Below are 207,253 nucleotides of genomic sequence, written 5' to 3'. Positions count from 1 at the left end.
CCACCGCCCCGCCTCGGAGAACGGGACCGACCGCAGGAAGACGTGCGGTCCCGGAGAGCGGTCGGCACCGGAGGCGCCTGCGGGCTCAGAGAGAGGACAGGCCCTCCGGGGCGACCGGCCTGCCGAGGAAAGCCGCGAGGCGATCCAGCGCCGGGGCGTCGTCGGCGACCGGCTCCGGGGACGCGAACGGCATCGACTCGCGCGCCGCGCCCGCCATCGCCTCGCTGCTGAACAGCAGCTCCGCCTCGGCCAGTTGCTCCGGCACGTCCAGCCGCCGACCGATCGCACGCGCCACGTCCCAGCCGTGCACCAACGCCTCCACGGTCCGCACATGGACGATCACGAAGCCCGGTACGGTGCCGATCGGCAGCTCGAAGCTCTGCTCCAGCACACCCGGCTGCCGCAGCGCGGCGAGCAGCTTCACACCGGCGCTGCGGAACGAGGCCACCTCCTCGTCGCCGAGGGCGTCCTCCATCGTCGGATCGAAGGCGCCGAAGGCGAGTCCCGGACCGCCGCAGAGCACCTCTGCGGTGCGCAGATCGCCCAGCACCATGTGGTTGACGACTTCGCGAACGTCCCACTCCCCGCTGGGAGTGGGCGCGTGCCACTGGTCCTCCCGCACCTGCGTGAGCACATCGCCGACAGCCCCCAGGACCGTCGCGAGATCGTCGACTGGTGTTGCGTTCATGGCGCTCCCTCCGGGTCCGGCCGAATACGACCGTCGTAGGGACCGCACCGTACCGGCGCACCGGGTGGCTGCGCCCGGCACCCCGCCGGGTCACCCGCGTTCCGGACCGCGTGGGTCCGGGCCACGCGGGCCGCACACGTTCAGGGCCGCCTACTGCGGGCGGGAGTCGGCGCGACGCTGGTTGCTGGTACCGCACTCCAGGCAGACCTCCCAGGAGAGCCAGCCCGGCCGGCCGGCCATCACCCCTGTGTTCGCCGACCACCAGGGCTCGCTGACCACACAGCACTGGTCCCAGCCGCAGAACGGGCAGTCGCCCTCGACGCCTTCCAGACGTCGCATCACGTTCAACGACTCACCCCGGTTGCGCTGGTAGCCCACCCATCCGCACCGCGCACACTGCCACCACAGCTCGGGCCGCGGCCGAGGCTCGCCGCCGCCCCAGCGCTGACGAGTGCGGACCACCGACAGCGCCGTCAACGACCGTGCGCACGCCGGGCATTCGGGCGTTCCCGTCACCGACTCCCCCTCCTCGACACGCCGTTGACCGCCGCTTCGCTCGGCAAGAACGCCGTGCCCGAACACCACCGGGCACAGCCTCCCCTCAGCACACAACACCGGCGCCCTTGCTTGCCCGGAAGCAAGCGCCGGTGTCAGACCTCACCCGTCGAAGTCGCCGACCTTTACCCCGTTGACGAAGGCAGCCCACGGCAGGGCACGAAAGACCAAGATCGGCCCCTGCGAACACTTCGAGTCGCGAACAGGAACAGAAGAGCCGTCGCCATCAGCCACCTCTACGCACTGAGCGTTGTCCGATCCGCTGTAGGAGGATTTGCGCCACTTGACTTCAGGTATCGCATCGGGGTTCGTCTTCATCTTCGTACCCTTTCAAGTAGTGCTCGATGAGTGCCAACGATTCCGCGGAAGGCAACGACTGGGAGCGCGCCAGATCGAAGCCCTGACTGAGCTCCAGGATCCGCGTGGGCGAGCGCACCGGTTCTCCGTTGGCGAAGCTCTCGACCAGGCCGATCGTCTCGCCCCCTTCAAGTGTCAACAACGTCAAGCCCCCGCCCAGCATGGTGTGAGCACCCTGGCCGAACGGTAAGATCTGCACGGTGACGCACGGCTTCTCAGCCACCTCCAAAACATGGCGCAACTGCCGCGCCATACCGGCCCGTCCACCAATGGGACGGCACAGGGCGGCCTCGTCCATCATTGCCCAGTAGTAGGGCGGGGCACTCCGGTCCAGAACGCGGCGACGCGCCATCCTGGCCTCGACGTGGTGCTCCAACTGCTCCGCAGTGGCGCTGGGCAGACCCATCCTGAACAGGCTCCGCGCGTACTCCTCCACCTGCAACAGTCCCGGCACCAGGCTGCTGGTGAATACCTGGATGCGGCAGGCGTCCGCCTCCCTCTCCACCACGGCGCGGCTGTAGTCGGCGATGAGGTGGGTGCGGCTCATCGCGAGGAGTTCGCCGAACAGCCCGTCCGTACCGAAGCGTTTGTCCAGCGCCTCCGCGAGTGCGTCGGAGGGCAACTGCCTGCCGTTCTCGACCCGGGAGAGATAGCCGTACGGATAGTCGATTTCCTCGGCGAGCGCCCTCACGGTCAGGTCCGCGCGCGTGCGAGCCGTCCGAAGTCGGCGCGCCAGTATGGCCCTTGGCGTGGTTCCGTCATTCTCGTCGATCGGGTTCACTTCCATTTTCTGCGCACCACTCCCCCTGTGCCCGGAACGAGCCGGGCACAGCTCTGACCTTCCCCGGCGACCCCCGCAACGCAATGCTGTAACCGATTCACTACGCAATGCAATAGGTCATCAACTGCGGGAAGGTAAAGAATGATTGCCGCCGGAACAGCCCCCGATGCGACAGAAGCCGCCCACCTTCTGGCGAGCGCACTTGCCGAGGCGCGAATCCACCTGCCCGGACTTCGGCTGGATCCACACGTCTGGGACACACCCGACCGAGGGCCCTGCCGACTTGTCGCCCTCGGCGCGGTGCATCCCTGCGTGGCGGTGGAGTTGGCCACCGTGATCCGCCGGGGCGCCGCTTCGTGAGCGATCCGCCGACCGTCGACGACTGCGGGGAATGCAGGCGGCGCGCACTGGCGGCCCATCGCGCCCGCGCAGTCGGCGACCGTTCGCCGGAGACGGACTGCGACGTCCTGCTCGGGCGCCACACTGCCCGCGTCCACTTGGGAGAAGTCGACTCGTGAACACGCCGGACCCACCCCCCCGCACCGCACGGCGGTGAAGTTTCCTCCGACCCGTCCCGGGCCGCGCAGGCGGAGGCGGAGGCGGAGGCGGACACCGGGTGCGCGGCGCCCGACTCCAGTGATGCCGAGACCGGAGAGCCCGAGCACGGGGAGGACGAACTCGACGTCCGGGTGCGGACGTTGTGCGCGCGTATTCGGGCCCACCTGGCCTCGCTCGGGCCGCCCTGAACCCGCGGTTTCCACCCGGGACGCACCTCTGCCCGGGGCGGCGAGGTTCTCCTTCGCCGTCCCGGGCAGAGAGTTCAACGACTGCGGCGCGCGTTCGACATCAGAACGCGGCGAAATCAGATCGCCCAGTAGTAGCCGCTCGAACCGTAGGAGTACTCGGCGCGGTTGTCCACGTGGGTGAAGGTGCTGTAGCGAATGATTCCGGAGAATCCGGAGGTCTGCGCGTAGGAGATCGTCTGGCTCACCGTACGGCCGCTGACGACGATGTCCGCCGCGATTCCGTACATGTGCTGGCTGTTGGAGGCGCCGCCCACGTTGGAGTTGTGATTGATGCTGCGGAATCCGCTGTTGACGGTGATGGCGCGGTCGCCAGCCTTCTTGCGGATGGCCTCCAGCTTGTACATCATCCGGCGGACGTTCTCCTTGACCGTGGAGGCTCCGACCTTTCCTCCGTTGAACTGCGATCCGTCCTTGGAGTGGAACTCCGAGAAGTTGAAGTTCTTGGTCGAACCGTCGGAAGCCTCAAGGGCGTTGAGAGCGTTGTGCGTGTTCGGTCCGGCGACGCCGTCGGCGGAGAGGCCGTAGGCGCGCTGGAAGCGGGTCACCGCGGCCTTGGTGCCGGGCCCGAACTGGCCGTCGACGGCGACGTGGGTGCGCGAGGCGCTGTCCGCGGCCCATCCGGCGACCCGGATCTGGAGTTCGCGGACGTCCGCACCGCTCGTCCCTTCCTTCAGCGTGCGCGACCAGCTGTACGCCTGCGCCTCGGAGGGGGCGACGATCTGCGGCACGCCGAAGCTCAGCATGGCCGCGAGAAGGATGATGAACGATCTGACGGCCCAGCGGTTCCTGGTTCCGGCAAGCATGGAGAGGTCCCTTCGACGGTGCGTTCTGTGGACGCGCCGACCCGGCCGTGCGGGCGGTACGGATGCGGACGGGCGGCGGTGGCTCTGTCGATACGGATCACCGCGGATGCGTTCCCGCCCCGGCACACCGAGCGTGCGCAGGGGCGATCCGGATGGTCCGGTGGCCACGCCCGAGGGGTTGGCGGACGCGGCCGGTTCTCGGCGCACGCCGGGGCCGACCCGCCGGAACACCTCCCGGTCAGGCCCGCCCCGCCATGAGCACGCCACAAGTGAGCCATGCGCCCGACGCCGTGTAAAGAACCGTTAAAACGGCGCCGCTGGTCTATGCCGCTCACAGCAGGTCTGAGCTGTGACTTTCACCGGCATGGCCGAAAATGTTTCCGCCACCCGTCAACTTTCGTATATGCCACCGCAACACGGACACCTCGGTTTCCACCGGGCTCGAACAGGGCACTCCCGCCTGCCGGTTGGGTACTCGGACCCGCCGGTTCGGCTCGCACACCCGCCGGTTCGGTCGGTCCGCGTGGTCAGACCTGGCCGTAGGTGAGGTGGAGCACGCCGTTGTCGAACCGCTCCTGGTCGAGGAGGGTCAGCGGGACGCGGGGCGCGCCCTCGGGGAAGAGCCTGGCGCCGGTGCCGAGGACGACGGGGTAGACCAGCAGATGCAGCTCGTCCACGAGCCCGTCGGCGAGCAGCGCGCGGACCAGGGTGCCGCTGCCGCTGATGTAGACGCCCGCGCTCCGCGCCTTGAGCGCACGGACGGCCTCGGCGTCGTAGGGGCCGAGCACCGAGGAGTTCTGCCACTCGTCGGCGGCGGTGCGCGTGGAGGAGACGACGTGCTTCGGGGTGTCGTTGAAGAACGGCGCCCCCGGGTCGTCCTCCTCGGTGCGCGTCGACCAGGCAGGGGCGAACATTTCGTACGTGCGCCGGCCCAGCAGGATGGCGTCACTGCCGCCGGTCAGCGCGCCGAGGGCCTGCGCCATGCCGTCGGTGAACCCGTACGCCGCCGTGAAACTCGGGTCCTCGTAGCTGCCGTCGAGGCTGACGAACTCGTGCACCGCGATCCTGCCCATGAGCTGCTCTCCCTGCTGTTGGCGGAGCCCGGCCTCGGCGGCCCCCTCCGGAAGTGACGTCCCGGTGCTTCAGACCTGCCAAGGGAGGAAAACTCATCGCTGCAGAAACGTTGGACCTCGGCGGATCACGTCTGCCGGCCGCGGCCCGCGGACGCGGCCGGTTCTCGGCGCACGCCGGGGCCGACCCGCCGGAACACCTCCCGGTCAGGCCCGCAGGAGAGCCAGGGCGTGGTGGGTCGCGGTGACGAGGTGGGCGAGGGCGTGCGGGGCGAAGAGGACCGTGTAGTGGTTGGTGTCGTCGATGCGGCGCTGCGGCAGCCGGGCGCCGTCGAGGCCGGCCCCGGCGAGGCGGTCGGCGTCGTAGAGCGCCCGGTCGTCGTCGAGCAGCCCGCGTTCGGCCCACAACAGCACGCCGTTCAGCTGCGGTTGGCGGGCGGCGGCGAGGGTTTCGTCGTGGGAGAGGACATCGGCTCCGTCGGCGCGCACCGCGTCGGGGACGCAGCTGCTGCGGAAGGCCCCGTCGTCGGCCACCAGATCGTGGTCGACGTAGGCGGCGATGTCCGGGCTCCAGTGCTCCGCGAGGGCGGGATGGGCGCGGAAGAAGTCCCGGTAGCTGCCGGGATCGGGGAAGGTCATGGAGAGACGGCGGACCGCGGGGCCGAGCACCGCGTCGAGCTGGGCGTCGATGTCCGCGCCGGGCGGCGGCGGGAAGCCCACACCGCCGTCCACGAGTACGACGCGGGGGAAGCGGTCGGGGTGGCGGGCGGCGGCGAGCGCGGCGACGAAGGCGCCCATGGAGTGGCCGACGAGCACGGCCTGCGGCCGGTCGAGATGGTCGAGCAGCGCCAACACGTCGTCCACATGGGCGAAGAGCCCGTACGGTCCCGGCAGCTGCGCGCTGTCGGCGCGTCCGCGCAGATCGGGCGCGAAGAGGTCGCCGACGGGGCCTGCGGTCGGCAGGCCCGCCTCGGGGCCTGCCGACCCGGCACCCGCGAGCGCGTGGGCGAAGGCGTCCCAGGCGCGGCCGTTGGCGGTGATGCCGTGCAGGGCGAGGACCGGAACCTCGCCGCTTTCGGGCAACTGCCAGCGATGACAGGCGAGTTCACCGCCGGCGACCGGGACGTGGATCTCCGTGGGCGTCTGCGTCATCGGTGCTCCTGCTTCCGGCTGTCGGCCCGTGCGGCGGACCGTCGGGCGCGGTGGAGGCGGATCGAGGTGAGTCCGCCGGGTGCCACGTATACCGCGAGGACGAAGAGCGTGCCCAGGATCAGCATGGGCTCGCTGCCGATGCCCCAGCTCGCCAACCGCTGGTCGAGGTAGGTGAAGAGCACCCCGCCGACGACCGGTCCCCAGCGGGTGCCGGCTCCGCCGAGCACCACCATGACCAGCAGCGTCAGCGTGAACTCGGGCGTGCTGGAGTGCGGGGTCGCGCCCGCGGTGACCAGCAGGTGCACGATGCCGCCGAGCAGCGCGAGCGCGGAGGCGAGGACGAACGCGCCGAGCTTGTGGCGGAAGGGGTCGCGGCCCAGCACGGCGATGCGCTGCTCGTTGTCGCGCAGCGCCTGCCAGACCTTGCCGACCGGGCGCGCGGTCGCGCTCCACACGACGGCGGCGACGGCGGTGAGATAGGCCAGCGCCAACCAGTAGACGTTGACGGTGTTGGCGACACCGACGAACGCCTCCGGCACCCCGGCGGTGTGCAGCGGCAGGCCCTCTTCGCCACCGGTGAGACCGCCGGGGTTGCGCTCGATCCAGATGGCGCCCGCCTGCGCGAACGCGAGGGTGACCATGGCGAACCCGATACCGCCGAGCGCCAGCGTACGGAGGGAGATCGCGCCGAGCACCACGGCGGCGAGGGTGCCCAGCACCAGGGTGAGCAGAGCGGCGGGCAGCAGCCCGAGGCCGAGTTCGGTCATGGCGAGCTGGGTGCCGTACGCGCCGCCGGCGATGTAGAGGGAATGCCCGAAGGAAAGCAGCCCCGTACGGCCGAACATCAGGTCGTAGCCGAGTGCCAGACCGGCGAACACCAGGCAGAGTGCGATGAGTTGGAGCGAGCCGGGCGAGTTGAGCCGGCCGTCGAAGAGGACCGGGATCTCCAGGGCCGAGTACGGCAGCAGCGCCAGCACGACCAGGACCAGCACGGGTACCGCGTACGGGCGCCAACGCGGCCCGGAGCGTCCGGAGTCGGGCGGCGGGGGTGCCGCGGTGTCGTCCGGCGCGGGGAGGTGGGTGACGGTCACGGCGTGCCTCCCGTGGGCAGGACGGATTCGACAGGTGCCGCACGGGGAGATTCGAGCCGGCGGCGGATGCGGTCGACAGGGCTGGTGCCGCTGCCGGTCGGACGTGCGAGCACCACCAGCGCCAGCAGCACGACGACGGCGAGGTCCCCGTATCCGCCGAGGTAGTAGTTGGCGTACTGCTGGGTGAGCCCGACCGTGAGCGCGGAGAGCGCGACGCCGGGCATGGAGTGCAGTCCGCCGATGATGACCACGACGAAGGCGAAGATCAGCAGCGAGGTGCCCTGGTGCGGCGAGACGGAACCGAAGTAGAGCCCGCCCAGTACGCCCGCCAGCCCCGCCAGGGCCCCGCCGAGCGCGAACACCAGGGTGAAGGCGCGGGTCACGTCGACACCCAGCGCGGTGACCATGGCGCGGTCCTCCACCCCGGCCCGGACGATCAGCCCGTACCGGGTGCGGGTGAGGAAGAGCTGCACCCCGACCAGCACGAGGACGGCGCCAGCGATCAACACCAGCCGGTTGACCGGGACTTGGGCGCCCGCGAGCGTGACCGTGCCGTCGAGCGCGTCCGGCACCGGGAAACTGCGGGCGTCGGCGCTCCAGGCGCTCTGCACCAGCGCGGGAATCGCCAACGAGAGGCCGACGGTGACGAGGATCTGGTCGCGCGGCCGGCCGTACAGGCGGCGGATCAGCGCGAACTCGACAACCACCGCCAGCAGCAGGCCCGTCGAGGTGCCGACGAGCAGTGCGAGCAACAGCCCCGGCATCCCGCCGACGGAGTCCAGCACCTGCCAGGCGGCGTAGGCGGAGACGGTGAGGAAGGCGCCGTGGGCGAAGTTGAGCACGTCCATCAGCCCGAAGATCAGGGCGAGTCCGGAGGCGATGAGGAAGTAGAGCGCACCGAGTCCGAGACCGGTGAGTGTGAGGAGTACGAGCGTGTCCATCAGTGGGCCCCTCCCAGAACGTCGTCCCCGCGCGGCGCGGAGGCGCGCCCGCTCGGTGCTCTGCTGCCGACGCCGAGGAGCCCGGTGGTCAGCTCGCGGTCGGCGAGCAGCGAGGCCGCGTCGCCGCCGTGGACCACCCGGCCCGCGTCCAGCACGGCTGCGTGGGTGGCCAGGCGGCGTACGACGGCGAGGTTCTGCTCGACGAGCAGCAGCGGGACGCGCGCGGCGGCACGCTCCAGCACCTCGGCGACTTCCGTGACGACCCGCGGGGCGAGGCCCTTGGTCGGCTCGTCGGCGATCACTAGCCGGTTGTCGTTCAGCAGTGTTCGGGCGATGGCGACCATCTGCTGCTGACCGCCGGACAGCGTTCCCGCCAACTGTGCACGGCGGGCGAGGAGTTCGGGGAAGAGGTCGTGTACCAGGTCGTAGTGGTGGGCGCCGCCCGGGCGTTCGGCCAGGGCGAGGTTCTCGGCGACGGTGAGCCGGGTGAAGACTCCGCGGTCCTCGGGCGCGTAGCCGATACCGCGCCGCACGGTGCGGTGGGTGGGCTCGGCGGTGACGTCGGCGCCGTCGAGGGTCACGGCGCCGCCGGTGATCCGGCCGCCGTCGGGCAGCAGCCCGAGTACGGCGCGCACGGTCGTCGTCTTGCCGACGCCGTTGCGGCCGAGCAGCGCGGTGACGCCGCCGGGGGCGGTGTCGAAGGTGACGCCCTGGAGGATGCGGGAGCCGCCGATCTCCACGTGCAGGTCCCGGACGGAGAGCACCGTGGCGGGCGCGGAGCCCATACCCGCACCGGAGTCCGTACGGTCGCGGGGGCCCGTACGGTCGCGGGGGCCCGTGCGGTCGCGGGGGCCCGTACGGTCGCGGGGGCTCACAGCTCCTCCCCCACGTACGCCTCCTGCACGGCGCGGTCGGCCATCACCGCGGCGGGTGTGCCGACGGCGAGCAGCGTGCCGTGGTGCATGACGGCGACGCGGTCCGCGAGGCCGAGAACGATGTCCATGTGGTGCTCGACCATCAGCACGGTGCGGCCTTCCTCCCGGTGCAACGCCCTGATGACGTCGGTGAGTTCGGCGGTCTCCTCGCTGGCGACCCCGGCCATCGGCTCGTCCAGCAGCATCAGCCGCGGCCCGTCGCCGGCCACCGTGGGGGCGAGGAGCATGGCGAGTTCGAGCTTGCGCTTGTCGCCGTGCGAGAGGCCGGCCGCCTCGTCGGCGGCGCGGTGGCCCAGCCGTACGCGTTCCAGCACCCGCGCCGTGTCGGCGGCGGTGACGCGTCGTACCCCGGCGGCGCGCGCGGCGAGTTCGACGTGCTCGGCGACCGTCATCGTCGGGAAGACCGAGGAGGACTGGAAGGTGCGGCCGATGCCCCGGCGGGCGCGGCGGTGCGGCGGCAGCGTGTGCACCGCCGCGCCGTCCAGCTCGACCCGGCCGGCGGTGGGGCGGGTGACACCGGAGATGAGGTTGAACAGGGAGGTCTTCCCCGCCCCGTTCGGGCCGATGAGAGCCAGGAACTCACCCTCGCCCAGGGAGAGTTCGATCTGCTGCACGATGTGCACGGCGCCGACCGACCAGCTCAGCCGGTCGAGTCGGAGCACCGGCGGGGCTGCCGTGGTGTCCGTCATCGCCGCTCAGCCGATCTTCCCGGCGGCCGGAGCGACCCGCTTCGGCTCGAAAACGGTGAGGACGGCCGGCTTGCCGCTGCCGTCGAACTCGGCCTGGAACATGGGCTGGAGCAGCGCGTGGTCCGACGACCGCACGGTGTTCTCTCCCTTGACCCCGGCGAAGCGGAAGCCCTCCAGGGCCTCCACCATCGCGTCGGTGTCCAGGTCCTCACCGCTCTCGCGCACCGCCTGCACGACCATCTGCGCCGCGTTGAACCCGTCCGGCGAGAACAGGTCCTCCTGCCACTTCTTCTTCTCGAAGTAGGCGCGCATCGCCTCGGCCTCGTCGTTCGCGGTCGCGCCGGGGACGTAGTGGGCGAGCAGGGTCAGCTTGTCGCGGGCCTTGCCGAAGACGGGATAGCTGGCCCTGATGTCGAGCCCGGTGACGACCGTCGAGGAGTCCAACACCCCTTGCTGGTCAAGGGTGTTCCACATCGACTGCGCGGTGTCGCCCGCCCAGGCGACGAAGACCATGTCGGGCTTGGCGGACTTCACCCGGGACGCGGTCGGGGTGAGGTCGGTGGCGCTCGGCGAGGCCAGCACGGGGGTGACCCTCGCACCGCCGTCCGCGCCGAGGAGCTGCCGGACGGCGGCGACGTTCGCCTGGCCGAAGGCGTTGTCCTGCGCAAGGACGACCACCTTCTGCTTCGTCGTGCCGCCCTTGCCGCCCTTCCCGCCGGCTTCCGCGTCCAGGATGGCCCTGGCCGTCACCACGTCCTGGTGGGTCTGCCGCCCGCTGCGGAAGGTGTACTTGTTGACGCCGGTCAGCTCGTCGGTCGCGGCGGGGCCGGAGAGGAAGAGCGTCCTGTTCTGCTCGGCGACCGGCGCGATCTGCGTGCCCACACCCGAGACGACCGAGCCGGCGATGATCCGCACGTCCTGGCCGATGCGCTTCTTCGCCAGACTGACGCCCTTGGCCGGATCGCCCCCGTCGTCGTCCTTCAGCACGGTGATCCTCCGGCCGTCGACCTCGCCGGTCCCGCCGGTGGCGTGGTCGAGTCCGGCCTCGAAGCCCTGGAGGTACTGCTTGCCGTAGCTGGCGAGCGGGCCGCTGGTGGAGGTGACCAGCGCGACCTTCACCTCCTCGGAGTCCGCCGCGGCGCTGTCGCCGGGGCTCGCACAGGACACGGCCAGCGCCGACGCCAACACGGCTGCTGCGACGGTGGGTACGAGGGTTCTGCGCATGGCGGGCCGCTCCTCAGCAGGCAGACGTTGGCTGACAACTGGCAGCGTCCGCCCACCGCCGGGCGCCGACAATGTCGGTCCCGCACAGCGTGGGCACCCCGCGGATGGGCCGCCGCCACATTCGCCGCGGCCTCCGCCGGCCCTACGGTGCCACCACCCCCTTCCGCCGAGAACCGCAGAGGAGACCGGCCATGCGCACATCCCTGCGCCTGCTGACCACCCTCGGTGCCGCGCTGGCAGTCGCCGCGGCACCGACCGCCGTACTGGCCCAACCCGCCCAACCCGCTTCCGAGGAGCGGCAGTCGCAGCCGCGCACCGCGCAGCTGGAACCCGTCGCCGACTTCGGCAGCAACCCCGGCGCCCTGTCCATGTACCGCTACGCGCCCGAGGGACTGCCCGCCGGCAGCCCGGTCGTCGTCGTGCTCCACGGCTGCGCCCAGGGCGCCGCCGACTACTTCGACGGCGCGGGTTGGCAACAGGCCGCCGACACCCACGGGTTCGCCGTCGTCGCACCCCAGCAGCAGGCTGCCAACAACGCCAGCCGCTGCTTCAACTGGTTCGAACCGGGCGACACTTCGCGCGACAGCGGCGAGACGGCGTCGATCCTGCGGATGGTCGACCACACCCTGGAGGCGTACGGCGGCGACGCCTCCCGCGTCCACGTCACCGGCCTCTCCGCGGGCGGCGCCATGACCGCCTCGCTGCTCGCCGCGCACCCCGACCGCTTCGCGGGCGGCGGCATCGTCGCCGGCATCCCGTACGGCTGCGCAACCTCCATGCCGACGGCGTTCATCTGCATGAACCCCGGCGCGACCAAGACTCCCCAGCAGTGGGGCGACCTCGTGCGCGCCGCACACCCGGGCCACGACGGCCGCTACCCGACGGTCTCGATCTGGCACGGAAGCGCCGACTACACCGTCGCCGCGGCCAACGCGTCCGAGTCGGTCAAGCAGTGGACCAACGCCCACGCCACCGACCAGGAACCGGACGCCACCGCCGAACTCCCCGGCGAGACCGTTCGGAACGACTACACCGACGCCTCCGGGGCCACCGTCGTACGCGACTACCGCGTCGCCGGCATGGGCCACGGCACCCCGGTCAAGCCCGACGAGAACTGCGGCACGGCGGGCGCGTACTTCCTCGACCGGATCTGCTCCACCGGACAGCTGGTGAGCGACTGGGGCATCGGCTCCTGACCCCGCTCCCCCGGCTCTCGCCCCGTCCGGGCGGCGGGCCGGGGGCGATGCGGGACCGGGGCCGACGTCGGCCTCGGGGCTCGGGCGGCGCCACCGCCCGGACAAGGTGCTCAGCTCCGCAGCGGCCACACCTCGACCACGCCGTGAGCCACCGCGCACGGCGTACCGGAGACGAGCCGCACCGCCTCCTCGATATCGGCCGCCTCGATCAACGCGAAGCCCGCGACGGGGAGTTCGGACCGCAGGTACGGGCCGCTCACAGTGCTTGTACCGGCTCCCTCGGGGTTGCGGACCTGCACGGGCGTCTCCGCGATGCCCATCACGGCACCACCCGCCCGCAGGCTCTCGTCGTGCGCGTGCGCACGGTCCCGCACACCCTCGTCGGTGCGCTCGTACCCGACACGATCACCGTAACCGACAGTGACGAACAGGGGCATGGCCTACCTCCAGTGACGGGTTTTGCGGCTCGAAGAGGCAGACGGCCTGCGCGCCGAGAAGTCATCGCAACCCGGCGCACGTCCCGGCGCACGTCCCCGCCGAAGGCGCGTGGAGGTGTTCGACGTGATCGGTGAGCGGGTGGGTAGGGCGTCGGGGACGGTCCACGGGCGAGGAGAGTCGTATGGCGAGGTCGGAGTCGGGGTTCGTGCTGGACCTGAAGCTGGTGAACGCGCGGATTCGCACGATGGACGAACAGCGACCGCTCGCCCGCGAGTTGGGGGTGTGGCAGGGCCGGGTGGCGGGGCTCGACGAGGTGGTGGCGGGGCTTCCCGCGCGGCGGGTGGTGGATGTGGGCGGGGCGACGGTGCTGCCGGGGTTCGTCGACCCGCATGTGCATCTGGCGTGGACGGGGCTGAAGGCGCGTACGGCGAGTGTGGCTCCGTGCGAGTCGGTCGCCGGGGTGCTGGCGGGGGTGGCCCGGGCGGTGCGGGAGAGCCCGCCCGGCGGGTGGGTGGACGTGGCCGGCTACGACCAGCGACCCCTCGGACGGCATGTGACGGCCGCCGAGTTGGACACCGTGGCGCAGGGGCCGGTGATCCTCACGCACGATTCGGGGCACTCGTGCGTGGTGAGCTCGGCGGTGCTGCGAATGCTCCCGGACGGGGTGCCGCACCGGGACGGCGTGCTGGTCGAGGCGGGCGCGGCGGCGGTGCGGAAGCTCCGAATGCCTTACTCGACGGACGAGTTGGCCGGTGCGGTGCGCGGAGCGGCACTCGAATGCGCGGCTCAGGGGGTGACGACGGCAGCGGAGGCCGGTATCGGCGGCGGTCTGGTGACACACAGCCCGGTCGAGGCTGCGGCGTACCAACACCTGCTGGCGAGTGGGGAGTTGCCGCTTCGGGTGCAGCTGATGGTGGCGGCTGCCGCGTTGCACGAGGTGGGCGGGCACCGCGAGGACGGACCGGACGCGGGGATCGACCTGGGACTGGCGACGGGCTTCGGGGGCGACCGGCTGGGGCTGGGCGCGCTGAAGGTCTTCACCGACGGCGGCATGATGCCGCGTACGGCCGCGCTGACACGTCCGTACATCGGGCTGGGCCACAGCGGTGAACTCTTTGCCGAAGAGGCGCAGTTGGTGGAGACGATCGTCCGGGGCCACTGCGCGGGCTGGCAGTTGGCGATCCACGCGATCGGGGACCGTGCGATCGACGTGGCGCTGGACGGATTGGCGGCGGCGCTGCGGGAGCGGCCGACGAAGGGGGCGCGGCAGCGGCACCGGATCGAGCACGCGGGGCTCGTGCGCCCCGAACAGCTCGCCCGGTTCGCGGAGTTGGAGGTCGCCGCGGTGGTGCAACCCGGCTTCCTCTGGCACTTCGGCGACGACTACGCCGCGCTGATGGGCGCGGAACGGGCTCCGTGGCTGTACCGGGGGCAGGGGTTCCTCGACCACGGCGTGGTGGTGGCCGCGAGCTCCGACCGGCCGGTGACGGAGGGCGCGCCGCTGCGAGCGGTACAGGCAATGGCGGAACGCGCCAGTTCGAGCGGCCTGGCGATCGGCCCCGGCGAGGCGATGAGCGTGGCGGCGGCGCTTCGCGCGCACACCCTGAGCGGCGCGTACCTGTGCGGCTGGGAGGACCGCGTCGGCTCGCTGGCACCTGGGATGTGCGCGGACTGGGTGGTGCTGGAGGACGACCCGTGCGCGGTGCCGACGGCGGCGATCGGCGAAATCGGCGTACAAGCGACGTACCTGGGCGGCGAGGCCACCTTCGACGCGACGTGAGGCACCTCCACGGCGGGGCGGGGCGACCTCCACGGCGGGGCGGCGCGACCTTCGCGGCGCGGGCGAGGAGGGGCGGAGGACGAGTGAGTGCCGACGGCGGGCCCGGGCACCGTCGCGAAGGGGCGAACCTCCGGCGTACGCCCCCGGAGTGAGGCGGTACGGGCCGCGGGCTCCGCATCGGCACGCGCCCGTACGCGCGCCTCCGGCCGCACGGAGACGGGCGGGCTGTGCGCGTGGCCGCGCAGGGGCCCCGAGCCGGCAGACGGACGCCCGGACGGGCGGTACCGGCCGGTGAGCGCGGGCGCGCGGGCCGCGCCAACCCGGCTGCACGCCCGGCACGGTGTGAGTATTTGGCATGACTTGTCTCGAATACCCGATTGGTCATTTCGCCATGTCCCGCACCTCGGAGGTCTCCGCGTGAACGCCGCGCCGAATCCGTCGACCGCCGCCGCCAGCGGACAGCAGCAGACGGGGACTCCCGCCGCACCCGGTTCGGCCGCGGACCCACCGGCGGTGGACCCGCCCGCCGCGGGCCGGTCCTCCGCGGGCCGGTCCTCCGCCGGCACGTCCACCGAGGTGCCCACCGGCGGATCGGTGGACGAGTCCACCGGCGGATCGACCAACAGTCCCGCGGACAACGCCGTTCCCCCGTACGGCGATCGGTCGGCGACAGGTGCCGCCGCCGCTCTCGACAACCCGCTCCCGCTCGACGGCGCTGCCCCTGCCCACGAGGTACCGGCCCACGCCGCGCCCACCCACGCCGCGCCCCCGCACCGCGCCCCCGCGCCCGACGCACCGGACGCACCGCGCCTCGGCGCGCGCCGGTACACCGCCGCCGGTCCGCGCAGACCGCAGCCGCGCGTGCACCGTGCACTGCTGGCGGTCTCGGGCGCGGTCGCCGTGCTCGCCGCGTTCCTGGTGCCGTTGACACTGCCGCTCGGCTGGGACGAACTGGTCTACGCGAGCCGCTTCCCGCACTTCGACCCGGCGACGCCGTTCAGTTCACCGCGTACGCGCGGGGTGCCGATGCTGCTGGCGCCCGTCGCGATGTGGACGGACTCGGTGCTGCTGCTGCGGATCTGGCTGACGCTGCTGGCCTCCGCCGCGCTCTATCTCGGCTTCCGGCCCTGGTTGCGGGTGGTGCGGCGGCAGCGGGCCGTACCGCTGGCGGCTGCCGCCTACGGGACCTTGTGGATCTCGCTCTTCTACACCGGTTCCGCCATGCCCAACCACTACACGGCGATGGGTTCGCTGGCCGCCGTCGGCTACTTCCTGGGGCGCCGCCCGTCCGCGACGGGCATCGCGGTGGGACTGGCGCTCGCCACCCTGATGCGCCCCAACGACGCGGTGTGGATCGCCGGTCCGCTGCTGGTCGGCGCGCTGCTGGTGCCCGCGTGGCGGCGGCGTTCCGCGGTGCTGGGGACGGTCGCCGGCGTGGCACTCGGCGCGCTGCCCTGGGTGGTGGAGGCGTACGTGCGCTTCGGTGGCATCTTCGAACGGCTCTCGGACGCCAGCGACGTACAGGGCGGAATGCGGCCCGTGGTGTCGCTGATCGACCACGCCACCGCGCTGGACGGCCCGCTGCTGTGCCGCCCGTGCGGCAACGATTCGCTGGATGCCACCGCGCTCGAACTCTGGTTGCTCCTCCCGGTGTTCACGGTGCTGGGCATGATGGCGCTCCGGCGGGCGGGACAGGCGCGCGGCCCGTACTGGATGGCCGTCGCGGTCGCGCTGGCGTCCGCCGCGCCGTACTTCTTCCTGCTCGACTACGCCGCCCCGCGCTTCCTGCTGCCGACGTACGCGCTGTTGCTGATCCCCGCGGCAGTCGGCGTGCTCGCCGCCTGGGACGCCGCGCGCGGTGCGAAGAGCCGGCTGCCGCTGGTGGGGCTGGCGCTCGTACTGGTGGCGCACCTCGCGGTGCAACTGCCGCTGGCGCGCACCCATGCGAACGTGCAGATCGGCGCACGGGGCGACTGGGTGCGCGTCGCGGAGGTGCTCCGGGCCAACGACGTGCGCCCGCCCTGCACCCTCAAGGCGACCACCCGGGCGATCCCGCTCGCGCACACGGCCGGTTGCGAGGTGCTGGAGTCCCGCAGCCCGCGGGTGCCCGACGCGGTGGTGTACCGGGGCGACACACCGCCGCGGGTGGCACGCGGCTGGCCGAGCCGAGAGGTGCCGGACGTCTACGCGGACGGGTGGATGGTCGCGTTCCGCCCCTCCGACGCGGGCTAGCACCGCACGGTACGGGCAGGCGGGTCGGCAGTACGGGCGGGCGGCAGTACGGGCGGGCGGCACCACCACGCGCGGATTGCCGATCAGGGCGAGCGCGATCAGCAGCCGCTGCTTCTGACCACCCGAGAGCTTCTGGAACTTTCCGGTCAACTTCTCGCCCAGGCCCAGCCGTTCGGCCAACGGACGCCAGGGCGCAGGGTCGGGGTAGAAGGCAGCGTAGAGCTCCAGCACCTCCTGCACGGTGATCTTCGGCGGCAGCTCCCCCTCCTGGAGCTGTGCACCCAACACCCGTGTGAGCGCCGGCCGTTGGGTGACGGGATCGAGTCCCGCGACACGGATGTGCCCGGTGTCGGGAGTGCGCAGCCCGATGACGCACTCGACGGTGGTCGTCTTGCCCGCTCCGTTGGGACCGAGCACGCCGAAGATCTCCCCCTCGCGCACCTCGAAGGAGACGTCCTCGACGGCGCGTTTGGGTCCGTACGCCTTGCTCAGACCGCTGACTTCGATGATGGACATGACCGAAATCCTCGTTCGGCGCAGGGGTGCGTCACATCGCCCAACGCGCTCGCACGGCCATCAACCGATCGGTTGATGCGACCCTCGGACGCCCCTTACGGGTCGTCGCCCACCGCCCCCGACCCGCACCGCAGCGGGCGTACGGGCGGGCGGGACGTACGCAGGGCGGTGGGGCGTACCCGCCGGCGGAGCGCGTACGCAGGCGGCGGGGCGCGTACGGGGCGGCGGCCGTGCGCGCGGTCAGCGCTCGATCTCGACGGGCTCCTCGCCGTTGCCACGGCGGATCGTGACCAGTCCGCGGGCCGGCGTCCAGCTGTGCAGCACCAGGCGGTCGCCGTCCACCCCGGTGGTCACCACCTCGGTCGGCTCCACGCGGAACAGGTGGAAGACCTCGGGGGCCGGCTCCTGACCCCGGAGGTAGCGCCGCACGGCCGCCTCGTCGCTCGTCTCCACCGCCCGGCCGGCGATCCGTGCGTCGCCGTCGGCGAGCATCGCTTCGGTGTCCGGGCCCGGGTTGGCCATCAGGGAGCACCGGCCGTCCCGCCGCAGGTCCCGTGCCTTGCGCGAGCCCGGCATCATCCCGAGCCACAGTTCGCCGTCCCGGAAGGTCGCCTCGATGCCGGTGAGCCGGGGCGCGCCGTCGCGCCGCAGGGTGGCCAGCACATGGTGCGTGTACGCGGTGAACCGCCGTTCCACCGTGGTCGCGAAATCCCGCTCGGCAGCGACGAAGCCCGCCCAGTTCGTTCTCTCCATACGACCAGCGAAGCGCAGATACCCGACATCCGCTGTCCGGTATCGAGAGGCGGGTGGCCGGGGTCGGCGGCTGCGTACGCGTGGTCCGGGGGCTGACACATGCGCCGAACCGCACGTACGCTCCGGTAACCCGTCCGCCCGCACGTCCTCACGGGCCTCGTCGGCCTCACGGGCCTCGTCGGCCTCCGGGGCCGTGCGGCCCGCGTGCGCGGCGCTGTGCACGCGCGTCGTTGTGCGTCCGCATGTGCCGAGCGCGGCTGTGCGTGTACGAGCAAGCCGCACGCGGCCGTGTGCGAGCGGCTGTGCGCGACTGTTCCGTTCCGGCCCGAGGAGAACCCCGTGGAGTACGCCGAGTACCGCCGCCACGACGCGACCGGCCTCGCCGCGCTGGTGGCCGGCGGCGAGGTCGGGCCCGGCGAGTTGCTGGAGACCGCCATCGCCCGCACCGAGGCCGTCAACGGCCGGGTCAACGCGGTGGTTCGCCCGATGTACGAGGCCGCCCGCGCCAGGGCGGGGACGGAGCTGAGCGGCCCGTTCGCCGGGGTGCCCTTCCTCATCAAGGACCTGTTGCAGGACTACGCGGGCGAGCCGACCGGCAGCGGTTGCGCCGCTCTGCGGGACGGCCCGCCTGCCGAACGCAGCAGCGAGCCGGTGCGACGGTGGCTGTCGTCGGGCCTGGTGGTCTTCGGCAAGACCAACACCCCGGAGTTCGGCATCAAGGGCGTCACCGAGCCCCGCGCGTACGGCCCCACCCGCAACCCCTGGGACACGACGCGTACTTCGGGCGGTTCCTCGGGCGGGTCGGCGGCGGCGGTCGCCGCGGGGATCGTGCCGGTCGCCGGCGGGAACGACGGCGGCGGCTCGCTGCGGATACCCGCGGCGTGCTGCGGACTCTTCGCGCTCAAGCCGGGGCGCGGCCTGGTCCCCTGCGGACCGCTCCAGGCCGAGTACCTGCACGGCGCCGCGACCGACGGGGTGATCTCGCGGACCGTACGCGACTCCGCGCGCATGCTCGACGTACTGACCGAACTGCCCGACCCGGGCGGCCCGTTCGAAGCCGCGCGCCCCGAACTGCCCTACGTCCAGGGCGCGTTGCGTGCGCCGGGGAGGCTGCGGGTCGGCTTCAGCACCCGGTCGCCCATCGGGACCGAGGTGCACCCCGAGGCAGTCGCGGCGGTCGAGTCGGCGGCGCGGCTGCTGAGCGGGCTGGGGCACGAGGTCGAGGAGGCCGAGACCGGCGTCGACGGGCGCCAACTCGCCGAGGACTTCCTGGACATGTGGTACGGCCAGGTCGCCTTCACTCTCGACCACACCCGCCGGGAGACCGGCGCGAAGGCCAACGCCTTCGAGCTGGACACCCGGCTGCTCGCCGCTGCGGGCCGGGCAACCCGCGCGCACCACTCCTTCGGCAGCCACCAGCGCTGGAACACCCACACTCGTGCGCTCGCCGACTTCCACCGGCGCTACGACCTGCTGCTCACCCCCACGCTCGCCCGGCCGCCGGTGGGGACAGGCGAGTTGGACACTCCCTCCTGGATGCAGGCGGGCAGCAGGGCGCTGCTGGCGCTGGGGGTCGCGGGGAAGCTGGCCAGGACGAAGCTGTGGCGGGACGTGATCGTCGAGAACCTGGCCGCCACCCCGTACACGCAGCTCGCCAACATCACCGGCCGCCCCGCGATGTCCGTACCGCTGCACCGCACGGAGGACGGGCTGCCGCTGGGCGTCCAGTTCGTCGGCCCCTGGGGCAGCGAGACGACCCTGCTCGCGCTGGCCACGACCCTGGAGGCCGCGAGCCCCTGGGCGGAGCTCGAACCGCCCCTGTAGCGCGGTCGGACCGGCCGGGCCGCGGGCGCCGCGGCGCGGCAGGCGCTCGCACGGGCGGGGCAGCCCGGGAGCACGGCGGGCGGGGCAGGGCAGCCGCTCGCACGGGCGAGCAGGCAAGTAGGTAGGCAAGCAGGCAGGGGTCACGCGCAGTCCGGCCGCCGCGCTCGGTGGGCCCGGCCGGCAGGGCGGTAGCCTCGGGCGTCATGAGCTGGCTGCCCGCGGATTTCGTCCACCCCGTCCGTGTGCCCGTCCCCGCGACCGGTCTGCATCTGCGGCCGATTCGCGAGGCGGACACTGCGATCGACCACCCCGCCGTGATGAACTCCCGCGAACGGCTCTGGGAGATCTTCGGCCCCGCCTGGGGCTGGCCGGCCGAGTCGTTGAGCCACGAGGACGACCGCGCGGACCTGCTGCGCCACGAGCAGGAGATCGCCGCCCACCAGTCGTTCAACTACGCGCTGTTGGACGCGCGCGAGTCGGCGCTCTACGGCTGCGTGTACATCGACCCGCCCGAGCGCACCGGCTCCGACGCCGAGATCGCCTGGTGGGTGGTGGACGAGCTCGTCGGCAGCACGCAGGAGCGGGCGCTGGACGCCCTGGTGCCGCGGTGGATCGCCGAACAGTGGCCCTTCGCGCGGCCCCGCTTCCTCGGCCGGGAAATCTCCTGGCAGGAGTGGCTCGCGCTGCCGCGAGTGGCCTGACCGGCGACGGACCGCGAGGCGGCCGGATCGTGCGACTCCGGCACGCACCTGCGCCCGGCACGTACGCGGGGCCGGGCCGGTCGCGGGGCCGGGCCGGTCGCGGGGCCGGCACGTACGCGGGGCCGGCACGTACGCGCGTACGGCCGCGGTCAGCCGGTCGCGTCGGCGGTGCGGGATGCCAGGTGGTTCGCCAACGGCCGTACGAGGGCGCGCAGTTCGGGCGTCCAGCGCTCGTCGGCGTAGGCGGTGGAGCGGTAGAGGTCGCGTGCGTGTGCCAGCGCGGGACGCAGTTCGGCGGGCAGCCGGGGCAGCGCCCAGTCGGCAGCCGCGTCCTTGGCGAGGATGCCGCCGGTGTCGACGGTCGCCCACACCCGGGCGAGCGTGAGCAGGACGTTGCGGGTGTCGTCCTCGACCTCCGCGAGCAGTTCCGGGACGCCGGCGACGCTCGCCCGGAGCACGTCGGCGTGCGGGACCCGCGGCAGCAGTTCGGCGGGCGGCGCCCCGAGGAGCGTACGGCCGTCGGCGCGGGCCGTGGTGATCAGGAGCGCGAGGTCGGGCATCGGCTCCCGGGCCGGCACGACGCCGGACTCGTACTCGGCGCGCAACCACTCGCCGTAGAGGTAGTCGGCGGTGGGCGGGGGGCTCCAGGGGGTGAGGTCGGGGGTTGCGAGCACCAGGAGCTCGACCGGCCGCAGCAGCTCCGAGACCCCGGACAGCCGCAGCAACTCCGCGGTGAGCGTGCGCCGTTGGGCCGGCGAAAGGGAGGTGCCGACGACGGCGAGCACGTCCAGATCGCTGGCGGGTCGGAGCCCGGAGGTGGTGGCGGAGCCGTGCAGATGGACGCCGCGCAGCTCCTGCCCCAGCGTCTCGTCCAACAGGTCGGTGACACGGTCGAGTTGATCCACGGAAGTCGAGCCTAGAGGTCCGACCGGCGCTCGGGCACGCACCGGGCGTCCGAGCCGGGCAGGCGGCCCGCACGAGCCGTGCACGGGCACCGCTCGGACCCGTGACCTGCGCGGTACCGCGGCCCGATGGAGAATCGACGCAGCCGCCCACCTACAGTGGAACCAGCCCCAGAACGTCGAGGTACCGGCATTGAACAGCGAGAATCCCCACCCGGTGACAGTCGTCGGCATCGGCGCCGACGGCTGGGAAGGGCTCTCCGAAGCCTCCCGGGACGCGCTGCGCGCCGCGGACGTCATCCTCGGCGGCGCCCGCCAGCTCGCGCTGGTGCCGCCGAAGGAGTGCTCGGCCACGCTGGAGGCCTGGCCGTCGCCGCTGCGCAGGGCCGTGGTGCCGAGGATGGCGGCGCTGGCGGGGCGGCGGGTGGCGGTGCTGGCCAGCGGCGACCCGATGTTCTACGGCATCGGACGCACTCTGGGCGACGAGCTGGGCTACGAGCGGCTGCGCGTGCTGCCGCACCCGTCCTCGATGTCCTACGCCTGCGCCCGGCTGGGCTGGCCCTCGCAGGACACCGACGTGGTCTCGGTCGTCGGCCGGCCACTGGAGCGCGTCGCGGCCCGGCTCCACGACGGGCGCCGACTGCTCGTCCTCAGCTCCGACGCCCAGACCCCCGCGCGCCTGGCCCGCCTGCTGCGCGAGCGCGGGTTCGGGCCGAGCACCATGTGGGTGCTCGAACAGCTCGGCGGCGACCGCGAACGCCTGCTCCGAGGCACTGCCGACCGGTGGGACGCCGAGCCCGGCGACCGGCTCAACCTCGTCGCCGTCCACTGCGCACGGGCCGAGGGCGCGCTGCGGCTGGGCGCGGTGCCGGGGCTGCCGGACGAGGCGTACGAGAGCGACGGCCAGCTCACCAAACGCCATGTCCGCGCCGCCACACTCACCGCGCTCGCTCCCGCTCCGGGCGAGCGGCTGTGGGACGTCGGCGGCGGCTCCGGCTCGATCGCGATCGAGTGGCTGCGCACCCATCCCAGCTGCACGGCACACACGGTCGAGCGCGACGCCACCCGCTGCGAACGCATCGTGCGCAACGCGCAGCGGCTCGGCGTCCCCGAACTCCACGTCCTCACCGGCCGGGCGCCCGAGGCGCTCGACCAACTCCCCACCCCCGACGCGGTGTTCGTCGGCGGCGGGGTGACCACGCCCGGTCTGCTGGAAACCTGCTGGCGGGCTCTGCCTCCCGGCGGCCGACTGGTCGCCAACGCGGTGACCCTGGAGTCCGAGGCGGTGCTGGCCCGGTGGTACACGCGACACGGCGGCGAACTGATCCGCCTCGCGGTCGGCCACGCCCGGCCGGTCGGCGGCTTCACGGGCTGGCGGCAGGCGATGCCAGTCACTCAGTGGGCCGCGGTCAGGGGCGACGACGACCGACCCGAACGACAGCCCGCCCGCCCCGCGAGTCCGGGCACGGGGCCGGACGTGGGGCACGGGCCGGACGTGGGGCACGGGCTGGTGGGGGAGGGTGAAGTGCGGGGCAGGGCAGGCCCGTTGGCCGGGTACGGCGAGACGTACGAGCACGACGCGACGGCAGCTGAGGAAATGGAAGACAGACCATGACCGTGTACTTCATCGGCGCGGGCCCCGGCGCTGCCGACCTCATCACCGTGCGCGGCGCCCGCACGCTCGCGTCCTGCCGGGTCTGCCTGTACGCCGGCAGCCTGGTGCCGAGGGAACTCCTGGCCGAATGCCCGGAGGACGCACGGCTGGTGGACACCGCCAACCTCGATCTGGACCGCATCACACAGGAGTTGACCGCAGCCCACGCGGCCGGTCACGACGTCGCCCGACTGCACTCCGGCGACCCCTCGGTCTTCAGCGCGGTCGCCGAGCAGATGCGGCGACTGGACGAGGCCGGCGTGCCCTACGAAGTCGTCCCCGGCGTACCGGCGTTCGCCGCCGCGGCTGCGGCGCTCAAGCGGGAGCTGACCGTTCCTGAGGTCGGGCAGACCGTGGTCCTGACGCGTATCGCCCGTCGCGCCACTGCCATGCCGCCGGGCGAGGACCTCGCCACCCTGGGGCGCAGCGGCGCACTGCTCGTGCTCCATCTGGCAACCCGGCATGTGGAGACGGTCGTCGACGAGCTGCTGCCGCACTACGGCCCGCAGTGCCCCGCCGCGGTCGTCGCCATGGCGAGCCGCCCCGACGAAGTCGTACTGCGCGGAACCCTGGCCGACATCGCCGAACTCACGCGGGAGGCAGGGCTGGTGCGCACCGCGGTCATCATCGTCGGGCGGACGCTGGGCGCCGAGTCCTTCCCCGACAGCCATCTCTACTCGCCGGGCCGCGACCGCCCCGCGGAAGGCTGCGCGGCGCTGTGAAGCATGTACTGATTCTGGGCGGCACCGCCGACGCCCGTCACCTCGCCACCGAACTCCTCGCGGAACGACCGGAGTTGAAGGTCACCAGTTCGTTGGCCGGGCGGGTGTCCCGTCCCCGCCTGCCGGGCGGCGGCGTGCGTGTCGGCGGTTTCGGCGGTGCCGCCGGGCTGGCCTCCTGGCTCCGGGCGCACCGGGTGGACGCCCTCGTCGACGCCACCCACCCCTTCGCCGCAACGATGAGCCGCAACGCGGCACACGCCGCCGCCGACACCGACGTCCCGCTGCTCGCCGTCCGCCGCCCGCCCTGGCGCCCGGAGGCCGGCGACCGCTGGCACGAGGTCGAGTCGCTCGCCCAAGCCGCCTCCCTGCTACCGGAGTTGGGTCGTCGGGCCTTCCTCACCACCGGACGTGGAGAGCTGCGACCCTTCCGGGACCGCGCGCCCCTGCTCTGGTACCTCATCCGCTCGGTCGACGCCCCCGACCCGGCCGACTGCCCACCGCACCACCAACTCCTGCTGTCCCGAGGCCCGTTCACTCTGGAGCACGAACGGGCCCGGCTCGCCGACCACCACATCGACGTACTCGTCACCAAGAACAGCGGCGGCTCCGCCACCGCCCCCAAACTGCTCGCCGCACGCGAACGCGGCATTCCTGTCGTCCTGTTGCGCCGGCCTCCGGCCCCCGAAGACGTACCCACCGCGCCCGACGTCCAGGAAGCGCTGCGGCTGCTCCTCGCACGCTGACACCACAGGCGAAGCAGCTGCCGGGCCCCCCAACTCCCCGCTCCGGAAGCGGCGTCTAGCGTCAGATTCCGGGCCCGGCCCCCGCCCCCCGAAGACGCATTTCAGCGTCAGAGGGCGGGCCCCACTCACGATTCCGCGGGCGCCCTTCAGATCGACGCACACCTCCGAACCACGGCCCCAAACCCGACCTCGGCTTCGGCGCGGGCCCGCCGAACTCCGAGTTCAGCGTCAGCGCACGGCCCCGGCTCACCGCCCGAGGCACGGAGTTCAGCGTCGGTGTTCGGCCCTGGTTCACAGCCCCCGCACGCCAAACTCGGAGTTGGCGCGCGGGCCGGTTCACCGCCCCGAAGCCAGAACTCGACATCAGCGCACAGCCCGGCGTGCGGCCCCGCGCGCGACATGCGTCGTCGGCACACGGCCCCGACTCGCGGATCCGGGCACGGAGTTCGGCGTCAGCGGCCAGCGCCGACGCACGGTCCCGTACTCGGACGGCGTCGTCAAAGGCTTGCTGGCGCACGGGGAACGGTGGGATCAGTCGTTCGCGCTGTCGGCCTGGAGACCCTGAGCTCGAGTTGGCCGAAGCAGCTCGCGGGGCGCCCGGGTTCGCCGCATGACGGCGGTTCGGCCAAGGCGTTCATGACGGAGGGAACGAACGGCGCCGCGGGCGTACGAGGGGTTTCGTACGGCGGGGGCTCCGGGCCGACGGCGGACCGGTCCGGAGCCCGGAGGCCGGGCTGTCCCGACCGGCGACGGGCGCGAACAGGCCGGTCAGACCGGGTAGTTGCGCGGGGTCCAGACTGCCGGGGCATCCCGGCCGCCGCGCCGGACGGCCCGGGTGCGCGAGCTGCCGACGAGCAGGATCGTGCGCATGTCGACGTCCTGTGGGTCGAGTTCGGCCAGCGGTACGGTCCGTACCCGCTCCCCTGGCCCGCCCACGTCGCGGGCGAGCACCACCGGGGTGTCGGGGGCACGGTGCTCCAGCAGCAGTTCACGCGCCTTGGCAACCTGCCAAGTGCGGCTGCGAGAGCCGGGGTTGTACAGCGCCAGCGCCAGATCCGCGCCGGCGGCGGCACGCAGCCGCTCGGCGATGACCTCCCAGGGCTTGAGACGGTCGGAGAGCGAGATCGTCGCGTAGTCGTGGCCGAGCGGCGCGCCGACCCTGGAGGCGGCGGCGTGCGCGGCGGTGACCCCGGGCACCACGCGGACGGGTACTTCGGTGTACGGCTCCACGGAGGCGGCCTCCAGCACGGCGGTGGCCATCGCGAAGACTCCCGGATCGCCCGAGGAGACCACCGCGACGCGTCGGCCGCGACGTGCCAACTCCAGGGCGTACTCGGCGCGTTCGGCCTCCACCTTGTTGTCGGAGGCGTGCCGTCCCTGGCCGGGGCGGCGCGGTGTGCGGTCCAGATAGGTGGTGTAGCCGACCAGGTCCTGCGCCGCGGCCAGTTCGCCGCGCGCCTGCGGCGTCAGCCAGTTCGGTCCTGCCGGCCCCAGACCGACGACCACCACTTCGCCGTGCGTCGGCGCGGGCGGCGGATTGGAGACGCGGGAGGGCAGCACGGCGACGGAGAAGTACGGCACCGTCGACTCGTCCGCCTCCGCCAGCGGCCCGGTGCGTTCGCCCACCATCGTCGCGCGCTCGACGTACCGCGCCTCCGGCAGACGCCCGGCGGCGTCGACCGCCCTGCGCACGGCGGGGAAGGTGCGGCCGAGCTTCATCACCACCGCGGCGTCGGTGGCGGCCAGGCGCGCGGCCAACTCCTCCTCCGGGAGGGTTCCGGGGAGGATCGTGAGGACCTCCTCGCCCTCCGCCAGCGGTGTACCGAGCCGAGCGGCGGCGGCGCTGACGGAGGTGACACCCGGGATCACCTCGGTCGGATAGCGGTCGGCCAGGCGCTTGTGCATGTGCATGTAGGAGCCGTAGAAGAGCGGATCGCCCTCGGCCAGCACCGCCACCGTGCGACCCTCGTCCAGATGCGCCGCGAGCCGTGCGGCGGACTCCGCGTAGAACTCCTCCATCGCGCCCCGGTAGCCGCCCGGGTGGTCGGTGGTGCCGGTGGTGACCGGGTAGACCAGAGGCTCCTCGATGTGGTTCTCGGTGAGGTGCCGGGCCGCGATGGAACGCGCGATGGAACGTCCGTGCAGGGCGCTGTGGTACGCGACGACGTCCGCCGCAGCGATGACCTCGACCGCGCGCAGGGTCATCAGCGACGGGTCGCCCGGGCCGAGACCGACGCCGTACAGCCTGCCGAGGCTCGGCCCGTCCGCCACCCGGGAGTCGGGCGCGGAGCCGGGAGTTGTGGCGGGGTCGGTTGTGGCGGGGCTGGAGGTGCGGGCGGCGTTCATATCGGTCATTCCGTCTCGCTCGCGATCGCGTTCAGTGCGGCGACGGCGATGGCGCTGCCGCCGCGTCGTCCACGTACCACCAGGTGTTCCAGCGGCCCTCGGGGGCCGGAGTAGTCGGCGAGGGCGTCCTTGGACTCGGCTGCTCCGACGAAGCCGACCGGGACCCCGATCACCGCTGCCGGACGCGGCAGCCGACCTGCGTCGATCAGCTCCAGCAGGCGGAAGAGCGCGGTGGGTGCGTTGCCGACCGCGACGACCGAGCCGGCCAGGCGGTCGCCCCACAGGTCGAGCGCCGCTGCACTGCGGGTGGTCGCGTGCCGCGCGGCGAGCTCGGGCACCCGCGGATCGGCCAGTGTGCAGACCACCTCGTTGTCGGCCGGCAGCCGCTTGCGGGTAACGCCGCTGGCGATCATCGCGACATCGCAGAAGATCGGCGCACCGGCACGGAGCGCGGCACGGGCTTCGGCGACGACTCGCGGAGTGTGGACGAGGTCCCGCACCAGGTCGGTCATGCCGCAGGCGTGGATCATCCGTACCGCGACCTGCGCCACGTCGGCTGGCAGCCCGGCGAGATCCGCCTCGGCACGGATGGTGGCGAAGGACTCGCGGTAGATCGCCGCGCCGTCCTTCTCGTACTCGAACACTGTGGAGTCGCTCATTTCGTGCCTGACGTGCGTACGGACTGCTGGGCGGGGGTCGACTCGGGTGCGGCCTCCGGCGCGGCGTGGTCGTGCGGGGCCGCAGGGGCGCCGACAGCTGCTGGGGCTGGGGCTGGGGAGCGTGCTCCCGTGAGGTGGATGGCGAGTTCGTCGGCTGCGGCGGCACGTACGGCGACCGAGGGCGGATCGTCGGTGCCGCGCACCGCGATCCGGTACCCGCCCGGCTCCTCGGCGAGGACGTCGACCCAACTCCCCGCCGGGTGGCCACACCTGCGCGCGCAACCGGACCAGTGCACCGGCAGCCGCGCGGAGACGAGGGCGGAGGCGGGGACGTCCGGGTCCGGCGCGGGGACGTGCGCGGCGAGCGCGGCGGCGGCGTCCGCGCGTACGTCGGCGAGGGAGGAGGCGCAGCCGGGACGGCCGGTGCAGGCGGTCACGCCGTGCCACGGGGAGTCGGGGCCCGTGACGAGCCCCGCTTCCTTCAGCTCCTCCGCGACGCGTGGGTCCTCGACGCCCGGCAGTACGACGCCGCGCCAGGGTGTGACGCGCAACCGTCCACCTGAGGAGGCAGCCGCGGCGCTCCGGGCCAGCAGTCGCCACTGGGCCACCGAGAGCCTGCCCAGCGGGGCGAGGACGTGCAGCGAACGACCGCCGTCGGGGTGTTCGACGAAACCGGCAGGCGGCGGAACGAAGTGCGGGGCGACCGGCGCCCCGAACGGGGGGACCGGTGTGGAGGCGATGCCCAGCTGGGCGAGCGCCGCGCTCAACCCGCCGGAATTCGGCGTGAGTTGGGGAGGCAGCTCGCGCACGCGCCACGGGCGTCGAGCACCGCTCCCGCCGGCCGCGGAAGACCCCGCGTCGGCCGGTGCGGCAGGTGCGGCGGCGGATGTGGCTGTCGGTTGGGGCGCGCGGGCGGCGGCGACGAACATCTCGACTGCGCCCAGCGCCGCACGCGGACCGTCCGCCCGTCGCAGCCGCACCGTCGCCGTACCGCCGAAGCTCAGCAACGCTCCGCCCGACGCCTGCTCCGCCCCGACGCCCGGGAGGAGGCACACATCGGGGTCGAGGCCGGCCACATCGCCGCGGCCGTCGTCCAGCGCGATGAGGAACCGACCGGAAAGCGACACCGCTTCTTCGCTGTTGCACAGCAATTCATCGAACTCGACAAGGGCTTCGTCGAGCGAACCCGACCCCGCGCCGTCGAGTCCGGCGAACGGGGAGGCCACCACGTTCCGGACGCGCTCGTGGCGCCGCGAGGGCATCAGCCCGCAGGACTCCAACCAGCGCCCCAACTCCCGCCCCGCACTGAGGCCGAGACCGCGAAGCTGCACATTGCCGCGAGAGGTCAGATCGAGGCAGCCGTCACCCATCGCCTCCGCGACCATGGCCAGCACCTCCGCCTGACCGGCGTCCAGACGCCCGCCGACCACCCTGACCCTGGCCAGCTCACCGTCGGCAGCGGTGTGCAGTCGCAACACGCCGGGACATGCGTCGTCGCGCTCCCGGGCGGGCTGCTGCTGGGCGCGTGCGGAATCACGGCCGGGCTGGTCTGCTGACATGGCCGCGAGCATACGACGCGTCCGCGACGCCCCGTCCGCGAGGTGGCTGCATCCGTCCCGTACCGCCCCGCCCGCCTGAACCCGGCAGCCGCAATCGCCGCCGCGCCCGGCGCCGCCGGCGGGCGGCCGTACCGCCATCGGCAGGCGGGCGGCAGCCCCGTCGCCGGACCGCGGCGAACCACGCCGGACCGCAGGCAGGCGGGCCGACGGACCAGGGCCGGGGCCCACTCGGCCCGCTCGCGTCAGTCGAGGTTGACCATCGCCTTCTCCAGCGTGCTGTGGAACGCCTTCGACGGTGCGTCGTCGAAGGAGCCGTACTCGCCCCAGCCGACCACCGTGACCCGGTCGCCGTTCAGACCGACGCCGATGAGGTGGACGTCCTTCGCGGAGTTCGGCACGTCGGTGGTCACACCGTGCACCCAGCCGCCGCCCCGAACCGGGATCGCCCCGAAATCCTTGTAGTCGGCGGTGGCCTCCGGGTTCTCCTGCTCGAAGTCGGAGGCGCACTTGTCGATGGCCGCGTTCAGCCGGTCGGCAAGCTCCTCCGCGGCCTTCGTGTCCTCGGCGCGGAGGACCAACTGGTGGGCCGAGGTCTCCAGTTCGGTACGGAAATCGCGGTGGTGCGCGCCGTCCTGCGGCAGCTTCTCCGGCAGGCAGAAACGCGGGTCGCCGGTGCCGGCACCGACCTCGCCCGCGGTCCATCCGGTCGAGGCGGGCGGCAGGTCGTCGGCCTCCAGGAAGGTCGGGGCGACCGCTGCACCGCCGACGCCGGGCGGTTGGACGGCGTGGGCGGTGGTGCCGGCGGCGACGAGCGCGCCCGCCGCGGCGACCGCCGCCCCCGCCCGGAACAGGCTGCGGCGGGCGGACCGCTGCGGCGTGAGCGGCTGGGTGAGCGGGGTCGGCGGCTGGGAGGTCTGGTGCGGAGAGTGCGCCCTCGGTGCGGGCAAAGCGGACTCCTTGTCGTACGCGCGTGGTCCCGGCCCACCCGTGGTCGACGGGCGGGCCCGGGGCGGCCGTGGAGGCCCGGGATCGATGCGCAGACACCGGGCCGTACGGGCCGTACCGCCTGCCCGGGAGTCTCCGGCAGACGTCCCGAGCGGGACAACAACCCCCTGTGGACCGCGACCGATTCATGACACAAATGCGGCGCCGCCGGAACTCGGCAGCGGAGCCGCCCGCGTCCGGGGACGCGTTCGCCCCTGCCCACACCCTTGCGGCGGCAGGGCGACGGCCGCTTGTCCACAGGCATCGGCTCCGTCCGCCCATGGGGTTTTCCACAGGCCGGAACAAGGAATTCGATCTGGTCGTACGATGCTGTACGGCAGGCCAGGAGGCCCGCCGCCGCCAAGACGGCACCCAGGGGAGGAAGCCCGGTGAGATCCCGGCGCGGTCCCGCCACTGTGTGCCCGGCCAGGTGCGCGACCCAGGACGCTCGGCGTCCCGTCGCGTTCCGTGCCGGGTGAGTCAGGAACTCCCGCCGTCCGACCACCGCCCGGGGCGCGGACCCCGAGGAAGGCTTGACGCTGCGATGATTCTGCTGCTGTCGACGTCCGACACGGACCTGCTGTCCGCCCGAGCCGCGGCGGACGGGCCCGTCACCTACCGCCTGGCCAACCCCTCCCGTATCGAACTCGACGAGATCGACGGCCTGTTGGAGGGCACCGATCTGGTGGTCGTCCGGCTCCTGGGCGGTATCCGCGCCTGGCAGGAGGGTCTGGACATCCTGCGCGGGCAGCCGCGCCCGGTCGTCGTTCTCACCGGCGAGCAGGCCCCCGACGCCCAGCTGATGGAGGCCTCCACCGTCCCGGTCGGCATCGCGGCGGAGGCCCACGCGTACCTCGCGCACGGCGGCCCGGACAACCTGGAGCAGTTGGCCCGGTTCCTCTCCGACACCGTGCTGCTCTCCGGCCACGGCTTCGATCCGCCCCGACCCGCCCCCACCTGGGGCAGGTTGGAGCGCACGGCCGCCGCCGCGTCCCCCGCCACGGCCCCCGCCGGCTCCGCCTCCGGTCTCGAACCGCCGCAGGCGACAGCCCCGTTGATCGCGGTGCTCTACTACCGCGCCCACCACATGAGCGGCAACACCGCCTTCGTTGAGGCGCTCTGCACCGCGGTGGAGCAGTCCGGCGGCCGGGCGCTGCCGCTGTTCGTCGCCTCGCTGCGCGCGCCCGAGGCCGAGCTGATCGAGGAGCTGCGCGGGGTGGACGCGATCGTCACCACCGTGCTGGCCGCGGGCGGCGCGACCCCCGCCGGAGCCTCGGCGGGCGAGGACGACGAGTCGTGGGACGCGGGCGCGCTCGCCGGCCTGGACGTGCCGATCCTCCAGGCCCTGTGTCTGACCTCCTCCCGCTCCGCATGGGAGGAGAACGACGAGGGCGTGACGCCCCTCGACGCCGCCAGCCAGATCGCCGTGCCCGAGTTCGACGGACGGCTGATCACGGTGCCGTTCTCGTTCAAGGAGATCGACGAGGACGGTCTGCCGTCCTACGTGCCCGACGCCGAGCGCACCGCGAGGGTCGCGTCAATCGCCGTGCGCCACGCGCGACTTCGCCACGTGCCCAACGCGGAGAAGCGCCTCGCCCTCGTCCTCTCCGCCTACCCCACCAAGCACTCGCGCATCGGCAACGCCGTCGGCCTCGACACCCCCGCCTCCGCCGTGGCACTGCTGCGGCGGCTGCGCGAGGAGGGGTACGACCTCGGCCCGGAGGAGGGCCCGGACGCGGTGCCGGGCCTGGAGTCCGGCGAGGGCGACGACCTGATCCGCGCCCTGATCGAGGCCGGCGGCCACGACCAGGAGTGGCTGACCGAGGAGCAGTTGGCGCGCAATCCGGTGCGCGTTCCGGCGGCCACCTACCGCCGCTGGTTCGCCGAGTTCCCCGCCGAGCTGCGCGAGGCGGTCGAGGAGCACTGGGGGCCGCCGCCGGGAGAGATGTTCCTGGACACCAGCCGCAACCCGGAGGGCGACATCGTGCTCGCCGCGCTGCGTCGCGGCAATCTCCTCATCGTCATCCAGCCGCCCCGTGGGTTCGGCGAGAACCCCGTGGCGATCTACCACGACCCCGATCTTCCGCCCTCCCACCACTATCTGGCCGCCTACCGGTGGATCGGCAGCAGCGCCGCGGAGGGCGGTTTCGGCGCGGACGCCATGATCCACCTCGGCAAGCACGGCAATCTGGAGTGGCTGCCCGGCAAGAACGCGGGCCTCTCCGCGTCCTGCGCACCCGACGCCGCGCTCGGCGATCTCCCCCTGATCTACCCGTTCCTGGTCAACGACCCGGGCGAGGGGACCCAGGCCAAGCGCCGCGTGCACGCCACCCTGATCGACCATCTCATCCCGCCCATGGCACGCGCCGACTCCTACGGCGACATCGCCCGCCTCGAACAGCTCCTGGACGAGTACGCGGCGATCTCCACGATGGACCCGGCAAAGCTGCCCGCGATCCGCGCCCAGATCTGGACGCTCATCCAGGCCGCCAAGCTCGACCACGACCTCGGGCTGGAACAGCGCCCCGAGGACGACGGCTTCGACGACTTCCTGCTGCACGTCGACGGCTGGCTGTGCGAGGTCAAGGACGCCCAGATCCGCGACGGCCTCCATGTCCTCGGCGGAGCCCCGTCCGGCCCCGAGCGCGTCAACCTGGTGCTCGCCATCCTGCGCGCCCGCCAGATCTGGGGCGGCACCTCCGCGCTGCCCGGACTGCGCGAGGCGCTCGGCCTGGACGAGTCCGCCGCCACCCGCACCAGCGCGGACGAGGCGGAGGAGCGGGCCCGCGTGCTCGTCGAGGCGATGGAGGCGGCGGGCTGGTCGCCCGATTCGGTGCCGTCGATCGCCGCCGCGGTCCCTGCGGAGCAGCAGCAGGCGGTCGCCGACATCCTCGCCTTCGCGGCCCGCGAAGTCGTACCGCGGCTGGCCGCCACCACCGACGAAATCACCCGCTGCGTCCACGCGTTGAACGGCGGCTTCGTACCGGCGGGGCCCTCCGGCTCGCCACTGCGCGGCCTGGTCAACGTGCTGCCGACCGGGCGCAACTTCTACTCCGTGGACCCCAAGGCCGTGCCCAGCCGCCTCGCCTGGGAGACCGGGCAGGCGCTGGCCGACTCCCTGGTGGAGCGGTACCGCGCCGACCACGGCCAGTGGCCGAGCTCCGTCGGCCTGTCCCTCTGGGGCACGAGCGCCATGCGCACCTCCGGCGACGACATCGCGGAGGCACTGGCGCTGCTCGGCGTCCGTCCCGTCTGGGACGACGCCTCGCGCCGGGTCAACGGCCTGGAGCCGGTGCCCCTCGCGGAGTTGGGTCGACCGCGCATCGATGTGACGCTGCGCATCTCCGGCTTCTTCCGGGACGCCTTCCCGCATGTCATCGGGCTGCTCGACGACGCCGTGAAGCTGGCCGCAGGCCTGGACGAGCCCGCCGCCGACAACCACGTCCGTGCCCACACCCAGGCCGATTTCGCCGAGCACGGCGACGAACGCCGGGCCACCACCCGTATCTTCGGCTCCCGCCCCGGCACCTACGGCGCGGGCCTGCTCCAGCTCATCGACAGCAGGGACTGGCGCACCGATGCCGACCTCGCCGAGGTGTACACCGTCTGGGGCGGTTACGCATACGGACGCGGGTTGGAGGGCAGAGCCGCCCATGAGGAGATGAAGACCGCCTACGCCCGGATCACCGTCGCCGCGAAGAACACCGACACCCGCGAGCACGACATCGCCGACTCCGACGACTACTTCCAGTACCACGGCGGAATGGTCGCCACGGTACGAGCGTTGAGCGGCGCCGCGCCCGAGGCGTACATCGGCGACAGCACACGGCCGGAGACGGTGCGCACGCGCACGCTGTCGGAGGAGACCTCCAGGGTCTTCCGGGCCAGGGTGGTCAATCCGCGGTGGATCGAGGCGATGCGCAGGCACGGCTACAAGGGCGCCTTCGAGCTGGCCGCGACCGTGGACTACCTCTTCGGCTACGACGCCACCACGGGCGTAGTCGCCGACTGGATGTACGACAAGCTCGCCCAGACGTACGTGCTGGATCCGGAGAATCGCGCCTTCCTCCAGGAGGCCAACCCCTGGGCGCTGCACGGCATGGCGGAGCGGCTGCTCGAGGCCGAGTCCCGCGGCATGTGGGAGAAGCCGGACGCACAGACTCTGGCGGCCCTGAAGCAGACCCTCCTGGAGGCCGAAGGCGATCTGGAGGGCGAGGAGTAGCACAGTCGGCCGGGCCGGCCCGGCACCGGTCCACAAGCTCCGAAACTCAGGCGTGGGCTCCGACCCGAGGCCTCCCGGGACCTGTGCAGCACCCACCGCCTCGCGCGCAGAGGGCGGGCCGACGGATCGACTCCGTCCGGCCCGCCCTCTGCGCACCTCACTCCTCGTCGAGGAAGATCTCCTCGGCCCGGGCGACAGCGAAGGCACGGTCGAACCACAGATCCAACAACTCAGGATCCGCACACCCCGTCACCCGCAACCGCACCCCTTCGGACACCGACACACCACGCCGCTCCAACACCCGCAGCACACCCTCAGCCTTGCCCTCAGCCTTGCCCTCGGCCTTGCCCTCGGCCTTGCCCTCAGCCACACCCTCAGCTTTGCCTTCGGCCACACCCTCGGCCCTGCCCTCCAGGTAGGACTCCTCGCGAAGTGTCCGACGGCCCGGGAAGTAAATGGCCATAGTCATCAAAGTCCTCCAGGTCCGCCCGGCCCGGGTGTCCCCCAGACCGACCTCCAACAAGTCGGCGAAATACTCCAGCGTCGCCTGATCCGCCCTGCCCAACGCACGGGCCAGCACGTCCAGTATGGCCGTTGCGTCCCCGTCCCGGCCATGTGTCAGGGCGGAGAAGGCGGCCATCGTCAGATCGCGTGACGCCTCTTCCTCGTCGAGGATCACCGGCACGTTGCCGGGCCCCACGACGAGCGGGTGCAGGGACAGCGCCGCCCACTCGGGAGTGCCGAGGGGGAACGGCCCGGCGGCCCAGTTGGCGGTCGCCTTGTCCTGGCAGATCACCAGGAGCAGTACGGGGCACTGGTGCTTCGCAGCCAGATAGGCCACGTAGTACGCCCAGTTGACCGCCTTCGTGGTGTCCCTGCGTCCCTGGGCCTCGATGGCGAGGAGGAAACGTTCCCCGTCGGCGGGTTTGACCCGCAGTACGGAGTCGACTCGGCGTTCCAGCGGTCGCATCTCGGTTGTGTCGGGGGTGAGCACTTCCACCACCGCGTCTCTCGGCGGTGGTACTCCCAGGATCTCGAATATGGGCCCCAGCAGCTCCGGACGTTCCTGGAAGATCCGGTGTGCGGTTTCATGGCGCGTTGTGACCATGATCGGGAAAGTAGGTCCACATATGAAGTGACGTGCGAAAAACAAACACTCGCCACTCGAACGGGTCTGCGTCGTACGGAGGTTGACGCGAAGCAACCACCGTCGCGCCGACACGCAGCTCCACCGCCGACTACGCGTTCGTCGCCACCGGGGCCTTCGGCTCGCTGCCGCGAGTGGTGCCGACCGCCCGCGCGGTGGCGAAGGCGACGCCCATCAGCGCCAGTACGAGGATCATCGCCGGCCGCAGCCCGTAGTGGTCGCCGAGGAAGCCGAGCGCGGGCGGGCCGACCAGGAAGGCGACGTACCCGATGGTGGCGGCGAGGGATACCCGCGCGGTGGCGTCGGGTCCGGAGTCGCCGGCGGCCGAGATGGCGACGGGGAAGCCGACCGAGGCGCCGAGACCCCACAGCAGTACGGAGGCCATGACCAGCGCGGGGTGCTCGGCGAAGATCACCAGGGCGAGGCCGACCGCGCCGGACAGCGCACTGGCGCGCACCACGGTCGCGCGGGAGTGACGGGCGAGGAAGTAGCCGGCGCCGAAACGCCCCACCGCCATCGCGGCGGCGAACGCGGCATAGGCGATCGAGCCCGCGGTGGCGGAGAGCCCGTGGCCGTCCACGACGATCAGGGGGAGCCAGTCGTTGGCCGAGCCCTCCGCGAACGCCATCGCGAGGATCACCACGCCGATCAGCAGCAGCGTGCGGTCGCGCAGCAGCCCGAGCGGCCCGGAGCCCCGGGCGCCCTCGTCGGCGCGATCCACCCGGCCGACGCCCGGGGGTACGAAGCGCATCGCGTACACCAGGCAAGCGGCGGCAAGTCCGGTCATGGCGGGAAGGTGCAGCAGGACCGGTACTCCGACGGCGTTGCAGAGGATGCCGATCACCGCGCCGAGGGTCGTCGCGACACTGAACATGCCGTGCATCGCGGGCAACGCCGAGCGTCCCAGAGCCTGTTCGACCTCGGCGCCCTCGACGTTCAGGGAGACCTCGCCGCCGCCGACCCCGAGGCCGAACAGCATCATCCCGAACGAGACGGCGGCGCCCGCGCCGAGATGAGCGCCGACGCCGATCACCGGCAGGCTCAGGGCGACGAGCGTCATCCCCGTCAGGGTCACCGGACGGGTTCCCCAGCGGGAGACCAGCGCGCCCGAGGACAGGACGCCGGTCATCGAGCCGACCGACAGCCCGAGCAGGATCAGTCCCATCTGCGCGGTGCTCGCCCCGACCATGTCCCGAATGTCCGGGGTCCGGGTGACCCAGGTGGACATCGCCAGCCCCGGAATCATGAACAGCACGAACATCGCGCGCCTGCGCCTGGTCGCGGTGAACGGCATCAGCTACTCCTTCACGGCACGACCCGGGAGACTGTACAGATGTACAGCCCGTACGACTGTACAGTCCCGTCCACCGGTTCAACACGGGGAAGCGGAGGCGAAATCGGTGACTGGGAAGCCCTCAGCGGGAACGGCGGCGAGGGAGAACGATCGCGCGGCGGCGATTCTGCACGCCGCGCTGGAGGTCATCGCGACCCGCGGCGTGCACCGCACCACGCACCGCAGGATCGCCGAGACGGCCGGCGTCTCCCTGGGGTTGTCGACCTACCACTTCGCCAACCTCGACGAGATCATCGAGCGGGCCTTCGGACTGCTCGTGGAGACGATGTCCGTCCAGTACCGCGCCGAACTCCCGGCCGCGCCCGGCCGGGACGAGGCGATCGAGGCGGTGGTGCGGCTGATCTGCGGCCCGGAGTACGCCACCGACCGGGAACTGACGCTGATGTTCGAGCTGTACGCCTGCGCCCGCCACAATCCGAAGGTGGCGTCCCTGACCGTCGACTGGCTGGCGCGCAGCCACTCGGCCCTCGCCCCGCACTTCGGCGAACGCGCCTGCCTCGCGATCGACGCACTCGTCGAGGGTTGGACGATCCACCGCACTTTCCAGGGACGTGCTCCCGACCGGGAGACCGTACGAGCGGCGATCGCCTCGCTCTCGACACTCTGACCCCGGCGACCGGCGCGCCGAGGAGCCCCCGGCCCTCCACAGCACTCACGCGCAGCACCGCAGCACCGCAGCACCGCAGCCGGAACACGGCGGAAGCCTCCGGTACGCCCGGGGGCGAGGTGCGAACGGCGAGCGCGGCGAAACGCGCGTGTGGCTCGGGAAACGCACGGGAGCCGGGCGGCGCGGAGTACATCTCCGCACCACTCGGCTCCGCACGAACTCCAGCCCGGCTCCGCACGAACCCGGCCGGCTTCGCCAGGACACGTCCGGCGCCGCACGAGCACGAACCGTCCCGGCTCCCGTACACACGTCCGGGGCCCGGGCGGCTTCGCCCGCGGGCCGCGGCGGGCACCGACGCCCGCGCCGCCCGCGATGCGTGCGTCTAGTTCTCCACCCAGCCGTGCGAGCCGGCGAGCTGGACCAGCCGCTGCCGCACCCGGACGATCTGCTCGGCGGTCATGGCGGGCGCGGCACCGAGCAGGGCCTCGGTCACCTCGTCCCGGTACTCCTTGGAGGAGAGGATGTCGCAGTCGCCGTCCTCTCCGCCGCCGATCGGCGAACCGATCGGGCCGTCCGCGTAACCGCCGGACTGACGCTCGGGGGCGCCGCGCTCCAGGAGTCTGGCGTGCGAGGCCTTGGGGCCCCTGTCGCCGTCCTCGATGTCGAACTCGACGACCGCACCCGTGCTGATCAGGTGCTTGTCCACATCCAGGTCGTTGACGTGAATGAAGACGTCGTCGCCGCCGGAGTCGGGTGCCACGAAGCCGTAGCCGCGCACCGCGTCAAATCGAATGACCTTGCCCGTAACCACTGCCATACCGCCTATACCGCAAGAATCCGCTACCACCATTTTCGGACTCAGTTGAGCCCGCGACCGACCGTACAGGCCGAGGTGATGAGGCACAACGTCACGGCTCGCAGCCGCCGGACCAGCGGCTGAGCGTATGCGGACGGTCTGCGCACGCGGCATTTTCACGCCCGTCGAACCACCGTCGCGATCCGGACAACATCGGTTTCACCGACCGCACACGGACGGACGCCGATCGTCAGGGCTTGCGGGCCACGCCGCAGTAGAAGGCGACGTCCTCCGGCTCTCCCCGCCCGTCGTCCTCCGGGCGCCAGCGTGCGCACGAGACGACACCCGGTTCCAGCAGCTCCAGCCCGTCGAAGAACCCGGCGACCTCCGGGACGGTGCGCTGGGTCAGCTTCGGTGTGCCGACGGAGTTCCAGAACGTGACGGCGGCGTCGACGTCCTCCAGGCCCGGCCCGGTGATGGTGTGCGAGAGCGCGAGGTAGCTGCCGGAGGGGACGGCGTCGACGAGTTCCCTGACGACCTCGCGCGCCTCCTCGGTGTCGGCGACGAACATCGCGATGCCGAGCAGCATGATCGCGGTCGGTCTGTCGAAGTCCAGTGTCCTGGTGGCGTGTTCGAGGATGGTGCGCGGATCGTGGAGGTCGGCCTCCAGGTAGTCCGTGACGCCCTCGGGGGTGCTGGTGAGCAGCGCACGGGCGTGGGTGAGGACGAGCGGGTCGTTGTCGACGTAGACGATCCGCGAATCGGAAGCGATGCCCTGCGCCACCTCGTGGGTGTTGGCGGCCGTCGGCAGTCCCGTGCCGATGTCGAGGAACTGGCGGATGCCCGCCTCGCCGGCCAGATGACGCACCGCGCGGCCGAGGAAGGCGCGGTCGGCGCGGGCGTAGTCGAGGATGCCGGGGTGCAGTTCCCGGATCTGGTCCCCGGTGACCCGGTCGACCTCGTAGTTGTCCTTGCCGCCGAGCCAGTAGTTCCACATCCGTGCCGAGTGCGGAACGGTGCTGTCGATCCGGTCCTGTGCCACGTTCGGTCTCCTTGGCTGCGTACGGTCGACCCGTCTGCGCGCAGACTATGCGATCTTGAAGCCGTCGGCCCGGTGTTCGAACAGGGCGCTCCCGCACGGACGGAACGCGTCGGACCGAGTGCGCGCGAACCAGCCCGAACCAGACCGGAGCAGCCCGAACCAGACCGGAGCAGGCCGGCCGGTGGGCGCGGCTAGGGGCCGGAGAGCAGCTCCGGCCCGAGTTCGTCCACGTCGCGGTGGCCGCTGAGCGCGAGCGAGAGGTCCAACTCGGCGAGCAGGCAACGCAGTACGTGGCTCACGCCCGCCTGGCCGCCCGCGCCGAGACCGTAGACGTACGGTCGCCCCAGCAGTACGGCCTCGGCGCCGAGCGCCAGCGCCTTCAGCACGTCGGAGCCCGTCCGCACTCCGCTGTCGAAGAGGACCGAGGTCTCGTCCCCGACCGCCTCCACCACCGGGGCCAGCGCCTCCAACGAGCCGATAGCGCCGTCCAGTTGACGGCCGCCGTGGTTGGAGACCACGACGCCGTCCATCCCGCTGTCGCGGGCGCGACGTGCGTCGTCGGGGTGCTGGATGCCCTTGAGTACGATCGGGCCGGACCAGTGGTCGCGCAGGAAGGACAACCGCTGCCAGGTCTTCGTCGGGTCGGCGAACATCCCGGCCCAGTGCACCACCGCGTCCAGCGGCGCCTCCTCGACCGGTTTGGCGAGGCCCGCCCGGAAGGCCGGGTCGCTCAGGTAGTTGGCGATGCCGATGCGCTGGAGGAAGGGCAGGTACGCCCGGTCCAGATCGGTCGGCCGCCAGCCCAGCAGCCAGGTGTCGAGGGTGACGACGAGCGCCGTGTAGCCCGCGCGTGCCGCGCGCTCCAGGAGGGAGATGCAGACGTCGTCGTCCTTCGGCCAGTAGAGCTGGTACCAGCGCGGACCGTCGCCGGCGGCCTCCGCGACCTCCTCCATGTCGTAGGAGGAAGCGGTGCTGTGGACGACCGGGACGCCCAGTTCGGCAGCCGCCCGCGCGACTGCCAGCTCGCCCTGCGGGTGGATGATCGACTGCACCCCGATCGGCGCCAGCAGCACGGGCGCGGGCATCGGGGTGCCCAGTACGGTGCGGGCGAGGCTTCGGGTGCCGACGTCACGGAGCATCCGCGGCACGATGCGGCGGCGTTCGAGCGACTCCAGGTTGGCGGCCATGGTGCGCCCGGATCCGGCGCCGCCCGCCACGTACCCGTACGCGGCCGGGGACATCCGGGCGCGCGCGGTGTCGGCGAGCGCGTGGAGGTCGGTGGTCAGCGCCGGGGTCTGCTCGGTGAGGAGGCCGTTCAGATAGATGTCGTTGGAGAAGTTCGCGTAGTTCACGGCCGGTTCCGGTACGGCGGCGGGCTCGGGAACGGACTCGTCGGCCATCGCTTGCGGACCTCCGTGGGGCGGACGGGGCGGATGCGGTACGCGGCTCAGCCTCGCGGGCCTCCGACCGCTCCGCAAGACATCGACGCTGTCCCGCATCGCGACATACTGGCGCAATGACACCTCATACGGGCGCTCACCTGCGGAAGCTGGCCGAGGGCCTCCACGTCTGGCTGCCGAGGCGGCGGGGGTGGGGACTGGCGAACTGCGGACTGGTGGTCGGGGACGACACCGCGCTGTGGATCGACACACCGTACGACCGACGGCTTGCGGGCCGATTCCTCGCCGCCAGCAGGGAGTTGCTGCCGCCGGGCGTGGCGATCGACCGGGTGGTGGTGACGCACGGCAACGGCGATCACTTCTGGGGCGCGGGGGTGGTGCCGAACGCCGAGGTCATCGCCGCCAAGGAGTCGTTGGAGCAGGCCGAGGCGGAGCCCGACCCGAGGATGCTGCACGCCTTCGTCCGGGGCACGGTCCCCGAACAGCCGTCCCCCTCCCCGCCGTCACGACCCGTGCACTCCACGCCCCCGCGACCCACGCCCCCGCGGTCCGCCGGCGTCGAGCCGGCCCGGCCGGTCACGACGGACGCGGCCGAAGCGCCGTACGCGCCGTACGCGCCCGAAGCCGCCGCCGACCGGCGGGCGGAGGCGCTGCTGAGCAGCTATATGCGGCGGCACTTCGGCGCCTTCGACTGGGCGGACACCGAACGGGTGCGGCCGACGCTGCTCTTCCGGGGCGAGCTGGAGCTGAGCGTGGGCGGTCGGCCGGTACGGGTCGTGGGCCTGCCTCCGGCGCACACGACCGGCGACCTCTTCGTCCATCTGCCGGACCGGAGCACGGTGTTCGCGGGCGACGTGGTCTTCGGTTCCACCCCCGCCCAGCCGGGCGACCACGCGGTGCACTGGGCGGGCCCGCTCAGCGCGGTGAGCGCGGTGTGCGAACGGATTCTGGCGACCGGGGCGGAGACGATCGTGCCGGGCCACGGCCCGATCCTGGGGCGCTCCGGCGTGCGGGCACATCTGGACTATCTGCACCATCTGCGGGAGCGGGCCGAGGAGTTCCACGCACGCGGCGTACCGGCACTGGAGGCGGCGCGGCGAGTGATCGCCGAGCGCCGCCACCCCGAACTCGGCCTGCCCGAACGGCTGGTGGTGACGATGCGCACCGAGTACCGGCACCTGTCCCCGGCCCCGCGCCCCGGCGTGCTGGAGGTGATGGCGGAGGTCGCGCGGCTCGCGGCGGAGTGCGAGGGCACCGGCGACCCCGCTTCCTCCCCGGCCGGCTGACCCCCGCCGTCGGCCACATCGCCACGCGCCGCGCCGCCACGCGCCGCGCCGCGGGTCGCGCGCCGCCGCACCCGGCGCTGCCCCGGTCGTCGTCCCGGGCAGCGCCGGGTGCGGGCAGCGGCCGGAATGCGTGCTGCACGCGGTCGGTTGGCGCCCCGGCCCGACACGGTTCGAGACAGGGTGGCCGGGCACGAGACCGAGTCGGTACGAGTCGACCCCGGATCGCCCCCGGGACTTCACGGGGCGACACCGGCCGACAACGGGCAGCCCCGGGACGACAAGGGGGGCGACACGAGTGGGCGCCGGGGCGCCGGCGGGCGGTGCGCACCTCGGGGCGCGGGCAGCCTCGCCGACGGCTCGCAGCCGTCGTTCAGCCTTTAACAAAATGGGAATCGGGCGAACTCCGGAAGGCCGCCCGAAGGCGTGGCCGGAATCGACCACCGCTCGGAACGGCCGCGGTCGCCGAGCAACCGGTGGCAAACATCCGGTTCGAATCCCCTGCATGCACCCACCCCAGCAAAACAGGACAACACGCGCCTGTTCCACGATTCAGGAACTGTCCGTAATTCTCCGCAGAGTGCGGGAATCGCGCGTCCGCTATGCGGGATCCTGCTTCCGCCAAGGGGCCGGATCTGCCCTACTGACCTGGTATGGAGTCTTCATAGCGGTTGCCCGAGAAACGACCGCGGAGGGTTGCTTTGCTCGACGGTGACTTCGCTCACATTTCCGAACGTCGGTGGTCCGTTCAGATGTCGCGCCCGTGACGGAGTCATATCTTGGCCGTTGCATGCAGATGGCACGCGTGGAAAAGGACCAGCTAGGGGCGTGATCACGTCAACAGGCCCCGATCTCCTTGTGTTTACCACGCGAACGAGGCGTTAACAGAAGCGAACTACTGACAAGTTGACCGCGACGGTGTTCCGCGCATCTACTGCACAGAGTCACTGACCAGTTGCGCGCGCAGGCGGGAGAAGCTCACATGCCGATACTGGATTCCGGCGCGTCCGAGGTGCCCTCGGCACCCAGCACGGTGATCGCCGTCAATCCGGCGCACCGGCCGGCACCGCGTCTCGCGGTCGCCGCCGCACGCGCGGGCGCAACCGGCGTACTGGAGCTTCCGCACACAAGCGCACGCGACGCCCTCAACATCCTTGAACGCACGGCCCGTTGGTCCACCAGGCCGTTCGCGGTCCGCATCCGGCCGGGCTGCCCGCTCACCGGTGAGGCGCTGCCGGAGCAGGTCGACACCGTGCTGCTCGCCGACCCCGGACGCAGGCCCGCCGACTTCGCGGGCCGGACCGTGCTGGTCGAGGTCACCGGGTTGCCCGGGGCACTCGAAGCTGCTGCGAGCGGAGCGTACGGGCTGTTGGTGCGCGGCGCCGAATGCGGCGGCGCGGCAGGCGAGTTGAGCACGTTCGTACTCCTCCAGCAGGTGCTGGGGGCGCTGCGGGCGCAGGGCCGCGAGACGCCCGTCTGGGCCTGGGGCGGCATCGGCCCGCACACGGCGGCTGCCGCCCTCGCGGGTGGGGCCGCCGGTGTCGTGGTGGACACCCAGCTCGCACTCCTGGACGAGGCGGAGCTGCCGGCCGAGTTCGCCGATGTGCTGGCAGGTCTGGACGGTTCGGAGACGGTCGTCCACCACGGTCAGCGGGTACTGCTGCGCCGCGGTCCGGACGCCCCCGAACTCCCTGCCGATGAGGCCGAGTTCCTGTCGCTGATCGGCGCGGACCGGCTCTCCGAGCAGTTCCCGCCGGTGGGCGAGGACGCCTATATGGCCGCCTCCTTCGCCGAGCGCTGGGGCTCCGTGAGCGAAGTGGTGCGCGCGCTGCGCGGCGCGGTCGAGCGCTACGCCGCCACCGACGCCTCCACCGTCGCCACCGCACTCGGCGCGGACTCGCCCGGCGCCCGCGCACTGGGCACCGAACTCCCCCTGGCCCAGGGCCCGATGACACGAGTGAGCGACCAGCCCGAGTTCGCCGCGGCGGTCGCCGCCGAGGGGGCGCTGCCGTTCATCGCACTGGCGCTCTCCAACGGGGAGCAGACCCGTTCGGTGCTGGAACGCACCAAGTCCGCGCTCGCCGGGGCCCCTTGGGGCGTCGGCGTACTGGGCTTCGCGGACGAGGAGATCCGCACCGCCCAGCTCGACGTCGTGCGGGAGATGCGCCCCACGCACGCGATCATCGCCGGCGGGCGGCCCGCACAGGCCGCGGCGCTGGAGGCGGAGGGCATCGCGACCTTCCTCCATGTGCCCTCGCCCGGCCTGCTGAAGCAGTTCCTGGCGGCCGGAGCGCGCAGGTTCATCTTCGAGGGCGCCGAGTGCGGCGGACACGTGGGCCCGCGGCACAGCTTCCCGCTGTGGGAGGCGCAGGTGTCGATCCTGCGCGAGTTCGTCGCCAAGTCGCCCCGGGTGGCAGGTGAGTTGACGGTGCTGTTCGCCGGCGGAGTGCACGACGAACGCTCCGCCGCGATGGTCGCCGCCCTCGCCGGCCCGCTGACCGGGGCCGGTGCGGCCGTGGGGATGCTGATGGGCACCGGCTACCTCTTCACCGAGGAGGCGGTCGGCGCCGGCGCGATCCTGCGGCCCTTTCAGGACCAGATCCGTGCCGCCGAGCGCACCGACCTGCTGGAGACCGCGCCCGGCCATGCCACCCGCTGCGCCCACTCCGCCTTCACGGCCGACTTCGCCGCGCTGCGCGAGGAGTTGCGCGCGCAGGGCGTACCGGAGCGCGACATCTGGGAGCGGCTGGAGAAGTTCAACGTGGGCCGGCTGCGGCTGGCCAGCAAGGGCATCGAGCGCGTCGGCGCCGAGCTGCGTCCGGTGGACGAGCAGCGCCAGGTCGACGAGGGCATGTTCATGGCCGGCGAGGTGGTGGTGCTCCGCGAGAGCGTCACCACCATCGCCGCGCTGCACCGTTCGGTGGGCGCCGGCGCGGCCGAGTGGCTGCACGCCCGCGGGGCGGAGCTGCGCGCCGCGTGGGGCATCGCCCCGGAGGCCGAGGAGCCGGCTCCGAAGCCGCTGCGGGTGGCGATCGTCGGCATGGCGGGAATGTTCCCCGGCGCAGCCGATCTGGCGGAGTTCTGGGCCAACGTGCTGTCCGGCAGGGACTCGGTCACCGAGGTCCCGGCCAGCCGCTGGGACTCGGGCCTCTACTACGACCCGGACGGCGACGGCGACCGCACGCCCTCGCGCTGGGGCGGCTTCCTGCCCGAGATCCCGTTCGACCCGCTGAGCTACGGGATTCCGCCCGCCTCGCTCGGCAGCATCGAGCCGGTGCAGCTGCTCGCGCTGGAGGCGGCGCGCCGGGCGCTGGTCGACGCCGGGTACGAGGGCGCCGACACCGACCACCGCCGCACCTCCGTCGTCTTCGGGGCGGAGGCGGGCAGCGATCTGTCCAACGCCAGCGTGCTGCGCACCGTACTGCCGTCCTACATCGGCGAGTTGCCGCCCGAACTGGAGGAGCAGCTGCCGCGGCTGACCGAGGACTCCTTCCCCGGCGTCCTGGCCAACGTCATCGCCGGCCGGATCGCCAACCGGCTCAACCTCGGCGGCACCAACTACACCGTCGACGCCGCCTGCGCCTCCTCGCTGACCGCGCTGGACGTGGCCTGCAAGGAGCTGACCGGCGGCACCAGTGACCTGGTGCTCTGCGGCGGCGCCGACCTGCACAACGGCATCAACGACTTCCTCCTCTTCTCCTCCGTGCACGCGCTCTCCCCCTCGGGGCGGTCGGCCACGTTCGACGAGAGCGCCGACGGAATCGCCCTCGGCGAGGGAGTCGGCTGCGTCGCGCTGAAGCGGCTGGAGGACGCCGAGCGGGACGGCGACCGTATCTACGCGGTGGTCGACGGCGTCGGCAGCGCGAGCGACGGACGGGCGCTCGGCCTGACCGCGCCCCGGCCCGAGGGGCAGCGTTCCGCGCTGACCCGGGCGTACCGCAACGCGGGCGTATCGCCGCGCGAGGTGGGCCTGGTGGAGGCGCACGGCACCGGCACGGTCGTCGGCGACCGCACCGAGCTGGGCACCCTGACCGAGATGTTCCTCGAAGAGGGCGCGGCGCCGGGCAGTTGCTCGGTGGGCTCGGTGAAGTCCCAGATAGGCCACACCAAGTGCGCCGCGGGCCTCGCCGGGCTGATCAAGACGACCCTGGCGCTCTACCACGGCGTCAAGCCCCCGACTCTGCATCTGAGCCGCCCGAACGCGGCCTGGGACGCGCAGTCCAGCCCCTTCGTCTTCCATCGCGAGGCCACCCCGTGGGTGGCCGAGCCGGACCAACGCGTCGCGGGCGTCAGTGCGTTCGGCTTCGGCGGTACGAACTTCCATGCCGTGCTGCGCGGTTACCGGCAGGCCCCGAGCGCCCACTCCCGGGACAGCTGGCCGGTGGAGCTGCTGACCTTCCGCGGTCGGGACGCCGAGGCGGCCCGCCGGGCGGCGCGCGGGCTGCTGGACCTCGTGACCCGCAAGGGCGGCGACCGATCCGCCTTCGAGCTGCGGGACTTCGCCCGTGCGGCGAGCCGGCGCAGCGACCGTGCAGCCTCGCGCGGCGAGCCGGTGCGCATCGCGCTGCTGGCGCCCAGCCTGGCAGCCCTGCCGGAGCTGCTGCGCCGGGCGGCCGAGGGCGAGCACGCACCCAAGGAGCACCTGTACGCGGCGGACGCCGGGACCACCGGATCGGACGGCACCGCAGCCCCGGCGGACATCGAACTGAGCGCCGGAGCAGGCAAGTTGGCGTTTCTCTTCCCCGGCCAGGGCAGCCAGAAGCCCGGGATGCTCGCCGAACTTCTCGTCGCCTTCCCCGAGTTGCATCGCTATCTGCAGCTGGGCGAGCGATGGATCGACGCGCTCTACCCGCCGGCCGCCTTCGACAAGGAGGCAGGTGACGCGCAGCTCGCCCGGATCACCGACACCACGGTGGCCCAACCCGCCCTGGGAATGGTTGAGTTGGCCGCCGCGGAGCTGCTCGCCGGGGTCGGCGTCAGGCCCGCGATGACGGCCGGACACAGCTACGGCGAGCTGGTCGCGCTGGGCGTGGCCGGAGCGCTGGCACCCGAGGACGTGCTGGAGGCCAGCGCCGCCCGCGCCAACGCGATCCTGGACGAGGTGCGGGACGGCGACGCGGGCACGATGGCCGCGGTCAACGGGACCGCCGAGCAGGTCGAGGACGTGCTGCGCACCGCCGGCCTCGCGGAGCAGGTGGTGGCCGCAAACCGCAACTCGCCGCGCCAGACAGTGATTTCCGGTCCGACGGACGCGGTCGTCCAGGCGGTGGAGCGGCTGAAGGAGGCCGGCCACGCCGGGAAGCGGCTCCAGGTCGCCTGCGCCTTCCACAGCAAGCTGGTCTCCGGTGCCGGCCGGACCTTCCGGCAGCGGCTGGAGGAGTACCCGGTGCATCCGCCCGAGGTGCCGGTGTACGCGAACCGCACCGCGCGCCCGTACCAGCTGAGCGCGGAGGGCGTACGGGCGGAGCTCGGCGAGCAGATCGGTGCGCCGGTGCGGTTCACCGAGCAGATCGAGGCCATGTACGAGGCAGGCGCTCGGGTCTTCCTCGAGGTCGGGCCCGGCCGGGTGCTGACCAGGCTGGTCGGCGACGTGCTCGGTGACCGCCCGCACCGGGTGGTGTCGCTGGAGGGCCGGCGCGCGACCGGACTGACCGGCTTCCTCGCCGCGCTGGCCCAACTGGCCGTGGCGGGCGCGGAGATCCGCACCGCGCGACTCTTCCAGGGACGGGCCTCGGTCGATGCGGAGAAGGCGCCGGAGACGGTGCGTCCCGGTTGGACCGTGGACGGCCACCTCGTACGTCGCGCCGACGGCACCGTGCAGCCGGGCGCGCTGCACCCCGCCCGCCAGATCAGGGAGCTCATCGTGTCCGAGAACCAGATCCACAGTGCCGGAGTTCCGCAGCCGGCGGGCGCGGCCGATGCGCTGATCGCCGAATTCCTGCGCAGCAGCCGGGAGATGGTGGCCGCCCAGCGCGATGTGCTGCTCGGCTACCTGGGCGCGACCGAGCTGCCCGCGCGGGCAGCATCGGCGCCGTCCTACGTGCCGGCGGCCGGCGCGTACGTGCCGGCCGCGGAAGCAGCCACCGCCCCCGCGGCGCACCCCGCGCAGCCTCCGGCCCTGCCGGCAGCTCCCGCCGCCGCCGCCGCCGCTCCGGCGCTGGACGGCGCGGCCGTACTGGCCGCGGTGCTCGAAGTCGTCGCGGAACGCACCGGCTACCCCGCCGAGATGATCGAACCCGACCTCGACCTCGAAGCAGACCTCAGCGTCGACTCCATCAAACGAGCCGAAATCGCCGGCGAACTCGCCACCCGACTCGGCCTCCCCACCGACACCACCGACGCCGAACACCTCACCACCGCACGCACCGCCACCACCCTCGCCCAACTCCTCACCCAGGCACTCGGCGGCAACACCCCGGGCCAGGAAGGCGCGTTGACCGGCGGCGTCACGGAGCAGAGCGGCGAGAAGCACGTGGTGCCGCCGCAGCGGCTGGAGTTCGTGGAGGACGAACTGGGCCCGGTGACACAGCTGTTGGCCGCGGGGAGCACCGTTCAGGTGCTGGGCGGCGGGGAGTTGGCCGAGGTGCTCGCCGAGCAGCTGCGCGCCGCCGGCGCCGTACCGGAGCTGCTGCCAACCGGGCAGGCGCCCGTCCAGGTGGCAGACGCCGTCATCCACCTGGACGCGCTGGAGGAGGACGAGCCCGTCCTGCCGGGCGCGTTCCCGCTCTTCAAGGCGGTGCTGGACGGCGGTCCGAAACGGCTGCTGGCCGCCGAGCGGCGGGAGCACGGCTCGGCGAGCGGTCTGCGCGGGTTCTTCCGCAGCGTCGCCCGGGAGTACGAGGAACTGCACGCCACCGTGCTGGAGTTGGGCACCGAGGACACCCCGGCCCTGGTTGCCGAGCGTCTCGTCGCCGAGCTGGGCAGCACCGAACGCGAACCCGTCGTGCTCGTCGACGGTGGTGGCCGCCGCGCGCTGCGGCTGCGCCACACCGACCTCGGCACGCTCGGCTCGACCGGTGCGGGACCGGCCGGCGAGGGGGCCGCGGAGGCCACCGCGATCGGGCTGGACCGGGACGCCGTCGTACTGCTGGTCGGGGGTGCGCGCGGCATCACCGCCCGCTTCGCCCGTACGGTCGCCGCCGCCAGTCGCTGCCGGATCGAGTTGATCGGCCGTACGCCGGAGCCGTCCGCGCAGGAGGACCCGGCCACCGCGTCCGCCACCGACTCGGCCGCGCTGCGCAAGGCGTTCATCGCGAGCGGGATGAAGTCGCCCGCCCAGATCGAGCGCGCGGTCTCGGCCACGCTCGCCGAGCGCGAGGTGCGAGGCACTCTCGCCGCGCTGCGCGAGCTGGGCAGCGAGGTGCGCTACCACCGGGTGGACGTCACCGACACCGAGGCCGTGCAGGCGGTGGTCAAGGACGTGCACACCGAGCACGGCCGACTGGACGGGCTGGTGTACGCCGCCGGGATCATCGAGGACAAGCTGATAGCGGAGAAGTCCGCGGACTCCTTCCACCGGGTCTTCGCCACCAAGGTCTCCGGCGCCAACTCGCTGCTGGACGCGGTGGGTTCGCTGCCCAACGGCCCGCGCTTCGCCGTGCTCTTCGGCTCCATAGCCGCCGCCCTCGGCAACCGGGGGCAGAGCGACTACGCCGCCGCCAACGACGCGTTGGAGGAGCTCGGCCGCCGCTGGTCGACCGAGGAGCGGCGCGGACTGACCGTCCACTGGGGCCCGTGGGCCTCGGCAGAGACCAACGGCGGCATGGTCACCCCGGAGCTGATGCGCTCGTACACCGCTCGCGGCATCAAGCTGATCGATCCCGAGGAAGGCCCGATCTCGCTCCTCGCCGAGCTGGCGTACGGCCCGCCGCGGGTGCACTCGGTCGTCTACACCGCCTCCGGCTGGTGATCGGTCCGATGACTGCGGACACGCCGAACAGCCCCCGGTCGCGCGGGACTTCGGGCACCGCCGACGCCCCGGGCACAGGCGCCGCCGGTACGGGCGCCGCGGGTACGGGCGCCGCGGGTACGGCCGGTGCCGGTGTGCAGACGCCGGTGGCGATCGTCGGGATGGGTGCCTTCTTCCCCGGCGCCCGCGATCTGGCCGCCTACTGGCGCAACATCGTCGGGGGCGTCGACGCGATCAGCGAGGTGCCGGCCGACCGCTGGGGCGCGGAGTTCTACGAGCCCGACGGCGGCGCGGACGCGGACGCCCGACGGGCGGACCGGGTGTACTGCCGACGCGGCGGATTCTGCGACCAGGACACCGAGTTCGACCTCGCGCGCCTGGGGATCATGCCGAAGTCGATCCCCGGCACCGAGCCGGACCAGCTCATCGCGCTCCAGGTCGCCCACGACTCGCTGCTCGACGCGGGCGGCGACATCCTGCCCGAGGACCGTCAGCGGGTCGGCGTCATCCTCGGACGCGGCGGCTACCTCACGCCCGGACTGGTGCGGCTGGACCAGCGGGTGCGCACCGCGAACCAGCTGGTCAGCACATTGCGCGAGCTGCTGCCCGACGTCGACGAGGGCCGGTTGGAGACGGTGCGCACCGCCTTCCACGACCGACTCGGCCCGGAGCAGCCCGAGTCGGCGATCGGCCTGGTCCCGAACCTGGCCGCCTCCCGGCTGGCGAACCGGCTCGACCTGCGCGGGCCCGCGTACACCGTCGACGCGGCCTGCGCCTCCTCGCTGGTCGCGGTCGACCACGCGGTGCGCGAACTCTCCTCCGGCCGCTGCGACGTGATGCTCGCCGGCGGCGTCCACCACTGCCACGACATCACCCTGTGGAGCGTGTTCAGCCAGCTCGGCGCGCTCTCCCCCAGCCAGCGCATCAGTCCTCTCAGCGCGGACGCGGACGGTGTGCTGATCGGCGAGGGCACCGGCATCGTCGTGCTCAAGCGGCTGGCCGACGCCGAGCGCGACGGCGACCGGGTGTACGCGGTGATCTCCGGTACCGGCGTGGCGAGCGACGGACGTTCGGCGAGCCTGCTCAACCCGGACCCCGGTGGCCAGGTACGAGCCGTCACCCAGGCGTGGGAGGCGGCCGGCCTCGACCCGGCGGCGCCGGACTCGATCGGTCTGCTGGAGGCGCACGGTACGGCCACCCCGGCCGGCGACCGTGCCGAACTGACCACGCTGGCAACGGTGTTCGGCCCCGCCGCGCCGCAGGACGGGACCGGCGAGGAGGCGGTGCGCCCGGCGATCGGCTCGGTGAAGTCGCAGATCGGGCACGCCATGCCGGCGGCCGGTGTCGCCGGTCTGATCAAGGCGGCGCTCGCCGTCCACCACGAGACGCTGCCGCCGACCCTGCACTGCGAGCAGCCGCACGAGGCGCTGGGCTCGACCAGGTTCGCGCCGCTCGCCGAGGCACGACCGTGGACCGCACCGGCCAGTGGCGCACCGCGTCGCGCCGGGGTCAACGCGTTCGGCTTCGGCGGTATCAACGCACACGTCGTACTGGAGCAGCCGGCCCGTGCCGCCGCTGCCGCCCCGCCCGCCGCCGCGCCGTCGGCGGATCGGAGCGCGCCCGCCGTGGTCGTCAGCGAGCCTGAGCCGGTGCTGCGGCTCGCCGCGCCGACCACCGAGGCGCTGGCCGAGCTGCTCGACGCCGACGACGCCACCGTGCTGGCGCGCGGCCTGGCGACACGGCAGACCGGGGACGGGCTGCCCGTACGGCTGGGCATCGTCGCGCCGGACGCGCGGCGGCTGAAGCTGGCCCGCAGGGCTGTCGCCAAGGGCAAGCCGTGGCGCGGACGCACCGATGTGTGGTTCAGCCCGCAGCCCCTGCTCGGCAAGCTCGGCGGCGGCCGTACCGCCTTCGTCTTCCCCGGGCTGGAAGCGGAGTTCGAGCCGCAGGTCGCGGAGCTGGCCGCGCACTTCGGCCTGCCCTGGACGCTCGACGCCGACTCCTCCGTCGGCGACGTCGGCCGGCACGGAAAGGCCGTCTTCCAGCTGGGCCGGCTGCTGGACGCGGCGCTGCGCCGCATCGGTGTCGTACCGGACGCCGTGGCGGGCCACAGCGTCGGCGAGTGGACTGCGATGGCCGCCGGCGGAATCCACGCGGCGGACGAGGTCGACGCCTTCCTGGAAGCCTTCGAACCGGACGCGCTGAACGTCCCCGGTGTCGCCTTCGGTGTGCTCGGTATGCCCGCCGAGCGGGTGCTGGAGGAGCTGGCCGGACGCGAGGACGTCGTGCTCTCGCACGACAACGCGCCCAACCAGGCGATGGTCTGCGGCCCCGAGGAGGCGGTGCAGGAGCTGGTGCTCAGGATGCGCGCCCAGGGCGTCATCAGCCAGGTCCTGCCGTTCCGCTCGGGTTTCCACACCCCGATGCTGGCGCCGTACCTCGACCCGATCCGGGCCGCCGCCGACACCTACACGCTCAACCCGCAGCAGACGCCGGTCTGGTCGGCGACGCTGGCCGCGCCGTACCCGCGTGAGGCGGACGCCGTACGGGAGTTGTTCGTACGCCATCTGCTGGAGCCGGTGCGTTTCCGGCTGATGATCGAGGCGATGCACCGGGACGGGTTCCGCGCGTTCCTGACGCTCGGCGCGGGCCAGATCGGCTCGCTGATCGACGACACCCTCGCCGGCCACGACCGGCTGGTGGTACCCGCGCACGTCGGCGCCCGCGACAGCCTGGCGCAGCTGCGCCGGGTCGCCACCGCGCTGTGGGTGGACGGCGGCTCACCGGACGTGACCCCGCTGCCCGCCCTCGCCGGCGACCGCACCGCACGGGCCGGCGCCACGGTTCCGGCCGCCGCGACCACGACGACCACCGCCGGCACGCGGGCCGCGTCGACCCACGGCGTACGTCCGACGGTTCGGCTGGACCTCGGCGGTCCGCTGGTCTCGCTGCCGCCGCAGTCCAGGGGCGTGCTCGGCGAGCGCCGCAGCCGTCCGGCAGTCGGCGCGACCGGCGGTGGGAGCGGGGAGAGCGGCGCGCTGGCCGAACTCGCGGACCGGGCCGACAGGTTCCCGCTCGCGGGTGAGCTGGCGGCGCTGCTGGAGGACACCGCGTCCGTCGCGGGCGAGCTGATCGAGGCCGGCCGCGCCCGTTCGGCGGGTCAGCCCGTACGAGCCGTACCGGCCCCGGCACGACAGCCCGTACACCCCGGCGAGCCCGGCCAGCCCGTACAGCGGTCGGCCCGGCAGCCCGCGCAGCCCGCGCAGCCGCCGCGCCCCGGCGCGGCCGGCGGGTCGCCCGCCGCGACGCACCCCACCGAACTGCGGGTGGACGTCGACCGGATGCCCTATCTGCTCGACCACTGCTTCTTCCGGCAGCGCCCCGGCTGGCCCGACGAGGGCGACCGCTGGCCGATCGTGCCGGCCACCACCGTCATCACCCATCTGATGCGGTTCGCCGAGCAGGCCGCGCCCGGCACCCGGGCGGTCGCGGTGCACGACGTACGGCTGCTGCAGTGGATCGAGGCGATCCCCTCCCGCACACTGCCCGTCACCGTCGAGCGCACGGCCGCCGACCGCATGGTGGTCGGTCTGACCGGGTACAGCCAGGCGACCGTCGAACTGGCCCCAACCGCTGCCGGGTTCGAGCACTCGGATGGCGAACAGGCGCCCGCCCCCTGGCAGTTCGCGCCCGAGAGCGAGCATGTTCCGCAGTTCACGGCCGAACGCCTCTACAGCGAGCGCTGGATGTTCCACGGCCCGCTCTTCCAGGGGGTCGAGAGACTCACCGCGATCGGCGAACGCCATGTGCGCGGTGACCTCGTCTCGCTCTCCACACCCGGCGCGCTGCTGGACAACGTCGGCCAGCTGCTCGGCTTCTGGATCATGGACACGCTCACCGAGCGCACCACCGTGTTCCCCGCGGGCATGCGCCGGATCCGTTTCCACGGGCCGCAGCCGGCGCCCGGCGAACGTCTCGAATGCCTGATCCGCATCACCGATCTCACCGACAACTCCCTGACCGCGGACATGCAGCTGGTCCACCGGGGCCGGGTGTGGGCGGAGTTCGACGGCTGGACGGACCGCCGCTTCGACACCGACCCCGGTATCCGCGCGGTGGACCGCTTCCCCGGCCACCACACGCTCTCCCAGATCGAGCCGGAGGGCTGGACCGCCGTCCACGAGCGGTGGCCCGACCTGGCCACGCGCGGGCTGATCATGCGCAACGTCTGCGGCTCCGCCGAACGGGCGGCGTACGAGGAGCTCGCGCCGACCCGTCGCCGCCGCTGGCTGCTCGGCCGGATCGCCGCCAAGGACGCGGTGCGCGAACTGCTCTGGCGGGAGGCCGCCGAGGCCGGGCGCGGCAGCGGCGAGAGCGACCGCGAGGAGATCTACCCGGCCGAGGTCGCCCTCGCCAACGACGCCACCGGCCGCCCATACGCGAGCGGGGTGCACGGCCGCAAGCTGGGCGAACTGACCGTCTCGATCGCGCACTGCGGCGAGACCGGGGTCGCGATCGCCTCGCGCGGCCCGGTCGGCATCGACCTGGAGGAGGTCGTCGAACGCCCGCGCGCCACGCGGGAGTTGGCGTGCACCGAGGCCGAACTCGTACTGCTCGACGCTCTGGTGGCAGCCGGCGCGGACGGCGAGGCCCTGTGGTTCACCCGGTTCTGGGCCGCCAAGGAGGCCGTCGCGAAGGCTCGCGGCACCGGGCTCGGCGGCCGGCCCCAGGACTTCGAGGTACGCGCACACGATGCGGGCACCGGGGTGCTGACGGTCCTCGCGGGCGGTGCCTCCCACCACGTCCGCACCCGGGAGCTGCGCAACCCACCGGGCCTTCCGGACCGCGGGTACGTCGTCGCCTGGACCTCGGCCGACGGCTCCCTGGCCGCACCACCGCACGCCCCCACACCCAACCGCTCGACCACGGGAGACGCACGATGACCACGGAGAGGGCGCTGACGCCCGACGCGGACCAGATCCTGGCCGACATCACCGGCATGCTGCGGACCCTGCTGGAGGAGTACGGGTTCGACGACGCCGAGATCACCCGTGAGACCACGTTCCACCACGATCTGGAGCTGGAGAGCATCGACCTGGTCACGCTCTCCGGCCAGCTGCGCGAGCGTTTCGGCGACCGGATCAACTTCGCCGAGTTCATCGCCGACCTGGAGCTGGAGCAGATCATCGAGCTGACCATCGGCGAGCTCGTCGACTTCGTCGTCGACTCCCTCAACCGCGTCGAAGCGGAGGGCTGAGCGATGGCCAAACTCGCCACCCGCACCATCCGCACCCATGTCCAGCGGCTGGACGCGGTGCGCGATCCCGGCGCGCAGGGCGAGCCGCCCGTGGTCGTCTTCGTCCACGGGCTGCTCACCGACAGCCTGGCCAGCTACTACTTCACGCTCGGCCCCGCCTTCGCCCAGGCCGGGGTGGACGTGATCATGTACGACCTGCGCGGTCACGGCCGCAGCGACCGGCCGGCCGCCGGGTACCGGCTCGACGACTTCGTCGAGGACCTGGCCGCGCTCCTGGAGTCGCTCGGCGAGGAGCGTCCGGTGCACGTCGTCGGCAACTCCTTCGGCGGCACCGTCGCCACCGCGCTCGCCGCCTGGCACCCCGAGCGCGTCGCCACCGCCGTGATGATCGAGTCCGAGCCGCCGGTGCGGGTGTGGACCGAGCACATGGCCGAAGGGCTCGGCGACGCCAAGCGGCAGCTGTGCAAGGACGAGGTGATCGACTGGATCTCCGCCCAGCACGGCACCCACACCGCCAAGTTGTCGCGCAACGCCAGCCGGATCCTCCAGTCGACGACCCTGGCCGAGGAGGTCTCCACCGGCTCGGTCGTCGACGACGAACTGAGCGCGCTGCGCTGCCCGGTGCTGGCCATCTTCGGTTCCGAGAGCGGACTGAGCGCCCAGGTCCCGGAGCTGGAGGCCAAGCTGGACGCCTGCCGCACCGTGGTGCTGCCGGACCAGGGACACTCGGTGCTGGTCGAACGCACCGAGGAGACACGCGAGTTGATCCTCCAGTGGGTCGCCGACCACCACGCCCGGACTCCGGCCGCGAGCACGAGGGCCGGATGACCTCCCACGACGGGTTCCGGGCGCACCTCCGACAGCGGTGGCGGCGCGTCCGGACGAAGGAGGACCAGCGGTGAGCCGCCACCTGTTCGTCGTCCCTCCCCTGACCGGGCACATCAACCCGCTGCGCGGTGTCGCCGACCGGCTCGCCGCCGACGGGCACCAGGTCGCCTGGGCCGGACACGTACCGCTGCTCCGCGAACTCCTCGGTCCACAGGCGCAGTTGTACGACTGCGCGGGCCCGGGCGATCTGACGCGCCCCCCGGACCTGCTCGGCCCCGCGGCGTTCAGGTTCCTCTGGGAGGAGTTCTTCGTACCGCTCGCCGACGCCATGGCCCCGGGTGTGGCGGCGGCCGTCGAGGCGTTCGCGCCGCAGGTGGTGGTGAGCGACCAGCACGCGGTCGCCGGCGCGCTGGTCGCCGAACGCCACGGGCTGCCCCTGTTCACCTCCTCGACGACCTCCGCCGAACTGATCGATCCGCTGTCCTCCATGCCCAAGGTGGCCGCCTGGCTCGGCGACATGCTCGACGGTCTGCGCGAGCGCCACGGCGACACCCGCGCACACCACGACCCGCGCTTCTCCCCGCACGGCGTCATCGCCTTCACCACGGCCGCGTTCCTGGGCCCCGACGTGGAGATGCCCCACGAGCGGGTGCATCTGGTGGGCCCGGCCATCGCCCCGCGCGCCTCCGACGCCGACTTCCCCTGGGAGTGGCTGGAGGAGGACGGGCGACGGACCGTGCTGGTCTCCCTCGGCACCGCCAACGACGACGCCGGAAGCCGCTTCCTGCACGAGGCCGTCACCGCGCTGGAGAGCCTGGCGGCACGGGTGCGCGGCATCGTCGTCGACCCTGCCGGCGTACTCCCCTCCGAGCTGCCGGAGAACGTGCTGGCGCTGCCCCGGGTGCCCCAACTCCCGTTGCTGGAGAGGCTGGACGCGGTGGTCTGCCACGGCGGGCACAACACGGTGTGCGAGTCGCTCTGGCACGGCGTACCGCTGGTGGTCGCCCCGATCCGGGACGACCAGCCGATCGTGGCCGGCCTGGTCACCGGGGCGGGCGCAGGCGTCCGGGTGCGTTTCACCCGCGTCGACGCGGCGCGGCTGGCGAAGTCGATCGACGCCGTGCTGGACGCCTCGGGCGGCCACGCCGCCGCCGCACACCGGATCGGCGAGACCTTCCGCGCCGCGGGCGGGGTGCGCCGGGCCGCCGGGATCCTCGCGGAGGCCGCCCGCTGAGGCGCCCACCGGGTCGCCGGGGCCGTACCCACCGGGTCGCACCCGCCGGATCGCCCGGGCCGTACCCGCCCGGCCGTACCCGCCCGGGGCCCGTACCCGCCCGGCCCGTACCCGCACGCCAGACCGCTGGGCCGCTCAACTCCCTTGAGCGGCCCCGCGGTCTGGGTGGTGCGTCGTACCCGTCACGGCCGTACGGGCTTCCCCCGCACTAGGCCGTGTCTTCAAAGTAGCGTCGTCCGCCGCCAGGCGGGCGTGGGGGGCGTGGGGGGTCTGGTGCGGTGCATCGCAAGGCGGAGGGAGGAAAGCGCAGCGGGCTGCGCTGACGACCGACAACGCGGCGAGGTGCCGCACCAGGGCACTCCACGCAGACGGGACTTTGAAGACACGGCCTAGCGTCGGTCAGCCTGGGGCCGGTCGTCCCCCACCGCCGCTCCCGCCTTGGACAGCGACACCTCCGGCAGCTCGCCGGGGGCCGGCCCGGTACGCGCCGACTGGTCCGTACGCGCCGACTCCGCCCGCGACTCCTCGACCAGCCGCTGCGAGCCGCTGGTCGTCTTCAGCGGCTTCTCCTTGAGGAAGAGCACCGCGACCAGAGCGAGCGCCGCGAACGGCGTGGCCAGCAGGAAGAGTTCGGAGGTGCCGGCGGCGTACGCGTTCTCCACGACCTCGCGCACCGGTCCCGGCAGTTCGGCCAGGTTCGGGACCGCGCCGTGGCCGCCGGCGCCCTCGGCACCGGCCGGAAGTCCGGCGCCGATGTCCTCGGCGACCCGGGCGGCGAGGACGGCGCCCAGCACGCTGGTGCCGACCGTGCCGCCCATGCTGCGGAAGAAGGAGACCACCGAGGTCGCCGAGCCGAGGTAGCGGGCCGGTACGTCGTTCTGCGCGACCAGGACGAGGTTCTGCATCAGCATGCCGAGACCGAAGCCCAGCAGCGCCATGTACAGGCTCAGCTGCCAGTACGCGGTGTCGGCCTCGATGGTGGCGAGCAGCCCCATGCCCGCCGTCATGATCGCGGCACCGGAGACGACGAAGATCTTCCACCGGCCCGTGGCACTGATGATCTGTCCGGCGCCGGTCGAGGAGACCAGCAGGCCGAAGATCATCGGCAGGCTCATCAGACCCGACTCGGTCGGCGACTTGCCGAGCGCCAGCTGGAAGTACTGCGTGAGGAAGACCGTGCCGCCGAACATCGCCACACCGACGAAGAGGCTGGCGACCGTCGCGAGCGTCACCGTACGGCTGCGGAAGATGCCCAGCGGGATGATCGGCTCCGCCACCCGCGTCTCCACGTAGACCGCCAGGCCCAGCATGGCCACACCGAGCGAGGTGAGGGCGGCGGTCTGCCAGGAGGCCCAGTCGAAGGAGTTGCCCGCCAGCGAGGTCCAGATCAGCAGCGCGGAGACACCGCCCACGATCAGGAACGCGCCCAGGTAGTCGACCTTCGCGTCCGGCCTGCGCACCGTCGGCAACTTCAGCGTGCGCTGGAGAAGGATCACCGACACCAGCGCGAACGGCACCCCGATGAAGAAGCACCAGCGCCAGCCGAGCCACGGGGTGTCGACCAGCACGCCGCCGACCAGCGGGCCGATGACCGTGCCCACCGCGAACACCGAACCGAAGACGCCCGCGTACTTTCCGAGCCTGCGCGGCGGCACGATCGCGGCCATCACCACCTGGACCAGCGCGGTCAGACCGCCCGCGCCGATGCCCTGCACCACGCGGCTGAAGATCAGCATCTCCACGCCCTGCGAGAGCCCCGCGAGTATGGAGCCCAGTACGAAGACCCCCAGCGAGAGCTGGAGCAGCAACTTCTTGTTGTAGAGGTCGGAGAGCTTGCCCCACAGCGGCACCGTCGCGGTCATCGCCAGCAGCTCGGAGGTGACGACCCAGGTGTACGCGGACTGCGTCGCGCCGAGGTCGGCGACGATGCGCGGCAGCGCGTTCGCGACGACCGTACCGGCCAGGATCGCGACGAACATACCGGCCATCAGCCCGGACATCGCCTGCAGGATCTGCCGGTTGGTCATCGCCGTCGGGCCCTCCTCCACCGCGGTCGGCGGCAGCGGGTCCGGTGGCAGCCGGTCCGGGGGCGGTGAATCGTCCCTCGTATGTGTTGCGGTCACGGTGTCCTCTTCGTGGTTCGGTCGCGCCCGGAGGCGTGAGTCTGCGTCGCGCCCGGAGGCGGGGAGGGTCTGCCGGCCTGCTGGTCTGCTGGTCTGCTGGTCTGCCGGTCTGCTGGTCGTCGGCCGGTCCTCGGCTGCGCCCCCGTCGCACTTGCGGTGACGCCGCCCCGTACGCGCCGGCCACGGAGCCGCTCCCCTCCGGGCCGTACGCCCCCGGTTCGCGCCGTGCGGTGCGTGCGGTGCCGTGCGTGGTGGTGCGGTGCCGTGCGTGGTGGTGCCGTGCGTGGTGGTGCCGTGCCGTGCGTGGTGGGCCTGGGCGAGCGGTCGGTACCGGGGCGGGTACCTGCCGGCCGCCGGCCCCTCGCCGCGGTCGCCGGCCTCGTCGCGGTCGGCGCCCCCTCGCCGCCGACCACCGGCCGGCTTACACGGCCGGATTCCTCAGTCCGGCGGCCAGCTGGTCGAACACCTTGCGGAAGACGTCCTGGAACCGGTCCCGCTCGGTGTGCGCGCACCAGTGCTGCAAGGCGACCCGCGCCGCCGTGGAGGCCATCGCCGCGAGCATCTTGGAGTAGAGGTCGAGCTGCCGGTCCATCGCCATGATCTGGTCCAGCTGCGAGACCGAGCAGTCCTTCGAACGGATCGACGGTGACGCCGCCGGCTGCACCGGCGGAGCCGCCCCCCGGCGCTCGGCGATCGCTGCCGCGAGCCCGCGCTCGTCCCACATGTGCGCGCCCATGCTGCGCGCCAGCAGCCGGGGCGAGCGGTGCAGCACCTGGGCACGCAGCCGCCACAGCTCCTGCTGCTCCTCGATGTCCGCCAACTCCTCGGCCAGTACGTCCCGTACGGCCTCCAGCGCGGACAGCTCGGCGGGCGCGGCCAGCACCGCCTCGCGCAGGCGGGCCGCGCTCTCGTTGTCGATCATGACGAAGGCGTCGTCATGACTGTCGAAGTAGTTGAAGAAGGTCCTCGGCGAGACTCCGGCGGCCTCGCTGATGGCCTCCACGGTCACGTTCTCCGCGCCGTGCTCGGCCGCGAGCCGAACCGCCGCACCGGCGAGCGCGTCCCGCGTCGCCCGCTTCTTCCGTTCCCGGAGCCCCAGCTTCTCCGCCGCACCATTCACACCTTGCACGGTACGCAAGTTTGCAGACCCTGCAAAATTGTTTCGGAAGCCTTTCCCTTCCCTTTGCCACCCGCGTGACCCGCCTCACGCGGGAGTGCGCGGGCGTACGCGGGGAGCGCCTCGGGAGCGCGGGGCCGTACGGCCGACTCGGCGTCGGGCACGGCGCAACCCGCCAGGCAGCGGCGCGAGTTCACCACCCGCGCGGCTCGGCCGCTTCGAGGCCTGCGGGTGTGCAGTCGGCCAGCAGCGAGACGAAGACGACGGGGCGGGCGGACCAGCTGAGCGCCGTCCCGCCCAGCCGCGCCCCGAAGTCGTACGCCTCACCGGACTTCAACCGCATCACGGCCTCCCACTGCCCGTACTCCAGCCAGGCGTGCACCCGCGCACCCTCGGCGACCCCGAGGCCGTACGCCAGTGTCCGCACGGACGCCCGTATCCACACCAACGCCCCCTCGGGGGTGTCGGCCCGGCCCGCCCGTACCTTCGCCTCCCGGCCGTCCACCGCCGCCGTCCACGCGGTCAGCTCGCACCACCATCCCCGCCGCACCAGCCCGCTCACGGTCACGCGCGCCCCCGATCCGCGCCGCCCGCAGCCGGGCCGGCCTCGGAGTCGGGGACTGCCGGGGAGCGGACGGGGGCCAGGGAGCGGACGACGGCGGGGGCGGCGGCCGGTTGAAGAGTTGTCGACACGCTTGCGACCTCCCGAGACGGTCCCCCACCACCCACTACGGACACAACCAGTCAACAACCTGCTACTTACGGCTACTTGCACGCATATTGCACAAGCCTGTGTCGGGAGCGGCAGGCGGTGTCACGATGGCCGCGTCAGGGCCGACGACTCGCAGAGGAGTCAAGAGATGGGCACCTCAACGCTCGCGCCGGGAGCCAACGTTGCCGCGCTCCGGCACGCCCGCGGCCTCTCCCAGGCGGCGCTCGCCAGGAGAGCCGCGATCTCCGTCTCACTGCTGAGCAAGGCCGAGGTCGGCGCCAGAGCCCTGACGCCCACGACGGCGGCGGCACTCGCCCGCGCGCTCGGGGTGACGATGGCCGAGGTGCTCGGCCGGACCCCGCCGAGCCGGGGCAACGAGGCGCTGCTGTACGAGCTGCGCTCGGCCGTGCGCGACTACGACCGGCCGCGCGGCACGCGGGTGGAGGCAGACCGGATCAGCGCCGCGCTGGCGAGGGCCGACACGCTGCGCAACGACGTCGACATCGCCGGACTGCTGGTCGTACTCCCCCAGTTGCTCAGGGACGTCACCGACCACGCCTTCGCCGAGAACACCTCCGAAAGCTGGATGGCCGTCGCGAACGTCTACAGCAGCGTCTACTGGATCTCGGCACGCCATCGCTGGATGGACCTGGCGGAACTCGCCGTCACCCGCCAGCGGTGGGCGGTGCGCCAGAAGCCCAATCCGCTCGGCGAGGCCATCGCGGCCCGGGACCGGGCCGGCGCCTACCTCAACGGCGGCGACTTCGAGGGCGGCCTGCACATCGTCGAACGCGCGATCGCCCGAGCACAGACGCAGCTCTCCGGCCCCCAGCGCGCCTTCGCCGTGGGGATGCTCGACCTGCGCGGCATGACGCTCGCCGGCAGGCTCCACGACAAGCGCGAGGGGCAGCGGGCGGCCGAACGCCACATCCGGTCCGCCCGGGAGGCGGCCCAGGTCGTGGGCGAGGACGTGCGGTGCCACAGCATGATCTTCGGCCCCGGCAACACCGCGACCCACGAACTGGCCACCCGGCTCGACCTGGGCCGGCCCGACGAGGCGCTGCGGGTGGCGGGCTCGGCGCACTTCGCCGAGGTGCTCGCCGGGCTGCCGCCCACCCGCATCTCGCCCACCCACATCAACATCGCGCGGGCGCGGCTGGATCTGGGCGACCGCGACGGCGCACTGGACGATCTGACGACGGCCTGGCGCACGGCACCGCAGATGGCTCGTATCCATCCCATGGGCCGGGAGATCTTCCGCGTCGTGGCCTCCCTCCACCGGCGCAGCAACGCCAAGCTGATGGCGCTCTCCCGGATGTCGGGACTGGCGGTCTGACCCCGGCGCCCTCCGGGCTCACGACCCGGGGGCGTGCGGGACACGACCCGGGGGCGTGCGGGGGTTGGCCCCCGGGGAAAGTCGGGGGCTTCCCGGATGGGCCGGCGGTGGGGCGGTCCGTACCGTGGTCCGGGACGGCCGGGCGAACGCGCGCAACCGTCGAAGCGCGTTCGCGGGCGCCAGGGCTCACCACGGTCCACCACCAGCGGTACGGTCGGCACCGCCGAGGACGCCCGCACCGCGCGCACCGCCCGCACCGCGCACAGACACCCGCACACACCCGCACACACCCGCACCCAACGCACGCGTCACGACCGGCCAACCGCCGCTGAAACGGGGAACCTCCATGCGCTCGCTGTCCCGCGCTCTCGCACTCGTCGCCGTCACCGCCCTCACCGCCGGCGGGTTGAGCGCCTGCCTGTGGGATTCGGAGTCCTTCGACGACCAGTCGCGCCACGAGGAGAAGATCACCGCCGTCCGGATGGACCTCGCATCGGGTGACGTCACGCTGCGCGGCTCCAGGGCCGACTCGGAGATCTCCGTACGGCGTTCGGTGGAGTACCGGGGCGACCGGCCGAAGGACGCGACGCACCGGATCGAGGACGGCGTACTGGTGCTCGGCGGCTGCGGCGACGACTGCTCCGTCGACTACACCGTCGAGCTGCCGGCCGGTCTGCCGGTGAGCGGCGAGACCTCCAACGGGTCGCTGAGCTTCTCGCGGGTGGGCGAGGTGCGGGTGAGCACCGGTTCCGGCGGCATCAGCCTGAACCGGGTGTCCGGTACGGCGCGGGTCAGGACCTCCAACGGCAGCGTCAAGGGGCGCGAGCTGGCCGGAAAGGGCGTCAACGCCCAGTCGGCCAACGGCAACATCGACCTCGTGTCGACCCGGACGCAGAACATCGACGCGACGACCTCCAACGGCAACGTCGCGGTGACCGTTCCCGAGGGCCGGTACGCGGTGACCGCCAAGACCTCCCGGGGCGACACCGACGTCGACGTGACCGACGACCCGGACGCCGGCCACTGGATCCACGCCGGCAGCAGCAACGGCAACATCGAGCTCCGTACCGCCCGCTGAGCCGCGGCGCCGTACACGGACGCGGAGACGGCGTCGCCCCCGTCGCGATCTCTCTCGCGACGGGGGCGACGCCGTACGAGCGGCAGAGCCGGACCGCTCACCGGCCGGGGGACGCACCACCGGCACCACCCGTACCGCCGGTACCGCCGCCCGTACCGCCGGTACCGCCCGTACCGCCGGAGGCGCGCAGCCGCGAGGTCTCCCGCTCGGCGCCGTCCAGCCACCTGCTCCAGCGCTCCTGCATCGGCTTGATCAGACCGCCGCCGACGCCGACGACCAGAATGCCGCCCACCGTGGCGAGCACGGTGATCAGGACCGGAAGGGTCACGGCGACCGCGACGCCGATCTGGTGCAGCGCGGCGATGACACCGAGCGCGAGGATGAACCCCGAGGCGAGGTTCGCCAGCAGCTTGCCGTACGAGACGCTGCTGAGCGCCGAACTGACCAGGGCCTTCACGGCGTTGGCGATGGCCGCGACGATCAGGACGATGATGATCGCGATGACGAGCTGCGGAATCCAGGCGACCACGCCCTTCAGCAGTTCGCTGATCGGGTTCGGCCCGAAGACCGAGAAGGCGACCTGGAGAACGATCAGCAGAATCGCGTAGTAGAGCAGCTTCGCGATGATCTCGATGGCGTCGAACTGTGAGTTGCGCAGCTTGTCGTCAAGCCCGCTCTTGTCGATGACCCGCTGGAAGCCGACCTTCGCGAGGATCGTCCTGACCAGCTTGGCGATCACCCTCGCGACGAGCCAGCCGATGAGGAGAATGATGAGAAAGGCGATGAGCTTCGGCACGAATTTCGCCACCGAGGCGAACGAGTCCTCAATGCCGGAGGTGAAATCGACCGCCAGCAACTGTGTTTGTCCCATGGGCTGCCCTCTGCTCGACGACTGTGCAGCAGACAGTCGTTCCACGGGACGCGCGCGATTGCACGGCCATCGCGCCGGATTAGCCCGGATGCCTCGCCCCGTTCCCCGCCGGGCGGAGGCACGGGCACGGGCATGGGCAGGGACCGGTGGGCAGGGGCACGGGCCAGTGGGCTGCGGGTCGGGGGCAGCGGGGCGACCGACGCGCCGGTGCCGGCCGCTGCCGCCGCGCGCCCGCTGACCCCGACCGCCCGGTCAGGGGCGGTCAACCGCCGTGGTGCCGCCGCTGGTTGACGTCGGCCTGCGCGCGCCGGGGATGACGGCCGACGGCAGCGCCCCGCGTACGTCGGCGCGTTCGGCGCGGTCGGCGCGGTCGGCGCGTTCGGCGCGTTCGGCGCGTTCGGCGTCCGCCGTACCCGTCGCGGCCTCCGCCGGGGTCTCCCGCCCGGGCCGCGGTTGGCTCTGCACTCCCTCCCGCGTCCCGCTTCCGGTGCCGTCATCCGGCCCGTCCTTCTGCCCGTCCGGCGCTCCGGCCCCGGCGTCGTCCTCCGGCCCCTCCCCGGCGCCGCTCCGGGGCTCGTCCTCCGCCACGTCGATCCCGGGGAACTGCGCCAGCAGCCCCCGCAGCAGGTCGGGTTCGCGCACCGGCGGCGGGGTGTGCGCGGTGAGCAGCGGGAACGCCAGCCGCAACTGGACGAAGAGCGTCCGATAGTCCGGTCCGAAGGTCGCCGCCGCCGCGTAGAGGGAGTCCACGGCCGCACGCAGCGGGTCCGGGTCCGTGGCGGCGAAGATCGCCGGAAGCGCCATCGCCTGCTGGAGCATGTACGGGACGCTGCCCTCCAGCGAGCTGACGATGCTGTGCGGCACCTGCTCCTCCTCGAAGAGCGCGTCCCAGGTGCGGTCGATGTGGTCGAACGGCGGGGGGAGCTCGCGCCCCTGGTCGAGCGCGTCCAGGCCCCGGCTGACCCAGCCGATCTCGGCGAGGCCCGCCGCCGCGTACGCCCGGTACGCCGCCCAGCGCGCGATCGAACGCTGCATGCTCGGCGGTACGGCCTCCAGTTCGTCGAGCAGATCGCGGTCGATGGTGACCATGCCCATCACGTTGCCGCCGACCCTCCTCAGGCGCTCGCTCGGCAGCCGCCCCTTCCAGGCGGACGTCTCGACCCGCTGCCGCAGCCGCTCCTCGTCGATCTGGTGACGTCGGCCGTCCCAGTCGACGAGCAGCACGCGTTCCTCGTCGCTCGGCGGTGCCGGCAGCTCGCGCGCGAAGTCGTGCCAGTAGGCGGCGATCTGGCTGGTCTGCTTGATGACGTGGTCCGGCGACAGCGCGGCGGGCCAGAACTGGAGCAGATAGCGGTCGTGGCCGGGGTCGTTGGCCCGCCGGGTGTCCTGGTCGCGGGCGGCGTCCATGCCGACGGCGCTGTAGCGGACCCGGTAGTCGATCTCCTCCAGGTCGAGTTCCCAGTAGTCCTCGCCGGCCCACTCCACGAGCAGTGTCTCCGTCGCCTTCGGACGGAACGGCGCCTCGACGACGTCCTCCCAGCTGTCGTCGGTGGGCGGTTCCGCGTCCAGCACCTCGACCCTGAAGCTCACGTAGCCGGTGTGCAGTCCGGTGTTCAGGAACAGGCCGCCGGGAGCGCCGGCGCCGCACAGGCCGTTCGACTGGCCGGCGAAGTACTCGTCCATGGCGTACCCCCAGACCGCGCTCTCGACGTAGATCTGGCCGTATCGGACGTGTACCTCACCGTTCAACACGGTTCGCATCGCGGTCCTTTGCTCGGAGGGCACCTGTGGGCGGAACGCCGAGGTGGGCGCCCAGCATGAGCACACCCGGGGCACCCCGCGCCGCCACAACCCCTCGCACGAGTGACAGCTGGCCCTCGAACGTGCGCTTTCCGATGCACGAGGGCGACGCCGGTTCACTCACAAGATCGTTCACCGCCCGGTCCACGGAGTGAACGAAGTGCGCCCGGCCGGACCAAGACGATCACCGCCGGTACGCGCGGCCGGCACGGGGTGGGGTGGAGTGGAGTGGAGTGGAGTGAGGGGGTGGGCCGGAGGCGGGTCAGTCCGGGCGCAGGGAGCGCCAGATGCGGTCCGGGAGGACGCGGGCGGCCGTCCGGAGGTCGATGTCGTAGAACTCGGAGAACCAGCGGCCCGCCGTCTCCGCCAGCGGACCGACGACCAGCACCTCGATCACCTCCGGTGGCATCGGCGCGATCTCGCCCGCCGCCATGCGCGGGCCGAGCCACTCGGCGAGGGCCTGCCGCATCGGCTCCTTGGCGGCGCGGATCTGCTCGGCGTGGGTGGAGAGGTACGACGAGTGCGAGGAGGCGTGGATGAACAGCGCCACGTCCGGATGCTCCTCGGTGAACCGCAGGTACGACTCGACGAAGGCCCGCGTTCCGGTACGGGTCGTGCGGGTGCGCAGGAGCGCGGCGTTCGTCTCGCCGCACAGCTGCTCCATGCACCGCGTGTACAGGGCGGCGGCGAGCCCGTCGAAACTGCCGAAGTGGTGGTAGAGGCTGCCCAGGCTGACGCCGCTCCTGTCGGCCACCGCCTGGACGGTGAAACCGGGCTGCCCCACCGAGGTGTAGACCGCGAGGGCGGCGTCCAGCAGTCGTTCGGCCGTCTCCTCGCCCCGCCGCTGTTTACGGGCCATGGCCCCGCACCCCTCGCCCTCCCGCGTCCGCCGCCACCAGCGCGACCGGACAGTGCCGACAGCCGGACCCCCAGCGTAAGTGCCGCCGCCGGCCCCTCGGACATCCCGCCACCTTCACTCCCGGACAGCCCACCCGTCACCGACAGGCCAGCCGACACGTACGACGCGCCCGTCACCGACGACGCACCCGCCCGCTTCGTCACACGCACCACGTCCGGCGCGGGTGGCACCACGTCCGGCGCGGGTGCCCCTGGGCGGCGCGCCCCGGCGCACGGGGGTGCAACCTGTCGCGCTGGAGGACCATGTCCACATGGCAACCAGTGAAGAGGACGTACGGCGCTTGGCGCTCGCGTATCCCGAGGTCACCGAACGTTCCTGCTACGGCACCCCCGCCTTCTACGTGTCCGGCAGGATCTTCGCCCGGATCCACGACGAGCCCGGGGTGCTCGTCCTGTGGCGCGCCGACCTCGGCGAACGCGAGGCGCTGCTCCAGGGCGAGCCGGACAAGTTCTTCACCACCGACCACTACCGCGGGCACGCGAGCGTGCTGGCACGGCTGGCACGGCTGCGTACCGCCGAACTGCGGGAGCTGCTCGGCGAGTCCTGGCACGCCCGCGCACCGAAACGCCTGCGCGACGACACCGCGTGAGAGCGACAGCGACCGCCCCGCACGGTTGACTTCAACTCGACTTCAGCTTCTAGCGTGCTCTCCACGATGACGTCACGACGTCACGACGTCACGACGTCACGACGTCACGGCGTCACAGCGTCACGGCACCACAACGTCACGGTGTCACCGTCCCGCGCTCCCAGGAGGCACACCATGTCCGACGCGTCGCCGCGGTCCGCACCCGGTCCGGCCGCCACCACCCGTCTCCTCTTCCGCAACACCATGCGCATCAGGCCGGGCCGTCTGGGGGAGTTCGGTGAGGCGATCCGCCGCGCCGTCGCGTTCGCCGAACAGCAGGCGCCGCAGATCCTGGTGGACGTCTTCGTCGACGAGGCCGAGCTGCGCGCCACCAGCTTCCAGCTCTACGCCGACTCCGAGTCCGTGCTCCGGCACTGGCACCTCTCCGACCCCTACATCCGGGACGTCATGGAGCACTGCGAGGTGGAACGCTTCGAGGTGTTCGGCGACCCCTCGCAGGCCGTGCTCGCCGGGCTGCCCGCCGACCCCGGCTTCACCCTCGTACCGCGACTGGTCGGCTATCGGGCCCTCAACACCGGCGGCACACACCTGCGTTGACGCGCCCGGACCGCGATCCGGCGTCCGCCACCCGTACGCCCCGTACGGCCCGTACGCCTCGTACGCCCCGGCCGGCCCGTACGCCCGGCCACCCGTACGCCCCGTACGCCCCTGCCGCCGGGGGTGGCCCGACGCGTCACAGGCGGCTCATTGAGGCCGTGGCGTACAGCAGCTCGACAACCGCCTGCTGGTCGCCCTGCTGGCCCTCCGCCGCCCGCCGCGGCGGCAGATGGCCGGCGGCCAGACGGCAGAACTGGACTTCGGGCAGCACCACTTGGCTGACACAGTTCTCCGGCCCGGCCGGGCCCCCGGGGTCGTCCAGCGGGAGGTACCACTCACCGCCGCTCTCGCCCTCGATCCGCAGGCACAGGCTGCGCGACGCGGAACCCGGCCGGGCGACCGGCACCGGCGGCGAGGCCAGCCCCGCCTGCCGTCGCGCGGCGAGTACCGAGGGCAGCATCGACACCGCGACGGAGATCAGGGTGCGCAGATGCTCGGGAACGGGCGGCGGGTACGGGTAGTCGACCGCTTCCGCGATGTCCGTGGCGTGGATCCAGGTCTCGAACGCGCGGTCCAGCAGGGCGAGTCGGAGCGGCAGTACGACGCCGTCGCCGTAGGGCACGGCGATGTCCGCGACGCCCTTGCCGCTGAACGCGCAGGTCCTGATCAGCTCGTGCGCCTGGTCCCGCCAGACCCGGCGCAGGGAGCCCGGGCCCCCGTCGGCACCCGGCCACCGCTCCGGCGGCTCCGAGTCCAGCTGCCGCCAGTCCGAGTCCACCTGCTCCCAGAACGCCTCGGTACGGTCCTCGGCCCGCTGCTCGGGCCGCTCGCCCTCGCCACCCATGCCATCGCCCACGCCACCGCGTCCGCGTCCGCGTCCGCGCAACGGGTCGGGCAAGCCGAGCGAGGACGCCACCATGCCGTCCACCACCAGCAGGTGGCCGAGCACCCCGCTCACGGACGTACCGCGCCGGGCGGTCTCCTCGCCCTCGAACCACTCCAGTTGGACGCCGGCGTCCCACTCCTCCTCGCTCAGATCGGCAAGCAGTGCGTCGAGCCGGGCGGTCTCGGCGTCGTAGGGCTGCGCGTAGTCGGGCACGCCGACCTCGGGCGCACGAGCGCTCAGACAGGCACCGAGCACTTCCGCGCGCAGGGCCGGCGCCAGATCCAGGTTCATATGGGGGTGCAGCAGCCCGATGGCGGAACGGAGCCGGTCCGCCTCGGACGCGCACGCCGCACAGTCGAGGAGGTGCTCCTCGACCTCCACTGTCTCCTCGGGCGAGCAGGCGTGCAGAGCCCAGGCGCCGAGCAGGTGCTGGAGGCGGAGATGCTCACCGGAGTCGTCGTTCACCGTCTGTCCTCCTCCCCGGCCGCCCCGGACGCGTCGGACGCCCCGGACGCCCCGGAGGCCCCGGACGCGTCGGCGATCAGCTTGAGGCCCACCCGCAGCCGGCGCGCCGCCTCCTGCTCGCTGATCCCCAGCTTGACCGCCGCCTGGCGGTAGTTCATGTTCCCCGTGTGCACGAGGTGAAGCGCGGAGCGCACGCCCGAACTCATCGAACTGAGAACCGCCGCCAGGCACGCCACCTGCGCGAGCCCGGCAGCGTCCGACGGAACCCCGGTCGCCGGGACGTCCGGATACGGCGTCCGTACTGCCCCGAAGTCCGCCGGCAGCCGTCGCCGCCGCGCCAGTTCATCCGTCCGGATGACCAGCCAGCTCCGCAGTCGGCACCGTTGCGGGTCGAACTCCTGCGGCTGCTCCCAGAGTTCGGCGAACACCTGGACCACCAGATCGCCGGCCGCACGTTCCTCACCGACCAGCCGCGCCGCCAGCGCGTGGACGAATCGCGCGTGCCGGTCGTAGAGCTCGCCGAGAGCTGCGGCTTCGCCACGGACCAGGCGGACCTGAATCTGACGCTCCCACCGCGCCGCGCCGTCCGGCGTATCGGCCATGGCCTCCCCCTCCTGCTACCCGCGCGAATCCCGACCATAGTCCGCGCGTACCACCCCACGGGCGGCATTCGGGCGACCCGGACACCCGGCCACGGGCACCGTCGACACCCGTCCGGGCTGTGCGTACGGGCGGATCGTTGACATCCTTTCCACGAGACGGGACACACCACCGACCACGCCGCCACCACGCCGACACCACGCCGCCGACCACGCCACCACGACCCGATCCCACGAGCCCGATCCGGTCGCCGACCGGACACCGGGTACAGCCGGACGAGCCGTAAGCCACGTACGCCACGTACGCACCGGACACCACGTACACGCCGTACACGCCTTACGCCACGTACGCGCCGAGCTCCCCGTACGCGCCGTACGAGCCGGAGACCCGCCCGCCGCCGTCGCACAGGACCAGAGGGAAGCTAATGACCGCCGCCCAGCAGGAACCGGCCGCCGCCACCGCCACGTTCACCGTCCACGCACCGACCGGCACCGCGCAGGCCGGCCTGCACTACGAGCGCGGCGGCAGCGGTGAACCGCTGGTCCTCGTCCACGGCATCGGCCACCGCCTCGGCGGCTGGGACCCGGTGGTCGCCGGGCTGCGCGAACGCTACGACGTGATCGCCGTCGACCTCCCGGGCTTCGGCGACTCCCCGCGCATGCCCGACGCCCTGTACTACGACCTGGACGGTTTCTGCGCCGTACTGGCCGGTCTCTTCCGCGAGTTGGGCATCGAGAGGCCGCACGTCGCCGGCAACTCCCTCGGCGGGCTGATCGCGCTCGAACTGGGCCACCGAGGCCTCGCACGCTCCTGCACCGCGCTCAGCCCCGCCGGTTTCTACGGCCCCGTGGACAAGCAGCGCGCCGTACTGGCGCTGCACGCGATGCGGCTGGCCGCCCGTACGCTGCCGTACCCGCTGATCGGCGCCCTGAGCCGTTCGACCGCAGGCCGGGCCCTGCTCACCAGCACCGTCTACGCCCGTCCCGCCCGTATCAGCCCCGAGTACACCGCCGCCGACGTGCTCGGCTACCGGCACTGCTCGGGATTCGAGGCGACCGTCCACCACCGCGACTCGCTGCGCCTGAGCGGCGACATCCCGGACATCCCGGTGACGATCGCCTGGGGCTCCAAGGACCGCCTGCTGCCGATCCGCCAAGGGGCGGCGGCCAAGCGCCTGGTGCCCGGCGCCCACCTCGTACGGCTCACCGGCCTCGGCCACACCCCGATGCCCGACGACCCGGCACTTGTCGCACGCGTCATCCTCGACGGCGCCGCCCGCGCCGTCTGACCGGCACCCACGAGCAGCCCACACGACCGCTGGGGCCCGCCCTCCAACAGGCAGGCCCCAGCGGGCACTTGACGCCAACCCTCAGACCGACACCTGCCGCGACTTCCACTCCTGCTCGAGCGACTTCGCCAACCCCTTCGACGGGTTCTCCTCAGCAGGCAGATGCAAGTGGGCAGGGAAGAGTGCGAGGAAGTCCTGTATGGCCTCGGCTTGAGTGGAGTAACCCAGCGAAATGCTGATCCAGGAGCCGTCGACGAACCCGAACTCGTAGAAGCCGAAGGAACGATCTCGTCGTGGTCTGATCCATCGGAGGTCACCGAGCCGAGCCTCCCAGCCAAGCTCCGCCAGCTCGACGCCGGAGGGTTGAGTGTGCCGATAGACCAGCCGCATTCCTTCCCCGGTGCGCTCCAGCATCGTTCTTGGCCCGATACGCCCACGCGGGAACAAGGCGCACCTCAGCCGATCACCCATGGTCCCCTTCTGACGGGACACTCGACGGTTGCGGTCACTGAGCCTGCTCAACGCGCGCTCGAACGGTTCACCAACCCAACGGTCCGTTGGACGCTGAATCAAGCTCTCAAACACATACGAGAATGGCGCATAGAGGAACTCCAGACAATCCCGGGGCGTCGATGGAAGCTTGATTCCTTCGCGCTTCTCCTTAGCTCCTTCGAGTACTTTCGAACGCCTCATCAGCGCAGGCCGCTTCAACCCGACAGGCACCACATTTCGCGCACCGAGGAGGCCTCCGGGCGGCGGGTCCACCGCTTCTCGGCTATCCAGCATTGATGACTCCACTCGAATTATCGAGGCGGACCGCACTGCCCACCCGATTTCACCATCCGTCAACCACTTATCTTGCACCGATACTTGTCACACCACAGTCGAAGAGCCCGACACTCCTCGAAGAACTATCGGCCTACCCGAAAGCCTCTTCAACCGACCTCTTCTGCACCGGTGTTGGATTCTCCAACCGATCCGCGAAAGTCTGCTGTTCAGGTCTTCTTTCATAACTGTCCCTGACCTCGGAGACAGCTGCGTCTTCATCCCCGAGGAGCGCCTCTTTAATCGGACCGACAGGCTTGACGTCAAGACCGCGCTTGACCGTCTTGCCGACGCCCTTCTTAACTTCCTTCTGCATCTCCTTGTACTTCTGAAGGAACTGCTCCTCCCCGGTCGTGCGATCCACCTCCTTCTTCTTCTTTATCTCGTCGAGCTTGTCAAATTTCCCTTTTAGACCTTCAAGTTTCCGCCTTGCCTGCATGCGGCGCGACAAGCGGGCCAAGCGCTCTGCGAGTTGAGCGGTGATACGCACACCGCGCGCTACGCGATAGGCGATGTTCGCTCCGGAGATCACTGCACCGATGGCCGCGGAGGCGCCGAAAGTGACCAGGGAGAGGATGGCGCTCGTCGCGGCGGTCACCGCGATGCTCTGCACCAGCTCGACCACGAGGTCGAGCATGAGCCGCTCCGCCTCGCCGCACTCGAGCGCGGCAAGTTCCAGCAACTCGGCCGTGGTGTCCATGTCGTCGGCCTCGCCGAGCAGGGCAAGCTCGAATCCGTTGGCAGCCACGCCGAACGCCGTGGAGGCCGGACCTGTCCAGGACCGTTGCAGCGTCTTGCGCTCCGCCTGGAGGTCTTCGACGACGCCACGCAGAGCCGTCGCCTCATCACGCCACTTCTGTGCGACCGCGAGAAGCTTCTCGTTGTCGCCGCTGACCTTCTCGAGCAGTTCATCGACATTGAACTGCTTGAGCACGTCACGCACGATCTCGTCCAGCACCGAACCCGGCGAATCCGGGGTGTAGTTGATCCGGGTGAGTGCGTCGCCCTCGTTTCGCCACTCGGCAGTCATCAGTTCGAGCCCCCGAACCGGACGCTCTGCACGTCTTCGTTGTCGTCGTAACCACCGGCGGAGGCGCGCATGCCCTTGGCGATGAGTTCCATGCTGTCTATCGCGTCGGTCAGATCCTTGGCGGCTTGCTCCGACTTGTCCTCGTAGTCCTTTTTGAGTGCGCCCGACTCCGGCAGTTTGCCGAATGCGTGGTCCGGGATCGTCAGTGCTGACGTTCGCTTTCGGATGCGCTCGATCCTGGCGGCAGCATCATCGACAGCTTTCGCGTAGGCACGTAGCGAACTGCTTTCGACGTCGTAGCCGTTGGTCATTGCCCCCTCTTTCATGACACGTTGAATCGGCCGTTCGCTCGCGACGTACCGTTACGTCCCGAGGCGGCTCATCCCCTGCTGTTGCCGCCTCTGGGCCCCCGACGGCAGCACGCACACAGAGGTTACACAGCGTGCATGGCCGTGCGCGAGCCATCTGTCCCTTCACGAGGGAGGACGCGGAAGTATGGCAACGAAAGGGAATTCACTTCGATCGCCGTCCTTATTGGACGCAACCAGCTATTCCCGTCAAAGACCACTCAAGGCGCGATTCGACGCGGCGGGCGAACCAGCGGCGGCGTGGGTTTAGGTGGCTACGGCTTGCCGTCGGTCGCGTCGCCCGACTCGACTCCGTCCCCCGCCTGGGTGGGGTTGTCGGTGACGAAGGAGCCCATGCCGGGGTGGGTGGTGATGAGGCCCTCTTCGCGCAGAGCCCGCGTCACCTTGCGAACGGTGACCCGGGCGACTGCGAACTCCTGCTCCAGCCGCAGTTCGGAGATCAGGGCGCGCGGCGGGTACTCGCCTGACGCGATGCGCTCACGCACTACATCGGCGATCTGAACCCACTTCGGATACCTCGGATCAAACTCCACCTCCAGAACTGTACTCATGAACGACTATTCGAACACGTAGACCTACACGGGCATACGTGGGTAGACAGGTGCACTCATGTGGTTTAGGTTGACTGCGACAGAAGACCCCGGCGACTGCGTCAACAGTCCCGGGGCGTGGCCAACCTGGTTTGAGGCAGGTCGACATGAAGGATGCTATCGCCCGTATCGCTGCCAGATGGCGGCGTACCGAAGCGCTCGAAGAGCCGTTGGACGGGGACGCCTCGCGGCTCGTACGGCCGTACCTGCTCGCCGCGGAGCGGGAGTACGAGCAGACAGCCTGGAGGCTGTTCCACACCTCGGCGGTGCCATGTTGAGGATCAAGGTGTACGTAGTGAACCCCCGTACCGGTGAACGTCGCACCATCAAGGCCGAGCACGTCGTGGACGCCAAGGAGTGCAGCCCGTTCCAGCTGAGCATGGCGCTGCCGCCGTGCCGCTGTCCGATCCACCGCGAGCAGACCGAACGCGAGGAGGGGCGATTGGGTGGTCGGTGATCGCCACACACGTCACACGGTTCCCACGACCGCGCTCAGGGCGCCCACAGCGCTCTCGAAGCTCTTCGTAGCCTGAGTCCCTGTCGTTTCGCGAACTGAGCACGGACCGCTCCCGGTTGACCCTCAGCTGCCGGGAGAGGTTCGCGGATTGTGCTCCAGGCCCCCACAGGACCGATGCCACCGCTACCGTCGAATAAGGCGACAATGGTTCGACACTGGTAGGCAGTTCGGCCTGAGGGGGCACGCGCAGCATGAGCTTCGGCGGTGGCGACGAGAGCGGTCACGCGACGACGGGCCGTCAGGGCACTCGTACGCGCCTGCCGGAGAACGAGGGCGGCCCGAGACCGGCCCCCATGCGACCGGGCAAGAGCATGCTGGTCGTGGTGGGTGTCGTGATGCTGCTGATCGCCGCGATCGCGTTCGCCACACGCGGCGAGGAGAGCGACGGCGGTCGCGGCGACGACGCGAAGGGTGAGGACGCCCGTCCCACCGCGCCCACCGGCGAGAAGCCGGTCCCGGGGAAGGGCGACGGCATCCCCTCCGGCTTCGCCCAGAGCGAGCAGGGGGCCCAGAGCGCGGCCACCAACTACGCGGTGGCGCTGGGCGGAGACGGGATGTTCAAGAAGCCTTCGCGGGACGCCATAGTCAGCACGATCTACACGACTGGCAGCGGCGACAAGCTGCGCCCCGGGTTGGACAAGGCGTACTCGGAGAAGTTCCTTCAGAACGTCGGCCTGGACGAAGCAGGCGAAGCGCCCGAGGGCTCCACATTCGTGTCCCGCACGACGCCGATCGGCGCCAAGGTGACCGACTACACGTCGGATTCGGCCACGGTGGAAGTCTGGTGCGTGGGACTGATCGGGCTCACCGGCGAGGATTCGACGACGCCGGTGAAGGAGTCCTGGTTCACCGTCACCCAGAATCTGAACTGGTCAAACGGTGACTGGAAGATCACTGCTTCGAAGCAGACGGAGGGCCCCAGCCCGGTGCCTGGTGACAACCGTGCCTCCTCGGCGGATGAGATCGCCGAAGCGGTGGAGGGGTTCGGAGGGTTCACGTATGCGCGCTAGTCGACTCCCACGGGTTCTGGCACCGGTACTCGCAGTCCCTGCTTTCGCCATGGCCATGGCTCGTCCGGCCGTGGCGGACCCCTCCCCGAGTCCTACTCCGAGCGATGAGGAGAGCGAGGACCCCTGCGACCTGGTCTCGGGTTTGGCCCGCGAGTACTGCGAGGAGGGTGAGGACGCCACCGGTGGCGGTGGCGGCGGTGGGAACGAGCGGAGCGAGACGGTCGACACTCTCGACCCGCTCGCCGCGCTCGCGCGGGGCTGCGGCGAGGCGGCGTCGTGGACGGTCGAGAAGCTGTCCGACGCCGTCAACGCCACCGCCGACGTGGACTTCACCAACGCCGCGTTCCTGCGCCAGTACGCCGTGGTCTTCGCCGCGTCGACGATCCTCACGCTGATCCTGTGGCTGCTGGCGGTGACCAAGCGCGCCATCAGGGGCGTTCCGATGGTGACGGCGATCAGTGAGGCGATCGGCTTCCTGTGGCTGGTGGTGCTGGCCTCCGCCTTCACCCCGCTGGCGCTGTACGCGATGGTCTCGGCCACCGACGCGGTGACGGACATCATCGCCTCGGGGACGGGGTCGGAGACGGACAAGTTCTTCGGGACGTTCTCCGAGGCGCTGGAGAAGGGCGAGGACATCGGCGGCGGGCCGATCATGCTGATCGTCGTCTCGCTGGTCTCGGTGCTCGCCGCGGGTGTGCTCTGGCTCGAACTGGTCATCCGGGCCGCGCTGTTGTACGTCGGTGCGCTGCTCGGCGTGGTCGTCTACAGCGGTTTGGTGGACAAGAACCTCTGGGGCCACGTCCGCCGCTGGGCCGGAATCATGATCGCGGTGATCCTGGTGAAACCGGTGATCATGATCGTGCTGGGCCTGGCCGGCGCGCTGTCGTCGGGAGACGGCCCGGACTCGTTCTCGGCGATCGTTTCCGGACTGGCCATCATCATTCTGGCCATCTTCGCCTCGGCGATGATCTACCGCTTCGTACCCGGATTCGGCGACGAGATCGTCAAGCACCGGGCCGCGAGCGCCGATCCTGCCTCCGGCAAGGCGGTGGCGGCGGTGTCCACGCCGGCGGCGATGCTGCGGCAGGGCATCAACACCCACTCGGCGCGCGGCGGCGGCAACGCCTCCTCCGCCCCGCAGCAGGGCCAGCAGAAGCAGCCCAACTCGGTGGCCGGCGGCGTCGCGGCGCACGGTTCGCGCAGCGCCGCCCCGCCGCCCCCGCGTCAGGGCAACTCGGGCAACAGCGGTGGAGGCAACCGCCGATGACCACTCCGCACCTCATCGCACCGCGCCGTACGTACGTCATCGGGCGTGCACGGCCGAACGCGATCGTCGGCAAGAACCGGGAGACCGGCGAGATCGCGCTGATCGTCGTCGGGGGGTTCCTCGGCATGATGAGCGGCCTGCTGGTGCCCGTACTCTCGTTGCGGATCGTGATGCTGGTCGGCCTGCCCATGCTGGCGCTCGCGGTGGTGTACATGCCGTACGGGGGCCGGACGTTCTACCGCTGGTACGAGATCAAGCGCTCGTACCGGCGTCTGCTGCGCAAGGGAGATGCTGTGTACCGTTCGGACGCCGCGGAGGCCGGGGTTCGGCTGGACGGGCGCGAGGTGGAGGTCGGGCCGCCGCCGGGGGTGGGCCGGATCAGCTGGCTGTCCGCACCGTTCGGGCCGGACGAGATCGCGGTGCTGCTGCACGCCGACCGCCGTACGGTGACGGCCGCCATCGAGATCGAGGGCCCGGGTGTGGGCCTGCGCGACAGCGAGGACCAGGAGGCGCTGGTCGACCGGTTCGGCACGCTGCTCAAGCACGTGGCCAACGGCGACGGCTACGTCACCCGGCTCCAGATGCTGGCCCGTACGCTGCCCGCCGACCCGGACGCGCACGCCAAGGACGTAGCCCAGCGCGGCGACGCAGCCGCCCCGGAGTGGTTGCGGGAGTCCTACGAGCAGCTCCAGTCGATGGTGTCGACCTCCAGCGAGCAGCACCGCGCCTATCTGGTCGCCTGTATGACGTACGGGCGGGAGCTGGCGGCCGAGGCGAGCACGCTGGCGAAGGCCGCGCGCAGTTCGCGCGGGCGCAAGCTCTCCAAGGACGAGGGCATCGCGTTGATCATGACGCGTGAACTCACCGACATCTGCGCCCGGTTGACCGAGGCGGACATTCGGGTGCGGCAGCCGCTCGGGCAGGGCCGGATGGCCTCGCTGATCCACTCCATGTACGACCCGGACCACCCGATCGACCACCTCCAGGCGATGACGATGCGCAACGCCTGGCCGGCCGAGCTCGACGCGACCGAGGCGACGTACCTCCAGGCGAAGACCCGCGAATCGCTGACGCGCGAGCCGTGGTGCCACTCGACGGCGTGGGTCAAGGAGTGGCCGATGACGCCGGTCGGGGTCAACTTCCTCGCCCCGCTGCTCGTCCACACACCGGACGTGATCCGCACGGTCGCGGTCTGCATGGACCTGGAGCCCACCGAGGTCGCCATCGAGCGGATGCTGACGGAGAAGACCAACGACGAGGCGGACGCGTCCCGTCAGGCGAAGATGAACCGTACGATCGACCCCCGCGACGTCGCCGCCCACGGCCGCGTCGACCAGCGCGGCGACGATCTCGCCAGCGGCGCGGCCGGAGTGAACCTGGTCGGCTATCTGACCGTGTCCTCCCGCAACCCCGACGCGTTGGTGCGGGACAGGCGCACCATCCGCGCAGCCGCGGGCAAGAGCTTCCTGAAGCTGGAGTGGTGCGACCGCGAGCACCACCGGGCGTTCGTGAACACCATGCCGTTCGCGACCGGTATCAAGCGTTGAGCGGCGATCGGGAGCTGAGCCGGGACCGCACGGGGACGACCGCGGCGACGCGCACGACGCAGGCGGTCGGCGGCGGTGCGACGGGGGCCCGGGCAACGGACGCCCGGGTGACGGTCGCCTCGCGGGGTACGAGTGGGGTACGGGGTGCGCGTGTGGCACGGGACCCGGACGTGGTGCGGACCGTGTCCGCGGTACGGCCTCCGCGGGGCGCGGGGGCGTCGCGCGGCACACGTACGAGGTGGTCCGCGCGGGATGCGCGGTCTGTGTGCAGGGCGAGGAAGGAGCGGGCGAATGGCCGGATTTGACCCCATCACAGCGATCACGGACGCGTTCACCAGCTTCGTACTCGGCAAGACCGAGACGACCCGTACGCCGGTGCGCACCTCCACCGGGCAGGCGCAGGCCGTCTATCTGCCGACCGCCGCGCCCGGCCTCGGCGACTCGGGCGTCATCATCGGCCGCGAGGTGTACAGCGGCAAGGGCTACATCTACGACCCGTTCCAGCTCTACGGGCAGCAACTGCCCGCCCCCCACTGGCTGGTGCTCGGCGAGTCCGGCAACGGCAAGTCGGCGCTGGAGAAGACGTACGTGCTGCGCCAACTCCGGTTCCGCGACCGGCAGGTGGTCGTTCTCGACGCACAGGGCGAGGACGGCGTCGGTGAATGGAACCTGATCGCCGAGGAGTTGGGCATCACGCCGGTCCGGCTCGACCCGACTGCCGCGCTGGACAAGGGAATTCGCCTCAACCCGCTCGACCCGTCGATCACCACCACCGGCCAGCTGGCGCTGCTGCGCACCATCATCGAGGTGGCGATGGGCCACGGGCTCGACGAGCGCGCCGGCTTCGCGCTGAAGGTGGCGCACAGCTACGTCAACTCCACGGTCGTCGGACGCCAACCGGTGCTGACCGACATCGTCGAGCAGCTGCGCCACCCCGAGGAGGAGTCGGCGCTCGCGATGAACGTGGCGCTGGAGGACGTGCGTTCCTGGGGCCTGGACGTGGCGCTGGTCCTGGACCGGCTCGTCGACGGCGACCTGCGCGGCATGTTCGACGGGCCGACGACGGTCGGCATCGACCTGGACGCGCCGCTGACGGTCTTCGACCTCTCGCACATCGACCGCAACTCCATAGCCATGCCGATCCTGATGGCGATCGTCGGCGTCTGGCTGGAGCACACCTGGATCAGGCCCGATCGCAAGAAGCGCATCTTCCTGGTCGAGGAAGCCTGGCACATCATCAACAGCCCCTTCGTCGCCCAACTCTTCCAGCGGCTGCTGAAGTTCGGGCGTCGGCTGGGCCTCTCCTTCGTCGCCGTAGTGCACCACCTCTCCGACGTGGTCGACGGCGCCGCCGCCCGCGAGGCCGCGGCGATCCTCAAGATGGCCTCGACCCGGACCGTCTACGCCCAGAAGGCCGACGAGGCGCGGGCGACCGGCCAGGTGCTCGGGCTGCCGCGCTGGGCGGTGGAGATCATCCCGACGCTCGCGCCCGGTATCGCAGTGTGGGACGTCAACGGAAACGTGCAGGTCGTCAAGCATCTGGTGAGCGAGGCGGAACGCCCGCTGGTCTTCACCGACCGCGCGATGACCGAGTCCTCCCCCGGCCCCGGCCTCGAACCGGCTTCGGAACTGGACGAGTTGGACCAGGCGCTGGAGGCCGAGACCGAACGGCGGGCGCTCTCCTTCGAGAAGGACGACGGAAGCTCCGGCGCACTGCCGGGCGGAGCGACGGGCCACCGGGGCCACGGATTCCCCGGGCGGGGTGGTTCCGCGCAGCACAGTTCGACGGCTGACGAAACGGTGGCGTGAGAATGCCGGAGTACCCGGAGTACGGCGGCGCGGGCGGGCGGCAGGGCGGCGGCCGGAGTTCCGGCGGTGTGCCGGACGGTCTGCTGCTCGGACTGCTGGGCCTGCTGCTCTCCTCGACGGTCCTCGTCTGGCTCGCCGCCGGCCTCTCCGCCCTGGTGACGCACGGGAGTTGGCCCAGCGGCGTCAGCATCGGACAGAGCGCGAGCGCGGTGCGTGCGCTGGTCGGCGAACCGGGCGAGCCGGCGAGCGCCTGGCCGCAGGCGTCGGCGGACGAGCTGGCCCGGCCCGGCCTGTTCTGGGGCCTGCTGGTGGGCCAGCTGATGCTGCTCTTCACCGCGGCCGTAGTGGTGATGAGCGCGCTGGCCAAGCGACGCATCCGCCGCGCGGAGCGCCGGGCGGCGCGCGAGGAGGCCCGCCACGCGGGCGCCGAAGCCCGCCGGGCGAGCGCCGCGACGCGCCGCTCCGGCGCGGGCGGGGCAGGTACGGGCGCGGCGGGTGCGGGTGCGCAGGTGCCCGGGGACGTCCCGGCGGCGCCTGCCGGGCACGAGACGGCGACGGGCGTACCCACGCAGGTCAACTTCGGCGCGGGGACGGGCAGTTCGGCGGCCCACGCGTACCCGGAGACGGCGTCCGACGACCGTACGGGCGCCGCAGCAGCTGCCGCGGCGCAGCACGTACCGCAGGCAACGGCCGCGCAGCCCGCCCGGCCCGAGCCCGTCCGGCCCGAGCCGCAGACCTCGCCCCGGGCCGAGGACCAAGCCGGGCCGCAGGCCGGGCAGGGGGCGTCGGCGGCCGCGCTGATCGCCCCGTTCGCCTCGTCGGTGGTGGCCGACGCCGCGCCGCTGCCGCGCGACGCGTCCCCCGCGGAGGTGCTGGCCGAGGCGAGCGGGCCGGCGCTGGTCGTCACCTCCGACCCGGCGCTCTGGGCCGAAACGGTGGGCGCACGCGGCAAGTTGGGGCCGACGCACCTGTACGACCCGACGCACATCACCGACGCGCCCGTACGGCTGCGCTGGTCGCCCGAGCGCGGCTGCCAGGACATGGAGACCGCCGCCTCGCGCGCCGCCGCCCTCCTCGCACCCGTACGCAGCCCCGCGAAGATCGACGAGGCGACCCACGACACCGCGCTCACCCTGCTGCGCTGCGCCCTGCACGCGGCGGCGGTGGACGGACAGCCGTTCAAGCAGGCACACCGCTGGACGACGGTGGCCGGTTCGGCGAGCGACGCGGTGCGGATACTGCGCAAGCACAAGGCGGCCCACTCGGGGGCGGCAGGCGAGTTGGAGGCGGCGCTGATCGGCCACCCGGAGCGGCGCGACGAGGCGACCGCGCTGATCCGGCACGCCTTCGACTGCCTGGCCCAGCTGCATGTGCGCAACTCCTGCACGACGAACCGAGCCGATGTCCTCGCCTTGGAATCATTCGTCGCCGAAGGGGGAACGCTCTATGTGCTGGGCGATTCCCGGGAAGACCCGCGCCGCGATCCGGGCGCGATGCCGCTGGTCACCGCCCTCACCACACACGTGGTCGAGCTCGGCCGCCGCATGGCCGCACGGTCATCCTCCGGCCGGCTCGACCCACCAATGACCGTGGTCCTCGACACCCCGGCGACCGTGGCGCCGCTGCCCACCCTGCCGGTGCTCCTCGCCGAGGGCCCCACCCACGGGCTCGACGTCCACGCACACCACCGCTCCCCCGATCAGGCCGCCGCCTGGTGGCCGGAGCTGCGCGCCCGCGTCTGACGGCACCGGCGCACGAGCACTTACGCGACGAAGCCGCGCAGGCAGGCACGGTCAACTACGGCCCGTTGGCGGGGCGTTGAGGTACGCGCGCGCAGCAGCCGGCCGTCACCCGACCGGCCCGCCATCGCCACCGCCACGGCCCGCGCTGTCCGCCGTCCGGCGTCCGGCGCCTTCTCGCCGCCTCAGCCGAGGCTGTCCGGCAGGGGCAGGGGCAGGGTCAGGGGCTCCGCGGGCAGAAGCTGCGGGCGTTTGGCCGTGCGCCCGTCGCCGGAGGAGCGACCGCGCAGCCGACGGCCGAGCCACGGTCCGAGGAACGTACCGACCCACCTCAGCTCGGTGGCCACCGTCGCCGACAGTCCGGGAGCCGGACGTGGCGCGAGCGGGCGGGTCCAGGAGTCGTCCGCATCGGGGAGCCCGAGCACCTCGGCGACGGCGTCGGCGAGCAGTTGGTGGCCGAGCGGACCGGCATGCAGCCGGTCGGGGCTCCACAGCCGTGCATCGGTGACCACCGGCGTCCCGTACATCTCCGCCAAGTGCACTCCGTACCGCGAACTCAGCTCGCGCACCCGGGAGTTGAGCGCGACGACACGCGGCAGCAGCGGCCGGGCGAACGGCGAGAAGCGGGACACGTCCGGAAAGGTGAAGGTGGCGACCTCGGCACCGGCCTCGGTGCACGCGGCGAACATCGCCTCCAGGTGGTCCGCCACCTCCGCAATGTCGCACCGGGGCCGCATCAGGTCGTTCATCCCGGCGACGATGCTGACCAGGTCGGGCTTCAACTCCAGTGCGGGAGCCAGCTGTTCGGCATGAATCTGCTGCGCCGTACGGCCCCGGACGGCGAGGTTGGCGTAGCCCAGTTCCGGGTTCTCGGCGGCCAGCCGGACGGCGAGGCGGTCCGCCCAGCCGCGCAGCCCGCCGGCGTCGTCGCCGTCGCCGACGCCCTCGGTCTGGCTGTCGCCGACAGCGACATAGCGGTGGTACTGCGGCACGGGTCCTCCGAAGCGGTGCGGGACGGTCAACGAGCTCTGCGGTCGCGGGAGTTGGCCTCGTCGTCGCGACCGCCCGGCGCCTCACGGGCGTCGAGGACCGTGAGGGCCAGCTCGCACCAGCGCAGGTTGTCCTGCTCGAAGGCGATACCGCGCAGCAGGGCGAGGTAGGGGCCCACCCGCTCGCCCTCGCGGAAGTGTTCGGCCTCGGTGCGGCCGTCGAGCAACCGGCCGCGGAGACGTTCGTAGCGTTCGAGCTTGGCGCGGGCCCACTGGGCGCGCTCCTCGATGTGGACGCGGACCGCTCCCGGCTCCGCGTCGTCGAGCATCGCCACCTTGATCATCAGCTCGTCCCGGACGGTGCCGGGCTTCGGCGGAGCGGCGGCGAACTCGCGCAGCGCCGCACGTCCTGCGTCGGTGAGCCTGAACAGCCTTTTGTCCGGGCGGCGTTCCTGCCGCACAACGCGCGCGGACAGCAGCCCCTCGGACTCCATCCGCGCCAGCTCGCGGTAGAGCTGCTGGGGCGTGGCCATCCAGAAGTTGGCGATCGAGGCGTCGAAGCCCTTGGCCAGCTCGTACCCCGACGCCTCGCCGTCCAGGAGGGCGGCGAGTACCGCGTTGCGTAGTGCCATGGGCCAAGAGTAGCGGAAGTGAGTAGTAACCTTTTTGAGTAATCAAATCGATCAGCAGCTCAGCCGCCGGGCGCACCGCCACCGCCGAGGGCACCCGCAGCCCGAGCAGGGAGGAAGCATCGTGGACACATTCCGCACCGCAGTGGAGGCCGGGAACTTCGGGGCAGTCGAGGAGCTGCTCGCCGAGAACGTCGTCTTCACCAGCCCGGTCGCGTTCAAGCCGTACGAGGGCCGGGCGCTCACCGCCGCCATCGTGCGCGGCGTCGGGCGGGTCTTCGAGGACTTCCGCTACGTACGGGAGATCACCGGCCCGGACGGCCGCGACCAGGCGCTCGTCTTCCGGGCCACGGTGAACGGCCTGGAGATCAACGGCTGCGACTTCCTCCACCTCGACGAGAACGGCCTGATCGACGACTTCCAGGTGATGGTCCGCCCGCTGTCGGCGGCGAACGCACTGGCCGAGGCGATGGGCGCCCAGTTCGACCGGATCACCGCCGAGGCGACGGCCGCGCAGGCAGCAGCAACCGCACAGGGCGGCACGGAGTAGCACAGCAGCGCGGGAACGGGCTCCGCAGCGGGACGCGGTGTCACATCCCTCCCGCGGCCGGTGTCTGTATGGGTGCAGGACCAGACAGGCGACCGTACGGCCACAGACAGCCGTACGCCGCACCAGGCCCCGGACAGCGGGAGGGCACCATGTCCACCACCAGAATTCCCCCGGCGAGCATCACCGGCCCGTACGGAGCGCTGGTCACGCGGATGACCAGGCGGATGTTCGGCGACACCCCCGAGCCGCTCGGCGTGCTCTGGCACAACCGCCGCGTGCTCCACACCGGGCTCGCCCAGGGACGCAGGACGCAGAAGTGGGATGCCTGCGACAGCGGCCTCAAGTCGTACGCGCACCTGGCCGTGATGTCGCTCGTCGGCTGCTCCTGGTGCCTGGACTTCGGCTACTTCGAGGCCCACCACAAGGGCCTGGACGTCAACAAGGCGCGAGAGGTGCCCGGTTGGCGCGAGTCCGAGGCCTTCACACCTCTGGAACGCGACGTGATGGAGTACGCCGAGGCGATGTCGTTCACTCCTCCCACCGTGACCGACGAGCTCTCCGCCCGTCTCCTCGCCGAGCTCGGCGCACCCGCACTGGTGGAGCTCACCTCCTACGTCGCGATGGCCAACCAGGCGGCCAGGACCAACATCGCGCTGGGGATCGAGTCGCAGGGCTTCTCCGCCTCCTGCGGCCTGCGCCCCATGGCGCAACGCCCGACGCCCGAACACCCGGCCGGTGAGAGCCCCGCCGCGCGAGCGCCGGCGGCCGGAGCTCCCGCCGGCGGAGCTCCCGCCGCCGAACGCACGGCTCGGCGGGGCGAAAGGCCGACGTCCTCGTGATGACCGATCGTGGTGCGGTGCCCGGACCCACACCCCCGCCCCGCAGCAACCGCGACGCCGGCGACCGCGCGGCCGACCATCGCGAAGCCGACGACCGCACGACAGACGACCGCGTCCCGGACGACCCGGCCGGGCCCGCCCCGGCCGCCGACGATCCGTTCGTCACCCACCGCGGGCTGCTGTTCACCGTCGCCTACGAGATGCTCGGCTCGGCCGCCGACGCCGAGGACGTCGTACAGGAGAGCTGGCTGCGCTGGGCCGGCGCCGACCGCGAGCAGGTGCGCGAGCCGCGCGCGTACCTGGTGCGGATCGTGACCCGCCAGGCGCTGAACCGGATGCGTACGGTCGCGCGCCGGCGCGAGGAGTACATCGGCCAGTGGCTGCCCGAGCCGCTGCTGACCACACCCGACGTCGCCGAGGACGTGGAGCTGGCGGAGAGCGTCTCGATGGCGATGCTGACCGTGCTGGAGACGCTGCAACCGGTGGAGCGGGCGGTGTTCGTGCTGCGCGAGGTGTTCGCGGTGTCCCACGAGGAGATCGCCGCCGCGCTCGACAAGACCACCGCCGCCACTCGGCAGATCGCTCGCCGCGCACGTACCCACGTGGAGGCGCGACGCCCCCGCGTACGGGTCAGCGCGGCCGAACGCGAGCAGGTCTCCGAGCGCTTCCTGGCGGCCGTGCGCGGCGGTGACCTCGACACGCTGCTCGAACTCCTCGCCCCCGACGTGGTGTTCGTCGGTGACGGCGGCGGCTTCGTGAAGGCCGCGCTGCGCCCGGTGGCGGGAGCGGAGAAGGTCGCCCGGCTGCTCGCCGCCGGCCACCGGCACGTCGCCATCGACGGCCGTACCGTGCCCGTCAACGGCGGGCCCGGGCTGTGGATCGAGGCCGACGGCCGATTCGCGGCGCTCGGCTCCCTGGAGATCGTCGACGGCCTGATCACCCGCATCTACGCCGTCAACAACCCCCACAAGCTCACCCGGATGAGCGAACCGACCCGCTTCGAACGCTGACTCGACGACCATCGGCATGCCCCTGCCCTGCACGCCGCAGGCGGGGGCGTCGCGGCCCGCGGACCCGGCACCGCGACCGCGCCGCGCCGCGCCGCGACCAACTTTCGCGGCTCTGTGCACAGTTGGTTCATCGCAGAGCCCATCCCCCGCCGAGGGGAGCCGAACAGACCAGGCTGCCAGACCCGGCACCACGAACTCCCGCCGCACGCCGCCGAGTTCGCCGGGCTCCGCCGCCAACGCCGCCAACGCCGCCGAGCGCCGCCGAGCGCCGTCAACGCCGTATACGGTGGACACCTCGCTCGCGGAAGCCCGCCGGAACCGTCGCACCCCGCACACGCGCCCGTACCGTCCGTGCTCGCGAGCACCGCCACTCCTCGTACTTCGGTCCAGACCCTTGACCAATGGTCTGGACCTTTCTACGCTCGCGAACACTGCGGCGAGAACGCGCACTTCACGTACTCGCAAGGCGGCGCAGGTCCCCCCGTTCCCCCTCCGGGTTTCCGGACCACAGCTCGAGGAGCACCCCTTGAGAGCAGGCACTGTACGACGTCACCCCAGGACCGGACGGCTCGGACGGCGGATCGCCGCCGTCACCGCGGCGGTCGTCGTCCCACTCGCCCTCGTGGTGGGCCTGGCCCCCTCCGGCCAGGCCGCGCCCGACGCCGAACCGCCGAAGGCGGCCGACGACAAGGCAGTTGCCGCCCCCGGCGACCACATCAACCTCGGTTACTTCATCGAGTGGGGCGTCTACGACCGCAACTACCACGTCAAGAACCTGGTCTCCAGCGGCTCCGCGGAGAAGCTCACCCACATCAACTACGGCTTCGGCAACGTCGAGGGCGGCAAGTGCACCATGGGTGACAACTTCGCCGCGACCGAGCGCGCCTACACCGCCGAGGAAAGCGTCGACGGAGTGGCGGACGCCTGGGACCAGCCCCTGCGCGGCAACTTCAACCAGCTCAAGAAGCTCAAGGCCGAGTACCCCCACATCAAGGTGCTGTGGTCCTTCGGCGGCTGGACCTGGTCCGGCGGCTTCGGTGAGGCGATGAAGGACCCGGCCGGCTTCGCCAAGTCCTGCAACGACCTCGTCAACGACGAGCGTTGGGAAGGCGTCTTCGACGGCATCGACCTCGACTGGGAGTACCCCAACGCCTGCGGTGAGACCTGCGACGAAAGCGGGCACGCGGCGATGAAGGACATGATGCAGGCCTTCCGCGGCGAGTTCGGCGACGACAAGCTCGTCACCGCCGCCATCACCGCGGACGCCTCGGACGGTGGCAAGATCGACGCGGCGGACTACGCCGGCGCGGCCGAGTACACCGACTGGTACAACGTGATGACGTACGACTTCTTCGGCGCCTTCGCCCCCGAGGGCCCGACCGCCCCGCACTCGCCGCTCAACGGCTACGACGGCATCCCGTCCGAGGGCTTCAACTCCGACGCCGCCATCACCAAGCTCACCGAGATCGGCGTCCCCTCCGAGAAGCTGCTGCTCGGCATCGGCTTCTACGGCCGCGGCTGGACCGGTGTGACCCAGTCCGAGCCCGGCGGCAGCGCCACCGGCGCCGCACCCGGCACCTACGAGGACGGCATCGAGGACTACCGCGTCCTCAAGGAGACCTGCCCGAGCACCGGCACCGTAGCCGGCACGGCATACGCGCACTGCGGCAACAACTGGTGGGGCTACGACACCCCGGAGACCATCACCGACAAGATGGGCTACGCCAAGGAGAAGGGCCTCGGCGGCGCCTTCGCCCCCGAGGGCCCGACCGCCCCGCACTCGCCGCTCAACGGCTACGACGGCATCCCGTCCGAGGCGTCCGCGGTGATGGCGGCGGTGACGGGCAGGAGCGCGCCGCAGGCGCCGTACGGGGCGGTGGGCGCGTACGCGCCCACCGCCCCGTACGGCGCCTGCGGCGCGCTCCTGCCCGTCACCGCCCTGATCACCAGCCCTGCCGGCAGGTGGCCGGTGTGGGGCAACCGCAGCGCTCGCCCGGTGCGATCTCCGGACCGTGCTCGACCGCACGCCTGGTCGCCTCCCGACGCGGAAGCACACGGTCGCGAGGCCAGTCCCGGAGATGCGGCGCGAAGAGTTCCGTCTCCGTCGTCTCCGTCGTCGGAGTGTGAACTCCCGAGGCGCCGCGCAGCACTTGGCTGAGGCCGACATCCGCCTCTGTACAGCCGCGGCCCGCGACCGTACCGGGCAGCCACCGCTACACGTCGGCGGGCCCCGAAGCGGCCCGTTCCTCCCTCGTACTGTCCCGCGCGTACACCACCGCGCCGGGGAAACCTTCCGACACCATCTGCTCCGGGCCGTCCCGCAGCCCGTCACGGACCTCGGACGCCGGCGCTCGGTCGAGCGCCGACACCGACAGCACTCCGGCAAGCGCAGCAGCCCACATCCCCGCATACAGTGCCGCGGACTTCTTCCCCGACTTCATCGGCCTCCCCGATCCCACGGGCTCGCTCTGCCCGCACCTGTGACCACGAGCTTCGCCGAGCACCGCAGAAAGCTCCATCCGGCCGGCATCACAACAGAGGTGGGGGAAGCCTCAGTCGGACGCGCACGGGCATAGACGCGCCGAAATCAAGACACAAAAAAAAGCGAGTCCCCCCGGGAAAACCCGGGGGGACTCGCTCAATGATTGTTCGGCGGCGACCTACTCTCCCACACGCTCCCGCATGCAGTACCATCGGCGCGGACAGGCTTAGCTTCCGGGTTCGAAATGTAACCGGGCGTTTCCCCATCGCTATGACCACCGAAACCCCATCACCGCCATTCAAGGCGGAAACCTGACAAGGTGTGACCAAGCACACTCTTCAGTTGTTCTGAAAGCAACCAACCGGAACAGGTTGCTGTCTCAGAAACTACACAGTGGACGCGAGCAAATCTATGGTCAAGCCCTCGGCCTATTAGTACCGGTCAACTCCAACCCTCACGGGTCTTCCATATCCGGCCTATCAACCCAGTCGTCTACTGGGAGCCTTACCCCATCAAGTGGGTGGGAGTCCTCATCTCGAAGCAGGCTTCCCGCTTAGATGCTTTCAGCGGTTATCCCTCCCGAACGTAGCCAACCAGCCATGCCCTTGGCAGAACAACTGGCACACCAGAGGTCCGTCCGTCCCGGTCCTCTCGTACTAGGGACAGCCCTTCTCAAAACTCCAACGCGCGCAGCGGATAGGGACCGAACTGTCTCACGACGTTCTAAACCCAGCTCGCGTGCCGCTTTAATGGGCGAACAGCCCAACCCTTGGGACCGACTCCAGCCCCAGGATGCGACGAGCCGACATCGAGGTGCCAAACCATCCCGTCGATATGGACTCTTGGGGAAGATCAGCCTGTTATCCCCGGGGTACCTTTTATCCGTTGAGCGACGGCGCTTCCACAAGCCACCGCCGGATCACTAGTCCCGACTTTCGTCCCTGCTCGACCCGTCAGTCTCACAGTCAAGCTCCCTTGTGCACTTACACTCACCACCTGATTACCAACCAGGCTGAGGGAACCTTTGGGCGCCTCCGTTACTCTTTAGGAGGCAACCGCCCCAGTTAAACTACCCACCAGACACTGTCCCTGATCCGGATCACGGACCCAGGTTAGACATCCAGCACGACCAGAGTGGTATTTCAACAACGACTCCACACACACTGGCGTGTGCGCTTCAAAGTCTCCCACCTATCCTACACAAGCCGAACCGAACACCAATATCAAGCTATAGTAAAGGTCCCGGGGTCTTTCCGTCCTGCTGCGCGAAACGAGCATCTTTACTCGTAATGCAATTTCACCGGGCCTATGGTTGAGACAGTCAAGAAGTCGTTACGCCATTCGTGCAGGTCGGAACTTACCCGACAAGGAATTTCGCTACCTTAGGATGGTTATAGTTACCACCGCCGTTTACTGGCGCTTAAGTTCTCAGCTTCGCCATGACGAATCACAGCTAACCGGTCCCCTTAACGTTCCAGCACCGGGCAGGCGTCAGTCCGTATACATCGCCTTACGGCTTCGCACGGACCTGTGTTTTTAGTAAACAGTCGCTTCTCGCTGGTCTCTGCGGCCACCCCCAGCTCAAGGAAGCAAGTCCCTATCACCAGAAATGGCCCCCCTTCTCCCGAAGTTACGGGGGCATTTTGCCGAGTTCCTTAACCATAGTTCACCCGAACGCCTCGGTATTCTCTACCTGACTACCTGAGTCGGTTTAGGGTACGGGCCGCAACACAACATCGCTAGAGGCTTTTCTCGACAGCATAGGATCATCCACTTCACCAAAAAGGCTCGGCATCAGGTCTCAGGCACACAGCACACGGATTTACCTGCATGCCGCCCTACACCCTTACCCCGGGACAACCACCGCCCGGGCTGGACTACCTTCCTGCGTCACCCCATCACTCACCTACTACCACCTTGGATCAGCGGCTCCACCACTCCCCCACACTCCAAAGGAGAACAGGGGCGGCTTCACGGCCTTAGCATCAGAAGATTCAGTGTTGGGCGCTGTATCACGGGTACCGGAATATCAACCGGTTGTCCATCGACTACGCCTGTCGGCCTCGCCTTAGGTCCCGACTTACCCTGGGCAGATCAGCTTGACCCAGGAACCCTTAGTCAATCGGCGCAAGAGTTTCCCACTCTTGTATCGCTACTCATGCCTGCATTCTCACTCGCGTACCATCCACAACTCGCTTACGCGGCTGCTTCACCCGGCACACGACGCTCCCCTACCCACCCCAACAACCGTTAGGTCTCATGTTGGAGTGACACGACTTCGGCGGTGTACTTGAGCCCCGCTACATTATCGGCGCGGAATCACTTGACCAGTGAGCTATTACGCACTCTTTCAAGGATGGCTGCTTCTAAGCCAACCTCCTGGTTGTCTCTGCGACTCCACATCCTTTCCCACTTAGCACACGCTTAGGGGCCTTAGTCGATGCTCTGGGCTGTTTCCCTCTCGACCATGGAGCTTATCCCCCACAGTCTCACTGCCGCGCTCTCACTTACCGGCATTCGGAGTTTGGCTAAGGTCAGTAACCCGGTAGGGCCCATCGCCTATCCAGTGCTCTACCTCCGGCAAGAAACACACGACGCTGCACCTAAATGCATTTCGGGGAGAACCAGCTATCACGGAGTTTGATTGGCCTTTCACCCCTAACCACAGGTCATCCCCCAGGTTTTCAACCCTGGTGGGTTCGGGCCTCCACGACCTCTTACAGCCGCTTCACCCTGCCCATGGCTAGATCACTCCGCTTCGGGTCTTGAGCATGCTACTCGAACGCCCTATTCGGACTCGCTTTCGCTACGGCTCCCCCACAACAGGTTAACCTCGCAACACACCGCAAACTCGCAGGCTCATTCTTCAAAAGGCACGCAGTCACGACACACCAAAACAAGTTTGATGCGCGACGCTCCCACGGCTTGTAGGCACACGGTTTCAGGTACTATTTCACTCCGCTCCCGCGGTACTTTTCACCATTCCCTCACGGTACTATCCACTATCGGTCACCAGGGAATATTTAGGCTTAACGGGTGGTCCCGCCAGATTCACACAGGATTTCTCGGGCCCCATGCTACTTGGGAAATTCTCAAATGAGTTGCAGATGTTTCAGCTACGGGGGTCTTACCCTCTACGCCAGGCCTTTCGCATGCCTTTCGCCTACACCCACAATTTTTTACTCACCGACCGGCCGGCAGACCAATCAAAAGAACTCCCACGACCCCGCATGCGCAACCCCTGCCGGGTATCACACACATACGGTTTAGCCTCATCCGGTTTCGCTCGCCACTACTCCCGGAATCACGGTTGTTTTCTCTTCCTGCGGGTACTGAGATGTTTCACTTCCCCGCGTTCCCTCCACATACCCTATGCGTTCAGGTATGGGTGACAGCCCATGACGACTGCCGGGTTTCCCCATTCGGACACCCCCGGATCAAAGCTCGGTTGACAGCTCCCCGGGGCCTATCGTGGCCTCCCACGTCCTTCATCGGTTCCTGGTACCAAGGCATCCACCGTGCGCCCTTAAAAACTTGGCCACAGATGCTCGCGTCCACTGTGCAGTTCTCAAACAACAACCAGCCACCCGCCACCCCACACAACAGCGTGAGTACACCGGGACCGGCAACCGAAAACACAACCAAACGGCCGTGCCCTCAGACACCCAACAGCGTGCCCAACCCAACCCACATCACCAGACCCCGTTCCACACCCCAAAAAGAGGCAGTACTAGAAACCCAGCCACACAGGCCAGACTGAATAGTCAACGTTCCACCCTCGAGCAACCACCGCAGAACATTCGCCTGCGAAATGGCCACCTGACCGCCCCAAAAAAATCAGGACAGTAAGGAATGCTCCTTAGAAAGGAGGTGATCCAGCCGCACCTTCCGGTACGGCTACCTTGTTACGACTTCGTCCCAATCGCCAGTCCCACCTTCGACGATTCCCTCCCACAAGGGGTTGGGCCACCGGCTTCGGGTGTTACCGACTTTCGTGACGTGACGGGCGGTGTGTACAAGGCCCGGGAACGTATTCACCGCAGCAATGCTGATCTGCGATTACTAGCGACTCCGACTTCATGGGGTCGAGTTGCAGACCCCAATCCGAACTGAGACCGGCTTTTTGAGATTCGCTCCACCTCGCGGTATCGCAGCTCATTGTACCGGCCATTGTAGCACGTGTGCAGCCCAAGACATAAGGGGCATGATGACTTGACGTCGTCCCCACCTTCCTCCGAGTTGACCCCGGCAGTCTCCTGTGAGTCCCCAACCCTCCGAAGAGGTTGCTGGCAACACAGAATAAGGGTTGCGCTCGTTGCGGGACTTAACCCAACATCTCACGACACGAGCTGACGACAGCCATGCACCACCTGTACACCGACCACAAGGGGGCGCCTGTCTCCAGACGTTTCCGGTGTATGTCAAGCCTTGGTAAGGTTCTTCGCGTTGCGTCGAATTAAGCCACATGCTCCGCCGCTTGTGCGGGCCCCCGTCAATTCCTTTGAGTTTTAGCCTTGCGGCCGTACTCCCCAGGCGGGGAACTTAATGCGTTAGCTGCGGCACGGACGACGTGGAATGTCGCCCACACCTAGTTCCCAACGTTTACGGCGTGGACTACCAGGGTATCTAATCCTGTTCGCTCCCCACGCTTTCGCTCCTCAGCGTCAGTATCGGCCCAGAGATCCGCCTTCGCCACCGGTGTTCCTCCTGATATCTGCGCATTTCACCGCTACACCAGGAATTCCGATCTCCCCTACCGAACTCTAGCCTGCCCGTATCGAATGCAGACCCGGGGTTAAGCCCCGGGCTTTCACATCCGACGTGACAAGCCGCCTACGAGCTCTTTACGCCCAATAATTCCGGACAACGCTCGCACCCTACGTATTACCGCGGCTGCTGGCACGTAGTTAGCCGGTGCTTCTTCTGCAGGTACCGTCACTTGCGCTTCTTCCCTGCTGAAAGAGGTTTACAACCCGAAGGCCGTCATCCCTCACGCGGCGTCGCTGCATCAGGCTTTCGCCCATTGTGCAATATTCCCCACTGCTGCCTCCCGTAGGAGTCTGGGCCGTGTCTCAGTCCCAGTGTGGCCGGTCGCCCTCTCAGGCCGGCTACCCGTCGTCGCCTTGGTAGGCCATTACCCCACCAACTAGCTGATAGGCCGCGGGCCCATCCTGCACCGCCGGAGCTTTCCACACACAGGAGATGCCTCCGTGTGTCATATCCGGTATTAGACCCCGTTTCCAGGGCTTGTCCCAGAGTGCAGGGCAGATTGCCCACGTGTTACTCACCCGTTCGCCACTAATCCACCACCGAAGCGGCTTCATCGTTCGACTTGCATGTGTTAAGCACGCCGCCAGCGTTCGTCCTGAGCCAGGATCAAACTCTCCATGAATGCTTTCACCAGACAGAACAAACTATCCGGTTGCACAGTCAACAAGAGCGGAACCGGTACGAGCGGAAATACTCGACCGGTTCACAGCGTCCTCGCTGTGTATCTCTCAAAAGAACCACGTCTCCCACATGATGCGGGGACGGGGTATCAACATATCTGGCGTTGACTTTTGGCACACTGTTGAGTTCTCAAGGAACGGACGCTTCCTTTGTACTCACCCCAATTTCTCGGGCTTTCCTCCGGGCTTCCCTTCGTGTTTCCGACTCTATCAGACTCTTTTCCGTCCCGTTTCCGGTCTGGATTCGAAATCCGATTCCCCTGTCGGCGGGGCGCCGTCTCCGGCGTGATCACCACGTTAGTAGATTTCCCCGCCGACTCAAAATCGAGCCGACCGAAACCGAATTCGGACACACCTGACAGGCATACCGAACAGAGCCTCGAAAGAGGAGCTACTGCAAGAGGTGACGCCACCGGAGAGGTGGCAGAAGCGCTGCACACAAAACCGCGCAGGTCCGTGGCAACTCGGAGAACACTACGGATGGGGGTGGGGCGTGTCAACTTCGGCCAACTGACCATGTTTAGAACGGAGTTGGCTGCTCGGGATGGATCGGTCGAGCTGCACGGAGACCCGGTCCAGCAAGCGGATCAGCATGTCGCCGAGCTGAGTGCGCTCCTTGACCGTGAAGTCCTGGAGCAGCTCCTCCTCGAAGGCCGATGCCTCGCGCATGACCTCCAACCACTTCTCCCGCCCCTCGTCGGTGAGGCCGACGATGACGCGTACCCGGTTCTCGGTGTCGCGCTCCCGGGTGACCAGGCCGGCCGCGACCATGCGGTCGACGCGGTGGGTCATGGCGGCCGGGGTGAGGCCGAGGCGGCGGGCGATGGTGCCGGGCCACAGCTGATACGGGCTGCCGACCATGACGAGTTCCTTGAGGACCTCCCACTCGGCGCTGCTGAGTCCCAGGGCCGCGAGCTGTCTTCCGTAGGCGACGCTCATCCGGCGGTCGAGCCTGCTGAGGGCGTTCACGACTCGTTCGACCTGGGGGTCGAGGTCGCGGTGCTCGCGCTGGTAGATCGCGATCTGCTCGTCGAGTGACGACCTGGGGTCAGCCATGCGGCGAGTATCGCACGCGGGGCGTTAGCACTGAAGGCTTGCTCTATGTATTCTTTAGCTTCGAACTTTAGTAGTGAAGTCTTCACTCCTCAGTTTCACGCTCGTACCTCGCCCTGACGAACCGGCTCCACGCGTCAGGGCCGCCTCCGTGCGCGGTGCGTCGCGTCAACGGAGGGATGACGACCGGGACTTGGGAAGGTGAGCGGTGAGGACCGATACGGGCGGCATGCTGCGCCGCATCCAGCTGGGCAACGCCCTGAGCGCGTTCGGAAGCGGCTTCACGGTGCCGTACCTCTTTGTCTATGTGGCGAACGTGCGGGGGCTGGGGCCCGGCACCGCCGGCGCGGTGCTTGCCGCGTTCGCCGCTGCCGCGCTGTTGGTGCTGCCCTTCGTGGGGCGGGTGATCGACCGGCGCGGGCCTGGGCCCGTGGCCCTGATCGGCACGGCTGCAGCGTCGTTCGGCGCGTTGGGTTTCGGTCTCGCGGCGAGCGCGCCGACGGTGTTGGCCGCGGCTGCGGTGATGGGCGGGGGTATCGCCGTCGTGCAGCCCGCGCTGGCGACGATGATCGTCCGCTGCTCGACGGCGACCTCGCGCTCACGGGCGTTCGCGACCCAGTTCTTCCTGAACAACCTGGGCATGGGGCTCGGCGGGCTGCTCGGCGGTCAACTGGTCGACGAGGCGCACGCGTCGAGCTTCACCCTGCTCTTCTGCGTCGAGGCAGCGATGTTCGTCGGACTGGCCGTGGTGCTGGCGACGGTGCGACTGCCGAGCCCGCCCCGGCCGCCCGACGCGGGGACGGTCGTCTCGGGGATGGATGCCTCGGGGACGGACGGGACGGTCGGTGCGAAGGCCATCGGCTTGCGGAACCGGCCGGGGAGCGAGTGGGGCGCGCTGCTCCGGGATCGCCCGATGGCGCTGCTCTGTGTCCTCGGCTTCGTCCTCTTCTTCACCTGTTACGGGCAGTTCGAGTCCGGGCTCGCGGCGTACGGGGTGGAGGTCGCCGGTATCTCGACGTCGACGCTGGGCCTGGCCCTCTTCGCCAACACCGCGATGATCGTGCTCACCCAGTTCGTGGTGCTGCGGTTGGTCGAGGGACGGCGGCGCAGCCGGGTCATCGCGCTGGTCGGCGCGGTCTGGACCGTCGCGTGGATCGCGGCGGGTGTCTCCGGCCTCGTACCGCACGCCCAAGCGGTGGCGACCGGTCTGCTGATCGGGACGTACGCGCTGTTCGGGGTCGGTGAGGCGATGCTGTCGCCGACGGTGGCACCGCTGGTCGCCGATCTGGCGCCGGCCGGCCGGGTCGGCCAGTACAACTCGGCGTTCGCACTGGTCAAGCAGCTGGGAGTGTCGGTCGGCCCGGCGGTGGGCGGACTGATGATCGCGTCCCAGGTGTACGCGGCGTACGTGCTGCTGCTGATCGGTTGCTCGGTGGCGGTGAGCGTGCTGGCGCTGGTGCTCGGTCGACGGCTGGCCCCGGAGCACGACTGCCCGGGCAGCCGGGTGGTCGCCCGCAGCCTCCCGCCGGAGCGGTCCGGGACGACGGCGGACATCGTTTCCCGTACGGACGTCGGCGCGCCCGTGGGTGCGGGGGCGCCGACGGACTCACAGCCGCCCGCGGACGCGGAGGTTCGCGGGCGGCTCGCGGCGACGGTCCGGTAGCCGGAGGCCGGAGAGCGCCGGCCCGGTCGCCGGCCGGTGGGGCTCAGTCCGGCAGGGGTCAGTCCGGCAGTCCCGCGGGGGTCAGTCCCGCGGGGGTCAGTCCCGCGGGGGTCAGTCCCGCGGGGGTCAGTCCGGCAGGGCGAACTCGCACCAGACGGCCTTGCCGCCGCCCGGTGTGCGGCGGCTGCCCCAGGACGAGCCGATGGTGGCGATGATCGAGATGCCCCGACCGGCCTCGTCGGCGGTGTCGGCGCGGCGGCGGCGCGGGAGGTGGTCGTCCCCGTCGGTGACCTCGACGATCAGCCGGCGGTCGGTTCGCCGCAGCCGCAGCCGCATCGGCGGGGTGCCGTGCTGGAGGGAGTTGGCGACCAGCTCGCTGGCGGCGAGCACGCCGAGGTCGTGCAGTTCGCGCGGGAAGCGCCAGGAGGCGAGGACTCCGGAGGCGAACGCCCGGGCGCGCGGGGCGGCCTCGATGCCGCCGAGGAGGTCGAGCGCCGCGTTGCGGAAGAGGTCGGCGTCCTGACCGGCGTGGTCGGGCTGGTGGATGACGAGGATCGCGAGGTCGTCGTCGTGCTCGGCGGTGATTCCGAGCGCACGCTGGAGACGGTCGCAGACGACCTCCGGTGTGCCGGTGGCGCCGGAGAAGGCGTGTTCCAGCCGCGCGACGCCCTCGTCGATGTCCGAGTCGCGGCGCTCGACCAGACCGTCGGTGTAGAACACCGCGCCGGCGCCCTCCCCGAACGGGATCGAGCCGGAGGTGTGGAGCCAGCCGCCGGTGCCCAGCGGCGGACCGGTCGGCTCCTCGGCACGGTGCACGGTGCCGTCCGACTCCCGCACCAGGATGGGCAGATGGCCGGCCGAGGCGTAGGTCAGGCTGGCCTCGCTGGGGTCGTGCACGGCGTAGACGCAGGTGGCGATCTGGCTGGCGTCGATCTCGGCCGCCAGACCGTCGAGCAGTTGCAGGATCTCGTGCGGCGGCAGGTCGAGCCGGGCGTACGCGCGCACCGCGGTGCGTAGTTGGCCCATGACGGCCGCAGCGCGCACGCCGCGGCCCATCACGTCGCCGATGACCAGCGCGGTACGGCCGGCTCCGAGCGTGATGACGTCGTACCAGTCCCCGCCGACGGCCGCCTCGGTGCCGCCCGGCTGGTAGGTGGCGGCGACGCGCAGATCGTCGGGGTGCTCCAACTTCTGTGGCAGCAGGCTGCGTTGGAGGGTCACCGCGGCGGCTCGCTGGCGGGCCTCACTGGCCCGCAGCCGTTCGGCGGACTCGACCTGGTCGGTGACGTCTGCGGCGAAGACCAGCACCCCTCGGTCGCTCGCCTCCAGCTCGATGGGCGTACACGTAAAGGTGAAGTAGCGCGGACGGTCGCCGTCGTCGATGCGGCGGGCCTTGACCGTACGGGGCTTTCTGCTGCGCCGGACCTGGTCCATCAGCGGGACGAGGCCGAGTTCGACGAGCTCGGGAAGGGCCTCGGCCGCCGGCGCTCCGGGGTCGCGGGGCCCGAAGGCATGGGCGTAGGCCTCGTTGACGTAGGAGACGCGGTGGTCCCGGCCGCGCACGATGACGACGGGCGCCGGCACCTGGCCGAGCAGCTCGCCGACCGTGAGCTCGTCCACGCTGCGCGGCGACGCGGACACACCGCTGCCCGGAACGGCTCGGCCAACCTCGCCGCGGGCCGCCGGGACCTCGCCGGCCGACGGCGCCGCGGTGGAGGGGTCTTGACTGGTCGCCGGGGCCGCGGAAAGGGCTTGCTCCGCCGACCGTCGCGCCGCCCGCACTGCTGCGGTACGACGCTGGGAGCCGGGCAGGCGGGCGCTCCAGCGCGTGAAATTCACTGCGTTTCAGATCCGATTCTGCTGTGGGTGGTACCGGGACTGCTGGGACGGTGTGCTGGTGGCGGGCAGCACACCGGGTGCCGGGGAGCGTGGTGGCGGGCGCCCGTCGAGTCGTCACGCTTCGCGTCGACCGACGCACCCATGGTCACACGCCCGGCGCGGTCGACGACCTGACCCTCGTCAGCGTTCCTCGGTGCGAGGACCTCCTCCGGCGGCGATCTCGAACTCCGCGCGGGGATGCTCGAGCGACCCGAGAGAGACGATCTCCCGTTTGAAGAATCCGGAGAGGACCCACTCGGAGAGAACCCGCATCTTGCGGTTCACCGTCGGCACGCGGCTGAGGTGGTAGACGCGGTGCATCAACCAGGCAGGGTAACCCTTGAGCTTGCGACCGTACACGCGGGCCACGCCCTTGTGCAGGCCGAGCGAGGCCACCGAGCCGGCGTAGGCGTGCTCGTAGTCGACCAGCGGCTTGCCCCGGAGCGAGGCGACGAGGTTGTCACCGAGCAGCCGGGCCTGGCGTACGGCGTGTTGAGCGTTGGGCGCGCACTCCTGGCCTGGCTCGTCGTTCGTCAGATCGGGTACGGCTGCGGCGTCGCCGGCGGCCCAGGCGTTCGGCGTTCCCTCGATCTGAAGAGTGGCGCGGCAGCGCAGCCGCCCGCGCTCGTTGCGGGGCAGATCAGTGGCGGCCAGCACCGGGCTCGGCTTGACACCCGCGGTCCACACGAGCGTGCGGCACGGGTGCCGCGAACCGTCGCTGAGGACCGCGACCCGGTCCTCGCAGCTGTCCAGCCGGGTCTCCAGACGCACATCGATACGGCGGCCACGCAGCTCCCGCACGGCGTACTTGCCCATCTCCTCACCGACCTCGGGAAGGATGCGGTCGGTCGCCTCGACCAGGATCCACTTCTGCTCCTCCGGGCGGAGGTTGTGGTAGTAGCCGCACGCGTGGCGCGCCATGTCCTCCAGCTCGCCGAGCGCCTCCACGCCCGCGTAGCCGCCGCCGACGAAGACGAAGGTCAGGGCGGCGTCGCGGATCTCCGGGTTGCGGGTGGAGGAGGCGATGTCGAGCTGTTCCAGCACGTGGTTGCGCAGGCCGATCGCTTCCTCGACCGTCTTGAAACCGATGCCGTGGTCGGCGAGGCCGGGCACCGGGAGGGTGCGGGAGACCGAACCGGGTGCGAGGACCAGCTCGTCGTAGTCGAGGGCGAGGTTGGCGCCGTCGGCGCCGGTGGTGTCGGTGGTGTTCGTGCTGCCGCTGTCGGAGGCCGTCCGGCTGTCGGAGGACCCGGTGGAGGTCTGGTCGGCGGCGATCGTACGGATGTGGGCGCGGCGCGCGGCGTGGTCGATGGAGCGGGCCTCACCGACGACGATGCGGCATTCGGAGAGCACCCGGCGCAGCGGGACGACGACGTGACGCGGCGAGATCGAGCCGGCGCCGGCCTCGGGGAGGAACGGCTGGTACGTCATATAGGGCTCGGGGCTGACGACGACGATCTCGACGCCGGTGTCGGCGACGTCGGGGGCGCTGCGGCTTTCCGGGGCGGGGGCTTCGGCAGCCTTCGCGGAGGCCGCGTCGGCGGGAGCGCCGGTGTCCGCGTCCGCGCGGGTGTCGTCCGCGTTCTGGTGGGCGCGGCCCCGCTTGAGTTCCGCCTTGAGCTTCTTCTGCAGCCGCAGCGCCGTGTACATACCGACGTAGCCACCGCCGACCACCAGGATGCGGGTCGGGCGCTTGGCTGCTGCTGGCTGGGTCGTCTTCGACACCTGTCCGTCCGTCACTCGTCCATGACGCACCGCCGGGCCGTTGTTTGTCCACAGGTCGCGCCGAATTGTGTGATCGCTGGAACCTGCAGCTCCGGTTGCCCCACAGAGGTGAACCGCGTCCCGAACGTGCAGTTCAGCACGGGTTTCAGCCGGTAACGCAACGGGCTAAACAGGGGCGGATCGGAGTAGCCGGAAGATCGCGGGTGAGTCGGTCATCCATCTCACCTCTTCACTGATGACCAGCACTCAACTATGTTCGAGTGGTGGTCGGGAGGGAAGCGGAAGCCCGTTTTCCGCCCGACCGGACAACGGGGCGTCTCCGGGGGGAGACATTGAACAACGGGGGCATTAATGCGTATTGAGGGTCTCACCGACCTTGGCCAGACAAATACCGACACAATCAACGGTCTTCGTGGCGCAGTTGGCTACGGGCCCGAGATCGTCGCCATCGATCCGGGGAGCGGTACGCCGCCCTGGGACGGCGCTGTGCGGACCGCTCCGGGCTCCGTACCCGCGGCGGCGCAGCCGCAGGGTAAACCGCGGCAGCCCGCGCTGCGAGTCGACGCCCAACGGAACCTGGAGCACGTACTGCGGGCCGCCCGCGAGGTGTTCGGCGAGGTCGGCTACGGGGCGCCGATGGAGGATGTCGCCCGTCGGGCCCGGGTGGGCGTCGGCACGGTGTACCGCCGATTCCCGAGCAAGGACGTGCTGGTCAGGCGAATAGCGCAGGAGGAGACCGCGCGCCTCGCCGAGCAGGCGAGATCGGCGCTGGCGCACGAGGGCGAGGGCTGGCCCGCGTTGGCCGGGTTCCTGCGGAGTTCGGTGGCGTCGGGCGCCGGCAGGCTGCTGCCGCCGCATGTCCTGGCGGCAGAGGAGACCGAGGAGGGTGGCGTGGCAGAGCGCGCGCCGTTGTCCTCCTCGGAGGTCGCGTCCTCCGAGCAGGGAGGGGCCGCCCCGGGGGATGCCTCGCAGAACGGCAGCGACATCTCGGCATCGGCATCGGCATCGGCATCGGCAGAGAGTGCGTCCGGCGCGGAGGTGCGCGTTCCCGGGCAGCGCTCGGAAGAGGCCGCGGCAGAGGCAACCGCGTTCTCCGGCGAGGAGGACTTCGATCCGTTCGCCCGCGAACTGCTCGCCGTGGTCGGCGAGTTGGTCGACCGGGCGAGAGCCGCCGGCGCGCTCCGGGACGGAGTGTCGGTGAGCGACGTACTGCTGGTGATAGCCACCGCGGCGCCGTCCCTGCCCGACCTTCAGCAGCGGTCCGCGGCCTCCGACAGGCTGCTGGAGATTCTGCTCGCGGGTCTGCGCACCGGGTGACGTCCCCGTCGGCCGGCGGGGATGTCACCCGTCGGCCGACGGTTCGGTGGGCGACAACGGCCGGCGTGGCGGGTGCGGGTGGGGCCTCCCTGCGCGCGGACCGGAGAGTCGGAGGCGAACTCGGGGCCGCGGCGTTGGATGCCTCGGTGCCGGCTGCCTCCGTGCCTGGGGCCGCGGTGCTCCGGGTGGATGTACTCGGGGCCGCCGGACGTGTTCCGGGCCGCCGTGCTCGGGGCGTGGACGGCGGCCCGTCGGAGCCTCGGTCGAGTGCTTACTCACGAAGCGGCCCACTCGGAACAGGCCAATGTGGCACTCTTTCCCGGTACTTGGCCGTGACAGGAACGCGGGGTGTCGGTGGTGGCCGCTTCTGGACAGGACGGGCCGGACAGCCCGGACGGACAGCCTGACGCCCACGACGCGGGCGGCTCGTCCACCGCGCCCAGGGTCCCCGGGCAGGCGGCTTCGACGAGCCCTCAGGCAGCCGATCCACGCCGTTCCGGTGCCGGTGCCGGTGCCGGTGCCGGTGAGAGCGTCGACGGCGCCGGGGACTGCAGCGGCGAGGGCGCCGGCGAGGGAGGAGCGGCGTCGGCGCCGGACGGCTCCGCGCCCGGCCGCTCCGTTCCGCAGCAGCGCAGCCGCGGCGAAGACGTCGTCCGGGGCAGCGACCCGGAGGGCGACGGGCCCGAGGCGGCGGACGGCGACGCGGTCGGCGACACCGAGCTCATCTCCCGTATCCGCAACGGCGATTCGGGAGCGTACGACGAGCTGTACCGCCGCCATGCGGACGCCGTGCGGCGGTACGCGCGTTCCTGCTGCCGCGACTCCGACACCGCGGACGACCTGACCAACGAGGTGTTCACCCGTACCTTCCAGGCCCTTCAGGGCGGCAAGGGACCGGAGACGGCGGTACGGGCATATCTGCTGACCTCGGTGCGGCACGCCGCGGCGGCATGGAGCAAGAGCGCCCGGCGCGAGCACCTGGTCGACGACTTCGCGGTGTTCGCAGTCTCCGCGGTCGGTTCGCAGGCCGGCGGCGAGGACACCCAGGAACTCGGCGCGGACGTACGGGCGATGCACGAGGCCGAGCAGTCGATGGTCGTGCAGGCGTTCCGTACGCTGCCGGAGCGGTGGCAGGCCGTGCTGTGGCACACCACCGTGGAGGACACCTCACCCCGCGACGTCGCGCCCATGCTGGGCCTCACGCCGAACGCCACGGCCGTGCTCGCCCACCGGGCGCGCGAGGGCCTGAAGCAGGCGTACCTCCAGGCGCACGTCAGCCAGTCGCTGACCGAGGGCGGGGAATGCTCGCGGTACGCGGACCGGTTGGGCGCGTACGCACGCGGCGGGCTGCGGATGCGCGCCGAGCGCGGGCTGCGTCGGCACCTGGAGGAGTGCGCAAAGTGCCGGCTGGCCGCGGTCGAGGTCAAGGACGTCAACGACCGTCTGAGCGCACTGCTGCCGATCGCGGTCATCGGCTGGTTCGCCGCCGGTTGGTCGGCCAAGCTCGCCGGCGTCGTCGGCGGTGGCGCCGCGGCGGGCGCGGCGGGCACTGCTGCCGCGGCGGGCGGCAAGGCCGGCGCGGGGGGAGCAGCGTCGGAGGGCCTGGGCGCACCGGCGAAGGCGGGTGTCGCAGCCAGCGCGGTGGTCGCCGCGGCAGCCGCGGCGGCGCTGGTGCTGGCGCTGTCGGGCAACCCCAAGGAGGAGGAGCCCCGACCGCCCCAGGCACAGCCCTCCGAGCAGGCGCCGCAGCCCGAACCCGAGCCGGAGCCCAGCCAGGAGCCGCAGCCGCAGCCCGAGGAGCCCCGCCCGGAGCCGGAGCCGGAGCCGGAGCCGGAGAAGCCTGCGGACCCGCCGGCGCCCACACCCACGCCGTCGGCCCCGGCCCCCACTCCGACACCGACACCGACACCCACGCCGACGCCGACGCCCACGCCCACGCCCACCCAGGAGCCGGAGCCCGAACCGGAGCCGTACGAAGTGCGCAACCTCTCCTGGGACCTGCTCGGTTCCAGCGACGAGCCGACGATCAAGCTCACCGAGAGCACCTGGGTGTGGCAGCGCGCGACCCCCCGGGTCGGCGGCCGGGACCTGGACCACGGCATCACCGTCGGCGGTCCGTCCTCGGTCAACATCGCCCTCAACCGGGAGTGCAGTTCCTACGAGGCGCTGGCCGGGGTGGACGATCTGACGCTGCTGGACCGCTCGGTGCGGTTCGCGGTCCACGGGGACGGCAGGCGGCTGTGGCAGTCCGGCACCGTGCGTCGCGGCGACGCACCCGTACGGGTCGCCGTCCCGCTGGACGGAGTGCAGACGCTCAGGCTCGAAGTGACGCCCGACTCGGCGCTCGGAGCAGCGGTGTTGAGCACCTGGGCCAACTCCGTCATCCGCTGCTCCTGACCCCCCGCACCCGGGCGGAGAGGGCGAGGACTGCCGCAGACCGGCAGGCGCAGGCACGGGCGGACTCGGCACGGTGGACGCGAGTACGGACGTGCCCGGGCGACGCACGCGGTGCAGCGCACACAGCCAGCGCAGGCGGCCGGCACAGGACGTACCGGCGGCACAGGGCAGCAGGAGAGACAGGACGTACGAGCAGCGCGGTCTGCCGGCACGTACGACGCGAACGCCCCGTGCAGCGCAGGCGGACAGCGCGCCGGCGCAGGCGGGGCACCCCGACTGCGCGCAGTTCGGCCCGTACGCCGCACACCCCGCACACGCCGCACACCCCGCGTACGCCGCACACGCCGCACACCCCGCGTACGGGGTGCTACAGCGCCGGACGGTGTGGGGTGCTCGGTACGCCCGGTACGCCGACCACGGCGCGGCGCCGCGGTGCGTCCGCACCCGTCCAGCAGCTGCCGCGGCGCTGCATCAGACGCGTCAACCACAGCTCCACCGCGACCAGTTGGTCGAGGCCCTCCAGCGGCAGCGGTTCGCCGTCGGCAGCGGCCCGGAGCGCCTTGCGCACGACGTGGGCCTCGATGATGCCCGCGTCGGCCAGCAGCGGGGCCCGGAACAGGTCCATCAGCGGTCCGATCGCCGCACGGAGCCCCGCCCGCCCGGCAGCGGCGTGCACCGCGTACGTAGTGGTGCCCCAACCGGGCGGCAGCTCGTGGACCCCCGCGCCGACGAGCACCTCGCGCAGCACGGAGGCGCGTGCGCCGGGTCGTACCCGCATCGCCTCGGGAAGTTCACGGGCGGCGCGTACCACCTGGTTGTCCAGGAAGGGCGCGTGCAGACGCTGGCTGCGGACCTCGGCGGCCTGTTCGAGCACCCGGTAGTCCGCGGCCCGGCGGGCCAGCGCGGCCTGTGCGCGCAGCACACCCGGACGGCTGCCGATACCGCTCTCGGCGCGCATGGCGGCGGTCTCCAGCCGAACCGACACCTCCGCGAGCGCCTCCCCGGTCAACCAGCGGGCGGCGGGGCCGGGACGGCACCAGCTGAGCGCGGCGAGCGAGGCGGACAGTGCGCTGTCGGTGACGTTGGCGCCGAAGTCGGACTCCCGCAACGCCTGTGCGACGTCGGTGACCCCGTCGCGCTGAGTGGTTCGGGCGAGCCGGCGAGCCGCACGGTAGACCGTGAACGGCACCGTCAGCGAGGCGCCCGAAGCACCGTCCGCCACCGCCAACGCCGTTGCGGGGCGCAGCAGATGACGCCGTTTGCGGTCCATCAGCAGATCGGCGAGGCGCGCCGGGTGGGCGTCCAGCACCTGCCGCGCGCCGTAGCCGGTGAACTGGTCGGCGCTCCCGCTCGCCAGCCGCAGCCGGTGCCGTCCGGCCTGGACCAGCGCGGGCCCCGGCTCGTCCGTCAACGGAACCTTGTCGAGGTCGACGTAGGGCAGCCCCTCCTCGGCCGCCGCGACCACCACGTGGTGCAGCCGCGGGCTCTCGGCCACCGCGTGCGCGCGTTCCAGCTCGGCCTCGCGCTCACTGTCCCCGCTCTGGGTCAGATCGTTGAAGGTGACCGCGAGCAGCCGCTCACCCGCGACCGTTCCGGGCGTGCCCAGGATCGTGCCGGGAACCCCGGGCAGCCCGGCGGCGAGCAGCGCGAGCGTTGCCGACGCGGGACCGCCGGAGAGGTCCGCGCCGACGCCGGGCGCAGGGCCGCGGCCGGCACGCCGGTCGGCGGGGCCCATGCCGGGGATGGGCCCGGGGTCCCGGCCGCCGGGGTCCCGGCCGCCGTCGGTGCCGTACGCGCCGGCGTTGCCATACGCGCTGCCGATGCCGTACGCACTGCCGGTGCCGTACGCACTGCCGCTGCCGGTGCCGTTTCCGGACGCGTTGCCGTCGTCGGTGCCGTAGGCACTCCCGCCAGCGGGACCGTAGGCGCTGCCGCCGTCGGTGCCGTACGCGCTGCCGTTGGAGGGGCCGTACGCGCCGCGGTCTCCGTTGCCGTACGCGCCGTCGGTACCGTCGTTGTACGCGGCGCCCGGCGTTGTGTGGCCGTCGGACGCATAGCCCTCGGGCGCGTACCCGTTCGTGGTGCGCTGCTGCCCGCCGCGGGTGTTCCGGACGTCAACGGGCCTGCTCTGCGCGGGAATTGCGTGCGCACCGTGCCCGTCCGCGCGGTCGCCGTCGTAGTCGGCGCCGAAGGTGTCCGGCACATGGCGGGCCACCGCCAGCCGGGCACGTACCGCGTCGACCAGCGCTTCGCGCACGCCCTCGACCGCCTCCTCCGCCGGAATCGGCGGTGCGGCGACGACGGTGGGCGCAGTCGGCTCGTAACTGCTGATCTGCCGCGAACCCCCGTCGCGCAGAATCAGCGAGTGCCCCGGCGGTACGCGTCGCACCTCGGCGTACGGAGTGGAGTCGCCCAGCGCCTCAGGCGCGTCGGGAACGGCGAGCAGCGCGGCGAGATGACTGACGTCCAGCTGCGCCTCGACCAGATCGGCGAGCGGCAGCGCGGCGGTCGCGTAGGCGGTACCGCCGGCCCAGGGCGTGTGGAACACCGGGCGTGCACCGGCGAGATCGGTGGCGACGGCGATACGGCGGCCGATGCGGACGACGGCGGTGTACGAACCCGGGTACGTCGTCAGATGCCGTACCGCCCCGCCTCTCGCCGCGAACAGGCCCACGCGCAACTGGTCGTCACTGGCTCCGCAGTAGCCGAAGATCGCGAGCCGGGTGTCGGCGTCGGCCTCGACGATGCGCACCTCGTCCGCGCGCCAGTCGCCGACGGCCCACAACGGGTCGGGGTCGCCCCAGAGTTGCTGTGCCCCCACCGGTTGCAGAGTCTGTGCGTGAGTCGCACCCGCGGCGGTGCTGCTCCATCCCACCAACCACCGCATCGACGCCTCCACCCGTGCCGGTCCGGCCGCACTGCTGCCTTGCTGTCATCTGGCTGCTGCAGGCTGCAAGTTGACTGTCGTTGTGTGGCCCATGCTGCCACGAGAGTGACGGCTTGGCTTCGGCAAGGTGCCCCGTTTGACGGCGTGTTGAACCCGTCACGCCGAACAACACGCGCTCCGGCGCACCACCCCGCACCACCGAGGACGTCCGGACGTCCTCGGTGGTGCGGGGTGGTGCGCCGGAGCGCGTGTTGTTCGGCGTGACGGGTTCAACACGCCGTCAAACGGGGCACCTTGCCGAAGCCAAGCCGTCACTCTCGTGGCAGCATGGGCCACACAACGACAGTCAACTTGCAGCCTGCAGCAGCCAGATGACAGCAAGGCAGCAGTGCGGCCGGACCGGCACGGGTGGAGGCGTCGATGCGGTGGTTGGTGGGATGGAGCAGCACCGCCGCGGGTGCGACTCACGCGGGCGTAGTTTAATGGTAGAACATGAGCTTCCCAAGCTCAGAGCGCGAGTTCGATTCTCGTCGCCCGCTCCACCACAAACCCCCAGGTCACCGACCCGGGGGTTGTTTGTTGTCTAGACCACTTCAGACGTCACGCACCAGATCCGCACCAGAAGGCCGTGCCGCACCCTTCTCCCGCTCCTCCGCGACTCGGGCGTCGAGGGCTGCCGCGATCTCGTGCTGCCGCTTGCGGTCGGAGTGCTGGTAGATCAGCGACGCCCGCTCGGAGGACTGTCCCGCACGGACCATCGTGTCCTTCAACGTCGCGCCGACCTGAGTCGCCAGAGTGTGTCCGGCGTGGCGGAGATCGTAGAAACGGAAGTCCGCCCCGACGCTGGCGGGTACTGCTCCGGCAGTCAGGGCGGCGGCTCGGAAGGCGATGCCGTGACGCTGCCGCCCGTTGAACACCGACTCCCACGGGCGGGCGATCAGCCCAGGGAGCGACACGGGAGCACCGAGCGTCAGCCCTTCACTCACCCCGCTCTCCGGAACGGCGACGTGGATCAGCGAGGACTGTCCCTCGTCGATGTAGACGACGCCGACCTTCATCAGGGCTTCCCCGGTGGTGGCGTCCTTGGCGACCTCACCGGTCTGCCGGTCACGAACCTTCGGTTCAGGGGCTTCGGTCAGCAAGATCGTCGCGGTGGATGCCTCAACTCGGATGGTGCGCACGGGTGTTGTCTCCTTCGGATCAGTCCGACTCTTCGCATCTAGTCATCTATACAAGATGCAGCAAGCCAAGCCGGCTCGACTGGCTACACGACCCACCATGCCACAGCACCCAGCTACTCGTCTATACGAGTAAGCATCTTCGTGTGTACGAGTTCGAGGGAACGAGCACCCGATGGAGCGTCAACACCCGTGCGACCAGGCGCTTTTAGGTCGCCGGCAGGTGGTAGTTCAGGACGTACGCATCTGCCGCCATCACCGTGTCGCAGACCTCAACGGCCCGCCCCTTGGTATCAAAGGCCGTACGGATCAGCTGGATGACGGGCACGCCGGCAGACAGGCGAAGCGTCTTGACCTCTTGGGGCGACGGCATCCGCGCCCGGATCTCCTCGTCGAAGTGGTCGAGGTGGTGCCCGAGTTCTTCCAGCCGCGCGTAGATCCCGCCAGAGCCGGGGTTGGGCTGAGCGATCGGGGTGTCACGCGCCAGGTCCAACGGCAGGTACGACACGGCGAACTCCACCGGCCGACCGTCCAGCAGATACCGCCGGCGACGCGCCAACACCTTGCGCGGAGCCCCCAGCCGAGCGGAGATGTCCGCCGTCGGCCGCTCCTCCTTGACGACCAGGTTGTCCACCTCAGGACGACTCCCCGCGGCTTCCGCCTCCACCGTGAACGCCGACTTGCCCTGATCCCGATGACGCCGCGCGAAGCGGTCCGATGCCAGCCGCCTCACCGGAGGCCGAGGCCGCACAAAGACGCCCTTGCCATGCTCGGACGAGACCAGCCCCTCGCCCTGAAGCAGCGAGATGGAGTTCCGGACGGTCATCCGGGAGACGCCGTAGTGCTCGACCAGATCCGACTCCGAGGGAAGCTTGGCACCTTCCGCGAACTTTCCCCGGCCGATGGCTTCGCGCAGTTGGTCGGCGATCTGCCGAAACACGGCCCGATCGCTGGTCGGGTCCAGCGAGCCCAGCACGCCGGATGACAGAGCGGTCATGAGTACTCCTTTAGATATCTAGACGAGAGCCTAAGTTCTGTTGCTACCGTGGAGCGAGCCTAGTCAGCCGAGCGCACCAGGAAGCCCAGACGTGAAAACCGCCGAGCGCCCCCATTCCGTGAGCGTCGCAGGCGTCATCGTGGACGAACGCGATCGTGCCCTGCTGATCAAGCGGCGCGACAACGGCCGCTGGGAGCCACCAGGCGGAGTCGTCGAAGCCGGCGAAACCCTGCCGGACGCGCTTCAACGCGAAGTCCTGGAAGAGACCGGACTCAAGATCGCACTTCCGGCCACACTGACCGGCGTCTACAAGAACATGACGGGCTTGATCGTCTCGCTCGTCTTCCGCTGCCGCGCCATCGACGGCCAACCCACAACCGGCGACGAGACCAAGGCCCTGCACTGGGCCACCCGCGAAGAGGTCACCCAACTCGCCAACGAGGCCTACGCAATTCGCGTCCTGGACGCACTCGACGCCACCTCACCCCCACCCGTCCGCGCACACGACGGCGTGAAACTCGTCTAGCACGACCTCACTGTCCATAGCGGCCTACCAGCACAAAGAAACTTGTATGGATGAGTATACGTGTAGGGCGCTAGCCTGGGAACTGTTCTGCCCAGGTCTCCCCGAAGAAGTGGCCCGCGCCCGCCGCTGGACCCGCGACGTCCTCACCAACTGCCCCTGCGCCGACGACGCCGCCTTGATCGTCACCGAGCTGGCCGCGAACACCGTCACCCACACCGCCAGCCCCCACTTCCGCCTCAGCATTCACCGGACAGCCGACGCCATCACCCTCAGCGTCACCGACAACGGCAGCAGCACCACCAGCCCGCACATCACCCACGCCAACGACCACGAGACCCACGGCCGAGGCCTGGACATCGTCGCCACCCTCGCCCGACACCTCTCAGTCACCCGCAACCCCCACGGCCACACGGTCACCGCCGAACTCCCCACCCACACAGGCGCGTTGCCAACCCACCACCAGGCCCCAACATGCTGACCCGCCCACACCTCGCCACGAAACTCACCTACTGGTCCAACGCCACCGCGTTCGTACGACCCAGCCATCACCCAATCCCCTTGGGCAACGAACCCACCAACACACCACGTCTGGCGCTGCGTTGGCTCCAAACCCGAGCAGCACACATCGCAGACCAACTCGACCCGGCAGAGTCCCGCCCCGCCCTCCACTGGCTCGAAGACCACCAGGAGCACGAACACGCCTTACACCTCCTCACCCAAGGCGCGGCGTACCGCTTCACCATCTACGACGACACCACCCGCTACGTACTCACCGCCCGCCAGGTCCAACTCCAAGGACACCGCCTATGAACCAACCACCAAGCCCGGCAGACGAGTACGAGACCCACTATCGCTACGAGATCACCACCGCCATGAACCACGTCGTACGCGCCTGCCAAGACGTCGTCCGCCACCACAGCTACGGAGACAACTGGACACCCAAGGGCACCCCCGACCCCATGGCACCCGCACACCGCGAACTCATCGCCCAGGCCCGCCAGGACGTACTCAACCAACTCCAACTCAGCATCCAGGCAGCCGAAACCATCGCCTACGAGATCGAACGCCACCGCCACCGCATCACCCGCAACCGCAGCGAGTAACAACTTTCTCTACGTCTTCAAGGCGGCTCGCTCCGCTCCCCGCGCGCGGCCCGGCCCCCTGCCGGGCCTGCGCTCCTGTCTCCGCCCCGCTCCACCCCGGCCGAGGGCCGAGCCACGTCAATGACGGTCAATTTCCTGATACCAAAGATGGGAGAGAATTCGTGACCAAGCCGACCGGATCCAAGTCACTCTTCTACGGAGATGGGGGATACATAGTTGGCACGAGGACGATCCCCTTTCCCGTGTTCGTCAACCTCGAAAACTACGTGTACCCCAACAGGGTTAAGAGAGTCCCATTTCACGCCATTGTCTTCTTGCACCACTGCCCCCGGGAAGAACACATCACTGGGGTGGTCGGGGTGAGAAATAAAACCGTAAGTCCCACGCCAGGCTTTAACGATTCCTCGGGACGTGACATCTGATGCGTCGCCTAGTTTTGGCTTGGCCACATTCACCAAGATCTCGCAAAGGTTCGAAATTTCACCACTAATGCCTGCCAGGCGATACAGGCTGCCGACTCGACCAGGGAAATGGTGCCACGCGGCGCAACGCTCAAAAAGGACGATGTGGCGCTTCACCCCCTTCAGGATTCTGACGGCATCATTATTGAACTCTTTCGGGAATATCCCAAGTTCCCCGATCGCCCGGAGGAATGACTTTGCACTTTCGAGGAGAGTTTCAGCAAGTCGCTGATCCCAGGCACCAGAGTCGAGTTCTTTAATTCCTTGAGAGAATCCGGCTGATGCCTTATGGGCAGCCTCTACTGGGCGACGATCATCCTCAAGTATGGACTCAGCCCACCGGCGCCAAGAGTCTACGAGACTCGTCAGAATAATCAATCGAAGTCTTCCACGTCCAACTATGTTCTCTAGGGCCCACTCAAGGTACACCTGTGAGTCTTCGTAGTTGCGAGCCCACAGGTTAATCTTCCCTAGCAACTGTGCGGTATCAGCGGTTTGAAAGTACTCGTGCGCTACCTCCGCCAGCGGCAGAGCTGCACCTACGTCGTGTCCACGCCCAGCAAGGTGTCCAGCGAAGTAATAGGAGATGACTGCTTTGCCAGCATGGTCAGCCTTACGCAAGGCTGACCGGTAAAGTGAGCTTGCCTGTTCGATTTGATCGTTCTGGGAAAGAATGAATGCTTCTACGCGATCCACTTCCCAGAATTCTGGATTCAGCGCCCGGGCACGCGTCAGATAGGCCTGAGCACGATCGACTGATCCTGCTCGTGACTGCGCCAAGGCAAGCCGAAGAAGATGAGCCGTGGGCTCGTCATGTGATGAGCGAACCCTCACAACATTGGGAGCGAGATGACGCTTACTCTCGTCCGCACGACGTCGCTCTTCTGAACGCTTAAACTCCTGCTCTCGCAGCAGAGTTCCACTAATATTCGCCTTGGGCGGCGGAGCAACGCGGCGCAGGAAGTGTTGAGCTGCTTCAGTTATCTGAACCCGTGAGATGAGCTCGTCATCGGGGTCAGGCTTCTGACTTACCAGCGAGCCTGCACTTAGCTCCTTGACTGCAAGATTCAAGGAATCGATCGGCGAATCAGTTAACACCGCAAGCTCATCGAAGGTAGAAGATCTATCGAGAGCGTATAGGACCGAAAGAATATCCTTCGGTGTTTCATTCAGAGCGTCAAATACTGACCTTACACAGAAGTCGATCAACTCGTCTTGGTCGGTCAAAGTCGGGTGGGGCTGTCGCCCAGATTCGACGGAAAGAATGTACCATCGGATAGCTAAGGGACTAAAGCGCAACCGAATGACGACCTGTTCGACAGTTTCCTGTTGCAGACTTGCCAAGAAATCAGCTCGTCCTCCACGCACTCTAGCAAAAGATCTGAAGAGTGTCTGTGCATCTTTTTTTTCCAGCGGAGGAAGAGGGATTCGACGCTCAATCTGACCCACTCCGATTCTACTCGTCATAAGATATGTGACGTTATCGGGTAGCGTTTCATACAACGTAACAATCTCGCTACCGCTTACGGTTTCGAGATTATCGATAACAAGTAGAGTCTCGATTCCGTGTAGAGCTTCCGCTAGCTGCTCCACACCGCCTCTGAAATCATCTGCTAGGACTTTACCAAGCATCTGACTCGCGCCTGTAACATCGCGGACCGCTCCTGCAATCTCGACGACCCCGCTAGCCGTTAGTCGCTCCGTCTTCAAGGATGTCCACAATATGCACTCGTAAGGAGAATCCGGATTATCCAAGAGCGAATATGCCACGTCAGAGGCGAGAGCTGTCTTCCCGATCCCACCTTCACCCGTGATGGTGATCATTGGCTCACGGCGCCTCAGGAGATGCTTCACGATGGCGCTACACGCTTGAGATCTCCCAATAAGACCAGTGTCATCGTAATCAAAAGGCGGAAGATTGTGAAGAATTCTATCAGAATAGCGCCTGTCGACGCCGTTGAAAGCTGGCTCCCACTCCGGTTGAGCACCCAGCTTATCTAGCGTATCGCGCATTGTTGGCCAAAAACGACTCTTGAACTCACGACACGCACTAATCGCCTTCTCGGCATCACCGGCCTGTAGTGGCCTTCCATGCATAACGCGATTACGAATAGGCGTCAGGATATCCATTCGTGGCGTGCCGAATCGAAGCTCTCGGGCCAGCTCCACTGGCAAAGCTTCCCGATGCCGATTCAGGATGTCGTACGCTTCGCGCATATCGAGGTATTCAACGATGGAGAGCTTATCGTCACTGGCGTCGCTTTGACGGCGTTCAGCTGCTCTCAGGTAGCTATCCCCCAGGGCCTCGGCCTCACTCATATGGTCGAGGATGAACCGCAAGATCATCTGCCGTATATCAGATTCGAACGAGTCCACGAGTATGTAAAGTCGTGCGCGTGTCATGCGAGTGTGAAGCACGAGACCCCCTCAGGCATATCAACCTAGGCTATGTGAAGATTGACGATGTGTCAGGCGTATCGTCTTAACAGAGCATACGCTTGTTCTCACGCACAGTGAGCGTGACGACACATGCCCACGCGAAGGGTGCAGAGCCCCACGAGTTTCTCGCGCAAGCCTGACCTACGCGTCGAGGTCACGCCTGCCTCGACTCTGTTGCGCGTGATCGCACCGCCAGCACACCTGGCAAGGCGAACCGGCAGTACCCACAGCGAAAGTACGAACAGCTGATCCCGGCTCCGCCGGTTGTGCAGGTCAGCGCCCTCGGTTCAGATCTGTCTCAGAGCGGCTTTCCAGCCCGGCGATGGCCCCCCAATGTGTGGCGAGACATGATGTGTTGCCAGTCACAGCAACAACGAACTGACGGGGCCATCTGGGACCAGGGCTGAGGGAGTCTTTAACTTCGGGTGGTCAGCGGGGCCCCTCCGAGAGCAAGGAACGGGGGGCAGTGGGACCAAGAGCGCGGTGGGAGCCTGCGGCCCCACTCTGCTTGAGCGAGCGTACGCCCCCCGTTCCATGCTCTCGCCCCACAGACCACCCGAAGTCAAACACTCCCCCAACCCCTCGTTGGCAACGTCGGTGCGCGTGAGGCGAGGTACCCGGCCGAGGCTGTGGAGTGCACCAGATGCGCACCAGATGAGGCGGTCAGGAGCGGGTACTGGCGGTCAGTTGGGGTGGTGAAGTGGTGGGCTTGGAGGGGCGTTTGGGCTGGTCAGGCGGCCAACTCGCCTTAAACGAGCGGTGATTCCCAAGCTCAGAGCGCGAGTTCGATTCTCGTCGCCCGCTCCACGACGAAGGCCCTGGTCAGGGATGTGATCCCTGACCAGGGCCGTGCTGTTGTCTGGGGCGGTCCACAGGTCTCGCGCCAGGCCGCGGTGGGCCTGTGGGCCACTTGGAGTGGCGCGGCGGGGCTACGTCGTCTCAGTGGTGAGCTTCCAGCGTTGGGCATCTGCCTTCCAACGCATGCCTGTCGCCTCGCCGGTCAATGCCGGGGCGGCGAACTCGGCGACCTTGTAGAGCACCTGCTCGAAGGAGCGAGGGAGCCGATCTTCCAGGCGTTGCTTGCGCACCCAGGCGGCCCACTTGCGTTGGGCCAGCTCTGGCAGGCCGTCGAGTTCGGGGAGGAGTGCGCGCAGCGTGACGCCTCGGTGTTTGGCCACAGCTTCCATCGCCGCGGCCAGTTCGCGCCCGGTGGCGTCGTGCCGCCCCGCGAGAAGGTAGACGTCGGCGAAGTCGCGCCATCTGGTGTTGACTTCGCCCCGCTCCAGCATGGTGATGATCTTCTCTGCCCGCACCATCGCCAGCGGATAGCCGAGGAGCGACAGGGTTCCTCCGCGCAGGCGCGGCAGGTCGATGCTTCCAGGCTGGGGGACGACGGGGTCGCCCACGTTCACATCGACGTGGAAGGTCATCCGAGCGCTGGCAAGTTCAACCGTCATGGAGACACGTACGCCGTTGTACTCGTCCTCGTCCCTGATGAGCTCGGCGTGTGCTTCGTCGGCTCCGAACACGACGCCGTCCTCGACGGGCTGCGCGGCGATTTCGCGGACTGCTTCGAGAACCGCCGCGGGCGTGGCCGTCAGGCGGTCGGCACGGAGGTCCACGTCACGCGTCGGTCGGCGCATCTCGTAGGCGGCCAGCAGGACTCCCCCTTTGAGGACGAATCGATCCGCGTACGGGGAGCGCACGAGACGGTCCAGGAAGCACTCCAGGACGTACAGCTGGTGCAGCTCATCTGTGGGACGACCGGTTCGGCGGGCGAGATTCTGCAGGTCCAGGTAAACGCGGCCGGCTTCCGTCGCGCGCGTGGGACGGGGATTCACAGCAGGATCTCCAGAGTGGTGCGGAGGGGCTCGACGGCCCGTGGGAAGTGCTTGGCCATCGTCATGAGCTCAGCCGGACGGCTGCCCCTGCGGCGCAGCCAGGCGCGGAGCGCATCGTTGGCGAGTTCCGTCCCCTCCTGGTGGCGCAGTCGGAAGGCGTCGACGATGCAGCGCTCCGCGCTGTAGATGCCGAGCTGCTCGCTCTGGCCCACGGACAACGGCTCCCGCCCGATGAAGAACGTGTCACGCGCGAAGTGGTGCCAGGTGATAGGCGCAGCCATCCGCGGGACACGCTGTCCACGCGGGATCGCGATGTCGATGGTCGGGGGGATCTGATCCGTCAGGCCATGTCGCGCCAGCGCCGAGGCCAGACACAACGTCCCGTCCGGGATACGGTGCGCCACTTCGACCAGGTCGAGATCGACCATGGGATCAGCATCTGCCCGACGGTAGATACCCCGAGCGAGCCGCTCGACCTCGCCGTCCGCCAATAGCCGGCGAAGTCGGCGGTCAGAAACACCCAGGCGCCGGGCCTCGGAGTATCTGAACGTCTCGGGCAGGTCTCGCACACCCGCAGGTTCGCTGACCACGTCGCTCCACCTCCGGCACCCACGACAGACCCGCGACGGGAAACGTCTACACATAGGCTATACCTGTAAGCACTATCCGTCCCACTGAACTATGAGTTCAATGGATCGGGGGCAGCAGCCGGGACCGTGCCCCCGTGCCACTACGTGCCATTCGGGGCGGCGAACAGCGGTCCGCAGCGGCCCCCTGTGACCGTTCCCAGACGCCTTTCGTTGCAGGCGTCTCAGCAGATCGGAACCACACCCCGCCCTCCAGCGCCACGTGATTGCCAAGCTCAGAGCGCGAGTTCGATTCTCGTCGCCCGCTCCACCACGAACCCCCAGGTCAACGACCTGGGGGTTGTTTGTCGGGGCGCTCGGGGCGAGGGGTCACCCTCGGAGCGAGGCGTGAGCTCGCGTGCCGGCCTTGTGGGCGTCGTCCCTGGCCGGGCCGGTCCGCCTCCTCGCGAACGCGCTTGCGGTACCGCAGGGGCGACTCTCCGACCTCGCGTGTGAACGCGGTGCTGAAGGCGCTTTCGGAGGCGTAGCCGAGAGCGGAGGCCAGTGCGCCGACGTGGTCGTCGCCCGTACGCAGGGCTCGCTGTGCGAGCAGCATCCGCCAGCGGCTGAGATACGCCAGTGGCGGCATGTCCGCCACTGCCCGGAAGCGTGTGGCGAACGACGTGCGGGACATCGCCGCTGCCTGGGCAAGGGTCTCCAGCCGCCAGGTTGCTCCTGGATCGGCGTGCATGAGGGCCACGGCGGGCCGGAGTTGTTCGTTCGTGAGCAGCCGCAGCCACCCGGGGTGGAGCTCGGCGCGGCCGAGGTGGGCGCGCAGCAGGTCGAGCACCAGCAACTGTCCGAGTTGGCGGACGGCAAAGGCGGAGCCGATGCGGTCGCCGGACACCTCGTCGAGGAGCTGGTCGAGTCTGGCACGCAGGGGGGCGTCGGTGCTCCCGGCTCTGACGTGCCCGACCGGCGGCAGCGCCGGCAGCAGGAGGGACCGGCCGATCGGGTTGAGGACGATGTGACCGCCGAGGACCATGTCGGCACCGCCCTGGTGCGCCGAGGTACGACCTGGACCTGTCACGTCGATCTCGCGCGCGGGCTCGGTGTCGTCTCCTCCTCGGACCTCCATCCATGACCGGTTGTTCAGGATCGCGACCTCGCCGGGTCCGAGCGTGAGCGGGCCGTTGCCGTCGTCCGTGGTCAGGCGGACGCTGCCGCGGGCGACGGCGACGAACTTCAGAGGGTGTTCGACGACGGAGCCGCGGGCGTACCAGGCCCCGTCAGCGGCGATGGCGCTCGACATCACGCCCTGTGTCTCGACGAGATCCAGTACGTCGGACAGGGGGTCACTCATCACGCTGGTCACGCTTGAACGATCGCGAAAGAATGGCGAACTTTCAAGCATTCAGAGTTCGGCTCCCGTTCTCTAGCGTGACGGTATGCATGCGAAACAGCAGCCTCTCGGAACCCCCTTCACCGCGGCGTCAACGGCCGACGACGTACTCGCCGGCATCGATCTGACCGGTGTCAACGTCGTCGTCACCGGAGGCCGTGCCGGGATCGGGCTGGAGACGAGCCGCGCCCTCAGCACGGCCGGAGCGTCGGTCACCGTGGGCGCGCGCAACCCCGACCGCGCCTCCAGGGTGCTGGCGGACCTAGAGAACGTCGAGGTCCGTCGACTGGACCTGGCCGACCCGGAATCCGTCGCTGCCTTCGCCTCCTGGTACGTCGGCTCCGGGCGTCCGCTGCACACCCTGGTCAACAACGCCGGAGGTCCGCTCCACGACAGGCGGCAACTCGACGCACGCGGTTACGAGTCGCAGTTCGTGACCAACTACCTCGGCCACTTCCAACTCACTCTGGGCCTCCAGCTCGCCCTGCGCGCCGCCCGTGGGGCCCGCGTGGTCAACCTGTCCTCGGGCGGCCACCGGATCACCGGCATCCGCTGGGAAGACCCGCACTTCGCCACCGGCTACCAGAGCCTCCTCGCCTACGGGCAGTCGAAGACCGCGAACGTGCTCTTCGCCGTCGAGCTCGACCGCCGCTGGGCCGGCGACGGCATCCGCGGCTACGCCGTGCACCCCGGCATCGTCCCCGGCACCGACCTGAACAGCTCGGTGGGCACGGACCGGTTGAGGGCCGCCGGGCTCGTCGACGACGACGGACAGCCGGTCGTCGCTCCCGACCGCGGGATCAAGAATCCCCGACAGGGCGCCAGCACCACCGTGTTCGCCGCCACCAGCCCGCTGTTGGCGGCGATCGGCGGCGTCTATCTCAAGGACAACGACATCTCCGTCCTGGACAGGAACCCGCGGCCCGTCACCGGCGCCGAGCAGGACCCTCCGGCGGAGGTGGTGCCGCACGCCGTCGATCCGCGGTCCGCACGGCGCCTGTGGACGCTGAGCGAGCAACTGGTCGGGGTGCGCTGAGTCCTCACGCCACTGCGGGCCTCAGCTCCCATGATGGTGGGCCACGTTCAGGAACTGCCGGTGTGAGGCGGAACCTTCGCTCTCCCGCGTACTGAGGTCGGATGACGAGCCGGTCAGGCGGGACGGGAGCGGGTGAGCCGGTACCCGGCGTGGTCGAGCGCCTCGCCGTCGAATTCGCCGTACGCCCAGAAACCGAGGTCGTCCAGGTAGTCGATGCGGGTGCCGTTGATCCAGTACCTGCCCGTGTAGGCGCTCTCGCGGTCGCCGCGCGCCTCGTCGTAACGGCCGTCGGGACGGAGTCGCTGGCGCAGGAATCGGTCGTCGGTAGCCCAGGTACCGAGGTAGGTGTGGTCGTCGTCGTGCGGGGGTTCCAGTGCGGGGGCGGCCGTACCGGAGCCGTTCCCGCGCTGGAACTGGCCGCCGAGGATCAGCAGGTGGAGGTGGTGGTCGCGGGAGGGCAGGACACCCGCCGGCGCGTCGGGGCCGGCGGCGACACGGTAGACGGCGATGTCCGCGCGTTCACCGGGGGTGAGGGTTCCGGCGGGTCCGTTGCCGGTGCGGTCGAGGGCGGCGGGCAGGACCACGGTGCCGGTGCAGTCGACCACGTTCATGCCGTCGTCCTCAGCGGCGGTGAGCAGTCCGGGGCCGACGCCGACGATCACGTCGCCGCCGATGAGGACGTCGGCCTGCGGCCAGTCGCCCAGCAACGCGTTCTCGGTGAGTACAGTGCCGCCGCTGAGCAGGAGCGGGTGGTCCTGACGGTCGTTGGTCCGGGCAGGCGCCGTGGTGTCGCCGAACGGGCGGACCGCGGTGGTTCGGTTGTTCATACGGGGCTCCTGGTGGGGTGGGGTTTCCGGCCGAGGATTCGGTTCCGGGTTTCGTGTACGCGGGTGCGGAGGCCGGCCAGGTCGGTGTCCAGGACCCGGCCGCCCCATTTGCGGGGTTCACCATTGATCAGGACCGTGACGACGTTGCGGGCGTCGGCACCGAGGACCACGGTGCCGACCGGGTCGTTGAGCGGCATGTTGTTGAGTTCCTCGGCCGTGATCACCAGCAGGTCGGCCTTCTTGCCCGGGGTGAGCGAACCGGTCACCGGGTCCAGGCCGTTGGTGCGCGCCCCCTGGAGCGTGGCGAAGTCGAGTACGTCCCGCACACCGATCCGGTCGGGCGTGCGCCCGGTGCCGTACGCGCCGTGCACGGCGCGCATGCGCTGCACGGTGTGCAGGGTGCGCATCTGTGTGAACATGTCGCCGGCCAGGGCGACTTCGACGTCGGTGCTCAGTCCGGGACGTACTCCGGCGGCGAGTGCCTCATCGACCGCGGGGATCGCGGTTTCCAGACCGATCTGGGCGTCCGAGGTGGGGGCCAGGGAGACGGTGGTACCGGTCCCGCCGATGGCCTTCCACGCGTCGTCCGCCAGCCCCGTGGCGTGGATGAGGGTGACCCAGGGGCCGAGCAGGTCCTGTCCGGCCCAGGCGCGCACCGCGTGCGAGGAGGAGGCACCGAGTACCGCGTCGACGCTGACGCCGATGTCCAGTTCGCGGGCCACCCGGGCCAGTTCGGGACCGTAGGCGAGGCGCGGGCCGGCGATCTCGTCAGTGGCGAGGGCGGCCAGCCGCAGGGTCAGCAGCGGACCGGAGCAGCGTTCCCGCAGGCGGCCCAGATCCCGCGGCCACTGACCGTCCCACTGCCCGAAGTGCGGGGCCATGGAGGCGTGTACGCCGCGGATGCCGGCGTCGGCCAGGGCCTGGATCGCGGCGTCGGAGTGCGCTGCGGAACGGGAGTTGTGGGAGAAGTCGAGCAGACAGGTGACACCGCCGTCGATCGCCGACAGCGCGGCCAGCCGGGTGCCGACGTACATGTCCTCGGGGCCGTACGCGGGGGCGTGCCCGGCCAGGGTGGTCGTGACGTAGGCGGCGAGGTCCTCGACGTCCGGCATGCTCCTGCGCAGCGGCGCCTGCCACGCGTGCCGGTGGGTGTCGACGAAACCGGGGGTGAGCACACAGCCGGTGGCGTCGATCACGACGGCGTCGGTGCCGGCTTCCAGCCTCCGGCCGACAGCGAGGACCGTGTCGCCCTCGATCAGCACGTCACCCGGGTCCAGGGCACCGAGGTCGGGGTCCATGGTGACAACCGCCCCGTTCGTGAACAGGATGCGCCGTCGGTCGCCGGGCCGCGCGCGGATCTCCCGCAGCGCGGTCGGGTCGGTCGGTCGCAGGACGGGAACGGAAGGCATGCGGTTTCTCCCTCTGGTGGTACGCCGCGAACCCGGCGGTGCGTCGCGAACTCACCGTCGACTCTTGCCTTGCGGCGCGGAGGCAACCAGGCCGCCGTTCTCCCTGGTGCGGAACTCCCAGGCTGGGACCGGCACTCGGCGCGGAGCACGGGCGCGAGCGGACGCGGGGGCGTACGGGCACGGGCCCACTCGGCGCGGAGCACGGGCGCGAGTGGACGCGCGGGCACGGGCGCGGCGGCGTGTGAGGGGGTACGGAGCGCCGGGGCGTACGGGAGCCGGTGGTTGCTCAGCCGTGATCCGAGCGCGTCCTGGCGTCGCGGTCGTCGGCGCACGTGGTGTGCAGGGAGCCGAGCAGCGCCAGGGCCTGCTCGGAGGAACTCCCGGACTCGGCCTGGTACACCACCAGTTGCTGGCCGACGGCGCTGTTGACGGAGAAGCTCTCGTAGCGGAGCTCCAGCTCCCCCACCGCCGAGTGGCGCAGGAGCTTGGCCCCGCCGCCCTTGCCGCGTACGTCGTGCCGGGACCACAGGGAGCGGAACTCGACGCTCGTCAGGGAGAGTTCGCCGACGAGCGCCCTCAGCCGGGGGTCGTCCGCCAGCAGCCCCGCCGCCCGGTGCAGCTCCGAGACGACGGCGGCCGCGGCCCGGTCCCAGGGACGGAAGAAGCCGTGCGCGGCCGGGTCCAGGAAAGTCATCCGGGCCAGGTTGTCCGTGCGCGCGAAGTCACTGTGCAGGGCCTCGGCGAGGCGGTTGCGGGCCAGGAAGTCCAGGGTGCCGCCGAGCACGAAGGCGGGGGTGTCGTTCCAGCGGTCCAGCAGCCCGAGCAGCCCGGGGCCGGCCCGCTCGGCGCGGCGCTTGTCCCGGGGACGGCGCTCCGTGGACGGGACAAGCCGCCGCAGGTGGTCGGCCGCCTCCTCGTCCAGGTGGAGTGCCCCGGCCAGCGCCTGGAGGACCTGCTCGGAGGGGTGGCGTTCCCTGCCCTGTTCGAGGCGCATGTAGTAGTCGGTGCTCACGCCCGCCAGGATCGCGACCTCCTCCCGGCGGAGCCCCGGCACCCGCCGTCGCCCGGAGACCGGCAGGCCGACGTCCTCGGGCCGCAGTCGCGCCCGCCGCGCCCGCAGGAACGCGGCGAGGGCGGTCCGGGGGCCGGTCGGCTGGTCAACTCCCATACGACCGAGGCTAGAGCGGAGACGGCGACTTCGGCAGTGTCGAGCATGGGTGCGCGGCACCCACCGTCGAGCGGTCACCGCGCCGGAGGCCGGCCGGCGGTGCGGGGGTGCGGTGCGCCGGGGTACGGCACGCCCTGGTTCGGACCGCCGCCCGCGGCGAGGGTCGTGGCGTACGGGAAACGCCGTCGCTCCTCGGTGGCCGGACGTCTCCCGTACACCCCTCGGTCCGTACGCGCACCTCTCGATTCCCGAGCTCGGCGCGCGAGTTCGGTTCTCGTCACCCGCTGCGGACCGAACGCCCAGGTCGGCGGCCGGGGTGTGTCTGTTGTCGGGGGCAGCGGTTGTCCGTTCCTCGCGAGGAAGCTCTCGACGCTGCCGGCGAAGGCCACGGGACTCGTCCATTGCGCAGTGCCCGGAGTCGGGAAAGGTCTCCAGTTCCGGGTTCGGGTACCAGGCCCCGAATGTCGCCTCCATGGCCTCGGGCCCGAGCGCCGGGTCGTGCCGCCCGGCGATCACTTTGATGGGCACACCGGCGCCCTGGATCTCGGTGTGGAAGCCGGTGTGTGCCCAGGCAGGCAGACAGGCAGCGAACGCGTCGCGGTCGGAGTTGTCCATCGAGTGCCGCACCATGGCGTCCAGCCAGGTGCCGGTGGGTCGGTTTCCGGTGGTGAAGTCGATGATCGCGCGGCGGCTTTCGGGACTGTCGGCGGCACTGGAGAACAACAGGTCCCCACTCTGCTCGTCGAACGGCACACCGTCCGCGGGCACTGGCGACACACCGACAAGTGCCCGCACCCGCGAGGGCGCGTCGTACACCCGTTGCATGACGGACCCGCCCATCGAGTGTCCGAGCAAGGAGAACCGCTCGGCCCCAGCTCGTCAGCCGCCGCCAGGACGTCGGTTGCCGCTTCCTCGATCGAGTGACGGCCCTTCTCGCCGCGACGCCTCCCGTAGCCGCGACAGTCCGGGAACACGTAGCTGAATGTCCGGGAAGTGGTTCAGCGACGCACAGTGGGGCGTACGGCTTCACCCGGGCCAGTTGGTCGACGACGGCCCGGCTGGGTCCTGCGGTCACCGCAGTCCTCGCCGTGCCCGACCGGTGCGACGGCGAGGACGGACGGAGGACGCCGCGGCGGCTGGGCAGCGGGCGGAAGGAGAGCAGGCCGAGGACCCGGGAGACCAGGATTGTGCGGCGTGTCCGATGGGTGCCCCTCGACGATTCCCGGGTCCGGAGAACGGGGGTTGCCTGTGGTCCGGGTAGCTACCGCTCTGCCGTGCTGTCCGCGTGGGGCATCGGTGGTGCCCCACGCCGGGACGCGTCTGCCCTGGGGCGGTGTTCCGGAGCCGGATGCTCAGCGCCCGGCAGGGTGTACCGCTCGGGCGCGGCCTGTCGGTCAAGAGCGTTTTGCAGGTCGTCCAGGGCGAGACGGGCCGTGATGATCTTCGACTGGAGACGTTCTGAGTCGTCGCTGGAGAAAGGGGCGGGTGCAGACGTTGGCGCGGAGTCGGGGCCGAGGTCGGGGCGTTGTTGGCGTTCCGCTTCTCTGGCTTCCTCCAGGGAGTTGATGACGACGCCGATGAGGAGGTTGACCAGGACGAAGGAGCTGAGGAGTACGTAGGAGGTGTAATAGAGGATGCTCCACCGGGTGATCTCCAGGCCGGTGCGGACCGCGTCGCCCAGTCCGTCGAGGGCCATCAGCAGGAGCAGGCTGAGGGCGGCCCGCCCGAGCGAGCCGAAGCGTTCGGGATCCTCGTCGGCGAAGAAGACCCAGCCGATCATGGCGTAGACGTACAGCAGCAGCGTGCCGACGAGCACGAAGCTGGCGGTGCCGGGCAGGCTCTTGCCGATCGCTGTGACCACGATGCGCAGTTGGGGCAGGAAGCGGACCGCGCGCAGCACGCGGGCGAGGCGCAGCAGGCGCAGGGCGGTGGCGTTGTCCTGGGCGATGGGGAGGAGGGCGAAGAGGACGACGGAAAGGTCGAAGACGTTCCAGGGGTCGCGGAGGAAGTCTCTGGGCCGGTCGGCGTGGGCGGCGGCGCGCAGCACGACCTCGACGGTGAACGCGGTCAGGAACCCGTGCTCGACCAGCTGTAACTGGCCGTGCCAGCGTTCGACGACGCCGTCATAGGTCTCCACTCCCAGAACGGCGGCGTTCCCGAGGATGAGGACGAAGGCGGTCGTGCCGAACCAGTTGGTGTCGGTGATGCGGCGACAGCGCTGCGCCACCGCGCTTCGTGCGCTCGGCGGCGCGGCTGTCACTTCGTCGGTCATCTGTCGGCCTCGACTTCCCTGTGTGCAGGCGCTCCCATCAGCGAAGTCGATCTTAGATAACGGGAGTGACCGGGCGGAGTCCGAGCTGCGCGGCCCCCGGGCCCGCTCGGCGGGCGACCCGTTCGTCGAGGCCGACGGGCCCGGTCGGGCGGCTCTCGCCGTCGCAGACGAGGGCGGGGTACGGCGTCGCCGCAACCCCTCCAGCGTCTCGGCCACGGTGTCGATCGCGACCAACTCCGTTACGGATCAGCCCGGTTCGCGTGCCGTGACGGCCCGGCCACGGGCTCGGGCCCGGGCCCGGGCTCGGGCTCGGGCGACCGGGACGTCACGAGTGGGCAGCGCGCCGGGGAAGGTGCCGGTCGCCGGCTCCCGCGCAGGAGCCGGGTGCGGTCGCCGGCGGGCGCGGCTGCGGGGGTCGTGTCGGTGTCGACGTCGGCCCCCACCGCCCCGACGCGGTCGGGTTTGTTCGTTGTCCGGGCCTGTGGTGCCCCCTCCGCGCCCCTGGCGTGTCCCCACTCCCACGGTCGGCACGGTCCGGTGACGAGCACCGCACCCGCAAGGGTGCGGCGCCGTACACCCCGCAGCACTCGCGCGGACCCAGGAGGCCGTGGACGTGGCCGTGGGTGGCGGACGTACCGGGGTCGGCTCCGGCGTCGGTGCCTTTGAGGCGAAGGTTCCGGTCGCCGTGAGCGAGGGAGACCGCGGCCCCCGCCCCGTGGCGTGCTTGACGGTTGGTCAGTGCCGGGGGCCGTTGCGGTACAGCAGCGGAGTACGGCAACCACCGCACCGCAGCGGGTCGCAGGAGCCCGGCCGCAGGTCCCCGATCGACTCCGCCCACGCCCCTGCCCGTTGTGCGCGCAGGGAGGTGCAAGCGTGCCCGTCCGACGGCGCTGCACCACATCGCACCGGATACGCACCCGAACGGCCGGTGAGCAGGGGCCAGAAGAAGCCCCTGCCCGCGGATGACGGGCAGGGGGCGGGCTCTTCGGTGTCAGTGGCCGGCGGTGAGCTGTCCGGCCAGGCGGTCGTGCATGTCGGCACTGGGCTGGTTGAGGCCGATGATGGTGACCTTTTTGCCGCGTTGGGCGTACTTGGTCTCGATGGCGTCCAGGGCCGCGACCGAGGAGGCGTCCCAGATGTGGGCGTCGGTCAGGTCGATGACGACGTCGTCGGGGTCGTCCTTGTAGTCGAACTGGTAGACGAGGTCGTTGGAGGAGGCGAAGAACAGCTCGCCGGTGACCGCGTAGACGACCTGGTTGCCGTCGGGGTCGACGACGCCGGAGACCTGGGCGAGGTGGGCGACGCGCTTGGCGAAGATCATCATGGCCACGATGCAGCCGACGATGACGCCGATGGCCAGGTTGTGGGTGGCGACCACGCAGGCGACGGTGACGACCATGACGGTGGTCTCGCCGATCGGCATCCGCTTGAGGGTCTTCGGCTGGATGGAGTGCCAGTCGAAGGTGGCGATGGAGACCAGGATCATGACGGCGACGAGGGCGGCCATCGGGATGTCGGAGACGACCGGGCCGAAGGCGATGCACAGCACCATCAGGAAGGCACCGGCCAGGAATGTGGACAGGCGGGTGCGGGCGCCGGAGGTCTTCACGTTGATCATCGTCTGGCCGATCATGGCGCAGCCGCCCATACCGCCGAAGAAGCCGGTGATGACGTTGGCGATGCCCTGGCCGATGGACTCGCGGGTCTTGTTGGAGTGGGTGTCGGTGATGTCGTCGACGAGCTTGGCGGTCATCAGCGACTCCATCAGGCCCACCAGCGCGAACGCGAAGGCGTACGGGGCGATGGTGGTCAGCATGTCCATGGAGAGGGGTACGTCCGGCAGACCCGGAACCGGCAGCGAGGAGGGCAGCTCGCCCTTGTCTCCGACGGTCGGAACGGCGATCCCGGCCGCGACAGTGATGACGGTCAGGGTGACGATCGAGACCAGCGGAGCGGGCACCACCTTGGTGATCTTCGGGAAGAACACCAAGAGGGCCAGGCCGCCGAGGATCAGCGGGTAGACGGCCCACGGGACGTCGCTCATCTCGGGCACCTGTGCCATGAAGATCAGGATGGCCAGTGCGTTGACGAAGCCGACCATGACGCTGCGAGGCACGAAGCGCATCAGCTTGGCCACGCCGAGCGCGCCGAGCGCGATCTGCATGAGGCCGCCGAGGATGACCGCGGCGATCAGGTAGCCGAGGCCGTACTCGTGGTTGAGGGGGGCGATGACCAGGGCCATGGCGCCGGTGGCGGCGGAGATCATGGCCTTGCGACCGCCGACGATCGAGATCACCACGGCCATCGTGAAGGACGCGAACAGGCCGACGGCCGGGTCGACACCGGCGATGATCGAGAAGGAGATCGCCTCGGGGATCAGGGCCAGGGCCACCACCAGGCCGGCCAGCACCTCGGTCCGGAAGACCTTCGGGGAGGCGAGCCAGTCGGGCTTGGACATGCGCATCGTGGGGACTGCGGACAGCGGTGAGGACATGCAACCGTTTCTGTTCGGGCGCACGCATCCTCGTGCCGGATGCAGGCGCGTCGTACTCGACTCCACACGGAGGCGGTGGAGTCCCCGGTGGCCCGGCCTCGATGGGGGCCCTGCCGGAGGGAGTGGCAGCCGGGGGCGGCTGCCGGTCGGGCATCATTGCCCGGAAGTCTGGGGCGCCGGCGTGGGCCCGACCGCGGCCGCGACGCTGGCGGGGCGGCTGCGGCTGGTCTTCACAGCTTTGCTGCCCTCGCCGAGAACCCTACCCTAACGTGAGGGCAGGGTGTGAGTCAGGGCTTGTGAAATGCAGGTAAACAGGCTCGCGGATCATGTGATTCCAGCCACGTATGCTGGAGCACTTCGAATGTTCGAAATGCGACGGGGACACCGAAGGAGAAGGCGCGACGATGACTGAGCGGCAGATGCAGATCGGCGAGGTGGCCGAGCGGACCGGTTTGTCGCTGCGCACGATCCGCCATTACGAGGACGTCGGCCTCGTGACGCCCTCCGCGCGGAGCAAGGGCGGTTTCCGGCTCTACACCGAGGTGGACGTCGAGCGCCTGATGGTGATCCGCCGAATGAAGCCGCTGGACTTCTCCCTGGAGGAAATGCGGGACCTGCTGGAGGTCACCGACCAGATCGCGGCCACGGACGACCCGCCTGCGGGCGAAGAGAGGGAGCGGCTGCGTGAGCGGCTGGATTCCTACCGCAGGGTGGCCGACGCCCGATGCGAAACGCTGCGCGCGCAGCTGATGGCAGCCGAGGACTTCGCGTCCACCCTGCGGCGCAGAATGGACGCGGGAAAGTAGCCGACGGCACCTCGTAGTGGCGGATCGTGCGCAGCGACAAACCGGTCCGCTCGGCCACCTCGCCGATCTGCATCAGCTTCCCGCCCACGGCTCCACCACCTCGCGTCGCCAATCTACCCTAACGTCAGGGTAGGTTGATGGTCGCTGCAACGAGGACGGCCGGACAGGCTGCCGTCGTCGTCCGGCGGCGCCGCCTTCGTTCCCCCTCACGGGCGGCGTCGCCGCCCGCCGCGTCCGCGCCCCCCAGGGGCTGCATCACGCGGACTCAGAGCCAACCGGCGAGCAGCGCATGACCCGGTCTCTGGAGGACAGCGTGACCGGCCCCGTCGTCCCTGACCTCACCCGGCCCGACACAGGCACGATGGTCATCGCCACGCAGTACGCGAGCGGCCGGGACGAGCAGCTGCGACGGGCCGACGCCGACGCGAGCGAGTACCACCGGGGCGAAGAGTGCCAGGGCTGCGTCTCCCCTCTGCTTCTGGCCGGACCGGAGTCCCCCTACGTGGGCCGTCGCCGGAGACCGCCGGTTGATGACGGCGGGCGGGGAAGGGCGCAGTGCAGGTGGTAGCCGGTGGCCCGGGCGGAGGGTGGACTGGAGCGGATCTTGTGCAGCATGGCGAGGTTGCCGGCCTGTTGGCGCTCGGTGTTGGTCCACTGTGCGTGGGTCAGGACTGGGTCGCCGTCGGTTTTGAGGCAGCAGGACGGTGCCGCGACCCCCATGATCCGGCCCGCACAACTCTCCGGTAGCGTCACAGTATGAGCCACCCGCACCCCGAACTGAAGCCCGCTCCCCCACTGCCCGAGAGAGGGCTGAGGGTCATCGCTCTGGGCGGCCTGGGCGAGATCGGTCGCAACATGACCGTCTTCGAGTACGCGGGCAAGCTGCTCATCGTCGACTGCGGCGTACTGTTCCCCGAGGAGAACCAGCCCGGGGTGGACGTGATCCTGCCCGACTTCACCTCCATCCGGGACCGTCTCGACGACGTGGTGGCCCTGGTGCTCACGCACGGCCACGAAGACCACATCGGCGGCGTCCCCTACCTCCTGCGCGAGCGGCCCGACATCCCCGTCGTCGGATCGAAGCTGACCCTGGCGTTCCTGGAGGCCAAGCTCAAGGAGCACGGACTGCGTCCCCCGACGGTGCGCGTACGGGAGGGCGAGAGCCGCTCCTTCGGGCCCTTCGGCTGCGAGTTTGTCGCCGTCAACCACTCCATCCCCGACGGCCTCGCCGTCGCGATCCGCACCGGTGCCGGAATGGTGCTGCACACCGGCGACTTCAAGATGGACCAGTTCCCCCTCGACGACCGGATCACCGACCTGCGTGCCTTCGCCCGGCTCGGGGAGGAGGGCGTGGACCTGTTCCTGACCGACTCCACCAACGCCGAGGTGCCCGGCTTCACCACCTCCGAACGCGAGCTGACTCCTGCGATCGAGCACGTCCTGCGCACCGCCCCGCGCCGCGTCGTCGTCTCCAGCTTCGCCAGCCACGTGCACCGCATCCAGCAGGTCCTGGACGCCGCCCACCAGCACGGCCGCAAGGTCGCCTTCGTGGGCCGCTCCATGGTCCGCAACATGGGCATCGCACGCGAACTGGGCTACCTCAACGTGCCCCAGGGCTTGGTGGTGAGCACCAAGGAACTGGAGAAACTGCCGGCCAACAAGGTCGCCCTGGTGTGCACCGGCTCGCAGGGCGAACCGATGGCCGCCCTGTCCCGGATGGCCAACCGCGACCACATGATCCGCGTCGGCGAAGGGGACACGGTGCTGCTCGCCAGCTCGCTGATCCCCGGCAACGAGACCGCGATCTACCGGGTGATCAACGGACTGACCCGGTGGGGCGCGAACGTCGTCCACAAGGGCAACGCCAAGGTTCACGTCTCCGGGCACGCCAGCGCCGGTGAACTCGTCTACTGCTACAACATCGTCCGACCGCGCAACGTGATGCCCGTGCACGGCGAGTGGAAGCATCTGCGGGCCAACGCCGACCTCGCCATCAGGACCGGCGTCGAGGCCGACCGTGTGGTCATCGCCGAGGACGGCGTCGTCGTCGACCTGGTCGACGGCCGCGCCCGGATCACCGGCAAGGTCCCCGCCGGAAACGTGTACGTGGACGGCATGACCGTCGGCGGCGCCACCGAAGCCTCGCTGAAGGACCGCCGCACCCTGGCCGAGGAAGGCGTGCTCACCGTCGTCGCCATCGTCGACGCCGACACCGGCGCCCTCGCCGAGGCCCCCGACTTCCTGGCCCGCGGCTTCGTCCACAACGACGCCACCTTCGAATCCGTCATCCCCGTCATCGAGAAGACCCTCACCAAGGCGGCCGAGGAAGGTGTCGGCGACGCGCACCGGCTGGAGCAGCTCCTCGCCCGCGCCGTCGCGAACTGGGCCTACCGCACCCATCGCCGCCGCCCGCTGATCGTCCCCGTCATCATCGATGCCTGACCGATCACCGCCCTGCCGCTGACGGACGCAACGCCCAACCCGGGGCGAGCCCGCCAGCACGGCGCAGCCGCGGGCCGGTCACCCACTCGCCCACACGACCAGGAGACGGATGAACGCGCGTTGCAAGGAGACCGACGGGCCGCCCCACGCCGAGGGGAGACATCAGTCTGCGCCGCCGCCGGGACCCGACCTCCGTCGTTGACATCCGATTCAGGTCGCCGCCCGGCCCACAAAGACCGCCTCGCCCTGCCCGGGCAAGGTCTCAGGCGGAACCGCTGTCCGCGTGTTGGTGGGCGCGGCCCCGAAGTCCCAGCACCACACAGGCACCCGCTCCGGCGAGCAGCGAGCCCAGAAGTACGGCGGCCTTGGCCTGCTCGGCCGCGGCCGGGTCGGTGAACGCGAGGTCGGTGATCAGCAGGGAGACCGTGAACCCGATTCCGGCCAGCATCGAGAGACCGAGCACGTCCGGCCAGCGGAGACTCGGGTTGAGCCGGGCGCGGGTGAGGGTCACCAGCAGCCAACTCGCGCCGAAGATTCCGACCACCTTGCCCAACACCAGTCCGAACACGATGCCCAGGCTCTCCGGCTCCCGGCCCAGGGCCGTCAGGGTGTCGCCGGACACCGCGACTCCGGCGGCGAACAGCGCGAACAGCGGCACTGCGAGCCCCGCCGACCACGGGTGCAGCAGATGGCCGACGTGTTCGGCGGGCGCGTGCTCCTCACCGTCGCGGGCAGTGGTGCGCAGCAGCATGCCGATGGCCACTCCGGCGATGGTGGCGTGCACTCCGCTGTTGTACGTCAGCGCCCAGATCAGCAGGGCCAGCGGGACGTAGACGTACCAGCCGCGTACCCCTCGGCGGTGCAGCAGCCAGAACAGGGCCAGGCCCGCGAGGGCGCCGGACATCGCGACCAGATTGAGGCCGGAGGCGAAGAAGACGGCGATGATGACGATCGCGATCAGGTCGTCCACGATCGCCAGGGTGAGGAGGAAGGTGCGCAGCGCGGAGGGCAGCCGTCGGCCGACCACCGCCAGCACTCCCAGTGCGAAGGCGATGTCGGTGGCCATGGGTACGGCCCAGCCGTTGAGGTCTCCGCCGCGGGCGCCGACCAGGGTCACGTAGATCAGCGCGGGCACGGCCACGCCGCCGATGGCGGCCACGATCGGCAGCGCTGCGGCAGCCGGGTTGCGCAGTTCTCCTAGGACCAGCTCGCGCTTCAGTTCGATGCCCACCACGAGGAAGAACAGGGCGAGCAGTCCGTCCGCAGCCCAGTGGCCGACCGACATCCGCAGGGTCCAGTCGCCGGGCAGGTCGACGCCCAAGTAGTGGTCCTTGACGCTGAGATAGCCCTCGCTCAGCGGCGAGTTCGCCAGGACCAGCGCGAGGGTGGCAGCGATCAGCAGCATCAGCCCGCCGGCGACCTCCAGCCTCAGGAATTCGGCGAGGGAGCGGCGGTTGCGTTCCCCGTTGTCCGGGAGAGCGGGCTGCGGAGTGTGCGGGGATGCGGAAGGGGGCATGGCGGGCGCTGCCTTTCGGGAAGAAGGATGGTTCGGCCGTCCTGCCGACCAGACTTCCCGGCGCACCAGCCTCCACCGTAACCACCGACACCCACCACTTGGGCCGCGGGGGTGCCGTCGACGGTGGGTGGGCCGGTGTACTGCAGGCCGGCGCAGACGTGACGCACGCCTCGTCTTTCACGCCTACGGCGCGGTCCGCGGCGGGCGGGTACATGGTTAGGCTTCCCCAGTGCTTCAGACAGCGGCGCGGCCGTCGCACGGTGGGGAGCCCCTCCGATGGCCGCGGTGAGATTCCCGCGGTTCCGCCATCCGGCCCAGCTGGTGATGGCGGGATTCGCCGCAGTGATCACGGTGGGTACGGCGCTTCTGATGCTGCCGGCGTCGAAGGCGGGCCCCGGAAGCGCCTCCTTCCTGGAGTCGTTGTTCACCGCGACCTCTGCCACCTGTCTCACCGGTCTGGTGGTGGTGGACACGCCGGTGTACTGGTCCTCCTTCGGCCACATCGTGATTCTGGGCCTGATCCAGCTGGGTGGCTTCGGGATCCTCACGTTCGCGACCGTGCTCATCGTGCTGCTCTCGCGACGCATCGGCCTGCGCACCCGGCTGAATGCGGCCGTGGAGACCAAGGCAATCGGGCTCGGCGACATGCGCTCCATCGTGCTGGGCGTCATCAGGGCGAGCCTGCTGATCGAGGGCCTGGTGGCGGCTGTGCTCGTCGAGCGGTTCGCCACTCGCTACGAGATGCCGTGGCCCCAGGCACTGTGGCACGGGGTGTTCCATTCCGTGTCGGCGTTCAACAACGCCGGCTTCGCGCTCCACAGCGACAGTCTGATGCGGTTCGTCACCGACCCGGTGGTCAGTCTGCCGATCGTCTTCGCCTCGATCGTCGGCGGGCTCGGTTTCCCCGTCCTGTACGAGCTGCGGCGGCGGTTCACCAAGCCGAACGGCTGGTCCATGCACACGAAGATCGTGGTGTGGGCAAGTGGCGTGTTTCTGCTCGGCGGCGCGGCGTTCGTGACCGCCGTGGAGTGGAGCAACCCCGCGACTCTCGGTCCCCTCAACGTCCCCGGCAAACTACTGGCCGGGTTCTTCCAGGGGACCATGCCGCGCTCGGCCGGCTTCAACACCGTCGACATCGCCGAGATGAACACTGCCACCTGGCTGGGCATGGACATCCTCATGTTCATCGGCGGCGCGAGCGCCGGCACGGCGGGCGGCATCAAGGTCACCACCTTCGCCGTGCTGTTCTTCGTCATCTACGCCGAGGTACGGGGCGAGAGCGCGGTGAACATCTTCAACCGTCGTCTGCACGGCGACGTCCAGCGGCAGGCGCTCACCGTGGTGCTGCTCTCCGTCGCCGCCGTCACCACCGCGACCGTCGCCTTCATGGTGTCCACCACCTTCACCCTCGACCAGTCGCTGTTCGAGGTCATATCCGCCTTCTGCACCGTCGGTCTGTCCACCGGCATCACCGCCGACCTGCCCGACCCTCACCAGTTCCTGCTGGTGATCCTGATGTTCATCGGCAGGCTCGGGCCCGTGACCGTCGCGTCGGCACTCGCGCTGCGCAGCCGTCGGCGCATGTACGAACTACCGGAGGAGCGACCCATCATTGGCTAGGAACCGCAGCAGCAAACCCCGGCGCATCGCCGTCAACGACTCCGTCGTCGTCATCGGCATGGGCCGCTTCGGGCAGGCCCTCGCGTTGGAGCTGATCGACGAGGAGACCGAAGTCCTCGGAATCGACTCGGACGAGGACGTCGTCCAGGCCATGTCCGGCAGCCTCACCCACGTCGTGCGGGCCGACTCCACGAAGGAGGAGGCGCTGCGCCAACTCGCCGTACACGAGTTCAGCCGCGCCGTCGTCGCCATCGGAACCAGTCTGGAGGCCAGCATCCTCACCGCCTCCCTCCTGGTCTCCTTCGGTATCCCGGACGTGTGGGCGAAAGCGACCAGCAAGGCCCACGGCAAGATCCTGGCCCAACTCGGTGTCCAGCACGTCGTCTTCCCCGAGCACGACATGGGCCAGCGCGTCGCCCACCTGGTGCGCGGACGCATGCTCGACTACATCGAGTTCGAGGACGACTTCGCCATGGCCAAGACCACCCCGCCCGCCGACACCTGCGGAAAGCGCCTCGGCGACAGCGCCATCCGAAGCCGCTACGGCCTCACCGTTGTCGCGATCAAACGCACGGGCGAGGGCTTCACCTATGCCACGGCCGACACCGTCCTGCGCCCCGACGACACCATCATCGTCGCCGGCCGCACCCGGCAGACCGAGCGATTCAGCGAACTCGGGTGACCGCCCCCGGGTGGCAGACGAAGATGCGCGTCGCGGGTGTTCCAGCTTCTGCGGCGACACCTAGACTGCTGCGGTGAAAGCGCTGTACAGAACCGCCGACTCACAAGCTGAGATACGGAGTTGGTGCATCGATCGCCTCGGTTCGAGCGAGTTGCGCCACCGGCGTTCCGAGATCTCCACCGCCGCGGGCTCCACCAGTGTCGTCACGGCGGGCCCGCCGGCGCGGGCCACCGAACCGACCGTCGTCCTGCTGCCCGGCACCAACATGAACACGGCAACCTCCCTGCCCTTCGTCGGAGCGCTGGCCGCCCGTCGCCACACCGTCGCGCTGGACGTCCCCGGCCAGCCCGGTCTCAGCTGTGGACAGCGGCCGGCCACCGGACGCATGAACTGGTACGCGTCCTGGCTCGACGAGGCCCTGCGCCGCTCCGTTTCCGGGCCCGTGGTGGTGGTCGGCCACTCACTCGGCGGCGCGATCGCACTCGCCTGCGCCTCGCCGCAGATCACCGGACGCGTCCTGCTGTCCACCGCGGGCCTCGCTCGACTGCGCCTTCCTCCCGCGGTACTGGCAGCCACCGTGCCGTGGCTCGTCCGCCCCTCGGTACCGCACGCCGCGCGGCTCCTCGAACGTCTCGTGGCTCCGGGACGAGAGCCCTCCCCCGAGCTGGTCCGCTGGATGGACGGCGTCTCCCGCCACAGCCGTACGACTCTGGCCCCGGCCCCACTTGCTCCGGGGCTCCTGGCACGGCGGCGGGCGGTGCCGTCCCTCGTGGCAACCGGACAGCACGACGTGTTCCTGCCCCCGCGCGTACTCGGCCCGGCTGCACGCCGGCACCTGGGAAGCGAGCTTCACGTGGTCGAGACAGCAGGGCATCTGCTGCCCGAGGAGGAGCCCGAACAAGTGGCCACGCTCGTCGAGGAGTTCGCCACCGGTCTGTAGCGCACGCCGGTCTCCAGGCCCCGTCCGTCTGTGGCGCCCTCCGGTCCGTGGCGCCCTCCCCGGGGCGGCCCGCGGCCTCGTCGCCTGTCACCACGTGCCGGCGCGGTGTTCGTGCTTTTTTAGCGACTTGCTTACGGGCGCCACTGTTCCCTTCCGTTGAACGGCTGTTTAACGTAGCTGTGTGAGTACGACGGAGGCAGTGGACGCGACAGGCGGCGGTACCGCCACGCGCATCCGCGAGGCCGCGATCGCACGGTTCGGCCGGGACGGCTTCGATGCCGGCCTGCGCGCGATCGCCGCGGATGCCGGCGTGACGGCCGGCCTGGTGGTGCACCACTTCGGTTCCAAGGACGGACTCCGCCGGGCCTGCGACGCACGGGTGCTCCGGCTCATCCGCGAGGAGAAGGCGAAGACACTGACCAGCGGCACGTCGGAGATGCTGCTGACGCAACTCGCCGAGGTGGAGCGCTTCGCGCCTCTGGTGCTCTATCTGCTGCGCAGCCTGCAGGCCGGCGGGGAGCTGGCCGCCGAGCTGATCGTGCAGCTGACGACCGATGCCGAGAAGTACCTGACCGCGGGAGAAGCGGCCGGGGTGATCCTTCCCAGCCGGGACAGGGCAGCTCGGGCCCGGTACCTGGCCTACCAGTCCGCCGGAGGCATGCTCCTCTGGTTCACCCTGCACGGCGTGGGAGCTCCCGGGACGTTCCGCACGGCGTTCCGCCAGTACGTCGACGAGGTCACCCAGCCCGCTCTGGAGCTCTTTGCCCAGGGCCTCCTGGTGGATCGCACCATGCTGGACGACTTCCTGATGCAGGTGCCCGACCCCCCGGAGGACGGCAGTCCTTCCGCGAGCTGACCAGCCGGCGCGTGTGGTTGCGGGCCCGCTCGTCACCGGTCTCTCCATCCTTCCCTGCGGCACCACTCCGGACAGCCTGCCGGGGTGGTGAGTGAGGTGTCCCCACCATGACTGCTGCGATCGACGTCCAGAACCTCGTCAAATCCTTCGGCCGCACCACAGCCCTCGACGGTCTCGACCTGGCCGTTCGGCCCGGCGAGGTCCACGGCTTCCTCGGGCCCAACGGCGCCGGGAAATCCACCACGATCCGCGTACTGCTCGGACTGCTCCGCGCGGACTCGGGCCGGGCCCGCGTGCTCGGCAGCGACCCCTGGGACGACGCGGTCCGCCTGCACCGCCGACTCGCCTACGTACCCGGCGATGTGGAGCTGTGGCCCAACCTCACCGGCGGCGAGGCGATCGACCTGTTCGCCCGCCTGCGCAACGACACGGAACCGGTGCGGCGAAACGAGCTGTGTGAGCGGTTCGACCTGGACCCCACGAAGAAGGGCCGCACTTACTCCAAGGGCAACCGGCAGAAGGTCGCATTGATCGCCGCTCTGGCGAGCGAGGTCGAGCTGCTGCTCCTCGACGAGCCGACGTCCGGTCTCGACCCGCTCATGGAGGTCGTGTTCCAGGAATGTGTCCGGGAGGCGCGGGAGGCGGGACGGACCGTACTGCTCTCCAGTCACATCCTCGCCCAGGTGGAGGAGTTGGCGGACCGGGTCTCCATCATCCGTCAGGGCCGGATCGTGGAGACCGGTTCGCTGACCGAGCTGCGGCACCTGAGCCGGACGTCCGTGCGGGCCGTCACCACCCGGCCGCCGGACGTACTGGCCACCCTGCCCGGTGTACACGGCCTCCACTCCGAGAACGGCCAGGTCCGCTTCGAGGTCGACGGCGACCAACTGCCCTCGGTGGTACGAGAACTCGGCGAACTGGGCGTCCACGGACTGACGGCGCACCCGCCGACCCTGGAACAGCTGCTGCTGCGCCACTACGGCGACGAGCCCGCCGCCCGTCGCGAGGGGACAGCCCGATGACCACGATGCGCGGCGCCACCCCAGCCTCACCCCGGCAGGGCAGCAGCCCGCGTCCGAGCCCTCGGTTCGACGCGTTCGCCGGAACAGGAGCCCTCCTGCGGTTCATGGTGCGTCGCGACCGCGTGCGGCTGCCCGCCTGGACGATCGGTCTGAGCCTGCTCATGGCCTACTTCGCCACCGCCCTGGAGACCCTGGCCAAGACCCCTGAGGATCTCGAGGGTCTGACCGCGTTCTCCGAGAGCCCGGCCGGCGCACTCCTCGGCGGGCCCGGCTTCGGATTCGACGCACTGACGATCGAGAAGTTCCTCGTCGGCCAGTACGGGCTGTACCTGCTCGTCGGCGCCGGGTTGATGGGGATCCTCACCGTCACTCGACACACCCGGGCCGAGGAACGCGCCGGGCGGACCGAACTCGTACGCGCCTACGTCGCCGGCCGCCACGCCCCGCTCACCGCCGCGCTGCTGTTGACCGCACTCATGGCCGTGACGGTGGCCGCGCTGATCACGGCCGTGCTGAGCGGCCGAGGCTACGACGCTGTGGGCTCGCTGCTCTTCGGCGCGGGCGTCGGCAGCTCCGCCTTGGTGTTCGCCGGTGCAGCCGCAATCACCAACCAGGTCACGGAGTATCCGCGGGCCGCGGCGGGGATGAGCGGCGTCGTGCTCGGCGCGGCGTTCATGCTCCGCGGACTGGGCGACATGGCGGCGACCCAGGGCTTCGGCCCGTCCTGGCTGGTGTGGCTCTCCCCGATCGGCTGGTCCCAGCAGACCGCCCCGTACGTACTCGACCGCTGGTGGCCGCTGGTGGCCTCGCTGCTCTGCACGGCCGCGACCGCGGCGACCGCGTACGCGCTGTCCACACGTCGGGACCTCGCCGCCGGGCTGCTCCCGCCGCGCCCCGGGCCGCCGCATGCCGCGCGGTGGCTGCGCGGCCCGCTGTCCCTGGCCTTCCGACTGCAGCGAGCCGGCCTCATCGGCTGGAGTGCCGCGCTTGTAGTGGCCGGAATCGGCTACGGCTCATTCACCCAGCCGCTCCTGGACGGGTTCGAGGACGCCCCCGAGGACCTCGTCGCCGTGCTGGGCGGGGCCCAGGACATGCTCGCCGGCTACCTCGGGCTGATGGGCCTGATGATGGCCCTGATCGTGGGCGTCTTCGCGGTGCTCGCCGTCCAGAGCCTGCGCGCCGAAGAGGCCGACGGGCGTACCGAACCCGTCCTCGCCGCCGCCGTCAGCAGACCTGCGTGGCTCGGGGCCCATCTGGCCGTCACCGGCCTCGCAGTGCCCTGGCTGCTGCTGGTCGCGGGTGCCGGCACGGGCATCGGTGCGGCAGCCAGTACCGGAGACCCCTCTCTCATCGGCGAACTGGTGGTCGGTCATCTCGCGCACACACCGGCTGTCTGGCTGGTGCTCGCCCTCGCCGCCCTGCTGTACGCCGCCGCGCCGCCATCCCTGCCCGCCGTCTGGGCAGTCCTCGGCCACGCCGCACTCGTCGCCTTCTTCGCCACCGTCCTCGACATTCCTGGCGTGGCTGTCCGCCTCTCTCCCTTCGAGCACATCGGCGCGTACCCCTCCGAAGGCGTCAACGTCCTCGCGGGACTCGTCCTCACTGCCCTCGCCACCCTCATCGCCACGGCCGCCACTGCCTGCTTCCGGCGGCGCGACCTCGCCACTGCCGTCTGAACGGATGCGACACGGCTCCGCACAGGCAGAGCCGGACTTGCCCCGTAGGGGCGCATCGCGTGCGGGATGCGGTCCGCCGCCGATGGATGCCAGGGCGCCCGGTTTCCCCGCTCGGACGACCCACTCGCAGCGCCGTGCCACTACGTGCCATTCAGCACGGTGAACAGCGGTCACCACGAGACCCCACCGTGCCGCCCCGCCCCCGCACGAGAGCCATCCCCACTGCTCAGCGGGCAGCGCAGACCTCGGCGCCGGGTGATTCCCAAGCTCAGAGCGCGAGTTCGATTCTCGTCGCCCGCTCACGCGTCAACCCCCAGGTCACCGACCCGGGGGTTGTTTGTTTTCCAGACCACCTCAGCCCCCTTGCACCAGATCCGCACCAGAAGGCTTGGCGGCACCCTTCCGCTCAGCCGTGACGCGGGCGTCCAGCGGACTTGCCGACGGTCGTAACCCGGTCGCCTTCAGCCTCCGTACACGAGATTTGGAGTCAGGAAGCCGTGACCTCGTCAGATCGGGACTGTCGAAGTAGGAAGGATAGGCAAGCCACAGGAGGGAGCACCGAGCGTCAGCCCTTCGCTCACCCCGCTCTCCGGAACGGCGACGTGGATCAGCGAGGACTGTCCCTCGTCGATGTAGACGACGCGGGCCCGCGCCCTGCGGGCCGGACTGCGTTGACGGACGTCTGGCAACGGACGAGCTCGGTTGCCATGCTCATATTCCTTGCAGCAGCTCGGCTTCCTCGGCAAGGGTCATTCCGGCGTTGCGGGGACGGTCCAGCCCGCGTTCGCGCTCCCACGCCAGAACCGAGGCGACGGTGTCGGCCAGCGGTCGGATTCGCAACCCGGCGTCCAGCGACGGCTGCGCGTCCCGGCCGCCAAGGCCGTAGTGCGAGGGCCCCAGCCACAACGGCAGTGACCGCCGCCCGGACCACTGGTTCACCCCGGCCTCGGTCAGCCGCTCCGACGAGGCGGGCACCAGCTCGACCGGCGCACCGACCGCGGCCGCGATCTCAGCGAGCAGGTCAGGCAGGAGCTGGGCGGGGCCGACCCCGTCGTAGTCGCCTGCCAGGCCCTGCTCGCCCGCGTCGACGATCCACCCGGCCAGGTCGCGAACGTCGCAGTACTCGACCTGGCCCGCGACCATCGCCGTGCTGGGCGGCTGGAACCTCGGCACCGAGGGGTCGCGGGCCGAGTGCCTCGCGCACATCGACGAGGTCTGGGCCGACATGCGCCCGCGAGGCCTGCGCGAGCGGATGGCCGCCACGGGCTGAGCCCGCGTCCCCCGGCCGCCCGGCGCAGCCGATGGCGACCTCCACGTGTACCGCCCCGCCGACACCGGTCCCTGCCAGGCCCTGCCGGACCGCCCGTCTTCCTCCGACAGATCATGAGGAGGACAGTGACGGCCCGGGGTGCGGTTGTTGGCCGTGAAGCGGTTCGGGACCAGCCGGACGAACGCGTTCCGCAACCCTGCCGTTTCCGTACTTCGGCGTTCTGCCGAGTTGAGCCGCCGGGGTGTGGAGCGGTGGCCGGAGGTCGTGGAAGTGAGAGAGGGGCGGTGGTCGGGCGGAATGTATCCGGCGTGTATGCGCGGCTCGTTGAATCTCCCTCCTGTCACTCGATGACCAGGGAGAAGCATGCACAGACACTACCGACGACTGCTGGCCGCGGCCGGGGCCGCAGTCGCCGTCACCGTCGCCGCACCACTCGCCTTCGCCGCGCCGCAGAACGGCGCTGCAGGGGGTGAGGGAGACCAGGCCGTCGCGGCGGCGAGCGAGGCCGAACTCGCGGCCACCCGCCCCGCGTTCAAGATGCCGTTCCTCTGCGGTCAGCAGTGGCTCGGCAGCAACTGGAACGGGCACAGCCCCGCCCACTCCATCGACTGGAACCACTACGACAGCAACGGCAACCCGGACGACCGCGGGCGCCGCGTCTTCGCCAGCGCCGGCGGGACGGTGCTCGAGTCCCACTACTCCACCACCACCGGCTACGGGAACACTGTCGTGATCGGCCACGGAAACGGCTGGCAGACCCGTTACGCACACCTCAAGACCCGTGGAGTGCAGAAGGGCGACAAGGTCAAGGTCGGCGCGAGGATCGGCCAGGTCGGCGCCACCTCCGCGAAGTACACGCTCTCCCCCCACCTGCACTACGAGCAGATCCACAACGGTCGCACGGTGGTCGCGGTCGTTCAGGGCGTCACCTGGCACGACTTCACCAAGCGGAATCAGACCAGCAAAAACCGGTGCGGCTGACGCCCGGTTCCGTGTGTCCCGGGGAGGGAGAGGGCGGCGGTGCTTCTCCCTTCCACCGGCGAGTGGCCGCCGGTTGCCGTCCGGGGTCGTGCCGGGCAGCGGCCGGGGTCGTGCCGGGCAGCGGCCGGGGTCATGCCGGGCAGCGGCCGGGGTCATGCCGGGCAGCGGCCGGTTCTCCCGTCGTTCAGCGAGGGGCGGTCGCCCTTCAGCTCCGGGGCTGACTCTCCACACTCTCAAGCCTGCGTGGCTCAGTCCGGGGGTGGTGGGGCGTGGTGGAGGGCTTGGAGTTTGGCGTCCACCAGTTCGGCCTGGTCGCGTGCGTCCAGGCGGTGCCAGGTCGACAGTGAACGGTGGAAGTACTGCCACGCCGTCTGCTTCCGGCCGGTCCGGTGGTGCAGCTCACCGAGGAGGCACGCCACTCGCGCCTCGGCTCGGCGGTCGCCCAGCCGGCGCTGCACGGCGAGTGCGTCCAGCAGCAGGGCGGACGCCTCTCCGGCGTTCCCCTGGCGCAGGCACAGCTCCCCGACGCTCTGCTGTACGTAGGCGGCGCAGTGTGTGTCCGCCAGTTCGTCGAAGATGCGCAGTGCTCGTTCCAACTCGGCGCGGGCGGCTGCCGGTTCGCCGCGCAGCTCGTGCATCACCGCGATTCTTCGGCGCACCTGGGCCTCCCGGTGCCGGTCGCCCAACTCGCTGGAGAGCCGCAGTGCCCCGTCCAGCCAGTGCGCCGCGGCTCGGGCGTCCCGTCGCTCCAGCCAGACCGAGGCGATCGCGTTCCTCGCGACCGCCTCGCCGTGTGCGTCGTCCGCCTCGCCGAAGGCCCGGAGCGCCCCTTCGAAGGTGTTGAGTGCCGCCTCGAGGTCGTCCTTCACCCGGTGCACCGATCCCACGCCCAGTGCCGCGATCGCTTCGCCCGAACGGTGTCCGAGCGTGGTGAACAGCTCCCGGGACCGCTCGAACGACGCCAACGCCTCCGCGTACCGGTCCTGGTAGAGATGCAGTTGGCCCAGGTTGCGCAGGAGGGCTGCGGCTCGGGCGTCCGAGTGTTCGGGCATCGCCTCCAGCACCGCTCGATGTGTCCGCAGCCAGTCGTCGTAGTACCCCCGCATGTCGAAGAACCCGGCCAGCTCGATCGCCAGATCGGCCGCTCTGGAGACCTCGCCGAGCCCGACGGCCGCGTCGACCGCCGACACCAGGACCCGGCGCTCGCTCTCGAACCACTCCACCGGCCGGGCACGCACCGCCGGGACCATCCGTGCCGCCGGGCCCGGGACCGCCGTCGGCTCGCCCAGTACGCCGAGGAAGCGGATCGGCATCGCCGCGTTCGCCCACCGCGCCAGGCCGGTCAGGGCGTCGACCACCCGCAACCGGCGTTCGGCGCGCACCGCCCTGCCGTCTGTGTCGGCCAACTCCCGGGCGTAGCAGCACAGCAGGTCGTGCATGCGGTAGCGCTGCAGGCCGAACCGGTCCGTCCCCACCAGCTCGACCAGGTGCTCGTCCAGCAGGCGCTCCACCACGTTCGGCGCCCCGTCGGGCCGGCCCATCGCCACGCCCGCCATCCAGCCCGCCACATCCTCACCGGCCAGCTCGCCGAAGCAGCGGAAAGCGTGGGCCGCCTCCTCCGACAGGTGCCGATAGCTCAGCTCCGCGCCGGCGCGTACCTCCAACTCGCCCGTCCGCAGCTGGTCCAGCCGCCCCCGGCGGTCCTGCAGGAAGTCCGCCAGGGCGCCGACCGTCCAGCCGGGACGGTGTGCCAGCCGGGCTCCGGCGATGCGTACGGCCAGGGGCAACGCGCCGCAGCCGGCCACGACGCGGTCCACGTCCCGGCCCTCCGTACGCAGCCGTTGAGGGCCGACGAGTGCGGCGAACAGCGCCCGCGCGTCCTCCCTGGTCATCACCTCCAGCGGGGTGTGGTGCGCGGGCAGGCCCGGCAGCCGTCGGCGCGACGTCACCAGCACCGCCGAACCGCCCGTGCCCGGCAGCAGCGGCCTCACCTGGGCCTCTCCCGCCGCGTCGTCCAGAACGATCAGGAACTGCCGCTGCGCCAGCCGGGAACGGAACAGCGCGGCCCGCTCGCCCGTCTCCACGGGGATGGCGCTGTCGATGACGCCCAGTCCGCGCAGCATCTCCGCCAGCACGTCCGCCGCCTCCCGGGGGCGATCACTCATCCCGCCGAGGTCCACGAACAACTGGCCGTCGGGGAACGCCTCCCGCACGCGGTGCGCCACCCGCACCGCCAGGGTCGACTTTCCGGCGCCCGGCGCCCCGGAGACCACCACGGCGACAGGTTCGCGACCCGCGGCGGCCAACAGACCCTCCAGTACGTCGATCTCCGCCTGTCGGCCGGTGAAGTCCGGTATCTGCATGGGGAGTTGGCAGACCGGCTGCGCCCTTCCGGCGCGGCGTGCGGCGGCGTAGCCGTGGACCTGCTCGCCGACGGTGCGCAGCGGCGCGCTGGGTTCCACCCCCAACTCCGCGGCCAGCACGCGTTCCGCCTGCCGGTAGGCCGACCGTGCCTCCGTGGTGCGGCCCGCGTCGTGCAGCGCCTGCACCAGCATCCGCCACAGGTCCTCGCGCAGCGGGTTCTCGGTCAGCCGGGAGCGGAGCTCGGCAACCAGCGGCACGTAGTCCCCCATACGCATCCGCAGGTCCAGGCACTCGTCCACCGCGGCCGACCGCAACGCCTCGATCCGAGTGACCGTCGGATCCCACACGACGCTCGACGGCACGTTCTGCAACACGCTTCCGCGCCAGAGGCCCAGCGCCGACTCGTACCCGCGCAGCGCCTCGGTCGTCCGGTCCGGCTGACGCGCCGCACGGGCCTGTTCCAGGCGCTGTACGAACAACAGCATGTCGAGATCGGCCGGTTCGACACCGAGCGTGTAGCCGGCGGACTCGGTTCGCAGCTCGCAGGGAACCCCCGCGGCGACCAGTACGCGCCGCAGTCCGCGCACGTACGTACGGACGTTGGCGACCGCCGACCGGGGAGCGCCGCCGGGCCACAGCACCTCTGTCAACAGGTCCAGCGACACGAACCCACCGGGCTGCAGCAGGAGGGTGGCGAGAACCGCCCGAGGCTTCGGTCCGCCGATGTGCACGGGGACGCCTGCCGTACGTACCCGCAGCGGGCCCAGCAGTCCGAACGTCGGCTCCCCCATCTGCCCCCGCCTCCGCGAGAATCCGAAACTGGCGGGCAGAGTACCGGAGGGGGCGGCGAACGAACAGTGCTCCTGTCCGCGGCGCACTGGGGCGGCGGTTGACGAACGTGCGTGGCGGGTCCGCGAGTTGGGGGCGGGCTGCCGGCGGGCGGCCCGGTGAGCGGCTGCCCCGGTTACGGCTTGGACGTCCGTACGCGCCCGCTGCGGTTGCCGAGGACGAGGCGCCGCACCCGTTCGGGTAAGGCGCTCGGTCGGCGCAGTCGCTCAACACCGGAGCCCGGCAGTTTCGTTGACCGAAACGGCGGCAGTGCGGGTGCCGGAGGGCGACGCCCGGTTTCCGCCGTCGTACTCCGGCGGGCCGGGTGTCGACCTGGTTCGGGCCCGGCGGAGGCTCGAGTGTGAGAGGGCGCGTTCGCGTTCGAGCGCTCGGGCGCTCGGGCGCTCGGCGGCGAACGCGGCCCCTCGGTGCTACTTGCTGACGGCGAAGCGCATGAGGGCGGCTTCGTCGCCCTGCTTGACCTTCCCCGTCGTGTTGATCACCTGGAGCTTCCAGGCGTTGCCGACGCGGTCGGCCTTCGCCACGGCGCAGGCGTTGTCCTCGGTGAGCATGCTGGGCCAGATGTCGGCGACCTGGTCGACGCTGCCGCCGGTCGCGTCGTAGACCTTGAAGCTGATGTTGCGCGCCTTCTGGAAGGAACTGCCCTTCTTGTAGGCGGCGGCGACAAAGACGATCGAGCTGATGTGTGCCGGAATGCCCGCGAACTCGACCGTGACGGTCTCGTCGTCGCCGTCGCCGTGACCGGACTGGTTGTCACCGCTGTGGACCAGGGAACCGTTGCCCATGGGGTCGAGGGAGTCGAGGCCCGCCATACGTACCGGGTCGCCGTTGTGCATGGCGATGGCGATCAGGTCGAGGTCGGTGCCCTTCTTCTGCCGGAGCTTGCCCAGAACTCCGCCGCTCGCGCCGGCGGTGGGGTCCCAGGAAGCGCCGATGGAGAGGTGGGTCACCCCGTCCAGGTCAGCCGGGCCGGTTTCCTTGGTGAGCGTAAGCATGCGTGGTCATCCTCTTGGTGGACGGAACTGCGATAGTCAAGTGTCCCGCAAACTCCCGGCAGTTGGAGTGGGGCCTCGCGTTCGTGATCAACGGCCGCCGGTCGCGTCGTAGACCTTGAAGCTGATGTTGCGCGCCTTCTGGAAGGAACGGCCCTTCTTGTAGGCGGCGGCGACAAAGACGATCGAGCTGATGTGTGCCGGAATGCCCGCGAACTCGACCGTGACGGTCTCGTCGTCGCCGTCGCCGTGACCGGACTGGTTGTCACCGCTGTGGACCAGGGAACCGTTGCCCATGGGGTCGAGGGAGTCGAGGCCCGCCATACGTACCGGGTCGCCGTTGTGCATGGCGATGGCGATCAGGTCGAGGTCGGTGCCCTTCTTCTGCCGGAGCTTGCCCAGAACTCCGCCGCTCGCGCCGGCGGTGGGCGGGGTGCCACTCGTTCGGAGTACCCGGGGTGTGAGGGCGCGAGAGGGCTGGAAGCGTACGTCTCCCCCGAAATCCGCGGGAGAGCACGTGCACGGGAGGGCCGCCCATGACCACCGCCAGACCCCTGAACCCGCCGGTCGACGCATCGGGCGGATCGAGGCGGAGCGCTACCGGGCCGCTCGCAGCGGTTCTGGTGGTGGCGGTCTGCCTGACCATCGGGCTTTCGTTCGCGTGGCTGATCCTGCGGGCGGTCGGTGCCGACCCCGATTCCCGGGCGGGCACCGGGTGGGGGAACGTGCTCGGCTTCGCGCCGGCCGCCGTCCTGCTCGGGCTGTGGGTGGTGCGCCGAGAGCAACGCCCCTTCTCCGCACTGAGGTTGAGCGGCCCGGGGATCGCACGCAAGTTGCTGCTCGGGGTTGCCACGGCGATCGTCGGGCTGGTGGTGCTGAACGTCGTGGCGGGTGCCGTCGGGGCCGGCTCCGATCAGGAGGGCGGCGCGGCTGCCGCCCTGCCGCAGGCGCTGCTGCTGCTCGTCACCTTCGCCGTGCAGGCACCCACCGAGGAATTGCTGTTCCGCGGCTTTCTGCTGCCGGTGCTGTGTCGCAGGTGGGGGATGGCGGCGGGCGTACTGCTCACTTCCGCGCTGTTCGGGCTGGCGCATCTGGTCAATCCGGACGCGCCGCCCGTGTACGCCCTGCTCACTTTTCTGCTGGGCCTGGCGCTGGCGCTGTGGACGTTGGCGGACGGAAACCTGTGGCGGGCGTGCGCCTTCCACACCGTGTGGAACTGGGCGCCCACCGCGCTGGGCGGCGACGACTCCGGCAACGCCTCCGGTCTCGACGCCGCGACGGTGACGTCGGTGGCGTGCGTCCTCGCGCTTCTCGCAGCCTGCGCACTGTGGAGTTTCCGGCGCAGCCTCCGGCGGAGGCAGCGCCGGAAACTCCACAGTGCGCAGGCTGCGAGAAGCGCGAGGACGCACGCCACCGACGTCACCGTCGCGGCGTCGAGACCGGAGGCGTTGCCGGAGTCGTCGCCGCCCAGCGCGGTGGGCGCCCACCGCGCTGGGCGGCGACGACTCCGGCAACGCCTCCGGTCTCGACGCCGCGACGGTGACGTCGGTGGCGTGCGAAGTGCGGATACGGCTGTCGATGTCTCCCGGCGACCCGCGGCCCGTGTGGCACGGGGCGGTGGGGAGGGGCCCAGCCGCCACACCCACCGCGCAACGCGGTCACGGGCCGCGGGTCGCCGGGAGACATCGACAGCCGTATCCGCACTTCGCACGCCACAGCCGAAACGTCGAAAGGTGTCCGGTGATCGCGACGCTGGTCTTCGCTCCGTCCGTACTGCTCTCCGCCGCGTTCGCGTACAGCGTGCGCCGGGATCGCCGGATGTTCCGCAACGCGGTGCTCCTGGGGCTGGCAGCGGTCAGCACCACCGTGGCGCTGCTGGTCACCAAACCGGCGTACGCGGAAGTCCTGGTGGTGCTGTGCTTCCTGGTGGCGGTGCTCGGCGGGCTACTGCTCGCGGCGTTCCTCGTGGCGAACGGCGTGACCATGGTCCGCAAGGAGGGCCACCGGCCGGCCAACCTGCTCTCGCTCGCCCTGGGCATCTCCGTCGTCACCGTGCTGCTCTTTCTGCTGCTCTTCCTCGACAACACGAACAGGATCGTGGAGTTGACGCTCGGCGTCGTCGTCCTGCTGAGCGCCTACGTGTTCTTCCTCTTCGCCTGCTTCCTCGGCTACGCCTACCTGTACGGGCGCAACCGGGTCCGGGGGGGATGTGGACTTCGTGGTGGTGCTGGGCTCGGGGCTGATCGGCGGTGAGCGAGTGCCGCCGCTGCTGGCCTCCCGGCTGCGCCGCGGCCTGGAGGTCCACGACCGGCAGATCGGCCGCGGCGGACGCGCACCGGTACTGCTGACCTCGGGGGGCCAGGGGGCGGACGAGCTGCTGCCGGAGAGCAGCGCCATGGCGCGCTGGCTGGTGGCCAACGGCGCGCCGGCCGCGCACGTGCAGGAAGAGGGCCGGTCGCGTACGACGGACGAGAACCTGCGCTTCAGCCGGGCGCTGATGGAGCGGGACGATCCCGGCTACCTCTGTGTGGTCGTCACCAACAACTTCCACGCGTTCCGGGCGGCCATGACCGCGCGTGCGGCCGGGGTGAACGGCCAGGTCCTGGGCTCGCCGACGGCCCGCTACTACTGGCCGAGCGCGACCATCCGCGAGTTCGCGGCGGTTCTGTGGGAGCACCGCGCACTCAACCTCGACATCGCGGTCCTGCTCACCGCACTCGCCCTGGTGCTCACCGGATCGCAGTGAACACCGGGCGGGTGGCGCGGTTGCCGATGCCGAGCTTCAGGCGGCGGTGTCGTTGTCGGGGTGGATGGGGTCCTTGCCGCCGGTGAGGGGAGTGCCGGTGCCACCGCGGCGTGCGGCGACGATCTCCGCCGCGATGGACAGGGCCGTCTCCTCCGGGGTGCGGGCGCCCAGGTCGAGGCCGATGGGCGAACGCAGCCGGGCGAGTTCGTCCTCGGTGAGCCCGGCATCGCGCAGTCGGCGGTCGCGGTCGGCGTGGGTGCGGCGGGAGCCCATCGCGCCGACGAAGGCGACCGGCAGTCGCAGCGCCTCGGCGAGCAGCGGCACGTCGAACTTGGCGTCGTGCGTGAGGACGCAGAGCACGGTGCGGGCGTCGGTCTCGGTGCCGCGCAGATAGTGGTGCGGCCAGTCGACGACGACTTCGTCCGCCTCGGGGAAGCGGGCCGGGGTGGCGAACACGGGGCGCGCGTCGCAGACCGTCACGCGGTACCCGAGGAACCGGCCGGCCCGTACCAGTGCGGAGGCGAAGTCCACCGCACCGAAGACGATCATGCGGGGCGGTGGCGTCCGCGTCTCCACCAGCACGGTGACGCCGCCGGGGCAGCGCGAGCCGTCCTCGGACAGCTCGACCGCGGCGGTGCGGCCGGCGTCCAGCAGCGCCCGTGCCTCCCCGGCGGCCGTACGGTCCAGCTGCGGGGTGCCGCCGAGCGTGCCGGCGGCGGCACCGTCGGGCGTCAACGTCAGCGCGCGCCCCAGCAGTTCGGCCGGGCCGCGCACCACCCGGGCGAGGGCGACCGGGTCGCCCTGCCCGGCCGCCGACCACGCCGCGGCCAGCACCTCCCGCTGCGGCGCCCCTGCGGGCACCGGTGTGATCAGCACGTCGAGCACGCCGCCGCAGGTGAGGCCGACGGCGAAGGCGTCCTCGTCGCTGTAGCCGAACGTCTCGACGACGCTGTCGCCGCTCTCCGTCGCCGCCAGGCACAGCTCGTACACGGCGCCCTCCACGCAGCCGCCGGAGACCGAGCCGACGACGGTGCCGGCCCGGTCGACGGCGAGGGCGGCGCCCGGGCCGCGCGGGGCGCTGCCGCTGACGGAGACCACCGTCGCGACAGCGAACTCGCGCCCCTGCGCCGCCCATCGGGCCAGCTCCCCCGCGAGGTCAAGCACCGGTGGGACCCGCCCCACCCGCCAGGACGCGGTCCGGTCGGACGGGCAGCGACCGCTGCCGTACGCCGGTCGCGTGCCATACGGCGTTGGTCACGGCCGCGGCGGCGCCGACGGTGCCGATCTCGCCGATCCCCTTGATGCCGACCGGGTCCTCGGGGTCGGGGTCGTCGATCCAGTACGCCTCGACCCGCGGGACGTCCGCGTTCGCGGCGACGTGGTAGCCGGCGAGGTCGGGGCTGTAGTGGCCGCCGGTGCGCGCGTCCCGCACGGCTTCCTCGTGCAGCGCCATCGAGATGCCCCAGGTCATGCCACCGACCAGCTGGTTGCGGGCGGTGAGCGGGTTGACGATCTGGCCGGCGGCGAAGACGCCGAGCATCCGTCGGACGCGGACCTCGCCGGTGTCCGGGTCGACCGCGACCTCGGCGAACTGGGCGCCGAAGGAGTGCCGCTCGTGGTGCCCGAGGGCCTTGACGGCCTCGGTGGTGTCGGAGCGGACGGTGATGCCCTGCGGCGGGATGTCGGCGCCGAGCGCCAGCCGTTCGCGCAGCTCGCGGGCGGCCAGGTTGACCGCCCAGGCCCAGGAGCGGGTGCCGGTCGAACCGCCCGCGATACCGGCCGGGCCGAGGTCGCTGTCGCCGAGGCGCACCCGTACGTGTGCGGTGTCGGTCCCCAACTCGTCGGCGGCGACGAGGGTGAGCGCCGTACGGGCTCCGGTGCCGATGTCGGCGGCGTTGACGTGCACGGTGTACGTGCCGTCGGGGTGCGCGGTGATCGCGGCGGTGGTGGGCATCGCCCTGGCGGAGAAGGACGCGCAGGCGACGCCGGTACCGATCAGCCACCGCCCCTCACGAGTCGAGCCCGACCGGGGCGTGCGCTGCTCCCAGCCGAACCGGCGGGCGCCCTCGCGCAGACAGCCGACCAGCCGGCGCGCGGTGAACGGCTTGCCCGAACCGGGCGCCACCTGCGTGTCGTTGCGCACCCGCAGCTCCACGGGGTCGATGCCGCAGCGCTCGGCCAGCTCGTCCATCGCCGACTCCAGGGCGAACGAGCCGGGTGCCTCGCCGGGCGCGCGCATGGCAGTGGGGCTGGGGACGTTCAACCGTACGAGCCGGTGCGCGGTGCGGTGGGCCTGCGCGTTGTACATGGTGCGGGCCGGCAGCGCGGCGGGCTCCACCCACTCGTACCCGGTGGCGGTCTGGTTCAGCGACTCGTGGTCGAGGGCGAGCAGCCTGCCCCCGGCGTCCGCCCCGAGCCGGACGCGCTGGGCGGTGGGTGCCCGGTGGCCTGCCAGGCTGAAGGTCTGCCGACGCGTCATCACCACCCGTACCGGGCGCCGGAGTTGGGTGGTGGCCATCACCGCTGCCACCTGGTGGGCGCGGCAGCCCTTGCTGCCGAAACCGCCGCCGACGTGCTCGGAGCGGACCCGGATCGCGGACAGGTCGAGGGAGAACAGCTTCGCCAGCTCACTGGCGACCCACACTGTGCCCTGGTTGGAGTCGACGATCTCCAGCCGGCCGCCGTTCCAGCGGGCGGTGGCGGCGTGCGGCTCCATCGCGCTGTGGTGCATCTCCGCGGTCTCGTACAGCTCGTCGACCACGAAGGCGGAGGCGGCCAGCGCGGCCGACTGGTCGCCCCGCTCCGAGACCGGCGGGCCGACGATGGTGCTGCCGGGGTAGTACGCGTCGGGGTGGTCGGGGCGGAAGGCGGTGTCGTGCGGCTCCTCCCGGTACGTCACCTCCAGGGACGCCGCGGCCTCGGCCGCCTGCTCCGGGGTCTCCGCGACGACGAGCGCCACCGGCCACCCCCTGGTGGGCACCCGGTCGTGCTGGAAGACCGCGGTGGTCGGGTCGGGGGCGCCGAGGAAGCCGACGTACTCGGTCTCGATCCGGGGCGCGTTCCCGTGGTGGAGGACGGCGAGCACGCCCGGCATCCGCAGCGCGCCGGCCTCGTCGACGGAGACGATCCGCCCGTGGGCGACCGTGGAGAGCACCAGCGCACCGTGGGCGAGATCGACGAACGGGATCTCGCCGGCGTACCGGGCGGTGCCGGTGACCTTCTCGTAGCCCTCGACGCGCGGGTGCGCGGTGCCGACGGCGCGCCGCGCGGTGGCGGACTCGGTACCGGTCGGGGTGGTCGTCATCGGGTCTCTCCTCCGGCAGGTCCGGTGGCTGGTCCGGCGGCTGGCCCGGCGGCTCTGTCGGCGGCGGGGCCGGTGGCGTCGGCGGCGAGCTCGGAGAGGACGGCCACGGTGAGGTTGCGCAGCAGCGTCACCTTCCACGCGTTGTGCGTCAGCGGCCGGGCGGCGGCGAGCTCGGCGTCCGCGGCGGCGGCGAAGGTCGCGGCGGCGGCCGGGGCGCCGAGCAGCACCTCCTCGGCGGCGCGGGCACGCCAGGGGCGGGAGGCGACTGCGCCCCAGGCCAGCCGTACGTCGGCAACGGTGCCCTCCCGCACTTCGAGCGCTGCGGTCAAAGAGCCCAACGCGAAGGCGTACGAGGCGCGTTCGCGCACCTTGCGGTACCGGGAGTGCGCGGCGACCGGAGCAGGCGGCAGCGTGACCGCGGTGATCAGCGCGCCGGGCGGCAGCGCGGTCTCCAGGTGCGGGGTGTCGCCGACGGGCAGATAGAAGTCGGCCAGCGGCAGTTCGCCGGTGCCTGCCGCGGTCTCGTACTCGACCACCGCGTCGAAGGCGGCGAGTGCGACGCCCATGTCGGAGGGGTGGACGGAGACGCAGTGGTCGGTGGCATCCAGGATGGCGTGGTTGTGGTGCTCGCCCTCCACGGCCGGGCAACCGCTGCCCGGCACCCGCTTGTTGCACGGCCCGCTGACGTCGGCGAAGTAGCCGCAGCGGGTGCGCTGGAGCAGGTTCCCCCCGACGGTGGCCATGTTGCGCAACTGGCCCGAGGCGCCCGCCAGTACGGCCTGGGCGAGCGCGGGCCAACGCCGGCGGATCTCCGAGTGGACGGCGAGGTCGCTGTTGGTGACGGTCGCGCCGATGCGCGCCGCGCCGCTCTCGGACACCTCGATCCCGTCCAGCGGAAGGGCGCGCACGTCGACCAGTTGGGCGGGGCGCTCCACGCCGGTCTTCATCAGGTCTACGAGGTTGGTGCCGCCGCCGAGGAAGCGTGCCTCGGGATCGGCGTCCAGCAGGGCCACGGCTCCGGCGACGTCGGAGGCACGGCGGTATCCGAACTCCCTCATACCGCGGCCTCCTCGGTGCTCGCTGCGGCGCCGCGTTCGTCCGCGGCACGCTCGTCCGCGGCGCGGGCGACGGCCTCGACGATGGAGACATAGGCCCCGCACCGGCACAGGTTGCCGCTCATCCGCTCACGAATCTCCTCCGGAGTGAGCGACGACGCGCCCGACTCCGGACGTACGTCGTCGGTCGCGGCGCTGGGCCAGCCGGCCGCGTGCTCCTCGATCACGGCGACGGCGGAGCAGATCTGCCCGGGGGTGCAGTACCCGCACTGGTAGCCGTCGAGGTCGAGGAAGGCCTGCTGCACCGGGTGGAGCGCCCCGCCCTCCGGCGCGAGCCCCTCCACGGTGGTGATCTCGCGTCCCTCGGCGGCCACCGCGAACTGCAGGCAGGCGACGGTGCGTCGCCCGTCCACGAGCACGGTGCAGGCGCCGCACTGCCCGTGGTCGCAGCCCTTCTTGCTGCCGGTGAGGTCGAGGCGCTCGCGCAGTGCGTCGAGCAGGGTGGTGCGGTGGTCGACGGAGAGCGCGTGTTCTTCGCCGTTGACGTCCAGCGTGATCTCGCTCGAGGTCGAAGTCTGCAAGGTTCAGCCTTTCTTCGCCGCGACGTCGTCGGCCGCCGCCTGGCGACGGCGGCGGAGCGCGACGAGGACGGGGCAAGGTGGGCGAGCGACCGGTGGCTGTTGCATCGGTCTGATCTCCAGCAGAACACGGGCCCTGGTGAAACACCGTCGATATCAAGCCGCCGGCGAGGGCCCCGAGAGGATCTCCACTGCCCTCCCTCCAGGCTCCTGTCCGGCCGACCACCTGGCCAACTGCCCGCCGCACACGGCCGACCGGCCTCCGTGCACAGGTCCGGACCGGGCACCGCACGCACGGCCGGAACTCGTCGCTGTACGTCCCTGGAGGCGGCGCGGACTCGACGCCGTTACGGCGCGGGTACGGCCCCGGAAACCGTCGCGGGTACGCCCCCGGAACTGTCCTGCGTACGACCCGCGGACCCGCCGTGCGTACGACCCGCGGACCCGCCGCGGCCCGGCGCCGGACCGTACCCGCGCGCCGTACCCGCGCGCCGCAACCCGCGCCGCAGCCCGCGCCGCACCGCCCGGCACGCGGTGCGTGACGCGGGTCACTTTCCGGATCGCGGACGGGCCTCTCCCGATCGGGCGGGGGCCCGTAGGCTGCCGACAGCAGCTGGTTCGCCCTGTCCGCCAGACAGGAGCGTCGCAAGAGGGAACCCGGTGGGAATCCGGGACTGCCCCGCAGCGGTGAGCGGGAACGACCGCCGTCATGTGCACTGGGTCCGGGAAGGATCCGGGAAGCGACGGCCACTAGGAGTCCTGAACGTTTTCAGGACGTGCCCGCGAGTCCGAAGACCTGCCACTGCCCGCGCGTGAACGATCGCGTGCGGAGTCCCGGTGACCTCGAGGGCGGGTCGGCGTACACATCGGTCGGACCGGCGCACGCGTTCGCGGCGCCCCTGGTCGCCGTTGTGTCCACCTTCGCGTTCTCGTCCCGTCCCGGGATCTCAGGGATTCATCTCGCGAAGGAGATCTCCGTGACATCGAAGTCCGCAGCCGCGGCAGCACGGGCCACCGTGTACGGCTACCCCCGTCAGGGCCAGAACCGGGAACTCAAGAAGGCGATCGAAGGTTACTGGAAGGGCCGGGTCACCGCCGACGCCCTCCGGGAGACCGCCGGCGAACTGCGCCGCACCCACTGGAAGCAGCTGGCCGAGGCCGGCGTCACCGAAGTCCCCACCGGCGACTTCTCCTACTACGACCACGTGCTCGACACCTCCGTGATGGTCGGGGCAGTGCCGGACCGCCACCGTGCGGCCGTCGGGGCGGACGCCCTGGACGGGTTCTTCGCCATGGCGCGCGGCACCCAGCAGGTCGCTCCGCTGGAGATGACCAAGTGGTTCGACACCAACTACCACTACCTGGTACCCGAGTTGGGCCCGGACACCGTCTTCTCCGCCGACTCCGCCAAGCAGGTCGGCGAGTTGAAGGAGGCGCTCGGCCTCGGGCTCTCCCCGCGGCCCGTACTGGTCGGCCCCGTCACGTACCTGCTCCTCGCCAAGCCGGCGCCCGGAGTCGCCGCCGACTTCGATCCGCTGACGCTGCTCGACCGGCTGCTGCCGGTGTACGCGGAGGTACTGGCCGATCTGCGGGCCGCCGGCGCCGAATGGGTTCAGCTGGACGAGCCCGCCCTGGTGCAGGACCGCACCCCGGCCGAGTTGAACGCGGCTGCCCGCGCCTACCGGGACCTGGGCGCGCTGAGCGACCGCCCCAAGCTGCTCGTCGCCTCCTACTTCGACCGGCTCGGCGACGCGCTCCCCGTGCTGGCCAAGGCACCGGTCGACGGTCTGGCGCTGGACTTCACCGAGGCCGCAGCCGCCAACCTGGAGGACCTCGCCGCGGTCGGCGGCCTGCCGGGCAAGCGGCTGGTCGCAGGTGTGGTCAACGGCCGCAACATCTGGGCGAACGACCTCACCGCGTCCCTCTCCACACTCGGCACCCTGCTGGGCCTGGCCGAACGGGTCGACGTCGCCGCGTCCTGCTCGCTGCTGCACGTCCCCCTGGACACGGCGGCCGAACGCGACATCGAGCCGCAGATCCTGCGCTGGCTCGCGTTCGCGAAGCAGAAGACCCGCGAGATCGTCACCCTCGCCAAGGGGCTCTCGCAGGGAACCGACACCATCGCCGCCGAACTCGCGGCCAACCGGGCCGACCTCGCCTCGCGCGAGAGCTCCCCCATCACCCGGGACCCGGCCGTACGCGCACGGGCCGCCGCGGTGACCGAGGCCGACACGCGTCGCGCCCAGGCATACGGCGAGCGGGCCGGCGCGCAGCGCTCCCACCTCGGGCTTCCGCTGCTGCCGTCGACGACCATCGGCTCGTTCCCGCAGACCTCGGAGCTGCGCACGGCCCGCGCCGACCTGCGCGCCGGCCGCATCGACGTCGCCGGGTACGAGGAGCGCATCAGCACGGAGATCCAGGAGGTCGTCTCCTTCCAGGAGAAGGCCGGGATCGACGTCCTGGTGCACGGCGAGCCCGAACGCAATGACATGGTGCAGTACTTCGCCGAGCAGCTGAGGGGCTGTCTGGCCACCCAGCACGGCTGGGTGCAGTCCTACGGCACCCGTTACGTCCGTCCGCCGATCCTGGCCGGCGACATCTCCCGCCCCGAGCCGATGACGGTGCGCTGGACGTCGTACGCCCAGTCCCTGACCGACCGCCCGGTCAAGGGCATGCTCACCGGGCCCGTCACCATGCTCGCCTGGTCCTTCGTCCGCGACGACCAGCCGCTCGGCGACACCGCCCGCCAGGTCGCGCTCGCCCTGCGCGACGAGGTGAACGACCTGGAGGCGGCGGGCACTTCGGTGATCCAGGTGGATGAGCCCGCGCTGCGCGAGACCCTGCCGCTGCGGGCTGCCGACCACCCGGCCTATCTGGACTGGGCGACCGAGTCCTTCCGGATCACCACCGCCGGCGTACGGCCGGACACCCAGATCCACACGCACATGTGCTACGCGGAGTTCGGCGACATCGTGCAGGCCATCGACGACCTCGACGCGGACGTCATCAGCCTGGAGGCCGCACGTTCGCACATGCAGGTCGCCAGGGAGCTGGCCGCCCACGGGTACCCGCGCGAGGCCGGCCCCGGTGTCTACGACATCCACTCCCCCCGGGTGCCGAGCACCGAGGAGGCAGCCGAACTGCTGCGCACCGGCCTCCGGGCCATCCCCGCCGAACGGCTCTGGGTCAACCCGGACTGCGGTCTGAAGACCCGCGGTTGGCCGGAGACGCGGGCGTCGCTGGAGAACCTGGTCGCCGCGGCACGCATCGTCCGCGGCGAGCTCTCCGGCTAGCCCCCCTCCGACTGTGCGGCGCCGGGGCGCAGTTGACGCCCCGGCCCCGCACCCCGGCGCGTGGCCCGCGGGCCACGCGCCGGGGTCGGATCGGGAGGGCGGATCAGCGGACGGAGGTCGCGGACGGGGTGGGGTGCAGGGCTCGCGGACCAGAGTTGAGGAGCGGCGCGGACGTGGACTCCCGTGTTGTCAGGGCGAGTTGCGTGGGTCTTGCGCAAGTGACGTGTCGCGCCCCCGACTTGGTGAATGGTGGTTCAAGTCGGTGCGACCCGGGGCCGGTTGCTCCCGACCTGTCAAATCCACGGGTACCGCGGGCTGTTGCGAGCGTGGCGCACGTATCGGCGCGATACAGCACGAGTTCGCGCTCGGTCGGCAGGGCCCTCGTACGGCACGGGCATCGGCGGGCCGCGCGGCTACGCTGGCGGTGCCGGCCGACCTCCTGGTCACCACCACCCTCGGCAGCCCCGACCTCCACACCTCTGACCCCTGACCCCTGACCGCCTCACCTCCACCGCCGCCCTGCGCCCCTGCGCCGTGCGCACTGCCGCAAGGGCGTACACCCGTACGACCGTTCCCGACGACCGCCTGAACTGGCCCGCAAAGCGGGTAAATGGCGTGACCGCAGGAGAATGCAGCCCACCCACCCGCAGAACGAACGGGGCAGCATCAACATGGGCGACACCGACAGACCCGACTCGGCCACCACCGGCCCAAGCAGCTCCACTCCAAGCGCCGCAGACAAGGCCGGCCCCAAAGCCGACAGCACAGCAGACACGATCCACACAGCACACACCGTCATCGCCGCCCACCGCGCCCGGACCGCCGCGACCGGCGGACTCGGACCGCGTGCGTCGCTAATCTTCTCCCTGGTGCTCACGCTCCTGCTGGGCAGCCTCTCGTTGCTGGTCATGTACCCAGCCGCCCAACATCTGCGCTCGCTCCAGAATGGCGAACAAACCGAAGCGACGCTGCACACCGCGGGGTCCTGCATGATCGGCAACTGCCGGGTCCGCTTCGAGGCCGACGGACGAACGGTGATCGCGGACCTGCCCGTCGGCAGCGGCGGCGGCAAGCGGTCCGTCGGCACCCGGCTGACCGTCCGCCACCAGGCCGACGACCCCAGTGTCGCCGCCCGGGACCAGGACGTCAGCGGTGGCGGGGCCGCCGTATTCGCCGTGGTCTTCGGCGTCTCCGCCCTCTTCTTCCTCGCCCTCACCCTCGCCGCCGCCATCCACCTCACCCGCCAACGCCACAAGTCCTCCGGCTGAGCTACGTTCGCCGTGCTGCTGGCTAGCCTGTGGAGCGTTAGGGGCTTTGGCAGCCTTCTAGCGCAGCCGTGGTAACGGCAAGGTGGCGCGAGGTAGCCCAGCCCGCCAGTCGGCTGGGCGACCGGCCTTAGCCTCGCGCTTCCGCGTGGCGGGGTGTTCGGTGGGTGATCATAAACGTGGAGAGTGCCCCTGACCTGCAACGATGGGACTTGTCTAGGGTCCAAGTCGTCGCATGAAAGAAGCACTCTCCAGGTGAAGAAGCGTATCGGGTCCTATCCGCGTGTCCGCGTCGAGGGCGGCGGTCGTGGGGTGGTCTCGCAGGCCGGTGTTGTGCTGCTGGTCGAGACGATCTGTAAGTCCGGGCTGGATCGGCGATGTCGGCGGCATTGGCGCCGTGGCGGCGTCTTCGTGCGATGCACGATCCGGGCAGGATCCTGCTGGGCGTGGCTCTTGCGGTCGCGCTGGGCGGTGACTGGCCTCGCGGACGTGGGCTTGCTGCGAGCCGAGCCCGGCGTGTTCGGTCCGGTGGCCTCTGATCCGACCGTCTCTCGGCTGATCGATGCCTTGGCCGCGGCCAGGCCGAAGGCTTGACAGCGATACTTTCTGCGCGGGCCGAAGTCCGCGAGCGGGTCTGGAAGTTGGCTGGCCGGGCGGCACCCGACGCGACCGGGCAGGTAATCGTTGATCTGGACGGAGTCCTGGTCCTGGCGCACTCGGAGAAGCAGGACGCCACCGCGACGTGGAAGAAGACCTTCGGCCACCACTCCCGGGAACGCGGGCAGCAACACCGCGACCGACCACATCGAACGACTCGACTGGCACTGGCCCAACTGCCGAAGAAGCACCGACGCGGACGATCCACGCTGACCTGTACTAACTCCGCCGGCGGCACCCACGAGTTCGTGGCCTGGCTGGCCCAGCGCGGCCGCTGGCTGTCCTACTCCGTCGGCACGACCATCAGGCGGTTGGCCGAAGGCGATGCGGCTGATCGTCCGCAAGGAACGACCCCACCCCGGAGCCCAGTTGCGTCTGACCGGTACCGACGGACTGCGGCTCACCTGCTTCGCCACCAACACCACCAGCACTCCGATCGCTGATCTGGAGCTGCGGCACCGCCGACGAGCCCGCGCCAAGGACCGCATCCGGGCCGCCCGCGCCACCGGTCTGCGCAACCTGCCCCCCGAGGTCGCGCAGAACCGGATCCGGCTGGAGATCGTCCAGCTCGCACTCGAACTGCTGGCCTGGATGCCGATGCTCGCCCTCACCGGCAAAGCCCGGCTCTGGGAACCCCGCCGCCTACGACTCCGCCTGTTCTCCGCCGCCGCCCAACTCGTCACCACCGCCCGCCGACAACACCTGAGATTCGCCCGCCACTGGCCCTGGAACGACATCATCACAGGCGCACTCCAGCGACTCGAAGCCCTCCCGAACCCCGGCTGACCAGCCAGTTCCCGCCCCTACGAACCTGAAGAACCCGCCGGAGACGTGGAACCCGGCGCCCACCCGACGCGACAGCCGGGCCGCTGCCCTGCCCACAACCGGCCTGGACAACCGAAACGGTCCACCGAAGAAATCGACAGACCATCACGAAAGATCGAGGCTAGCTCCACCACCATGCCTACCTAGTTCGCCGCATAGCACTGAGGTTGTTTCCCTATTGGCTAACTCCGTTGCCCGGCTTAGGTACTTACTCCCAGGCAAGCTAGGTAGCACTCACGCCCCCACCTACTTAATAGTCATACTTGCGCGTGGGAAGATCACATTGCCTGAGGTAGGGCACCACGTCGGAGTAGGGGGAGACATGAGCGAAGCGGCTGCGGCAGAGGTCCCGTGGACACTGCGTCCCGGTGACGAGATCGAACGCAAGAAGCTGCACCGCACCTACGGGGGGCGTACGCAAGGCGGTATCGGACCATCTGCGAAGACTCCTCACGTCTTCGTCTTCACTGACCCTGCCGCCGGCGAACAGCATGGGTACTACGACGGCTGGATGCCCGATAGCTCGTTTCACTACAGCGGCGAAGGACAGCGTGGCGACCAGTCCATGAAATCTGGCAACGCTGCGATCCTGAACCACCGCTCCGACCAGCGTGCGCTTCGCGTATTCAAGGGCGCCAGGGGCACCGTCACTTACCAGGGTGAGTTCGTCATCGATACCGACAACCCTTGGTACACCGCGGACGCACCAGAGACTGAAGGTGGCCCGCTCCGTCGAGTCATCATCTTTAGACTCCTGCCGGTCGACACCTCCCCACAGGCACCAACTACCAGCCTGGGCCAGTTCCTTGAGGGTCATCCGGAGCAAGTCAAGCAGCTGCCGCTTGAACGCCATGAGACAGAGAGCACATTCGTCAGCCCAAGCGGAGAGGTCTACGAGGCGCAGCGTAGGGAGCGGCGACTCATCGAGGATTTCACCAGTTTCCTGAACCAGCAGGGCCACCGCTGCAACCGCCAGACGATCCGACCTCCTGGCGAAACGCGCCCGCTCTTCACCGATGTCTATGTCAACGACCTCGGGCTGCTCGTCGAAGCCAAGGGGAGCGTCACCCGCGAGAACGTACGCATGGCCATAGGGCAGCTGGCCGACTACGGCAGATTCGTAGATCACGGAGTTCGAGCGATTCTGCTGCCTTCAGAGCCACGGCAAGACCTCTTGGACCTCGCCAAGGCGCAGGCGTGTGCAGTCATTTGGCCAGAAGGCGAGAGCTTCACCAGCACCGATGTGCGGGCGTTGCCACGCGCCGAGTGATGACGGGTCGCCGTCGTCGCCACACCAAGTGCACAGACCCACCTTCACCAGCGCGACCACCGCCCGGGCCGTGGTCGACGAGCTCAAGCAGAAGCCGTCGGCGGAGAGCTGAGCGACGAGCGCTGAGCACCGGTGGCTCGCCAACGGGCCTGCGTACCGCGGGAGTTGATCTCCCCCGGTACGCAGGCCCGTGGCAGCAAGCCCCGCAGGTCGAACGAGCCTCCGCCGCCCGCCCGGCCGCCGGAGGACACGGACTCGCGGAGGATCGGACGCGCGGACGACCGGACACGCACAGGACACGGACTCGCGGAGGACACAGTCGCGCCGATGGGTTCGGGCACAGGAGAGAACGCCCGAGGACCGGATGCGGCGCAGGACACGGACGGCAGCTGACGCGGCTGCGTCGGAGAACGCGGCCGGCGCGGGCGGTGTCGAGACGGCCGTAGCGGCCGTGCCCTCCCGCGGGAGGTGGACCCGCCTGCGCCCGCTCTCCCCCACGTCCGAGCGGGCACAGGCCCGGGCACACTGCTGCCGGCCGACCCGGATCCCGGGTCGGCCGCTGCGAACGTCGAAAGTGCGAGGGATCGGAGCGCCTCCCCCGGGTCATGTGCCGTCCCCCAGGCCATGACCGATCGCTCCGAACGTTGGCCGTGTGCACGGCCGTGGTCCCGCCCCCTCGGCGCTGTTCGCGGCGAGGTCGTCCGGCCCCCCGTGGCCGGCTCCGTACGCCGTGAACGTCGCCTGTCCTTCGTCTGTTCGCTCGCAGTTGTGCCCCGATCACTCTCCCGTTTCGGAGGTGATGGTGCGTGAGACAACCGACGCAACAGCGGTGAGACTTCCCGCGCAGCCCCACGCGAACAGTGCGCTACCGGGGCACTTCGGTCAGCAACCGCCGGTGCCGGCTCCGCATCTCAAGCTCCGGGCCCAAAGCCGCACCCCCCACGCACGCACGCTCGGCCCTGCGCTCGGATCCACGCCGAACCACGCGCTATCGCACGCCAGTTCGGCCGGTTCGACAGCCCGGCCCGCGCGTCGTGTGCGGGGCGGGGCGGGGTCCCGGGCAGGGCCGGACGCACCGCCGACGAGCGCGCCGACCGCGCCCCCGTACGACCGCCGCCCACCGCTGCCGTACAGAGCGACGAGCAGACCGATGGACGCACGCGCGGGCGGTCGCCTGCACGGACAGACCCGCACACACAAGCGCCGGTACGGGGCCGGGCCCACGGGCTCAGACGGTGCGGCCGACGCCGGCCCAGCAGTTGGCCTGTTCCCGGGCGGGGCGGGTGTCGTCGGCGCCGGGGCGCCATTCGGGCGCGGGCACGATGCCCGGTGAGAGCATCTCCAGCCCTTCGAAGATCGCCTTGACCTCGCTGTAGCTGCGGGTGCACAGCGGTGCGACGTTCCGCGAGTACTGCTCGACGCCGGACGCGACGAGCTCGGGCGCGAAGTCGGCGGTCAGATGGGAGAGGACGAGCATGCTGCCGGGTGCGAGGCGGTCGAGTATGTCGCGCACCAGTGCCGGTCCGGGCTCGCCGGGCAGGAAGTGGAGCAGCGCGACGGCCGAGAGGCAGACGGGCCTGCTGAGGTCCAACGTCTGCCGCACCTCGGGCAGTTCGAGCAGTTCCGGCCCGCCGATGCCGACGTCCGCCTGCACGTAGGTGACCTGGCCGGCGGGGGCGCCGCTGAGCAGGTCCTCGGCGTGGGCGAGGACGATCGGGTCGTTGTCGATGTAGACGACGCGGCTGTCCGGCCGGGTGCGCAGCAGCACCTCGTGCGGGTGGGGCGCCATCGGGATGCCGGAGCCGAGGTCCAGCACCTGGGTGACGCCGTGGGCCGCGACCTGCTCCATCGCGCGGATCAGGAACGCCCGGTTGGCCTGCGCCGCGGCGGAGGCGTTGGGGTCGTACTCCAGCATCCGCAGGGCCTGTTCGCGGTCGGGGCGGTAGTTGGTGTCGCCGCCGCAGAGGTAGTTGTACACCCGTGCGGGGTGCGGGCGGGCGGTGTCGATCTCCATGTGCTCCCCTCCCCGGACCGGCGTCAGTCGACGGTCCGCCAGGTCTGGCACCGTACCCATGGGCAGGTGTCCGAGGACATAGAGAGCGACCGCGAGCTCGATGGTGGCGCCCGGGTAGCGGGTGATCTCCAGGTGGCTGAGGTCGCGTGCGCGTTCCAGTCGCCGGTAGAGGGTGGCGCGGGCGATGCCGAGTTCGCGGCAGGCGGCCTCCGCGTCCGTGCCCGAGCGCAGCCACGCGGTCACGGCCTCGCGCACCTGGTCGGGGAAGGGGTCGACGACCTGGTGGGCCCAGTCGGTGATCGCGGAGACGTGCAGGATGTCGGCGAGGCTGGGCCGGTGCGAACGGTCGGGGGGCGGCGGCAGCGCGGAGAGGTGTACGGCCAGGTGGAGCGCGATGCTCGGCCACAGCTGACGGCGGTCGTGGCCGATGAGGTTGGCGAGGCGGTCGGTGTGGCGGCGCAGCGAGGACGGGTGCCAGCCCACCAGTTCGGCCGCTGCCGACTCTCCCCACCAGGTCACCTCGCGCGCCATCCCCAGCAGGTCCTCGCGGTCGGCGGGGCTGAGGATGGACAGCGGCTGGAGGACGAGGTCGGCCCAGATGCGGGCGTCGGCGTGCAGCAGATCGGCGAGCGGGGCGCGCCCGTCGTGCCGGGAGATCTTCGCCGGGGTGCCGCGCACGGCGGCCAGCGCCTCGGAAGCGGCGCGGTAGGCGGCGGCCGTGCGCTGCCAGGGGCTGATCGACGAGACGCCCGCGACCCTTCCGTCCCCCATCACCGGGGTGAGGTCCTCGATCAGGTGGCGGCCGGGGCTGACGATGATGACCTGCCGGTCGTCGACCGGGCAGACCACGACCAACGCACCGCGGGAGGCGAGGTGTTGGTCGAGTTCACGGGCCGCGGCCCGGCGGTCGGCACCCGGCGGCACCTCCAGGATCGCGATCTGCCCGGCGCCGGCCGGGACGAGTTGCGGCGTCAGCGGGGCGAGCGCACGGGAGGCGCGCACCATGTCGCCGGCCATCAGTGCCTGGAGTGCGGAGATGCGTGCCGCCATGGTCGCGGCGTCGCCGATCGCGGCCCGGGCCGCCGCCGTCAGCGTCGCGGCGACGCCTGCGGTCCGTTCGACGGTCCGCCAGTCCTCGTCGCCCCAGGGGAGTTCTCGCCAGGCCCACAGGAGCGGCCTGGGCGACGTCGCGCCCACCGGGACCACCAGTACGTGCCAGTCGTCGCCGGGCACGTGCCGCGTACGGTCGGTGTGGCCGGAGATCAGGGTGACGAGTTCGAGGGTTCCGGGGCTGCCGGGGGCCGCGGACGGGGGTTGCGCCCCGGTCGCCAGTACGGCCTCGCAGTCGACCGCCTCCCGCAGCCAGTCCACGACCGCCGAGGGCCCCGCCCCGCCGGCCACCAGGTCCACCAGCGCTTCCAGATCACCACGCATGACCCAAGCCTCACCCGTCGAGCGGCCCGCTGCACACCGGCGTCGGGCCGTTGTCCGTACCGCTCGGCCCGCGCGACCGGCTCAGCCCGGCCGGCCCTCGCCGCTGACCGGCGCCGATGCCGTCCCCTCGGCCCTCGCGCGGGAACGAGCCGTGCGGCGCAGGGTGAGCAGCGTCACTGCGAGCCCGGCGGCCACCGGCGTGATCGCGGCCGACGGCAGCCACCCGGCGCCCTGTGCGACGACAGCTCCCCCTCCCAGCACCCCGCCGAGCGCGGCACCGACGTACGCGGGGCTGCTGAGCACCGCCGCAGCCCGCGCCGCTACCCTGACCCGCCGCGCGCGCCCGTCCCGGCCGACGCGCCCCCTCGCCGCACCCCTTGCAACGCCCGCGCCGCAGCCCGACCGCAGACCACCGTTCCCGACCAGCCGTCCCCGGGCCGATGGGCCCAAGCCGACGGACTCCGGCCGACCGGCCCGAACCGTACGGCCCGAACCGACCGGACCGCGGAGCCAAGGGCGGGGTCCCGGCGGACCGGTCCGGCGCAGGCCCGGGAAAGGCCGAGGCCCCGCTCCTGCCGTCCGGGGACGGTGGGAGCGGGGCCTCGGCGGAACCCGCGGAAGGCGGACGGTGCCGGATCAGTCGACCGGAGCCAGCCGGTCCACGATGCCGGGGTTGGCGTCCATCCACTTGCGGACGGACTCCTCTTCCTTGCCCGCGCCGCCGTTCTGGATCTCGGCCTCCAGTGCGGCGAGCTCCTTCTCGGTCATCTTGAACTTCTCCAGCCACTTGTTCAGCTCGGGGAGGTCCTTGGCGAAGGACTTCTTACCGGTGATGTGGATGTTGTCGCCCTCGCCCCAGGCGCCCTTCGGGTCCTCGAGCTTGACCAGGTCGTGCTCCGCGTAGGCCCAGTGCGGGGACCACAGGGTGACCACGACCGGCTCCTTCTTCTTGATGGAGCGTTCGAGCTCGGCGAGCATCGTGCCGGTCGAGGAGGACACGATCTCCCAGTCCTCCAGGCCGTACTCCTTGACGACCTTGTCCTTCAGGATGCCCATCATTCCGGCGGAGGACTCGATGCCGATGATCTTGCCCTTGAACTTGCCCTTGTGGTCCTTCAGGTCCGCGAGGGACTTGACGTCCTTCATGTACGAGGGCACCGACAGCTCGAGCGTCGTGGGGCCGTACCACTGACCCACGTCGGTGAGCTTGTCGCCGTACTTGTCCATGTACTGCTTGTGCGTCGTCGGCAGCCAGGCGTCGAACTGGACGTCCATGTCGCCCCTGGCCAGCGCCGTGTAGAGCGGGCCCGGGTCGAGCTGCTTGATCGAGGGCTTGTAGCCGCGGTCCTCGAGGATGTTGTGCCACAGCCAGGTGGTGGCGATGGCCTCGTCCCACGGGAAGTAGCCGAGCTTCACGGGCTTGCCCGCGTCCTTGCCCTCGGCGGTCTCGCCGCCGCCGACCGGAGCCATCTTCTCGACGTAGTCGTCGGGCTTGGTCTCCAGCCACTCCTTGACCGCGTCCTGCTCCTTGCCCTTGCCGGCCTCGGTGATCAGCTTCTCGAGGTCGGTGAGGTCCTTCTCGGTCATCTTGAAGTTCTTCAGCCAGCCGGAGACCGTCGGGTCGTCCTCGCTGAAGCCCTTGCGCGCGACCGTGTGGATCTTGTCGCCCTTGCCCCAGGCACCCTTGGTGTCCTCGAGCTTGGTCATCTCGTACTTGCTGTACGCCCAGTGCGGCGACCACAGGGTGGCGACGATCGGCTTCTCCTGCTTGTACGAGCGGTCCAGCTCGGCCAGCATCGACGCCGTCGAGGAGGAGACGATCTTCCAGTCCTCCAGCCCGTACTCCTTGACCACCTTGTCCTTGAGGATGCCCATCATTCCGGCGGACGCCTCAATACCGATGATCTTGCTGTCGAACTTGTCCTCGTTCTTCTTGAGGTCATCGAGGGTCTTGATGCCCTCCATGTACGAGGGCACCGCGAGTTCGAGCGAGGTGGGGCCGTACCACTGGCCGAGGTCCTCCAGCTTGTCGCCGTACTTCTCCCAGTACTGCTCGTGGGTGGTCGGCAGCCAGGTGTCGGTCTGGAAGTCCAGATCGCCCTTGGCGAGTGCGGCGAACATCGGGCCCGGGTCCAGCTGCTGCATCGTCGGCTTGTAGCCGCGCTGCTCCAGGACCTCCTTCCACAGGTACGAGGAGGCGATGCCCTCGTCCCAGGGGATGTAGCCCATCTTGATCTGCTTGCCCTTGCCGACGTCGGTGGCGCCGGCCGTCTTCTCGTCCTCGTCGCCGCCGACGAAGCTCATCCCGCCCGCGACGAGCGCCAGCACGACGACGCCGACGCCGGCCACGGCGGTGCCGGGACGGTAGTGCATCAGCTTCCAGCCGCTCGCGGTCGCGGCCTCCTTGGCGAGGCTGCGACGGCCGAGCGGCGAGACGCGGAGGTTCAGCGCCGCGGTCATGCGGTCGAGGTACATGGCGAGGATGACGACCGCCAGCCCGGCTTCGAAACCGGAGCCGATCTCGACGCGGGTCACCGCGTTGTAGACGTCCTCGCCGAGGCCGGACGCACCGGCCATACCGGCGATGACGACCATCGAGAGCGCCAGCATGATGACCTGGTTGACGCCGGCCATGATGGTCGGCAGTGCGAGCGGCAGCTGCACCCTGCGAAGGGTGTTGCGGGGCGTGGTGCCGAAGGCCTCGGCGGCCTCCACCAGCTCGGAGTCGACCTGCCGGATGCCCAGCTCGGTCATGCGCACGGCCGGGGGCATCGAGAAGATGACCGTGGCCAGCAGACCCGGGGTGACACCGACACCGAAGAAGACGACGCCGGGCAGCAGGTAGATCATCGCCGGCATGGTCTGCATGAAGTCCAGCACCGGCCGGACGACGGCCGACACGGTCTTGCTGCTCGCGGCCCAGATGCCCAGCGGTACCGCGATGAGCAGCGTGATCAGGGCGCAGACGAGCACCATGGACAACGTCATCATCGCGTTGTCCCACAGGCCGACCGAGTCGATGACCAGGAAGCCCAGCATCGCCAGCACGGCGGGGAGCAGGCCCCGCAGCCAGAGGGTGACGACCGCGAGGATGCCGCCCATGATCAGCGGCTCGGGGGCGCTCAGCACGGTGTTGACCGCGTCGAAGCAGTTGGTCAGTACGGCGCTGATCGCGTCGAACAACCAGGTGAGGTTGGCCTGGAGCCAGTCGATGAACGACTCGACTCTCGACCCGAGATCGATCCTAGGCACCGGCCGCCACCTTCTTGCTCTCGCCGTCGTCGGCGCCCGGATCGCCGACCGCCTCGCCGAGGACGGTCAGCAGTCGGTCCCGCTCGATGCGGCCGATCAGATCCCCGCCGTCGCCGGTGACACCGACGGTCTCGCCGCCGCCCGCGAAGGGCGCGAACAGCTCGGCGACCGGGGTGTCCTCGGGCACGTTGACCGCGGACTTGAAGGGCTTGGCGCCTTCGGCCTGCTCCTCCATGATCGAGCCGGCGGTCAGCACCCTGGTGCGGTCGACGTCCTCGACGAAGCGCCGTACGTAGTCGGTGGCCGGGCGGACGAGGATGTCCTCCGGCGTACCGATCTGCACGATGCGACCGTCCTTCATGACCGCGATGCGGTCGCCCAGACGCATGGCCTCGTTGAGGTCGTGGGTGATGAAGACGATGGTCTTCTTCAGCGTCTCCTGCAGTTCGAGCAGCTGGTCCTGCATGTCGCGGCGGATCAGCGGGTCGAGCGCGGAGAACGCCTCGTCCATCAGCAGCAGGTCGGCGTCGGTGGCGAGCGCACGGGCCAGGCCCACACGCTGCTGCATACCGCCGGAGAGCTCGTCGGGCCAGGACTTCTCCCAGCCCTCCAGGCCGGTCAGCCGCAGCGCCTCGGTCGCGCGCTCCTGGCGTTCCTGCGCCTCCACGCCCTGCACCTCGAGCCCGTACGCGGCGTTCTCCAGAACGCTGCGGTGGGGAAAGAGGGCGAAGTGCTGGAAGACCATGCTGATCTTCTTGGCACGAACCTCGCGGAGCGCCGGCGGGCTCAGCTTCGTCACGTCCTCGCCGTCGAACCGCACCGCGCCGGACGTCGGCTCGAGCAGTCCGTTCAGCAGGCGCAGCAACGTGGACTTGCCGGAGCCGGACAGGCCCATCACGACGAATATCTCGCCCGGCTCGACCTCGAAGCTCGCATCGATGACGGCTGCTGTGGTGCCGCTCTTACGGAGTTCGTCGCGGTCCTCGCCGGCCTCGAGCCGGGTCACCGCCTGATCCACATGTTTACCGAACACCTTGTACAGGTGCTCGGCTTGGAGTCTGCTCACATCCACCTCACGAGTCGTACGCACAAACGACCCGCCACCCCCGCCGGCGGGTCGCTGAGTCGGACCCTTTTCTGCTCGGTTCTGCCCGACTTATATGATTACGCCCTGGGTCAAACCTGGTACGGACCTGATTCCACCCAGATGGCGCCGCTGCCCAACCGCTTGCTCCCCAAACGCATCAGTGACGCATGTAACGACCCTCACACGGTGAATGCGGGGCATGTCCGGCCCGCGGGGCCGCCATCCGGCCCGGACCTGCGACGCCGGCCGACCCGTACGGGTGGTCGACCGGCGTCCGCGCGCAGGGGATCCGTCGGTCAGCAGTTGTTGCTGACGACGTCCCGCCAGGTCTGGGCCGCACCCGCGTACTCGACCCCGTCGAAGACGGCGTTGACACGCTCGGAGCCGGCGGCGCCCCAGGACGCCTGTCCGTCGCCGTCGGCGTCGATGCCCAGCTCGAAGTGGAGGTGCGGGTGGTCGTTGGCACCCGCGCCGGTACGGCCGACGAAGCCGATGCCCGCTCCCTGCGCCACGGTGTCGCCGACCTCCACCGAACGTGACTCCAGGTGGATGTAGGTGGTGAAGTACCCGCCGCCGTGGTCGATCTGGACGACGTTGCCCGCGTTGTCGTGCCAGAAGGAGAGGTTGACGGTGCCGGCCTCGGAGGCGAGCAGCGGCGCTCCCTCGGTCCCGTGCTGGTCCGGCTCGGCGACCATGTCCAGCGCGGGGTTGTGGCCCCAGGTGTCGAGCCGCCAGGGGTCTCCGCAGGTGAAGGGGAGCTGGAAGTTGGTCGCCTGCGCGCGCTGGTCGGCCGCGGTGGCGTCGGTCGTGCCCGCGGCGGATGCGGACGGTGCCGCGAGTCCTGCCATCAGGATCATGGCCGGCACGATGCCGGTTCGCTTCTTCATGGGGGGCGGCCTCCGAGATCGGATTGCTTGACATGCTCCTGCCAGTGAAGCGGGGAGCCTACCCGTTGGCCGCCGCAGGATTCGCCCCTCCGGACGGGATTCGTGTCCGGAGGGGCGCGTCCGCGGAGTTCGCGTTCGGAGGGGGTGTGTCCGGAGGAGGGGATGTGTCCGGAGGAGGGGATGTGTCCGCAGGGGGTGTGTCCGCAGGGGGTCCGCGGGCCTTGGTCCGCGGGGTTGCGTCGGCCCGGGGACGTGCACCGCCTGTCGGCCGCGCCGTCGGGAGGGTGTCGGGAGCGCGTACGGCGGCGCGTCAGACGGGCGGTTCGGTGGAGGTGGCTGCGAGGTGCTCGACCAGGCGACGTGCCCGGGTGTCCTCGCTGAGCAGCGCGTCCACCAGCGGCCCGGTGCCCGGGGCGTCCGCCGGCGAGGTGCCGTCGGCGGCCCTCGCCTCGTCCAGGTACTGCTGCGCCGGGCGCGGGTCGGGCGGCAGGATCAACGAGCCGTCCTCCAGGGCCCGGTGGACCGCGGCGTGGTCCAGGCCGCGGTCCACCAGCCGGGCCCCGCCCGCGTACCGATCACCGGCGGACCCGCCCTCGCCCGCGAGGTGCGGGTGGCGTTCGGCCACCGCGTGGGTGGCCAGTACCGCCAGCAGTACGTGCTCGGTGCCCAGGGCCTCCTCGCCGCGGCGGTGGGCCTGCTCCTGCGCCTCCCAGGGGATCCACTCGGTGGGCCTGGCCGCCCAGTTGATGTTGCCCCACCGGGAGACCCAGCGCTGCCAGAAGGGCATCCGCCGGTACTGGGCGCGGTTGAGGAGCGCGTCGCGGGTGGGGCGCAGCAGTGGGTCGAGGTCGTCGTCCCCCGAACCGGGACCGCCGTCGAGCCGGTTCAGCACGGCCTCGGGAGTCGTGCCGCATTTGGAGAGCAGTTCGGCGGCGTGGTTCTCCTCGGCCAGCAGCGCGCGCAGCAGATGGGCGGGGCCGAACTTCGACGCGTCCTCCTGCCGGGCCAGCTCCATCGCCGCGGTGAGTGCGTCGGCGGCGGCGCCGGTGAACCTGGTGCGCTCGTCGCCGTGCTCCCCCAGGATCTCGGCGCCCGAGACGCTCCGGTTCAGGTCGTCCGCGCCGCTCCATGCGTCGTCGACCTCCATACCGTCGCGCAGCACCGCGAACACGGCGGTCCTGGTGACGCCCTCGTCGGCGAGCGCGTCCCGCACCGGGCCCTTGCCGGAGGCGGTGGCCGCGAGCAGGTGCTGCGTACCGATCAGTTCGTCGTTCCCGCGGGCGCCCCGGGCTCCGCCCAGCACGCCCGTCATGCCCCAGTCGGGCTCCATCGCTGTCGGCACTGGACCGTCCTCCCTGTCGTCTCGCGGTCTCGCGGTGTGTACGGCGCCGCCGGTCGCCCCGGTCGTACGGCCCTTCCGGCGGCCACGTGTACGGCGCTCCGGGCGGGCCCGTCGCGGCGTACGGATCCGCGCTCTGCCCCGAAGTCTTCCGCCGCGCGCCCGCCGCCGCATCACCCGGAGGTGGGAGCCGGACCGCGGCGGATCGGCCACTTTGGTCGCGGCGCACGGCGACGAAAGAGACGGACGAGCCGTCCCGCAGCCACCGATCGGCGCCACCGCGAAGGCAGTTCACCGCAGACGCGGCACGACGGGCGCGACGCGGCACGGCGGACAAGGCGGACAAGGCGCGGCACGACGGGCGCGGCACGGCGCCGCGGACACGGCGGGACCGTACGGCGGGGCGCACCGTACGGTCCCGCCCCGCCCGTACCGCTGCCGGGTGGGGCCGCCCGGCACGACGGGACCGCGACGCCGAGGAACCCCCGGCGGCTGGGCCGGGGGTTCCTCCACGCGCGCCGGGGTCCTGCGCGCCGCCGGGCTTCGGGGTGACCGGGCGGCAACTCCCGTGCGCGAACCTGGGGTTGGGCGCTCGCGTCAGTCGGCGGCGAGCGACTGGAGGGTGTTCAGCCGGGACGCGCGGCGGGCCGGCCAGAGAGCGGCAAGCACACCGGTGGCGAGCGCCGCGAGAAGGAACAGTCCCAGCCGCACCCAGGGGAGAACGGTCTCGTACGTGGCGAGGGAGGACTCGGTCATGCCGCCGCCGCACCAGGCGAGGAAGATGCCGGTGCCGATTCCGAGAACCGCGCCGAAGAGCGAGATGACCACGGACTCCAGCCGCACCATCTGCCGTACGCCCTTGCGGTCCAGCCCGATGGCGCGCAGCAGGCCGATCTCTCGGGTGCGCTCGAAGACCGACATGGCCAGGGTGTTGACGACACCGAGGACGGCGATGATCAACGACATCGCCAGCAGGCCGTAGACCATGTTGAGCATGGCGCCGATGGAGCCGGCCTCGTCCTTCGTCAGCTGCTCCGGGCTGCGGACCTTCAGCAGCGGGCTGTTGCCGAGCGCCTCGCGGAGGTCCGCCTCCAGCGCGCCGCCGTCGCCCTTGACCAGCACGCTGTCCAGTGTGCCGTCGTAGGTGTGCGGGAGGACGTCGTCCATGGTGGCGATCGCGTTGCTGACCAGCCGGGTGTCCCCGTAGACGCCGACAACGGTGAGCTTCGCGGTGTGCTCGCCGGTGCCCACCACAGTGGTCACGGTGTCGCCCTCGGCCAGTCCGGCCTCCTCGGCGAAGGACTCGGAGACGGCGATCCGGCCGGGCCCGACGTCCGCGAGGGAACCGCTGCTGAACTCCAGGTCGAGGACCTCGCCGAGCTTCTCGGGGTCGGCGCCGGTCATCATCGCGAACCGTCCCGACGCCTCGATGCTGGCGGATGCCATCGGCGCGGCGTGCTCGACGCCGTCCACGCCGGCGATCCGGTCACCGAGCGCGGGGTCCATGCCCCGCTCCATGGTGACCTTGTAGTCGGCGGTCATTCCCTTCACGGCCTCCTCCTTCACCGCGATCTCGGTGGAGTGGCCGGCGACGCTGAGACCGGTGATCAGGGTGAGCCCGATCATCAGCGCGGCGGCGGTGGCCGCGGTGCGGCGCGGGTTGCGCAGCGCGTTCTCCTGCGCCAGCTTGCCGCCGATGCCGAAGAACCGGGTGGTGAGCCGGCCCATCAGGTTGACCAGCGGCCGGGAGAGCAGCGGGGCCAGCATGATCATTCCGGTGAGCGTGAGCGCCGAGCCGGCCATGGCGACCATCAGCTCGCTCTCCTCGACCCGCTTCAGGGTGGAGAGGTAGAGCATGATCAGCACGCCGAGGCCGGTGACGACCCCGCCCAGGATGTTGCGCAGCCGCATGGCGCGCACCGGAGGCGCCAGGTCGACGGAGTTCAGGGCCTCGATCGGCGCGATCTGCGAGGCACGTCGGGAGGGCAGCCAGGCGGCCAGCACTGTGACGACCACGCCGACCACCAGCGACCAGGCGACCGTCGCACCGGAGATCACCAGCGGGCCCGACGGCAGACCGGCGCCGGAGGAGTTGAGCAGCGGACGCAGCGCGGCGGCGATGCCGATGCCGAGCGCGAAGCCGACCGCGGAGGCGACCAGGCCGAGCAGTCCGGCCTCGACCAGCACCGACCGTACGACCTGGCGGCGGCTGGCGCCGACCGCGCGCATCAGGGCGATTTCCCGGCTGCGTTGGGCGATGAGCATGGTGAAGGTGTTGGCGATCAGGAAGATGCCGACGAAGAGCGCGATACCGGCGAAGACCAGCAGGGTCTGGGTGAGCGCCTTGGTGGAGTCGGCGATCTGCTTGGCCTGCTCGTCGGCGAGCCGGGCGCCGCTGGTGGCGGTGGCGCTGTCCGCGGGCAGCGCCTCGGCGACCGCGGCGGTCAGCGCCTCGTTGTCGGTGCCTGGGGTGGAGGAGACGGTCAGCTCGTGGAACTGGCCCTCGTGCAGGAAGAGCTTCTGTGCGGTCGCGGTGTCGAAGAGCGCGAGGGTGCCGCCCGCGGTGACCCGCGGATCGTCGGTCTTCACGATGCCGACCAGCTTCTTGGTGAGGGTCGGGCCGTCGGTGGCGAAGCGGACCGTGTCGCCGACCTCGTAGCCCGCGCCGTCCGCGGTGCTGCTGTCGAGCGCGATCTCGTTCTCGGCGGCGGGGCCGCGGCCCTCGGCGAGCGGGTACCGGCTGTCCTGCGACGCCTTGCCGGAGTCCGAACCACCGGTTCTCGACTCGGAGTTGGGCACCCAGTTGACGGCGAGGTTCTGCCAGGAGTACTGGGCGTTGTACGGGCTGCCGTCCTTGGCCGCGAGGGTCGCGTTGCCGTTGACGACGGGGTGCACGGCGCTGACGCCGTCCAGTTTCCGCACCCGGTCGGCCAGTTCGGTCGTGAGCTCGGTCTCCGCCGGTTCGCCGGAGTCGGCGAAGGCGTAGCCGTCCGTGGAGACGTACTCGGCCTGCACGGAGACGGCGACACCGTCCAGGTTCTTGGTGGAGGCGTTGCGGAACGCCTGGGTGACGCTGTCACCGAAGACGAGGGTGCCGGCGACGAAGGCCACACCGAGCAGCACCGCCAGGGCGGTCATGCTCAACCGTGCCTTGTGCGCGAGGAGATTGCGCAGAGCTGTACGCAGCATGGGGTCTCAGTCCTGAGGAGGTAAGCGGAAGGGGCGGGCCGGAGCCCGCGAGTACGGATCGAGCGGCAGGTACGGGGCGCCGGCGCCGCGCACGGGCGGGCGGCGGCTACGGGTGGGCGGCGCGTACGGGTGGGCGGCGCGTAGGGGCCGGTGCCGGGCGCCGGCGGAGGGGAGCCGGTCGGAGCCGACGCCGATCGCAGCCGGAGCCGGTACGGGCCCGGCCGCCGTACGGGGCGCGGGACCGGCCGCTGTGCGCGGCGGCGGTACGCGGCGGCGGTACGCGGCCGGGGGTGCGCGGCGGCGGTACGCGGCCGGGGGCGGTCAGCTCGTACGCGCGGCGGTGTCGAAGTGGCGCATGCGGTCCAGCACGCTCTCGGCGGTCGGGTCCATCAGCTGGTCGGTGAGGCGCCCGTCGGCGAGGAAGACCACCCGGTCCGCGTACGAGGCGGCCACCGGGTCGTGGGTGACCATCACGACCGTCTGGCCCCACTGCCGCACCGACTCCCGCAGGAAGCCGAGGACTTCGCCGCCCGCGCGGGAGTCGAGGTTGCCGGTCGGCTCGTCGGCGAAGACGATGTCCGGCCGGGAGGCGAGGGCGCGCGCCACCGCGACCCGCTGCTGCTGGCCGCCGGAGAGCTGTGCGGGGCGGTGGGCGAGGCGTCCGGAGAGCCCCACGGTGGTGACGACGGTGTCCAGCCATTCCTGGTCCGCGCTGCGCCCGGCGATGGCCAGCGGCAGCGTGATGTTCTCCAGCGCGGTGAGCGTCGGCAGCAGGTTGAACGCCTGGAAGACGAAGCCGATCTTGTCCCGGCGCAGCCGGGTGAGCGCACGGTCGTCGAGACCGGACAGCTCAGTGTCGCCGACCCGGGCGCTGCCCGCGGAGATCGAGTCGAGGCCGGCCATGCAGTGCATCAGCGTCGATTTGCCGGAGCCGGAGGGGCCCATGATCGCGGTGAAGCGGCCCTGTTCGAAGCCGACCGAGACGGAGTCGAGCGCGACGACGCGGGTGTCGCCCTCGCCGTAGATCTTGGTGAGCTCTGTCGCCTCCGCGGCCGAACGGGACGGCGTGTGGAGGGAGTTGGCGGTGAGGGCGGCGTACATGGCGCTCATGGAGGCTCCCGGTTGGTCGACGGGTCGGCTGGGTTCCTCCATGCTCGGCCCGGCGGACCCTCGGAAACATAGGTCTCAGGTGCCGAAACCGGGGCCCGTCCAAGGTTGGGCGCCGGGCCCCGCGTACACCCTGCGACGGACCTCTCCTCTGCCCTTGGGCAGAGGGCCGGCCCCTGTCTTCGGTCGGAGGACCGGCTCGGCTCCGCACCGGGGCGCTCGGCCACCGCCCGCCGCTCGTACGCCGGTCGTACGGCTGCGCGCCCGCAGCGCGTAGGCCCTCGGCCGGGCGCGTCGTACGTCCACGCACGCATCTCGTACCCACGTCCCCACGCGTCGGGGCGCGTTCGGTCGCGTTCGGTCGCCCCCTCCGGCGGGACCGACCGGTGCGGGTGTCCTGCGCGGCAGGCTCAGCCGACCATCCCGGCCTGGTGGGCCAGGAGCGCGGCCTGCACCCTGCTTTCCGTGCCGGTCTTCTCCAGGATGGCGCTGACGTGGCTCTTCACCGTGCCCGTGCCGATGCCCAGTTGGCGGCCGATGTCGCCGTTGGCCAGCCCGCGCCCGAGCAGCAGCAGGACTTCGCGTTCGCGCTCGGTCAGACCGGTCAGGCGGTCCGCGGGCCCGTTGCCGCCGCCCGGTCCGTTGCCGGCCGGGGAGGCGCCGCGGCCGGCCGGTCCGCGGCCGGTCGGCGCGGTGGCCGGCGCGGTGGCCGGTGTGCGCGAACCGCCGCGCAGCATACGGGCGATGACCGCGCCGGTGACTCCGGGCGAGAGCACCGCGTCGCCCCCCGCCGCGGCCCGTACGGCGGTGATCAGTTCCTGCGGCCCGTCGTCCTTGAGGAGGAAGCCGGTCGCGCCGGACCACAGCGCCCGGGTGACGTTGTCGTCGTCGCCGAAGGTGGTGAGCATGACGACCTGCGGGCTCGGGTCGAGCGCCACCAGCCGTTCGATGGTGGCCAGTCCGTCGAGCACCGGCATCCGGATGTCGATCAGCGCCACGTCGGGACGGGTTTCGGCGGCGACCCGCACCGCCTCCTCCCCGTTGACCGCCTCGCCAACCACCTCGATGCCCTCCGCGTGACGCAGGATCAGCCGCACGCCGTGCCGGATCATCTCCTCGTCGTCGGCGAGGAGCACCCGGATGGGACGCGGGGCGTCGAAGGCGGGCGGTGCGGGCGCGGTCTGATCGGTCATGGGGTCTCCCAGGGTGGTGTCCGCGACACCAACGGCACGATGAAACGTTCGATGTCGGCCAGTCTCTCGCCCCGGAAGCAGTAGCGGGTGATCCGCAGATGGGTCGTCTCGGACTCCGCGCCCTCCGAGGAGTAGCGGTACTCCCAGTCGGGCAGCTCCTCGGTACCGACCGTCGGGTAGATGCAGCTGGTCACGAAGTCCGGCCGCGGGGGCTCGCTGCCGGTGGCCGCGGCCCGAACCTCGGCGCTGTCGCCGTACACGGACTCGGTGACCTCGTCCATGGTCATCCCGAGCCGCGGATCCTCCCGTGCCACCGGCTGGTTCGAGACCCTGGCCTCCTCGACCAGCACCGCCCCGAACAGCATCATCACCCCGACCCCGGTCAGGCCGAGCAGCCCGGTCAGCCCGGCGAGGAACCGCCGCTGGAAGCGGTCGAGGAAACCTCTGCCGCCGGAGAGGTGCGCGCCCTGCTCGCCGCCCTCGTACGCGGTGTCGTACGACCCGTTCCCGCCGTCCGGCCGGTCGGGGTCGCCGGTCGCGGCGTTCGGATCGGGCTCGGTGGGGATCAGCGCGGTCACCGCGAAGCCGCCACCCGCCGTCGGTGCCGCCTCCAGCGAGCCGCCGAGCAGCCCGACGCGCTCCCGCAGACCGGGCAGCCCGCGGCCGGAGCCCAGACCGGTGCTCGCGGACGGCGGCTTCGGCGGAACACCGTTGCGGACCTGGACGTCGATCCGTTCCTCGGTGTGCCGCACGGTCACGGCGACCCGGGCCCCGGTGGCGTACCGGTGCACGTTGGTCAGGCACTCGCGCACCACCCGGTGCACCGCGCGCCGCACCGAGGCCGAACGGCTGTCCAGGTCGGGGCCGTCCCAGCCGAGGTCGACCGGGATGCCGACCTGACGCGACTCCTCGGCCAGCGCCTCGATGTCGGACCGCGTACCGGTGGTGTCGGTCAGCGCCGCCGTACCGGTGTCGCGGCTCAACGGGCCCAGCACACCCAGGACTTCACGCAGCTCGCGCATCGCGTCACCGGTGGCTCGGCGCACCACGGTGGCCTCGTCGCGCAGCTCGGGCGCCTGCTTGCCGAGCGCCATCTCCAACCCGCCCGCGTGCAGCGAGATCAGCGACAGCCGGTGCCCGACGAGATCGTGCATCTCGGCGGCGATCCGCGAACGTTCGTGGGTCCGCGACTCGCTGTCGACCAGCCGACGGGCCTCCTCGGCCGCCGCCGCCCGCTCCTTGAGCGCCTCCAGCAGCCGGTCCTGCTGGCCGGCCGCCGTGCCGACGAGGCCGGGCACGATGATCGTCGTGGTGGCGAAGACCGAGCCCATGGCGAGCCCGTAGCCGTGGCCGCCCATGCCGATCAGCGGAGCCAGTCCCGTACTGAGCACGATCAGCAGCACCGACGAACCGAACAGCACCAGCATCCGTCTGCGGGACGGAACCATCTGCCGCGCGGCGCCGTACGACACCATCGCCGCGGGCAGACCGGCCGAGAGCAGCACCGACAGCAGCGCGGCGACGCCGAGCAGACTGGACGCGGGGAAGCGGCGGCGGACCACGAAGAGGCAGATGACGGCGATACCGAGCACCAGCAGCACCGGCAGCGGAAATCCGGCACTCGCCTCGTGCACCGCCAACTCGCTCAGCACCAGCGGCACGCCGACGCCGAACGCCTCAAGGGCCGCACGCCACCGTTTCCCGCCCTGTTCGCCGGGCGCGGTGAAGGGACTTCGGATGGTGCGGGGCATGGGTCAATTGTCAGGGGCGCGGCGCCGGATTCCCTGCGTCCTGAGTCGGACCCGCCCTCCGACTTTCGGGAGAGGCCGCAGGTGCGGCCGGCGGGCCCGGGCGGGGCGGGCGGAGCACGCGGGGGCGCGTCTCACGGAGGTGCGGTGACGCGGAGGCGGCCCGCCCCGTACGGGCGGTGGGAGCTGCGCGGGGTGGCCCCGCCGGTCGGCGGGGGCGGAGGTCGTGCCGTGGGAGGGCGTGCAAACGCAGAATCGGGGCAGAAGATGTGAGGTCCTGTCCCGGCGGTCGCCGGACCCACCCACCGCGCGTTCGAAGGCTTCCCATGGTCGCCCTGTTTCTGTTGTTCAGCTTCACGGTGATGGCCGTGGTGTATCTGATGCTGGCGGTGATCGGTTTCCGCGGCTCGGTGGCCGACCGCTTCCTGGGGTTCGAGATCCCCGAACCGGTCTGTGCGGACCGGCAGTTGCTCGCTCGCGCGCACAGCCTGGTCGCCTTCTGGTGCACCGGCGCGGCAGCGCTGAGCGCGGCCCCGCTGCTGCCGCTCTACCGGGTGATCGTCGACCCGGACGGCGGCGAGCTGGACCTCCTGCCGCTGGCCGTGCTGGCGGCGTACCTGCTTGTGGTGCAGGTCATCGGCGGCTACCCGTTCGAGAAGATCAAGCAACTCGCCACCCACGCCGGCTGAGCGCCCACCGGCCCACCCGCCGGCGTCCGGCTCGACAGAACCGGGCCGACGACCGTACCGGCCATCGCTGCGGTACGACGCTGTGCCGCGGCGTCGAGAACGGCCCTCAGCGCGCGTTCGGCCGCTCACCGGACACGGATCCAACTCCGCCTGCGCCGCGAGGAGTTGGGGAAGACGGTGCTCACCGCGTACCGGCGCCCACCGGGCCCTGCCCGTGAGCGGTCAGCAGCACACGGCACCAGCTTCGAAACCGAACTGTGCGGGTTCGGCGGCGCGTGCTCGACATCCGCCGTCGCACACCTCGTGGCCCGAGCCAGGGCTTCCCGGTGATTCGCGTAAGGAAAGCCGGCGGGAGCTGTGGCAAGTGCGGCGCATGGCGGCGCAGAAGAGCGAGACGGTGTTCCGCGGGGGCGCTGCGGAGCCGAGCAGCGCACAACTCGCGCACGAGAGACCCCGGTTGGTGTGCCAGCGCGGCGGTGGGTGTGTTCCGCCGCCGCCGCGCTGGCGGCTGGGGGGTGGCGAACTCCTAAGCCTGAGCTCGTTGTTGCTCATTCTGCACAGGAACCACCGGTAAGAACAGGCAAGGTGCACACGGAATCCGGGGCCGGCCCGACCGCACTTCTGTACGGGTCGGGCGCGGGGGCGCGGCTGGTGCGGGGGCGAGGGCCCGCGCGCGACGCGTAGCGTGCGACGAGACGAGACGCACGACGTGCGCCGTGCGCGGGCGCCTGTGCCCCGCGCACGGCCCGTTCCCTCAGCCACGAACCGCAGCCCGACCGCCCCGCAGCCCGTACGTTCCGCCGTGAAAGGACGTGTTCCGTGTCCGCTTCGTACGCCGACCACTTCGACGCCCCGGCCGGTTACCTCGACTTCGCGCGTTTCGGCCCGCCGTCCGGTGAGGCGGTCGCCGCGCTCGCACGGGCGGCGGAGGAGTCGGCGCGCGCCGACCACACCACCGTGAACGTGCTGATGGAGACCGAGCATCGGGCGCGCCGAACGGCTGCCCGGTTGGCGGGCACCGACGTCGAGCACACGGTGCTGCTGCCCAACACCTCGACCGGCCTCTTCCACGCCGCGCTCGGCGTGCGCGCGGGCACGGTGCTGGTGTCGCGCACCGAGTTCCCGTCCAACCTCTATCCGTGGCGCCGCGCGGCGGAGCTGGGGCGGAGCGCACCGCGTCGGCTCGAACCGCGGCCCGGCGGCGGCGTGACACCGGAACGGGTCCGCGCCGCGCTCACCGACGACGTCGTGGCGCTCTCGGTCAGTGCGGTGGACTTCCGCACCGGTTTCCGCGTCGATCTGGCCGCGCTGCGCGAGGTGATCGGTCCGGACCGGCTGCTGATCGTGGACGCCATCCAGGGGTTCGGCGTCGCGGCGATGCCGTGGGAAGTGGCGGACGTGGTGGTCACGGGCGGGCAGAAGTGGCTTCGCGCCGGCTGGTCCACCGGTTTCGCCGTACTCTCCGACCGCGCCCTGGAGCTCCTTGAGCCGGTGCTCACCGGGTGGACCGGCGTCGAGGACGTCGCCCGTTTCGACGGCGAGGAGCACCCGCCCGCACCGGACGCGCGGCGTTGGTCGATCACCAACCTCAGCCCGGTGACGGCTGCCTCCTTCGTCGCGGCTCTGGAGCTGGTCGAGCGGTACACCGTGCCGGCGATCGAGGCCCTTGTCTCCGCTCGCGTCACCGAACTCACCGACGCGGTACGGGAGTACGGCGCCCAGCTGCTCTCCCCGACCGACCCGGCGCACCGGGCGGGCATTCTCTCCTTCACTCTCCCCGGCCACCAACCGGCCCGCGTCGCCGAGGCGTTGCACGCCGAGGGCGTCACGCCGACCGTCCGCGCCGACTCGCTGCGGCTCTCCCCGCACGCCTCCACCCCGCCGACAGTCGTCGAGCAGGTGGCCAAAGCCCTTGCGACACTCCGCAGTTGACCCCGTCGGGCCGCCGCCCCCTGCTCCGGACGCCCGTCGAAGCGGCAGCCGCCCAGGCCGTACGGTCGACGCCCGTCCGCCCGGGGTCAGTGGCGTACGGACAGCAGGGCAGCAGGCGGCCCGCGCCCGTGGGCCCCGCTGTCTGCGGGGCGCTCTCGGGCGCGGGCCGGTTACCCGGCGGCCGACGAGCGGCGCCCGGCGGCGTACGTGCGCACCACGGCCGCGAAGTTCGCCACCAACTGCCGTGCGGCACGGGCACTTTCGGGCTCGGCCTGCTCCGCCCGCCCGCGCAGCGCGTCCAGGTCCAGGCCCTCCTCCGTCAGCGCGCTCTCGTCCCACCGGGCCAGCCGGGCGGCGTCGACCTCGGGGTGGAACTGCACGCCCCACGCCCGGTCGCCCACTCTGAACGCCTGCACCGGACAGGCCTCGCTGCGCGCCAAGTGCACGGCGCCCGGCGGAAGTTCGGTGATCTGGTCGCGATGGTTCTGGATCACGGGAAAGTGCGCCGGCAGGTCGTTCAGCAGCTCGTCCTCCTTCGCCTCCGCGAGCAGCTGCACCGAACACGAACCGCGCTCCGGCACACCGTGGCTGCTCGCGGCGGCACCGCCCCGCGCGACCGCCAACAGCTGCGCACCCAGGCAGATGCCGAGCAGCGGTACGCCGTCGTCGACCGCCCGACGGGCGAGAGCGCGCTCGCGCGCCAACCACGGACGCCGCAGGTCGTCGTCCGGCATGAAGCCGCCGCCGAGCAGCACCGCACCGTCGTAGCCGTCCGCGACCGTGGGTACGTCGCGCCCCTCGACCTCCTCGCAGGCCACGCCCTCCTCGGCGAGCCAGGGCAGCAGGCGCCGAGGCGCGCTGCCCTCGGAGTTGCGGACAACGAGCACACGCGGTGACGGCGAGGGGCCGGCGGTCATTTCTTCGTCCTCTCCGGAGAACACGGGGCCAGTGGCCAACCGACCCTAGGACGGGGTGCGTCACCCCAGATGACGGGCACCGATTCCCCACCCGGTTCCTCATCCGGGTCCGGTTCCTCATCCGGGTCCGGTTCCTCATCCGGGTCCCCGGCTCCGCACTCGGGTCCGGCTCCGCACTCGGTACGCCACCGCACGCCGCCCCGTACGCCACCACGGGCGCGGCGCCGGGTGCGGGCGGTGGCTGCGGCGCTCGTATCGCGGAGTGGTTCGCCGAGCCTGCGGGAAAGGCCGCGGCCGTACTGATCGCCGGGGCGGCAGCCGTCGCGGCCCTGGTCACGGCGGGCTGGCAGCCACTGCTGCGCGCGGACCGGCACATCGCGGCCCACCTGCACCAACTGGCTCTGGAACACGACGGGTTGGCGCATGCGAACCGGATCCTCACCGACTGGTTCTGGGACCCGTGGACGATGCGGGGTCTGCTGCTCGTCGCGGTGGTCCTGCTCTGCGCACGCGGGCAGAAGCTCCTCGGCCTGTGGGTGGCGGGCACAAGCGCGGTCGAGTGGGGCGGGAGGACGGCTCTGCGCTCCGCGCTGGGACGCGAGAGGCCGGTGTGGGAGCACCCCGTGGACTCGGCCTCTCTCCACGCCCTCCCCTCGGGCCACGCGATGACCGCCGCCGCGAGCGGTGTGCTCCTGCTGTGGCTGGCACGCCGAACCCAACTCGCCCGTGCGTGGTGGGTGTTCGCCGTCGTCGTGACCGCGGTCTCCGTCGCCGGCGTCTGCTTCACCCGGATGTTCCTCGGCGTGCACTGGCCGACGGACACCCTGGCCGGGGCGCTGCTCGGCACCGGCGTCGCCTGTGCGTCGATCGCGACCTGGACGCTCGTCACCCGGGACGGGTCGGGCCGCACCGACCGCACCGCCACCCCGGGCCGCTGAGCGACGCACAGCCCCCGCTCGCGCCCCCGGCCGCCTCGTACATCCACCGATTCGCACGTCCGCCCTTTCGCACATCCATAAAGGGAATTCCGCGGGCACCCGGGGGAAACCGAAGAAACGGAACCCTTCCGTCCCCCGCCCCTCCCCGGTGCCGAATTCGCCGATCCACTTCACCGGACGCGGCGCGAACACCGAGGGTCCCGGCCCGTAAAGCCGAGGTGCACATCACCGTCCGACGGCCGCGTCCCCCCGCTTCACTTCATCCACAACCGCGTTCTCGTGATCACCCGCCCCCAGGGGTCCGGTCACCTGCGGTAGTCGTGGTCGGGGCCGTACCGCGACCGCGACCGACAGCGCATCACCGACACCGGTGATCTTTACTACACCGCAGGGAACTTGACGTCGCACTTGTGACTTGTGAACGAGTGCGCGCAAAGACCCTGCAGTACGTGACTTTTCGGCAGTACCACCCAAACCGCCACCTGAGTACTCTCCCGCAATGTCATGAAACGCGAACTTCCGCACTTTGAGCACCAGGAGCAGACCCCGGCCGTGATGGCCGGATCAAGCTGTTAACGTGCCGAAGGTTTGCAGACTCAAAGGGTCTGTCTTTTCTTCAGTACGCCCCGGCGCCGGAGTTCACGCCGCCGGGCCGGAGCCTCCCCGGTCGCCGACCGAGCTACGGGGCGTGTTCGCATCCGGGTCGGCGGCCCGACCACGGCTGCCTGCCGGGCTCCACAAATCCAAAGGGAGGTGGCGCGTGTGAACGGAGCGGAGACCGCAGGTTTCAGCGCCGTGGCGGTAATCGGTCTTCTGGTCTTCTTCTACGGGGGGACCTTTCTGATATCGAGCCGCATAGGCAAGAAGAACGAGAACGCGGACGCCTATATGACCGCCGGCAACAACGTCGGTTTCGGCATATCGGCCGCCAGTATGACGGCGACCTGGATCTGGGCCTCCTCGATGTACGCGTCCGCCACTTCGGGGTACACCTACGGAATATCGGGGCCGATTCATTACGGGCTCTGGGGCGCGTTGATGATCCTGTTCATCTACCCGTTCGGCAAGCGCATCCGCGAAGTGGCCCCAAAGGCGCACACTCTGGCCGAGGTCATGTACGCCCGGCACGGCCGTTCCAGCCAGTTGATGCTGGCCGGTTCCAACGTGGTCGGCAGCGTCATCAGCCTGATGTCGAACTTCATCGCGGGCGGCGTCCTCATCTCGCTGCTCTCGCCGTTCAATTTCATCCAGGGTGTCTTCACCGTCGCCGCCGGCGTTCTGCTCTACACCCTGTGGTCCGGATTCCGCGCATCCGTACTGACCGACTTCATACAGGTCGTGGCGATGCTGGGCGCCGTGGCGGTGATCGTTCCGTTCATCTTCTTCGCGGCCGGATTCCCCGCTGCGTTCGAGAGCGGCGCCGGAAACCTGACCTCGCAGCAGGGCAGCTTCTTCTCCAGTGAAGCCTTCATGAACCAGGGCGCGCCCTACATCGCCGCGGTGCTCGCCTACGCGATCGGCAACCAGACCATCGCCCAGCGGCTCTTCGCGGTGAAGCAGTCCCTGATCAAGCCCACCTTCATCACCGCGACCGTCGGCTACGGCGCCATGGTGATCGGCATCGGCATGCTCGGCGTGCTCGCCCTCTACCTCGGCGTCGAGCCGACCAACGGCGACATGAACAACCTCATTCCCCAGATGGCCGCCGAGTATCTGCCGCCCGTGCTGCTGGCGCTCTTCTTCATCATGATCATCGGGGCGCTCTCCTCCACCGCCGATTCCGACCTCTCGGCGCTGTCCTCGATCACGATGGCCGACGTCTACGGCCAGAACGTGGCCGGCAAGGAGAAGGCCAACCCCAGGACGATGCTGCTGGTCGGCCGGCTGACGATGGTGGCCGCGACCGCCGTCGCCGTGGCCTTCGCCAGCCTCCAACTCAGCATCCTGGACCTGCTGGTGTTCGTGGGCGCGCTCTGGGGCGCCCTCGTCTTCCCCGTACTGGCCAGCTTCTACTGGGGCAAGGTCAGCGGCCGGGCGTTCACCACCGCGGTGACCGCGGCGCTCGTGGTCTTCCTGCCGGTCCGGTTCTCCTGGATTCCGACGGACGGTCTTTTCGGACTCGTGGTCGACGTCCTGTCGGTCATCGGTATCGGCGTCCTTCTCGGCCTCATGGTGTTCGGCTTCGCCGGCGCCAAACCCGCGAAGATCGTCGGTACCCTGGCGGCCCTGGCCTCAGCGCCGTTCGCCATCGGCTCGCTGCACGAGTACGCCACGCTGTGCGGCTCCCTCGTCGCGTACTCGGTGAGCACGATCGTCTGCTGGTCGATGTCCGTACGTCGCGAGGACTCCTTCGACTTCGCCCTGCTCTCCCAGCGCACCGGCGACTTCGACGAGGCCGACGCGCAGACGACGACCAACGGGCCCGACTGCGACGGCAGGGCCGACGGCGACGCGGACGGCGGCAAGCCCGCCGAGCCCACCGGCCCCACAGGCACCCCAGGCACGACCGACACCGCAGAGCCCAAGTAGAGGAGAGACCGTGACCACTGCTGTCCTTACCGCGTACGTCCTTGTGTGGCCGGTGATCGTGGCCGGCGTGCTGTTCGTGATCTCGCGGGCCTTCCTGAGCGAGTGGGCCGCCGCCCGACGCGAGGGCAAGCCCATGATCTGAGCGGTTGACGGTGGCGGCCTCCGCGCTCGTACTGCGCGGTGGCCGCCACAGCTCCGTTCCGACGGCGGCGGCCGGGCCTCAGGCCGGCCCCTGGCGCTGCGGCGCCGACCGGCCCGCGCGCCCGGCGCCCCGTCGCCCCGTCGCCCCGTCGCTCCGTCGAGACCGACACCCGTACCGCTTGCGCGACCACCCCGGGTGAGGCGCACGCCCCTGCCCTCGCTCCCTGCCCGCGGTACTTCGCTCTCGACTCGCCGCGCACCGGCGACCGGCGGACAGTTGTACGGCCGTTGAGACTGTCCCCTCGTCCGTCCACCACACCACCGCCGAGTCCGCACGACCGCGCGGTACGACGCCCTGGGCGGCCGTACCGCGCAGCCTCAGTCGCGGGCTGCGTGCGGAGCGGCGGTCACTGCAGCCACAACTCCCCGCGTTTCGCCGTGCGTTCGTTCACCTCCCGCAGCCGCCGACGCAGAGGTTCCCGCTCGGCCCGTAGCCCCGTCTCCAGCAAGTCGGCGAGCCTGTCCACGACTTCGGGCAACACCTGCCCCAGCTCCACCACACGCACCGGCCCATCGATCTCCGGGACGTCCCAGACGCAGGGCTCAACTCGCAGTTCGGGCAGGCAGACGCCTGCATGGCCCAGCACCGTGCGAAGGCGTTCCACCGCCGCGACCGCGCGCTTCCTCCGACCCTCGGCGATCACGTGCCGGCCACCCGAAGGTCCTCGGCACGCCCTCCCACTCACGACCGCCACTGCGCGGGCGGAGCCAGACGGTCTCGCAACCCGCCTCCTGCACCACGCCCACCCGTTCCACCCGCAGGTCGAGCACCACCAAGCCAGGGGCGGGGGACCCAGGCACTGGCCCTGTGGGTTCCACCCCGGCTCCATCACTCACGGGCTCGCTACCATCTGCCATGTCAACACTCCTCAGGGGACGTTGGCTCAGCCCTCACGGCGGTGGCACCCGACGTGAGGGCCTCTCACCCTCAACCACTTTCTGTAGCTGCGGGCTTACAGAGTGGCGTAGCTGTGTCTAGGCTGGAACCTTCTCCAGCCCTACGCCTGAGTTGTAAGGGGTTGTCATATGCAGCTAGGGATCGACGACGCCGATGAAACCGACGAGAACCTGAGGCTCGACCCGCTCGCAGAAGAACTGCGCTCCCGCAGACAGACTCTGGACTGGACCCAGGACCGCCTGGCCCGGCAGCTAGGCTGCAGTGAAAGTCTTGTCGCGCATTGGGAAGCTGGTCGCAGGACACCCAGCATTCAGTTCTGCAAGCTCCTCGACCAGGCACTTTCGACGAACGGCCTGTTCGAGCGATTCCGCTCGGACAAGCCCTTCGCTCCGCACTTCAACAAGGCCGCCAAGGCCGAACAACGAGCCATCCGGATCGAAGAGTTCTCGCCAGTTTTCGTTCCCGGACTGCTTCAGACGCCGGATTACGCCCGGGAGGTCTTCAGGGGCGGGAGGCTCCGTTCACCAAAGGACGAGCTTGACAAGAAGGTTGTGCGGAGGGTCGCCCGCGGAAAGATACTGGACAGCGAGGAAGTGGAGTCGCTGTTCATCGTCTCGGAGACCGTACTGCTCCTGAACGTCGGTGGGCCGCAGGTCATGGCGCACCAACTCGCGCATCTACGCGCGATGGTGCGCGCCGGAGTCACGTCCGTCCAGGTGGTTCCGCATGCTCAGGGCAACCAGGGTGCGGCCACAGCACTCTCTGCCTGATGCGCTTCGCCGACCAGCCGCCCATGGCCTATGTGGAAGGGCTGTTTACCGGTCTGTGCATCGAGGCTCCGGACCAGTACGAGGCGGCGAGAGACCGCTACGATATGGCCAGGTCCGCCGCTCTGAGCCTGGACCACTCGATGCACTTCATTCTTAAGTACGAGGAGCGATGGGCAAATGCGGGCAGATCTGACGAACGCGGCTTGGCGGAAGTCCAGTCACTCTGACAACGGCTCGAACGCCTGCCTCGAAGTAGCAGACGGCATAGCCGGTGTCGTGCCGGTCCGTGACAGCAAGGACACCCGACTCCCGGTCATCCCCGTCCCCGCTCATGCGTGGGCCACATTCATTGATCATCTGAAGTCGTAGCGCGGACAAGTGAGTTGTTCATGTCGCCCGACTCCGAACCTCACCAATCAGCAGCGCTTACGCGGCCCCGTCGTCATATCGGTACACGACAGCATGGACGTCCGTCGCCACCGCGGGTGCCTGGGACGCCTTCATTCACCCTCTCAAGTCGCACCGAGCGCAGAGGATGTCCATGCCCACCGAGCCCTCGTCCCACTGGATCAGAAGCAGCTACAGCGGAAACGGCGGCGACTCCTGTGTGCAATGGGCGCCGTCGGTCGCGGCCACCGGCATCGTTCCAGTCCGCGACAGCAAGGAGGTCCGCCGGCCTTCGCTTGCGGTGTCCCCGGAGGCATGGACGCTGTTCGTGCGGCACCTCAAGTCGTAGCGTCGCGCGGCCAGTTGTCGTGTCCGTCGGTGTGAGCGTCAACGGAGCGAGGCCGTGATGAACGAGGACCGTGGTCCTCTCCCGCTCCCGCTGCCCGGCCGGGCCGGGGAGGAGTGGGAGCGTGTCGAAGCGGGCGAGTCCGGCGCTCGGGTCTTGCGCAGCACGAAGGGCGACCGGTACGCGAAGTGCGTCCCGCCTTCCTCGGCAGCCGAGTTGGAGGGCGAACGGGATCGTCTCGTCTGGCTGGGAAGCCAGGACGTACCCGGCCCCCGAGTGCTGGACTGGCGCTCCGGCGATACGGGCGCATGCCTGGTGACCAGCGCGGTTGCGGGCGTGACCGCCGACCGGCTGTCTGCCCGGGAGCTGAACGGCGCCTGGGCCGGCATCGCCGACACAGTGCGCGGGCTGCACGGGCTCCCGGCGGCCGAGTGTCCCTTCCGGCGGAGCCTGGAGACCGTGGTCGATCTGGCGGCCGAAGTCGTCGGCCGTGACGCCGTGAACCCCGATTTCCTGCCGGTCGAGCAACAGCGGTCGCCACCAAGGGAGTTGCTGGCCAGGATCCGCCGCGAGCTGCCGGAACGTCTTGCACAGGAGACCGCCGACACGGTGGTCTGCCACGGCGACCTCTGTCTGCCGAACATCGTCGTCGATCCGCGGTCCCTGACCGTGTCCGGCCTCATCGACCTCGGACGTCTCGGTACGGCCGACCGCCACTCCGACCTGGCGCTGCTCCTGGCCAACTCCCGCGAGACCTGGCCGGACGAGGGGCGGGCCGCGGACGCCGACAGGGCGTTCGCGGACAGGTACGGCCTCGTGCCGGACCCCGAACGCCTGCGCTTCCACCTCCACTTGGACCCGCTCACCTGGGGCTGATCCAGCCTCACACCGCTACTGTCCCGCCCGCCCCTACGGGCCCGCCACCCCCGCGTCCGTCTCTCCCGCGTCCGCGGCCGCCCGGTCGGAGGCGCTGCGGAGTACGCAGAACTCGTTGCCCTCGGGGTCGGCGAGCACCGCCCAACCGGTGCCGTCGGGGTTGCGGCGGTCGGCCACCAGTTGCGCACCGAGTCCCAACAGCCGTTCCACCTCCCGGTCGCGGGAGGTCTCGGGCCGCAGACAGAGGTGGAGACGGTTCTTGACGGTCTTGGGCTCGGGCACCTGGTTGAAGTAGAGCACCGGGCCCTCGGCCAACAGCACGGCCGTCTCCCGGGACCCCGGCCTGTCCTCCGGGTCCAGCGGGCGGCCTGTCACCGCGCTCCAGAACCGGGCCAGTTCGTAGGCGTTGGCGCAGTCGATCGCCACGTTCTGAAGTACCGAGACCATGCGCCTCAGCCTCCCGCACCTCAGCCGCGAGTTCCACCGAACCCGACGATCGATCGACCCCGCACCGAAGACCTGCCCGACGCACCACACGAGACGCCCCGCGTCGCCCGCCCCTCTTCACCTGTCCCGCACCACGGCGCCCCGCCCCCGCAGTCCTGAAGACCGGCGGGCGGGGCGGGCCGGCGGCACAGCGCGCGGGAACGCGGAGGCGCGGAAACTCGGGCTACGCCTGGCGGCGGACTTCCACGGTGCGGAAGCGGTTGGCGACGTAGGCGCCGTCGGACAGGGCGGCGTTGGCGGCCGGATTGCCGCCGCTGCCGTGGAAGTCGGAGAACGCGGCCGTCTGGTTGACGTACACGCCGCCGGTGAGGTTGAGCGAGAGCTGTGCGCACTCGGTGAGGCAGGCGTCCTCGATGAGCTTCTCGGCGGCGGGGTCCGTGGTGTAGCCGCCGACCGTCATGGCGCCCTTCTCACGGATCGTGCGGCGCAGCAGTGCGACGGCGTCGGAGGTCGAGTCGACCGCGACGGCGAAGGAGACCGGGCCGAAGCACTCGTTCAGGAAGGTGTCCGCGGCGTCCGCGGCGGCGCTGTCCAGCTTGACCATCACGGGGGTGCGGACCGTCGCGCCGGGGAACTCGGGGTGTGTCAACGCCCGTGATTCCAGCACTGCTTCGCCGAACGAGGCGGCTTCCTTGACACGGCCCTCGACCGCCGGGTTGACGATCGCGCCGAGGATCGCCACCGCGCGGGCGTCGTCGCCGAGCAGTTTGTCGACGGCGCCCGCGAGGTCGGCGGTGACCTCGTCGTAGCTCTTCTCGCCCTGGTCGGTGGCGATGCCGCCGCGCGGGATCAGCAGGTTCTGCGGGGTGGTGCACATCTGGCCGCTGTAGAGGCAGAGCGAGAAGGCCAGGTTGGCGAGCATCCCGCGGTAGTCGTCGGTGGAGTCGATCACGACGGTGTTGACGCCGGCCTTCTCCGTGTAGACCTGCGCCTGGCGGGCGTTGACCTCCAGCCAGTCGCCGAACTCGGTGGAGCCGGTGTAGTCGACGATGCGCACCTCGGGGTGGAGCGCGAGCTCCTTGGCGATGCCCGTGTTCCCCGCGGCGCCGCCCTCACCCTCGCCCTCGGCGACGAGCGCCACCAGGTTCGCGTCGAAGCCCGCTTCGGCCAGCACCTCGCGGGCGACCCGTACGGTCAGCGCCAGCGGCAGCGCGGCGTGCGGGTGGGGCTTGACCAGGACGGCGTTCCCGGTGGCCAGCGAGGCGAAGAGGCCCGGGTAGCCGTTCCAGGTGGGGAAGGTGTTGCAGCCGATGGTGAGCGCGACACCGCGCGGTACGGGGGTGAAGCGCTTGTCCAGGTGCAGCGGGTCGCGCTTGCCCTGCGGCTTGGACCACAGCGCCGTGCCGGGCGTACGCACCTGCTCGACATAGGCGTACGCGACCGCCTCCATTCCGCGGTCCTGCGCGTGCGGGCCGCCCGCCTGCATCGCCATCAGGTACGCCTGCCCGCTGGTGTGCATGACGGCCTGGGCGAACTCGTGCGTACGGGCGTTGATCCTCGCGATGATCTCCAGACAGACCGCCGCCCTGGCCTCCGGACCCGCCACGACCCAGTCCGGCATCGCCGCGCGCATGGCCGGAATCAGTACCTCGGGGTTTGCCCGCGGGTACGTGACGCCCAGCTCGATGCCGTACGGGGACTTCTCGCCACCCACCCGGCCCTCGGTGCCGGGCTGGTCGATCTCGAAGCGTCCGCCGAGCAGTGCGTCGAAGGCCGCCTTGCCCTCGGCAGGGCCGAGCGATCCGTGCTCCTCGCCGTACGCCTTGGGGTGCTCGGGGTGCGGCGACCAGTACGCCCGGCTGCGGATGGTGTCCAGCGCCTGGTCCAGGGTGGGACGGTGCTTCTCGATCAACTGCGGTGCGGTGAGCGCGGCGGCCATCAGGGACCATCTCCTCGTCGAGCGTCCGGGGTGACGGGTGGGCGGGGGCTGTGTTCCCCGGCTAGAGTAACCGAACGATCGGTCGGGACAAGAGGGTCCGACGAGTCGCGCGCAGCAGGCCCGACCCGCACGCCGACGGCGCTGCCGCCGGTGCCGCCCGCACCGGTGTTGGCCACCGTCGACGCCGGCGCCACCGGGACGGCCGGCACGAGACCCGTCGCCACGAGACCCGTCGACACGAGGACATCAGGGGGCAGGATGCAGGGCACGCTCGGCACGGTCGCGGTCGTCGGCACCGGCACGATGGGGCAGGGCATCGCCCAGGTCGCGCTGCTGGCCGGCCATCGCGTACGGCTGCACGACGTGGCGCCCGGTCGCGCCGCCGAGGCCGCCGGGGCGATCGGCCGACGGCTCGACCGGCTGGTCGAGAAGGGCCGGCTGAGCGAGCCGGAGCGCACCGAGGCCGCCGGCCGGCTGCACCCCGTCCCGGACTCCTCCGACATGACGCAACTCGCCGACGCCGAGCTGGTCGTGGAGGCCGTACTGGAGGAACTGGGCGCGAAACAGCAGCTGTTCACCGCTCTGGAGCAGATCGTCGCCGACGACTGCCTGCTCGCGACCAACACCTCCTCCCTCTCGGTCACCGCCGTCGCGGGCGCACTGCGCCGCCCCGGGCGCTTCCTCGGACTGCACTTCTTCAACCCGGCGCCGCTGCTCCCGCTGGTGGAGGTGGTGAGCGGACACGCCACCGACCCGGCCGCCGCCGACCGCGCGCACCGGCTCGCCGCCGCCTGGGGCAAGACCCCGGTGCGCTGCGCCGACACCCCCGGCTTCCTGGTCAACCGGGTCGCACGTCCCTACTACGCCGAGTCCTTCCGCCTCCACGAGGAGCGGGTCGCCTCCCCCGCCACACTCGACGCGGTGCTGCGCGAGAGCGGCGGCTTCCGGATGGGCCCGTTCGAACTCACCGACCTCATCGGGCAGGACGTCAACGAGTCCGTCACCCGGAGCGTGTGGGAGTCCTTCTTCCAGGACGTGAAGTTCACCCCGTCCCTCGCCCAGCGCCGCCTGGTGCAGTCCGGCCGGCTGGGCGCCAAGTCCGGGCGGGGCTGGTACGACCACGGCGAGCACGCCGTACGGCCCGAACCGCAGACCGCGCGACCCTGCCCCCCGCCCGACAGGGTCGGCGTCCACGGCGGACTCGGCCCGGCCGCTCTGCTGCCCGACCTCCTCGCCGAGGCCGGCATCCCGGTCGACCGGGCGACGCCGCCGGAGCCCAACACCCCACATCCGTACGGGGGTTGGCTGCTGCTGCCCGGCGGCGGACGGCTGTGCCCGGCCGACGGCCGCACCCCCGAGGGCCGGGACATCCACTTCGACCTCGCGCTCGACTACCGCACCGCCACCCGTATCGCGCTCGCCCCCGCCGACACCGTGACGGCGTCCGAACTGGCCGAGGCCATCGGCCTGTTCCAGGCACTCGGCAAGCGCGTCAGCGTCATCGAACCGGCACCGGGAATGATCGTCGCCCGCACGGTCGCGATGCTGGTCGACTTCGCCGCCGACGCGGCCGGACGCGGAATCGGCACCCCCGAGGACGTCGACACCGCCATGCGGCTGGGCGTCAACTACCCGCGCGGGCCACTCGATTGGGGCGCCGCCCTCGGCTGGGAGTGGACCGTCGACGTGCTGCGCAATCTGCACACCGGGCATCCGACGGGCCGTTACGCACCCTCCCGTGCCCTGCTCCGGCGAAGGAGCGCAGAATCATGACCATGCCCAAGCGCGACACCTACACCCCGGACTCGCTGCTCACCGTCGCGGTGCAGGTGTTCAACGAACGCGGCTACGACGGCACTTCGATGGAGCATCTGTCCAAGGCGGCCGGTATCTCCAAGTCCTCGATCTACCACCATGTGCGCAGCAAGGACGAGTTGCTGCGCCGCGCGCTCAGCCGCGCCCTGGACGGGCTCTTCGCGATCCTGGAGGAACCGGGCGCCGGCGAGGGCCGCCCCGTCGTACGCCTGGAGTACGTGACACGGCGTACGGCCGAGGTGCTGATGGCCGAACTCCCGTACGTCACCCTCCTGTTGCGCGTACACGGCAACACCGACACCGAACGCTGGGCGATGGCGCGACGTCGCGAGTTCGACCACCAGGTCGCCGAACTCCTCAAGCACGCCGCCGCGGACGGCGATCTGCGCGCCGACGTCGACCTCAGGCTGGCGACCCGGCTGCTCTTCGGAATGATCAACTCGATCGTGGAGTGGTACCGCCCCGAACTCGGCTCCGTCTCCGCCCGCGAAGAGGTCGCCGAGGCAGTCGTCAAGCTCGCCTTCGCCGGCCTGCGCACCTGACGCCCCGACCCTCCCGGCGGTGCACCCCGCACCGGCCGGAGCGCATCGGCAGTCGGCACTCGGTCGACACGACGTCGAGGCGGGCGATTCGGTGCACCACAGCTTCACCGGATCGAGCACGCATTCCGGACCCGGCCGGAACGCCCGACATCACCGCACCTCTCTCACTCCCTCGTCGGCCGTTCAGCCCACCCCGATAGCCTTGCCCCTCGACCGGGGGACCATCGCGGACGGGAAAGATCTTGGAAAGCCAGAACAAGGGCCGGGGAAACGACGAGCAGTGGCTCGGCGACGACGATTTCCTGGAGTTCGCCCAGAACGATCCGGTGGGCGCCAGAAACCTGCGACTCACGCTCGAAAAACTCGCCGAGGGCGGAGCGGGAGAGACCACCCAGGAAATGGCCCGAGAGGTACTTTCCGGACGTATCGGCCTCCGCCAGGCGGTCACCGTGCCCGCGTACTCCGAGGCACTCGTCCAGGGAATGCAGCCGTTCAAGGAGAAGTGGGAAGAACTCTCCGACTCCGAACGCGCGGAACTGGCGGCACAGGGACAACGCGACCACGAGCAGCAGGAACGCGAACTCCGTGAGGAGCGCGCCGCCGAGGAACGCAAGCGCAACGGCGGCACCCCGCCCCGCCACAGCGGCGGCTGGACGCTGTAGCCACCCCCACCGTCCGGGCCCCGCCCGCCCCTCGGCCGCCGGGCGTGCGGCGTGCGGGGCGCCGCACGCGACGTGCGGTACGCGGGTCGGGGCCGTACGCGGCCGGGCGGCTACTGGTCGGTCGGGTCGAGGTCGGTCTCCTCGAAGACCAGCAGGGTGCGGGTGCTCAGGACTCCGGGGATGGACTGGATACGGGTCAGCACCAGCTCGCGCAGGGCGCGGTTGTCGACGGTGTGGACCAGCAGCAGTACGTCGAAGTCGCCGCTGACCAGGGCGAGATGAGTGGCGCCGGGCAACTGCTCCAGCTGCTCGCGCACGCTGCGCCAGGAGTCCTGGACGATCTTGAGCGTGATGTACGCGGATGCCCCCTGCCCGGCGCGTTCGTGGTCGATGCGGGCGCTGAAGCCGCGGATCACACCGTCCGCGATGAGGCGGTTGATCCGGGTGTAGGCGTTGGCGCGGGAGACGTGCACCTCCTCCGCGACGGACCGGATCGAGGCCCGGCCGTCCTTCTGGAGCAGCCGGACGATCTCCCGGTCGACGGGATCGAGCGGCCTGGGGGCCATCTGTTCATCGGTCATGCCTTCCCACCTCCCTTCGCTGGACGTCCTGCCGACATCTCACGTCCGCCGTGGCCAACTGTCTACAGGCGGACCGCACCTGTAGCCAGAATGCACTCCGGAGCGAACAATCGGTAGGGAGAGCGCACACGCGTTCGCGGTCCCGACCGCCCGCCGGACCGGTGCCGGTACCGGTCCGTGCACACGTACTCGTTCTGTCCCCCGACGACGCTGCCGACGACACACATCCCTGCCCGACTCTTCCGTTTCCGCGGTTCCCCGAGCGCTTCGGTTCCCGGTGGCCACGATCCCCACTCGCCGACCTTCCGACCACCCCGCCTCCGGCGGGCCGACGGCCCCGGTGTGTGACCACAGTGGACACCCGGCGCACGCGGAGACACGCACAGAACCGACAGCCCGCCGCCGCACCCGCGCGGCCGGGCAGCCGAACACAGTGCGGGCCGTACGGCTGACGCCCGCCCCGCCCGACCCGGAGGTGTGCTCGACATGACGGTGCTAGAGCAGCGAGGTGCCTACCGCCCCGCACCGCCGCCCGCCTGGCAGCCCCGCAAGGACGCCGCCCCCCTGCTACCCGACGCGAGCCCGTACCGGCTGCTGGGCACCGGTGCGGAGCTGGACCCGCGGCTGCTGCGCGAGCTGTACGAGCAGCTGGTGCGCGGGCGCCGGTACAACCACCAGGCGACCGCGCTCACCAAACAGGGACGGCTGGCGGTCTACCCCTCCTCGGTGGGCCAGGAGGCGTGCGAGGTCGCCGCGGCGCTGGCGCTGCGCGAGCAGGACTGGCTCTTCCCCAGCTACCGCGACACGCTCTCGGTGGTCGCGCGGGGCGTGGACCCCGTGCACGCGCTGACCCTGCTGCGCGGCGACTGGCACACCGGGTACGACCCGTACGAGCACCGCGTCGCGCCGCTGTCCACTCCGCTGGCGACCCAGTTGCCGCACGCCGTGGGGCTGGCGCACGCCGCCCGGATCAAGGGCGACGACGTGGTGGCGCTGGCGATGGTCGGCGACGGCGGTACGAGCGAGGGGGACTTCCACGAGGCACTGAACTTCGCCGCCGTCTGGCAGGCCCCGGTCGTCTTCCTGGTCCAGAACAACGGCTTCGCGATCTCGGTGCCGCTGGAGAAGCAGTCCGCGGCGCCGACGCTGGCGCACAAGGCGGTCGGGTACGGGATGCCCGGCCGGCTGGTGGACGGAAACGACGCGGCGGCGGTGCACGAAGTGCTCCAGGAGGCCGTGGAGCGGGCGCGCGCGGGGGAGGGCCCCACGCTCGTCGAGGCGGTGACGTACCGCATGGAGGCGCACACCAACGCGGACGACGCCACCCGCTACCGGGCGGAGGCGGAGCTGGCGGCCTGGCGCGAACACGACCCGATCGCCCTGCTGGAGCGGGAGTTGACCGAGCGCGGCGAGCTGGACGAGGAGGGCGTACGCCGGGCGAAGGACGCCGCCGAGGAGATGGCGGCGGATCTGCGGGAGCGGATGAACGCCGATCCGGTGCTGGACCCGATGTCCCTCTTCACCCACGTCTACGCCGAACAGACCACTCAACTCCGCGAGCAGGCCGAGCAGTTGCGGGCCGAGCTGGCGGCGGCGGAGGCGGACGCGGAGACCACCGACGACGGGCAGCACGGCGGACAGCAGCACGCGCAGCACGGCGGGGCCGGGCGGGGAGAGGGCCGATGAGCACGGCAGCGGCGGAACGCAGGCGCGGCACGGCGGCGGCGCGCAAACCGGCGACGATGGCGCAGGCACTCACCCGGGCGATGCGCGACGCGATGGCCGAGGACCCGAGCGTCCACGTGCTCGGCGAGGACGTCGGCACGCTGGGCGGCGTCTTCCGGGTCACCGACGGGCTGGCCGAGGAGTTCGGCCCCCAGCGGTGCACCGACACCCCGCTGGCGGAGGCGGGCATCCTCGGCAGCGCGGTCGGCATGGCGATGTACGGGCTGCGGCCGGTCGTGGAGATGCAGTTCGACGCGTTCGCCTACCCGGCCTTCGAACAGCTCGTCTCGCACGTCTCGCGGCACCGCAACCGCACCAGGGGCACCATGCCGCTGCCGCTGACCGTGCGCATTCCCTACGGCGGCGGCATCGGCGGCGTCGAGCACCACAGCGACTCGTCCGAGGCGTACTACCTGGCGACACCCGGTCTGCACGTCTACACTCCGGCGACGGTCGAGGACGCGTACGGGATGCTCCGCGAGGCGATCGCCTCCGACGACCCCGTGGTCTTCCTGGAGCCGAAACGTCTCTACTGGTCGCGCAGCGACTGGAATCCGGACGCCCCGAGCGCCGTACCGCCCGCAGGCCGGGCCGTCGTACGCCGTCCCGGCACCTCGGCGACGCTGCTGACGTACGGGCCGTCCGTCCCGGTCTGTCTGGAGGCCGCCGAGGCGGCGGCCGAGGACGGGGTGGAGCTGGAGGTCGTCGACCTGCGTTCGCTGGTGCCGTTCGACGACGCGACGGTCTGCGAGTCCGTACGGCGCACCGGACGGGCCGTGGTGGTGCACGAGTCGACCGGTTTCGGCGGTCCCGGCGGGGAGATCGCCGCCCGTGTCACCGAACGCTGCTTCCACCATCTGGAAGCGCCGGTCCTGAGAGTGGCCGGTTTTGACATCCCGTATCCGCCACCGATGTTGGAGCGGCACCATCTGCCCGGTGTGGACCGCATTCTGGATGCCGTCGACCGGTTGCAGTGGGAGTCCCGCTGGACCGAGAGTGGGGAGCGGGCCGCAGGGCCTGGTCGAGCCGAGGGAGACGGGCGCTGATGGCCGAGGTGCGCGAGTTCAAACTGCCCGATCTGGGCGAGGGGTTGACGGAGGCGGAGATCGCCCGCTGGCTGGTGGAGGTCGGCGACGTGGTCGCCGTCGACCAGCCGGTCGTCGAGGTGGAGACCGCCAAGGCCATGGTCGAGGTGCCCTGCCCGTACGGCGGGGTGGTCACCGCGCGGTACGGCGAGGAGGGCCAGGAGATACCCGTCGGCGCACCGCTGGTGACGGTCGCCTCGTCGATCGCCGCGGGCACCGCGCCCACGGCGGCGCCCGCTGCCGACCCCGGCCCGGCAACCGGCGGCTCCGCCGCACCGGGCCGTGACGCCCCGGAGAGTGCCTCTTCGGCTCAGGGCTCCTCCGGCGCGGACGAAGGATCGGGCAACGTGCTCGTCGGCTACGGGACCAGCACGGCGCCCCGCAGGCGCCGCCGTCCCGCGGCCGGTCCGACCGGACGTACGGGAGGCGGTCCGGTCGCGCCCGCACCGGCGCGATCCGTACCCGGGCCGGTGCGCCCGCCGCAGCCCGCGCCGGGAGCGCCGCACGCACCCGTCCACGGCGACGTCCCGGTACCGGTCATCTCACCGCTGGTGCGGCGACTCGCCCGCGAGCAGCAGGTCGACCTGCGCACCGTGGCGGGCACCGGCCCGGACGGGCTGATCATGCGCGCCGACGTCCTGCGCACCGCGGCCGTGCAGGCGGCCACCACCCACCCGCACCCCGAGCCGGTCACCGCCGCGAGCCCGAACACCGCCGCGACCGTATCCGCGTCCTTCACCGGCGAGCGCGTACCGCTCAAGGGCGTGCGCGGAGCGGTCGCCGACAAGCTCTCGCGCAGCCGGCGCGAGATCCCCGACGCGACGACCTGGGTCGACGCCGACGCGACCGAACTCCTCGCCGCCCGCCGGGCCATGAACGCCGTCGACGGCCCGAAGATCTCGCTGCTCGCGCTGCTCGGCCGGATCTGCGTCGCCGCGCTCACGCGGTACCCGGAGCTCAACGCCTCGGTGGACGCGGACGCCCGCGAGATCGTCCGGCACGACGCCGTACACCTCGGCTTCGCCGCGCAGACCGAACGCGGACTGGTGGTGCCGGTGGTGCGCGACGCCCACACCCTCGGCGCCGAGGGCGTCACCGCCGAAATGGGCCGGCTCACCGAGGCCGCCCGCGCCGGCCGGCTCGCACCGGCCCAACTCACAGGCGGCACCTTCACGTTGAACAATTACGGGGTCTTCGGAGTGGACGGCTCCACACCGATCATCAACCACCCCGAGGCCGCGATGCTCGGTGTCGGCCGCATTGTCGAGAAACCGTGGGTGCACGAGGGCGAGTTGGCGGTGCGTCACGTGGTGCAGCTGTCGTTCACCTTCGACCACCGTGTCTGCGACGGCGGTACGGCGGGCGGCTTCCTGCGGTACGTGGCCGACTGCGTCGAGCAACCCGCCACCCTGCTGCGCACCCTGTGACCGGCCGGGCCGATCCCGACGCGACGGCCCGGTCCGGACGGCGTCGGCCGGTCCGGCAGGCACCGGACAGGTGTGGCGCGTCCCGATACGTCGTGATCGCGACGGCGGGGCGGTACGCGACGGGCGGTTCGGTGCGCCCCGACGCAGCGCGGAGGGCCGGGGCGGTGCGCCGTGTGCCCCGGCCCTCCGCGCTGCGTCGGGAGGTGTCGCGGGCCGAAGAGCCGCCCGCCTTCCCTCGGTTGCGGGTCCCGCACGGTTCACCGGTACCGCACGGGCCGCGTGCCCAGCGCGGTTCACGGGCCCGAGCGATGTGGGCCTCCCGGGCCGCCGGACGCCGGACGGCACGCGGTTCGCGGCACGCGGTTCGCGGCACGCGGTTCGCGGCACGCGTCGGCCTGGCCACCGCGCGCGGAGGGGCACTGTGCGGAGGGCGACATCCGTACGCGCCGGGCTGACCGTACGCTCGGTCCGTGACCTACGACGCCCTCGTCATCGCAGGCGGACGCGCTCGTCGGCTCGGCGGGGCGGACAAGCCCGCGCTGACCGTCGGTGGACGCACTCTGCTCGATCGCACCCTGGCCGCCTGCGCGGACGCCGCCCGCACTGTGGTGGTCGGTCCGCGCAGACCGACCCGCCGACCGGTGGAGTGGACCCGTGAGCGGCGTCCCGGCGCAGGCCCGCTGGCCGCGCTGGACGCGGGACTGCGGGCCAGCACCGCGCCGACACTGCTCGTGCTCAGCGCCGATCTGCCGTTCCTGCGGCCGGTGACGGTGGCGGCGCTGCTGCACGGCCTGTGCACCGACGGCGCGGAGGCGGCGCTCGCCCACGATCCCGCGGACGGACGCGACCAGCCGCTGCTGGCGGCGTACCACCGCGAACCACTGGAGCGCGAACTCGCCCTGCTCGCCGCCGAACACGGTCGTCTCGACCACCTCCCGCTGCGCCTGATCGTTCCCGAACTGGCCGTCGCCCGCGTCCCGTTGCCCGCACACGCCGACCCGGCCGGCGGCCCGCCGGACACCGCGGACTGCGACACCTGGAACGACCTGGCGGCGGCCCGTGGACACATCAGAGAGCATGGGCGGATGTTGGACGAATGGATCGCCGCGCTGAAAGCGGAACTCGAACTCGACCTCGACGTGGATCAGGCAATGCTCCTCGACCTCGCCAGGGACGCCGCCCACTCCGTCACCAGGCCCGCCGCGCCGTTGACGACCTTTCTGATCGGTTACGCCGCCGCCCGCAGCGGCGGCACCACCGAGGACATCGCCCAGGCCGCCCTGCGCGCCGCGGCACTCGCCGAACGCTGGAGCGAGGAGCAGGAGGCGAACGAGAAGAACGAGACGGACGAGCCCGGCGGGACGGACGAGCCGAGCGGCACAGACGAGACGGACGAGCCGGGCGGGTCGACCGGCACGGACAGTCTCGCCGGTGTCCAGAGCCCCACTCCCCAGGAACCCCCGGACTGACCACCCGCGCCACCGGTACGCCCGCACCACCGGCCCGCGCGCCGCTCGTACGCCCCACGCTGCCCGCGCGCCGCGGGCCGGCGCGGGCCGACGGGCTCCGCGCCCGCCACCGCCCGCACCCGAACCCCAGCAACGCGACGGTCAGATCGGAACGCAGCACACCATGAACCGCTTCGACTCCTCCGACGACTTCGACGACGCCCTCGCCCTCGCCAACAGCGCCGCTCGGCCACGCCCCGCCGCGTCGCGCCCCGCCTCCCGCGGCACACCCACCGCCGCCGGTACGCCCGGTACGGCGGGTACGCCCGGTACGGCGGGTACGCCCGGTACGGCGGGTACGCCCGGTGGTGAGCGCCGTACCTCCGCCGCGGCCTCCGGAGACGGCCCGACCGCGGTGAGTTGGGCCGCCGCCAGATCCCGCGCCCGGCGGGCGGCACGCGCCGGCGGTGCGTTGACGCTGCCGCTGCACCGGGCGCTCGGCCACAGCCTCGCCGAGCCGTTGGTCGCCCGTACCGATCTGCCGGCGTTCGACACCTCGGCCATGGACGGCTGGGCCGTCGCCGGGCCGGGGCCCTGGCGACTCGTCGGCGGACCCGTCGACGAAGGGTCGGGGGCGCCGGGGGTACTGGCCGGCGACCGGGGAGTCACGGCGTCCCCGCTCGCCGACGGGTACGCCGTCGCCATCGCCACCGGCGCCCGGGTACCGGCCGGCGCGACGGCCGTGCTGCGCACCGAGCACGCCACCGTCGACGGCGACCGGCTCGCCCGCACCGGGCCGCGCGGCGCGGGCAGTTCGCACGTACCGGCCGACCACCGCACCGACATCCGTCCGCGCGGCCAGGAGTGCCGCACCGGCGACCTGCTGCTGCCCGCCGGCGCCCGGGTCACCCCGGTGGCACTCGGGCTCGCCGCCGCGGCCGGCCACGACGAGTTGAACGTGACCCGCCGTCCGCGTGTCGAAGTCCTGGTGCTCGGCGCGGAGTTGATTCAGGACGGCGTACCGGCCACCGGCCTGGTTCGGGACGCCCTCGGACCGATGCTCGACCCGTGGCTGACCGCACTCGGCGCCGAGGTGCTGGCCGTACGCCACCTCGGCGACGACGCGGCGGCCCTGGCGACGGCTGTCGACGCCTCCCGCGCGGACGTCCTCCTCACCACCGGCGGTACGGCCGGCGGCCCGATGGACCACGTAAGGCCCCTGCTGGCGCGGCTCGGCGCACGCCTGCTGGTCGACTCGGTGGCGGTGCGCCCCGGCCATCCGATGCTGCTCGCCCGGCTCCCGTCCGCACCCCGTACCGACCGCGCCCCCGCCGAGCCGGCCCCCGCCGACGCACCGGACGCCGCCGCACCGGGCCTCCACGCAACGGACCTTGACGCACCCGACCTCCACGCAACGGGCCTCGACGCACCGGGATTCGACGGGCCCCGCACCGAAAAGCCGCACCCCGGCCCGCCCGCCGACAACACCGCTCCGCGTCCCGCCACTCCTCGCACCGCCACTCCGCGTCCCGACGCACCGGACCACGACGTCCCGGCGGACCACGACCTCCCACCGGTCCGGCATCTCGTCGGGCTGCCCGGGAACCCGCTGGCCGCCGTCGCCGCGCTGCTCACCCTCGTGGAACCGCTGCTGCACGCACTGGGCGACCACGAGCCGGAGACCGAACCGCCCACCGCACGGCTGGCGACCCGGATCGAGGGCCATCCCACGGACACCCGGCTGGTCCCGGTGACCGAGCGGGAGGGCCCGGGGGGAGTCCGGCCGTTGCGCCACCACGGCCCGGCTATGCTCCGAGGCGTCGCCGCCGCCGACGCGATGGCGGTGATCCCGCCCGGCGCGGCCTCGTCCGCCGGTTCGACGGTCGTGCTGCTGCGGCTACCCGGGCGGTAAACCGCGCGGGCGCTTTCCGGCCATCTGTTCCGGGCCCGCCGCGGCCGGTCCGCGTCTCGGTCCCGGAGCCGCCGAAGCTCCCCCGACACCGGCCGAACCCGATCGACCGGCCAACCCGGCCAACCCGGCCGGACCGATCGACCCGGCCAACCCCGGCCCGCCGACCGCCGTTCCGGGGATCCGGCCGGCCCCGGCGCCGCACACCTCCGGCGCCGCCCTCGAATCCCCGACCCCGACTCCCGTCCCCGACCCCACTCGGTTCTCCGTCTCAGGATGCGTGATGAAGCTCCCCAGCCCCCTGCTCGCCTGGTCGGCGGTGACCGCGTGGAACACCAGACGGGCGATGGTCGCCGACGAGCACACCTTCCGGGTCCAGCTGCCCCGCCACCTCGCCGGGCCGCTCATCCAGGTGGCGAAACGGCTGCTCATGGCCCACATCGTGCTGTTCACGGCGGTCGCCATCGTCTACCTGGACCGGAGCGGCTACACCGACAACGCCGACGGCAACGTCAACTTTCTGGACTCGCTCTACTACGTCACCGTCTCCCTCTCCACCACCGGTTACGGCGACATCGCACCCGTCTCGACCACCGCGCGCATACTGACGACCTTTCTCATCACCCCGCTGCGCATCCTCTTCCTGATCATCCTCGTCGGGACTTCACTGGAAGTGCTGACCGAGCGCACCCGCCATCAGTGGCGGCTGTCCCACTGGAGTTCCCGCGTGCGTGACCACACCGTCATCGTCGGATTCGGCACCAAGGGCAGGTCGGCCGCCGAGTCGCTGCTCTCCACCGGAATGACGAAGGAGCAGATCGTCATCGTCGACCCCAACGCCAAGGTGGTCGACGCCGCCAACGCGGACGGGTTCGCCGGTGTCGTCGGCGACGCCACGCGCTCCAGCGTTCTGGAGCGCGCCCGCACCGACCGCGCCCGGCAGATCGTCATCGCCACCGAACGCGACGACACCGCCGTACTGGTCACGCTCACCGCCCGGCAGATGAACGCCGGGCTCAGCATCGTCGCCGCCGTCCGGGAGCACGAGAACGTGCCGCTGCTCAAGCAGTCCGGCGCGGATTCGGTGATCACCAGCTCCGGCGCCGCCGGCCGGATGCTCGGCCTCTCCCTCATCAGCCCCAGCGCGGGCCTGGTGATGGAGGATCTGATGCACTACGGCACCGGGCTGAGCCTCGTCGAACGCCCGGTCACCAAGGCGGAGGCGGGCCGCTCACCGCGGGAGTGCGACGCCCTGATCGTCGCCGTCATCCGCGGCCACCGCCTGCTGAACTTCGACGAACCCGAGGTGGAAACGCTCCAGTTGCTCGACCGCGTCGTCGTCATCCGGCGCAGCGGACCCGACCAGCCGCAGACCAAGGTGCGGATGGGCGACGAGGACGAGGACACCGGCCGGATCGGGCTGTGGTCGTGGCGGGCGCCTGCGAGGCTGCGACGACGGAGGTTGCGACGTCGCGGCCTCGCCTCAACCGGCGGCTGTGCGGCTACCGGCAGCTCACGTCGGCGCCAGTCGTGGCTGCCCGGCCACTGCCCCCTGCCGCTGTGGAGGGTCCCGCCAACGCCCTGCACGATGCCCGAGGCGGCGTTCACCAGCTGCTGCGCGGTGGTCAGCTGCTCCGTGAGGTCGCCCCACAGCTTGATGAGCCGGGCAATCTCCAGCGCGGCGAGCCCGTAGCCGACAACGGCGCCCACACCGGTCCAGGAAAACGCGGTTCCGGCGGCGAGTTCGATCGCGAGCAGGACCAGCGCGTCCCCCATCGACAGCAGCAGCGTGCGGACGAACATCGCCGCGGAGTACATACCGGTGGACAGGTTCTGGTACGCCGCGCAGAGTTCGGCGAGCGAGGACTCCAACGCGCTTCTCAACCGACCGCCTACCGTTGTCACATGAGTTCTTCCGGAGGCCCGCGCGCCCATTCGGATCCGGACGGCCCGGCACCCCGCCCCGACGACGCGATCACCCGGCGAGCCTGGTCGGGAGCGGCCACCCTGGCCGGTTTGTTCGCCGTGCTGGGAGCCCTCAACTACAGCCGCATCGCGCTCGACACGGCCGGGTCGTGGTCACAGCACGGCATCGTCGTACAGGCGTTCACTGTCGCCGTACTGGTGGCGCTCGCCGCGGTCGCCACCGTCTGGGCGGTGCGCGGCTTCCGCCACCGCGAAGTGCGATGGCTGCTGTGCGCGGGGCTCGTCGACGCGGCGATCTTCCTGATCGGCCGCCTCCTCACCCTCTGACACCCCCGTCCGGCATAACGGGCCGGGCACAGGGGCGTATCGAGGGCGACTCGGAATGTCGGCGGAGCCGCCGGCTACGTAGGTTGGACGCATGAACAGTCAGCGCGACGACCAGCCCCACGAGCCCGACGGCAACGGCGACAGCCGCGACGCGGCGCAGACCGAGACGCGTGGTGCGCGCCGACTGCGCGAGAGCGGCGCCCTGTTCATCATCTTCTGCGCCCTGGTGCAGCTGACGGCCTCGGTGTCCAAGGTGACCGGTGACGACAACTCCGAGGGCCTCACCGGCAGCCCGCAGGGAATGGCCGGCGTGGCCCTCGCGGTCGGGGCGATCACCAGCGCGATCCTCGCCTGGCGCAACCGTGTGAGCAGCTGGTTGCTGCTCGGAGCGACCCTGGTGATCGCCCATGTGGTGCTCTTCCAGGTGCTCGCCGACTGATCCGGCCGACTGATTCGACCGACCGGCCCTCAGCTCTCCCCGCCGCGCGCCCCCGCCTCGGAGTCATCCGGCCCGGAGGCGTCCGACCCGTCCGCACTGGAAGCGTCCGGCCCGTCCGGTCCGTACGGTCCGTCTGCGCCCGTCTCGCGGCGGGCTTCGGAAGCGGCGGCTGCGCGCAACCGGTGCTTGTGGTCGACGAGTTCGTCGGCGGTCAGCAGGGAGCGGTCGACGGCGTCGGTGCTGTAGGCGATGCGCCCCAGGATCTGCCCGGTCACGGGCGCGGTCATCAGCTGGAACGCGGCGATCAGCAGCAGCAGTCCGGTGTAGGGGCCGCTGACCACCACCGCGGCGCCCAGCAGGATCATCACCAGCCCGAGCGACTGCGCCTTCGCGGACGCCTGGAGCCGGGTGAGGGTGTCGGGGAACCGCAGCAGCCCGATCGCGCCCGAAAGGCAGAACACCGCCCCGGAGAGCAGCAGTACGGCGCTGACGACGTCGGCGAGAATTTTCACCGCATGTCCTCCCGTTCCTCCACGAGACGGCCCGCGGCGACGGATCCGCTGAAGCCGAGCAGGGCCAGTACGAGCAGCACGGGCAGCACCGTGACGTAGTTCCACACGGCCGCCGCCACCGCCGCTCCGGCGACGATCTGGGTGACCAGCACGTCCACGGCGTTGATGCGGTCCAGTACGCGCGGGCCGCGCAGCAGCCGGATCAGTACGAGCAGCGCGGCCACCGCGAGGATGGTCAGCGCGATGATGGCGACGACGGTCACGAGCCCTCACTCCCGTTGCGTTTCCGGTCGCCCCCGCCGGACGACCCCGGTTCCGACTCCACATCCGCAGCGCCACCCGTACCCGCGCCACCCGCACCGCCCGTACCACCCGCACCCGAGCCGCCCGCGCCCCTCGCGGACCGCCCCGGGCCGGGGGCGCGCGAGGAGCCCGCGCCCGTCCCGCCGGACGGGACGGTGTCGCCGAAGGCACGCAGGATCGCGGCCTCGGCGGCCAGCACCTCCGAGCGCCGCTTCTCCGCCTCCTCCGCGTCCCACACCGGCAACGAGTGCACGTACAGCACCCGGCGCTCCCGGTCGATCTCGAGCACCAGCGAGCCGGGCGAGAGTCCGGTGAGCTGTACGGCGCCGCGCACCAGTCGGTCGGTGTCCATCTGGAGCGGCACCGCGACCACGGCCGACCGGGTGCGCGGACCGTGGCGCACCGCCTCCCAGGCGACGGTCGCCCCGGAGCTGACGAGGTGGGCGGCGGTACGGCCGGCGAGGGCGAGCAGCCGCCAGGGTTTGATCAGCACGAACCGGGTGGTCGGTACCGGGCACAGCAGCGCGACGCCGACGGCGACGATCACGCCGAACAGCAGCACCACCGCGCTGACCGATCCCCAGAGCACGATCCACAGCAGCAACAGGCCGACGACCTGAACGAGTCGGCCGCGCAGCGCACCGCTGGGGCGGCCGTCCTCCTCGTTCGCGGGGACGTCCGGGGGCGGGTCGGCGCCGCCGGCGGCGGAGTGCTCGGTCTGGGTGCTCATCGCGGTGTCTCCGAGTTCATCGCGGGTACCTCCCGGATCGTCGCGCCGGCCGCGCGGTGGGACGTCGCCGCGGCCGGTCGCCCGTTCATCGCTGCACCAGTGGTCGGTCCGTGCCGTTGGTGGACGCGCCCTCCCCCGCGTCGCCGCGGTCGCCGCCGTCGCCCCCGCTCCCGTCCGTCTCCGCGCTGCCGCGTTCGCGTTCGCCGCCCGAGGAGACCCCGCTCGGATCGTCGTCGGAGGGTCCGGTGGGCGGCAGCACGGCCTCCTGGTAGACGACCGGGTCGCGCAGGTCCTCGCCCGCGCGCTCGGTGACCTGCGAGAGCGGGCCCGCGGCGAGGGCGACGGCGATGCCGACCGCGACGACGCCCGCCGTGGTCGCCAGCATCGTGCGGGTACCGCGGTCGTGCCGGGAGACCGGCGGCGGCCGGTCCGGGCCCTGAGCGAAGACGGCCCGCCAGACCCTGGCCATCGCGTAGAGCGTGAGCAGGCTGGTGACCAGCAGCGCGCCGAGCACCAGCAGTGTCGGCGCACCGCCCGCGTCCACGCCGGCCTGGAGCAGCGCCACCTTGCCGATGAAGCCGGAGAACGGCGGCAGCCCGGCCAGGCTCATCGCGCTGACCAGGAAAAGCCCGGCCAGCAGTGTCGGGGGTGGTGGCGCGGCAGTGAGCCGCTGGAGCGCGGCGGTACCGCTCCACCCGGCGACGAGTCCGGCGATCAGGAAGAGCGCGGCCTGCACGGCGATGTGGTGCACCGCGTACAGCAGCGTGCCGCTCAACCCCTCGGCGGTGAACAGGGCGAGGCCGAACAGCATGTACCCGATGTGGCTGACCAGGACGAAGGAGAGCATGCGGTTGAGGTCCTTCTGCGCGACCGCCCCGAGCACCCCGACCAGCATCGTCGCGGTGGCCAGGCAGAGCAGCAGGGTCCAGCTCTCGTCGCGGGAGAACATCAGCGTCTGGGTGCGCACCATGGCGTAGAGGCCGACCTTGGTGAGCAGCGCGGCGAGCACCGCGGTGATCGGCGCGGGCGCCGTGGGATAGCTGTCGGGGAGCCAGAAGTGCAGCGGCACCATCGCCGCCTTGATGCCGAAGACGATGAGCAGCAGCAGGCTGAGCGCGTCCTGCACACCGCCCTCGAGCTCGGGCACCCGGATGCTGAGGTCGGCGAAGTTGACGGTGCCGGTGGCCGCGTAGACGAGCGCGATCGCGGTGAGGAAGATCAGCGACGACACCAGCGAGGTGATGGTGTACGTCATCCCGGCCTGGGTGCGTTTCTCGTCCGTCCCGAGGCTGATCAGCACGTACGAGGCGGCGAGCATCACCTCGAAGGCGACGAAGAGGTTGAAGAGGTCGCCGGTGAGGAAGGCGAGCGCGACGCCGCCGACCAGCACCAGGTACGCCGGGTGGAAGGCCGGACGGGACGACCACGCCTCGGCGCTGCCCTGGCCGACGGCGAAGAGCAGGATCGCCAGCGAGACGGTCAGCGCCATCGTCAGCATCAGCATCGCCGTGCGGTCGGCGACCAGCGAGATGCCGAGCGGCGCGGGCCAGCCGCCGATGGCGAGCACCTGGGCGCCGTCCCGGTCGGCGAGCAGCAGCAGCGCGACGGCGTCGACCAGCAGGACGAGCAACACCCCGACGCCGACGGCGCGTTGGATCGCCGAACGGCGCCAGACGGCGACCGAGAGGCCGGCCGCGATGAGCGGCAGCATGATCGGCGCGACGAGCATCAGGGCCCTCATCGTGCGTCCCCCTCTCCGTCGCCCGTACCGTCCACCGGCGGCGGCGCACCGCCCGTACTGCCGGGGGTGGCGCCCGTACTGCCCGTACTGCCGGCGCCGCCG

The 207,253-nt window shown here is 70.9% G+C and carries 154 protein-coding genes, 1 tRNA gene, 3 rRNA genes, 11 pseudogenes and 1 riboswitch; of the genes and pseudogenes, 79 read left to right on the top strand and 90 right to left on the bottom strand.

Features of this window, described 5'->3' with window-relative positions; translation table 11 throughout:
- Positions 1 to 85: 85 nt before the first annotated feature.
- From JGS22_RS10585 to JGS22_RS10530, 12 genes are all read right to left on the bottom strand, one after another.
- Positions 86 to 688 carry a TIGR03086 family metal-binding protein gene (locus JGS22_RS10585; protein WP_211043006.1) on the bottom strand — a complete coding sequence of 201 codons (603 nt, stop codon included), beginning with the start codon at positions 686 to 688 and terminating at the stop codon, positions 86 to 88.
- 150 nt (positions 689 to 838) lie between these two features.
- Positions 839 to 1,027 carry a hypothetical protein gene (locus JGS22_RS26235; RefSeq protein ID WP_236073111.1) on the bottom strand — a complete coding sequence of 63 codons (189 nt, stop codon included), beginning with the start codon at positions 1,025 to 1,027 and terminating at the stop codon, positions 839 to 841.
- Between the two features lie 318 nt (positions 1,028 to 1,345).
- Complete coding sequence (locus JGS22_RS10575; protein ID WP_211043002.1) at positions 1,346 to 1,561, bottom strand: DUF397 domain-containing protein; 216 nt, start codon at positions 1,559 to 1,561, stop codon at positions 1,346 to 1,348.
- Entirely contained in the window at positions 1,533 to 2,387 is an 855-nt protein-coding gene (locus tag JGS22_RS10570; protein ID WP_211043000.1) for a helix-turn-helix domain-containing protein, read from the bottom strand. Before JGS22_RS10570 ends, JGS22_RS10575 begins: the two co-directional genes overlap by 29 nt.
- A gap of 856 nt (positions 2,388 to 3,243) precedes the next feature.
- Positions 3,244 to 3,990: a D-Ala-D-Ala carboxypeptidase family metallohydrolase gene (locus JGS22_RS10565; RefSeq protein WP_211042998.1), complete on the bottom strand. Its 747-nt coding sequence runs from the start codon at positions 3,988 to 3,990 to the stop codon at positions 3,244 to 3,246.
- A gap of 527 nt (positions 3,991 to 4,517) precedes the next feature.
- Positions 4,518 to 5,063 (bottom strand): dihydrofolate reductase family protein, encoded by a 546-nt coding sequence (locus tag JGS22_RS10560; protein ID WP_211042988.1) that lies wholly within the window; start codon positions 5,061 to 5,063, stop codon positions 4,518 to 4,520.
- Between the two features lie 204 nt (positions 5,064 to 5,267).
- On the bottom strand, positions 5,268 to 6,212 hold the full coding sequence (locus JGS22_RS10555; RefSeq protein ID WP_211043452.1) for an alpha/beta fold hydrolase: 945 nt from the start codon (positions 6,210 to 6,212) through the stop codon (positions 5,268 to 5,270).
- Positions 6,209 to 7,303, bottom strand: coding sequence for a branched-chain amino acid ABC transporter permease (locus JGS22_RS10550; protein WP_211043450.1), 1,095 nt, complete (start codon positions 7,301 to 7,303; stop codon positions 6,209 to 6,211). Before JGS22_RS10550 ends, JGS22_RS10555 begins: the two co-directional genes overlap by 4 nt.
- Positions 7,300 to 8,244, bottom strand: coding sequence for a branched-chain amino acid ABC transporter permease (locus tag JGS22_RS10545; protein ID WP_211043448.1), 945 nt, complete (start codon positions 8,242 to 8,244; stop codon positions 7,300 to 7,302). The genes JGS22_RS10550 and JGS22_RS10545 overlap by 4 nt, the downstream gene beginning before the upstream one ends.
- The gene (locus JGS22_RS10540) at positions 8,244 to 9,029 is read right to left on the bottom strand and encodes an ABC transporter ATP-binding protein (RefSeq protein ID WP_211043458.1); all 786 of its coding nucleotides are present in this window, start codon (positions 9,027 to 9,029) and stop codon (positions 8,244 to 8,246) included. Before JGS22_RS10540 ends, JGS22_RS10545 begins: the two co-directional genes overlap by 1 nt.
- A gap of 86 nt (positions 9,030 to 9,115) precedes the next feature.
- Positions 9,116 to 9,868, bottom strand: coding sequence for an ABC transporter ATP-binding protein (locus JGS22_RS10535; RefSeq protein ID WP_211043439.1), 753 nt, complete (start codon positions 9,866 to 9,868; stop codon positions 9,116 to 9,118).
- Positions 9,869 to 9,874: 6 nt separating this feature from the next.
- Entirely contained in the window at positions 9,875 to 11,092 is a 1,218-nt protein-coding gene (locus JGS22_RS10530; RefSeq protein ID WP_211043437.1) for a substrate-binding domain-containing protein, read from the bottom strand.
- A 191-nt stretch (positions 11,093 to 11,283) separates the two neighbouring features.
- On the opposite strand from JGS22_RS10530, the gene JGS22_RS10525 reads away from it, so the two are divergent.
- Positions 11,284 to 12,288 carry an extracellular catalytic domain type 1 short-chain-length polyhydroxyalkanoate depolymerase gene (locus JGS22_RS10525; protein WP_236073110.1) on the top strand — a complete coding sequence of 335 codons (1,005 nt, stop codon included), beginning with the start codon at positions 11,284 to 11,286 and terminating at the stop codon, positions 12,286 to 12,288.
- Positions 12,289 to 12,398: 110 nt separating this feature from the next.
- On the opposite strand, the gene JGS22_RS10520 is transcribed toward JGS22_RS10525, so the two are convergent.
- Positions 12,399 to 12,725, bottom strand: a complete 327-nt coding sequence (locus tag JGS22_RS10520) for a YciI family protein (protein WP_216814934.1) — start codon at positions 12,723 to 12,725, stop codon at positions 12,399 to 12,401.
- Between the two features lie 182 nt (positions 12,726 to 12,907).
- Here JGS22_RS10520 and JGS22_RS10515 point away from each other — a divergent pair, with 182 nt between their 5' ends.
- Positions 12,908 to 14,506 carry an amidohydrolase gene (locus JGS22_RS10515; protein ID WP_236073109.1) on the top strand — a complete coding sequence of 533 codons (1,599 nt, stop codon included), beginning with the start codon at positions 12,908 to 12,910 and terminating at the stop codon, positions 14,504 to 14,506.
- Between the two features lie 417 nt (positions 14,507 to 14,923).
- Positions 14,924 to 16,738, top strand: a complete 1,815-nt coding sequence (locus JGS22_RS26230) for a RodZ family helix-turn-helix domain-containing protein (RefSeq protein WP_236073108.1) — start codon at positions 14,924 to 14,926, stop codon at positions 16,736 to 16,738.
- A gap of 60 nt (positions 16,739 to 16,798) precedes the next feature.
- Here JGS22_RS26230 and JGS22_RS26225 read toward each other — a convergent pair.
- Together JGS22_RS26225 and JGS22_RS10505 are read right to left on the bottom strand one after the other, a co-directional pair.
- Positions 16,799 to 17,254: pseudogene (locus JGS22_RS26225) on the bottom strand (ABC transporter ATP-binding protein); the annotation flags it as partial.
- Between the two features lie 240 nt (positions 17,255 to 17,494).
- Complete coding sequence (locus JGS22_RS10505; protein WP_211043460.1) at positions 17,495 to 18,007, bottom strand: pyridoxamine 5'-phosphate oxidase family protein; 513 nt, start codon at positions 18,005 to 18,007, stop codon at positions 17,495 to 17,497.
- 339 nt (positions 18,008 to 18,346) lie between these two features.
- Between JGS22_RS10505 and JGS22_RS10500 the strand changes: the two genes are divergently transcribed.
- Both JGS22_RS10500 and JGS22_RS10495 read left to right on the top strand, forming a co-directional pair.
- The gene (locus JGS22_RS10500; RefSeq protein WP_211043462.1) at positions 18,347 to 19,831 is read left to right on the top strand and encodes an amidase; all 1,485 of its coding nucleotides are present in this window, start codon (positions 18,347 to 18,349) and stop codon (positions 19,829 to 19,831) included.
- Between the two features lie 203 nt (positions 19,832 to 20,034).
- Positions 20,035 to 20,532, top strand: a complete 498-nt coding sequence (locus JGS22_RS10495) for a GNAT family N-acetyltransferase (protein WP_211043464.1) — start codon at positions 20,035 to 20,037, stop codon at positions 20,530 to 20,532.
- 149 nt (positions 20,533 to 20,681) lie between these two features.
- Here JGS22_RS10495 and JGS22_RS10490 read toward each other — a convergent pair whose 3' ends face one another.
- Positions 20,682 to 21,437 carry an aminoglycoside adenylyltransferase domain-containing protein gene (locus JGS22_RS10490; RefSeq protein WP_308405608.1) on the bottom strand — a complete coding sequence of 252 codons (756 nt, stop codon included), beginning with the start codon at positions 21,435 to 21,437 and terminating at the stop codon, positions 20,682 to 20,684.
- A gap of 190 nt (positions 21,438 to 21,627) precedes the next feature.
- Here JGS22_RS10490 and cbiE point away from each other — a divergent pair, with 190 nt between their 5' ends.
- From cbiE to JGS22_RS10475, 3 genes are read left to right on the top strand one after another with little or no spacing between them, the layout of a single operon-like run.
- Positions 21,628 to 23,049, top strand: a complete 1,422-nt coding sequence (cbiE, locus tag JGS22_RS10485) for a precorrin-6y C5,15-methyltransferase (decarboxylating) subunit CbiE (RefSeq protein ID WP_211043411.1) — start codon at positions 21,628 to 21,630, stop codon at positions 23,047 to 23,049.
- On the top strand, positions 23,046 to 23,810 hold the full coding sequence (gene cobM / locus JGS22_RS10480; protein WP_211043413.1) for a precorrin-4 C(11)-methyltransferase: 765 nt from the start codon (positions 23,046 to 23,048) through the stop codon (positions 23,808 to 23,810). The genes cbiE and cobM overlap by 4 nt, the downstream gene beginning before the upstream one ends.
- The gene (locus JGS22_RS10475) at positions 23,807 to 24,553 is read left to right on the top strand and encodes a cobalt-precorrin-6A reductase (RefSeq protein ID WP_211043415.1); all 747 of its coding nucleotides are present in this window, start codon (positions 23,807 to 23,809) and stop codon (positions 24,551 to 24,553) included. The genes cobM and JGS22_RS10475 overlap by 4 nt, the downstream gene beginning before the upstream one ends.
- 768 nt (positions 24,554 to 25,321) lie before the next feature.
- On the opposite strand, the gene JGS22_RS10470 is transcribed toward JGS22_RS10475, so the two are convergent.
- From JGS22_RS10470 to JGS22_RS10455, 4 genes are all read right to left on the bottom strand, one after another.
- Positions 25,322 to 26,908, bottom strand: coding sequence for a precorrin-2 C(20)-methyltransferase (locus JGS22_RS10470; protein ID WP_372454225.1), 1,587 nt, complete (start codon positions 26,906 to 26,908; stop codon positions 25,322 to 25,324).
- A complete protein-coding gene (locus JGS22_RS10465; RefSeq protein WP_216814932.1) occupies positions 26,905 to 27,558 on the bottom strand; it encodes a precorrin-8X methylmutase in 654 nt (217 codons plus the stop codon). The genes JGS22_RS10470 and JGS22_RS10465 overlap by 4 nt, the downstream gene beginning before the upstream one ends.
- Positions 27,555 to 29,117: a ferredoxin-like domain-containing protein gene (locus JGS22_RS10460; protein ID WP_216814931.1), complete on the bottom strand. Its 1,563-nt coding sequence runs from the start codon at positions 29,115 to 29,117 to the stop codon at positions 27,555 to 27,557. The genes JGS22_RS10465 and JGS22_RS10460 overlap by 4 nt, the downstream gene beginning before the upstream one ends.
- A 242-nt stretch (positions 29,118 to 29,359) precedes the next feature.
- Positions 29,360 to 30,064, bottom strand: a complete 705-nt coding sequence (locus tag JGS22_RS10455) for a hypothetical protein (protein WP_211041105.1) — start codon at positions 30,062 to 30,064, stop codon at positions 29,360 to 29,362.
- A 581-nt stretch (positions 30,065 to 30,645) separates the two neighbouring features.
- Here JGS22_RS10455 and cobN point away from each other — a divergent pair.
- A complete protein-coding gene (gene cobN, locus JGS22_RS10450; protein WP_211041106.1) occupies positions 30,646 to 34,323 on the top strand; it encodes a cobaltochelatase subunit CobN in 3,678 nt (1,225 codons plus the stop codon).
- Between the two features lie 157 nt (positions 34,324 to 34,480).
- On the opposite strand, the gene JGS22_RS10445 is transcribed toward cobN, so the two are convergent.
- Together JGS22_RS10445 and JGS22_RS10440 are read right to left on the bottom strand one after the other, a co-directional pair.
- Positions 34,481 to 35,431 carry an RpnC/YadD family protein gene (locus JGS22_RS10445; protein WP_216814930.1) on the bottom strand — a complete coding sequence of 317 codons (951 nt, stop codon included), beginning with the start codon at positions 35,429 to 35,431 and terminating at the stop codon, positions 34,481 to 34,483.
- Between the two features lie 130 nt (positions 35,432 to 35,561).
- Positions 35,562 to 36,764: an MFS transporter gene (locus tag JGS22_RS10440; RefSeq protein ID WP_211041109.1), complete on the bottom strand. Its 1,203-nt coding sequence runs from the start codon at positions 36,762 to 36,764 to the stop codon at positions 35,562 to 35,564.
- Positions 36,765 to 36,870: 106 nt separating this feature from the next.
- Here JGS22_RS10440 and JGS22_RS10435 point away from each other — a divergent pair, with 106 nt between their 5' ends.
- Positions 36,871 to 37,431 carry a TetR/AcrR family transcriptional regulator gene (locus tag JGS22_RS10435; protein ID WP_211041110.1) on the top strand — a complete coding sequence of 187 codons (561 nt, stop codon included), beginning with the start codon at positions 36,871 to 36,873 and terminating at the stop codon, positions 37,429 to 37,431.
- Between the two features lie 382 nt (positions 37,432 to 37,813).
- On the opposite strand, the gene JGS22_RS10430 is transcribed toward JGS22_RS10435, so the two are convergent.
- The 3 genes from JGS22_RS10430 to JGS22_RS10420 form a co-directional block, all read right to left on the bottom strand.
- Positions 37,814 to 38,248 carry a cold-shock protein gene (locus tag JGS22_RS10430; protein ID WP_236073106.1) on the bottom strand — a complete coding sequence of 145 codons (435 nt, stop codon included), beginning with the start codon at positions 38,246 to 38,248 and terminating at the stop codon, positions 37,814 to 37,816.
- A gap of 229 nt (positions 38,249 to 38,477) precedes the next feature.
- A complete protein-coding gene (locus tag JGS22_RS10425; protein WP_308405607.1) occupies positions 38,478 to 39,269 on the bottom strand; it encodes an SAM-dependent methyltransferase in 792 nt (263 codons plus the stop codon).
- A gap of 191 nt (positions 39,270 to 39,460) precedes the next feature.
- Positions 39,461 to 40,669, bottom strand: coding sequence for a lactate 2-monooxygenase (locus tag JGS22_RS10420; protein ID WP_211041111.1), 1,209 nt, complete (start codon positions 40,667 to 40,669; stop codon positions 39,461 to 39,463).
- 116 nt (positions 40,670 to 40,785) lie between these two features.
- Between JGS22_RS10420 and JGS22_RS10415 the strand changes: the two genes are divergently transcribed.
- The 6 genes from JGS22_RS10415 (at position 40,786) to JGS22_RS10390 (ending at position 57,180) form a co-directional block, all read left to right on the top strand.
- Complete coding sequence (locus tag JGS22_RS10415; protein ID WP_211041112.1) at positions 40,786 to 41,955, top strand: MBL fold metallo-hydrolase; 1,170 nt, start codon at positions 40,786 to 40,788, stop codon at positions 41,953 to 41,955.
- 979 nt (positions 41,956 to 42,934) lie between these two features.
- Entirely contained in the window at positions 42,935 to 49,861 is a 6,927-nt protein-coding gene (locus JGS22_RS10410) for a type I polyketide synthase (RefSeq protein ID WP_216814929.1), read from the top strand.
- 8 nt (positions 49,862 to 49,869) lie between these two features.
- Positions 49,870 to 54,804 carry a type I polyketide synthase gene (locus JGS22_RS10405; RefSeq protein ID WP_211041659.1) on the top strand — a complete coding sequence of 1,645 codons (4,935 nt, stop codon included), beginning with the start codon at positions 49,870 to 49,872 and terminating at the stop codon, positions 54,802 to 54,804.
- Positions 54,801 to 55,118, top strand: a complete 318-nt coding sequence (locus JGS22_RS10400; RefSeq protein WP_211041658.1) for an acyl carrier protein — start codon at positions 54,801 to 54,803, stop codon at positions 55,116 to 55,118. Before JGS22_RS10405 ends, JGS22_RS10400 begins: the two co-directional genes overlap by 4 nt.
- A 3-nt stretch (positions 55,119 to 55,121) precedes the next feature.
- Entirely contained in the window at positions 55,122 to 55,946 is an 825-nt protein-coding gene (locus JGS22_RS10395) for an alpha/beta fold hydrolase (RefSeq protein ID WP_211041657.1), read from the top strand.
- Between the two features lie 70 nt (positions 55,947 to 56,016).
- The gene (locus JGS22_RS10390) at positions 56,017 to 57,180 is read left to right on the top strand and encodes a glycosyltransferase (RefSeq protein WP_211041656.1); all 1,164 of its coding nucleotides are present in this window, start codon (positions 56,017 to 56,019) and stop codon (positions 57,178 to 57,180) included.
- 389 nt (positions 57,181 to 57,569) lie between these two features.
- Here JGS22_RS10390 and JGS22_RS10385 read toward each other — a convergent pair whose 3' ends face one another.
- The 3 genes from JGS22_RS10385 to JGS22_RS10375 form a co-directional block, all read right to left on the bottom strand.
- Positions 57,570 to 59,207 carry an MDR family MFS transporter gene (locus tag JGS22_RS10385; RefSeq protein ID WP_211041661.1) on the bottom strand — a complete coding sequence of 546 codons (1,638 nt, stop codon included), beginning with the start codon at positions 59,205 to 59,207 and terminating at the stop codon, positions 57,570 to 57,572.
- Positions 59,208 to 59,724: 517 nt separating this feature from the next.
- Positions 59,725 to 60,432 (bottom strand): TetR/AcrR family transcriptional regulator, encoded by a 708-nt coding sequence (locus tag JGS22_RS10380; protein WP_372454224.1) that lies wholly within the window; start codon positions 60,430 to 60,432, stop codon positions 59,725 to 59,727.
- Positions 60,433 to 60,613: 181 nt separating this feature from the next.
- Positions 60,614 to 60,988: a hypothetical protein gene (locus JGS22_RS10375; RefSeq protein ID WP_211041654.1), complete on the bottom strand. Its 375-nt coding sequence runs from the start codon at positions 60,986 to 60,988 to the stop codon at positions 60,614 to 60,616.
- A gap of 292 nt (positions 60,989 to 61,280) precedes the next feature.
- Here JGS22_RS10375 and JGS22_RS10370 point away from each other — a divergent pair, with 292 nt between their 5' ends.
- Positions 61,281 to 62,468 carry a helix-turn-helix domain-containing protein gene (locus tag JGS22_RS10370; RefSeq protein WP_211041653.1) on the top strand — a complete coding sequence of 396 codons (1,188 nt, stop codon included), beginning with the start codon at positions 61,281 to 61,283 and terminating at the stop codon, positions 62,466 to 62,468.
- A 346-nt stretch (positions 62,469 to 62,814) separates the two neighbouring features.
- The gene (locus JGS22_RS10365; RefSeq protein WP_211041652.1) at positions 62,815 to 63,546 is read left to right on the top strand and encodes a DUF4097 family beta strand repeat-containing protein; all 732 of its coding nucleotides are present in this window, start codon (positions 62,815 to 62,817) and stop codon (positions 63,544 to 63,546) included.
- Between the two features lie 97 nt (positions 63,547 to 63,643).
- Here the strand turns inward: JGS22_RS10365 and JGS22_RS10360 are convergent, their stop codons facing one another.
- The 3 genes from JGS22_RS10360 to JGS22_RS10350 all read right to left on the bottom strand — a co-directional run bounded on the left by JGS22_RS10360 (position 63,644) and on the right by JGS22_RS10350 (position 67,076).
- On the bottom strand, positions 63,644 to 64,417 hold the full coding sequence (locus JGS22_RS10360; RefSeq protein ID WP_211041651.1) for a mechanosensitive ion channel family protein: 774 nt from the start codon (positions 64,415 to 64,417) through the stop codon (positions 63,644 to 63,646).
- A gap of 252 nt (positions 64,418 to 64,669) precedes the next feature.
- A complete protein-coding gene (locus tag JGS22_RS10355; RefSeq protein WP_211041650.1) occupies positions 64,670 to 66,178 on the bottom strand; it encodes a hypothetical protein in 1,509 nt (502 codons plus the stop codon).
- Positions 66,179 to 66,479: 301 nt separating this feature from the next.
- Positions 66,480 to 67,076, bottom strand: coding sequence for a TetR/AcrR family transcriptional regulator (locus tag JGS22_RS10350; RefSeq protein WP_216814928.1), 597 nt, complete (start codon positions 67,074 to 67,076; stop codon positions 66,480 to 66,482).
- 310 nt (positions 67,077 to 67,386) lie between these two features.
- Between JGS22_RS10350 and JGS22_RS10345 the strand changes: the two genes are divergently transcribed.
- Both JGS22_RS10345 and JGS22_RS10340 read left to right on the top strand, forming a co-directional pair.
- The gene (locus tag JGS22_RS10345; RefSeq protein ID WP_211041680.1) at positions 67,387 to 67,725 is read left to right on the top strand and encodes an MmcQ/YjbR family DNA-binding protein; all 339 of its coding nucleotides are present in this window, start codon (positions 67,387 to 67,389) and stop codon (positions 67,723 to 67,725) included.
- Positions 67,726 to 67,899: 174 nt separating this feature from the next.
- On the top strand, positions 67,900 to 68,322 hold the full coding sequence (locus JGS22_RS10340; RefSeq protein ID WP_211041679.1) for a hypothetical protein: 423 nt from the start codon (positions 67,900 to 67,902) through the stop codon (positions 68,320 to 68,322).
- Positions 68,323 to 68,458: 136 nt separating this feature from the next.
- Here the strand turns inward: JGS22_RS10340 and JGS22_RS10335 are convergent, their stop codons facing one another.
- Positions 68,459 to 69,673 (bottom strand): anti-sigma factor family protein, encoded by a 1,215-nt coding sequence (locus JGS22_RS10335; protein ID WP_308405606.1) that lies wholly within the window; start codon positions 69,671 to 69,673, stop codon positions 68,459 to 68,461.
- Positions 69,670 to 70,275 (bottom strand): RNA polymerase sigma factor, encoded by a 606-nt coding sequence (locus JGS22_RS26220; protein WP_236073105.1) that lies wholly within the window; start codon positions 70,273 to 70,275, stop codon positions 69,670 to 69,672. Before JGS22_RS26220 ends, JGS22_RS10335 begins: the two co-directional genes overlap by 4 nt.
- A 422-nt stretch (positions 70,276 to 70,697) precedes the next feature.
- Here JGS22_RS26220 and JGS22_RS10330 point away from each other — a divergent pair, with 422 nt between their 5' ends.
- Positions 70,698 to 71,561, top strand: a complete 864-nt coding sequence (locus JGS22_RS10330; RefSeq protein ID WP_211041677.1) for an alpha/beta fold hydrolase — start codon at positions 70,698 to 70,700, stop codon at positions 71,559 to 71,561.
- An 81-nt stretch (positions 71,562 to 71,642) separates the two neighbouring features.
- Here the strand turns inward: JGS22_RS10330 and JGS22_RS10325 are convergent, their stop codons facing one another.
- From JGS22_RS10325 to JGS22_RS10310, 4 genes are all read right to left on the bottom strand, one after another.
- Positions 71,643 to 71,975 carry a hypothetical protein gene (locus tag JGS22_RS10325; protein WP_211041676.1) on the bottom strand — a complete coding sequence of 111 codons (333 nt, stop codon included), beginning with the start codon at positions 71,973 to 71,975 and terminating at the stop codon, positions 71,643 to 71,645.
- 505 nt (positions 71,976 to 72,480) lie between these two features.
- Complete coding sequence (locus JGS22_RS10320) at positions 72,481 to 73,416, bottom strand: WXG100 family type VII secretion target (protein WP_211041675.1); 936 nt, start codon at positions 73,414 to 73,416, stop codon at positions 72,481 to 72,483.
- A complete protein-coding gene (locus JGS22_RS10315; protein WP_211041674.1) occupies positions 73,416 to 73,727 on the bottom strand; it encodes a hypothetical protein in 312 nt (103 codons plus the stop codon). The genes JGS22_RS10320 and JGS22_RS10315 overlap by 1 nt, the downstream gene beginning before the upstream one ends.
- A 311-nt stretch (positions 73,728 to 74,038) precedes the next feature.
- Positions 74,039 to 74,335: a GntR family transcriptional regulator gene (locus JGS22_RS10310; protein ID WP_211041673.1), complete on the bottom strand. Its 297-nt coding sequence runs from the start codon at positions 74,333 to 74,335 to the stop codon at positions 74,039 to 74,041.
- A gap of 146 nt (positions 74,336 to 74,481) precedes the next feature.
- Here JGS22_RS10310 and JGS22_RS10305 point away from each other — a divergent pair, with 146 nt between their 5' ends.
- The 7 genes from JGS22_RS10305 to JGS22_RS10275 all read left to right on the top strand — a co-directional run bounded on the left by JGS22_RS10305 (position 74,482) and on the right by JGS22_RS10275 (position 82,266).
- The gene (locus JGS22_RS10305) at positions 74,482 to 74,652 is read left to right on the top strand and encodes a hypothetical protein (protein ID WP_211041672.1); all 171 of its coding nucleotides are present in this window, start codon (positions 74,482 to 74,484) and stop codon (positions 74,650 to 74,652) included.
- Positions 74,653 to 74,669: 17 nt separating this feature from the next.
- Complete coding sequence (locus JGS22_RS10300) at positions 74,670 to 74,831, top strand: hypothetical protein (protein ID WP_211041671.1); 162 nt, start codon at positions 74,670 to 74,672, stop codon at positions 74,829 to 74,831.
- Positions 74,832 to 75,082: 251 nt separating this feature from the next.
- Positions 75,083 to 75,901, top strand: a complete 819-nt coding sequence (locus JGS22_RS10295) for a DUF8175 domain-containg protein (RefSeq protein ID WP_211041670.1) — start codon at positions 75,083 to 75,085, stop codon at positions 75,899 to 75,901.
- Positions 75,891 to 77,168, top strand: a complete 1,278-nt coding sequence (locus tag JGS22_RS10290) for a hypothetical protein (protein ID WP_211041669.1) — start codon at positions 75,891 to 75,893, stop codon at positions 77,166 to 77,168. The genes JGS22_RS10295 and JGS22_RS10290 overlap by 11 nt, the downstream gene beginning before the upstream one ends.
- A complete protein-coding gene (locus JGS22_RS10285; protein ID WP_211041668.1) occupies positions 77,165 to 78,715 on the top strand; it encodes an SCO6880 family protein in 1,551 nt (516 codons plus the stop codon). Before JGS22_RS10290 ends, JGS22_RS10285 begins: the two co-directional genes overlap by 4 nt.
- A gap of 291 nt (positions 78,716 to 79,006) precedes the next feature.
- On the top strand, positions 79,007 to 80,524 hold the full coding sequence (locus tag JGS22_RS10280; protein WP_236073104.1) for an ATP-binding protein: 1,518 nt from the start codon (positions 79,007 to 79,009) through the stop codon (positions 80,522 to 80,524).
- 2 nt (positions 80,525 to 80,526) lie between these two features.
- Positions 80,527 to 82,266 carry a type VI secretion protein gene (locus JGS22_RS10275; protein ID WP_211041667.1) on the top strand — a complete coding sequence of 580 codons (1,740 nt, stop codon included), beginning with the start codon at positions 80,527 to 80,529 and terminating at the stop codon, positions 82,264 to 82,266.
- Positions 82,267 to 82,448: 182 nt separating this feature from the next.
- Here JGS22_RS10275 and JGS22_RS10270 read toward each other — a convergent pair whose 3' ends face one another.
- A complete protein-coding gene (locus JGS22_RS10270; protein ID WP_211041666.1) occupies positions 82,449 to 83,255 on the bottom strand; it encodes an SGNH/GDSL hydrolase family protein in 807 nt (268 codons plus the stop codon).
- 26 nt (positions 83,256 to 83,281) lie between these two features.
- On the bottom strand, positions 83,282 to 83,884 hold the full coding sequence (locus JGS22_RS10265; RefSeq protein WP_211041665.1) for a PadR family transcriptional regulator: 603 nt from the start codon (positions 83,882 to 83,884) through the stop codon (positions 83,282 to 83,284).
- A gap of 121 nt (positions 83,885 to 84,005) precedes the next feature.
- Between JGS22_RS10265 and JGS22_RS10260 the strand changes: the two genes are divergently transcribed.
- The 4 genes and pseudogenes from JGS22_RS10260 to JGS22_RS26215 all read left to right on the top strand — a co-directional run.
- Entirely contained in the window at positions 84,006 to 84,431 is a 426-nt protein-coding gene (locus JGS22_RS10260) for a nuclear transport factor 2 family protein (protein ID WP_211041664.1), read from the top strand.
- 149 nt (positions 84,432 to 84,580) lie between these two features.
- Positions 84,581 to 85,270 (top strand): carboxymuconolactone decarboxylase family protein, encoded by a 690-nt coding sequence (locus JGS22_RS10255; protein ID WP_236073102.1) that lies wholly within the window; start codon positions 84,581 to 84,583, stop codon positions 85,268 to 85,270.
- 200 nt (positions 85,271 to 85,470) lie between these two features.
- Positions 85,471 to 86,280 (top strand): RNA polymerase sigma-70 factor, encoded by an 810-nt coding sequence (locus JGS22_RS10250; RefSeq protein ID WP_236073709.1) that lies wholly within the window; start codon positions 85,471 to 85,473, stop codon positions 86,278 to 86,280.
- 580 nt (positions 86,281 to 86,860) lie between these two features.
- Positions 86,861 to 88,033, top strand: a pseudogene (locus JGS22_RS26215) (glycoside hydrolase family 18 protein); the annotation flags it as partial.
- A 460-nt stretch (positions 88,034 to 88,493) separates the two neighbouring features.
- Here JGS22_RS26215 and JGS22_RS10240 read toward each other — a convergent pair.
- The 5 genes from JGS22_RS10240 to JGS22_RS10220 all read right to left on the bottom strand — a co-directional run bounded on the left by JGS22_RS10240 (position 88,494) and on the right by JGS22_RS10220 (position 95,268).
- Entirely contained in the window at positions 88,494 to 88,721 is a 228-nt protein-coding gene (locus JGS22_RS10240) for a hypothetical protein (protein ID WP_216814926.1), read from the bottom strand.
- A gap of 206 nt (positions 88,722 to 88,927) precedes the next feature.
- Positions 88,928 to 89,044 (bottom strand): 5S ribosomal RNA (gene rrf / locus JGS22_RS10235).
- A gap of 129 nt (positions 89,045 to 89,173) precedes the next feature.
- Positions 89,174 to 92,302, bottom strand: a 23S ribosomal RNA gene (locus tag JGS22_RS10230).
- 323 nt (positions 92,303 to 92,625) lie between these two features.
- Positions 92,626 to 94,154 (bottom strand): 16S ribosomal RNA (locus JGS22_RS10225).
- The 16S, 23S and 5S rRNA genes sit together here, the layout of an rRNA operon.
- Positions 94,155 to 94,686: 532 nt before the next feature.
- Positions 94,687 to 95,268: a MarR family winged helix-turn-helix transcriptional regulator gene (locus JGS22_RS10220; protein ID WP_211042190.1), complete on the bottom strand. Its 582-nt coding sequence runs from the start codon at positions 95,266 to 95,268 to the stop codon at positions 94,687 to 94,689.
- Between the two features lie 205 nt (positions 95,269 to 95,473).
- On the opposite strand from JGS22_RS10220, the gene JGS22_RS10215 reads away from it, so the two are divergent.
- Positions 95,474 to 96,928 carry an MFS transporter gene (locus JGS22_RS10215; protein ID WP_372454223.1) on the top strand — a complete coding sequence of 485 codons (1,455 nt, stop codon included), beginning with the start codon at positions 95,474 to 95,476 and terminating at the stop codon, positions 96,926 to 96,928.
- A 126-nt stretch (positions 96,929 to 97,054) separates the two neighbouring features.
- Here the strand turns inward: JGS22_RS10215 and JGS22_RS10210 are convergent, their stop codons facing one another.
- Positions 97,055 to 98,767, bottom strand: coding sequence for an ATP-binding SpoIIE family protein phosphatase (locus tag JGS22_RS10210; protein WP_211042189.1), 1,713 nt, complete (start codon positions 98,765 to 98,767; stop codon positions 97,055 to 97,057).
- Positions 98,768 to 98,947: 180 nt separating this feature from the next.
- Positions 98,948 to 100,456, bottom strand: coding sequence for an NAD(P)/FAD-dependent oxidoreductase (locus JGS22_RS10205; RefSeq protein WP_372454301.1), 1,509 nt, complete (start codon positions 100,454 to 100,456; stop codon positions 98,948 to 98,950).
- Between the two features lie 426 nt (positions 100,457 to 100,882).
- Between JGS22_RS10205 and JGS22_RS10200 the strand changes: the two genes are divergently transcribed.
- Together JGS22_RS10200 and JGS22_RS10195 are read left to right on the top strand one after the other, a co-directional pair.
- A complete protein-coding gene (locus tag JGS22_RS10200) occupies positions 100,883 to 101,848 on the top strand; it encodes a TetR/AcrR family transcriptional regulator (protein WP_236073101.1) in 966 nt (321 codons plus the stop codon).
- Positions 101,849 to 102,205: 357 nt separating this feature from the next.
- Positions 102,206 to 104,245, top strand: a complete 2,040-nt coding sequence (locus tag JGS22_RS10195) for a sigma-70 family RNA polymerase sigma factor (protein WP_211042187.1) — start codon at positions 102,206 to 102,208, stop codon at positions 104,243 to 104,245.
- 367 nt (positions 104,246 to 104,612) lie between these two features.
- On the opposite strand, the gene JGS22_RS26210 is transcribed toward JGS22_RS10195, so the two are convergent.
- Complete coding sequence (locus JGS22_RS26210; RefSeq protein WP_236073100.1) at positions 104,613 to 107,132, bottom strand: asparagine synthase-related protein; 2,520 nt, start codon at positions 107,130 to 107,132, stop codon at positions 104,613 to 104,615.
- A gap of 468 nt (positions 107,133 to 107,600) precedes the next feature.
- Here JGS22_RS26210 and JGS22_RS10180 point away from each other — a divergent pair.
- A tRNA-Gly gene (locus JGS22_RS10180) sits at positions 107,601 to 107,674 on the top strand.
- A 291-nt stretch (positions 107,675 to 107,965) separates the two neighbouring features.
- Here the strand turns inward: JGS22_RS10180 and JGS22_RS10175 are convergent.
- Both JGS22_RS10175 and JGS22_RS10170 read right to left on the bottom strand, forming a co-directional pair.
- Positions 107,966 to 108,313, bottom strand: a pseudogene (locus JGS22_RS10175) (SCO3933 family regulatory protein); the annotation flags it as partial.
- A 205-nt stretch (positions 108,314 to 108,518) separates the two neighbouring features.
- Complete coding sequence (locus JGS22_RS10170) at positions 108,519 to 109,307, bottom strand: GntR family transcriptional regulator (RefSeq protein ID WP_211040058.1); 789 nt, start codon at positions 109,305 to 109,307, stop codon at positions 108,519 to 108,521.
- A gap of 118 nt (positions 109,308 to 109,425) precedes the next feature.
- Here JGS22_RS10170 and JGS22_RS10165 point away from each other — a divergent pair, with 118 nt between their 5' ends.
- The 4 genes from JGS22_RS10165 to JGS22_RS10150 are packed head-to-tail and all read left to right on the top strand — an operon-like array spanning position 109,426 to position 110,936.
- Positions 109,426 to 109,833: an NUDIX hydrolase gene (locus JGS22_RS10165; RefSeq protein ID WP_211040081.1), complete on the top strand. Its 408-nt coding sequence runs from the start codon at positions 109,426 to 109,428 to the stop codon at positions 109,831 to 109,833.
- A gap of 46 nt (positions 109,834 to 109,879) precedes the next feature.
- Entirely contained in the window at positions 109,880 to 110,311 is a 432-nt protein-coding gene (locus tag JGS22_RS10160; RefSeq protein WP_211040059.1) for an ATP-binding protein, read from the top strand.
- Complete coding sequence (locus JGS22_RS10155; RefSeq protein WP_211040060.1) at positions 110,305 to 110,643, top strand: hypothetical protein; 339 nt, start codon at positions 110,305 to 110,307, stop codon at positions 110,641 to 110,643. Before JGS22_RS10160 ends, JGS22_RS10155 begins: the two co-directional genes overlap by 7 nt.
- Positions 110,640 to 110,936: a hypothetical protein gene (locus tag JGS22_RS10150; RefSeq protein ID WP_211040061.1), complete on the top strand. Its 297-nt coding sequence runs from the start codon at positions 110,640 to 110,642 to the stop codon at positions 110,934 to 110,936. The genes JGS22_RS10155 and JGS22_RS10150 overlap by 4 nt, the downstream gene beginning before the upstream one ends.
- 185 nt (positions 110,937 to 111,121) lie before the next feature.
- Here the strand turns inward: JGS22_RS10150 and JGS22_RS10145 are convergent, their stop codons facing one another.
- The 5 genes and pseudogenes from JGS22_RS10145 to JGS22_RS10130 all read right to left on the bottom strand — a co-directional run bounded on the left by JGS22_RS10145 (position 111,122) and on the right by JGS22_RS10130 (position 117,618).
- Positions 111,122 to 113,716 carry an NB-ARC domain-containing protein gene (locus JGS22_RS10145; RefSeq protein ID WP_211040062.1) on the bottom strand — a complete coding sequence of 865 codons (2,595 nt, stop codon included), beginning with the start codon at positions 113,714 to 113,716 and terminating at the stop codon, positions 111,122 to 111,124.
- A 1,049-nt stretch (positions 113,717 to 114,765) separates the two neighbouring features.
- Complete coding sequence (locus tag JGS22_RS10140) at positions 114,766 to 115,677, bottom strand: nucleotidyl transferase AbiEii/AbiGii toxin family protein (protein WP_211040063.1); 912 nt, start codon at positions 115,675 to 115,677, stop codon at positions 114,766 to 114,768.
- Positions 115,674 to 116,105, bottom strand: coding sequence for a type IV toxin-antitoxin system AbiEi family antitoxin domain-containing protein (locus JGS22_RS10135; protein WP_236073099.1), 432 nt, complete (start codon positions 116,103 to 116,105; stop codon positions 115,674 to 115,676). Before JGS22_RS10135 ends, JGS22_RS10140 begins: the two co-directional genes overlap by 4 nt.
- Before the next feature lie 27 nt (positions 116,106 to 116,132).
- Positions 116,133 to 116,321 (bottom strand): annotated as a pseudogene (locus tag JGS22_RS27385) (type IV toxin-antitoxin system AbiEi family antitoxin domain-containing protein); the annotation flags it as partial.
- 268 nt (positions 116,322 to 116,589) lie between these two features.
- The gene (locus JGS22_RS10130; protein ID WP_308405603.1) at positions 116,590 to 117,618 is read right to left on the bottom strand and encodes a helix-turn-helix transcriptional regulator; all 1,029 of its coding nucleotides are present in this window, start codon (positions 117,616 to 117,618) and stop codon (positions 116,590 to 116,592) included.
- A gap of 73 nt (positions 117,619 to 117,691) precedes the next feature.
- On the opposite strand from JGS22_RS10130, the gene JGS22_RS10125 reads away from it, so the two are divergent.
- Complete coding sequence (locus JGS22_RS10125) at positions 117,692 to 118,681, top strand: SDR family NAD(P)-dependent oxidoreductase (RefSeq protein ID WP_211040065.1); 990 nt, start codon at positions 117,692 to 117,694, stop codon at positions 118,679 to 118,681.
- A gap of 113 nt (positions 118,682 to 118,794) precedes the next feature.
- Here JGS22_RS10125 and JGS22_RS26205 read toward each other — a convergent pair whose 3' ends face one another.
- The 6 genes and pseudogenes from JGS22_RS26205 to JGS22_RS10100 form a co-directional block, all read right to left on the bottom strand.
- The gene (locus tag JGS22_RS26205; RefSeq protein ID WP_236073098.1) at positions 118,795 to 119,508 is read right to left on the bottom strand and encodes an Atu4866 domain-containing protein; all 714 of its coding nucleotides are present in this window, start codon (positions 119,506 to 119,508) and stop codon (positions 118,795 to 118,797) included.
- Complete coding sequence (locus tag JGS22_RS10115; protein ID WP_211040066.1) at positions 119,505 to 120,917, bottom strand: amidohydrolase family protein; 1,413 nt, start codon at positions 120,915 to 120,917, stop codon at positions 119,505 to 119,507. The genes JGS22_RS26205 and JGS22_RS10115 overlap by 4 nt, the downstream gene beginning before the upstream one ends.
- 286 nt (positions 120,918 to 121,203) lie before the next feature.
- On the bottom strand, positions 121,204 to 122,085 hold the full coding sequence (locus JGS22_RS10110; RefSeq protein WP_211040067.1) for a helix-turn-helix domain-containing protein: 882 nt from the start codon (positions 122,083 to 122,085) through the stop codon (positions 121,204 to 121,206).
- A 405-nt stretch (positions 122,086 to 122,490) separates the two neighbouring features.
- Positions 122,491 to 122,946: pseudogene (locus JGS22_RS27380) on the bottom strand (alpha/beta fold hydrolase); the annotation flags it as partial.
- A gap of 400 nt (positions 122,947 to 123,346) precedes the next feature.
- Positions 123,347 to 124,357 carry an ion transporter gene (locus JGS22_RS10105; RefSeq protein WP_211040068.1) on the bottom strand — a complete coding sequence of 337 codons (1,011 nt, stop codon included), beginning with the start codon at positions 124,355 to 124,357 and terminating at the stop codon, positions 123,347 to 123,349.
- Between the two features lie 991 nt (positions 124,358 to 125,348).
- Positions 125,349 to 126,851 (bottom strand): SulP family inorganic anion transporter, encoded by a 1,503-nt coding sequence (locus tag JGS22_RS10100; RefSeq protein WP_211040069.1) that lies wholly within the window; start codon positions 126,849 to 126,851, stop codon positions 125,349 to 125,351.
- A 404-nt stretch (positions 126,852 to 127,255) separates the two neighbouring features.
- Here JGS22_RS10100 and JGS22_RS10095 point away from each other — a divergent pair, with 404 nt between their 5' ends.
- On the top strand, positions 127,256 to 127,657 hold the full coding sequence (locus JGS22_RS10095; protein ID WP_211040070.1) for a MerR family transcriptional regulator: 402 nt from the start codon (positions 127,256 to 127,258) through the stop codon (positions 127,655 to 127,657).
- Here JGS22_RS10095 and JGS22_RS10090 read toward each other — a convergent pair.
- Positions 127,656 to 127,745, bottom strand: a pseudogene (locus JGS22_RS10090) (MerR family DNA-binding transcriptional regulator); the annotation flags it as partial. The gene JGS22_RS10095 and the pseudogene JGS22_RS10090 overlap by 2 nt on opposite strands.
- Positions 127,746 to 128,413: 668 nt before the next feature.
- On the opposite strand from JGS22_RS10090, the gene JGS22_RS10085 reads away from it, so the two are divergent.
- On the top strand, positions 128,414 to 130,099 hold the full coding sequence (locus tag JGS22_RS10085) for a ribonuclease J (protein ID WP_211040072.1): 1,686 nt from the start codon (positions 128,414 to 128,416) through the stop codon (positions 130,097 to 130,099).
- 262 nt (positions 130,100 to 130,361) lie between these two features.
- Here the strand turns inward: JGS22_RS10085 and nhaA are convergent, their stop codons facing one another.
- Positions 130,362 to 131,615 (bottom strand): Na+/H+ antiporter NhaA, encoded by a 1,254-nt coding sequence (gene nhaA, locus JGS22_RS10080; protein ID WP_211040073.1) that lies wholly within the window; start codon positions 131,613 to 131,615, stop codon positions 130,362 to 130,364.
- Between the two features lie 276 nt (positions 131,616 to 131,891).
- Between nhaA and JGS22_RS10075 the strand changes: the two genes are divergently transcribed.
- The 6 genes from JGS22_RS10075 (at position 131,892) to JGS22_RS10050 (ending at position 138,411) form a co-directional block, all read left to right on the top strand.
- Positions 131,892 to 133,235, top strand: coding sequence for a TrkH family potassium uptake protein (locus JGS22_RS10075; RefSeq protein WP_211040074.1), 1,344 nt, complete (start codon positions 131,892 to 131,894; stop codon positions 133,233 to 133,235).
- Positions 133,228 to 133,917 (top strand): potassium channel family protein, encoded by a 690-nt coding sequence (locus tag JGS22_RS10070; RefSeq protein ID WP_236073097.1) that lies wholly within the window; start codon positions 133,228 to 133,230, stop codon positions 133,915 to 133,917. The genes JGS22_RS10075 and JGS22_RS10070 overlap by 8 nt, the downstream gene beginning before the upstream one ends.
- A gap of 73 nt (positions 133,918 to 133,990) precedes the next feature.
- On the top strand, positions 133,991 to 134,857 hold the full coding sequence (locus tag JGS22_RS10065) for an alpha/beta fold hydrolase (protein WP_211040075.1): 867 nt from the start codon (positions 133,991 to 133,993) through the stop codon (positions 134,855 to 134,857).
- A 181-nt stretch (positions 134,858 to 135,038) separates the two neighbouring features.
- Complete coding sequence (locus JGS22_RS27090; RefSeq protein WP_308405601.1) at positions 135,039 to 135,713, top strand: TetR/AcrR family transcriptional regulator; 675 nt, start codon at positions 135,039 to 135,041, stop codon at positions 135,711 to 135,713.
- Between the two features lie 107 nt (positions 135,714 to 135,820).
- On the top strand, positions 135,821 to 136,735 hold the full coding sequence (locus JGS22_RS10055; RefSeq protein WP_211040076.1) for an ABC transporter ATP-binding protein: 915 nt from the start codon (positions 135,821 to 135,823) through the stop codon (positions 136,733 to 136,735).
- On the top strand, positions 136,732 to 138,411 hold the full coding sequence (locus JGS22_RS10050) for an ABC transporter permease (protein ID WP_211040077.1): 1,680 nt from the start codon (positions 136,732 to 136,734) through the stop codon (positions 138,409 to 138,411). The genes JGS22_RS10055 and JGS22_RS10050 overlap by 4 nt, the downstream gene beginning before the upstream one ends.
- 551 nt (positions 138,412 to 138,962) lie before the next feature.
- Here JGS22_RS10050 and JGS22_RS27375 read toward each other — a convergent pair.
- Both JGS22_RS27375 and JGS22_RS27370 read right to left on the bottom strand, forming a co-directional pair.
- Positions 138,963 to 139,157: pseudogene (locus tag JGS22_RS27375) on the bottom strand (hypothetical protein); the annotation flags it as partial.
- Positions 139,123 to 139,617, bottom strand: coding sequence for a Rossmann-fold NAD(P)-binding domain-containing protein (locus JGS22_RS27370; protein ID WP_236074229.1), 495 nt, complete (start codon positions 139,615 to 139,617; stop codon positions 139,123 to 139,125). The pseudogene JGS22_RS27375 and the gene JGS22_RS27370, both read right to left, overlap by 35 nt.
- Here JGS22_RS27370 and JGS22_RS27085 point away from each other — a divergent pair.
- Together JGS22_RS27085 and JGS22_RS10040 are read left to right on the top strand one after the other, a co-directional pair.
- Positions 139,559 to 139,681: an MbtH family NRPS accessory protein gene (locus JGS22_RS27085; RefSeq protein ID WP_372454222.1), complete on the top strand. Its 123-nt coding sequence runs from the start codon at positions 139,559 to 139,561 to the stop codon at positions 139,679 to 139,681. The two genes, JGS22_RS27370 and JGS22_RS27085, sit on opposite strands and share 59 nt — an antisense overlap.
- Before the next feature lie 363 nt (positions 139,682 to 140,044).
- Positions 140,045 to 140,662, top strand: coding sequence for a M23 family metallopeptidase (locus tag JGS22_RS10040; RefSeq protein WP_211040078.1), 618 nt, complete (start codon positions 140,045 to 140,047; stop codon positions 140,660 to 140,662).
- A 248-nt stretch (positions 140,663 to 140,910) separates the two neighbouring features.
- Here the strand turns inward: JGS22_RS10040 and JGS22_RS10035 are convergent, their stop codons facing one another.
- From JGS22_RS10035 to JGS22_RS26190, 3 genes and pseudogenes are all read right to left on the bottom strand, one after another.
- Complete coding sequence (locus JGS22_RS10035) at positions 140,911 to 143,817, bottom strand: AfsR/SARP family transcriptional regulator (RefSeq protein ID WP_211040079.1); 2,907 nt, start codon at positions 143,815 to 143,817, stop codon at positions 140,911 to 140,913.
- 468 nt (positions 143,818 to 144,285) lie between these two features.
- Positions 144,286 to 144,870, bottom strand: a complete 585-nt coding sequence (locus JGS22_RS10030; RefSeq protein ID WP_211040080.1) for a TerD family protein — start codon at positions 144,868 to 144,870, stop codon at positions 144,286 to 144,288.
- Positions 144,871 to 144,963: 93 nt separating this feature from the next.
- Positions 144,964 to 145,269 (bottom strand): annotated as a pseudogene (locus tag JGS22_RS26190) (TerD family protein); the annotation flags it as partial.
- 134 nt (positions 145,270 to 145,403) lie between these two features.
- Between JGS22_RS26190 and JGS22_RS27365 the strand changes: the two are divergent.
- From JGS22_RS27365 to JGS22_RS27075, 3 genes and pseudogenes are all read left to right on the top strand, one after another.
- A pseudogene (locus JGS22_RS27365) lies at positions 145,404 to 146,075 on the top strand (CPBP family intramembrane glutamic endopeptidase); the annotation flags it as partial.
- A gap of 532 nt (positions 146,076 to 146,607) precedes the next feature.
- Positions 146,608 to 147,120: a hypothetical protein gene (locus JGS22_RS27080; protein ID WP_308405600.1), complete on the top strand. Its 513-nt coding sequence runs from the start codon at positions 146,608 to 146,610 to the stop codon at positions 147,118 to 147,120.
- Complete coding sequence (locus tag JGS22_RS27075; protein ID WP_308405599.1) at positions 147,077 to 147,613, top strand: YdcF family protein; 537 nt, start codon at positions 147,077 to 147,079, stop codon at positions 147,611 to 147,613. Before JGS22_RS27080 ends, JGS22_RS27075 begins: the two co-directional genes overlap by 44 nt.
- 36 nt (positions 147,614 to 147,649) lie before the next feature.
- On the opposite strand, the gene JGS22_RS10010 is transcribed toward JGS22_RS27075, so the two are convergent.
- From JGS22_RS10010 to JGS22_RS09995, 4 genes are read right to left on the bottom strand one after another with little or no spacing between them, the layout of a single operon-like run.
- On the bottom strand, positions 147,650 to 148,777 hold the full coding sequence (locus JGS22_RS10010) for an XdhC family protein (RefSeq protein WP_211040937.1): 1,128 nt from the start codon (positions 148,775 to 148,777) through the stop codon (positions 147,650 to 147,652).
- Positions 148,770 to 150,917: a xanthine dehydrogenase family protein molybdopterin-binding subunit gene (locus tag JGS22_RS10005; RefSeq protein ID WP_211040938.1), complete on the bottom strand. Its 2,148-nt coding sequence runs from the start codon at positions 150,915 to 150,917 to the stop codon at positions 148,770 to 148,772. Before JGS22_RS10005 ends, JGS22_RS10010 begins: the two co-directional genes overlap by 8 nt.
- Entirely contained in the window at positions 150,914 to 151,975 is a 1,062-nt protein-coding gene (locus JGS22_RS10000) for an FAD binding domain-containing protein (protein WP_211040939.1), read from the bottom strand. The genes JGS22_RS10005 and JGS22_RS10000 overlap by 4 nt, the downstream gene beginning before the upstream one ends.
- Positions 151,972 to 152,553 (bottom strand): (2Fe-2S)-binding protein, encoded by a 582-nt coding sequence (locus JGS22_RS09995; RefSeq protein ID WP_211040940.1) that lies wholly within the window; start codon positions 152,551 to 152,553, stop codon positions 151,972 to 151,974. The genes JGS22_RS10000 and JGS22_RS09995 overlap by 4 nt, the downstream gene beginning before the upstream one ends.
- Before the next feature lie 593 nt (positions 152,554 to 153,146).
- A riboswitch (cobalamin riboswitch) is annotated at positions 153,147 to 153,368 on the top strand.
- Between the two features lie 159 nt (positions 153,369 to 153,527).
- Here JGS22_RS09995 and metE point away from each other — a divergent pair.
- The 4 genes and pseudogenes from metE to JGS22_RS09975 all read left to right on the top strand — a co-directional run bounded on the left by metE (position 153,528) and on the right by JGS22_RS09975 (position 159,860).
- On the top strand, positions 153,528 to 155,843 hold the full coding sequence (gene metE / locus JGS22_RS09990; protein ID WP_211040941.1) for a 5-methyltetrahydropteroyltriglutamate--homocysteine S-methyltransferase: 2,316 nt from the start codon (positions 153,528 to 153,530) through the stop codon (positions 155,841 to 155,843).
- 629 nt (positions 155,844 to 156,472) lie between these two features.
- On the top strand, positions 156,473 to 157,111 hold the full coding sequence (locus JGS22_RS26185) for a DUF3592 domain-containing protein (protein WP_236073096.1): 639 nt from the start codon (positions 156,473 to 156,475) through the stop codon (positions 157,109 to 157,111).
- 252 nt (positions 157,112 to 157,363) lie between these two features.
- A pseudogene (locus tag JGS22_RS09980) lies at positions 157,364 to 158,551 on the top strand (transposase).
- 361 nt (positions 158,552 to 158,912) lie between these two features.
- Complete coding sequence (locus JGS22_RS09975; RefSeq protein ID WP_211040942.1) at positions 158,913 to 159,860, top strand: SRA domain-containing endonuclease; 948 nt, start codon at positions 158,913 to 158,915, stop codon at positions 159,858 to 159,860.
- 1,228 nt (positions 159,861 to 161,088) lie between these two features.
- On the opposite strand, the gene JGS22_RS09970 is transcribed toward JGS22_RS09975, so the two are convergent.
- The 10 genes from JGS22_RS09970 to JGS22_RS09925 all read right to left on the bottom strand — a co-directional run bounded on the left by JGS22_RS09970 (position 161,089) and on the right by JGS22_RS09925 (position 177,113).
- On the bottom strand, positions 161,089 to 163,308 hold the full coding sequence (locus JGS22_RS09970) for an SAM-dependent methyltransferase (RefSeq protein ID WP_211040943.1): 2,220 nt from the start codon (positions 163,306 to 163,308) through the stop codon (positions 161,089 to 161,091).
- 81 nt (positions 163,309 to 163,389) lie between these two features.
- Positions 163,390 to 163,611 carry a hypothetical protein gene (locus JGS22_RS09965; protein WP_211040944.1) on the bottom strand — a complete coding sequence of 74 codons (222 nt, stop codon included), beginning with the start codon at positions 163,609 to 163,611 and terminating at the stop codon, positions 163,390 to 163,392.
- 333 nt (positions 163,612 to 163,944) lie between these two features.
- Entirely contained in the window at positions 163,945 to 166,560 is a 2,616-nt protein-coding gene (locus JGS22_RS09960; protein ID WP_211040945.1) for an ABC transporter permease/substrate binding protein, read from the bottom strand.
- Entirely contained in the window at positions 166,553 to 167,626 is a 1,074-nt protein-coding gene (locus JGS22_RS09955; protein ID WP_211040946.1) for a quaternary amine ABC transporter ATP-binding protein, read from the bottom strand. Before JGS22_RS09955 ends, JGS22_RS09960 begins: the two co-directional genes overlap by 8 nt.
- Positions 167,627 to 167,943: 317 nt before the next feature.
- Positions 167,944 to 168,534 carry a M23 family metallopeptidase gene (locus tag JGS22_RS09950; RefSeq protein WP_211040947.1) on the bottom strand — a complete coding sequence of 197 codons (591 nt, stop codon included), beginning with the start codon at positions 168,532 to 168,534 and terminating at the stop codon, positions 167,944 to 167,946.
- A gap of 310 nt (positions 168,535 to 168,844) precedes the next feature.
- The gene (locus JGS22_RS09945; RefSeq protein ID WP_308405597.1) at positions 168,845 to 169,876 is read right to left on the bottom strand and encodes a Clp protease N-terminal domain-containing protein; all 1,032 of its coding nucleotides are present in this window, start codon (positions 169,874 to 169,876) and stop codon (positions 168,845 to 168,847) included.
- A gap of 594 nt (positions 169,877 to 170,470) precedes the next feature.
- Entirely contained in the window at positions 170,471 to 173,062 is a 2,592-nt protein-coding gene (locus JGS22_RS09940) for an ABC transporter permease (protein ID WP_211040948.1), read from the bottom strand.
- Between the two features lie 321 nt (positions 173,063 to 173,383).
- Positions 173,384 to 174,172 (bottom strand): ABC transporter ATP-binding protein, encoded by a 789-nt coding sequence (locus JGS22_RS09935; protein WP_308405596.1) that lies wholly within the window; start codon positions 174,170 to 174,172, stop codon positions 173,384 to 173,386.
- A 407-nt stretch (positions 174,173 to 174,579) separates the two neighbouring features.
- Entirely contained in the window at positions 174,580 to 175,362 is a 783-nt protein-coding gene (locus tag JGS22_RS09930) for a response regulator (RefSeq protein WP_211043307.1), read from the bottom strand.
- Entirely contained in the window at positions 175,359 to 177,113 is a 1,755-nt protein-coding gene (locus tag JGS22_RS09925; RefSeq protein WP_211043309.1) for a histidine kinase, read from the bottom strand. Before JGS22_RS09925 ends, JGS22_RS09930 begins: the two co-directional genes overlap by 4 nt.
- A 323-nt stretch (positions 177,114 to 177,436) precedes the next feature.
- On the opposite strand from JGS22_RS09925, the gene JGS22_RS09920 reads away from it, so the two are divergent.
- Both JGS22_RS09920 and JGS22_RS09915 read left to right on the top strand, forming a co-directional pair.
- Positions 177,437 to 177,799, top strand: a complete 363-nt coding sequence (locus tag JGS22_RS09920) for a hypothetical protein (RefSeq protein WP_211043526.1) — start codon at positions 177,437 to 177,439, stop codon at positions 177,797 to 177,799.
- Between the two features lie 819 nt (positions 177,800 to 178,618).
- A complete protein-coding gene (locus JGS22_RS09915; protein WP_211043524.1) occupies positions 178,619 to 179,731 on the top strand; it encodes an aminotransferase class V-fold PLP-dependent enzyme in 1,113 nt (370 codons plus the stop codon).
- Between the two features lie 170 nt (positions 179,732 to 179,901).
- Here the strand turns inward: JGS22_RS09915 and JGS22_RS09910 are convergent, their stop codons facing one another.
- Positions 179,902 to 180,648: a type 1 glutamine amidotransferase gene (locus JGS22_RS09910; RefSeq protein ID WP_216814924.1), complete on the bottom strand. Its 747-nt coding sequence runs from the start codon at positions 180,646 to 180,648 to the stop codon at positions 179,902 to 179,904.
- 416 nt (positions 180,649 to 181,064) lie between these two features.
- Here JGS22_RS09910 and JGS22_RS09905 point away from each other — a divergent pair, with 416 nt between their 5' ends.
- The 3 genes from JGS22_RS09905 to JGS22_RS09895 all read left to right on the top strand — a co-directional run bounded on the left by JGS22_RS09905 (position 181,065) and on the right by JGS22_RS09895 (position 184,257).
- On the top strand, positions 181,065 to 181,586 hold the full coding sequence (locus JGS22_RS09905; protein ID WP_216814923.1) for a phosphatase PAP2 family protein: 522 nt from the start codon (positions 181,065 to 181,067) through the stop codon (positions 181,584 to 181,586).
- Positions 181,587 to 182,348: 762 nt separating this feature from the next.
- Entirely contained in the window at positions 182,349 to 184,115 is a 1,767-nt protein-coding gene (locus JGS22_RS09900; protein WP_308405595.1) for a sodium:solute symporter family protein, read from the top strand.
- Between the two features lie 10 nt (positions 184,116 to 184,125).
- Complete coding sequence (locus tag JGS22_RS09895; RefSeq protein ID WP_211042672.1) at positions 184,126 to 184,257, top strand: putative transporter small subunit; 132 nt, start codon at positions 184,126 to 184,128, stop codon at positions 184,255 to 184,257.
- Positions 184,258 to 184,663: 406 nt separating this feature from the next.
- Here the strand turns inward: JGS22_RS09895 and JGS22_RS09890 are convergent, their stop codons facing one another.
- A complete protein-coding gene (locus tag JGS22_RS09890; protein ID WP_211042670.1) occupies positions 184,664 to 184,960 on the bottom strand; it encodes a hypothetical protein in 297 nt (98 codons plus the stop codon).
- Positions 184,961 to 185,342: 382 nt separating this feature from the next.
- On the opposite strand from JGS22_RS09890, the gene JGS22_RS09885 reads away from it, so the two are divergent.
- From JGS22_RS09885 to JGS22_RS09865, 5 genes are all read left to right on the top strand, one after another.
- Positions 185,343 to 185,984 (top strand): helix-turn-helix domain-containing protein, encoded by a 642-nt coding sequence (locus JGS22_RS09885; protein ID WP_211042669.1) that lies wholly within the window; start codon positions 185,343 to 185,345, stop codon positions 185,982 to 185,984.
- Positions 185,984 to 186,211, top strand: coding sequence for a Scr1 family TA system antitoxin-like transcriptional regulator (locus JGS22_RS26805; protein ID WP_211042686.1), 228 nt, complete (start codon positions 185,984 to 185,986; stop codon positions 186,209 to 186,211). The genes JGS22_RS09885 and JGS22_RS26805 overlap by 1 nt, the downstream gene beginning before the upstream one ends.
- Positions 186,162 to 186,353, top strand: a complete 192-nt coding sequence (locus JGS22_RS09875; protein ID WP_211042666.1) for a DUF397 domain-containing protein — start codon at positions 186,162 to 186,164, stop codon at positions 186,351 to 186,353. Before JGS22_RS26805 ends, JGS22_RS09875 begins: the two co-directional genes overlap by 50 nt.
- A 172-nt stretch (positions 186,354 to 186,525) precedes the next feature.
- Positions 186,526 to 186,720 carry a DUF397 domain-containing protein gene (locus tag JGS22_RS09870; RefSeq protein WP_211042664.1) on the top strand — a complete coding sequence of 65 codons (195 nt, stop codon included), beginning with the start codon at positions 186,526 to 186,528 and terminating at the stop codon, positions 186,718 to 186,720.
- Positions 186,721 to 186,777: 57 nt separating this feature from the next.
- The gene (locus JGS22_RS09865; protein WP_211042661.1) at positions 186,778 to 187,593 is read left to right on the top strand and encodes an APH(3'') family aminoglycoside O-phosphotransferase; all 816 of its coding nucleotides are present in this window, start codon (positions 186,778 to 186,780) and stop codon (positions 187,591 to 187,593) included.
- Between the two features lie 33 nt (positions 187,594 to 187,626).
- Here JGS22_RS09865 and JGS22_RS09860 read toward each other — a convergent pair whose 3' ends face one another.
- Positions 187,627 to 188,040: a VOC family protein gene (locus tag JGS22_RS09860; RefSeq protein ID WP_216814922.1), complete on the bottom strand. Its 414-nt coding sequence runs from the start codon at positions 188,038 to 188,040 to the stop codon at positions 187,627 to 187,629.
- Between the two features lie 223 nt (positions 188,041 to 188,263).
- The gene (gene paaN, locus JGS22_RS09855; RefSeq protein ID WP_211039654.1) at positions 188,264 to 189,979 is read right to left on the bottom strand and encodes a phenylacetic acid degradation protein PaaN; all 1,716 of its coding nucleotides are present in this window, start codon (positions 189,977 to 189,979) and stop codon (positions 188,264 to 188,266) included.
- Between the two features lie 258 nt (positions 189,980 to 190,237).
- Here paaN and JGS22_RS09850 point away from each other — a divergent pair, with 258 nt between their 5' ends.
- The 3 genes from JGS22_RS09850 to JGS22_RS09840 all read left to right on the top strand — a co-directional run bounded on the left by JGS22_RS09850 (position 190,238) and on the right by JGS22_RS09840 (position 192,998).
- Positions 190,238 to 191,752, top strand: coding sequence for a 3-hydroxyacyl-CoA dehydrogenase (locus tag JGS22_RS09850; protein WP_211039653.1), 1,515 nt, complete (start codon positions 190,238 to 190,240; stop codon positions 191,750 to 191,752).
- Complete coding sequence (locus tag JGS22_RS09845) at positions 191,749 to 192,336, top strand: TetR/AcrR family transcriptional regulator (RefSeq protein ID WP_211039652.1); 588 nt, start codon at positions 191,749 to 191,751, stop codon at positions 192,334 to 192,336. Before JGS22_RS09850 ends, JGS22_RS09845 begins: the two co-directional genes overlap by 4 nt.
- Positions 192,337 to 192,578: 242 nt before the next feature.
- Positions 192,579 to 192,998, top strand: a complete 420-nt coding sequence (locus JGS22_RS09840) for a hypothetical protein (RefSeq protein WP_211039651.1) — start codon at positions 192,579 to 192,581, stop codon at positions 192,996 to 192,998.
- Positions 192,999 to 193,108: 110 nt separating this feature from the next.
- On the opposite strand, the gene JGS22_RS09835 is transcribed toward JGS22_RS09840, so the two are convergent.
- A complete protein-coding gene (locus JGS22_RS09835) occupies positions 193,109 to 193,579 on the bottom strand; it encodes an Lrp/AsnC family transcriptional regulator (RefSeq protein ID WP_211043876.1) in 471 nt (156 codons plus the stop codon).
- 486 nt (positions 193,580 to 194,065) lie between these two features.
- Here JGS22_RS09835 and pdhA point away from each other — a divergent pair, with 486 nt between their 5' ends.
- The 8 genes and pseudogenes from pdhA to JGS22_RS09795 all read left to right on the top strand — a co-directional run bounded on the left by pdhA (position 194,066) and on the right by JGS22_RS09795 (position 203,865).
- Complete coding sequence (gene pdhA / locus JGS22_RS09830) at positions 194,066 to 195,265, top strand: pyruvate dehydrogenase (acetyl-transferring) E1 component subunit alpha (protein WP_211043256.1); 1,200 nt, start codon at positions 194,066 to 194,068, stop codon at positions 195,263 to 195,265.
- On the top strand, positions 195,262 to 196,350 hold the full coding sequence (locus tag JGS22_RS09825) for an alpha-ketoacid dehydrogenase subunit beta (RefSeq protein WP_211043254.1): 1,089 nt from the start codon (positions 195,262 to 195,264) through the stop codon (positions 196,348 to 196,350). The genes pdhA and JGS22_RS09825 overlap by 4 nt, the downstream gene beginning before the upstream one ends.
- Positions 196,350 to 197,816, top strand: a complete 1,467-nt coding sequence (locus JGS22_RS09820; RefSeq protein ID WP_211043252.1) for a dihydrolipoamide acetyltransferase family protein — start codon at positions 196,350 to 196,352, stop codon at positions 197,814 to 197,816. Before JGS22_RS09825 ends, JGS22_RS09820 begins: the two co-directional genes overlap by 1 nt.
- A gap of 470 nt (positions 197,817 to 198,286) precedes the next feature.
- The gene (locus JGS22_RS09815; RefSeq protein WP_211043250.1) at positions 198,287 to 199,285 is read left to right on the top strand and encodes an NTP transferase domain-containing protein; all 999 of its coding nucleotides are present in this window, start codon (positions 198,287 to 198,289) and stop codon (positions 199,283 to 199,285) included.
- Positions 199,286 to 199,448: 163 nt separating this feature from the next.
- Positions 199,449 to 201,176: a molybdopterin-binding protein gene (locus JGS22_RS09810; RefSeq protein WP_216814921.1), complete on the top strand. Its 1,728-nt coding sequence runs from the start codon at positions 199,449 to 199,451 to the stop codon at positions 201,174 to 201,176.
- A 343-nt stretch (positions 201,177 to 201,519) separates the two neighbouring features.
- Positions 201,520 to 202,533, top strand: a pseudogene (locus JGS22_RS09805) (potassium channel family protein); the annotation flags it as partial.
- A gap of 545 nt (positions 202,534 to 203,078) precedes the next feature.
- Positions 203,079 to 203,426, top strand: a complete 348-nt coding sequence (locus tag JGS22_RS09800) for a hypothetical protein (protein ID WP_216814919.1) — start codon at positions 203,079 to 203,081, stop codon at positions 203,424 to 203,426.
- 91 nt (positions 203,427 to 203,517) lie between these two features.
- Positions 203,518 to 203,865 (top strand): hypothetical protein, encoded by a 348-nt coding sequence (locus JGS22_RS09795; protein ID WP_211043230.1) that lies wholly within the window; start codon positions 203,518 to 203,520, stop codon positions 203,863 to 203,865.
- A gap of 29 nt (positions 203,866 to 203,894) precedes the next feature.
- On the opposite strand, the gene mnhG is transcribed toward JGS22_RS09795, so the two are convergent.
- The 4 genes from mnhG to JGS22_RS09775 form a co-directional block, all read right to left on the bottom strand.
- A complete protein-coding gene (mnhG, locus tag JGS22_RS09790) occupies positions 203,895 to 204,377 on the bottom strand; it encodes a monovalent cation/H(+) antiporter subunit G (RefSeq protein WP_211043228.1) in 483 nt (160 codons plus the stop codon).
- Positions 204,374 to 204,640, bottom strand: coding sequence for an MrpF/PhaF family protein (locus JGS22_RS09785; protein WP_211043226.1), 267 nt, complete (start codon positions 204,638 to 204,640; stop codon positions 204,374 to 204,376). Before JGS22_RS09785 ends, mnhG begins: the two co-directional genes overlap by 4 nt.
- Positions 204,637 to 205,410, bottom strand: a complete 774-nt coding sequence (locus JGS22_RS09780; RefSeq protein ID WP_211043224.1) for a Na+/H+ antiporter subunit E — start codon at positions 205,408 to 205,410, stop codon at positions 204,637 to 204,639. The genes JGS22_RS09785 and JGS22_RS09780 overlap by 4 nt, the downstream gene beginning before the upstream one ends.
- 85 nt (positions 205,411 to 205,495) lie before the next feature.
- Positions 205,496 to 207,151 carry a proton-conducting transporter transmembrane domain-containing protein gene (locus JGS22_RS09775; RefSeq protein WP_211043222.1) on the bottom strand — a complete coding sequence of 552 codons (1,656 nt, stop codon included), beginning with the start codon at positions 207,149 to 207,151 and terminating at the stop codon, positions 205,496 to 205,498.
- Positions 207,152 to 207,253 lie beyond the last annotated feature (102 nt).

The organism is Streptomyces tardus, assembly GCF_018101125.2.
In the GTDB taxonomy this organism is placed as follows: Bacteria; Actinomycetota; Actinomycetes; order Streptomycetales; family Streptomycetaceae; genus Streptomyces; species Streptomyces tardus.
This window is presented reverse-complemented; position numbering and strand designations above follow the sequence as displayed.

Coding starts and splice junctions, on each gene's coding strand:
- JGS22_RS10585 (WP_211043006.1), bottom strand. CDS start 688: ATGAACGCAACACCAGTCGACGATCTCGCGACGGTCCTGGGGGCTGTC.
- JGS22_RS26235 (WP_236073111.1), bottom strand. CDS start 1,027: ATGCGACGTCTGGAAGGCGTCGAGGGCGACTGCCCGTTCTGCGGCTGG.
- JGS22_RS10575 (WP_211043002.1), bottom strand. CDS start 1,561: ATGAAGACGAACCCCGATGCGATACCTGAAGTCAAGTGGCGCAAATCC.
- JGS22_RS10570 (WP_211043000.1), bottom strand. CDS start 2,387: ATGGAAGTGAACCCGATCGACGAGAATGACGGAACCACGCCAAGGGCC.
- JGS22_RS10565 (WP_211042998.1), bottom strand. CDS start 3,990: ATGCTTGCCGGAACCAGGAACCGCTGGGCCGTCAGATCGTTCATCATC.
- JGS22_RS10560 (WP_211042988.1), bottom strand. CDS start 5,063: ATGGGCAGGATCGCGGTGCACGAGTTCGTCAGCCTCGACGGCAGCTAC.
- JGS22_RS10555 (WP_211043452.1), bottom strand. CDS start 6,212: ATGACGCAGACGCCCACGGAGATCCACGTCCCGGTCGCCGGCGGTGAA.
- JGS22_RS10545 (WP_211043448.1), bottom strand. CDS start 8,244: ATGGACACGCTCGTACTCCTCACACTCACCGGTCTCGGACTCGGTGCG.
- JGS22_RS10540 (WP_211043458.1), bottom strand. CDS start 9,029: ATGGGCTCCGCGCCCGCCACGGTGCTCTCCGTCCGGGACCTGCACGTG.
- JGS22_RS10535 (WP_211043439.1), bottom strand. CDS start 9,868: ATGACGGACACCACGGCAGCCCCGCCGGTGCTCCGACTCGACCGGCTG.
- JGS22_RS10530 (WP_211043437.1), bottom strand. CDS start 11,092: ATGCGCAGAACCCTCGTACCCACCGTCGCAGCAGCCGTGTTGGCGTCG.
- JGS22_RS10525 (WP_236073110.1), top strand. CDS start 11,284: ATGCGCACATCCCTGCGCCTGCTGACCACCCTCGGTGCCGCGCTGGCA.
- JGS22_RS10520 (WP_216814934.1), bottom strand. CDS start 12,725: ATGCCCCTGTTCGTCACTGTCGGTTACGGTGATCGTGTCGGGTACGAG.
- JGS22_RS10515 (WP_236073109.1), top strand. CDS start 12,908: ATGGCGAGGTCGGAGTCGGGGTTCGTGCTGGACCTGAAGCTGGTGAAC.
- JGS22_RS10505 (WP_211043460.1), bottom strand. CDS start 18,007: ATGGAGAGAACGAACTGGGCGGGCTTCGTCGCTGCCGAGCGGGATTTC.
- JGS22_RS10495 (WP_211043464.1), top strand. CDS start 20,035: ATGAGCTGGCTGCCCGCGGATTTCGTCCACCCCGTCCGTGTGCCCGTC.
- cobM (WP_211043413.1), top strand. CDS start 23,046: ATGACCGTGTACTTCATCGGCGCGGGCCCCGGCGCTGCCGACCTCATC.
- JGS22_RS10470 (WP_372454225.1), bottom strand. CDS start 26,908: ATGACCGATATGAACGCCGCCCGCACCTCCAGCCCCGCCACAACCGAC.
- JGS22_RS10465 (WP_216814932.1), bottom strand. CDS start 27,558: ATGAGCGACTCCACAGTGTTCGAGTACGAGAAGGACGGCGCGGCGATC.
- JGS22_RS10460 (WP_216814931.1), bottom strand. CDS start 29,117: ATGTCAGCAGACCAGCCCGGCCGTGATTCCGCACGCGCCCAGCAGCAG.
- cobN (WP_211041106.1), top strand. CDS start 30,646: ATGATTCTGCTGCTGTCGACGTCCGACACGGACCTGCTGTCCGCCCGA.
- JGS22_RS10445 (WP_216814930.1), bottom strand. CDS start 35,431: ATGGTCACAACGCGCCATGAAACCGCACACCGGATCTTCCAGGAACGT.
- JGS22_RS10440 (WP_211041109.1), bottom strand. CDS start 36,764: ATGCCGTTCACCGCGACCAGGCGCAGGCGCGCGATGTTCGTGCTGTTC.
- JGS22_RS10430 (WP_236073106.1), bottom strand. CDS start 38,248: ATGGCAGTGGTTACGGGCAAGGTCATTCGATTTGACGCGGTGCGCGGC.
- JGS22_RS10420 (WP_211041111.1), bottom strand. CDS start 40,669: ATGGCCGACGAGTCCGTTCCCGAGCCCGCCGCCGTACCGGAACCGGCC.
- JGS22_RS10415 (WP_211041112.1), top strand. CDS start 40,786: ATGACACCTCATACGGGCGCTCACCTGCGGAAGCTGGCCGAGGGCCTC.
- JGS22_RS10410 (WP_216814929.1), top strand. CDS start 42,935: ATGCCGATACTGGATTCCGGCGCGTCCGAGGTGCCCTCGGCACCCAGC.
- JGS22_RS10405 (WP_211041659.1), top strand. CDS start 49,870: ATGACTGCGGACACGCCGAACAGCCCCCGGTCGCGCGGGACTTCGGGC.
- JGS22_RS10400 (WP_211041658.1), top strand. CDS start 54,801: ATGACCACGGAGAGGGCGCTGACGCCCGACGCGGACCAGATCCTGGCC.
- JGS22_RS10395 (WP_211041657.1), top strand. CDS start 55,122: ATGGCCAAACTCGCCACCCGCACCATCCGCACCCATGTCCAGCGGCTG.
- JGS22_RS10385 (WP_211041661.1), bottom strand. CDS start 59,207: ATGACCAACCGGCAGATCCTGCAGGCGATGTCCGGGCTGATGGCCGGT.
- JGS22_RS10370 (WP_211041653.1), top strand. CDS start 61,281: ATGGGCACCTCAACGCTCGCGCCGGGAGCCAACGTTGCCGCGCTCCGG.
- JGS22_RS10365 (WP_211041652.1), top strand. CDS start 62,815: ATGCGCTCGCTGTCCCGCGCTCTCGCACTCGTCGCCGTCACCGCCCTC.
- JGS22_RS10360 (WP_211041651.1), bottom strand. CDS start 64,417: ATGGGACAAACACAGTTGCTGGCGGTCGATTTCACCTCCGGCATTGAG.
- JGS22_RS10355 (WP_211041650.1), bottom strand. CDS start 66,178: ATGCGAACCGTGTTGAACGGTGAGGTACACGTCCGATACGGCCAGATC.
- JGS22_RS10350 (WP_216814928.1), bottom strand. CDS start 67,076: ATGGCCCGTAAACAGCGGCGGGGCGAGGAGACGGCCGAACGACTGCTG.
- JGS22_RS10345 (WP_211041680.1), top strand. CDS start 67,387: ATGGCAACCAGTGAAGAGGACGTACGGCGCTTGGCGCTCGCGTATCCC.
- JGS22_RS10340 (WP_211041679.1), top strand. CDS start 67,900: ATGTCCGACGCGTCGCCGCGGTCCGCACCCGGTCCGGCCGCCACCACC.
- JGS22_RS26220 (WP_236073105.1), bottom strand. CDS start 70,275: ATGGCCGATACGCCGGACGGCGCGGCGCGGTGGGAGCGTCAGATTCAG.
- JGS22_RS10330 (WP_211041677.1), top strand. CDS start 70,698: ATGACCGCCGCCCAGCAGGAACCGGCCGCCGCCACCGCCACGTTCACC.
- JGS22_RS10325 (WP_211041676.1), bottom strand. CDS start 71,975: ATGCTGGAGCGCACCGGGGAAGGAATGCGGCTGGTCTATCGGCACACT.
- JGS22_RS10320 (WP_211041675.1), bottom strand. CDS start 73,416: ATGACTGCCGAGTGGCGAAACGAGGGCGACGCACTCACCCGGATCAAC.
- JGS22_RS10315 (WP_211041674.1), bottom strand. CDS start 73,727: ATGACCAACGGCTACGACGTCGAAAGCAGTTCGCTACGTGCCTACGCG.
- JGS22_RS10310 (WP_211041673.1), bottom strand. CDS start 74,335: ATGAGTACAGTTCTGGAGGTGGAGTTTGATCCGAGGTATCCGAAGTGG.
- JGS22_RS10305 (WP_211041672.1), top strand. CDS start 74,482: ATGAAGGATGCTATCGCCCGTATCGCTGCCAGATGGCGGCGTACCGAA.
- JGS22_RS10295 (WP_211041670.1), top strand. CDS start 75,083: ATGAGCTTCGGCGGTGGCGACGAGAGCGGTCACGCGACGACGGGCCGT.
- JGS22_RS10290 (WP_211041669.1), top strand. CDS start 75,891: ATGCGCGCTAGTCGACTCCCACGGGTTCTGGCACCGGTACTCGCAGTC.
- JGS22_RS10285 (WP_211041668.1), top strand. CDS start 77,165: ATGACCACTCCGCACCTCATCGCACCGCGCCGTACGTACGTCATCGGG.
- JGS22_RS10280 (WP_236073104.1), top strand. CDS start 79,007: ATGGCCGGATTTGACCCCATCACAGCGATCACGGACGCGTTCACCAGC.
- JGS22_RS10275 (WP_211041667.1), top strand. CDS start 80,527: ATGCCGGAGTACCCGGAGTACGGCGGCGCGGGCGGGCGGCAGGGCGGC.
- JGS22_RS10265 (WP_211041665.1), bottom strand. CDS start 83,884: ATGGCACTACGCAACGCGGTACTCGCCGCCCTCCTGGACGGCGAGGCG.
- JGS22_RS10255 (WP_236073102.1), top strand. CDS start 84,581: ATGTCCACCACCAGAATTCCCCCGGCGAGCATCACCGGCCCGTACGGA.
- JGS22_RS10250 (WP_236073709.1), top strand. CDS start 85,471: ATGCTCGGCTCGGCCGCCGACGCCGAGGACGTCGTACAGGAGAGCTGG.
- JGS22_RS10240 (WP_216814926.1), bottom strand. CDS start 88,721: ATGAAGTCGGGGAAGAAGTCCGCGGCACTGTATGCGGGGATGTGGGCT.
- JGS22_RS10220 (WP_211042190.1), bottom strand. CDS start 95,268: ATGGCTGACCCCAGGTCGTCACTCGACGAGCAGATCGCGATCTACCAG.
- JGS22_RS10205 (WP_372454301.1), bottom strand. CDS start 100,456: ATGTACACGGCGCTGCGGCTGCAGAAGAAGCTCAAGGCGGAACTCAAG.
- JGS22_RS10200 (WP_236073101.1), top strand. CDS start 100,883: ATGCGTATTGAGGGTCTCACCGACCTTGGCCAGACAAATACCGACACA.
- JGS22_RS26210 (WP_236073100.1), bottom strand. CDS start 107,132: ATGCGGTGGTTGGTGGGATGGAGCAGCACCGCCGCGGGTGCGACTCAC.
- JGS22_RS10170 (WP_211040058.1), bottom strand. CDS start 109,307: ATGACCGCTCTGTCATCCGGCGTGCTGGGCTCGCTGGACCCGACCAGC.
- JGS22_RS10160 (WP_211040059.1), top strand. CDS start 109,880: ATGGATGAGTATACGTGTAGGGCGCTAGCCTGGGAACTGTTCTGCCCA.
- JGS22_RS10155 (WP_211040060.1), top strand. CDS start 110,305: ATGCTGACCCGCCCACACCTCGCCACGAAACTCACCTACTGGTCCAAC.
- JGS22_RS10150 (WP_211040061.1), top strand. CDS start 110,640: ATGAACCAACCACCAAGCCCGGCAGACGAGTACGAGACCCACTATCGC.
- JGS22_RS10145 (WP_211040062.1), bottom strand. CDS start 113,716: ATGAGTGAGGCCGAGGCCCTGGGGGATAGCTACCTGAGAGCAGCTGAA.
- JGS22_RS10135 (WP_236073099.1), bottom strand. CDS start 116,105: ATGGTCGATCTCGACCTGGTCGAAGTGGCGCACCGTATCCCGGACGGG.
- JGS22_RS10125 (WP_211040065.1), top strand. CDS start 117,692: ATGCATGCGAAACAGCAGCCTCTCGGAACCCCCTTCACCGCGGCGTCA.
- JGS22_RS26205 (WP_236073098.1), bottom strand. CDS start 119,508: ATGAACAACCGAACCACCGCGGTCCGCCCGTTCGGCGACACCACGGCG.
- JGS22_RS10115 (WP_211040066.1), bottom strand. CDS start 120,917: ATGCCTTCCGTTCCCGTCCTGCGACCGACCGACCCGACCGCGCTGCGG.
- JGS22_RS10110 (WP_211040067.1), bottom strand. CDS start 122,085: ATGGGAGTTGACCAGCCGACCGGCCCCCGGACCGCCCTCGCCGCGTTC.
- JGS22_RS10105 (WP_211040068.1), bottom strand. CDS start 124,357: ATGACCGACGAAGTGACAGCCGCGCCGCCGAGCGCACGAAGCGCGGTG.
- JGS22_RS10100 (WP_211040069.1), bottom strand. CDS start 126,851: ATGTCCTCACCGCTGTCCGCAGTCCCCACGATGCGCATGTCCAAGCCC.
- JGS22_RS10095 (WP_211040070.1), top strand. CDS start 127,256: ATGACTGAGCGGCAGATGCAGATCGGCGAGGTGGCCGAGCGGACCGGT.
- JGS22_RS10085 (WP_211040072.1), top strand. CDS start 128,414: ATGAGCCACCCGCACCCCGAACTGAAGCCCGCTCCCCCACTGCCCGAG.
- nhaA (WP_211040073.1), bottom strand. CDS start 131,615: ATGCCCCCTTCCGCATCCCCGCACACTCCGCAGCCCGCTCTCCCGGAC.
- JGS22_RS10075 (WP_211040074.1), top strand. CDS start 131,892: ATGGCCGCGGTGAGATTCCCGCGGTTCCGCCATCCGGCCCAGCTGGTG.
- JGS22_RS10055 (WP_211040076.1), top strand. CDS start 135,821: ATGACTGCTGCGATCGACGTCCAGAACCTCGTCAAATCCTTCGGCCGC.
- JGS22_RS10050 (WP_211040077.1), top strand. CDS start 136,732: ATGACCACGATGCGCGGCGCCACCCCAGCCTCACCCCGGCAGGGCAGC.
- JGS22_RS27370 (WP_236074229.1), bottom strand. CDS start 139,617: ATGTGCGCGAGGCACTCGGCCCGCGACCCCTCGGTGCCGAGGTTCCAG.
- JGS22_RS10040 (WP_211040078.1), top strand. CDS start 140,045: ATGCACAGACACTACCGACGACTGCTGGCCGCGGCCGGGGCCGCAGTC.
- JGS22_RS10035 (WP_211040079.1), bottom strand. CDS start 143,817: ATGGGGGAGCCGACGTTCGGACTGCTGGGCCCGCTGCGGGTACGTACG.
- JGS22_RS10030 (WP_211040080.1), bottom strand. CDS start 144,870: ATGCTTACGCTCACCAAGGAAACCGGCCCGGCTGACCTGGACGGGGTG.
- JGS22_RS10005 (WP_211040938.1), bottom strand. CDS start 150,917: ATGACGACCACCCCGACCGGTACCGAGTCCGCCACCGCGCGGCGCGCC.
- JGS22_RS10000 (WP_211040939.1), bottom strand. CDS start 151,975: ATGAGGGAGTTCGGATACCGCCGTGCCTCCGACGTCGCCGGAGCCGTG.
- JGS22_RS26185 (WP_236073096.1), top strand. CDS start 156,473: ATGCAGCCCACCCACCCGCAGAACGAACGGGGCAGCATCAACATGGGC.
- JGS22_RS09975 (WP_211040942.1), top strand. CDS start 158,913: ATGAGCGAAGCGGCTGCGGCAGAGGTCCCGTGGACACTGCGTCCCGGT.
- JGS22_RS09970 (WP_211040943.1), bottom strand. CDS start 163,308: ATGCGTGGTGATCTGGAAGCGCTGGTGGACCTGGTGGCCGGCGGGGCG.
- JGS22_RS09950 (WP_211040947.1), bottom strand. CDS start 168,534: ATGAAGAAGCGAACCGGCATCGTGCCGGCCATGATCCTGATGGCAGGA.
- JGS22_RS09940 (WP_211040948.1), bottom strand. CDS start 173,062: ATGCTGCGTACAGCTCTGCGCAATCTCCTCGCGCACAAGGCACGGTTG.
- JGS22_RS09935 (WP_308405596.1), bottom strand. CDS start 174,172: ATGAGCGCCATGTACGCCGCCCTCACCGCCAACTCCCTCCACACGCCG.
- JGS22_RS09930 (WP_211043307.1), bottom strand. CDS start 175,362: ATGACCGATCAGACCGCGCCCGCACCGCCCGCCTTCGACGCCCCGCGT.
- JGS22_RS09925 (WP_211043309.1), bottom strand. CDS start 177,113: ATGCCCCGCACCATCCGAAGTCCCTTCACCGCGCCCGGCGAACAGGGC.
- JGS22_RS09920 (WP_211043526.1), top strand. CDS start 177,437: ATGGTCGCCCTGTTTCTGTTGTTCAGCTTCACGGTGATGGCCGTGGTG.
- JGS22_RS09910 (WP_216814924.1), bottom strand. CDS start 180,648: ATGACCGCCGGCCCCTCGCCGTCACCGCGTGTGCTCGTTGTCCGCAAC.
- JGS22_RS09885 (WP_211042669.1), top strand. CDS start 185,343: ATGCAGCTAGGGATCGACGACGCCGATGAAACCGACGAGAACCTGAGG.
- JGS22_RS26805 (WP_211042686.1), top strand. CDS start 185,984: ATGCGCTTCGCCGACCAGCCGCCCATGGCCTATGTGGAAGGGCTGTTT.
- JGS22_RS09875 (WP_211042666.1), top strand. CDS start 186,162: ATGCGGGCAGATCTGACGAACGCGGCTTGGCGGAAGTCCAGTCACTCT.
- JGS22_RS09870 (WP_211042664.1), top strand. CDS start 186,526: ATGCCCACCGAGCCCTCGTCCCACTGGATCAGAAGCAGCTACAGCGGA.
- JGS22_RS09865 (WP_211042661.1), top strand. CDS start 186,778: ATGAACGAGGACCGTGGTCCTCTCCCGCTCCCGCTGCCCGGCCGGGCC.
- JGS22_RS09860 (WP_216814922.1), bottom strand. CDS start 188,040: ATGGTCTCGGTACTTCAGAACGTGGCGATCGACTGCGCCAACGCCTAC.
- paaN (WP_211039654.1), bottom strand. CDS start 189,979: ATGGCCGCCGCGCTCACCGCACCGCAGTTGATCGAGAAGCACCGTCCC.
- JGS22_RS09850 (WP_211039653.1), top strand. CDS start 190,238: ATGCAGGGCACGCTCGGCACGGTCGCGGTCGTCGGCACCGGCACGATG.
- JGS22_RS09845 (WP_211039652.1), top strand. CDS start 191,749: ATGACCATGCCCAAGCGCGACACCTACACCCCGGACTCGCTGCTCACC.
- JGS22_RS09835 (WP_211043876.1), bottom strand. CDS start 193,579: ATGACCGATGAACAGATGGCCCCCAGGCCGCTCGATCCCGTCGACCGG.
- pdhA (WP_211043256.1), top strand. CDS start 194,066: ATGACGGTGCTAGAGCAGCGAGGTGCCTACCGCCCCGCACCGCCGCCC.
- JGS22_RS09825 (WP_211043254.1), top strand. CDS start 195,262: ATGAGCACGGCAGCGGCGGAACGCAGGCGCGGCACGGCGGCGGCGCGC.
- JGS22_RS09820 (WP_211043252.1), top strand. CDS start 196,350: ATGGCCGAGGTGCGCGAGTTCAAACTGCCCGATCTGGGCGAGGGGTTG.
- JGS22_RS09810 (WP_216814921.1), top strand. CDS start 199,449: ATGAACCGCTTCGACTCCTCCGACGACTTCGACGACGCCCTCGCCCTC.
- JGS22_RS09800 (WP_216814919.1), top strand. CDS start 203,079: ATGAGTTCTTCCGGAGGCCCGCGCGCCCATTCGGATCCGGACGGCCCG.
- JGS22_RS09795 (WP_211043230.1), top strand. CDS start 203,518: ATGAACAGTCAGCGCGACGACCAGCCCCACGAGCCCGACGGCAACGGC.
- JGS22_RS09780 (WP_211043224.1), bottom strand. CDS start 205,410: ATGAGCACCCAGACCGAGCACTCCGCCGCCGGCGGCGCCGACCCGCCC.
- JGS22_RS09775 (WP_211043222.1), bottom strand. CDS start 207,151: ATGAGGGCCCTGATGCTCGTCGCGCCGATCATGCTGCCGCTCATCGCG.